Source organism: Paraburkholderia phymatum (genome assembly GCF_038900715.1).
Taxonomy (GTDB): Bacteria; Pseudomonadota; Gammaproteobacteria; order Burkholderiales; family Burkholderiaceae; genus Paraburkholderia; species Paraburkholderia phymatum_A.
This window is the reverse complement of record NZ_JAYMRZ010000008.1, coordinates 1-230,686: the sequence shown is the minus strand read 5'-3', so window position 1 is coordinate 230,686 and position 230,686 is coordinate 1. Positions and strand designations below refer to the sequence as shown.

General features: G+C 63.9%; 199 protein-coding genes, 6 tRNA genes and 2 pseudogenes (1 of these 207 cut by a window edge). 129 read left to right on the top strand and 78 right to left on the bottom strand.

What is annotated here, in order from left to right; genetic code table 11:
* Together VSR68_RS17285 and VSR68_RS17280 are read left to right on the top strand one after the other, a co-directional pair.
* On the top strand, positions 1–97 hold the 3' portion of the coding sequence (locus VSR68_RS17285) for a DUF465 domain-containing protein (protein WP_087735434.1). 122 nt of this gene lie to the left of the window's left edge; the window shows 97 of its 219 coding nt (coding positions 123–219); its start codon lies off the left edge, out of view; its stop codon occupies positions 95–97.
* A 69-nt stretch (positions 98–166) separates the two neighbouring features.
* A complete protein-coding gene (locus VSR68_RS17280; RefSeq protein WP_342941002.1) occupies positions 167–2,425 on the top strand; it encodes an ATP-dependent DNA helicase in 2,259 nt (752 codons plus the stop codon).
* A gap of 280 nt (positions 2,426–2,705) precedes the next feature.
* On the opposite strand, the gene VSR68_RS17275 is transcribed toward VSR68_RS17280, so the two are convergent.
* Together VSR68_RS17275 and VSR68_RS17270 are read right to left on the bottom strand one after the other, a co-directional pair.
* Positions 2,706–2,981 carry a hypothetical protein gene (locus tag VSR68_RS17275; protein ID WP_087735433.1) on the bottom strand — a complete coding sequence of 92 codons (276 nt, stop codon included), beginning with the start codon at positions 2,979–2,981 and terminating at the stop codon, positions 2,706–2,708.
* 231 nt (positions 2,982–3,212) lie between these two features.
* Complete coding sequence (locus tag VSR68_RS17270) at positions 3,213–4,460, bottom strand: cupin domain-containing protein (protein WP_342941001.1); 1,248 nt, start codon at positions 4,458–4,460, stop codon at positions 3,213–3,215.
* A gap of 32 nt (positions 4,461–4,492) precedes the next feature.
* Between VSR68_RS17270 and VSR68_RS17265 the strand changes: the two genes are divergently transcribed.
* Positions 4,493–5,044 (top strand): FKBP-type peptidyl-prolyl cis-trans isomerase, encoded by a 552-nt coding sequence (locus VSR68_RS17265; RefSeq protein ID WP_090864868.1) that lies wholly within the window; start codon positions 4,493–4,495, stop codon positions 5,042–5,044.
* On the opposite strand, the gene VSR68_RS17260 is transcribed toward VSR68_RS17265, so the two are convergent.
* The 4 genes from VSR68_RS17260 to VSR68_RS17245 all read right to left on the bottom strand — a co-directional run bounded on the left by VSR68_RS17260 (position 5,024) and on the right by VSR68_RS17245 (position 11,462).
* Positions 5,024–6,400 (bottom strand): hypothetical protein, encoded by a 1,377-nt coding sequence (locus tag VSR68_RS17260; RefSeq protein WP_428983527.1) that lies wholly within the window; start codon positions 6,398–6,400, stop codon positions 5,024–5,026. The two genes, VSR68_RS17265 and VSR68_RS17260, sit on opposite strands and share 21 nt — an antisense overlap.
* The gene (mutS, locus tag VSR68_RS17255; RefSeq protein ID WP_342940999.1) at positions 6,387–9,065 is read right to left on the bottom strand and encodes a DNA mismatch repair protein MutS; all 2,679 of its coding nucleotides are present in this window, start codon (positions 9,063–9,065) and stop codon (positions 6,387–6,389) included. The genes VSR68_RS17260 and mutS overlap by 14 nt, the downstream gene beginning before the upstream one ends.
* Positions 9,066–9,191: 126 nt before the next feature.
* Complete coding sequence (gene lplT, locus VSR68_RS17250; RefSeq protein WP_342940998.1) at positions 9,192–10,490, bottom strand: lysophospholipid transporter LplT; 1,299 nt, start codon at positions 10,488–10,490, stop codon at positions 9,192–9,194.
* 168 nt (positions 10,491–10,658) lie between these two features.
* A complete protein-coding gene (locus VSR68_RS17245; protein ID WP_090864846.1) occupies positions 10,659–11,462 on the bottom strand; it encodes an inositol monophosphatase family protein in 804 nt (267 codons plus the stop codon).
* 404 nt (positions 11,463–11,866) lie between these two features.
* Here VSR68_RS17245 and VSR68_RS17240 point away from each other — a divergent pair, with 404 nt between their 5' ends.
* Positions 11,867–12,688, top strand: a complete 822-nt coding sequence (locus VSR68_RS17240; protein ID WP_342940997.1) for an RNA methyltransferase — start codon at positions 11,867–11,869, stop codon at positions 12,686–12,688.
* Between the two features lie 364 nt (positions 12,689–13,052).
* A complete protein-coding gene (cysE, locus tag VSR68_RS17235; protein WP_342940996.1) occupies positions 13,053–13,874 on the top strand; it encodes a serine O-acetyltransferase in 822 nt (273 codons plus the stop codon).
* A gap of 157 nt (positions 13,875–14,031) precedes the next feature.
* Here cysE and VSR68_RS17230 read toward each other — a convergent pair whose 3' ends face one another.
* From VSR68_RS17230 to VSR68_RS17215, 4 genes are all read right to left on the bottom strand, one after another.
* A complete protein-coding gene (locus VSR68_RS17230; protein WP_342940995.1) occupies positions 14,032–14,832 on the bottom strand; it encodes a UDP-2,3-diacylglucosamine diphosphatase in 801 nt (266 codons plus the stop codon).
* 67 nt (positions 14,833–14,899) lie between these two features.
* Complete coding sequence (locus VSR68_RS17225; RefSeq protein ID WP_342940994.1) at positions 14,900–15,394, bottom strand: peptidylprolyl isomerase; 495 nt, start codon at positions 15,392–15,394, stop codon at positions 14,900–14,902.
* A gap of 281 nt (positions 15,395–15,675) precedes the next feature.
* Positions 15,676–16,257 (bottom strand): peptidylprolyl isomerase, encoded by a 582-nt coding sequence (locus VSR68_RS17220; protein ID WP_342940993.1) that lies wholly within the window; start codon positions 16,255–16,257, stop codon positions 15,676–15,678.
* Positions 16,258–16,332: 75 nt separating this feature from the next.
* Positions 16,333–17,136 carry a tetratricopeptide repeat protein gene (locus tag VSR68_RS17215; protein WP_342940992.1) on the bottom strand — a complete coding sequence of 268 codons (804 nt, stop codon included), beginning with the start codon at positions 17,134–17,136 and terminating at the stop codon, positions 16,333–16,335.
* Between the two features lie 274 nt (positions 17,137–17,410).
* Between VSR68_RS17215 and cysS the strand changes: the two genes are divergently transcribed.
* The 7 genes from cysS (at position 17,411) to VSR68_RS17180 (ending at position 25,415) form a co-directional block, all read left to right on the top strand.
* Positions 17,411–18,808, top strand: a complete 1,398-nt coding sequence (gene cysS, locus VSR68_RS17210) for a cysteine--tRNA ligase (RefSeq protein ID WP_342940991.1) — start codon at positions 17,411–17,413, stop codon at positions 18,806–18,808.
* 47 nt (positions 18,809–18,855) lie between these two features.
* A complete protein-coding gene (locus tag VSR68_RS17205) occupies positions 18,856–19,941 on the top strand; it encodes a DNA-3-methyladenine glycosylase (protein WP_342940990.1) in 1,086 nt (361 codons plus the stop codon).
* A 122-nt stretch (positions 19,942–20,063) separates the two neighbouring features.
* Complete coding sequence (locus VSR68_RS17200) at positions 20,064–21,035, top strand: acetyl-CoA carboxylase carboxyltransferase subunit alpha (RefSeq protein WP_342940989.1); 972 nt, start codon at positions 20,064–20,066, stop codon at positions 21,033–21,035.
* 44 nt (positions 21,036–21,079) lie between these two features.
* Positions 21,080–22,519 carry a tRNA lysidine(34) synthetase TilS gene (gene tilS / locus VSR68_RS17195; RefSeq protein WP_342940988.1) on the top strand — a complete coding sequence of 480 codons (1,440 nt, stop codon included), beginning with the start codon at positions 21,080–21,082 and terminating at the stop codon, positions 22,517–22,519.
* 470 nt (positions 22,520–22,989) lie between these two features.
* A complete protein-coding gene (locus tag VSR68_RS17190; RefSeq protein ID WP_342940987.1) occupies positions 22,990–24,240 on the top strand; it encodes an aspartate kinase in 1,251 nt (416 codons plus the stop codon).
* Positions 24,241–24,455: 215 nt separating this feature from the next.
* Positions 24,456–24,549 (top strand) — tRNA-Ser (locus tag VSR68_RS17185).
* Positions 24,550–25,067: 518 nt separating this feature from the next.
* Positions 25,068–25,415, top strand: coding sequence for a hypothetical protein (locus tag VSR68_RS17180; RefSeq protein ID WP_342940986.1), 348 nt, complete (start codon positions 25,068–25,070; stop codon positions 25,413–25,415).
* A 123-nt stretch (positions 25,416–25,538) separates the two neighbouring features.
* Here VSR68_RS17180 and fabI read toward each other — a convergent pair whose 3' ends face one another.
* A complete protein-coding gene (fabI, locus tag VSR68_RS17175; protein WP_342940985.1) occupies positions 25,539–26,330 on the bottom strand; it encodes an enoyl-ACP reductase FabI in 792 nt (263 codons plus the stop codon).
* A 109-nt stretch (positions 26,331–26,439) separates the two neighbouring features.
* On the opposite strand from fabI, the gene VSR68_RS17170 reads away from it, so the two are divergent.
* From VSR68_RS17170 to VSR68_RS17150, 5 genes are all read left to right on the top strand, one after another.
* Positions 26,440–28,362, top strand: a complete 1,923-nt coding sequence (locus VSR68_RS17170) for an extracellular solute-binding protein (RefSeq protein ID WP_342940984.1) — start codon at positions 26,440–26,442, stop codon at positions 28,360–28,362.
* A 77-nt stretch (positions 28,363–28,439) separates the two neighbouring features.
* Positions 28,440–29,480 (top strand): microcin C ABC transporter permease YejB, encoded by a 1,041-nt coding sequence (locus VSR68_RS17165; RefSeq protein WP_342940983.1) that lies wholly within the window; start codon positions 28,440–28,442, stop codon positions 29,478–29,480.
* 28 nt (positions 29,481–29,508) lie between these two features.
* Positions 29,509–30,588, top strand: coding sequence for an ABC transporter permease (locus tag VSR68_RS17160; RefSeq protein ID WP_342941081.1), 1,080 nt, complete (start codon positions 29,509–29,511; stop codon positions 30,586–30,588).
* A 17-nt stretch (positions 30,589–30,605) separates the two neighbouring features.
* Positions 30,606–32,216, top strand: a complete 1,611-nt coding sequence (locus VSR68_RS17155; RefSeq protein WP_342941080.1) for a dipeptide ABC transporter ATP-binding protein — start codon at positions 30,606–30,608, stop codon at positions 32,214–32,216.
* Between the two features lie 149 nt (positions 32,217–32,365).
* The gene (locus VSR68_RS17150) at positions 32,366–33,037 is read left to right on the top strand and encodes a C40 family peptidase (protein ID WP_342940982.1); all 672 of its coding nucleotides are present in this window, start codon (positions 32,366–32,368) and stop codon (positions 33,035–33,037) included.
* Positions 33,038–33,194: 157 nt separating this feature from the next.
* On the opposite strand, the gene VSR68_RS17145 is transcribed toward VSR68_RS17150, so the two are convergent.
* Complete coding sequence (locus VSR68_RS17145; protein WP_428983522.1) at positions 33,195–34,208, bottom strand: patatin-like phospholipase family protein; 1,014 nt, start codon at positions 34,206–34,208, stop codon at positions 33,195–33,197.
* A gap of 345 nt (positions 34,209–34,553) precedes the next feature.
* Here VSR68_RS17145 and gltX point away from each other — a divergent pair, with 345 nt between their 5' ends.
* The 7 genes from gltX (at position 34,554) to VSR68_RS17110 (ending at position 37,488) form a co-directional block, all read left to right on the top strand.
* Positions 34,554–35,963 carry a glutamate--tRNA ligase gene (gene gltX / locus VSR68_RS17140; protein WP_342940980.1) on the top strand — a complete coding sequence of 470 codons (1,410 nt, stop codon included), beginning with the start codon at positions 34,554–34,556 and terminating at the stop codon, positions 35,961–35,963.
* A gap of 142 nt (positions 35,964–36,105) precedes the next feature.
* A tRNA-Ala gene (locus tag VSR68_RS17135) sits at positions 36,106–36,181 on the top strand.
* A 147-nt stretch (positions 36,182–36,328) separates the two neighbouring features.
* Positions 36,329–36,404, top strand: a tRNA-Glu gene (locus tag VSR68_RS17130).
* A 79-nt stretch (positions 36,405–36,483) separates the two neighbouring features.
* Positions 36,484–36,560 (top strand) — tRNA-Asp (locus tag VSR68_RS17125).
* 66 nt (positions 36,561–36,626) lie between these two features.
* Positions 36,627–36,702: transfer RNA gene (locus VSR68_RS17120), tRNA-Glu, on the top strand.
* Positions 36,703–36,781: 79 nt separating this feature from the next.
* Positions 36,782–36,858, top strand: a tRNA-Asp gene (locus tag VSR68_RS17115).
* Positions 36,859–37,023: 165 nt separating this feature from the next.
* The gene (locus VSR68_RS17110) at positions 37,024–37,488 is read left to right on the top strand and encodes a GNAT family N-acetyltransferase (RefSeq protein WP_090864827.1); all 465 of its coding nucleotides are present in this window, start codon (positions 37,024–37,026) and stop codon (positions 37,486–37,488) included.
* Between the two features lie 113 nt (positions 37,489–37,601).
* Here VSR68_RS17110 and VSR68_RS17105 read toward each other — a convergent pair whose 3' ends face one another.
* Positions 37,602–38,489: a helix-turn-helix transcriptional regulator gene (locus tag VSR68_RS17105; protein WP_342940979.1), complete on the bottom strand. Its 888-nt coding sequence runs from the start codon at positions 38,487–38,489 to the stop codon at positions 37,602–37,604.
* 181 nt (positions 38,490–38,670) lie between these two features.
* On the opposite strand from VSR68_RS17105, the gene rraA reads away from it, so the two are divergent.
* Positions 38,671–39,165 (top strand): ribonuclease E activity regulator RraA, encoded by a 495-nt coding sequence (rraA, locus tag VSR68_RS17100; protein ID WP_342940978.1) that lies wholly within the window; start codon positions 38,671–38,673, stop codon positions 39,163–39,165.
* 47 nt (positions 39,166–39,212) lie between these two features.
* Positions 39,213–39,620 (top strand): gamma-glutamylcyclotransferase family protein, encoded by a 408-nt coding sequence (locus VSR68_RS17095; RefSeq protein ID WP_342940977.1) that lies wholly within the window; start codon positions 39,213–39,215, stop codon positions 39,618–39,620.
* 214 nt (positions 39,621–39,834) lie between these two features.
* On the opposite strand, the gene aceB is transcribed toward VSR68_RS17095, so the two are convergent.
* Together aceB and VSR68_RS17085 are read right to left on the bottom strand one after the other, a co-directional pair.
* Positions 39,835–41,427, bottom strand: coding sequence for a malate synthase A (aceB, locus tag VSR68_RS17090; protein ID WP_342940976.1), 1,593 nt, complete (start codon positions 41,425–41,427; stop codon positions 39,835–39,837).
* Between the two features lie 83 nt (positions 41,428–41,510).
* Complete coding sequence (locus VSR68_RS17085; RefSeq protein WP_342940975.1) at positions 41,511–42,311, bottom strand: haloacid dehalogenase type II; 801 nt, start codon at positions 42,309–42,311, stop codon at positions 41,511–41,513.
* A 154-nt stretch (positions 42,312–42,465) separates the two neighbouring features.
* On the opposite strand from VSR68_RS17085, the gene VSR68_RS17080 reads away from it, so the two are divergent.
* Both VSR68_RS17080 and VSR68_RS17075 read left to right on the top strand, forming a co-directional pair.
* On the top strand, positions 42,466–43,368 hold the full coding sequence (locus tag VSR68_RS17080) for a LysR family transcriptional regulator (RefSeq protein WP_087735403.1): 903 nt from the start codon (positions 42,466–42,468) through the stop codon (positions 43,366–43,368).
* A gap of 258 nt (positions 43,369–43,626) precedes the next feature.
* Positions 43,627–44,061 (top strand): universal stress protein, encoded by a 435-nt coding sequence (locus VSR68_RS17075; protein WP_012400765.1) that lies wholly within the window; start codon positions 43,627–43,629, stop codon positions 44,059–44,061.
* A gap of 333 nt (positions 44,062–44,394) precedes the next feature.
* Here VSR68_RS17075 and aceA read toward each other — a convergent pair whose 3' ends face one another.
* The 3 genes from aceA to VSR68_RS17060 all read right to left on the bottom strand — a co-directional run bounded on the left by aceA (position 44,395) and on the right by VSR68_RS17060 (position 48,421).
* On the bottom strand, positions 44,395–45,702 hold the full coding sequence (gene aceA / locus VSR68_RS17070) for an isocitrate lyase (RefSeq protein WP_342940974.1): 1,308 nt from the start codon (positions 45,700–45,702) through the stop codon (positions 44,395–44,397).
* 393 nt (positions 45,703–46,095) lie between these two features.
* The gene (locus VSR68_RS17065) at positions 46,096–47,754 is read right to left on the bottom strand and encodes a DEAD/DEAH box helicase (protein WP_342940973.1); all 1,659 of its coding nucleotides are present in this window, start codon (positions 47,752–47,754) and stop codon (positions 46,096–46,098) included.
* A gap of 397 nt (positions 47,755–48,151) precedes the next feature.
* Positions 48,152–48,421, bottom strand: coding sequence for an acyl-CoA-binding protein (locus tag VSR68_RS17060; protein WP_342940972.1), 270 nt, complete (start codon positions 48,419–48,421; stop codon positions 48,152–48,154).
* A gap of 158 nt (positions 48,422–48,579) precedes the next feature.
* Between VSR68_RS17060 and tsaB the strand changes: the two genes are divergently transcribed.
* From tsaB to VSR68_RS17040, 4 genes are read left to right on the top strand one after another with little or no spacing between them, the layout of a single operon-like run.
* Positions 48,580–49,425: a tRNA (adenosine(37)-N6)-threonylcarbamoyltransferase complex dimerization subunit type 1 TsaB gene (tsaB, locus tag VSR68_RS17055; RefSeq protein WP_342940971.1), complete on the top strand. Its 846-nt coding sequence runs from the start codon at positions 48,580–48,582 to the stop codon at positions 49,423–49,425.
* On the top strand, positions 49,422–49,916 hold the full coding sequence (gene rimI, locus VSR68_RS17050) for a ribosomal protein S18-alanine N-acetyltransferase (RefSeq protein WP_087735398.1): 495 nt from the start codon (positions 49,422–49,424) through the stop codon (positions 49,914–49,916). Before tsaB ends, rimI begins: the two co-directional genes overlap by 4 nt.
* Complete coding sequence (locus VSR68_RS17045) at positions 49,903–50,970, top strand: uracil-DNA glycosylase family protein (RefSeq protein ID WP_342940970.1); 1,068 nt, start codon at positions 49,903–49,905, stop codon at positions 50,968–50,970. The genes rimI and VSR68_RS17045 overlap by 14 nt, the downstream gene beginning before the upstream one ends.
* Positions 50,967–51,950, top strand: a complete 984-nt coding sequence (locus VSR68_RS17040) for a DUF1853 family protein (protein WP_342940969.1) — start codon at positions 50,967–50,969, stop codon at positions 51,948–51,950. Before VSR68_RS17045 ends, VSR68_RS17040 begins: the two co-directional genes overlap by 4 nt.
* Before the next feature lie 56 nt (positions 51,951–52,006).
* Here VSR68_RS17040 and thiD read toward each other — a convergent pair whose 3' ends face one another.
* Positions 52,007–52,813 carry a bifunctional hydroxymethylpyrimidine kinase/phosphomethylpyrimidine kinase gene (gene thiD / locus VSR68_RS17035; RefSeq protein WP_342940968.1) on the bottom strand — a complete coding sequence of 269 codons (807 nt, stop codon included), beginning with the start codon at positions 52,811–52,813 and terminating at the stop codon, positions 52,007–52,009.
* 151 nt (positions 52,814–52,964) lie between these two features.
* Entirely contained in the window at positions 52,965–54,272 is a 1,308-nt protein-coding gene (gene lplT / locus VSR68_RS17030; RefSeq protein ID WP_342940967.1) for a lysophospholipid transporter LplT, read from the bottom strand.
* A 219-nt stretch (positions 54,273–54,491) separates the two neighbouring features.
* Between lplT (VSR68_RS17030) and alr the strand changes: the two genes are divergently transcribed.
* The 3 genes from alr (at position 54,492) to VSR68_RS17015 (ending at position 57,406) form a co-directional block, all read left to right on the top strand.
* Positions 54,492–55,562, top strand: a complete 1,071-nt coding sequence (gene alr, locus VSR68_RS17025) for an alanine racemase (protein WP_342940966.1) — start codon at positions 54,492–54,494, stop codon at positions 55,560–55,562.
* 63 nt (positions 55,563–55,625) lie between these two features.
* Positions 55,626–57,002: a DNA repair protein RadA gene (gene radA / locus VSR68_RS17020; protein ID WP_342940965.1), complete on the top strand. Its 1,377-nt coding sequence runs from the start codon at positions 55,626–55,628 to the stop codon at positions 57,000–57,002.
* Positions 57,003–57,142: 140 nt separating this feature from the next.
* Positions 57,143–57,406, top strand: a complete 264-nt coding sequence (locus tag VSR68_RS17015; protein ID WP_342940964.1) for a DUF2866 domain-containing protein — start codon at positions 57,143–57,145, stop codon at positions 57,404–57,406.
* Between the two features lie 158 nt (positions 57,407–57,564).
* On the opposite strand, the gene VSR68_RS17010 is transcribed toward VSR68_RS17015, so the two are convergent.
* Both VSR68_RS17010 and VSR68_RS17005 read right to left on the bottom strand, forming a co-directional pair.
* Entirely contained in the window at positions 57,565–58,635 is a 1,071-nt protein-coding gene (locus VSR68_RS17010) for a CaiB/BaiF CoA-transferase family protein (protein ID WP_342941079.1), read from the bottom strand.
* Positions 58,636–58,724: 89 nt separating this feature from the next.
* The gene (locus VSR68_RS17005; protein ID WP_342940963.1) at positions 58,725–60,677 is read right to left on the bottom strand and encodes an ATP-binding cassette domain-containing protein; all 1,953 of its coding nucleotides are present in this window, start codon (positions 60,675–60,677) and stop codon (positions 58,725–58,727) included.
* A gap of 127 nt (positions 60,678–60,804) precedes the next feature.
* On the opposite strand from VSR68_RS17005, the gene VSR68_RS17000 reads away from it, so the two are divergent.
* Entirely contained in the window at positions 60,805–61,296 is a 492-nt protein-coding gene (locus VSR68_RS17000; RefSeq protein WP_342940962.1) for a glutathione peroxidase, read from the top strand.
* Positions 61,297–61,436: 140 nt separating this feature from the next.
* On the opposite strand, the gene VSR68_RS16995 is transcribed toward VSR68_RS17000, so the two are convergent.
* The 6 genes from VSR68_RS16995 to dapC all read right to left on the bottom strand — a co-directional run bounded on the left by VSR68_RS16995 (position 61,437) and on the right by dapC (position 68,100).
* Positions 61,437–62,990 (bottom strand): cardiolipin synthase, encoded by a 1,554-nt coding sequence (locus VSR68_RS16995; protein ID WP_342940961.1) that lies wholly within the window; start codon positions 62,988–62,990, stop codon positions 61,437–61,439.
* A 341-nt stretch (positions 62,991–63,331) separates the two neighbouring features.
* The gene (prmB, locus tag VSR68_RS16990) at positions 63,332–64,216 is read right to left on the bottom strand and encodes a 50S ribosomal protein L3 N(5)-glutamine methyltransferase (RefSeq protein WP_342940960.1); all 885 of its coding nucleotides are present in this window, start codon (positions 64,214–64,216) and stop codon (positions 63,332–63,334) included.
* Positions 64,217–64,231: 15 nt separating this feature from the next.
* Positions 64,232–65,371, bottom strand: a complete 1,140-nt coding sequence (gene dapE, locus VSR68_RS16985; RefSeq protein WP_342940959.1) for a succinyl-diaminopimelate desuccinylase — start codon at positions 65,369–65,371, stop codon at positions 64,232–64,234.
* 198 nt (positions 65,372–65,569) lie between these two features.
* Entirely contained in the window at positions 65,570–65,941 is a 372-nt protein-coding gene (locus VSR68_RS16980) for an ArsC family reductase (protein ID WP_342940958.1), read from the bottom strand.
* A complete protein-coding gene (gene dapD / locus VSR68_RS16975) occupies positions 65,941–66,768 on the bottom strand; it encodes a 2,3,4,5-tetrahydropyridine-2,6-dicarboxylate N-succinyltransferase (RefSeq protein WP_342936658.1) in 828 nt (275 codons plus the stop codon). The genes VSR68_RS16980 and dapD overlap by 1 nt, the downstream gene beginning before the upstream one ends.
* A 114-nt stretch (positions 66,769–66,882) precedes the next feature.
* Complete coding sequence (dapC, locus tag VSR68_RS16970; RefSeq protein WP_342940957.1) at positions 66,883–68,100, bottom strand: succinyldiaminopimelate transaminase; 1,218 nt, start codon at positions 68,098–68,100, stop codon at positions 66,883–66,885.
* A gap of 527 nt (positions 68,101–68,627) precedes the next feature.
* On the opposite strand from dapC, the gene VSR68_RS16965 reads away from it, so the two are divergent.
* From VSR68_RS16965 to VSR68_RS16955, 3 genes are all read left to right on the top strand, one after another.
* Positions 68,628–69,593 (top strand): DMT family transporter, encoded by a 966-nt coding sequence (locus VSR68_RS16965; protein WP_342940956.1) that lies wholly within the window; start codon positions 68,628–68,630, stop codon positions 69,591–69,593.
* A 171-nt stretch (positions 69,594–69,764) separates the two neighbouring features.
* A complete protein-coding gene (gene smc, locus VSR68_RS16960; RefSeq protein ID WP_342940955.1) occupies positions 69,765–73,283 on the top strand; it encodes a chromosome segregation protein SMC in 3,519 nt (1,172 codons plus the stop codon).
* Between the two features lie 161 nt (positions 73,284–73,444).
* Complete coding sequence (locus VSR68_RS16955) at positions 73,445–74,683, top strand: cell division protein ZipA C-terminal FtsZ-binding domain-containing protein (protein ID WP_342940954.1); 1,239 nt, start codon at positions 73,445–73,447, stop codon at positions 74,681–74,683.
* Between the two features lie 203 nt (positions 74,684–74,886).
* Here VSR68_RS16955 and VSR68_RS16950 read toward each other — a convergent pair whose 3' ends face one another.
* Complete coding sequence (locus VSR68_RS16950; RefSeq protein WP_342940953.1) at positions 74,887–75,729, bottom strand: hypothetical protein; 843 nt, start codon at positions 75,727–75,729, stop codon at positions 74,887–74,889.
* Positions 75,730–75,937: 208 nt separating this feature from the next.
* Between VSR68_RS16950 and ligA the strand changes: the two genes are divergently transcribed.
* Both ligA and def read left to right on the top strand, forming a co-directional pair.
* Positions 75,938–77,989 carry an NAD-dependent DNA ligase LigA gene (gene ligA / locus VSR68_RS16945; protein WP_342940952.1) on the top strand — a complete coding sequence of 684 codons (2,052 nt, stop codon included), beginning with the start codon at positions 75,938–75,940 and terminating at the stop codon, positions 77,987–77,989.
* Positions 77,986–78,519 carry a peptide deformylase gene (gene def / locus VSR68_RS16940; protein WP_342940951.1) on the top strand — a complete coding sequence of 178 codons (534 nt, stop codon included), beginning with the start codon at positions 77,986–77,988 and terminating at the stop codon, positions 78,517–78,519. The genes ligA and def overlap by 4 nt, the downstream gene beginning before the upstream one ends.
* A gap of 102 nt (positions 78,520–78,621) precedes the next feature.
* On the opposite strand, the gene VSR68_RS42835 is transcribed toward def, so the two are convergent.
* Positions 78,622–79,557, bottom strand: a complete 936-nt coding sequence (locus VSR68_RS42835) for a pseudouridine synthase (RefSeq protein WP_428983521.1) — start codon at positions 79,555–79,557, stop codon at positions 78,622–78,624.
* 437 nt (positions 79,558–79,994) lie between these two features.
* Here VSR68_RS42835 and VSR68_RS42830 point away from each other — a divergent pair, with 437 nt between their 5' ends.
* Positions 79,995–80,780, top strand: a complete 786-nt coding sequence (locus tag VSR68_RS42830) for a hypothetical protein (protein WP_428983520.1) — start codon at positions 79,995–79,997, stop codon at positions 80,778–80,780.
* 13 nt (positions 80,781–80,793) lie between these two features.
* Here the strand turns inward: VSR68_RS42830 and VSR68_RS16930 are convergent, their stop codons facing one another.
* Complete coding sequence (locus VSR68_RS16930; RefSeq protein WP_342940949.1) at positions 80,794–83,373, bottom strand: [protein-PII] uridylyltransferase; 2,580 nt, start codon at positions 83,371–83,373, stop codon at positions 80,794–80,796.
* 18 nt (positions 83,374–83,391) lie between these two features.
* Positions 83,392–84,204: a type I methionyl aminopeptidase gene (map, locus tag VSR68_RS16925; protein WP_342940948.1), complete on the bottom strand. Its 813-nt coding sequence runs from the start codon at positions 84,202–84,204 to the stop codon at positions 83,392–83,394.
* Positions 84,205–84,627: 423 nt separating this feature from the next.
* Between map and rpsB the strand changes: the two genes are divergently transcribed.
* The 16 genes from rpsB to VSR68_RS16845 all read left to right on the top strand — a co-directional run bounded on the left by rpsB (position 84,628) and on the right by VSR68_RS16845 (position 100,959).
* Entirely contained in the window at positions 84,628–85,380 is a 753-nt protein-coding gene (rpsB, locus tag VSR68_RS16920; protein WP_342940947.1) for a 30S ribosomal protein S2, read from the top strand.
* 191 nt (positions 85,381–85,571) lie between these two features.
* Positions 85,572–86,453, top strand: a complete 882-nt coding sequence (gene tsf, locus VSR68_RS16915) for a translation elongation factor Ts (RefSeq protein ID WP_342940946.1) — start codon at positions 85,572–85,574, stop codon at positions 86,451–86,453.
* Between the two features lie 244 nt (positions 86,454–86,697).
* Entirely contained in the window at positions 86,698–87,411 is a 714-nt protein-coding gene (pyrH, locus tag VSR68_RS16910) for a UMP kinase (protein WP_090864794.1), read from the top strand.
* A 96-nt stretch (positions 87,412–87,507) separates the two neighbouring features.
* On the top strand, positions 87,508–88,068 hold the full coding sequence (gene frr / locus VSR68_RS16905; protein ID WP_090864793.1) for a ribosome recycling factor: 561 nt from the start codon (positions 87,508–87,510) through the stop codon (positions 88,066–88,068).
* A gap of 73 nt (positions 88,069–88,141) precedes the next feature.
* Positions 88,142–88,924, top strand: coding sequence for a polyprenyl diphosphate synthase (gene uppS, locus VSR68_RS16900; protein ID WP_342940945.1), 783 nt, complete (start codon positions 88,142–88,144; stop codon positions 88,922–88,924).
* The gene (locus tag VSR68_RS16895; protein WP_342940944.1) at positions 88,918–89,739 is read left to right on the top strand and encodes a phosphatidate cytidylyltransferase; all 822 of its coding nucleotides are present in this window, start codon (positions 88,918–88,920) and stop codon (positions 89,737–89,739) included. Before uppS ends, VSR68_RS16895 begins: the two co-directional genes overlap by 7 nt.
* A 22-nt stretch (positions 89,740–89,761) precedes the next feature.
* Complete coding sequence (locus VSR68_RS16890) at positions 89,762–90,967, top strand: 1-deoxy-D-xylulose-5-phosphate reductoisomerase (RefSeq protein WP_342940943.1); 1,206 nt, start codon at positions 89,762–89,764, stop codon at positions 90,965–90,967.
* A 7-nt stretch (positions 90,968–90,974) separates the two neighbouring features.
* Positions 90,975–92,366: an RIP metalloprotease RseP gene (gene rseP / locus VSR68_RS16885; protein ID WP_342940942.1), complete on the top strand. Its 1,392-nt coding sequence runs from the start codon at positions 90,975–90,977 to the stop codon at positions 92,364–92,366.
* Between the two features lie 65 nt (positions 92,367–92,431).
* Positions 92,432–94,744: an outer membrane protein assembly factor BamA gene (bamA, locus tag VSR68_RS16880; protein ID WP_152757424.1), complete on the top strand. Its 2,313-nt coding sequence runs from the start codon at positions 92,432–92,434 to the stop codon at positions 94,742–94,744.
* 41 nt (positions 94,745–94,785) lie between these two features.
* Positions 94,786–95,340, top strand: coding sequence for an OmpH family outer membrane protein (locus tag VSR68_RS16875; protein WP_193727623.1), 555 nt, complete (start codon positions 94,786–94,788; stop codon positions 95,338–95,340).
* Positions 95,341–95,460: 120 nt separating this feature from the next.
* Complete coding sequence (gene lpxD, locus VSR68_RS16870; protein WP_342940941.1) at positions 95,461–96,537, top strand: UDP-3-O-(3-hydroxymyristoyl)glucosamine N-acyltransferase; 1,077 nt, start codon at positions 95,461–95,463, stop codon at positions 96,535–96,537.
* A 151-nt stretch (positions 96,538–96,688) separates the two neighbouring features.
* The gene (gene fabZ / locus VSR68_RS16865; RefSeq protein WP_342936677.1) at positions 96,689–97,150 is read left to right on the top strand and encodes a 3-hydroxyacyl-ACP dehydratase FabZ; all 462 of its coding nucleotides are present in this window, start codon (positions 96,689–96,691) and stop codon (positions 97,148–97,150) included.
* Between the two features lie 214 nt (positions 97,151–97,364).
* A complete protein-coding gene (lpxA, locus tag VSR68_RS16860) occupies positions 97,365–98,153 on the top strand; it encodes an acyl-ACP--UDP-N-acetylglucosamine O-acyltransferase (RefSeq protein WP_342940940.1) in 789 nt (262 codons plus the stop codon).
* Between the two features lie 3 nt (positions 98,154–98,156).
* Complete coding sequence (gene lpxB, locus VSR68_RS16855; RefSeq protein WP_342940939.1) at positions 98,157–99,326, top strand: lipid-A-disaccharide synthase; 1,170 nt, start codon at positions 98,157–98,159, stop codon at positions 99,324–99,326.
* Entirely contained in the window at positions 99,323–100,075 is a 753-nt protein-coding gene (gene rnhB / locus VSR68_RS16850) for a ribonuclease HII (protein WP_342940938.1), read from the top strand. Before lpxB ends, rnhB begins: the two co-directional genes overlap by 4 nt.
* Positions 100,076–100,158: 83 nt before the next feature.
* Positions 100,159–100,959, top strand: coding sequence for an RNA methyltransferase (locus VSR68_RS16845; protein ID WP_342940937.1), 801 nt, complete (start codon positions 100,159–100,161; stop codon positions 100,957–100,959).
* A gap of 17 nt (positions 100,960–100,976) precedes the next feature.
* On the opposite strand, the gene ppsR is transcribed toward VSR68_RS16845, so the two are convergent.
* Positions 100,977–101,792, bottom strand: coding sequence for a posphoenolpyruvate synthetase regulatory kinase/phosphorylase PpsR (gene ppsR, locus VSR68_RS16840; RefSeq protein WP_090864781.1), 816 nt, complete (start codon positions 101,790–101,792; stop codon positions 100,977–100,979).
* A 429-nt stretch (positions 101,793–102,221) separates the two neighbouring features.
* Here ppsR and ppsA point away from each other — a divergent pair, with 429 nt between their 5' ends.
* From ppsA to VSR68_RS16825, 3 genes are all read left to right on the top strand, one after another.
* A complete protein-coding gene (gene ppsA / locus VSR68_RS16835) occupies positions 102,222–104,627 on the top strand; it encodes a phosphoenolpyruvate synthase (protein WP_342940936.1) in 2,406 nt (801 codons plus the stop codon).
* 118 nt (positions 104,628–104,745) lie between these two features.
* Complete coding sequence (locus tag VSR68_RS16830; protein ID WP_342940935.1) at positions 104,746–105,195, top strand: NfeD family protein; 450 nt, start codon at positions 104,746–104,748, stop codon at positions 105,193–105,195.
* Between the two features lie 89 nt (positions 105,196–105,284).
* A complete protein-coding gene (locus VSR68_RS16825) occupies positions 105,285–106,211 on the top strand; it encodes a stomatin-like protein (protein ID WP_342940934.1) in 927 nt (308 codons plus the stop codon).
* A 114-nt stretch (positions 106,212–106,325) separates the two neighbouring features.
* Here VSR68_RS16825 and smpB read toward each other — a convergent pair whose 3' ends face one another.
* Positions 106,326–106,772, bottom strand: coding sequence for an SsrA-binding protein SmpB (gene smpB / locus VSR68_RS16820; RefSeq protein ID WP_342936685.1), 447 nt, complete (start codon positions 106,770–106,772; stop codon positions 106,326–106,328).
* Between the two features lie 131 nt (positions 106,773–106,903).
* Here smpB and VSR68_RS16815 point away from each other — a divergent pair, with 131 nt between their 5' ends.
* Both VSR68_RS16815 and VSR68_RS16810 read left to right on the top strand, forming a co-directional pair.
* Positions 106,904–107,341: a type II toxin-antitoxin system RatA family toxin gene (locus tag VSR68_RS16815; RefSeq protein ID WP_342936686.1), complete on the top strand. Its 438-nt coding sequence runs from the start codon at positions 106,904–106,906 to the stop codon at positions 107,339–107,341.
* The gene (locus VSR68_RS16810; RefSeq protein ID WP_342940933.1) at positions 107,338–107,670 is read left to right on the top strand and encodes an RnfH family protein; all 333 of its coding nucleotides are present in this window, start codon (positions 107,338–107,340) and stop codon (positions 107,668–107,670) included. Before VSR68_RS16815 ends, VSR68_RS16810 begins: the two co-directional genes overlap by 4 nt.
* Before the next feature lie 186 nt (positions 107,671–107,856).
* On the opposite strand, the gene VSR68_RS16805 is transcribed toward VSR68_RS16810, so the two are convergent.
* Positions 107,857–108,831 carry a DMT family transporter gene (locus tag VSR68_RS16805; RefSeq protein WP_342940932.1) on the bottom strand — a complete coding sequence of 325 codons (975 nt, stop codon included), beginning with the start codon at positions 108,829–108,831 and terminating at the stop codon, positions 107,857–107,859.
* 285 nt (positions 108,832–109,116) lie between these two features.
* On the opposite strand from VSR68_RS16805, the gene guaB reads away from it, so the two are divergent.
* The 4 genes from guaB (at position 109,117) to VSR68_RS16785 (ending at position 115,220) form a co-directional block, all read left to right on the top strand.
* The gene (guaB, locus tag VSR68_RS16800) at positions 109,117–110,577 is read left to right on the top strand and encodes an IMP dehydrogenase (protein WP_342940931.1); all 1,461 of its coding nucleotides are present in this window, start codon (positions 109,117–109,119) and stop codon (positions 110,575–110,577) included.
* Positions 110,578–110,583: 6 nt separating this feature from the next.
* A complete protein-coding gene (locus tag VSR68_RS16795; RefSeq protein ID WP_342940930.1) occupies positions 110,584–111,360 on the top strand; it encodes a hypothetical protein in 777 nt (258 codons plus the stop codon).
* Between the two features lie 247 nt (positions 111,361–111,607).
* Positions 111,608–113,191, top strand: a complete 1,584-nt coding sequence (gene guaA, locus VSR68_RS16790) for a glutamine-hydrolyzing GMP synthase (RefSeq protein ID WP_342940929.1) — start codon at positions 111,608–111,610, stop codon at positions 113,189–113,191.
* Between the two features lie 475 nt (positions 113,192–113,666).
* Entirely contained in the window at positions 113,667–115,220 is a 1,554-nt protein-coding gene (locus VSR68_RS16785) for a tetratricopeptide repeat-containing glycosyltransferase family protein (protein ID WP_342940928.1), read from the top strand.
* A 228-nt stretch (positions 115,221–115,448) separates the two neighbouring features.
* Here the strand turns inward: VSR68_RS16785 and VSR68_RS16780 are convergent, their stop codons facing one another.
* On the bottom strand, positions 115,449–116,174 hold the full coding sequence (locus VSR68_RS16780; RefSeq protein ID WP_342940927.1) for a glycine zipper 2TM domain-containing protein: 726 nt from the start codon (positions 116,172–116,174) through the stop codon (positions 115,449–115,451).
* Between the two features lie 283 nt (positions 116,175–116,457).
* On the opposite strand from VSR68_RS16780, the gene VSR68_RS16775 reads away from it, so the two are divergent.
* The 10 genes from VSR68_RS16775 to VSR68_RS16730 all read left to right on the top strand — a co-directional run bounded on the left by VSR68_RS16775 (position 116,458) and on the right by VSR68_RS16730 (position 125,687).
* Positions 116,458–116,859 (top strand): DnaJ family domain-containing protein, encoded by a 402-nt coding sequence (locus tag VSR68_RS16775; protein ID WP_342940926.1) that lies wholly within the window; start codon positions 116,458–116,460, stop codon positions 116,857–116,859.
* Positions 116,860–116,981: 122 nt separating this feature from the next.
* On the top strand, positions 116,982–117,566 hold the full coding sequence (gene tadA, locus VSR68_RS16770) for a tRNA adenosine(34) deaminase TadA (protein WP_428983526.1): 585 nt from the start codon (positions 116,982–116,984) through the stop codon (positions 117,564–117,566).
* Between the two features lie 34 nt (positions 117,567–117,600).
* The gene (gene ldcA, locus VSR68_RS16765; RefSeq protein ID WP_342940925.1) at positions 117,601–118,527 is read left to right on the top strand and encodes a muramoyltetrapeptide carboxypeptidase; all 927 of its coding nucleotides are present in this window, start codon (positions 117,601–117,603) and stop codon (positions 118,525–118,527) included.
* A 343-nt stretch (positions 118,528–118,870) separates the two neighbouring features.
* Positions 118,871–119,587: a GntR family transcriptional regulator gene (locus VSR68_RS16760; RefSeq protein WP_342940924.1), complete on the top strand. Its 717-nt coding sequence runs from the start codon at positions 118,871–118,873 to the stop codon at positions 119,585–119,587.
* Positions 119,588–119,966: 379 nt separating this feature from the next.
* Complete coding sequence (locus VSR68_RS16755) at positions 119,967–121,463, top strand: NCS1 family nucleobase:cation symporter-1 (RefSeq protein ID WP_342940923.1); 1,497 nt, start codon at positions 119,967–119,969, stop codon at positions 121,461–121,463.
* 54 nt (positions 121,464–121,517) lie between these two features.
* A complete protein-coding gene (locus tag VSR68_RS16750) occupies positions 121,518–122,402 on the top strand; it encodes an aspartate/glutamate racemase family protein (RefSeq protein ID WP_342940922.1) in 885 nt (294 codons plus the stop codon).
* Between the two features lie 155 nt (positions 122,403–122,557).
* On the top strand, positions 122,558–123,511 hold the full coding sequence (puuE, locus tag VSR68_RS16745; RefSeq protein ID WP_342940921.1) for an allantoinase PuuE: 954 nt from the start codon (positions 122,558–122,560) through the stop codon (positions 123,509–123,511).
* A complete protein-coding gene (gene uraD / locus VSR68_RS16740; protein WP_342940920.1) occupies positions 123,508–124,029 on the top strand; it encodes a 2-oxo-4-hydroxy-4-carboxy-5-ureidoimidazoline decarboxylase in 522 nt (173 codons plus the stop codon). The genes puuE and uraD overlap by 4 nt, the downstream gene beginning before the upstream one ends.
* Positions 124,030–124,164: 135 nt before the next feature.
* Positions 124,165–125,175: an allantoicase gene (gene alc / locus VSR68_RS16735; protein ID WP_342940919.1), complete on the top strand. Its 1,011-nt coding sequence runs from the start codon at positions 124,165–124,167 to the stop codon at positions 125,173–125,175.
* Entirely contained in the window at positions 125,172–125,687 is a 516-nt protein-coding gene (locus VSR68_RS16730) for an ureidoglycolate lyase (protein WP_342940918.1), read from the top strand. Before alc ends, VSR68_RS16730 begins: the two co-directional genes overlap by 4 nt.
* A 531-nt stretch (positions 125,688–126,218) precedes the next feature.
* Here VSR68_RS16730 and VSR68_RS16725 read toward each other — a convergent pair.
* Positions 126,219–127,412 (bottom strand): urate hydroxylase PuuD, encoded by a 1,194-nt coding sequence (locus tag VSR68_RS16725; protein ID WP_342940917.1) that lies wholly within the window; start codon positions 127,410–127,412, stop codon positions 126,219–126,221.
* Positions 127,413–127,638: 226 nt separating this feature from the next.
* Entirely contained in the window at positions 127,639–127,992 is a 354-nt protein-coding gene (gene uraH / locus VSR68_RS16720; protein WP_342940916.1) for a hydroxyisourate hydrolase, read from the bottom strand.
* 621 nt (positions 127,993–128,613) lie between these two features.
* On the opposite strand from uraH, the gene VSR68_RS16715 reads away from it, so the two are divergent.
* A complete protein-coding gene (locus tag VSR68_RS16715; protein WP_342940915.1) occupies positions 128,614–130,023 on the top strand; it encodes an 8-oxoguanine deaminase in 1,410 nt (469 codons plus the stop codon).
* Positions 130,024–130,102: 79 nt separating this feature from the next.
* Here the strand turns inward: VSR68_RS16715 and VSR68_RS16710 are convergent, their stop codons facing one another.
* The gene (locus tag VSR68_RS16710; RefSeq protein ID WP_087735332.1) at positions 130,103–131,032 is read right to left on the bottom strand and encodes a LysR substrate-binding domain-containing protein; all 930 of its coding nucleotides are present in this window, start codon (positions 131,030–131,032) and stop codon (positions 130,103–130,105) included.
* Between the two features lie 268 nt (positions 131,033–131,300).
* Between VSR68_RS16710 and VSR68_RS16705 the strand changes: the two genes are divergently transcribed.
* From VSR68_RS16705 to VSR68_RS16690, 4 genes are all read left to right on the top strand, one after another.
* On the top strand, positions 131,301–132,923 hold the full coding sequence (locus VSR68_RS16705) for an ABC transporter ATP-binding protein (RefSeq protein ID WP_342940914.1): 1,623 nt from the start codon (positions 131,301–131,303) through the stop codon (positions 132,921–132,923).
* A 127-nt stretch (positions 132,924–133,050) separates the two neighbouring features.
* Complete coding sequence (locus VSR68_RS16700; RefSeq protein ID WP_342940913.1) at positions 133,051–134,151, top strand: ABC transporter permease; 1,101 nt, start codon at positions 133,051–133,053, stop codon at positions 134,149–134,151.
* A 22-nt stretch (positions 134,152–134,173) separates the two neighbouring features.
* On the top strand, positions 134,174–135,103 hold the full coding sequence (locus VSR68_RS16695) for an ABC transporter permease (protein ID WP_342940912.1): 930 nt from the start codon (positions 134,174–134,176) through the stop codon (positions 135,101–135,103).
* A gap of 73 nt (positions 135,104–135,176) precedes the next feature.
* Positions 135,177–136,271, top strand: a complete 1,095-nt coding sequence (locus VSR68_RS16690; protein ID WP_342940911.1) for a BMP family ABC transporter substrate-binding protein — start codon at positions 135,177–135,179, stop codon at positions 136,269–136,271.
* 218 nt (positions 136,272–136,489) lie between these two features.
* Here the strand turns inward: VSR68_RS16690 and VSR68_RS16685 are convergent, their stop codons facing one another.
* Complete coding sequence (locus VSR68_RS16685; protein ID WP_342940910.1) at positions 136,490–136,699, bottom strand: dodecin; 210 nt, start codon at positions 136,697–136,699, stop codon at positions 136,490–136,492.
* Between the two features lie 220 nt (positions 136,700–136,919).
* On the opposite strand from VSR68_RS16685, the pseudogene VSR68_RS16680 reads away from it, so the two are divergent.
* From VSR68_RS16680 to VSR68_RS16660, 5 genes and pseudogenes are all read left to right on the top strand, one after another.
* Positions 136,920–137,754: pseudogene (locus VSR68_RS16680) on the top strand (NAD(P)-dependent oxidoreductase).
* A gap of 95 nt (positions 137,755–137,849) precedes the next feature.
* On the top strand, positions 137,850–139,442 hold the full coding sequence (locus tag VSR68_RS16675) for an ABC-F family ATPase (RefSeq protein ID WP_342940909.1): 1,593 nt from the start codon (positions 137,850–137,852) through the stop codon (positions 139,440–139,442).
* 171 nt (positions 139,443–139,613) lie between these two features.
* On the top strand, positions 139,614–141,050 hold the full coding sequence (locus VSR68_RS16670) for an aldehyde dehydrogenase family protein (RefSeq protein WP_342940908.1): 1,437 nt from the start codon (positions 139,614–139,616) through the stop codon (positions 141,048–141,050).
* A gap of 195 nt (positions 141,051–141,245) precedes the next feature.
* Positions 141,246–142,436, top strand: coding sequence for a nitronate monooxygenase family protein (locus tag VSR68_RS16665; protein ID WP_342940907.1), 1,191 nt, complete (start codon positions 141,246–141,248; stop codon positions 142,434–142,436).
* A gap of 91 nt (positions 142,437–142,527) precedes the next feature.
* The gene (locus VSR68_RS16660; RefSeq protein WP_342940906.1) at positions 142,528–143,172 is read left to right on the top strand and encodes an OmpW/AlkL family protein; all 645 of its coding nucleotides are present in this window, start codon (positions 142,528–142,530) and stop codon (positions 143,170–143,172) included.
* 120 nt (positions 143,173–143,292) lie between these two features.
* Here the strand turns inward: VSR68_RS16660 and VSR68_RS16655 are convergent, their stop codons facing one another.
* Positions 143,293–143,496 carry a DUF1289 domain-containing protein gene (locus VSR68_RS16655; protein ID WP_342940905.1) on the bottom strand — a complete coding sequence of 68 codons (204 nt, stop codon included), beginning with the start codon at positions 143,494–143,496 and terminating at the stop codon, positions 143,293–143,295.
* 177 nt (positions 143,497–143,673) lie between these two features.
* On the bottom strand, positions 143,674–144,975 hold the full coding sequence (locus tag VSR68_RS16650; RefSeq protein ID WP_342940904.1) for an Nramp family divalent metal transporter: 1,302 nt from the start codon (positions 144,973–144,975) through the stop codon (positions 143,674–143,676).
* A 585-nt stretch (positions 144,976–145,560) separates the two neighbouring features.
* Here VSR68_RS16650 and VSR68_RS16645 point away from each other — a divergent pair.
* From VSR68_RS16645 to VSR68_RS16630, 4 genes are all read left to right on the top strand, one after another.
* On the top strand, positions 145,561–146,661 hold the full coding sequence (locus VSR68_RS16645) for a polyamine ABC transporter substrate-binding protein (protein WP_342940903.1): 1,101 nt from the start codon (positions 145,561–145,563) through the stop codon (positions 146,659–146,661).
* Positions 146,662–146,764: 103 nt separating this feature from the next.
* Complete coding sequence (locus VSR68_RS16640) at positions 146,765–147,928, top strand: ABC transporter ATP-binding protein (RefSeq protein ID WP_342940902.1); 1,164 nt, start codon at positions 146,765–146,767, stop codon at positions 147,926–147,928.
* Positions 147,925–148,854 (top strand): ABC transporter permease subunit, encoded by a 930-nt coding sequence (locus VSR68_RS16635; RefSeq protein WP_342940901.1) that lies wholly within the window; start codon positions 147,925–147,927, stop codon positions 148,852–148,854. Before VSR68_RS16640 ends, VSR68_RS16635 begins: the two co-directional genes overlap by 4 nt.
* Positions 148,851–149,669 (top strand): ABC transporter permease subunit, encoded by an 819-nt coding sequence (locus VSR68_RS16630; protein WP_087735317.1) that lies wholly within the window; start codon positions 148,851–148,853, stop codon positions 149,667–149,669. The genes VSR68_RS16635 and VSR68_RS16630 overlap by 4 nt, the downstream gene beginning before the upstream one ends.
* 169 nt (positions 149,670–149,838) lie before the next feature.
* On the opposite strand, the gene VSR68_RS16625 is transcribed toward VSR68_RS16630, so the two are convergent.
* Positions 149,839–151,251 carry a methyl-accepting chemotaxis protein gene (locus VSR68_RS16625; protein ID WP_342940900.1) on the bottom strand — a complete coding sequence of 471 codons (1,413 nt, stop codon included), beginning with the start codon at positions 151,249–151,251 and terminating at the stop codon, positions 149,839–149,841.
* A 533-nt stretch (positions 151,252–151,784) separates the two neighbouring features.
* Between VSR68_RS16625 and VSR68_RS16620 the strand changes: the two genes are divergently transcribed.
* Positions 151,785–152,558 (top strand): class I SAM-dependent methyltransferase, encoded by a 774-nt coding sequence (locus tag VSR68_RS16620; RefSeq protein ID WP_342940899.1) that lies wholly within the window; start codon positions 151,785–151,787, stop codon positions 152,556–152,558.
* Between the two features lie 353 nt (positions 152,559–152,911).
* Here VSR68_RS16620 and VSR68_RS16615 read toward each other — a convergent pair whose 3' ends face one another.
* A complete protein-coding gene (locus tag VSR68_RS16615; RefSeq protein WP_342940898.1) occupies positions 152,912–154,393 on the bottom strand; it encodes an NAD(P)/FAD-dependent oxidoreductase in 1,482 nt (493 codons plus the stop codon).
* 198 nt (positions 154,394–154,591) lie between these two features.
* Here VSR68_RS16615 and VSR68_RS16610 point away from each other — a divergent pair, with 198 nt between their 5' ends.
* Positions 154,592–155,227: a TetR family transcriptional regulator gene (locus VSR68_RS16610; protein WP_342940897.1), complete on the top strand. Its 636-nt coding sequence runs from the start codon at positions 154,592–154,594 to the stop codon at positions 155,225–155,227.
* An 89-nt stretch (positions 155,228–155,316) separates the two neighbouring features.
* Here the strand turns inward: VSR68_RS16610 and VSR68_RS16605 are convergent, their stop codons facing one another.
* From VSR68_RS16605 to VSR68_RS16595, 3 genes are all read right to left on the bottom strand, one after another.
* Entirely contained in the window at positions 155,317–156,543 is a 1,227-nt protein-coding gene (locus tag VSR68_RS16605) for a tetratricopeptide repeat protein (protein WP_342940896.1), read from the bottom strand.
* Between the two features lie 106 nt (positions 156,544–156,649).
* The gene (locus VSR68_RS16600) at positions 156,650–157,330 is read right to left on the bottom strand and encodes a PspA/IM30 family protein (protein ID WP_087735516.1); all 681 of its coding nucleotides are present in this window, start codon (positions 157,328–157,330) and stop codon (positions 156,650–156,652) included.
* 494 nt (positions 157,331–157,824) lie between these two features.
* Positions 157,825–158,820, bottom strand: a complete 996-nt coding sequence (locus tag VSR68_RS16595) for a plasmid mobilization protein (protein WP_342940895.1) — start codon at positions 158,818–158,820, stop codon at positions 157,825–157,827.
* Between the two features lie 375 nt (positions 158,821–159,195).
* Between VSR68_RS16595 and VSR68_RS16590 the strand changes: the two genes are divergently transcribed.
* Positions 159,196–161,721, top strand: coding sequence for a penicillin-binding protein 1A (locus tag VSR68_RS16590; protein WP_342940894.1), 2,526 nt, complete (start codon positions 159,196–159,198; stop codon positions 161,719–161,721).
* A 329-nt stretch (positions 161,722–162,050) separates the two neighbouring features.
* Here the strand turns inward: VSR68_RS16590 and VSR68_RS16585 are convergent, their stop codons facing one another.
* Genes VSR68_RS16585 through VSR68_RS16575 form a run of 3 tightly spaced genes read right to left on the bottom strand, consistent with a single transcriptional unit; the run spans position 162,051 to position 167,775 of the window.
* Complete coding sequence (locus tag VSR68_RS16585) at positions 162,051–163,544, bottom strand: efflux transporter outer membrane subunit (RefSeq protein WP_342940893.1); 1,494 nt, start codon at positions 163,542–163,544, stop codon at positions 162,051–162,053.
* Positions 163,545–163,546: 2 nt separating this feature from the next.
* Positions 163,547–166,669, bottom strand: coding sequence for an efflux RND transporter permease subunit (locus VSR68_RS16580; protein WP_342940892.1), 3,123 nt, complete (start codon positions 166,667–166,669; stop codon positions 163,547–163,549).
* Positions 166,666–167,775, bottom strand: a complete 1,110-nt coding sequence (locus VSR68_RS16575) for an efflux RND transporter periplasmic adaptor subunit (RefSeq protein WP_342941077.1) — start codon at positions 167,773–167,775, stop codon at positions 166,666–166,668. Before VSR68_RS16575 ends, VSR68_RS16580 begins: the two co-directional genes overlap by 4 nt.
* A 327-nt stretch (positions 167,776–168,102) precedes the next feature.
* Between VSR68_RS16575 and VSR68_RS16570 the strand changes: the two genes are divergently transcribed.
* Positions 168,103–168,723, top strand: coding sequence for a TetR/AcrR family transcriptional regulator (locus tag VSR68_RS16570; protein WP_342940891.1), 621 nt, complete (start codon positions 168,103–168,105; stop codon positions 168,721–168,723).
* Between the two features lie 80 nt (positions 168,724–168,803).
* On the opposite strand, the gene VSR68_RS16565 is transcribed toward VSR68_RS16570, so the two are convergent.
* The 8 genes from VSR68_RS16565 to VSR68_RS16530 form a co-directional block, all read right to left on the bottom strand.
* Positions 168,804–169,193 carry a cupin domain-containing protein gene (locus VSR68_RS16565; protein WP_342940890.1) on the bottom strand — a complete coding sequence of 130 codons (390 nt, stop codon included), beginning with the start codon at positions 169,191–169,193 and terminating at the stop codon, positions 168,804–168,806.
* A 118-nt stretch (positions 169,194–169,311) separates the two neighbouring features.
* Entirely contained in the window at positions 169,312–170,202 is an 891-nt protein-coding gene (locus tag VSR68_RS16560; protein ID WP_342940889.1) for an AraC family transcriptional regulator, read from the bottom strand.
* Positions 170,203–170,212: 10 nt separating this feature from the next.
* Positions 170,213–170,443, bottom strand: a complete 231-nt coding sequence (locus VSR68_RS16555; RefSeq protein ID WP_342940888.1) for a DUF2795 domain-containing protein — start codon at positions 170,441–170,443, stop codon at positions 170,213–170,215.
* A gap of 67 nt (positions 170,444–170,510) precedes the next feature.
* A complete protein-coding gene (locus tag VSR68_RS16550; RefSeq protein ID WP_342940887.1) occupies positions 170,511–170,762 on the bottom strand; it encodes a hypothetical protein in 252 nt (83 codons plus the stop codon).
* A 348-nt stretch (positions 170,763–171,110) separates the two neighbouring features.
* Positions 171,111–172,448 carry a C45 family peptidase gene (locus tag VSR68_RS16545; RefSeq protein WP_342940886.1) on the bottom strand — a complete coding sequence of 446 codons (1,338 nt, stop codon included), beginning with the start codon at positions 172,446–172,448 and terminating at the stop codon, positions 171,111–171,113.
* Positions 172,449–172,760: 312 nt separating this feature from the next.
* Positions 172,761–174,494, bottom strand: a complete 1,734-nt coding sequence (locus tag VSR68_RS16540; protein ID WP_342940885.1) for a ClcB-like voltage-gated chloride channel protein — start codon at positions 174,492–174,494, stop codon at positions 172,761–172,763.
* Between the two features lie 136 nt (positions 174,495–174,630).
* Positions 174,631–175,368, bottom strand: coding sequence for a glutathione S-transferase (locus VSR68_RS16535; RefSeq protein ID WP_342940884.1), 738 nt, complete (start codon positions 175,366–175,368; stop codon positions 174,631–174,633).
* 208 nt (positions 175,369–175,576) lie between these two features.
* Positions 175,577–176,662: a YeiH family protein gene (locus VSR68_RS16530; protein WP_342940883.1), complete on the bottom strand. Its 1,086-nt coding sequence runs from the start codon at positions 176,660–176,662 to the stop codon at positions 175,577–175,579.
* A 119-nt stretch (positions 176,663–176,781) separates the two neighbouring features.
* Here VSR68_RS16530 and VSR68_RS16525 point away from each other — a divergent pair, with 119 nt between their 5' ends.
* The 8 genes from VSR68_RS16525 (at position 176,782) to VSR68_RS16490 (ending at position 184,443) form a co-directional block, all read left to right on the top strand.
* Positions 176,782–177,690, top strand: a complete 909-nt coding sequence (locus tag VSR68_RS16525) for a LysR family transcriptional regulator (protein ID WP_342940882.1) — start codon at positions 176,782–176,784, stop codon at positions 177,688–177,690.
* Positions 177,691–177,825: 135 nt separating this feature from the next.
* Complete coding sequence (locus tag VSR68_RS16520; RefSeq protein ID WP_342940881.1) at positions 177,826–178,602, top strand: sugar phosphate isomerase/epimerase family protein; 777 nt, start codon at positions 177,826–177,828, stop codon at positions 178,600–178,602.
* A 36-nt stretch (positions 178,603–178,638) separates the two neighbouring features.
* Positions 178,639–179,613 carry a sugar kinase gene (locus VSR68_RS16515; RefSeq protein ID WP_342940880.1) on the top strand — a complete coding sequence of 325 codons (975 nt, stop codon included), beginning with the start codon at positions 178,639–178,641 and terminating at the stop codon, positions 179,611–179,613.
* Positions 179,614–179,815: 202 nt separating this feature from the next.
* Positions 179,816–181,096 carry an MFS transporter gene (locus VSR68_RS16510; RefSeq protein ID WP_342940879.1) on the top strand — a complete coding sequence of 427 codons (1,281 nt, stop codon included), beginning with the start codon at positions 179,816–179,818 and terminating at the stop codon, positions 181,094–181,096.
* A 4-nt stretch (positions 181,097–181,100) separates the two neighbouring features.
* The gene (locus VSR68_RS16505) at positions 181,101–182,069 is read left to right on the top strand and encodes a D-glycerate dehydrogenase (protein ID WP_342940878.1); all 969 of its coding nucleotides are present in this window, start codon (positions 181,101–181,103) and stop codon (positions 182,067–182,069) included.
* Positions 182,066–183,145, top strand: a complete 1,080-nt coding sequence (locus tag VSR68_RS16500; RefSeq protein ID WP_342940877.1) for a LacI family DNA-binding transcriptional regulator — start codon at positions 182,066–182,068, stop codon at positions 183,143–183,145. The genes VSR68_RS16505 and VSR68_RS16500 overlap by 4 nt, the downstream gene beginning before the upstream one ends.
* Before the next feature lie 85 nt (positions 183,146–183,230).
* Entirely contained in the window at positions 183,231–184,025 is a 795-nt protein-coding gene (locus tag VSR68_RS16495; RefSeq protein WP_342940876.1) for a YhfC family intramembrane metalloprotease, read from the top strand.
* A gap of 52 nt (positions 184,026–184,077) precedes the next feature.
* Entirely contained in the window at positions 184,078–184,443 is a 366-nt protein-coding gene (locus tag VSR68_RS16490; protein WP_342940875.1) for a DUF3022 domain-containing protein, read from the top strand.
* 74 nt (positions 184,444–184,517) lie between these two features.
* Here the strand turns inward: VSR68_RS16490 and VSR68_RS16485 are convergent, their stop codons facing one another.
* On the bottom strand, positions 184,518–184,955 hold the full coding sequence (locus tag VSR68_RS16485) for a PGDYG domain-containing protein (protein WP_342940874.1): 438 nt from the start codon (positions 184,953–184,955) through the stop codon (positions 184,518–184,520).
* A gap of 208 nt (positions 184,956–185,163) precedes the next feature.
* A complete protein-coding gene (locus tag VSR68_RS16480) occupies positions 185,164–185,679 on the bottom strand; it encodes a Spy/CpxP family protein refolding chaperone (protein ID WP_342940873.1) in 516 nt (171 codons plus the stop codon).
* Between the two features lie 159 nt (positions 185,680–185,838).
* On the opposite strand from VSR68_RS16480, the gene VSR68_RS16475 reads away from it, so the two are divergent.
* From VSR68_RS16475 to VSR68_RS16465, 3 genes are all read left to right on the top strand, one after another.
* Entirely contained in the window at positions 185,839–186,723 is an 885-nt protein-coding gene (locus VSR68_RS16475; RefSeq protein ID WP_342940872.1) for a LysR family transcriptional regulator, read from the top strand.
* A 143-nt stretch (positions 186,724–186,866) separates the two neighbouring features.
* A complete protein-coding gene (locus VSR68_RS16470; protein ID WP_342940871.1) occupies positions 186,867–187,331 on the top strand; it encodes an Lrp/AsnC family transcriptional regulator in 465 nt (154 codons plus the stop codon).
* Positions 187,332–187,577: 246 nt separating this feature from the next.
* Positions 187,578–188,675: a saccharopine dehydrogenase family protein gene (locus tag VSR68_RS16465; RefSeq protein ID WP_342940870.1), complete on the top strand. Its 1,098-nt coding sequence runs from the start codon at positions 187,578–187,580 to the stop codon at positions 188,673–188,675.
* Positions 188,676–188,945: 270 nt separating this feature from the next.
* On the opposite strand, the gene VSR68_RS16460 is transcribed toward VSR68_RS16465, so the two are convergent.
* Together VSR68_RS16460 and cydX are read right to left on the bottom strand one after the other, a co-directional pair.
* A complete protein-coding gene (locus VSR68_RS16460; protein ID WP_342940869.1) occupies positions 188,946–189,566 on the bottom strand; it encodes an ATP-binding protein in 621 nt (206 codons plus the stop codon).
* Positions 189,563–189,709, bottom strand: a complete 147-nt coding sequence (gene cydX / locus VSR68_RS16455; protein WP_087735285.1) for a cytochrome bd-I oxidase subunit CydX — start codon at positions 189,707–189,709, stop codon at positions 189,563–189,565. Before cydX ends, VSR68_RS16460 begins: the two co-directional genes overlap by 4 nt.
* A gap of 181 nt (positions 189,710–189,890) precedes the next feature.
* Here cydX and VSR68_RS16450 point away from each other — a divergent pair, with 181 nt between their 5' ends.
* The 4 genes from VSR68_RS16450 to corA all read left to right on the top strand — a co-directional run bounded on the left by VSR68_RS16450 (position 189,891) and on the right by corA (position 192,232).
* Positions 189,891–190,136, top strand: a complete 246-nt coding sequence (locus tag VSR68_RS16450) for a FitA-like ribbon-helix-helix domain-containing protein (RefSeq protein WP_090864710.1) — start codon at positions 189,891–189,893, stop codon at positions 190,134–190,136.
* On the top strand, positions 190,123–190,551 hold the full coding sequence (locus tag VSR68_RS16445; RefSeq protein WP_342940868.1) for a type II toxin-antitoxin system VapC family toxin: 429 nt from the start codon (positions 190,123–190,125) through the stop codon (positions 190,549–190,551). Before VSR68_RS16450 ends, VSR68_RS16445 begins: the two co-directional genes overlap by 14 nt.
* A 27-nt stretch (positions 190,552–190,578) precedes the next feature.
* On the top strand, positions 190,579–191,058 hold the full coding sequence (locus VSR68_RS16440) for a hypothetical protein (RefSeq protein WP_342940867.1): 480 nt from the start codon (positions 190,579–190,581) through the stop codon (positions 191,056–191,058).
* A 196-nt stretch (positions 191,059–191,254) separates the two neighbouring features.
* Positions 191,255–192,232, top strand: coding sequence for a magnesium/cobalt transporter CorA (corA, locus tag VSR68_RS16435; RefSeq protein WP_342940866.1), 978 nt, complete (start codon positions 191,255–191,257; stop codon positions 192,230–192,232).
* 52 nt (positions 192,233–192,284) lie between these two features.
* Here the strand turns inward: corA and VSR68_RS16430 are convergent, their stop codons facing one another.
* A complete protein-coding gene (locus VSR68_RS16430) occupies positions 192,285–192,923 on the bottom strand; it encodes a LysE family translocator (RefSeq protein ID WP_342941076.1) in 639 nt (212 codons plus the stop codon).
* Between the two features lie 584 nt (positions 192,924–193,507).
* Here VSR68_RS16430 and VSR68_RS16425 point away from each other — a divergent pair.
* The 10 genes from VSR68_RS16425 to VSR68_RS16380 all read left to right on the top strand — a co-directional run bounded on the left by VSR68_RS16425 (position 193,508) and on the right by VSR68_RS16380 (position 208,625).
* Entirely contained in the window at positions 193,508–194,461 is a 954-nt protein-coding gene (locus VSR68_RS16425) for a sugar ABC transporter substrate-binding protein (protein WP_342940865.1), read from the top strand.
* 309 nt (positions 194,462–194,770) lie between these two features.
* Positions 194,771–196,366: a sugar ABC transporter ATP-binding protein gene (locus VSR68_RS16420; protein ID WP_342941075.1), complete on the top strand. Its 1,596-nt coding sequence runs from the start codon at positions 194,771–194,773 to the stop codon at positions 196,364–196,366.
* Positions 196,363–197,448, top strand: coding sequence for an ABC transporter permease (locus VSR68_RS16415; RefSeq protein ID WP_342940864.1), 1,086 nt, complete (start codon positions 196,363–196,365; stop codon positions 197,446–197,448). The genes VSR68_RS16420 and VSR68_RS16415 overlap by 4 nt, the downstream gene beginning before the upstream one ends.
* 120 nt (positions 197,449–197,568) lie before the next feature.
* Complete coding sequence (locus tag VSR68_RS16410) at positions 197,569–198,600, top strand: LacI family DNA-binding transcriptional regulator (protein WP_342940863.1); 1,032 nt, start codon at positions 197,569–197,571, stop codon at positions 198,598–198,600.
* Between the two features lie 68 nt (positions 198,601–198,668).
* Positions 198,669–199,598, top strand: coding sequence for a ribokinase (rbsK, locus tag VSR68_RS16405; RefSeq protein ID WP_342940862.1), 930 nt, complete (start codon positions 198,669–198,671; stop codon positions 199,596–199,598).
* A gap of 608 nt (positions 199,599–200,206) precedes the next feature.
* Positions 200,207–200,968: a hydratase gene (locus VSR68_RS16400; protein ID WP_342940861.1), complete on the top strand. Its 762-nt coding sequence runs from the start codon at positions 200,207–200,209 to the stop codon at positions 200,966–200,968.
* A 939-nt stretch (positions 200,969–201,907) separates the two neighbouring features.
* Entirely contained in the window at positions 201,908–203,830 is a 1,923-nt protein-coding gene (locus tag VSR68_RS16395) for a PrkA family serine protein kinase (protein ID WP_087735276.1), read from the top strand.
* 141 nt (positions 203,831–203,971) lie between these two features.
* A complete protein-coding gene (locus tag VSR68_RS16390) occupies positions 203,972–205,243 on the top strand; it encodes a YeaH/YhbH family protein (protein ID WP_321574732.1) in 1,272 nt (423 codons plus the stop codon).
* Complete coding sequence (locus tag VSR68_RS16385) at positions 205,240–206,976, top strand: SpoVR family protein (RefSeq protein WP_342940860.1); 1,737 nt, start codon at positions 205,240–205,242, stop codon at positions 206,974–206,976. Before VSR68_RS16390 ends, VSR68_RS16385 begins: the two co-directional genes overlap by 4 nt.
* Before the next feature lie 353 nt (positions 206,977–207,329).
* Positions 207,330–208,625, top strand: coding sequence for an MFS family transporter (locus VSR68_RS16380; protein WP_342940859.1), 1,296 nt, complete (start codon positions 207,330–207,332; stop codon positions 208,623–208,625).
* A 267-nt stretch (positions 208,626–208,892) separates the two neighbouring features.
* On the opposite strand, the pseudogene VSR68_RS16375 reads toward VSR68_RS16380, so the two are convergent.
* Positions 208,893–209,178: pseudogene (locus tag VSR68_RS16375) on the bottom strand (glycosyltransferase family 2 protein); the annotation flags it as partial.
* Between the two features lie 233 nt (positions 209,179–209,411).
* Entirely contained in the window at positions 209,412–209,597 is a 186-nt protein-coding gene (locus tag VSR68_RS16370; protein ID WP_342940858.1) for a hypothetical protein, read from the bottom strand.
* A gap of 120 nt (positions 209,598–209,717) precedes the next feature.
* Here VSR68_RS16370 and VSR68_RS16365 point away from each other — a divergent pair, with 120 nt between their 5' ends.
* Positions 209,718–209,948, top strand: coding sequence for a hypothetical protein (locus tag VSR68_RS16365; RefSeq protein ID WP_087735271.1), 231 nt, complete (start codon positions 209,718–209,720; stop codon positions 209,946–209,948).
* 65 nt (positions 209,949–210,013) lie between these two features.
* Here VSR68_RS16365 and VSR68_RS16360 read toward each other — a convergent pair whose 3' ends face one another.
* Positions 210,014–210,451 carry a hypothetical protein gene (locus VSR68_RS16360; RefSeq protein WP_428983525.1) on the bottom strand — a complete coding sequence of 146 codons (438 nt, stop codon included), beginning with the start codon at positions 210,449–210,451 and terminating at the stop codon, positions 210,014–210,016.
* A 156-nt stretch (positions 210,452–210,607) separates the two neighbouring features.
* Complete coding sequence (locus VSR68_RS16355) at positions 210,608–211,912, bottom strand: MFS transporter (RefSeq protein WP_342940856.1); 1,305 nt, start codon at positions 211,910–211,912, stop codon at positions 210,608–210,610.
* A gap of 260 nt (positions 211,913–212,172) precedes the next feature.
* On the opposite strand from VSR68_RS16355, the gene VSR68_RS16350 reads away from it, so the two are divergent.
* Positions 212,173–213,021 carry a mechanosensitive ion channel family protein gene (locus VSR68_RS16350; protein ID WP_342940855.1) on the top strand — a complete coding sequence of 283 codons (849 nt, stop codon included), beginning with the start codon at positions 212,173–212,175 and terminating at the stop codon, positions 213,019–213,021.
* A 443-nt stretch (positions 213,022–213,464) separates the two neighbouring features.
* On the top strand, positions 213,465–213,677 hold the full coding sequence (locus VSR68_RS16345) for a hypothetical protein (RefSeq protein ID WP_342940854.1): 213 nt from the start codon (positions 213,465–213,467) through the stop codon (positions 213,675–213,677).
* Positions 213,678–213,836: 159 nt separating this feature from the next.
* Here the strand turns inward: VSR68_RS16345 and VSR68_RS16340 are convergent, their stop codons facing one another.
* Positions 213,837–213,983: a hypothetical protein gene (locus VSR68_RS16340; protein WP_342940853.1), complete on the bottom strand. Its 147-nt coding sequence runs from the start codon at positions 213,981–213,983 to the stop codon at positions 213,837–213,839.
* Between VSR68_RS16340 and VSR68_RS16335 the strand changes: the two genes are divergently transcribed.
* Positions 213,982–214,245, top strand: a complete 264-nt coding sequence (locus VSR68_RS16335) for a hypothetical protein (RefSeq protein ID WP_342940852.1) — start codon at positions 213,982–213,984, stop codon at positions 214,243–214,245. The two genes, VSR68_RS16340 and VSR68_RS16335, sit on opposite strands and share 2 nt — an antisense overlap.
* Positions 214,246–214,357: 112 nt before the next feature.
* Complete coding sequence (gene cls, locus VSR68_RS16330) at positions 214,358–215,620, top strand: cardiolipin synthase (RefSeq protein ID WP_342940851.1); 1,263 nt, start codon at positions 214,358–214,360, stop codon at positions 215,618–215,620.
* Positions 215,621–216,010: 390 nt separating this feature from the next.
* On the opposite strand, the gene VSR68_RS16325 is transcribed toward cls, so the two are convergent.
* The 4 genes from VSR68_RS16325 to VSR68_RS16310 form a co-directional block, all read right to left on the bottom strand.
* The gene (locus VSR68_RS16325; RefSeq protein WP_342940850.1) at positions 216,011–217,096 is read right to left on the bottom strand and encodes a porin; all 1,086 of its coding nucleotides are present in this window, start codon (positions 217,094–217,096) and stop codon (positions 216,011–216,013) included.
* Between the two features lie 194 nt (positions 217,097–217,290).
* Entirely contained in the window at positions 217,291–217,608 is a 318-nt protein-coding gene (locus VSR68_RS16320; protein WP_342940849.1) for a high-potential iron-sulfur protein, read from the bottom strand.
* Positions 217,589–218,374, bottom strand: coding sequence for a Pr6Pr family membrane protein (locus VSR68_RS16315; protein WP_342940848.1), 786 nt, complete (start codon positions 218,372–218,374; stop codon positions 217,589–217,591). The genes VSR68_RS16320 and VSR68_RS16315 overlap by 20 nt, the downstream gene beginning before the upstream one ends.
* Positions 218,375–218,517: 143 nt before the next feature.
* Positions 218,518–220,020 carry an esterase-like activity of phytase family protein gene (locus VSR68_RS16310; RefSeq protein WP_342940847.1) on the bottom strand — a complete coding sequence of 501 codons (1,503 nt, stop codon included), beginning with the start codon at positions 220,018–220,020 and terminating at the stop codon, positions 218,518–218,520.
* A 340-nt stretch (positions 220,021–220,360) separates the two neighbouring features.
* Between VSR68_RS16310 and VSR68_RS16305 the strand changes: the two genes are divergently transcribed.
* Both VSR68_RS16305 and VSR68_RS16300 read left to right on the top strand, forming a co-directional pair.
* A complete protein-coding gene (locus VSR68_RS16305) occupies positions 220,361–221,011 on the top strand; it encodes a J domain-containing protein (RefSeq protein ID WP_342940846.1) in 651 nt (216 codons plus the stop codon).
* 81 nt (positions 221,012–221,092) lie between these two features.
* The gene (locus VSR68_RS16300; RefSeq protein ID WP_342940845.1) at positions 221,093–221,635 is read left to right on the top strand and encodes a hypothetical protein; all 543 of its coding nucleotides are present in this window, start codon (positions 221,093–221,095) and stop codon (positions 221,633–221,635) included.
* A gap of 128 nt (positions 221,636–221,763) precedes the next feature.
* On the opposite strand, the gene VSR68_RS16295 is transcribed toward VSR68_RS16300, so the two are convergent.
* The 4 genes from VSR68_RS16295 to VSR68_RS16280 all read right to left on the bottom strand — a co-directional run bounded on the left by VSR68_RS16295 (position 221,764) and on the right by VSR68_RS16280 (position 225,809).
* On the bottom strand, positions 221,764–222,057 hold the full coding sequence (locus VSR68_RS16295; protein ID WP_342940844.1) for a hypothetical protein: 294 nt from the start codon (positions 222,055–222,057) through the stop codon (positions 221,764–221,766).
* A 172-nt stretch (positions 222,058–222,229) separates the two neighbouring features.
* Complete coding sequence (locus tag VSR68_RS16290; RefSeq protein WP_342941074.1) at positions 222,230–223,213, bottom strand: MDR family oxidoreductase; 984 nt, start codon at positions 223,211–223,213, stop codon at positions 222,230–222,232.
* Positions 223,214–223,458: 245 nt separating this feature from the next.
* Positions 223,459–224,058: a hypothetical protein gene (locus VSR68_RS16285; RefSeq protein ID WP_342940843.1), complete on the bottom strand. Its 600-nt coding sequence runs from the start codon at positions 224,056–224,058 to the stop codon at positions 223,459–223,461.
* 221 nt (positions 224,059–224,279) lie between these two features.
* Positions 224,280–225,809 carry a pyrrolo-quinoline quinone gene (locus tag VSR68_RS16280; protein WP_342940842.1) on the bottom strand — a complete coding sequence of 510 codons (1,530 nt, stop codon included), beginning with the start codon at positions 225,807–225,809 and terminating at the stop codon, positions 224,280–224,282.
* On the opposite strand from VSR68_RS16280, the gene VSR68_RS16275 reads away from it, so the two are divergent.
* On the top strand, positions 225,793–226,092 hold the full coding sequence (locus VSR68_RS16275) for a hypothetical protein (RefSeq protein WP_342940841.1): 300 nt from the start codon (positions 225,793–225,795) through the stop codon (positions 226,090–226,092). The two genes, VSR68_RS16280 and VSR68_RS16275, sit on opposite strands and share 17 nt — an antisense overlap.
* 217 nt (positions 226,093–226,309) lie before the next feature.
* Here VSR68_RS16275 and VSR68_RS16270 read toward each other — a convergent pair whose 3' ends face one another.
* Both VSR68_RS16270 and VSR68_RS16265 read right to left on the bottom strand, forming a co-directional pair.
* On the bottom strand, positions 226,310–227,347 hold the full coding sequence (locus VSR68_RS16270; RefSeq protein WP_342940840.1) for a hypothetical protein: 1,038 nt from the start codon (positions 227,345–227,347) through the stop codon (positions 226,310–226,312).
* Positions 227,348–228,146: 799 nt separating this feature from the next.
* Positions 228,147–228,581 carry a hypothetical protein gene (locus VSR68_RS16265; RefSeq protein WP_342940839.1) on the bottom strand — a complete coding sequence of 145 codons (435 nt, stop codon included), beginning with the start codon at positions 228,579–228,581 and terminating at the stop codon, positions 228,147–228,149.
* Here VSR68_RS16265 and VSR68_RS16260 point away from each other — a divergent pair.
* Entirely contained in the window at positions 228,580–230,247 is a 1,668-nt protein-coding gene (locus tag VSR68_RS16260; RefSeq protein ID WP_342940838.1) for a hypothetical protein, read from the top strand. The genes VSR68_RS16265 and VSR68_RS16260 overlap by 2 nt on opposite strands.
* The last annotated feature ends 439 nt before the right edge of the window (positions 230,248–230,686 follow it).

Here is a 230,686-nt window from a genome sequence, read left to right as displayed (position 1 = left end):
CGACCTCGAGATACAGCGCCTGAAAAAGCGCAAACTCAAGGTCAAGGACACCATCATCTTGCTGCAATTGCAGCTTGAACCGGAAGCGCGCAGCTGATACAGCGGCCAGGCAGGCGCCGGCCGCGTTCAGTTCGTAGCGCGTCCGATTTTGCAGGAAACGCTTGCCTTGAATTCACCGCTTCAATCTTCTTCGCGCGCGGCGCCCGCCGACGACGCGCCCGCACGCGACGAGCGCGCCGCGAAACCCGCAGCGGGCGGCGGCGCGCTGGTCGCATCGCTGAGTCACAAGCGCTCGTCCGAACTCGCCGATATCTTCGCCGCCGACGGGCTGCTCGCCCGCCAGATCGACGGCTACCGGCCGCGCGCGTCGCAGATCGAGATGTCACGCGCCGTTGCGGCGGCGATGGAAGCGTCGGGCCGCGCGATGCCCGAGCCGGCGATGTTCGAGGCGCAGAAGCGTCCGGCGCGGCGGCTGCAGCAGTCGGCGTCCGCATCGGCGGCAGCGCCGGACGACGCGGCGCCGGCGGACGCCAACGCGGACGGCGGCGAGAACACGCTGATCGTCGAGGCCGGAACGGGCACGGGCAAGACCTACGCGTACCTCGTGCCCGCGATGCTGTGGGGCGGCAAGGTCATCGTCTCGACGGGCACGAAGCACCTGCAGGACCAGCTCTATCAGCGCGATATTCCGACCGTGCGCGATGCGCTCGCGGTGCCCGTCACCGTCGCGATGCTGAAGGGCCGCGCGAACTATCTGTGCCACTACTATCTGCAACGGACGGCGGACAATGGACGTCTGCCGTCGCGGCAGGAAACGTCGTATCTGCAGGACATCATCCGCTTCGCGAAGATCACGCGCACGGGCGACAAGGCCGAACTAGCGAGCGTGCCGGAGACGGCGGCCGTGTGGTCGATGGTGACGTCGACGCGCGACAACTGCCTCGGCCAGGAATGTCCGCATTACAAGGACTGCTTTGTGATGCAGGCGCGCCGCGAGGCGCAGCAGGCCGATATCGTCGTCGTCAATCACCATCTGTTTTTCGCCGACATCATGTTGCGCGATACGGGCATGGCCGAGCTGCTGCCGACGGCGAACACGGTCATCTTCGACGAAGCGCATCAGCTGCCCGAAACCGCGACGCTCTTTTTCGGTGAAACGCTCTCGACGACGCAGTTCCTCGAACTCGCGCGCGACTCGGTCGCCGAAGGTCTCGGCCATGCGCGCGACGCCGTCGACTGGGTGAAGCTCGGCGCGGCGCTCGAACGCTCGGCGCGAGATGTGCGGCTCGCGTTCAAGGAAGATTCGGTGCGTCTGTCGATCGGACAACTGCCCGACGATCATCCGCTGTTCCCCGCGCTCGAAGCCGTCGAAACCGAACTCGATGCGCTCGCCAGTGCGCTGGCGGGGCAATCGGAGCGTGCGGAGTCGCTGGGGGCGCTGCTGCGTCGCGCGCGTGAGTTGCAGGACGTGCTGGCGGGCTGGACGACGCCGCCGACCGCGACCGAGCGCGATGCGGCGTCTGGTTCATCGTCGCAGGCGAGCGATGCGAATGATCCGAATGAGAAGGTTCGCTGGATCGAAGTCTTCTCGCATACCGTGCAACTGCATGAGACGCCGCTGTCGGTCGCGCCGATCTTCGCAAAACAGCGTGCGGGCGTGCCGCGCGCGTGGGTCTTCACGTCGGCGACGCTTTCCGTGCGCGGCGACTTCACGCACTATGCGGCGCAGATGGGCTTGAACGCGCGTCGCTCGATGACGCTGCCCAGTCCGTTCGACTATGGCACGCAGGGCCTGCTGTACGTGCCGCGCAACCTGCCGCAACCGTCGTCGCCGATGTTCACCGACGCCGTGTTCGACGCCGCGTTGCCGGCGATCGAAGCGTCGGGTGGCGGCGTGTTCATGTTGTGCACGACGCTGCGTGCAGTCGATCGCATTGCGTCGAAGCTGCGCGACGTCATCGAATCGCGTGGCTGGAACATGCCGCTGCTCGTGCAGGGCGATGCGAGCCGCACGGAACTGCTCGAGCGTTTCCGCTCGTACGGCAATGCGATTCTCGTGGGCAGCCAGAGCTTTTGGGAAGGCGTCGACGTGCGCGGCGATGCGCTGTCGCTTGTGATCATCGACAAGCTGCCGTTCGCGCCGCCCGACGACCCCGTGTTGTCCGCGCGGCTCGATGCATTGACGAAGAAAGGCTTGAGCCCGTTTGCCGTTCATCAGCTGCCGCAGGCGGTCATTACGCTCAAGCAGGGCGCCGGGCGTCTGATTCGCTCGGAGACCGATCGTGGCGTGCTGATGATCTGCGATACGCGTCTCGTCGACAAACCGTATGGGCGCCGTATATGGCAAAGCCTGCCGCCCTTCAAGCGGACGCGGGAGCTCGACGTGGTGCGGGAATTCTTCGACGAGAACGCGCAGGCTCAGTGAAGCGCGAGACGCGCGTTGCATCGATACACGTTGTTGCCGATGCAACGGGTGCGTAATTGCGATGAAGGCAATTCGACGCGTCGCCGTTTGAATTCACTTCAATTCAAATACAAGTCGAAAAGCATCGAATACATGCGAGCGGGATAATCTCGATATAAAAGAGCGCGCATAAAACAAAACGCCACGGACTGAAATCCGTGGCGTTTTGTTTTTTCGCCCGGGAAGCCGTGTGGACTTCCCGTTGCAGTTTTCGCCCAGAGGACGAACCCTGTGCTACAGCTTACTGGCTTGCGCCCGAAGCCGGAGCAGCTGCCGATGCAGCACCTTCCGAAGCGGCAGCGCCTGCGTCCGAAGCAGCGGCAGCCGGTGCCGAAGCGGGGGCTTCGCTCGCAGCAGCAGCGCCCGAAGCGGCAGCGCCCGTATCCGAAGCAGCAGCAGCCGGTGCCGATGCGGCAGCAGCGTCGCTAGCCGGGGCAGCTGCCTGGTCGCTGCTCTTGTTGCATGCAGCCAGTGCCACAGCTGCCAACAGGGATGCTACGAGGAGGGATTTCTTCATGATCACGTCCTTTTATGGTTAAAGGTAAGCAACAGCGCAAAATAATACCGGTAATGTGCTCCAACACCGACCTGGGCCGCTGGTGGAGACCGCACTTCATGAGCGTGAATCTTCCCTACGGCTTGGGCGGAAATTATATGCACTTTCGTATCGACCGTCGACAAATCCAGGGCCAATACGTTGTCTTTCTCAGACAATTTTTCGCTATACGGTATAACAGCGGAGCGAATCTTATCGCAGTTCACCCATCTGTATCCAGCCCGCACGATACCACTCGTGAAGTAGTGCTGTCACCGACGATTGCGGGGAGAGTGTTACAAAGCGTTTCGCACTCAGAGAGCGGTTGTCGGCGAGTTCAATCACCCATTTTTTAACGCCTGCAAGCCTGCTTTCTTCTCCATTTAGATAATAAGAGCGGTTGTCGTAAAGCAGCACAGTTTTGCGGTCGAGCCGCACGCCTTCCTTCATTGCGCGGCTGACGAAACGCGCTTCATCGAGCGGACGTTCGGGCGGATCGAACACGACGCTCGGCTTCGGCTCGCTGAGATAAGTGCCGAGGAACGACGACACATCCTTATCGCTCCAGTCGACGTTAGCAAGGATCGCGCCCACGCGGTTGACCAGCGCGGGAGGCAGTTCCGCCGGGCGTTCGACAGCGGGTTGCTGCGGATCGCGATAGAGCGCGGAACCATTCGGCGATGCATGTGCCTCACCGCGTTCGGCGAGGTAGTAGAGGAACTGGGCAGCCAGTTCGCTCGTGGAGGGCGCGCGAAAACCGATCGAGCAGGTCATGCATTCGCCTTGCGCGACACCGTCATGCGCAATATGCGGAGGCAGGTAAAGCATGTCGCCTGGCTCCAGCACCCATTCCTCTTCGGGCTCGAAGTGTTGCAGGACTTTCAGCGGCAGGCCTGGCTGCAACGACAGATCGCGCTGCGCGCCGATGCGCCAGCGTCGCTTGCCATGAACCTGCAACAGAAAGACGTCGTAGGAATCGAAGTGAGGACCGACGCCGCCACCGTCCGTCGCGTACGAAATCATCAGATCGTCGAGGCGCGCATCGGGCACGAAGCGAAAGCGGTCAAGTAAGGCGCGTGCGCGGTCGTTATGCAGATCGACGCCTTGCACGAGAAGTGTCCACGCACGTTGTTTGACGGCGGGCAACTCGTCTGCAGCAAACGGGCCATGCTCGAGCTGCCATCGGTTGCGAAAATGCGTGATGAGGCGCGATTCGACGTCGTCCTGATCGGCGAGTTCGAACAGTTCGTCACGTGCCAGCGGCGCGACGATGTCGGGGATCGCCTGGCGGATCAGAAGGGGCTTTTTCTGCCAGTAACGTCGCATGAATTGCGACGGCGTCAGGTTGCCTAACAGAGGTGTGGGCTGGTCCGGCGCGGGTGCCGACGAAGCGGAAACGGAAGTAGGGGAAGTACGCGCTGAAGCTTTGGCAGCGGGGTAGTCAGGGGGCCGCACGGGCATCGTATAATGTGAGTCGTAATCTGGAGAATCGAATGAAAATCGTAAAGAACACCGTCGTATCGGTCGCGTACAAGCTGTCGGATGCGCAAGGCAATCTGATCGAGGAAAGCGACGAGCCGATGGTTTATCTGCACGGCGGCTATGATGGCACGTTCCCCAAGATCGAGGAAGAGCTCGACGGCCATGAGCCTGGCTTCGAAACCCAGATCCAGTTGGAGCCGGTGGACGCGTTCGGCGAGTACGATCCGGAGCTCGTGAAGATCGAGCCGCGCAGCCGTTTTCCCGAGCCGCTCGAAGTCGGCATGCAGTTCGAAGGCACGCCTGAAGAAGGCGATGAGGATCTCGACTCGCTGATCTACACGGTGACGGACGTCGCCGAGGACAAGGTCGTGCTCGATGGCAATCACCCCCTCGCGGGCATGGCGCTGCGTTTCAAGCTGACGGTGAAGGACGTGCGCGAAGCGACGGAAGACGAAATCCAGCATGAGCATGCGCACGGCGCGAGCGGCCTCGAAATCGTCGATGAAGACGATGACGAAGACGATGCCGACGACGCTGAACCGTCACGGCCGACGCTGCACTGAACTCGCAGGGTTGGCGCCCGGATAGACGCCGGAAGGTTGGGCAGTTCCCGAAGCGGGCGCGTAAGCGCCCGTTGTCGCATCTGGCGGGCCGTATCGATACGTGGTGCCGTTGCTCGTGTTGCCGTCGTCGTTGCCGTTGCCCATATCGGACGACGGCGCGCGCGGCGGCTCCGGCAGAATCGGCGGCAATTCGGACGCGGGCGCGGAACCCGGCACGGCGGGCATCGAAGGCGTCATCGGCGGTGCCGTGTATTCGTTATGCGACGGCAATGCCGGCGCCGCAGGCAGCGGCAGACTTCTCGGCACATTCTGTACGCTTACGCGAAACGGCGGCCGCTTCGCAAGATCGGCATCGATCTGTATCCACTGGTTCTGAGGATTGCGCGGAGCGAATGCGATGCGCGTCAGATTCGTGACCAGGTCGCCCTTATCGTTGCGCAGCGGTTGATCGATCATGAAGCCCGCGCGCATTCGATCGTCATCCTGATGAATTACGACGACGGGACCATGAAAGGTCTCGGCCAGCTTCACGAGGCTGCGCTTGAATTCGAGAAAGCCGTCGCGCTTCGCCTTGCGGCCGAAGCGCAGCCACGCGAAGCGCTCGGGGCGCTCGTAGCGTTCGGGATCGAAGTCGCCCTGGAGCAGCACGACGATCGCCCGGGCGTTGTGCCGCTTCGCATATTCGGCGGCGTGGTCGAGCCAGAACGCGTTCGCGATCACGCGGTCTTCGAACTCGCCGTTGCGCCCGCCCGCATACAGGAAATGATTGTTCGGGCCCGGCACGTTCACGCCGACGAATACGGTCTCGCCGAGCTGCCAGCGCACGTTCTCTCGATACGTGCGAAAGCGCAACACCTCGCTTTCGCGCACGAGCGGAATCGGGTTCTGCCCCATCGACGACGTATCCGCGAAGAGCGTCTGCCGCAGCAGATCGAGCCGTTCGACGGGATCGTAGCCGCCCGCTTCCTCCGTGCCGCAATCGGCCCAGTCGTGCTGTCCGGGAATGAAAACGAGCGCGGGTTTCGACATTTCGAGCAGCGTCTGGCGCGTTGCGAACAGCGAGTCGCGGCACGCTTCCTTGCTGCTTTTCAGATTGCCGTCGTAGACGATGAACGAAATGCCCGGCTCGCGTCCGATCGCATCGAGGAGCCGTTGCGTTTGCGCTTCGTCGGCGGGACTTTGCAGCGTGCTGCCGACGACGGCAAACGAGTAGCGCGGCTCCGATTCCTTCGCGAACGACGCGCGGCCGGGCAAGGCCAGCGACAAGCCAATCGCGAGCGCGACCACCAGCGCGGCGCCTCGCGAGCGGCGATGGTCCGCCGACGCGTGGCCTGCGTACGCGTCAGTGCTGCGCATCCGGCGACTTGGCCAGTTCATGCAGCTCGTACAGCAGGTCGAGCGCTTCGCGCGGACGCAGATCGTTCGGATCGATCTCGCGCAGCCGCTCGACGAGCGCCTGCATCGCGGGGTCAGGCGCGGGCGCGGCGGGTTTGTCGTCGGCGTCTTCGAGCATCGTCACGGGCGCCGCGAACAGATCGAGTTGCGGCGCGGGCTGCGCGGCCGACTGCTGTTCGAGATACGCGAGATGCTTGCGCGCCGCGCGAATCACGGCGTTCGGCACGCCCGCCAGTTGCGCGACCTGCAGACCATAGCTCTGGTTCGCGGGGCCTTCGTTGACCGCGTGCAGAAACACGATGCCATGCCCATGCTCGACGGCAGACAGATGCACATTTGCCGCATGCGGAAACTCGGCGGGCAGTTGCGTCAGCTCGAAGTAGTGCGTCGCGAAGAGCGTGTGACAGCCGTTGTGCGCGAGCAGATGGCGCGCGATTGCCCACGCAAGCGCAAGGCCGTCGAACGTCGACGTGCCGCGGCCGATTTCGTCCATCAGCACGAGGCTTTGCGGCGTCGCGTCGTTCAGGATCGCGGCGGCTTCCGTCATTTCGACCATGAACGTCGAGCGGCCGCCCGCCAGATCGTCGGCGGCGCCAATGCGCGTAAAAATGCGATCGATAGGACCAAACGACGCGCGGCGCGCGGGCACGTAGCTCCCGACGTACGCCATCAGCGCGATCAACGCGGTCTGACGCATGAAGGTCGATTTACCGCCCATGTTCGGGCCGGTGATCAGCAGCAACTTGCGTTCGGGGCTGAGTGTGCAGTCGTTTGCGATGAACTGCTCGACTTGCGCCTCGACGACGGGATGCCGTCCCTGTTCGATTTCGATGCCGGCCGTCGGCGTGAAGCCTGGCGCGACCCAGTCGAGCGCGCGGGCCCGTTCCGCGAACGCGGCGAGCACGTCGAGTTCGGCGAGCGCCGAAGCAACGCGCTGGCAATCCGCGATGAACGGCAGCAGCGCCTGCAACAGCGCGTCGTACAGCGCCTTCTCGCGCGACAGCGCGTGTTCCTGCGCCGACAGCGCCTTGTCCTCGAAGGTTTTCAGCTCGGGCGTGATGTAGCGCTCCGCGTTCTTCAGCGTCTGACGTCGGCGATAGTCGTCGGGGACCTTGTCGGTCTGGCCGCGTGTCACTTCGATGTAGAAGCCGTGCACCTTGTTGTACTCGACGCGCAGATTGCCGATGCCTGTCCGCGCGCGCTCGCGCGTTTCGAGGTCGATCAGGAATTGTCCGCAGTTCTCCGAAATATCTCGCAGTTCATCGAGTTCGGCGTCGTAGCCTCGCGCGATCACACCGCCGTCGCGCACCATCGCGGCGGGCTCCTGCGCGACCGCTTGTTTGAGCAGATCGACGCACTCGGCCGGCGGCTCCAGCGACGCGTCGATACGCGCGAGCGAATCGGCGGTCTGCGTGACGGCGGCCAGTTGCGCGCGCAGTTCGGGCAACGCGATGAACGTGTCGCGCAGGCTCGACAGATCGCGCGGACGCGCCGACAGCAGCGCGAGCCGGCCCGTGATCCGTTCGATATCCGAGATCTGCCGCAATGCGCTGCGCAGTGAGTCGAGACTGGCTTGGGGCGGCGCGTCGAGCAACGCGCCGATGGCCTGCTGGCGCGCCTGCGCAAACGCGGCATCGCGCGGCGGATGGTGCAGCCAGTGACGCAGCAGACGGCTGCCCATCGTCGTGCAGCACGTGTCGAGCAGCGAGCAGAGCGTGGGCGAATCCGTGCCGCGCAGCGTTTCCGTCAATTCCAGATTGCGGCGCGTGGACGGATCGAGCCCGATGTACTCCGATTCGTATTCGACCTTGAGACTGCGCACATGGCGCAGTTGCTGGCCTTGCGTCGCCGCCGCGTACAGCAGCACCGCGCCCGCCGCGCCGCACGCGCACGACAGCGAATGCGCGCCGAAACCGTCGAGGCTCGCGACTTCCATTTGATCGCACAACCGCTGCGTGCCCGACGCGACATCGAAATGCCATGCCGGGACGCGCGTCATCGCGCCAAAGCCGGAAGGCAGTGTCCACGCATTCGACTCGGCGGGCGAGGGCGTGTCGGCGACGAGAATTTCAGCGGGACGGATGCGCTCCAGCGCGGCGGCGACCTGATCGGGCGCGACTTCGGCAAGACGCAGTGCGCCACTCGCCAGATTCAGCCAGGCGAGGCCGACGGCCGACACCACGCCACGCCGGTTGTGCGCTGCGCACACGGCGAGCAGATACGTGTCGCTCTTGTCGGAGAGCAGCGCGGCGTCTGTCAGCGTGCCGGGCGTGACCACACGCACGACCTTGCGCTCGACCGGTCCCTTCGACGTCGCCGGATCGCCGATCTGTTCGCAGATCGCGACCGATTCGCCGAGCTTCACCAGTTTTGCCAGATACTGTTCGACGGCATGATGCGGCACGCCCGCCATCTTGATCGGATTGCCGCCCGACGCGCCGCGCTGCGTGAGCGTCAGATCGAGCAGGCGCGCAGCCTTTTCGGCGTCGTCGAAGAACAGCTCATAGAAATCGCCCATCCGATAGAACACGAGCGTGCCCGGATGCTCCCCTTTAATGCGCAGGTACTGCTGCATCATGGGGGTGTGTTGCGCGAAGTCGTTTGCGGCTGCGGTTTGAGTGCCCATCCTCGTGTCTTTCTTGCGTGACTGTTCAGGGCGTGAGTTTAACCCGTCGAAGCGTTGCGCGAACCTGGCCGGATGGCCAGGTTGCCGTCGCGATCGTCACGCGGCTATGCTGCGCTCAGTGTTCGTTCATTCTTCGATCAGCGCGTGCATGTCCACCTTGTGCGCATTCGCGGCGCTGCGGCGTTTGGCGAGCCACATCATGCCCGTGATGAAGATTCCGAACACGGCGATGATCCACTGCACGGGCATCGTCGCCGTCAGCAGGATCGCGTAGGCGCCGAGCATCAGCAGCACGGCGAGGTTCTGGTTGAAGTTCTGCACGGCGATCGAGTGGCCCGCCGTCAGCAGCGTCGCGCCGCGATGCTGAAGAATCGCGTTCATCGGCACGATGAAGAAGCCGGAGAGCGCGCCGAGCAGGATCATCAACGGGTACGCGAGGATGATGTAGGCGGGCGCGAAGAGGGTGCCGATGCGCAGTCCCGCACCGGGCGGAAAGAGGTTTTTGCTGTAGAACGCCATCGCGACGGCGACGGCGCCCATCAGCAGCCCGACGGGCAGCACCTTCAGCGAACTGCGCAACGGAATCCATGCGGCGGCGGCCGCTGCGCCGATCGCGATGCCGAAGCCGGCCACGCCCTGCATCACGGCCGCCTTCGACAGCGACAGCCCGAGATTTGCGTCCGCCCACTTGAGCACGAGCAGCTGCAGCGTGACGGCGCCGCCCCACATCAGCGTCGTGACCCACAGCGCGATCTGCGCGAGCCGGTCGGACCAGAGCACGTTGAAGCAGCGGATGAATTCGCCGAGGAGCTGGCCGGGCTCGACGAGCCGGTTCGGGTAGCGCGCGCCCGTGTCCGGAATACCGACGTTCAGCGCCGCCGCAATCGCATACGTGATCATCACGGCGAGCATCGCGAGGTCGGCGGCCGTGTGAATCAGCGGCAGTTGCGCGTGCTGGACGAAGTGCGACGCGTACGTGCTGATCAGCGCGCCGCCCAACATCGTGCCGGCGATCGTCGACAGCACGGTCGCCGATTCGAGCCAGGCGTTCGCGGCGACGAGCCGTTCGGCGGGCAGCAACTCGGTCAGAATGCCGTACTTCGCGGGCGAATACGCGGCCGCACCGAAGCCGACCACGCCGTACGCGATCATCGGATGCACGCCCGCGATCATCATCAGACAGCCGGCCGCCTTTAGCGCGTTCGAAATGAACATCACGTGGCGCTTTTGCAGCGCATCGGCGAATGCGCCGACAAACGGCGCGAGCAGCACGTAGGAAATCGTGAAGAAAATCTGAAGCAGCGGCGTGACCCATGCGGGCGAGCGGATCACCGCAAGCAGCGCGATGGCCGCGATCAGGAGCGCGTTATCGGCGAGCGACGACACGAATTGCGCCGCGATGATCATGTAGAAGCCTTTCTTCATGGTCCCGATTGGAACACAGCGACCGCGTTCGTGCGCGGCGAGCCTATCCGGCAGCCTAGCTGGCAGCGCATCTGGCAGCGCATCTGGCAGTCCGTGGCGCCGCTCAGCAAAAGCGGCGCTCCATACGAAAAAAGCGGCCGAAGCCGCTTGTCGGATGCGTGCAGCGTCTTAGGCTGCCTGTTCCTTCGTGCGGGTGTAGCGCGAAAGGATCGGAATCATCTGCGCGTATATCTTCGGGTTGCCCGCGACGATCTCATGCTTGTGCAGGAAATCCGAATCGCCCGTGTAGTTGCCGACGAGGCCGCCCGCTTCTGTGATCAGCAGGCTGCCCGCCGCCATGTCCCACGCGCTGATGCCTTGCTCGAAGAAGCCGTCGAGGCGGCCCGCCGCGACGTTCGCCAGATCGAGCGCGGCCGCGCCCGGACGGCGCAGGCCCGCGCAGGCGTTGGTCATTTCGGCGAAGAGGCGCGTGTACGGTTCCAGCGTGTCCTTTTCGCGGAACGGGAAGCCCGTGCCGATCAGTCCGTCGGCGAGGCGGTCGCGGCGGCCGACGCGGATGCGCCGGTCGTTCAGATACGCGCCGCGGCCGCGCGACGCCGTGAAGAGATCGTTGCGCGTCGGGTCGTAGACGACGGCTTGCGTAACGATGCCCTTGTGCGCGAGCGCGATCGACACGCAGTAGTACTGGAAGCCGTGGATGAAGTTCGTGGTGCCGTCGAGGGGATCGATGATCCACTGGAATTCGGACTCGTTGCCCGATTCGCCGGATTCTTCGGCGAGGATCGAATGATCGGGGTAGGCAGTGGTCAGCGTTTCGATGATGGCCGCTTCTGACGCCTTGTCGACCTCCGTGACGAAATCGTTGTGCTGCTTCTTGCTGACCTGCACCAGGTCGAGATCGAGCGACGCGCGGTTGATGATCTGCCCGGCGCGGCGAGCGGCCTTGACAGCGATATTGAGCATGGGATGCATGAGTCTGATCCTTGTGCCGGACGCGCGTGGCGGCTGTCCGGTGTTGAGCTGAAAATAAGCTGTAAATCACGCGAAACGCGCGCCTGGCAAGACTGGGTCGAGACCTGGACACACATTCCGTCGACGGAGACGAATTGAAGAAGAGCGATGCGCGGTGACGTGAGCGCCTTGCGAAGGGCGAGACGGCACGGCGCGAATGTCGGGATTTTACCTGAGTTTTATCTGGCTTTTATCTCGACCCTGTTGATCTCGGGCGCAATGGCGCCGGCCTTGACCCGCGGTGGAAGGCGAAGGACGGGGCGTCGTCAAAAGTGCGACAAGCGCAGCATTAGCCAAACGGCAGATGGAAACGCGGCACGGCTTGGCGCTACCATTACTGCTTCCTTGCCATCCAATTTCTTATCGTGGTTCAAACGCCTTCGTCATCTCAGTCCAGCGCCGCTTCCGACAATGCGAACAGCATCGGCGGCGGCTTTACGTCGACACGCTTCGTGCTCGTCGAGCCAAGTCATCCCGGCAACGTCGGCGCAGCGGCGCGCGCGCTGAAGACGATGGGATTTTCGCGCCTCGTGCTCGTGTCGCCGCGCTCGCCCGACGTGAAAAACAATCCGGACGCGATCGCGATGGCGAGTGGCGCGGACGACGTGCTTGCGTCCGCACATGTCGTGCCGACGCTGGCCGATGCGCTCTCGGGCGCGCAATGGTCGCTCGCGCTGACCGCGCGCGCCCGCGAGTACGGGCCGCCGCAGCTCGCGCCCCGCGCCGCCGCGACGCAGGCCCGAGAGCATGCCGTGCATGGCGACATCGCGCTCGTGTTCGGCAACGAGCGCACGGGGCTGTCGAACGAAGACGTCGAGCGATGCAGCGCGCTCGCGCATATCCCCGCCAACCCCGCATATAGCTCGCTGAATCTCGCGCAGGCCGTCCAGGTGCTGTCGTATGAGCTGCGCATCGCATATCTGGTCGAAGGCGAGGGCACGGAGCCGGCGTCCGGCAGCGCGGGTACGTTTGCTCCCAGCGACGAGATCGAGCGCATGTACGTGCACCTGGAAAACGCGTTGATTGCCCTCGACTTTCTCGATCCCGGCAATCCGAAGAAGCTGATGTCGCGCTTGCGGCGGCTCTTCGCGCGCTCGGGTCTCGAACGCGAAGAGGTCAATATCGTGCGGGGTATCGCGAAGCACATTCTGCTGAAGGCGAAGGGGCGTGACGGCGAGCAAGGGTGACTGCTGGTCCGCATGCGTTGCGTCTCGATACTAATCTTTGGCGTCAGCGTTTTGCGCCAGCTTTCGCGTCCGTTGGCGTGATGTGCGGAAGCTGTTGTGCGGGCGGCGGGCGGTCGCAGCAGCAAGGCGGGCGGTGAAAGCCCGACGGAAGGGCTTGAGCGGCCGATGTACCGACACTTTCGCTTCCCGTCCGGCGCGCAAAAACTCCAAGCCTTATCGATCGCGTGGACTTCCGGCAGCTTTCGCGCATTCGCCCTACAATCACCCGAAAACGTCATAAGCAAAGCGCTCCGTCTGTAATAGATCCGAATCGATGCAAATGGATGTAGACGGCGGCGCTCAATCCCTACGACAGTCCACTGCCATGTTCACGAGACTCCGAGAAGACATTGCCACGATCCGCGAGCGCGATCCCGCCGCGCGCAGCGCCTGGGAAGTTCTCACATGCTATCCGGGCTTGCACGCGCTGATGTTCCATCGCTTCGCGCATGCGTGCTGGCGCGCGAAACGCCGCTGGCTCGCGCGCTTCGTATCGCAGTTCGGCCGCTTCATGACGGGCATCGAGATCCACCCGGGCGCGACGGTCGGGCGGCGCGTGTTCATCGATCACGGCATGGGCGTCGTAATCGGCGAGACGGCTGAAATTGGCGATGACTGCACGATCTACCAGGGCGTCACGCTCGGGGGTACGTCGCTCACGCGCGGCGCGAAGCGTCATCCGACGCTCGAGCGCGGCGTGATCGTCGGCGCGGGCGCGAAGGTGCTGGGCGGCTTCACGATCGGCGCGGACGCGAAGATCGGCTCGAACGCCGTCGTCGTGAAGCCCGTGCCGGCGGGCGGCACGGCAGTGGGCAATCCGGCGCGCGTGATCGTGCCGGCCACGGCGGCGACGGCTGTCCGTTCACCGGCCGCCGACGCGAAGGGCGCGGATGCCAGGACGGCTCCCGCGCGCGCGGCTTTCTGTGCATACGGCATCACGCCGAACGCAGACGATCCCGTGTCGCTCGCGATTCATGGGCTGATCGACCATGCGGCGACGCAAACGCAGCGCATCGATGAAATCGTCGCCGCGCTTGAACGCCTTGGCGCGAGTCTCGAAGCGCTCCAGGGCGCCGATGCGGCGCTGGTGGATTTGCGCCGCCTGTCGGCGGTGATCCAGGGGAAGGTCGAGGAAGCGGCTCGCTGATCCAGCGCGCGTTGCAAGCGGGACTCACGCAAAGGCACGCCGACGCATGCGCCCCCGTCGGTTCCGCACGGAACGCGGCGTTGGCCTGAATGACGGACATGCTCGATCGGCCGCGAACCGCTTCGACGCATGTCGCGCCGAACTGCATGAGCGGCCGCTACTTGTCGAGCCGCAGCGCCTTGATCCCTTCGGAATCGATACGCACGTAACCTCCACGACGCTCGCCGTGATCGAGGTCCCAATCGGGCAGCACCCAGCGCATGCCGCCTTTTTCGTGATGCAGCGCGGGCCGGTGCGTGTGGCCATGAATGATCGTCGCCGTCTTCGTCTTCTTGAAGAGCGCAGCGATGCCCTCCGACGTCACGTCGTAGCGCGGCGATACGGGGCGCACGCGTCCCGACTCGCTCGTGCGGCGCATCTTTTCGGCCAGCGCCTTGCGCCAGCGGTATGGCCACACCAGAAACAGCCACTGCGCGAAATGATTGCGCGCGAAGCCGCGAAAGTGCTGATAGCGGCGGTCCGCGGTGCATTGCGCATCGCCGTGCGTCAGCGCTATCTTCGTGCCGAATGCCGTGATGACGAACGGATCGGGCAGCCAGATCGCGCCCGCCGCTTTCATGAAGCGCTTGCCCAGCAGGAAGTCGCGGTTGCCGTGCATGATGTAGAGCGCGATGCCGCGTTCCGACAGCGTATGCATCAGCTTCGCCATGCGGGCGGGGAAGGGCTCGGCGAGCATGTCGTCGCCGATCCAGTATTCGAACAGATCGCCGAGGATGAAAACGGAATCCGCGTGCTCGGCCGTCACGTTGATGAAATGCTCGAACGCGGCAACCGTGTGCGGGATCGCCTCGCTCAGGTGCAAGTCCGAGATGAAAAAAAACGGGCGCGCCGCGTGCGGGCGTTTGCCCTCGCCAGGCACGCCCGCAGCGACACTCCGCAGCGGCGTTTCTTGCAGCATGTGAAGTGTGCTTCTCTCAGTTGCTCAGCCCTTCGATGAGAAGTTGCTGACCGTTTGAGTAATCGTCTTACTCGACCACGACGGCCTTTTCGATGATCACGTCGTCGACGGGCACGTCCTGGTGAAAGCCCTTCGAACCCGTTTTCACCTTGCGGATCGCATCGACGACGTCGAGACCTTCGACGACCTTGCCGAACACCGCATAGCCCCATCCTTGCGGCGTCGGCGACGAGTGGTTCAGGAAGTCGTTGTCGTTGACGTTGATGAAGAACTGGGCCGTCGCTGAGTGCGGGTCGTTCGTGCGAGCCATCGCGATCGAACCCTTCACGTTCTTCAGGCCATTGTTCGCTTCATTCGCGATCGGCGCGTTGGTCGGCTTTTGCTGCATGCCGGGTTCGAAGCCGCCGCCCTGGATCATGAAGCCGTCGATCACGCGGTGGAACACCGTGTTGTCGTAGTGACCGGCCTTCACGTAGGCGAGGAAGTTCTCCACCGATTTCGGCGCCTTCCCGGCGTCCAGTTCCAGCTTGATGACGCCGTGGTTCGTGTGCAGTTCAACCATGATGTTTTCCTTTAGGTCTAAGTGAGTGGGGAGCGCGGCGCATGGCCATTTGAGCGGCCAGCAGCCCGCGCCCGTGGCATGGTTAATTCCGGTGTTACGCGAGCATGCGATGCGTGATCCGACCCATGCATGCGGCTTGCGCGTCACCCTGTTTGCAAATGCGTCGTCCGCTAGCGGGCGCCTTTTCGTGACGACGGGCGGCTCCCGTTTCCGCCCGGCCGTCATACTGCCTGTCAACGAGACGTGCCGGCAGCGACCTGCCGGCAGTCACGTACCAACCGTCATTTACCGACAATTGTCGCCGACTGGATCACGATCTGCTTTTGCGGCACATCGCCCATCGGGCCGCGCGAGGTCGTTGGCATCGCTTCGATCTTCTTCACGACATCCATCCCCGATGTCACCTTGCCGAACACCGCGTAGCCGTTGCCGTCCGGATTCGGATAGTCGAGGCCCGCGTTGTCGACCGTGTTGATGAAGAACTGCGCCGTCGCCGAATTCGGGTCGCTCGTGCGCGCCATCGCGATCGCGCCCGTCATGTTCTTCAGCCCATTGCGGCTTTCGAGCGGGATCGGCGCGCGCGTCGGCTTTTCCGCGAAGCTCGTCGTATAGCCGCCGCCCTGGATCATGAAGCCGGGAATCACACGATGAAAGATCGTCCCGTTATATTGACCGGATTTCACATAGTCGAGGAAATTGGCGACTGTCTTCGGCGCTTTCTCAGGATACAACTCCACGCGGATATCGCCTTCCGACGTCTTCAAGAGAACGGACGGATGCGCGGCCTGTGTGCCGTTCTGCGCAAAAGCCGGTGCGTTTGCGATCAGGGCGGCGCTGCCGAGCGCCAACATCAACCATTTCATGTAATTCCTCGGGGTGAACTCAAATGAGAAAAACGGCGGCGAGCGCGCAGCCCGAAGGCATGCGCGCAAGCGCGCTCACTGCGATGGTGCAATGTACGGTGGAGTCGCCAGTGAACCGTTCGGGCCGCCGAACTGGAAGCCCGGCGTGTTGGTGATGTTCGACGTGGCGCGATTCGTGTAGTCGATGGTTTCGCCAGAGGGCTGCACGGCCTTTTTTGCAGCCGTCTTGCGCGGCGTCACGATCTTCTCGATATCGGCGATGCGCTGGTTCGTCGTGCCGTTCCCGCTGCCCAGACTCTGGGCGCGTCGATAGGCCTGATCGGCCATGCGCAGATACAGGTCGCCGAGATTTTCATACGCGAGGCCGTAGCCGGGACTCGCCTTGACGGCCGTTTCGAGCGCGGCGCGCGCTTCCGTATAGCGGCCCTGCTTCGCGTAGAGCGCAGCGAGGTTGTTGTACGGTTCGGGCAGTTCGGGGTAGGTCTGCGTGAGTTCGGTGAAGGCGGCGATCGCTTCGTCGTCGCGGTTCAGGCGGGCAAGCACGGTCGCGCGCTTGAACTTCGCCTGGGCGTCGCGCGGATTCGCGGCGATGCGCGCGTCGAGCTGCGCAAGGGCGGCCGTCCAGCTCTTCTGCTCGATGGACGCATCGGCGTCCGGCGTCACGTCGCGCACGGCGGCGCCGTGTGGAATGGTCGAAGCCTTTTGCGCCAGAGCCGATGAAACGGGCAGGACCGTGAGGGCGAGACCGCAGCAGACCGTGCCCGCTGCCGCGCTCAAAGCAGCCGCAAAAGTCGGGCGGAACGTGGCGCGAAACGTTGAACGGAGCGCCGTCGCGAAGAGGGGCTTGGCGCCTCGCGCGCGGCCGCTGGAGTGTTTCATAGGCTCAGGTCAGGATGTTATACTCCGACCCATTCTAACAAAAGGTCTGCGCGTTCCGTCGAGCCTCAGACTGTCTTTCGCCACTCGTGGTCGTCCCCGCCTTGACGTCAGCCTGATTCCGCACCTGGTGCGCGACATGCTGTCAGTCATGCCGCGCCGCCTGTGTCCGTGCATGTGGTTGCATGTCTGAATTGCACGACCGGGTTGCTTGCTTTTATCGGGCGCGGTATGAACGAACACCAAGCGGATTTCTTTCGGCCCACGCATCGTCTCTATGGAATCTCTGCGCATCTACAACACGCTCGCGCGTGACAAGCAAAATTTCGTGCCGCTTCATGAAGGCGAAGTGCGTATGTATGTCTGCGGGATGACGGTGTACGACTACTGTCACGTGGGCCATGCGCGGGTCATGGTGGTCTTCGACGTCGTGCAGCGCTGGCTGCGCACGCTCGGCTACAAGGTCACCTACGTGCAGAACATCACTGACATCGACGACAAGATCATTCGCCGCGCCGTCGAAAACGGCGAGACCATCAAGTCGCTGACCAATCGCTTCATCGCGGCGCTGCACGAAGACGCGGCCGCGCTCGGCATCGAGCGTCCCGATCTCGAACCGCGCGCGACGGATTTCATTCCGCAGATGCTCGGCATGATCGAGAAGCTGGAAGCGAACGGCTACGCGTACCAGGCGACCGACGGCGACGTGAACTACGCGGTGCGCAAGTTCGCGCACTATGGCGCGCTGTCGGGCAAGTCGCTCGAAGACCTGCGCGCGGGCGAGCGCGTGGCCGCCAACGACGCAAAGCAGGACCCGCTCGACTTCGTGCTGTGGAAGCAGTCGAAGCCCGACGAGCCCGCCGACACCGGCTGGGAGTCGAAGTACGGGCGCGGGCGTCCCGGCTGGCACATCGAGTGCTCGGCGATGGGCTGCACGTTGCTCGGCGACCGTTTCGACATTCATGGCGGCGGACAGGATCTGCAGTTTCCGCACCACGAGAACGAGATCGCACAAAGCGAAGGCGCCACGGGGCAACCCTTCGTCAATTACTGGATGCACAACGGCTACGTGCAGATCGACAATGAGAAGATGTCGAAGTCGCTCGGCAACTTCTTCACGATCCGCGAAGTGCTCGCGAAATACGACGCCGAAGTCGTGCGCTTCTTCATCGTGCGCGCGCATTACCGGTCGCCGCTGAACTACAGCGACACGCATCTCGACGATGCGCGCAGCGCACTTACGCGTCTTTACACGGCGTTGAAGGACACGGCGCCGGAAGCGGGCGATGTCGACTGGAACGAAGCGTACGCGCAGCGTTTTCGCGCGGCGATGAACGACGACTTCAATACGCCTGTCGCCGTTTCCGTGCTGTTCGAACTGGCAAGCGAAGTCAACCGCACACGCGATGTGGCGCTTGCACGGCAATTGCGGGGTCTTGCGCGCGTGCTCGGGTTGCTCGACCGTGAGCCGCGCGCGTATCTGCAGCAAGCGGCGGGGAGTGAAGGCGAGGACGCACTGGATGTGGCTGCGATCGAAGCGAAGATCGCCGCGCGCGTCGCCGCGAAGCAGGCAAAGGACTACGCCGAGGCAGACCGGATCCGCAAGGAATTGCTGGACGCCGGTATTGCGCTCGAAGACAAACCGGGCGGGTTGACCGAGTGGCGGCGCGTTTGAGCGCACCTCGTACTTCCCACTGATCGACTCGCCAGGCAGGAGGCAGGATGTCAACGGCCACGAAGACGGCGGCTAAACGGGCCACGTCTCAATCAAACGCGTCAGCAAAGGTAAAGGCAGTGCGTGCGCGAAGCGGCGTCGCCGCGAAGGGCGCAGCGAAGGTGGCAACGAAATCGGCATCGGCGAAAGGCCTGAAGGCTGGCCAACATGCCGCGCGTAAAAAGGGCGCTGCGACGGGCGCGGCGAATTCGCAGGGCGCGCTCGCGAAGCAGGCATCGGCGAGGCGCCTGCCGAACGGAGCGGACCTGCCCGAGGCAAACGCCGCCAGGCCGTCGCGCGCTCGTGCCGCGCAGGTCAAGGGCAACGGATCGCTGCCCCCCGAACTTGCCGGCGATCTGCAGGAACTCGTGCGCGAAAGCCAGGATGGCGAAACGTCGCGCAAGTCGCGCGCTGCGTCGTCGTCGGCGGATGGTGAGGCTGCCGCGACGCAAAGCGATGCAACGGCCCCGGCCGTCACGCGTCCCTCGTACTGGGACAAGGCGTGCGCGGATCTCGTGAAGCGCGACCGCATTCTCAAGAAGCTGATCCCGAAGTTCGGCCCGGTCCATCTGTCGAGCCGTGCCGATCCGTTCGTCACGCTCGCGCGCTCGGTGGTCGGCCAGCAGATTTCGGTCGCCTCGGCGCAGGCGATGTGGCAGCGCATCGTCGCAGCGTGTCCGAAGCTCGTGCCGCAGCAGATCATCAAGCTCGGCCAGGAGAATCTGACGGGTTGCGGCGTGTCGAAGCGCAAGGCCGAATACATTCTCGATCTCGCGCATCACTTCGTATCGGGCGCGTTGCACGTCGGCAAGTGGACGTCGATGGAAGACGAGGACGTGATCGCCGAGCTCACGCAGATCCGCGGCATCAGTCGCTGGACGGCCGAGATGTTCCTGATTTTCGACTTGTCGCGTCCGGACGTGCTGCCGCTCGACGATCCGAATCTCATCCAGGCGATCAGCCACAATTATTTCAGCGGGGAGCCGGTGACGCGCAGCGAAGCGCGCGAAGTCGCCGCGAACTGGGAGCCGTGGCGCACCGTCGCGACGTGGTACATGTGGCGCAGTCTCGACCCGGCGCCCGCCGGCAGTTGACGGGAAAAGCGATTGCCGACTTGAGCTATTGATTTGTTAAAATCAATAGTTTTGAGACGGTTTTGACGCGGCCGCGCGCGGTTAGAATACGCGCTGCCGGTAAGTCCAAGGATTAAAAACCAATGAAGACCACCTTTCTGGATTTCGAGCAGCCGATCGCCGAGCTCGAAGCGAAAATCGAAGAATTGCGCTTCGTGCAGGACGATTCGGCCGTCGATATTTCGGAAGAGATCGAGCGGCTGTCGAAGAAGAGCCAGCAACTCACGAAGGATCTGTATACGAACCTGACGCCGTGGCAGGTTTCGCAAATTGCACGTCATCCGCAGCGTCCGTACACGCTGGATTACGTCAACGAACTGTTCACCGATTTCCACGAACTGCACGGCGACCGCTCGTTTGCGGACGACCTGTCGATCGTCGGCGGCCTTGCGCGTTTCAACGGCCAGCCGTGCATGGTGATCGGCCATCAGAAGGGCCGCGACACGAAGGAACGCGCGCTGCGCAACTTCGGCATGCCGCGCCCCGAAGGCTATCGGAAGGCCGAGCGCCTGATGCGTCTCGCCGAGAAGTTCGGCCTGCCGCTTTTCACGTTCATCGACACGCCGGGCGCGTACCCGGGCATCGGCGCGGAAGAGCGCGGCCAGTCGGAAGCGATCGGCCGCAATCTGTATGTGATGGCCGAACTGAAGACGCCGATCATCTCGACGATCATCGGCGAAGGCGGTTCGGGCGGCGCGCTGGCTGTCGCCGTCGCCGACAGCGTGCTGATGCTGCAGTTCTCGACCTACTCGGTGATCTCGCCGGAAGGCTGCGCGTCGATTCTGTGGAAGAGCGCCGCGAAGGCGCCGGAAGCGGCTGAAGCGCTGGGCCTGACGGCGCATCGCCTGAAGGCGCTTGGCCTGATCGACAAGATCGTCAACGAGCCGCTAGGCGGCGCGCATCGGGATCCGAAGGGCATGGCTGCGCTGCTGCGCCGCGCGCTCGCCGACTCGCTGCGTCAGTTCCAGGGCATGAGCACGACCGATCTGCGTCAACGCCGTTTCGAACGCCTGATGGCCTACGGCAAGTTCAAGGAAACGACGCCGGGCGCGTAAGCGCGCCGCGTTCCATTCGAAGGCGCTTTTCGCGCCGTCACACCGTGACTCCCTCAGCTGACACATCCGCCGACCGCCTCGTTATCGACGCGGTCGGCGTCGCTTGTGCGGCCTTGCCCGATAACGCGCGCGTCGCGATCGCGTATAGCGGCGGCGTCGATTCGACGGTGCTGTTCGATGCGGCCGTGCGGGTCTGCGGCGCGGCGCGCTGCATCGCTTTTCATATCCATCACGGTCTGAGTCCGAACGCCGACGATTGGCTCGCGCACTGCGAGTCGTTTGCGCGCGAGCAGAGCGTCGAGTTCGCGTCGCTGCATGTCGACGTGCAGCGCGCGGCGGGCGTGAGCATCGAAGCGGCGGCGCGCGATGCGCGTTATCGTGCGCTCGATGCGTTGTGCGTGCAGCATCGCGTGCACGTGCTTTGGCTCGCGCAGCACGCGGACGATCAGGCGGAGACCGTGCTGCTCCAGCTGTTGCGCGGAGCCGGACTGGCGGGGCTCGCGGCGATGGCGCCGGAGCATCTGCCTTCGGGGGCGCCCGTGACGCGCGCGCGTCCGCTGCTGCATCTGTTGCGCGCGCAGCTCGAGCGTTACGCGCACGCGCGCAATCTGCGCTGGATCGACGACGAGTCGAACGCCGACACGCGCTATGCGCGCAACGCGTTGCGTCACGATGTGCTGCCCGCGCTTGCCGTTCACTTTCCGGGCTTTCGCGATGCGCTCGCGCGCACGGCTGCACACGCGGCGTCGGCGCAGCGTCTGCTCGACGAACTCGCGCGCATCGATTTGCAAGCGGTACGCAGCGACGAAGAGGGCGCGCTCTCGCGCGATGTGCTCCTCGCGCTCGATGACGATCGCGCCGCAAACGTGCTGCGTTACTGGATGCGCGCGCTCGGTTTTCGGGCTGCATCGACGGCGCGTCTGACGGATGCGCTGCGCCAGTTGCGCGAGATCGGCGACGCGCACAGCTTGCGCGTCGATCACGCGGGCCATGCGTTGCGAAGCTATCGCGGGCGAATTTACTGGGAAGCGGGCGATAGCGCCGATCCCGCCGACGAAACAGCGCTCGTCGAGCGCGCCGAGAGCGTGCTGAACTGGCAAGGCGAAAGCGTTTGGCGCCTGCCGCAATGGCGCGGCACGTTCGTGTTCAGCGACGTAGCCGCCGACGCGGCCGCCGATGATCCCGACGCGATTCCCGCCGCTATGCTCACGCGCGCGCCGCTCGTCGCGCGTTCGCGCAAGGGCGGCGAACGGATGCGCTGCGCGGCGAGCGGCCCGAGCCGCACGTTGAAGAATCTCTTTCAGGAGCGCGGCGTGCCGTCGTGGAAACGCGACGTGCCGTTGCTTTTCGCCGGCGATGTGCTGCTGTTCGTGCCGCTGATCGGCGTGAATCGCGCTGCGCTCGACGAAGCCGGGCAGCAGGCGAACGTGACGAACGTGCGCTTCGTCCGGATCGAATGGCGCGAGGATCTGACGCTCGCGTAGCGAGCGCTGGCGCGGGTACGCGTCGCAAGTCATACGCACGAGGCGCACGGCGCTCACGCGCGACCGACGACGGGGCGGTCATGGTCATGCACACGCGACATCGGCCGCAAATCCTTGTCCGACAAGCATTTGCAAAGGCTTTTGCCGGGATTTCGGCTTGTCTTTTCAGCCCCGATCGGGTAGTGTAACTTGTTTGCCCGACTCGCTTTTTGTCGTGTTTCCCGGCTGTTCTTATGCGAATGCCCGGGCGCGCTCCAAGCCGTTAGCCACCCCGTTAGCGTCCGTCAGTCCTGTCGATCGACAGGGTTACAGGGCAAATCCCGCGCGTACTGCACGCGCGCTGCATCTGTGCCGCCACACTCCGCCGTCGTTCCCGAACGTTGTGCCCTGTGCTTATTGTGCGGCCGTCTCCAGCGCGCGGTGCGCGCCGGTTCGCGTAGCTCCAGTTTCTCCTTCAGTTCAGAACGACAATGGCACTCATCGTACACAAATACGGCGGCACCTCGATGGGCTCGGTCGAGCGCATCAAGAACGTCGCGAAGCGCGTCGCGAAATGGCACAAGGCAGGCCACAAGATGGTCGTCGTGCCCTCGGCGATGTCCGGCGAAACGAACCGCCTGCTGGGCCTCGCGAAAGAGATTTCGCCGCAGCCGAGCCCGCGCGAACTCGACATGATCGCGTCGACGGGCGAACAGGTCAGCGTCGGCCTGCTGTCCATCGCGCTGCATGACGCAGGCGTCGACGCCGTCAGCTACACCGGCTGGCAAGTGCCCGTCAAAACGGATAGCGCGTTCACGAAAGCGCGCATCAACGACATCGACGGCGAGCGCGTGCTGCGCGATCTCGACGAAGGCAAGATCGTAGTCATCACCGGCTTCCAGGGCATCGACCCGGAAGGCCACATCACGACGCTCGGCCGCGGTGGCTCGGACACGTCGGCGGTCGCGGTGGCCGCGGCGCTGAAAGCGGATGAATGCCTGATCTACACGGACGTCGACGGCGTCTACACGACGGACCCGCGCGTGGTCGAAGAAGCGCGGCGCCTCGATCGCGTGACGTTCGAAGAGATGCTGGAAATGGCCAGCCTCGGTTCGAAGGTGCTGCAGATTCGCTCGGTCGAATTCGCCGGCAAATATCAGGTCAAGACGCGCGTGCTGTCGAGCCTGACCGATCCGCTGATGTCGCTCGACGAAGAAATGAAGTCGGGCACTCTGATTACTTTTGAAGAAGACGAAACCATGGAAAAAGCAGTCATCTCGGGAATCGCGTTTCAGCGTGACGAAGCCCGTATCGCCGTGATGGGTGTGCCCGACAAGCCGGGCATCGCATATCAGATTCTCGGCCCCGTCGCCGACGCGAATATCGATGTCGACATGATCATTCAGAACCAGAGCGTCGAGGGCAAGACGGCGTTCACGTTCACGGTCGGTCGCGGCGACTATCAGCGCGCAATGGACATTCTCACGAACCAGGTGAAGGGTCACGTGAGCGCGGAACAGGTACTCGGCGATCCGAAGGTGTCGAAGGTGTCGGTGGTTGGCGTCGGCATGCGTTCGCACGTCGGCATCGCGAGCAAGATGTTCCGCACGCTGTCGGAAGAGGGCATCAACATCCAGATGATCTCGACGTCGGAGATCAAGATCTCGGTGCTGATCGACGAGAAGTACATGGAGCTCGCCGTGCGCGCGCTGCATAAGGCGTTCGAACTCGATCAGGCGTGATGCGCGCCGATGTCCGTGTGGTTCGAGTGTTTCGGCAACGGGCATTTGCGTGAGGGTTGTTGGAGATAAAGCGGGGCAGTGTGCGAAGGTCGAAGAAGTGGCATCGAATTGACGCTTCTGGCACAAAAAGTGTGAAGTAAAAATTGACCTCGGCCTGCGAACCCGCTATTATCTTGGCTTCGTCGCGCTGCCTCCCTGGCGCGAGCGAAGATTTGGGAGACGTGGCCGAGAGGTCGAAGGCACTCCCCTGCTAAGGGAGCATCTGGGCCAAAACCTGGATCGAGGGTTCGAATCCCTCCGTCTCCGCCAGAAATGGCGGTGGAACCCCGTAGAGCCGCGGCTCTGCGGGGTTTTTTGTTTTTGCGCTCGCTTTTCGTGGATATTCGGTGCTGCGGTTTGCGCGTGTCGTCGACGCCTTCGCATCGTCGCGCCTATTCAAGCGGCTGCATATCAGCGCAACTCAACTTTGCATCGGCATGTCCGTAAACATCGATACGGATGCAATGTCTTTTCATCGAGCGCTAGCGGTGCCGGCAATACGCATGCGCCGAATCGATCGAATCGCTCTTTACCTGGGATAACCAAACGAACCGTCTATGCGCATTGCAAATCGAACGCTGAAGCGGCGAGATTTGCGCACACGCGACAGCGAAAGCAGCCGCGCATATGACCAAAACCTGTCGCATGTAACAGCAGATTACGACGCGCTTTGCAATGCGATGTTATGCATCAGTTATTACAAAGTTGAAATACGCGTTTAGCGTCGCTTTGTTATATTCGAATCAGGCAGTCGATAAACACAAACAACTCCGCAAAAAGGTGAAACCATGAAGTCCATGCGTGTTATCCCGTTGATCGCTGGCGTGCTGGCGATTGGCGCGTCGAGTGCGGCGATGGCTGGGGGACTGAACGTCGGTGTCAACATCGGTATTCCCGCTCCCGTCTACGTCGCGCCGGCGCCCGTTTATGCGCCGCCGCCGCCCCCGCCGCCGCCCATCGTCTATCAGCCGGCACCCGTTGTGGCTGCGCCTGCCGTCGTAATCGGCTGGCACGGCGACCGTTACTGGGATGGCCGCCGTTACTGGGGTCGTGACGATTGGTATCGGCATCATGGCGGTGGCTATGGCCATGATCATGGCCACTGGGACAACGGCCGTCACAACGGCTGGCATTGATTCTGGCGCTGAGTTGTTCGCGCCAACAAAAACCGCCCCAATGGGGCGGTTTTTTTATCCCGTTGCGCGGGCAACGAGGAGACATCCGCACGTGCCGCAAGCAGGCACGCCTCAGAACATCAATCACTCGCCGATAGCAGCCATTCCGCCGACCACCGCGCTAAAGCCACTGTCGACGTGCATGATCTCAGCCGTCATGCCGGCAGCGAGATCGGACATCAGGAATGCCGCCGCATTGCCGACCTGTTCGATCGTGACGTTGCGCTTGAGCGGCGCGTTGCCTTCGACGAAATCGAGAATCTTGCCGAAGCCCTTGATGCCGCTTGCCGCGAGCGTCTTGATCGGGCCAGCCGAAATGCCGTTGACGCGTATGCCTTTCGCGCCCAGCGACACGGCCAGATAGCGCACGCTCGCTTCGAGCGATGCCTTCGCGAGACCCATCGTGTTGTAGTTCGGGATCGCCTTTTCCGCGCCGAGGTACGACAGCGTGAGCAGCGCCGCGTCGTTCGACAGCATCGGCAGCGCGGCCTTCGCGAGAGCCGGGAAGCTGTACGCGGAGATGTCGTGCGCGACGCGGAAGTTTTCGCGCGTCATGCCATCGAGGAAGTCGCCCGCGATCGCTTCGCGCGGCGCGAAGCCGATCGAATGAACGAGGCCGTCGAGGCTGTCCCAGTGCTCTTTCAGCGACGCGAACAGCGCATCGATTTGCGCATCGTCGGCGACGTCGCACGGGAACACGAGGTTGCTGTCGAATTCGTTCGCGAACTCGGTGATACGGTCCTTGAAGCGGTCGCCGACATACGTGAACGCCAGTTCAGCGCCTTCGCGCTTGCACGCCTGCGCGATACCGTATGCAATCGAACGGTTCGACAGGAGGCCCGTCAGCAAGATTCGTTTACCAGCGAGGAAGCCCATGAATTCTCCTAATGAGGTCAGCGCGCCGCGATGACAGAGTGCGGGAACGCGCAGGATTTTGGGTAGAATTCTCTCACATTGCAACCGCCCACCGACCAATAAGGCACCCATGACGACAGGCACGCGACGGGTTGAAGCGCCGCGCTCGATATGGCGCACAATGATTCGTCTCGTGTCGCGTGCCCGTTGCAGGACGATGTCGCGCACCGCGCTCGCTCTATGCGCGGGTTCGCTGGTCGCCGTGTCGCCTTTGGGCATATCGCATGCTCAAGCCGCATACGCGATCGCGCAATACGGCAACCCGAAGTATCCGCCCGACTTCAAGCACTTCGATTACGTGAATCCCGACGCGCCGCGCGGCGGCACGCTCGTGCTCGCGAATCCCGACCGCTCGACGAGCTTCGACAAGTTCAATCCGTTCACGTTGCGCGGCAACGCGGCGCCCGGCATCGGGTTGCTGTTCGAAAGCCTGACCACAGGCAGCGCCGACGAAGTCGCCTCCGCCTACGGCCTGCTTGCCGACGATATCAACGTCGCGCCCGACGGCCTGTCGACGACTTTCCACCTCAACCCGCATGCGCGCTTTTCGAACGGCGATCCCGTCACCGCCGAGGACGTGAAGTTCTCGTTCGATACGTTGAAGAGCCCGCAGGCCGCGCCGCAATTCGCCGCGTATTTCGCGGATATCACGCGCGTCGTGATCGTCGATCCCGCGACGGTGCGCTTCGAGTTCAAGCAGCACGACCGCGAGTTGCCGCTGCTCGCGGGCGGCATGCCCGTGTTCTCGCGCAAGTGGGGCATGAAGCCGGACGGCGGCCGCACGCCGTTCGATCAGCTCGCATTCGAGAAGCCGATCGGCAGCGGTCCGTATCTGATCGAGAGCTACGACAACGGCCGCACGATCACGTACAAGCGCGACCCGAACTACTGGGGCGAAAAGCTGCCCGTGCGCGTCGGCACGTATAACTTCGAGCGCATCAACTACAAGCTGTACTCGGATGCGACCGCGCGCCTCGAAGCGTTCAAGGCGGGCGAGTACGACGCGCTCGTCGAGAACATCGCGCGCAACTGGGTGCGGCGCGACGTGGGCAAGAAGTTCGACAGCGGCGAGCTGATCAAGCGCGAATTCCCGCATCACAACGGCACGGGGATGCAGGGCTTCATCCTCAACCAGCGCCGGCCGATTTTCTCCGACGTGCGCGTGCGCAAGGCGCTCGATCTCGCGCTCGATTTTCAATGGCTCGACCGGCAGCTGTTCTACAACCAGTACAAGCGGATCGACAGTTTCTTTGTCAATACCGATCTGCAGGCAAAGGGATTGCCGTCGCCGGGCGAACTGAAACTGCTCGATCCGTGGCGAGCGCAGTTGTATCCGTCCGTCTTCGGCATGCCGCCGAAGCAGCCGGATAGCGACCCGCCGGGCTCGTTGCGCGCGAATCTGCTCGAAGCCCGCGCGCTGCTCGCGCAAGCGGGCTGGACCTATCGCGACGGCGCGCTGCGCAACGCGAAGGGCGAGCCGTTCGTGTTCGAGATACTCGACGATTCGGGTTCGTCGGCGGCGTTCGAGCCCGTGATCGCGCCGTATGTGCGCAACCTGCAGAAGCTCGGCATCGAGGCGCGCTTTCGCGTGACGGACTTCGCGGTGTATCAGAAGCGTATCGACGCGTTCGACTTCGATGTGACGACGATCCGCTTTCCGGATGTGCAGGTGCCGGGCGCGGACATGATCGACCGCTTCGGCAGCAAGGCCGCCGGCGAGCCCGGCTCCGGCAATCTGATCGGTTTGAAGTCGCCTGCCGTCGATGCCATTCTGCGCGCGCTCGTCGCCGCGCAGACGCGCGAGCAACTGGTCGACGCCGTGCACGCGCTCGACCGCGTGCTGATCAACGGCTATTACATCGTCCCGCACTGGTACAGCGCGACGCATCGCGTGGCGTTCAAGCGCGGGCTCGCGTGGCCGAAGACCTTGCCGCTGTACTATACGGCGGACGCCTGGATCACTTCGATGTGGTGGTTCGCGCAGCCGCAGTGATCGCGCGTCGCACGTTCACATCACGCCTTCTTGATCAATGCGCCGGTCTTCCGATCGGCGCCTAACGGACCGCCGCCATGTGGAGCTATATCCTCAAACGTCTGCTGTTGATGATCCCGACATTGATCGGCGTGCTGACGCTGACCTTCGCCGTGATCCAGTTCGTGCCGGGCGGCCCGGTCGAACAGGCGGTGCACGAACTGCGCCGCAATACGGCCGAAGGCGGCGCGCCGTTCGGCCTGCGCGCGCACAGCGGCGTCGACGCGCAACAGGTCGCGCAACTCAAGGCGCTCTACGGTTTCGACAAGCCGCCGCTCGAGCGCTACTGGCTGATGCTCAAGCGTTTCTCGCACTTCGATCTGGGGCAGAGCTATTTCCGCCATCAGAGCGTGTGGTCGCTGATCGTGTCGAAGCTGCCCGTGTCGATCAGCATCGGGCTGTGGACGTTCTTCCTCACGTATCTGATCTCGGTGCCGCTCGGCATCGCGAAAGCGGTGCGCAACGGCTCGCGTTTCGATATGGCGACGAGTCTCGTCGTGCTGATCGGCTACGCGATTCCCGGCTTCGTGCTCGGCGTGCTGCTGCTCGTGCTGTTCGGCGGCGGCACGTTTTTGCAGCTCTTTCCGCTGCGCAATCTGACCTCCGACAACTGGGACCAGCTGAGTTTCTTCGGCAAGATATTCGACTATCTGTGGCACATCACGTTGCCGATCGTCGCGTCGGTGGTCGGCAGTTTTGCCGTCGTCACGATGCTCACGAAGAACGCTTTCCTCGACGAGATCCGCAAGCAATACGTGCTGACGGCGCGCGCAAAAGGCCTGACCGAGCGGCGCGTGTTGTGGAAGCACGTGTTTCGCAACGCGCTGTTGCCGCTGATCGTCGGTTTTCCGGCGGCGTTTATCGGCGCGTTCTTCACGGGCAGCCTGCTGATCGAAACGCTGTTCTCGCTCGACGGCCTCGGCTTGCTGTCGTATGAATCGGTGGTGCGGCGCGATTATCCCGTCGTGCTCGGCACGCTGTATCTCTTCACGCTGATCGGGCTCGCGACGAAGCTCATCTCCGATCTCTGTTACGTGTGGGTCGATCCACGCATTCAATTCGAACAACTGGAGCGCTGATTTGAGCCGCGTTCGTACCGATGCCGAAATGTCGTCGCGCGCGCAGCCGGTGCGCGCGTTCGTGTCGCCGACGCCTGCGCGCCGCGTGTGGCTGCGCTTCAGGCAGCAGCGGCTGGGCTACTGGAGCCTGATCGTCTTCGTCGTCGCGTTCGCGGCGAGTCTTGCCGCGCCGCTCTGGTCGAACGACAAGCCGCTCGTCGTGCGCTACGGCGGCCACTACTATTTCCCGCTCGTGAAGGACTACGCGGAGACGACATTCGGCGGCGACTTCCCGACGCCCGCCGATTATCTCGATCCGTACATCAGGCATCGCTTCGACTTGCCCGGCAACTTCGCGGTCTATCCGCCGAACCCGTACTACTACGACACGCTCAACTACTTCTCGAAGGTGCCGAACCCTGCGCCGCCTTCACGCGACAACTGGCTAGGCACCGACGACCGCGGCCGCGATCTGTTCGCGCGGCTCGTGTACGGCTTTCGCGTGTCGGTCGAATTCGCGCTCGTGCTGACGTTCATCGGCACGGTGCTCGGCGTGCTGGCGGGCGCGGTGCAAGGCTTTTTCGGCGGCAAGACGGACATCATCGGGCAGCGTCTGATCGAAATCTGGAGCGCGCTGCCGGAGCTGTATCTGCTGATCATCTTCGCGTCGATCTTCGAGCCGGGATTCATCCTGCTGATCGTGCTGTTGTCGCTGTTCGGCTGGATCGGCCTGTCCGACTACGTGCGCGCCGAATTCCTGCGCAACCGGCAACAGGACTACGTGCGCGCCGCGCGCGCGATGGGGCTGTCGAACTGGCAGATCATCTGGCGGCACGTGCTGCCGAACAGCCTGACGCCCGTCATCACATTTCTGCCGTTCCGGATGAGCGGCGCGATTCTCGCGCTGACGAGCCTCGATTTTCTCGGCCTCGGCGTGCCGCCGCCGACGCCGAGCCTCGGTGAGCTGCTCGCGCAGGGCAAGGCGAATCTCGACGCGTGGTGGATTTCCGTGTCGACGTTCGGCGTGCTCGTCGTGACGCTGCTGCTCTTGACGTTCATGGGCGACGCGCTGCGCAACGCGCTCGACACGCGCATCTCCGACGCGATGAAGGCAGGGGGCAATCAGTGAGCGAATCAGTCAGCGCCATGCCGATCAGGAACGAAGGGCCGCTGCTCGAACTCGAGCACCTGCGCGTGACGTTCGGCGATACGGTCGCGGTGAACGATGTGTCGCTCGCGATCGCGCGCGGCGAGCGGGTCGCGCTGGTCGGCGAATCCGGCTCGGGCAAGAGCGTGACGGCACTGTCGATCCTGCGCCTGCTGAACGACGCGCAGACGAGCGGGACGATCCGCTTCAACGGCGAAGACCTGCTCGCGAAGAGCGAGCGCGAGATGCGCGGGCTGCGCGGCTCGGACATCGCAATGATCTTCCAGGAGCCGATGACAGCGCTCAATCCGCTGTACACGATCGGCGAGCAGATCGCGGAAACCATCGTGCTGCACGACGGCGTGCCCGCGAACGAGGCGCGCAAGCGCGCCGTCGTGCTGCTCGAACGCACGGGCATCACCGAGCCGGGCAAGCGCGTGAACAGCTATCCGCATCAGCTGTCGGGCGGACAGCGGCAGCGCGCGATGATCGCGATGGCGCTCGCGTGCCGTCCGCGCCTGCTGCTTGCCGACGAACCGACGACGGCGCTCGACGTGACGATCCGCGCGCAGATCGTCGAGCTGCTGCTGGAACTGCAGCGCGACGAAGCGGAAAAGCGCGGGATGGCCGTGCTGCTGATCACGCACGACCTGAACCTCGTGCGGCACTTCGCGCAGCGCGTCGCGGTGATGGAGAAGGGCGTGCTCGTCGAAAGCGGGCCCGTCGAGACGCTTTTCACGTCGCCGCAGCATCCGTACACGCAACGCCTGCTGCAAAGCCGTCCGGAACGCACGGCCGTGCCCGTGCTGCCGATTTCGCTCGTGCTGCTCGATGCGCGCGATGTCTGCGTCGACTTCAAGACGAAGCTGCCCGGCTTCGCAGGCTGGTTCCGCTCGGGCCGCTTTCGTGCTGTCGCCGACGCGACGGTGTCGGTGCGGCAGGGGGAGACGCTCGGCATCGTCGGCGAATCCGGCTCGGGAAAATCTACACTCGCGATGGCGCTGCTCGGCCTGCAACGCACTGCGCACGGCGCGATCGAGTTTCAGGGCCGGGCGCTTGGCAGCTATCGGGGCCGTGATCGGACAGCGCTGCGCTCGAACATGCAGGTCGTCTTTCAAGACCCTTTTAGTTCGCTTTCGCCGCGGCAGACGATCGAGCGGATCGTCGGCGAAGGGCTTGCGCTGCATCGGCCGCAGCTTGGCGCCGACGCGCGGCGCGACAAGGTGGTTGCCGTGCTGCGCGAAGTCGGCATCGACCGCACGGCGCTGCACCGCTATCCGCATGAATTCTCGGGCGGACAGCGCCAGCGCATTGCGATTGCGCGCGCGCTCGTGCTCGAGCCACGCATCCTGATTCTCGACGAGCCGACCAGCGCGCTCGACGTCTCGATCCAGCAACAGGTGTTGAAACTGCTCGCCGGTTTGCAACGCAAATACAACCTGGGTTTCGTGTTCATCAGCCACGATCTGGCCGTCATCGGGGCGATGGCGCATCGGGTCGCGGTGATGCAAAACGGGGAGGTCGTCGAGTCGGGCGATGTGGAGCGGATCTTTGCCGAACCCACGCACCCTTACACGCGAAAACTCTTGAAAGCGGCGTTTACGAGCTGACATTCGCCAATTGGGTGCGACGAGTCATTGTATTTTTCTATTTGTTTTGACATGTGAATACTTAATGGCTAGTATCGACCAAACTTTTTCCTAGCCTGTTGATTTTCAGGCAAAAACTACTGCAACAACCGATACCAACCACCAGACCAATGCAGCACCGACACCTAACCCAGGCATGCACGCGCGTTGTCGCCGGGATGTTCATTGGCGTACTGATGGCCGCGGCTCCCGGCGCTTTTGCCGATGAAGTAAGCAGCTTTAACCAGAATGCCTCATATTCGACCGGTTCCGCGTCGAATTCCGTGTCCTTCACCACACAAGCCGCGCAAAACTCCAGTTCGAATTCCGAGAGCGGCGCCCGTTCGTTTCTGTCAGGCGTTGCCGGCAAGGCGGGCGACGTCGTCGTCGGCGCGCTGAACATGATCGGCGTGCGCTACCGTTGGGGCGGCGATACGCCCGATTCGGGCCTCGATTGCAGCGGGTTCGTCCGCTACGTGTTCCAGGATACGCTGGGCATGGCGCTGCCGCGCCGCGCCGAAGAGATGAGCCGCGTCGGCGAGAAGGTGCGCGTCGCCGATCTGAAGCCGGGCGATCTCGTCTTCTTCAACACGATGCGCCGCACGTTCTCGCACGTTGGCATCTACATCGGCGACAACAAGTTCGTGCATTCGCCTTCGACGGGCAGCACGATCCGCGTCGACGATCTGGATAGCGGTTACTGGGAAAAGCGCTTCACGGGCGCGCGCCGCATCGAAACGTCAGTGCCGCAGCAGCAGGAACTGCGTCAGCGCGTGAGCGCGACGCTCGGCAACGGTAACTAAGGCGATCGTCCGTCAGTCCATCAGCCAGTTTCATGCAAAAGGCCCGCTTCGAAAGAAGCGGGCCTTTTTGTTTTCCGGCTTAGCGATTCCTTGCTAGATCTGGGCGGGGCAGTGACTGGCGCCCGCATCCGGCAGCAGGCGCCTTTTTCAGCCGCGGTCAGGCGGTCGCGCGTGCCGCCGCCAGCTTGCTGATCAACTCGGGCGCGATGCGCGCAGCGGCTTCCTCGCCAGCAAGGATCGCAGCGTTCCGCTGTCCGAAGTCGGTGCCGCTCATCGCATTCAGGTTCGGACGAATCACGACGTCGGCGTATTTGTCGAGTTCGTATGCCTTGATCGTCTGACCCATGATCGTGAACGTCTGCATCAGGATATCGAACGAACTTTCCGTGACGGCCGTCTCGGGCCGCGCCGAGATATCGACGGCAATCACGAAGTCCGCGCCCATCTTGCGCGCGAACGACGCGGGCACCGGGCTGACGAGGCCGCCGTCGACGTATTCGTGGCCGCCGATCTTCACCGGCTCGAACACCGACGGCACGCTCGACGACGCGCGTACCGCAATGCCCGTATTGCCGCGCTGAAAGAGAATCGGCTGGCCCGTTTTCAGATCCGTTGCGACGACGCCGAGTGGCTTCGCCATCTTCTCGATAGGGCGGTTGTCGAGCGTGCGGTTCAGATAGTTTTGCAGCGCGACGCCTTGCAGAAAGCCACGGGTGCGGAACGGCATCGCCCAGTCGCTGATCGACGCTTCGTCCATCGTCAGCGCCAGCTTGTTGAGCGCGAAGCCGTTCAGGCCCGATGCGTACAGCGCGCCGACTACCGACCCGGCGCTCGTCCCGCACACCAGATCGATTTTGATGTTGCGCGCCTCCAGCGCCTTGATCACGCCGATATGCGCGAAGCCGCGCGCGGCGCCGCCGCCGAGCGCGAGCCCGACGCGCAACGGGCGCTGCGGCTTGATGATTGGCGGCGGAGGATTGTTCGATGCCGTGCTCGGTGTCGGCGTGACGTTTTCGGGCTTGCTGCCCGTCGACGCGCAAGCGGAGAGGACAGCGGAGGCCGCGGCAATCGAGAAAGTGCGGCGGGACAGACGTGGCGATGACGGTTTCAACGAGTTCTCCAGCGACGGCGCCGGCGTCCCTATGAATGCGTCGCGCCGCGTGTCTTGCAAAGATGATCGCCGATGGCGATCGTCGCGCGCTGCGTCGATGCGGATAGCGGCGCGCGCACATCATAATGCAAAGCGATCATGCCGCGACAATCCGTTGAAGCCGGTCGAGGGAATCGTCTACAGATGCGGCGTCACGTGTTCTGCGCCCGCCTTTGTCCGAGCGCGCGGCCAGGTGGATATGCCGTCGGCGGGTATAATTTCGGCTCTCTCTTTTTCAATCGTGTCCGCACCGAGCCAGCCGTTGAAATCAGCTGCTGTTGCCCGTGTCAGGCGCGAACCGTTTTCGTTGCCGCGCCCCGGTTTCGATGTCCGCCGGCGCCGGCGTCCGTCTTCGAGTTACCACACATGACCACTCCCGTTCGTACCCGCTTCGCACCGAGCCCAACCGGCTTTATTCACCTGGGAAACATCCGCTCTGCGCTGTATCCGTGGGCGTTCGCGCGCAAGATGAAGGGCGTGTTCGTGCTGCGTATCGAGGATACCGACGTCGAGCGCTCGACCGAGCAGTCCGTCGACGCGATTCTCGAAGGCATGCAATGGCTCGGCCTCGACTACGACGAAGGTCCGTTCTACCAGATGCAGCGCATGGATCGTTACCGCGAGGTGCTCGCGCAGATGCGGGCGCAGGGGCTCGTGTATCCGTGCTACATGTCGACGGAAGAACTCGACGCGCTGCGCGAGCGTCAGCGCGCAGCGGGCGAAAAGCCGCGCTACGACGGCACATGGCGTCCCGAGCCGGGCAAGGTGCTGCCGACGCCGCCCGCCGGCGTCGAGCCCGTGCTGCGCTTTCGCAACCCGCTGACGGGCGTCGTCGCGTGGGACGACGCGGTGAAGGGGCGCGTCGAAATCTCGAACGAGGAACTCGACGATCTCGTGATCGCGCGTCCGGACGGCACGCCGACCTATAACTTCTGCGTGGTTGTCGACGACCTGGACATGAAGATCACGCACGTGATTCGCGGCGACGATCACGTCAACAACACGCCGCGCCAGATCAATATCCTGCGCGCGCTCGGCGCCGAGCCGCCCGTCTATGCGCACCTGCCGACGGTGCTGAACGAGCAGGGCGAAAAGATGAGCAAGCGTCATGGCGCGATGAGCGTGATGGGCTATCGCGACGCGGGCTATTTGCCAGAGGCCGTGCTGAACTATCTCGCGCGGCTCGGCTGGTCGCATGGCGATGCCGAGATCTTCTCGCGCGAGCAGTTCGTCGAATGGTTCGATCTCGAGCATCTGGGCAAGTCGCCCGCGCAGTACGACCACAACAAGCTCAACTGGCTGAACAACCACTACATCAAGGAAGCGGACAACGCTCGCCTTGCTGAACTGAGCAAGTCGTTCTTCGCGACGCTCGGGATCGACGATGCGACGCTCGCAAAGGGCGCGGATCTCGCGGCCGTGATCGCGCTGATGAAGGATCGTGCGTCGACGGTGAAGGAGATCGTGGACAACGCCGCGATGTTCTATCGCGAGCCCCAACCGGACGCGGAAGCGCTCGCGCAGCATGTGACGGACGCGGTGCGCCCCGCGCTTGCCGATCTGGGCGCTGCGTTGAAGACCTGCGACTGGACGAAGGAGGGGATCGCCGCCGCGTTGAAGGCGACGCTCGGCGCGCACAAGCTGAAGATGCCGCAGATCGCGATGCCTGTGCGCCTGCTGGTCGCGGGCACGACGCATACGCCTTCGATCGACAGCGTGCTGATGCTGTTCGGACGCGACGTCGTCGTGAGTCGTATCGAAAAGGCGCTTGCGTGAACGTCGCTCAGGCATAAGCTGGATGGGTCGAAGAAGCCGCGCCGTATGCACGACGCGGCGTCGCAGAAAAATTGCGCGAATCGACTCAAGAGGTATTTACAAAGCGAAAAATGCTCTCTACAATCTCGCTTCTGTTCTGCAAGGGGGTATAGCTCAGCTGGGAGAGCGCTTGCATGGCATGCAAGAGGTCAGCGGTTCGATCCCGCTTACCTCCACCATCAGAACAGAGTGAAGTCGTTTCGGTTAGCAGCCGGAAGCTGTAGCAAAAAAGACTTCACAAGCAGTAGTAGAGCAGTTAGAATAGCGGTCTTCGCTGCTGATGAATGAAGTTAGCAGCAAGAACGAGACAGATCTGAAAAGATTATGTCCCCTTCGTCTAGAGGCCTAGGACATCACCCTTTCACGGTGAGTACAGGGGTTCGAATCCCCTAGGGGACGCCAAATACTGGCGTTGCTTGATGAGATTCAAGTGATGCGCTTGCGAGAAGTAACCGACGCTCGCAAGTCAGGTAGCAAGACTGGAGTGGTAGTTCAGTCGGTTAGAATACCGGCCTGTCACGCCGGGGGTCGCGGGTTCGAGTCCCGTCCACTCCGCCAGATTAAGCCCGTTCGGTGAGCGGGCTTTTTCGTTAAAGGTGTAAGCAGTAGTGTGTGAAGTACGTTGTCCCCTTCGTCTAGAGGCCTAGGACATCACCCTTTCACGGTGAGTACAGGGGTTCGAATCCCCTAGGGGACGCCAGATACTGGCGTTGCTTGATGAGATTCAAGCGATGCGCTTGCGAGAGCTAACCGACGCTCGCAAGTCAGGTAGCAAGACTGGAGCGGTAGTTCAGTCGGTTAGAATACCGGCCTGTCACGCCGGGGGTCGCGGGTTCGAGTCCCGTCCGCTCCGCCAGAAACATGAAGCCCGCTGAATAGTCAGCGGGCTTTTTTGTTTTTGCACGCAATGATTGTGTGCTGCATCCGTCACGCCGCTCGCATCGCTGTCGGGCAAACAGCCATTGCCAGCGCGTCCCGCCTGTCTTAACGTTGTGCGGACCGACCCTTTCGTCTCCGCGCGATGCTCGACCCGACCGACGATCCGTCTCCCTTCTACTTGCGCAAGGCCAGCATGGACGACTTCCAGTTCGCCGAGGCGCTGACGCGCAACAACATGGGTGGGTATTACCGTCGCCATCACCTCGTGTGGCGCAGCGACCTGTTTCTGGCGAGCTGGCGCGAGTCGGAAAACTTCATTCTCGAAGTGGACGGCGAACGTATCGGCGTGCTGCGCATCACCGAGGAGGGCGACTCGCTGCACATCCGCGATGTGCAGATTGCCGAAGGCCACCGGCGACGCGGCGCGGGCACGTACCTGCTGAATACGTCGCATCGCTGGGCGCGGGCTCGGGGGCTGTCCGAACTTCAACTGCGCGTGTTCGTCGATAACCCCGCCGCGCGTCTCTATCAACGGATGGGCTATCGGCTCGCGGGCCCGCGTCTCGCGCAACTGGGTTCGATCCGGCATATGGCGCGGCGCGTCTGAGGGCGTCAGCGGCGCTCTATCCTGTCGACCGATCACGAATCGCGATCGACGCTCGCGTTCAGCCAGCCGTCGAGTTCTGCACTCGCATCGACGTGCGGCCCTCGTCCGCGCGCTCACATCGAAGCATCGTCATCTTCATCGCGCTCCGGCTCGTCGCGCCGGTGCTCCGCGCCGCGCAACATGAACGCTCGCGGACTCTCTCCGAACGCACGCCTGAACATCGCGGAAAACGCGCTCTGGCTTTGGTACCCCAACTCGCGTGCGACATGCGATAGCGGACGCCCCTGGCTGAGCAACGGAATCGCGCGGGCGAGCACGGCCTGCTGACGCCATTGCGAAAAGCTCACGCCCAGTTCCTGCCGAAAGAGCCGCGCGATCGTGCGCGTGCTCGCGCCGACCGTCGACGCCCAACGCTCCAGCGAGTCGGCATTCGCGGGATCGGCGAGCACCGCTTCGCACAATGCGCGCAGACGCTTTTCCGTCGGCATCGGCACGGACAAAGGCAGCGGCTGCGAGCGCGTGATCTCGTCGAGCGCGAGCGAGCCGAGCAGCCGCTCGCGGTCGGGCTGCAGGCCGGGCGTATCGAGTGCGGCAATCACTTCGCGCAGCAGCCCCGATACCTCGACGACGCGGCACGTATCCAGCCCCGCCGGCACGGCCGCCTCGTTCACGTAGAGCGTGCGCAGAAACGCTTCTTCGACGATCACCACTTCGTGCAGCACATAAGGCGGCACCCAGATCGCACGCGACGGCGGCACCATCCACGTGGTGCCGAACGTGCCGACGCGAAGTACGCCGCGCGATGCATACGCGACCTGCGCCCACGCGTGCGTGTGCCGCGCGATGCGCACGCCCGCAGGCATCGGCCGCGAGCGCACGCGGATGGGATGCGTCGGCGTTGGCGCGAATTCGGGCGGAATGTCGGCGAAATCGACGCGTGTCGATAGCTCAGTCGGGGCTTTCGCGGCAGCGGGCGGCGTTGAACGGGCGGCTTCGGTCATGACGTAATGGACTGGACTGCGAGGCTGGACGGCAGGGCCGGACGACGGCGCGGGTCGGGCCACGCGATGCATGTCATTGTAGGGTCCTGCGCGTCGTCGCGGCATTAGCCGAACGGCCGATGGGACATCGTAAAAATGGCGCGGCATAATGCACCGGATTCGTTTTCGTCAGGGGACGCTTATGAACTTCGCAACTGCAGATCTGTGTGATGCGCATGAAGACCAGCTGGCCGCGGGCACGTTGCGCGTGCTCGATCCCGTGTTCAGCCGATTCGGCCGCGCGGCGCGCTTCGGCGGCGAGGCCGTCACGCTGAAGGTATTCGAAGACAACACGCTGGTGCGCGCGACGCTCGAAGAAAAGGGAGCGGGGCGCGTGCTGGTGATCGACGGAGGCGGCAGCCTGCGCTGCGCGCTCGTCGGCGGCAACCTGGGCAAGATCGGCGAGAAGAACGGGTGGGCAGGCATCGTCGTGTTCGGCTGCGTGCGCGATGCGCTCGAACTCAACGAGTGCAATATCGGCATCGTTGCGCTCGCGACGAATCCGCAGCGCAGCCAGAAGCGCGGTGGCGGCGAGCGCGATGTGCCCGTGCGGCTGCCGGGATCGGTAGTGCGCCCGGGTGAATGGGTCTATGCGGATATCGACGGCGTGCTGATCGCGAGCGCATCGCTCGCGTGACCGTGACGGCGGCACGCAAGTCTGATTTGATCGAGGATAGTGAACGGATGCAAAACGTCTTTGTGTATGGCACCTTGCGTGCCGGCGAAATCAACGACATCGGCGCCGCGGCGGCGCGCAACGACATCGCGGCGCCCACGCTGGTCGGTTCGGCCACCGTGCGCGGGCGTCTCTTCGACTTCGGCGCGTATCCGGGTTTCGTTCCCGATGACGCAGGCATTCATGTGCAAGGGGATGTCTACGAAATCGACGACGGACTCGTTGCGGTGCTCGATGAGATCGAGCAGGTGTATCCGGGTGTCGAGGGGCTGTTCGTGCCGCGTGAAGTGACCGTCGACGTCGAAGGCGCGCCCATCACGTGCCGCTACTATCCGGTGCAGCGCGAGGCCGTCAAAGGATTGCCCGAGATCCGTTCGGGCGACTGGGTTGCGCACCGGCGTTCGAACGGGCGTTAATCGGAAGAGGCGGGCGGCGGCGTTCGTTGCGCGCGCATCGCGTCTGTAAAGCTCGAAGCGGCAAGCGCGTCGGCGAAAAAGAACGGCCCAGCAGGCATGACGCCCGCCAGGCCATTCCCGGTCGGTCAACCGTCGAGCTATCGCGTCGAGCGCCTGGCGGAAAGGCCGCAAGCAGCGGCTAACCGGCGGCACGCATCGCAATGCTCAGAGTTCTTCAGAGTTCTTCGTAAAGCGGCAGAGTCAGGAATTCGGTGAAGTTTTCCGACGTCGACATCTCGCTGAAGATTTGCGCCGCGCGATCATAAGGCTTCGTATCGCCGGAAATCGCGGCCTTCACCTTGTCGAGTTCCTGCGCCGTCAGTTCGCGCACGAGATCGGCCGTCACCTTGCGTCCGTCTTCGAGCTTGCCCTTCGGCGAACGAATCCACTGCCAGACCTGCGATCGCGAAATTTCCGCCGTCGCCGCGTCTTCCATCAGGTTGTGAATCGGCACGCAACCATTGCCCGCGAGCCATGAACCCAGGTAGTGAATGCCGACGTTGATGTTGTAGCGCAGGCCCGCTTCCGTGATGGGCGCTTCGGGGCGGAAGTCGAGCAGGTCCTTGCCCGTCACCTGTACGTCGGCGCGCTGCTTGCCAATCTGGTTCGGCTTGTCGCCGAGCACCTTGACGAACTCTTCCATCGCGATGGGCACGAGACCCGGGTGCGCGACCCAGCCGCCGTCGTAACCGTCCGTCGCGTCGCGCGCCTTGTCGGAGCGAACGCCGGCCATCGCTTTCTCGTTTGCGGCCGCGTCGTTCTTGATCGGAATCAACGCGCTCATGCCGCCGATCGCCGGCGCGTTGCGGCGGTGGCACGTCTTCAGCAGTTGCAGCGCATAGGCGCGCATGAACGGCACCGTCATCGTGATTTGCGAGCGATCCGCGAGGCAGAAGTCCTTGTCGTTCTTGAACTTCTTGATCGCCGAAAAGATGTAGTCCCAACGTCCGGCGTTCAGACCTGAGCTGTGTTCGCGCAACTCGTACAGGATCTCATCCATTTCGAACGCGGCCAGGATCGTTTCGATCAGCACGGTTGCGCGAATCGTGCCGCGCGGCACGCCGACGGCTTCCTGCGCCGCGATGAAAATGTCGTTCCACAGACGCGCTTCGAGATGGCTTTCCATCTTCGGCAGATAGAAGTAAGGGGCCGTGCCTCGCGACAGTTGCTCTTTCGCGTTGTGATGCAGGAACAGCGCGAAATCGAAGATGCCGCCCGACACGCGCTGGCCATCGACGCTCACGTGCTTCTCGTCGAGATGCCAGCCGCGCGGACGCACGATCAGCGTCGCGATCTTGTCGTTCAGCTTGTACGACTTGCCGTTTTGCTCGAGCGAGATCGTGCGGCGCACGGCTTCGTTCAGGTTGATGTGACCGGTGATCTGGTTATCCCAGCTCGGCGCGTTCGAATCCTCGAAATCGGTCATGTACGAGTCCGCGCCCGAGTTCAGCGCGTTGATGATCATCTTGCGGTCGACGGGACCCGTGATCTCGACGCGGCGGCATTGCAGATCCTGCGGCAGAGGCGCGATCGTCCAGTCGCCTTCGCGGATGCTCTGCGTTTGCGCGAGAAAGTCGGGGCGCTCGCCGGCGTCCAGACGTTTTGCGCGCTCGGCACGCGCTTTCATCAACTGCTGGCGGCGCGGCTCGAACGTGCGGTGCAGGCTGGCGACGAGTTCGAGCGCTTGCGGCGTGAGAATGGTCTCGAATCCGGGCTTGATCTCGCCCGTGATGTTCATGCCCTGCGGCAGCGACAGCGTGTTCGCCATGATTTCTCCTTGGTCGGTCAGTTTTAAAGATGCTTGTTGATGCAATTGCAATGCGTCGTCTCAATAGAGTGCGGGGCGTGTCGTCATGCGCCAGGGCTGTGGCGCACGCGCTTGCTGCCTGTCTCCCGTATGCCCGCTTTCTCTGCTTTCTCAGATGGCGCGAGGTTGTCGATAAACGCAATCAGTTCGCTCATGCTCCTGCCCGTGCCATGCGGCGCGACGCCCAGTTCCTCGGCGGGCGCACCCTGGCGGTTGAGCCAGAAGACCGTGTAGCCGAACCAGTTCGCGCCGTTCGCGTCCCAGCCGTTCGACGACACGAACACGATCTCGCGCGCGCTCGCGCCGAACGCCTGTGTGCCGAGCGCGTAGCTCGCGGGCGCCGGCTTGAACGCGCGCACGGCATCCACCGAAAGCACGTGATCGAACACGTCTGCCATGCCCGCGCTTTTGACAGCGATGTCGAGCATCTGCGGATTGCCGTTCGAGAGAATCGCGAGACCGATCTGCGCGGCGCTTTCCATGGCACGCATGCCGCGAAGCTGCCGCAGCGCGGGCAGCACGTCGGGAAACGCGGAAAGACATGCGTACTCGTCCATCAGGCGCTTTTCGCCGGACGCGTTCAACGCGAGGCTCAGCTTGCGCGCGGAGAAGCGCAGTGCGTCGAGCGTGATGTTCCAGAACGGCTGGTAGCGGGCACCAGCCGGGTCGGACAGCGTGCGCAACTGCGCGTATTCGATCTGCTTTTGCCGCCACAACTGCGAAAGCGCATCGCCGCGGCCGGGGAACATCTGCTCCGCCGCAGCAACGACGGAATGCACGTCGAACAACGTGCCGTACGCATCGAAAATCACTGCCTTGGGGAAGAGTGTGGTTGTGGCCGACATTGCCATGCGCTCCATTCAGAGGTCGGTTCGATTCTATTCGTGACGGCTTGTGCTTAAAAAGACTCTAAAGATCACTTGATCTTTTACTTTCATCAACCTAATCTGACGCGCATCACCTAATTCGTGCGCGATCGATGCGCCCAGTCATTCGCAGATGGACCGCTTCAAGCAGATCGAGACTTTCGTGACCGTCGCGGCGCGCGGCAGCCTGTCTGGGGCCGCGCAGGCCGAAGGCGTCGCGCCCGCGATCATCGGCCGCCGCATCGACGCGCTCGAAGAGCGCCTCGGTGTGAAGCTGCTCGTGCGCACGACTCGCCGCATCACGTTGACCTACGAAGGCTCGGCGTTTCTCGAAGACTGTCAGCGCATCATTCACGACATGCAGAACGCCGAGGCCAGCGTATCGGCAGGCGGTGTCAAGGCCAGCGGCCATTTGCGCGTGACGGCGCCGGCCGGTTTCGGCCGCCGGCATGTCGCGCCGCTCGTGCCGACGTTCACCGTCGCGCATCCGGACGTGACGATTTCTCTCGATCTGTCCGATCGCATGGTCGATCTGGTTAACGAAGGATTCGACTGTGCGATACGGCTGGGTGAATTGCCCGATTCGTCGCTGGTGTCGTTGAGGCTGGGTGAGAACAAGCGAGTGTGCGTCGCGTCGCCCGCCTATCTGGCGCGTCGTCCCGCGCCGCAGACGCTCGCCGATCTCGCGCATCACAACTGTCTCGCGCTCGGCGCGAGCGCGAACCAGCAGCGCGGCTGGATGTTCCAGCAGGGCGACAAGGTCGTGACGATCAAGGTGTCGGGCACGATGGAATGCTCGGACGGCGCGGTGCTGCACGAGTGGTGTCTCGAAGGCTATGGACTCGCGTGGCGTTCGTGGTGGGAAGTCGGCATGGATATCGCGGCGGGGCGCCTCGTCAGCGTGCTCGACGAATTCGCCGCGCCGCCCATCGGCATCCACGCAGTGTTTCCGCAACGGCGTCACCTTCCGTTGCGCGTACGACTTTTCCTCGACTTTCTCAAGCATACGTACGGCGATCCGGCGTATTGGGGTTGATTTCGGCGTGTACAAAGCCGCAAGCAGAACGTCAGAGCCCGCGCGGGTTTCCGATATGCGGACATGCCCGCACGCGCCCGTTGCACGACATTTCGGCGCACTACAATCGTTTTGACGGCCTGCCGTGCCGCTTCGCTGCCGGCGCGGCGCAGGCGATTCGAAACGCATGAGCGCACGCATCGGCGCGCTCGTGACGATGCACAGCGGCGAGCGGCAACCGGGCGTTTTCCACACCTGCAGTCGACGACGGAGGGCACCATGTTCAAGCACATCCTCGTACCGACCGATGGTTCGGATCTGTCGAAAAAAGCGATCGACGGTGCGATCGATCTCGCTCAGGCAGTCGGCGCGCGCGTCACCGCGTACGCGTGCCTGCCGCAATATCCGTACTCGCCGTTTTCCGAAGTCGTGATCGAACCGCCCGTCGACTTTCAGGACCGCAGCGAGCGCGAAGCGCGTCAGCATCTGCAGGAGGTCGAGGAGGCCGCGCGCGGCGCGGGTGTCGAATGCACGAGCCAGACGAGCGTGCATCCATCGCCGTATCTGGGCATCATCGAAGCGGCCGAGCAGGGTGGCTGCGATGTGATCTTCATGGCGTCGCATGGGCGGCGCGGACTCGGCAGTCTGCTGATCGGCAGCGAGACGCAGCGCGTGCTCACGCATACGAAAATTCCGGTGATTGTCTATCGATAGCGCGCGTTGTCTGCCCATGTTCCTGGCGCTTAACGGGCCTTCTGCCGGGCAGTTCGCGAAGTTCGCGTTCTTGACTCAGGATGTCTGAAAGGACACGCGCCAGCGGATAGCCGGCGCGCGTATTTCCAATTTGCATCGGCGCGTGGTGCGTGCCGACTTTGCTACCGTGTTGTATCTCTCAGGTTCGTCGCATCCGCATTCGGACGGCCTTCAGCGGCCGTCCGAACCGGGTAGGGAAGCGACCCTCTGCGGGGCCGTTTTTCACGATGCTGCGTGCGAAAGGCGCATATCTTCGGCCGTTGAAGCCGCTGACGTCAGACGACGTCAGCCTGTTCAGGCGACCTTCTTGTTGTCGAAGAACTGCTCGTCTTCCGTCGAGCCGTGCAGGGCCGTCGTCGATGCTTCGCGCTCGACCGTCTGCGTGACGGCATCGAAGTAACCCGTGCCTACTTCGCGCTGGTGCTTCACAGCCGTGAAGCCCTTCTCGGCGGCGGCGAACTCGGCCTGCTGGAGTTCGACGAACGCGCTCATCTGCTGACGCGCATAGCCGTGCGCGAGGTTGAACATCGAGTAGTTCAGCGCGTGGAAGCCGGCGAGCGTGATGAACTGGAACTTGTAGCCCATCGCGCCGAGTTCCTTCTGGAACTTCGCGATAGTCGCGTCGTCGAGGTTCTTCTTCCAGTTGAACGACGGCGAGCAGTTGTACGACAGCATCTTGCCCGGGAATTCCTTGTGGATCGCCTCGGCGAATTTCTTCGCGTATTCGAGATCCGGCTTGCCCGTCTCGCACCAGATCAGATCGGCATACGGCGCGTACGCGAGACCGCGCGACACGGCCTGCTCGAGGCCCGGCTTCGTGCGGAAGAAGCCTTCGATCGTGCGCTCGCCCGTGAGGAACGGCTTGTCGTTGTCGTCGACGTCGGACGTGATCAGGTCGGCGGCTTCCGCGTCGGTGCGCGCGATCAGCACGGTCGGCACGCCGCACACGTCGGCGGCGAGACGCGCGGCCGTCAGCTTCGCAACGTTCTCGCGCGTCGGCACGAGCACCTTGCCGCCCATGTGGCCGCACTTCTTCACGGAAGCGAGCTGGTCTTCGAAGTGCACGCCTGCCGCGCCCGCTTCGATCATCGCCTTCATCAGCTCGAACGCGTTCAGCACGCCGCCGAAACCGGCTTCGGCGTCGGCGACGATCGGCGCGAAGTAGTCGATATAGCCTTCGTCGCCCGGATTCTTGCCTTCCGACCACTGGATCTGGTCAGCGCGCGTGAGCGTGTTGTTGATGCGCTTCACGACGAGCGGCACCGAGTTCGCCGGATACAGCGACTGGTCCGGGTACATTTCGCCCGCCACGTTGGCGTCGCCGGCGACCTGCCAGCCCGACAGATAGATGGCCTTCAGGCCGGCCTTGACCTGCTGCATCGCCTGGTTGCCCGTCAGCGCGCCGAGCGCGTTGACGAACGGCTCTTCCTTCATGCCGTTCCACAGCCGTTCGGCGCCGCGACGCGCGAGCGTGTGCTCGGGTTGCAGCGAGCCGCGCAGGCGCACGACGTCTTCCGCCGTGAAGCCGCGCTTGATGCCTTTCCAGCGGCTGTCGGTTTCCCACTGTTGTTGAAGTTGCTTTGCCTGTTCGTTACGCGACATGGTGTACTCCTTTTTGCCTGAAGAGGGGTGCGGTGGACTCGTGACTTCCACGAAGCGAGGGCTGCCGGAGGCATCTCGTTGGGTGAAGTCTTATATAAGAGTCTAGGCAAAAGGCGTCGGCCGGAACAGACATCACCAAGGCTTTTTCGGCGATTTTTATTCTTTATTTTTCAACGGGTTGTCTGTTACGTTTCGCATTGAGAAACGAAATTTTCCATCTTGCAACAGCCGTTCTTGTGCTACGCAGCACGATTTTTTACGACGCAAAAAAATTTTTCGCATCGTGAAACGTCAGCTGGGGCGTAAAAAAACCGACGCCGGGGCGTCGGTTCTTCATGTCTGGCTGTTCTCGTCCGCCTGTGTCAGACGTTCGAGAGCCCAAACGCAAGCGGTTTAGTCGCCGCGGCGCGTGTTGCGCGGGCCGTCGTTGCGGCGTGCGCCGTAGCCGCTGTCACGCGAATAGCCGCCTTCGCGGTTGCCACGGTAGCCTTCGCTGCGATAACCGTCGCGCGAGCCGCCGTCACGCGAGCCGCCCGCGGGCCGGTTGTTGCCCCAGCTACGGCCGCCGTTGCCGCCTTCGCGCGCACCGTAGCCGCCGTTGCCTTCACGTGCGCCATAGCCGCCGCCATTGCCGTTGCCGTCGCGCGAGCCGTAGCCCGGCTTGCCGCCGAAGCGTCGGCCGCCGTTGCCGTTGCCGCCCGGACGGCCACGGCCGCCGAAGCCGCCGCGGCCGTTGGCCGGCGGCGCCTTGCGCGGCTCGAAGCCTGCGATCACGTTGACGGGCAAGGGTGAGCGCACGAAGCGCTCGATGCGCTTCAACGCGCCCTGTTCGGCGTGATGCACGAGGCTCACCGCGATGCCCGAGCGGCCCGCGCGGCCCGTGCGGCCGATACGGTGCACGTAGTCCTCGGCGAACTTCGGCAGGTCGTAGTTGAACACGTGCGTGATGCCGGGGATGTCGATACCGCGAGCCGCGACGTCGGTCGCAACCAGCACGCGCACGCGGCGCTCGCGCAGCGCGCGGATCGTCCGGTTACGCGCGCCTTGCGGCAGATCGCCGTGCAGCGCAGCCGATTCGAAGCCTGCGTCGGCGAGACGGCCGGCCAGCATGTCGGCGTCGCTCTTGGTCGCCGTGAAGACGATCGCCTGGTCGAGGCCGGCGTCACGCAGCAGATGGTCGAGCAGGCGATCCTTGTGATCGCGGTCGTCGACGTAGTGCACGGTCTGCGCGATGTTCGTGCGCTGTTCGATGCGCTGGACGATCTCGATGCGCTCCGGGTCCTTCAGCAGACGGCCCGTCAGCGAGCCGATCTTGCCGTCGAGCGTCGCCGAGAACAGCATCGTCTGGCGCGTGGCGGGCGTCGCGGCGACGATCGTCTCGATGTCGTCGATGAAGCCCATGTCGAGCATGCGGTCGGCTTCGTCGAGCACGAGCATCTGCAACTGCGACAAATCGATGCGGCCGCGTTCCAGATGGTCGAGCAGACGGCCCGGCGTGGCGACGAGAATTTCGGGGTTCTTGGCGAGCAGCATCAGTTGCTGGCCATACGCGACACCGCCGAGGATGCTGACGGTGCGCAGGCGGCGCAGGTGCTTGCCGTAGGTCGAAGCGGCCGTCGTGACCTGCATCGCGAGTTCGCGGGTCGGTGTGAGGACCAGCAGGCCCGGACGCGCGACGGGCATCGGACGGCGGCCGCGACCACCGCCATTGTTCTCGCGCGGCTCACGCGGCTGATTGGCTTGCGTCTTTTGCAGCTGGGCGAAACGCTCGATGGCGGGCAGCATGAACGCAGCCGTCTTGCCCGAACCCGTCGGGCTCGACACCAGAAGGTCGCGGCCAGCGATGCCAGCGGGAATCGCGCGCTGCTGAACGGGGGTCGGCGTCTTGTAGCCGGCTGCCGTCAGCGCGGAGACGATCTCCGCCGACAGACCCAGCTCAGCGAACGTCGGGCCTTCAGCTTCGGGGGCTTGCACGGCCGTGTCGGGCGTGTCGAGACCGAGGGCTTGATCGGCGATGGCGTTCAGCGGGCTGGTGGTATTGCTCGAAGTCATGAGAATCCTTGAAACATGGGAAATAACACGTCGGCGCCAATCGGCATACCCAAGTCGTCGGATTCAGCGAGCAAAGAAGCAGCGAGCAAATCGAAAAACGGGGGCAACTCGCGACAATGAAGGCGAGTTTCTCGTTAGAAGCTGTATCGAATGCGACACGCCGGAATTGGCTTGCCGCCAGCCTGGACTTGACGGCCCGTGGGGCCTTGCAGGAGGGGACAGGTTCTAAACTGGATTGGAGCAAAACGCTACGAGGCGCTTTTTCCGCCAAAGCGGTGAAGCGCAGACCGCATTATATCGATATTTGCTGCACTGCGCCACCACTAAGACTCGTCTCAACGAAAGCCGCCGATTCGTAAGAAGGATCGGCGGCTTGCTCTGCCGGTCTCGGTATCGATCAGGCCTCGGTACCGTTCCTGAGCGACTCGACGAGTTCGACATATTGCTGTTTCGCCGAGTCGGGCGCAGTGCCTTGCAGCGCGGCCCAGGCGTCGTACTTGTACTTGCCGACGATATCGGTGAAGCCGGGCTTGTCGCCGTGCACGTCGCCGTCGGTGGCCTGCTTGAAGAGCGCGTACAGGCGCAGCAGCGTGAGGTTGCCCGGACGCTCCGGCAGTTGCTTCACATCTTCCTGTGCCTTCAAGAAGAGACCGTCCACGTCGCTCATCAGATCCTCCATGCTTTTCGAGATAGGGCGTCGATCATAGCAAGCGACACCCGGCGCGCGGCCCTGCGAAGCTGGAGCGATCCTTCCAAACGCGGCGCCTGGCAGGCCGGGTCGCGTTCGCATCCGGCGACGCTGGGCGCCGCATTACAATAGCGGTCATGACGAAAACCGTGCTGCTTGCCCTCGATACTTCGACCGAATTTTGCTCGGTCGCCCTGTTGTCCACTGAATCGGCCGATGACACTTCATCGGCCGAAGAGGCGGACGCGTCTGCTCCCGAACCGCGCGTCTGGGTGCGCCATGAATCGACGGGCGCTGTCTCCAGCACGCGGCTGCTTCCCGCCATCCGCGAACTGTTCGACGAAGCGGGCCTCGCGCTCGCCGACTGCAACGCGATCGCGTTCGGCGCCGGGCCTGGCTCGTTCACGGGCTTGCGCACCGCGACGGGCGTCGCGCAAGGACTCGCGTTCGGGTTGAATTGCCCTGTGGTGCCCGTCGGCACGCTGCTCGCGTGCGCCGAGAGCGCGCGCCGGCGCGACCCGTCGGCCACGCGCGTGCTTGCCGCGCTCGATGCGCGCATGGACGAGGTCTATTGGGCCGACTACGCGTGGGATGACGACACGCGCGAGTGGCGCACGGTCCATTCCGCCGCGCTCGGCTCGCCCGACGCGCTCGACTTGCCGGACCAGCCGTTCGCGCTGGCCGGCAATGCCGCGGCGGCGTTCGGCGATCGTCTGAAGGCGGCGAGCGTCGCGCGAACCGTCGATCACGAAGCCGTGCCCCACGCGCTGCCGATTGCATTTGCGGCGCTGCGCGCGTTCCGCGCGGGCCGCGCGCTGCCCGCCGACCAGGCGGCGCCCGAGTACATCCGCGACAAGGTCGCGCAGACCACGGAAGAGCGCATGGCCGCGAGGGCCGCGCAGCACGCGCAAACGGCAGCGTCGGCGTCATCGTCGTCATCGACACAGACCGCGCACAGTGCCGAGGGCGAGGGCACGCGATGAGCGGCGTGCTGCTGGCGGACCGCTATATGTCGCCGATGACGGAGGGCGACCTCGACGAGGTCGCGGCTGTCGAAAAGCTCGCCTATGAATTTCCGTGGAGTCGCGGTAATTTCGAAGACTCGCTGCGTAACGGCTACTTCGGCATATGTCTGCGTCACGTGACGGGCACGCTGATCGGCTATTGCGTGCTGATGCCCGTCGTCGACGAGATGCATCTGCTGAACCTGTGCGTCGCGCCCGCCGCGCAGCACGCGGGCGCGGGCCTTGCGCTGTTGCGCGAAGCCGTCCGGGTGACGCGCAGTGAAAGGCTCGCCGGAATGCTGCTCGAAGTGCGGCCGTCGAACCATCGCGCGATCAAGCTGTACGAGCGCTTTGGCTTTGCGTCGATTGGGCGCCGCAAGAATTATTATCCGGCGCGGCATCGCAGCCGGGAGGACGCCATCGTGATGCGTTTCAGTTTCGAGAAGGAGGGCGCAGATGGCGCTGCATGAATCCGCGCTGGAAGAACTCGGCCTCGCGCCGATGTGGATGCGCCGTGGGGGCGCACAGCACGCGGCGACGGTTGATGACACGCAATCGCAGGCGGAAAACGCCGATGCTGTGACTCGTGCGGCGACGAGCGCCGATGTGGAGGCCCGCGGCGAAGATGTGGCCGTTCGAACCGCTGCCGCGAGTGGCGGCAACGGCGACGACGACGGCAACGAAGTGGCCAGCGCCGCTGTCTCGCACGACGCAAACGAACCGCAAGCGGAGCGGCAACATACGCCCTCGTCACGCCGCGAAACAACGCCGGACGAAGCAAAAAGGGCGATGCCGCAGCCAGCCCGCCGTGCGTCCGCGCCCGACACGGAAGCAGCGCCGCCCGACGACGACTTCGCATGGTTCGACGACCTTCCCACCGAACCGCCGTCGCACGCCGAAGCGCAAGTCGCCCGCCAGGCGCTAACTGCCGTCGACACGCTCGACTGGAACGCGCTCGAAGAACGCGTGTCGGCGTGCGAGCGCTGCCGCCTCTGCGAGAAACGCACGAACACGGTATTCGGCGTCGGCGACCGCGAGGCCGACTGGATGCTGATCGGCGAAGCGCCCGGCGAAAACGAGGACAAGCAGGGCGAGCCGTTCGTCGGCCAGGCGGGCAAGCTGCTCGACAACATGCTGCGCTCGCTCGGTCTTGCGCGCGGCATGAACGTGTATATCGCCAACGTGATCAAATGCCGCCCGCCCGGCAATCGCAATCCGGAGCCGGACGAAGTCGCGCGCTGCGAGCCGTATCTGCAACGGCAGGTGGCGCTCGTGAAGCCGAAGCTGATCGTCGCGCTCGGCCGCTTTGCCGCGCAGAGTCTGCTGAAGACGGAAGCGAGCATTTCGTCGCTGCGCGGACGCGTCCACGAGTACGAGGGCGTGCCCGTGGTCGTCACGTACCATCCGGCGTATCTGCTGCGCAGCCTCGGCGACAAGGCGAAGTCGTGGCAGGACCTGTGTCTCGCCCGCGATGCCTGGCACAGTGCGTCGCCGCACGACACGCCGGCGGACGCGTCGAAATGATGGACGCCGCGGGGCCGACCGCTTCGTTCGAGGCGCCATCGACGGCCCGGCTCGATGCGCTGTCCGACGCCGCCGTGCGCGACATCGCGTGGCTCCTGTTCAGCCCTGATCTGTTGCGCTCGCAACCGCCGTCCGGCGTGCTCGCCACGCCGTTCGAATCGCCCGATGCAGCAGCCGCGACCATCGACTGGCTCGACGCGCAAGACGCCGATCCCGCCGCGTTGCACCGGCATATCGCGGCCGCGCGCGTGACGCGCCTCGGCCGCTACGCGGAGTGTCTGCTCGCGTGGTTCCTGACGCACGGCCCGGCCGCGCGGCTGGTCGCGGCGAACGTGCCGCTGCGGCGCAAAGGCATCACGCTAGGCGAATGCGATTTTCTCGTCGAAACGCCGATGGGCCGGCGGCTGCATTGGGAACTGGCCGTCAAATGCTATCTGCACGCGGGCGACGGCCGCGCGGAACTTGCCGATTACGTGGGCCCGAATCTGCAGGACCGCTTCGATCTGAAGCTCGCGCATCTGCTCGATCATCAGTTGCGGCTGAGCGCGCGCGAGGAGTTTGCGTCGCTGGGCCATCGCGGGCCTTGGGACGCGCAGATGTTCGTCAAGGGCTGGCTCTTCTATCGCAACGGCGCGAACGAGCGCGATCCCGCCGAAATCGATCCCGCGCATGCGCGCGGCTGGTGGTCGACGCAGGCCGACTGGCCGTCGTTTTCCAGCGGCCATGCGGATGCGTGGATCGTGCTGCCGAGGCTCGAATGGCTTTCGCCGCGCATCCACGACAGCCGGCACGCGGCGAGCTTCGTTTCAGCCAATACGCTCGCGCAGCAGCTGATGCAGCAGACGGCGCCGACGATGGTCGCCGCATTCGTCGGGAATGCAGAGGGACATTGGGTCGAGCGTTCGCGCGGCTTCATCGTGCCCGACGACTGGCCCGAGCGGGCACAAGCGTTTGCGCGGCAGCCGACGCGTCAGGCGTGACGCAAATCGACGCGTGAAGCTTCGACGCCTGAAGCCGCGCGGCTACCGTCCCGCTGCTACCACCAACGATAGAAGTGATGCACTGGTCCGACGCCATGGCCGACGTCGAGCCGGCTGCTCTGTTCGAGCGCGCCCGTCAGATAAGCCTTTGCATCGGCGACGGCGCTTGCGAGATCGTCGCGCTGCGGAATCAATGCCGCGATCGCCGACGACAGCGTGCAGCCCGTTCCGTGCGTGTTCTTCACCGGCACGCGCGGGCCGGCGAGACGCATCGTGCCGCTGTCCTGGATGAGCCAGTCGGGGCTGTCGGCGGCGGCGAGATGGCCGCCCTTCATCAGCACCGCGCGCGCGCCGAGCTTGCGCAGCGCTTCGCCCTGATCGACCATCGCGGCCTCGTCGGTGGCGCTTGGCGTGCGAAGCAGCGCGGCGGCTTCCGGCAGATTGGGCGTCAGCAGATCGGCGAGCGGCAGCAGTTCGTCGCGCACGGCATCGACGGCTTCGGGCGCGAGCAACGCATGATTGCTCTTCGAGATCATCACGGTGTCGAGCACGACATGCTTCGGCTGGTGGCGGCGCAGCGCGTCGGCGACGGCGCGCACGATCGACGCGTTGGCCAGCATGCCGATCTTCACGGCATCGATGCGGATGTCGTCGAACACGGCGTCCAGCTGCGCGACGACGAACGCGGGATCGGGCGTGTGAATCGCCGTCACGCCGCGCGTGTTCTGCGCCGTCAACGCAGTGATCACGCTCGCGCCATACACGCCGAGCGCCGAGAAAGCCTTGAGATCGGCCTGAATGCCGGCGCCGCCGCCGGAATCGGAGCCGGCGATCGTCAGGACGTTGGGAATCGGTCGGGTCATGGAAAAACCTGGAAAGCCTGAAAAGCGAAGGGCGCGTGCGCGCCCTCGGACGATGCTCGGTCAACGCGCAGTCGACGCCCGGTCAAAAGCGCAATCAAAGCGCGATCAAAGCGCAATCAAAGAATAATACGCAGCGGATCTGAAACGGGTCTCAGTGCCGCGCTTCGCCAATCAGCGATACCGAATCAAACGCGCGCTGGTTCGCCAGATGGCGGCGCATCACGAGCCACATCATCACGCAGACGAAGGTGCCGAACAGCACGATCACGACGGTGACGGGCACGTCGAGCCACACGAGCACGGCGTAGAGACACAGCATCACGAGCACGGACAGGTTTTCGTTGAAGTTCTGCACGGCGATCGAATGGCCCGCCGACAGCAGCACGTGCCCGCGATGCTGGAGCAGCGCATTCATCGGCACGACGAAGAAGCCCGACAGCGCTCCGACGACCATCAGAAAGGCATAGGCGAAAATCAGATAGCCGGGGATGTGCACCCTGCCGTAGTACACGCCCCAGTGAGCCGGAAACAGATGCTTCGTATAGAAGGCCATCAGCATCACGGCGATTCCCATGATGATGCCGACAGGCAGCACCGTCAGCGACTTCTTCAGCGGCACGCGCGCGGCGGCGATCATCGCGCCCGCCGCGACGCCGACGGCGACCACGGCCTGTAGGATCGCGCCTTCCGACAGCGACATGCCGAGCGACACTTCGGCCCATTTCAGCACGATGAACTGCAGCGTCGCGCCCGCGCCCCAGAACAGCGTCGTGACGGCGAGCGATATCTGTCCGAGCTTGTCGCGCCAGAGTACGAGAAAGCAGTCGGCGAAATCGGTGATGAGCTTGATCGGCCCATGCTGCTGGCGCGGATAGCGGGCGCCCGTGTCGGGGATGCGCAGATTGAAGAGCGCCGCGATCACGTAGATCAGGATGATGATGAGCATCGCCGCTTCGGCGGGCGTATGGATTGAGTGGGGTGTGTGCTTGATGATGTGCGACGCGATGTGCGGGCTGATCAGCGCGCCGCCGAGCACCGTGCCGAGAATGATCGAGCCGACCGTCGTGCCTTCTATCCAGCCGTTTGCGGCGACGAGGCGGTCAGGCGGCAGCAGCTCGGTGAGAATGCCGTACTTCGCGGGCGAGTACGCGGCGGCGCCGAAGCCGACGATGCCATACGCGAAGAGGGGATGCGCGCCGACCAGCATCGCCACGCAGCCGACCACCTTGATCGTATTGGTCACGAACATCACGCGGCCCTTCGGGCGCGAGTCCGCGAAGGCGCCGACAAAAGCCGCGAGCACGACGTACGACAGCACAAAAAACAGCTTGAGCAGCGGCGTCATCCAGTTCGGGGCGTGAAGGTCTTTCAGCAGTGCAATAGCAGCGATCAGAAGCGCATTGTCGGCCAGCGAGGAAAAAAACTGCGCGGCCATGATGGTGTAAAAACCTTTTTTCATCTGATGCGATGCTGTCCTCGCTGCGGTCCGTCCGCCCCGGCCGTCAGTGGCGCGTCCGGGCTTATTCCGTTCGAAATGGGTTGTGCGCACGGCTTTATATCACGAAAATAGACAAATCCCGACTAGCAGTATCCTTGATCGCATTGTCACGTCAGCCTCCGAAGTGTTGAAAACGCACTGTAAGCTCCTGATTCGACAGTGTCTTTACGAAAAAATCCCATGCCGCGCCCAGTCTCAGCCACTATTCACACCGCCGCTCTCGCCAATAACCTCGCAGTTGCACGCCGTTATGCGCCAAAGTCCAAGATCTGGGCCGTCGTCAAGGCGAATGCCTACGGTCACGGTCTCGCCCGCGCCTTTCCGGGACTGCGCGCAACCGATGGCTTTGGTTTGCTCGACCTCGAAGAGGCGGTGAAGTTGCGCGAATTGGGCTGGGCCGGCCCGATTTTGTTGCTCGAGGGCTTTTTCCGGCCGACGGATATCGACGTCATCGACCGCTATAGCCTCACGACGGCGCTGCATTCGGACGAGCAGTTGCGCATGCTGGAAATGGCGCGGCTGTCGAAGCCCGTCAATATCCAGCTGAAAATGAACACCGGCATGAACCGGCTAGGCTACACGCCCGACAGGTTCCGCGCAGCGTGGGAGCGCGCGCGGGCGTGCCAGGGCGTCGGCCAGATCACGCTGATGACCCACTTCTCGGACGCGGACAGCGAGCGCGGCATCGCTCACCAGATGGAAGCGTTCGAGCGCGGCGCGCAGGGCATCGCGGGCGCGCGCAGCCTCGCCAATTCGGCGGCGACGCTGTGGTATCCGGAAGCGCATTTCGACTGGGTGCGGCCGGGCGTGATGCTGTACGGCGCGTCGCCGTCGGGCGTCAGCTCCGCGATCAAGGACACGGGCCTGCAGCCCGCGATGACGCTCGCCTCCGAACTGATCGCCGTGCAGACGCTGTCGGAAGGCAGCACGATCGGCTACGGCTCGATCTACACGGCGCGCGCAGGCATGCGCATCGGCGTCGTCGCGTGCGGCTATGCAGACGGCTATCCGCGCATAGCGCCCGAAGGCACGCCCATCATCGTCGACGGCATCCGCACGCGGATCGTCGGACGCGTGTCGATGGACATGATCACCATCGACCTCTCGCCGTGCCCGCAGGCGAACGTCGGCTCGCGCGTCGAGATGTGGGGCGCGCAACTACCCGTCGACGACGTCGCGCAGGCATGCGGCACGATCGGCTACGAGCTGATGTGCGCCGTCGCGCAGCGCGTGCCCGTGCGCGCCGAATGATCGTCACCGGCTCATGACGTAACGAACAGCGACATAACGAATAACCACGCGTGACAAAACAAGTTGGCTAAACAGAAAACGTTGTACACCTGCACGGAATGCGGCGGGCAGGCGCCGAAGTGGCAGGGCCAGTGCCCGGCGTGTCACGCGTGGAATACGCTCGTCGAGACGGTCGCGGAATCGCCTGCCGCGCATCGCTTTCAGTCGCTCGCGAAAAACCAGCCCGTGCAGCGGCTCGCGGATATCGAGGCGTCGGACGTGCCGCGCTTCTCGACGGGCGTCGGCGAGTTCGACCGCGTGCTGGGCGGCGGACTGGTGGCGGGCGGCGTCGTGCTGATCGGCGGCGATCCGGGCATCGGCAAGTCGACGCTGCTTTTGCAATCGCTTGCCCAGATCGCGAGCGAGCGGCGCGCGCTCTACGTGAGCGGCGAGGAATCGGCTGCGCAGATTGCGTTGCGCGCGCAACGGCTGTCGCTGCTCGAGCCGGGTTCGCACGCAAGCGAGCTGAAGCTGCTAGCCGAAATCCAGCTCGAAAAGATTCAGGCGACCATCGCCGAAGAAAAGCCGGACGTCGCCGTCATCGACTCGATCCAGACCATCTACTCGGAAGCGCTCACGTCCGCGCCGGGTTCCGTTGCGCAGGTGCGCGAGTGCGCGGCACAACTGACGCGCGTCGCCAAGCAGTCGGGCACGGCCATCATCATGGTCGGCCACGTGACGAAAGAGGGCAACCTCGCGGGCCCGCGCGTGCTCGAGCATATCGTCGATACCGTGCTGTACTTCGAAGGCGATACGCACTCGTCGTTCCGGCTCGTGCGCGCGTTCAAGAACCGCTTCGGCGCCGTCAACGAACTGGGCGTGTTCGCGATGACGGAGCGCGGTCTGCGAGGCGTCGCGAATCCGTCGGCGCTGTTTCTGTCGCAGCACGAGCAGATCGTGCCGGGCTCGTGCGTGCTCGTGACGCAGGAAGGCACACGGCCGCTGCTCGTCGAAGTGCAGGCGCTCGTCGACACGGCGAACGTGCCGAATCCGCGCCGGCTCGCCGTCGGCCTCGAACAGAACCGGCTCGCGATGCTGCTGGCCGTGCTCCATCGTCACGCGGGCATCGCCTGCTTCGATCAGGACGTGTTCCTGAACGCGGTGGGCGGCGTGAAAATCAGCGAGCCCGCCGCCGACCTCGCCGTGCTGCTCGCGATTCACTCGTCGATGCGCAACAAGCCGTTGCCGAAAGGACTGATCGTGTTCGGCGAAGTTGGCTTGGCGGGCGAGATCCGTCCGTCGCCGCGCGGCCAGGAACGTCTGAAGGAAGCCGCGAAGCTCGGCTTTTCGATTGCGTTGATTCCGAAGGCCAACGCGCCGAAGCAAGCCATCGACGGACTGCAGGTGATCGCTGTCGAGCGCATCGAGCAAGCCATTGACCGCATGCGCACACTCGAATAATTGGCGTCAGACACCGCCGGATCGCGTCCGCTTTCCGGCGTAACACGCTGTAAATTTCTCGACTGAGTCTGTAACCTAGGCGCCTTTCGTTTTCCCTATCCTCGTGAGATGCAACGTCACGACTGAAAAAGGAAGACGTCTTGAAACAGTCTCATCAAACTTCGGACGAGCTTCTGGCGAATCTGCGCGGCTGTCGCGTTTCCGCGCCGATTCACGGGCTTTGGGGCGGCGGCTGCCGGATCGTCGAATGGATCGACCCGGCGGGCCAGATTTCACGGCGTGTCGTCGCGGAAAACGTCACGGCCGACGAGGTCCGGGCGACGATCCGCCATCACGTCGAAGGACGCAAGCACCGGCTGGTCGACGACGAACGGGAACCGAGGCAGACCTTGCCGCGGCGCTGACGGCCCGTTCGATTCTGACTGGCGGCTCAGGCGGTAAGGGCGGTAAGGGCGGTAAGGGCGGTAAGGGCGGTAAGGGCGGTAAGGGCTGTGATCCGGACAATCCATATGCCGCCACGTTCCGCCGCACGCCTCACACGCGCAGCTTCTGTGTCACACGTTCACTCGCCACTCGCCGGACGGTCCGCATCTTTATCGCCCGCCTGTTGCGCGATCAGCGCCTCGCGCGCGGCCGCGTTGAACAACGGGTGCCCGGCCGCTTCCGCCGCCGTCAGCACGGGCGACACGCAGCAATCCAGCGGCACCAGCAGTTCGATCCATTCCGAGAGCGGCCGCGTCGCGATCAGCTCGGCCATGTCCTTGATCAGTTGCGTGGCATCCGGTCCGGCGATTGCCTGGCCGAGGCTCCAGTGGCGCGTCGCCCAGTCGGGGCGATCGAGCGCCATGCACAGCGTTTCCCAGAACTTGAGTTCCAGCGCGCCGACTGCGAGCCATCGTTCGTCGAGCGTGCGATACAGGTTGTAGCAGGGCACGCCGCCGTTCAGCAGGCTGCTGCCCGCGACGGGCGCCGCGCCGTCGTTGGCGAGCGCGACTTGCGCGACGACGTTGTGCGCGTAGGTGCAATGCGCCATCGATACGTCGACGAATTGCCCGTCGCCGCCGCGCGCCACGGCCCACAATGCCGCGAGTATCTGGTTGACGGCCGACGACGCGCCGCCCAGCAGATCGGCGATCTGGAAGTTGGGCAGGATCGGCGTACCGTCGCGCGCGGCGAGCTGGTCGAGCACGCCCGCATAGCCGATGTAGTTCAGATCGTGTCCGGCCAGTTGCGAATACGGCCCTTGCGCGCCATAGCCCGAAATCGCGCAATAGACGAGCTTCGGATTGATCACGCGCAGCACGTCGTAGCCGAGGCCGAGCCGATCCATCACGCCGGGCCGGAAGCTCTCGATCAGCACGTCCGCTTCGCGCGCGAGCGCCATCAGCACAGTGCGCCCGCCTTCGGACTTCAGGTCGAGCCGCGTTTCGCGCTTGCCGCGATTCAACTGACGGTAGAACGTGCCGGGACGCCCGGCGACGCGGTCGGCGCTGCTTTGCATCATCACGCGCGACGCGTCGCCGGCGCCGGGCGCTTCGATCTTCAACACGTCGGCGCCCATTTCCGCGAGCCGGAGCGTCGCGGCGGGACCGGGCAACAGGCGTGTCAGATCGAGCACGCGCAAGCCCTTCAGTGCGGCAGTAGACGACAATGCCCAGCCCTCCGTGGATGCTGGCGCGGCCTCGCTTTCCTCATGTCTTCCTTCGCGACGCGAAGGGGCCGCTAGCCGATTTGTTCGAGTTCCTCGTGCGCTTCGAGCCATTCGGCTTCGAGCGTTTCGAGGCGTGTGTTGACCTCTGCCTGACGTCGTATCGTTTCCGTCAGCCTGGTTTTCTGCTCGGCGCCATAGCTGGCGGGATCGGCGACGAATGCATCGAGCGTCGCCTTTTCCGCGTTGAGCGCGTCCATTTCCTTTTCGATCTTCGCGATGCGCGTCTGCAATGGCTTCTTCAGATGCGCGAGCTTCTGCCGTGTTTCCGCTTCCTGGCGACGCTGCTCCTTGCGATTCACCGACGCGTCCGCGCCATTCGCATTACCGCCGTTCGCGGTCGTCGCGTCCGAAGCAGCTTTTAGCGCGGCGCGCTGCTCGGCGGCGTGCTGCAACAGCCAGTCGCGATAGTCGTCGAGATCGCCGTCGAACGGTTGCAGCTGGTGCTTCGCGACGAGCATGAACTGGTCCGTGGTCGCGCGCAGCAGGTGGCGGTCGTGCGAGACGAGAATCAGCGTGCCTTCGAACTGCGCGAGCGCCATCGTCAGCGCGTGGCGCGTTTCGAGGTCGAGGTGGTTGGTCGGCTCGTCGAGCAGCAGCAGGTTCGGCTTCTGCCAGATGATCAGCGCCAGCGCGAGCCGCGCCTTCTCGCCGCCCGAGAAGGGCGCGATGGCCGCCGTCGCCATATCGCCCGAGAAGTTGAAGCTGCCGAGAAAGTCGCGCAACTCCTGCTCGCGCGTATCGGGCGCGAGCCGCGACAGGTGCTGCAACGGCGTATCGTCGGGACGCAGCGTTTCGAGCTGATGCTGCGCGAAGTAGCCGATCTTCAACCCCTTGCCTTCGCGCACATGGCCGCCGAGCGGCTCGAGCGTGCCCGCGAGCGTCTTGATGAGCGTCGACTTGCCCTGGCCGTTCGCGCCGAGCAGGCCGATGCGCTGCCCGTTCTGGATCGACAGCGCGACTCGCTCGACGATCGGTATCTCGCCGCCGTCCGCCGCGCGATAGCCGCAGCGCACGTTTTCCATCACCATCATCGGGTTCGGCGCGGAGTCGGGCGCGCGGAATTCGAACGTGAACGGCGACGCGATGTGTGCGGGCGCAATCAGTTCCATCTTTTCGAGCGCCTTCATCCGGCTTTGCGCCTGGCGCGCCTTGGTCGCCTTCGCCTTAAAGCGGTCGACGAAGCTTTGCAGGTGCTCGATGGTCTTGCGCTGCTTCTCGTAGGCGCTCTGCTGCAGCGCCAGTTGCTGTGCGCGCTGCACTTCGAACTGAGAGTAGTTGCCGCCGTATCGCTTGATCTGCTGGTTTTCGAGATGCAGCGTAACATTGCAGACCGAATCGAGAAATTCGCGGTCGTGCGAGATCACGATCAGCGTGCCCGGATAGCGATGCAGCCAGTCTTCGAGCCAGACGATCGCATCGAGGTCCAGGTGGTTGGTCGGTTCGTCGAGCAGCAGCAGATCCGAGCGGCACATCAGCGCCTGTGCGAGATTCAGGCGCATGCGCCAGCCGCCCGAGAAACTGCTCACGCTCGCGCGTGTCTGGTCGAGCGTGAAGCCGAGGCCGAGCAGCAGTGTTTCGGCGCGCGCGGGCGCGGTGTAGCCGTCGGCATCGGCGAACGCGGCGTGCGCTTCGGCTTCGGCAGCGCCGTCATGCGCGGCGGACGCCGCCGCGATGCACGCTTCGATCGCGCGCAACGCTGCGTCGCCGTCGAGCGTATAGTCGAGCGCGGTTTTATCGACGGCAGGCGTCTCTTGCGCGACGTGCGCGATCTGCCACGACGGCGGCATCGCGAAATCGCCTCCGTCCGCGTGAAGCTCGCCGAGCAGCACGGAGAACAGGGTCGATTTGCCCGCGCCGTTTGCGCCCACGAGGCCCGCCTTCTCGCCGGGATTGAGCGTGAAGGTGGTCTGTTCGAAAAGCGGCTTCGTGCCGCGCGCGAGACTGAACTGGTTGAAGCGGATCACAACGAGGCCGGCTTGAAGAAAAACGCTATTTTAGACTGCGCGGCGCAAGCTCAGGCATTGGCCGATCGGCCAGGTGGCGCGCGGCGCGAGAGTCCGTAGACTGGCGATATTCTTGGAGAGCAAAAACATGGCAACGGACAAGTCTTCTATCTATACCTTTTCGGCGCGCTCGCTGGATGGCGAGCCGATCAGTCTCGGCGTCTACGACGGCAAGGTCATGCTGATCGTCAATACGGCGAGCGAATGCGGGTTCACGCCGCAATACGCGGGCTTGCAGAAGCTGCACGAGCAGTACGGCGTGCGCGGCCTGCAGGTGCTGGGCTTTCCGTGCAACCAGTTCGGCAAGCAGGAGCCGGGCGACGCCGCGCAGATCGGCGCGTTCTGCGAGAAGAACTATGGCGTCACGTTCCAGATGTTCGAGAAGATCGAAGTCAACGGCGCGGATGCGCATCCGCTTTACAAGCATCTGAAGGACGAAGCGCCCGGCGTGCTAGGGCTCGAAGCGATCAAGTGGAACTTCACGAAGTTTCTGATCGACCGCAACGGGAAGGTCGTGAAGCGCTACGCGCCGACCACGAAGCCCGAAACGATCGCGGACGATATCGAGGCGCTGCTGTAGCGCGGCGACACGGGTGCCGGCGTGGCCTGGGCGGCTGGTGGGCGGCCACACTGCACAGCCACACTGCACAGCCACGTCAAGCGGCCATGCGAGACGCGCCAGGCGTCAAGCGTCAAAGAATCCGCGCGAAAAGCCGCGCGTTAAAGAATTGGCGCAAAGAGCCGCGCGACGTGCATCGCGACGCGTCTCAGCGCAGGCGCATTGCGATATTCGCCGCGGTCGATCTCGAACGATTCGTCGAAGTCGCGCAGCAGCATCGCTTCGACCTCAGCGGCGAATTTGCCATCGACGGTCAGCACCATGATCTCGAAGTTCAGTCGGAACGAGCGGTTGTCGAGATTCGCGCTACCGACGGCGGCGGCGATATCGTCGATCAGCACCACCTTCTGATGCAGAAAGCCCGGCCGGTAGCGGAAGATGCGCACGCCCGCGCGGATCGAGTCGTACGCGTACAGCTTCGACGCCTCGAACACGACCCGGTGATCGCGCCGGCTCGGGATCATGATGCGCACGTCGACGCCCCGCAGCGCCGCCAGCCGCAACGCAGCGAACACGGCCTCGTCGGGAACGAGGTACGGCGTCGTGATCCAGATGCGCTCGCGTGCCGCGTTGATCGCTTCGACGAAGAAGAGCGAACAGGTTTCCTGCTTGTCGGCGGGGCCGGTCGGGATGACGAGACAGTGCATGCCGTCGCCCGATGCGACAGATGGCGTAGCGGGCAGTGAAGAGGGCGGTAAAGCAGGCGGTGAAGTGGGCGGTAAAGCAGGCGATAAAGCAGACGGCGAGACAGCCGGCAAACCGGAAGGCGCGGACGACGAAACGGGCATCAGGTCGAATTCCGGCAATCGCTGCGTGGCCCAGTACCAGTCTTCCGTGAATACGAACTGGATGCTCGCGACGGCAGGGCCGCGCACTTCGATATGCGTGTCGCGCCACGGCGAGAGCGGCGGCTTGCCGCCCAGATACTCGACGCCTACGTTGTGTCCGCCGACGAACGCGCGCTCGCCGTCCACCACCACGATCTTGCGGTGATTGCGAAAGTTGAGCTGAAAGCGGTTGACGAACCTGCGGTTCGTCGCGAACGGATGCATCTGCACGCCGCCCGCCAGCATCGACGCGACGTAGCGATGCGGCAGATCGAAGCTGCCGATGCTGTCGTACAGCACGTACACACGCACGCCTTGCGCGGCCTTCGCGATCAGCAGGTCCTTGAGCATCTCGCCGAGCGCATCGGCGCGCACGATAAAGAACTGCACGATCACATAACGCTGCGCGTTTTCGATCGCTTCGAGAATCGCGGCGAAGGTCGCCTCGCCGTTCACGAGCGTGCGCACGCTGTTGCCGGGTAGAAAGGGCATGCCGCCCAGACGCGTGAGCGAGCGCACGAACTGTTGTCCGAGCGCCTCCGTCGGCCGGCCCGGCGACGACGCCGTGCTATCCCATTCCGGCGGATGCGCGCGCGTGCGCAGCATTTCGTTTTCGATGCGGCGCGCATCCGCATAGCCGGCGAACTTGCTACGCCCGAGAAAGAGATACGGGACCAGCGTCAGATACGGCATCGCGACGAGCGACACCGCCCACGCAATCGCGCCCTGCGACGTGCGGGTGTGCAGAATGGCATGGCACGCGGCGATCACGCCCAGCATATGAGCGAGAAACACGAGCGTGCCGACGTGAAGCAGATCGAATTGCATAAGCGTGCGAACGATAATCGTCGTGCTGCGCGTGGATGACTTTCGTCGTGAGTGCTACCTCATGTTGCCCGAGGTTGCCTGGTGTTGCTCGGGTTGCCCGAGGTCGCATAGGGTTGCGTCAGCGCGGTCGCGCTCATATTACCGAAAGCGGTCGCATCGCGGTCCGCTCGTCGGCGATCGGCGGCGGGCTTTTTTGCATGATCCGATGAAGACACAACGAGCCGAAGCGCACAGCATGGAGCACCCGAAAAGCACACAACGCACGGCGTCGGGCTTGACGGCGTGCGTTGTGCGATGCGACGAGAAGGCGCCTGCGGCAAGGCCCAGGCGCTTGCGAAGGATCAGGCGGGGAGATCGTTCGCCTGGATCAGAAAGACGTTGTCGTCGCCGGCGCTCGTGGACATCCACACCAGGTCGAGGCCTCCGAACGCTGCTTCGACGTGCGCGCGCTCGTTGCCGATCTCGACGACGAGCACGCCTTCGTCGGTCAGCCAGTTGCGCGCATCGGCGATGATGCGGCGCACGATGTCCATGCCGTCGACGCCGCCCGCCAACGCCATTTCCGGCTCGTGCCGGTATTCCGCAGGCAGCGTCTTCATCGCTTCTGCGTTCACGTAGGGCGGATTCGTGATGATCACGTCGTAGCGGCGCTCGGGCAGCGGCGCGTACAGATCGCCTTCGAAGAGCGCGATGCGATCGTCGAGGTGATAGTCGTGGACATTGCGCGCCGCCACTTCGAGCGCGGTGGGCGACAGATCGACGGCATCGACGTCGGCATTCGGGAACGCATGCGCCGCGAGAATCGCGAGGCATCCGGAGCCCGTGCACAGTTCGAGCACGGCGGCGACCTGTTCGGGGTCCTCGACATACGGCTGCAGACCGTCCTGCAGCAGTTCGCCGATGAACGAGCGCGGCACGATCACGCGCTCGTCGACATGAAACCGGTAGCCGTGCATCCACGCTTCCTGCGTGATATAGGCGGCGGGCACGCGATCGGTCGCGCGCCGCTCGATCACCTTCAGCACCGCATCGATTTCCTCGGACGTGAGGCGCGCGTCGAGAAACGGATCGAGCAGATCGATGGGCAGATGCAGCGTGTGCAACACCAGATAGGCGGCTTCGTCGTAAGCGTTCGACGAGCCGTGGCCGAACGACAGCCCGGCCTGGATGAAGCGCGACACCGCGTAGCGCAGCACATCGCGAACCGTGGAAAACGGATGAGTCATGATGGAGGCCCTCCGTCAGGCGATCAGTTGTTCGAGCACGCGGCGATAGATATTCTTGAGCGGCTCGATGTGTGCGACTTCGATATGTTCGTCGATCTTGTGGATGCTCGCATTCAACGGTCCGAATTCGACGACCTGCTTGCAGATGCGCGCGATGAAGCGGCCATCGGACGTGCCGCCCGTGGTCGACAGTTCTGTCGCGATGCCCGTCTCGTCGCGGATCGCCTTTTCGAGCGAATTCGACAGCTCGCCGCGCGGCGTGAGGAAGGGCAGGCCGCTCACGGTCCACGTCAGATCGTAGTCGAGGCCGTGCCTGTCGAGAATGTCGCGCACGCGTTTTTGCAGCCCTTCGACCGTGCTCGCCGTCGAGAAGCGGAAGTTGAACATCACGTCCGCGTGGCCGGGAATCACGTTGGTCGCGCCCGTGCCGCTGTGCAGGTTCGAGACCTGCCAGGTGGTGGGCGGGAAGTACTCGTTGCCGTCGTCCCAGCGTTCGGCGACGAGATCCGCGAGCGCGGGCGCGAGCAGATGGACGGGGTTCTTCGCCAGATGCGGATACGCGATATGCCCCTGAACGCCCTTGACGATCAGCTTGCCCGTCATCGAGCCGCGCCGGCCGTTCTTCACCGTGTCGCCGAACTGGGTGCCCGACGTCGGCTCCCCGACGACGCAATAGTCGAGCCGCTCGCCGCGCGCCTGCAACGCTTCGACCACTTTCACGGTGCCGTCCGTCGCGGGACCTTCTTCGTCGCTCGTGATGAGGAACGCCAGCGAGCCGCGATGCTGCGGATGCGCGGCGACGAACTCTTCGCTCGCCACCACGAAGCCGGCGATCGACGCCTTCATGTCGGCGGCGCCACGGCCATACAGCTTGCCGTCACGATGGCTCGGCTCGAACGGCGCCGACGACCACTGATCGAGCGGGCCCGTCGGCACGACGTCGGTATGGCCGGCGAACGCGAGCAGCTTGCCGTCCGTGCCCATCGTGCCGCGCTTCACGGCCCACAGATTGGTGACGCCGTTCGATTCGATCGTTTCGCATGCGAAGCCGATCGCGGACAGGCGCTCGACCAGGAGACGCTGGCAGTTCTGGTCGTCGGGCGTGACGGACGCGCGCGCGATCAGGGCTTCGGTAAGGGCAAGAGTGCCGGACATCGATTCAGTTCCTTCCAACCAGCTGGCAGATGAGATGCGCGGACCGTATCCACGCTTGAAACTCGGGTGAAAAAATGCCGGCCTGTGGGCCGGCAACAGCATGCAAATCGTTGCGCTCGGTGCGTTTCCGCGTTCAGCACGCTCTTGCGCCGCGACGCAATGCAATGCGTGGCAGCGCGGCGCGAAAAACGCGGACGCTCAGTCGAACAGCGACGCGTACTGATCGGCCGAAAAGCCGAGCGTCTTCACGCGTCCGTCGACCACCACGACAGGCCGCTTGATGACGGAGGGCTTCTCGATCATCAGCGCGATCGCGCCGGCTTCGCTGTCGGCGGAGGCCTTCACGTCGTCGTCGAGGCCGCGCCACGTCGTGCCGCGCCGGTTCAGGAGCGCATCGAGCGACACGTCTTTCAGCCAGCCCTTCACGAGCGGCGCATTCACGCCTGCCTTCTTGAAGTCGTGAAACTCGAACTCGACGCCATGCTCTTCGAGCCACACGCGGGCCTTCTTCACGGTGTCGCAGTTCGGAATGCCATAGACGACGGTCGTCTTCGCCGCGGCGCGCGCCATCAGTCGCCTCGCAGCAGTTCGTTCAGGCCGACCTTCGCGCGCGTCTTCGCGTCCACCTTCTTGACGATCACCGCGCAGTAGAGGCTGTGCGTGCCATCCTTCGACGGCAGGTTGCCCGCGACCACGACCGAGCCCGCCGGAATGCGGCCGTACGACACTTCGCCCGTTTCGCGGTCGTAGATCTTCGTGCTCTGGCCGAGGTACACGCCCATCGAGATCACCGAGTTCTCCTCGACGATCACGCCTTCGACGACTTCCGAGCGCGCGCCGATGAAGCAGTTGTCTTCGATGATGACGGGGTTCGCCTGCAGCGGTTCCAGCACGCCGCCGATGCCCACGCCGCCCGACAGGTGCACGTTCTTGCCGATCTGCGCGCACGAGCCGACGGTGGCCCACGTGTCGACCATCGTGCCTTCGTCGACGTAGGCGCCGATGTTCGTGTACGACGGCATCAGCACGACGTTCTTCGCGATGAACGAGCCGCGGCGCGCGATGGCGGGCGGCACGACGCGAAAGCCACCCGCGGCGAAGTCTTCGGCCGTGTAGTTCGCGAACTTCGACGGCACCTTGTCGTAGAACTGCGAGTAACCGCCCGCCGGCATCGGTGCGTTGTCCTCGAGGCGGAACGACAGCAGCACGGCCTTCTTCAGCCACTGATTGACGACCCAGTCGCCGTCCTTCTTTTCGGCGACGCGCAGCGCGCCCTTGTCCAGTTGCTCGATCGCGTGCGCGACGGCTTCGCGCACTTCGGCGGGCGCGGCCTTCGGCGACAGGTCAGCGCGGTTGTCCCAGGCGGTATCGATGATCTGCTGAAGTTGTTGCGACATGTTCGTGGTGTCAGAAGAGAGAGGTTTGAAATCGGAAAGCGGGTGAAGGCGCTGCGGCGGCGCATCCATGCGGCGCGTGGACTGCCGCAATCGCCGCCGAAACCAGCCCGGAAGCTAGCCTTTGAGGGAACGGCAGAAATCGACGATGCGCTGTGCGCCCTCCGTGCATTCATCGACGCCGGCGACGAGCGCAAGGCGGACGAAATCGCGGCCGGGGTTCGTGTCGTGCGCGGTGCGCGCGAGATACGAGCCGGGCAGAACCGTCACATTATAGTCGGCGTACAGGCGGCGGGCGAACTCGGCATCCGACAGGCCCGTGCGCGAGACGTTCGCCCACAGGTAGAACGCGGCGTCGGGCAGCTTGACGTCGAGCACGTCGGCGAGCATCGGCGTGACGGTCGAAAATTTCTGCACGTACTTCGCGCGGTTCTCGCGCACATGCGTCTCGTCGCTCCACGCGGCGATGCTCGCGGCCTGATAGACCGTCGACAGCGCCGCGCCGTGATACGTGCGGTACAGCAGGAATTGCTTGAGGATCGACGCGTCGCCCGCGACGAAGCCCGAGCGCATGCCCGGCACGCTCGATCGCTTCGACAGGCTCGACAGCATCACGACACGCTCGAAGCCGCGGCCCAACCGGTGCGCCGCTTCCAGTGCGCCGAGGGGCGGGCGCGCTTCGTCGAAGTAGATCTCCGAATAGCATTCATCGGATGCGATCACGAAGCCGTGGCGATCCGACAGATCGAACAGCTCGCGCCAGTCGTCGAGCGTGAGCACGGCGCCCGTCGGGTTGCCCGGCGAGCAGACGTAGAGCAGCTGCGTGCGCGCCCAGACATCTTCGGGAACGGCCGTGTAATCGCACGCGAAATTGCGCTTCGGGTCGCTGTTGGCGAAATACGGCTGCGCGCCAGCGAGCAGCGCCGCGCCTTCATAGATTTGGTAGAACGGGTTCGGACAGAGTACGATCGCAGGCTCGCCCTGCGCGTTCTTCTTCGGGTCTATTACCGTCTGCGCAAGCGCGAACAACGCCTCGCGCGAGCCGGACACGGGCAGCACCTGAGTGGCGGCATCGACGGGCGGCAGGTTGTAGCGCTTCGTGACCCACTTCGCGATCGCTTCGCGCAGCGCCGGCGTGCCGACGGTGGCGGGATATGACGCGAGACCGCCGAGCGAATCGATCACGGCGTCGCGGATCAGGTCCGGCGTCGGGTGTTTCGGCTCGCCGATCCCGAAGCTGATGTGCGCGAGGCCGGCGGGCGGCGTGACATCCTTGAAGAGCGCGCGCAGCTTTTCGAAGGGATAGGGCTGGAGGGAGTCGAGTAGCGGATTCACTTGGCGGTTCGGGCGTGTGTTCGGCGTGTTGCGGGACGGACTGACACAGGTGAAGGCGGCGCGCGGCGGCTGCGATGCTTGCCAGGCACATGATCCGGCAGGCCCGGAAGCGGCTGCGAAGCGCGCCCGATCGGACATGGCAGCGGCAGCAGGGCATCGGGCGGACAGGCATCGGCGCAGCACCGGCGACGAGCGATCGATTATAGCGTGTCGGCGGGCAGCGGAACGGCGCATTATCCGATCGGACAAGGCCTCGCGGCGCGCTACGCACGGCGCGACAAGCGCGATGCAGGCGACGTGCGCGAGGCAGCGAACGCAGCGAAAAACGCAGCGAAAAAAACGCGGAGACGCCACGCGGGCAGTATCCCGACGCGGCGGCAAAGGATTCAAGCGGATTCAACGGGATTCAACGGCAACGGACGGCGGCGATCACGCGCCGCCGTCGCCCGAGACGAACAAAGCAGACAAGGCAGACAGGGCATGCAGCACAAGCCGGACATGATGGACCTCGCGGGGAGCGGCCCGCGATGAACCTCTCGCTTCGCAACACGTGGCCGACGCTCGCGATCATGATGGGCGCGTCGGTGTGGGGCATGGTGTGGTATCCGCTGCGGATGCTCAACGCGCTCGGCGTGACGGGTACGGCGGCGAGCGCGCTGACAAGCGGCGCCGGCTGCCTGTTCGTGCTGCTGGTCCGGCGCAACGCGATCAAGACCGTCCGCTGGCACTGGCTGTTGCCCGCGCTCGCGCTGTTCGCGGGCATCACCAATCTTGGTTTCGTGTGGGGTGCGATCCACGGCCAGGTGATGCGCGTGCTGCTGCTGTTCTATCTGACGCCCGCATGGACCGCGCTCTTTGCGCATTTCATCCTGCACGAGCGGCTGACGTGGGCGGGCGCGGGGCTCGCCGCGCTGTCGCTGGCGGGCGCGATGATGATGCTGTGGTCGCCGCAGCTCGGGCTTCCCGTGCCGGGCAGTCTCGCCGAATGGGCGGGGCTCGCGGCCGGGATGAGCTTCGCGATGAGCAACGTGCTGATCCTGAAGACGAGCCGCGAGCTGCCTGACATGAAGGCCGAAATGCGCACGGCGATCATCTTCGGCGGCGCGGCGATCTTCGGCGGATGCGCGTCGCTCTTCGAAGCGATGCCGACGCCGCCGGCAGGCGCTCATCTGGGCACGGCGGCGCTGCTCGTGCTGGCGATCGGCTTCGTGCTCGCGACCAACAACATGCTCGTGCAATACGGGCTCGCGCGCGTGCCCGCGAACCGCGCGTCGATCATCATGCTGTTCGAGATCGTCGTGACGGCGCTGACGGCCTGGCTCTTCGCCGGCGAAGTGCCCGGTCCGCGCGAGTGGGCGGGCGGCGCGTGCATCGTGCTGGCCTCGGCGCTGTCGAGCTGGGTGCATCGGGCGAAGCCCAATGAAGACGCGAGCGCCGGCAACGACGGAAACGCGGATGACAACGGTAAGAATCGCCCGCGCGCGATGGTATGATTGCCCCTCATTGGCCGGCGGTGCAGCGTAGGGCGCGCCGCGGCGCCGGAATCGCAGCGGGCTCGCGCTCCGTTGTGCCGCTCGCGGGCTTGCACCTGGAGCGGTCCACATACGAACACGCACGAACCGCGGGTTCCGTTTCCATCATTACTTTCAAACAGCGATATCGCCGTGCGTCTGACCTCGATTAAACTCGCTGGCTTCAAGTCATTCGTCGATCCCACGCATTTCCAGGTTCCGGGCCAGCTTGTCGGCGTGGTCGGTCCCAACGGTTGCGGCAAGTCCAACATCATCGACGCCGTGCGCTGGGTGCTCGGCGAATCGCGCGCCTCCGAGCTGCGCGGCGAGTCGATGCAGGACGTGATCTTCAACGGCTCGACGGCGCGCAAGCCGGGCAGCCGCGCCAGCGTCGAACTCGTGTTCGACAACGCCGACGGCCGTGCCGCCGGCCAGTGGGGCCAGTATGCCGAGATCGCCGTCAAGCGCGTGCTGACGCGCGACGGCACATCGAGCTACTACATCAACAATCTCCCGGCGCGCCGCCGCGACATCCAGGACATCTTCCTCGGCACGGGTCTCGGGCCGCGCGCATACGCGATCATCGGACAGGGCATGATCGCGCGGATCATCGAGGCCAAGCCCGAAGAATTGCGCGTGTTCCTCGAAGAAGCCGCGGGCGTCTCGAAGTACAAGGAACGCCGCCGCGAAACCGAGAACCGTCTGCACGACACGCGCGAAAATCTGACGCGCGTCGAAGATATCGTCCGCGAATTGACGGCGAATCTGGAAAAGCTCGAAGGGCAAGCGGTCGTTGCGACGAAGTTCAAGGATCTGCAAGCCGAAGGCGAAGAGAAACAGCGCCTGTTGTGGCTGTTGCGCAAGAACGAGGCGGGCACCGAGCAGGACAAGCAGAAGCGCGCGATCGAACAGGCGCAGATCGACCTCGAAGCGCACACGGCGAAGCTGCGCGAGGTCGAGGCGCAACTCGAAACACTGCGCGTCGCGCACTATTCGGCCAGCGACGCGATGCAGGGCGCGCAAGGCGCGCTGTACGAAGCGAATGCCGAAGTGAGCCGCCTCGAAGCCGAGATCAAGTTCATCGTCGAATCGCGCAACCGCGTGCAGGCGCAGATCGCCGCGCTGACGGCGCAGCGCGAGCAGTGGCTCGCGCAGGCGCAAAAGGCCCAGGACGATCTCGAAGACGCCGAAGAGCAGCTCGCGGTGGGCGATGAAAAGGCCGTGATCGCCGAAGAGGCGGCCGCCGCGAAGCACGACGCGCTGCCCGCGCTCGAGGCGCGCTGGCGCGACGCGCAGGCGCAACTGAGCGACGAACGCGCCGGGATCGCGCAGACCGAGCAGGCGCTCAAGCTCGAAGCCGCGCATCAGCGCAACGCCGACCAGCAGTTGCAGCAGCTTCAGCAGCGCCAGGAACGTCTGAAGACGGAAGCGGGCGGCCTCGATGCGCCGGACGAAGCGCAGCTCGAAGAACTGCGCATGCAGCTGGCCGAGCACGAAGAAATTCTGCGCGACGCGCAAGAGCGTCTCGCCGACGCGCAGGACACGCTGCCGCGCCTCGACGCCGAGCGCCGCGCCGCGCAGGAGCGTGTGCAGGCGGAAAGCGCGCAGATCCATCAGCTGGAAGCGCGGCTGGCCGCGTTGCGTCAGCTGCAAGAGAACGTGCAGACGGAAGGCAAGATCCAGCCGTGGCTCGACAAGCACGAACTGGGCGCGCTGCCGCGCTTGTGGAAGAAGCTGCATGTCGAAGCCGGTTGGGAGACCGCGCTCGAATCGTTGCTGCGCGAGCGTCTTGCCGCGCTGGAAGTGTCGAATCTCGACTGGGTGAAGCACTTCGTCAGCGACGCGCCGCCCGCGAAGCTCGCGTTCTACGCGCCGCCCGCCGCCGGTCAACCGGTGGCCGCGCCGCCGTCGCTGCGTCCGCTGCTGTCGCTCGTGCGCATCGACGACGCGGGTATTCGCGCGGTGCTCAACGACTGGCTCGGCAACGCGTTCGTCGCCGACGATCTGCCCCAGGCGCTCTCGATGCGCTCGCAATTGCCCGAAGGCGGCGCATTCGTCGTGAAGGCGGGTCACGTGGTGACGCGCGTCGGCGTGCAACTGTACGCGGCCGATTCGGAACAGGCGGGCATGCTCGCGCGCCAGCAGGAAATCGACAATCTGACGCGCCAGGTGCGCGCGCAGGCGCTGCTCGCCGAGGAAGCCAAGGCCGCGGCGATTCGCGCCGAGGCCGCGCACACGCAGGCATCGAATGCATTGACGGAAGTGCGCCAGCAAGCCGAGCGCGCGACCCAGCGCGTGCATGCGCTGCAGATGGACGTGCTCAAGCTCGCGCAGGCACACGAGCGCTACACGCAGCGCAGCACGCAGATCAGCGAGGAACTCGAGGAAATCACCGCTCAGATCGAAGAGCAGCGCGGGCTGCGCGCCGAATCGGAAGCGAACTTCGAGCGGCACGACGGCGAACTTGCCGAACTGCAGGCGCGCTTCGAAGACAACCAGCTCGCGTTCGAAGCACTCGACGAAGAGCTGGGCAACGCGCGCAACGAATCGCGCGATCTCGACCGCGCCGCCACCGACGCGCGCTTTGCCGCACGCAACATGGCGAACCGCATCGACGAGCTGAAGCGCACCATTCAGGTCGCGCACGAGCAGAGCGAACGCGTCGCTGGCTCGCTCGAAGATGCGCGCGCCGAACTCGAAACGATCAACGAGCAGACGGCGCATACGGGCTTGCAGGATGCGCTCGAAATTCGCCGTGTGAAGGAAGAGGCGCTGCATGCCGCGCGTCTCGAACTCGACGATCTGACGGCCAAGCTGCGCCAGTCCGACGAACTGCGTCTCACCAGCGAACGCGCGTTGCAGCCGCTGCGCGACCGCATCACCGAATTGCAGCTGAAAGAGCAGGCGGCGCGCCTTAACGCCGAGCAGTTCATCGAGCAGCTGACGGCGGCAGGCGTCGACGAAGCCGAATTGCAGGCCAAGCTCACGCCGGACATGAAGCCGTCGTATCTGCAAGGCGAAGTGACGCGCATCAACAACGCGATCGCGGCGCTCGGCCCCGTCAACATGGCCGCGCTCGATGAGTTGAAGGCCGCGACGGAACGCAAGACTTTCCTCGACGCGCAGTCGGCCGACCTGACGCACGCGATCGAAACACTCGAAGACGCGATCCGCAAGATCGACCAGGAAACGCGCACGCTGCTGCAAGGCACGTTCGACGAAGTGAACCGTCATTTCGGCGAGCTGTTCCCGCGCCTGTTCGGCGGCGGCCAGGCGAAGCTGATCATGACGGGCGACGAGATTCTCGACGCAGGCGTGCAGGTGATGGCGCAGCCGCCCGGCAAGAAGAACTCGACGATCCACCTGCTGTCGGGCGGCGAAAAGGCGCTGACGGCGACGGCCCTCGTGTTCGCGATGTTCCAGCTGAATCCCGCACCGTTCTGTCTGCTGGACGAAGTGGACGCGCCGCTCGACGACGCGAACACCGAGCGTTTCGCGAACCTTGTGCGCGCGATGTCGGACAAAACACAGTTCCTGTTCATTTCCCACAACAAGATCGCGATGGAAATGGCGCAGCAACTGATCGGGGTGACGATGCAGGAGCAGGGCGTGTCGCGAATCGTTGCCGTCGACATGGAAACGGCTGCGGGATTTGTCCAGAATATCGTTTAAACGTCCACTCGCGCGCGGTCTTCGGGCCGCACGCGGGTGTTGCTGAACACAGAATCGAATTCGCTGCGCGCCGGCGCCCGCAGCGGCGGCACGCAGTGCGTGCAGGCCGCGCGAGCTAGGCGCGGCGCGCAGCGGCGAAAAGAATTGCAGATGGAGCGTGCATGGACGAGTTGACACTCGGTTTGATCGGCGCGGGCGCCGTGGTGGTCGGGGGCGTGGTGGTCTACAACGCGTGGCAGGGCGCGAAGGTGCGTCGCAGGATGCCGCGGCCGATGCCCACCGACACGGCGGAGCCCACGGCTCGGGACGAACACGTCGAGCAGAGCCCATTCATCGAACCGGCGCGCCCGACGACGCGCCGCGAGCCCACATCGGGCGAGCATGCCGAGGCCGCGCGCGTCGAGCCGACTTTCGGCGCCGCCGCGCCGCTCGACACGCCCGCCGACATCCAGGCCGAGAACACGTCGCCGAACGGTTTCCCTGAAGACGACGAACGCGAGCGGCAGGCCGTCGAGCGCGAGGCCGACGACGAACGCAACGAGCCGATCATGCCCGCTGCGACGACGATTTCGTCGGCGCCCCCGGCGATCGTCGATCGGCGCATCGACTGCATCGTCCCCATCCGGCCGTCCGCTCCCGTCGCGGGCGACAAGGTGCTGCCGCTCGCGCAGCGTCTGCGCCGCGCGGGCAGCAAGCCGGTGCATATCGAAGGCAAGCCGGAAGGCGGCCGCGCCTGGGAACTGCTGCAAAGCGGCGTGCGCTACGAGGAACTGCGCGCAGCCGCGCAACTCGCGAACCGCAGCGGCCCGCTCAACGAACTGGAGTTCTCCGAATTCGTGACAGGCGTCCAGCAGTTCGCCGACGCGCTCGATGCTTCACCCGAGTTTCCGGACATGTTGGAAACGGTATCGATGGCGCGCGAACTCGACGGCTTTGCCGCGCAGTGCGACGCACAGCTGTCGATCAACGTGCTGTCCGACGGTGCGCCGTGGTCTGCGAACTACGTGCAAGCCGTCGCGTCGCAAGACGGGCTGCTGCTGTCGCGCGACGGCACGCGCTTCGTCAAGCTGGACGCGAAGCAGAGCCCCGTGTTCATGCTGCAGTTCGGCGACACCAACTTCTTGCGCGACGACCTCACGTACAAGGGCGGGCAGATGATCACGCTGGTGCTCGACGTACCCGTCGCCGACGAAGACATCCTGCCGTTCCGTCTGATGTGCGATTACGCGAAGTCGCTCGCCGAGCGAATCGGCGGACGCGTGGTCGACGACGGCCGCCGGCCGCTGCCGGAAAGCGCGCTGCTCGCCATCGAGAAGCAGTTGATGACGCTGTATGCGAAGCTCGAACAGGCCGGCATTCCAGCCGGCTCGCCCGCGACGCGGCGGCTGTTCAGCCAGTAGGCACGCGACGCGGCTTTGCGCATGACGCGGCGGCTTATGCTGCCGTCGATGAGACCGCCTGACGCATGGGAATGCTTCGGGCGGTTTTCATTTGGGCCGCGCGTTCCATTTGGACCGCGCGTTTCCATTCGGCGCCGTGCCGACAGCGCGATGGCATTCGCCAAACGCCAGGCACCGATCGACGACGCGTATGCCGAGCCCGTTCATCCCACGTCGTCGGGCCACGGTCGTCCGCTGATCCACGCCTTGACCGCGGCGGTGACGGCCTCTTCCGTTCCATAGAACCCGTGATGCGACATCGCTTCGCAGGGCTTGCTGCGCGTGTCGCCGCCGTGCACGGTGATCAGCGCATATTGGCCGCTGTCGGCGATGCGCTTTAGCGCTTCATAGGAACAGAGATAGCAGCCGTCGTCCGCGTGCTGGACGAACAGCTGACGCGGACGAATCGCACCGTAGTCGAAGCCGATCAGCGGCGTGGCCTGGCCGCGCGCGGGGCTGCTGAGCGTCGACATATGCACGATGGCGCTCCATACATCAGGCAGTGCGCGTCCCACGTAAGCGGACGAGATCGTGCCGCGGCTCGTGCCCACCAGCACGAGCTTCGCCTGTGGGAAGCGCGCACGCAGGTTCGCCGCGATCTGCGCGAGATCCTGCGCGGAACGCGGCGACGCACGAAACGCATCCGAGTAGCCGCCCGGTTGATCCGACGGCGCATCGACGATGGCCGTCGCGAACAGCGAATCCACGAACAGGTTGCGCGCCCGGATCAGGAAGTTGTTCTTCTCGCGCATATGGATCGTGCCGCCCGGCTGCTGCGAGAGTTCGAGATCGCCTTCGCTGCCCGGAAACATCACGAGCACCCACTGCGGCTGGCTGCCGTCCTGTTGGGTCAACAGATAGGAGATCGACGCGCCTTGACCGAGCGGCACGTCGACTACCTGTTCGCTCGCCATCGCGCTTCGCGCGTGGCACACGACGAGCGTGGCCAGCAGGATGGCAAGCGCGATGAAGGGGCAGCGTATGAGGCGGACGAAAGGTGCAGGCATAGGGACGGTTACGCAATGAATGGCACGCGACAAGTTCGCATTGCGGCAGGGACGCTGTCAACGGCTTGCGCATCGGTTGGCCGATCGGCCAGGATCGGCAGGCCATGTTGGGTTTGCGCGCGCACCAAACTGGCCATTCGGCCGATGTCACGGGAAGCGCTTCCTGAGATAATCTGACATCCATTACATACGCCGAAACGCCGACAGCATGGCCCGAACCAAAGTCCCTGATCCTGCAACCAGCGCACCTGCCGAGCAGGCGTTGTGGCTGCGTGCCGAACTCGAACGCGCGAACCACGCGTACTACGTGCTCGACCAGCCGGATCTGCCCGACGCGGAGTACGACAAGCTGTTCAAGGAACTGCAGCAGATCGAAAGCGAGCATCCGGATCTGATCACGCCGGATTCGCCGACGCAGCGGGTCGGTGGCGAAGCCGCGAGTGGCTTCAGGCCCGTCGTGCACGACATGCCGATGCTGTCGTTGAACAACGGCTTTTCGGATGAAGACATCGCTGCCTTCGACAAACGTGTATCGGACACGCTGCATCATTCGCCCGTCGATTACGCGTGTGAGTTGAAGTTCGACGGCCTTGCGATTTCGTTGCGCTACGAGGACGGCAAGTTCACGCAGGCGGCCACGCGCGGCGACGGCGCAACGGGCGAGGACGTCACCGAAAACGTTCGCACCATCCGCTCGATTCCGCTCAAGCTAAAAGGCAAGCGTGTGCCGAGGCTCATCGACGTGCGCGGCGAAGTGCTGATGTTCAAGCGCGATTTCGATCGGCTGAACCAGCGTCAGCGCGACGCAGACCAGCGCGAGTTCGCGAATCCACGTAATGCGGCGGCGGGCAGCTTGCGGCAACTCGATTCGAAGATCACGGCGCAGCGTCCGCTGTCGTTCTTCGCGTATGGCATTGGCGTGCTGGACGGAGTCGAGATGCCGGCGACGCACAGCGAACTGCTCGACTGGTATCACGAGATGGGCTTGCCCGTGAACAGCGAACGGGCCGTCGTTCAGGGCGCCGAAGGGCTGCTCGGCTTCTTCCATAAGGTCGGCGAGAAGCGGGAGACGCTGCCGTACGACATCGACGGTGTCGTCTACAAGGTCGACCGGCGCGATCAGCAGGATGTGCTCGGCTTCGTTTCGCGTGCGCCGCGCTTTGCGCTCGCGCACAAGTTTCCGGCACAGGAAGCGCTCACGAAGCTCGTCGCCATCGACGTGCAGGTCGGCCGCACGGGCGCGATCACGCCTGTCGCGCGGCTCGAGCCGGTGTTCGTCGGCGGCGCGACGGTGACGAATGCGACGCTGCACAACGAGGACGAGATTCGCCGCAAGGACATCCGGATCGGCGATACGGTGGTCGTGCGGCGAGCGGGTGATGTCATTCCCGAAGTGGTGAGCGCGATGCTCGATCGCAGACCAGCCGACGCGCGCGAGTTCGTGATGCCGACCGAATGCCCCGTATGCGGCTCGGCCATCGAACGTCTGCCGGACGAGGCGATCGCGCGCTGCACAGGCGGCCTCTTCTGTCCGGCGCAGCGCAAGCAGGCGTTGTGGCATTTCGCGCAGCGCCGCGCGCTGGACATCGATGGCCTCGGCGAAAAGATCATCGATCAGCTGGTCGAACTGAATCTCGTGCGTACGCCCGCGGATCTCTTCAATCTGGGTTTCGCGACGCTCGCCGAACTCGACCGCTTCGCGGAAAAGTCCGCGCAGAACCTGCTCGACTCGCTGGAGAAAGCCAAGCACACCACGCTCGCGCGCTTCATTTATGCGCTTGGTATCCGGCACGTCGGCGAATCGACGGCGAAGGACCTGGCCAAACATTTCGGCTCGCTCGATCCCATCATGAACGCGACGGTCGAAGAGCTGCTGGAGGTCAACGACGTCGGGCCCATCGTCGCCGAAGCAATTCATCAGTTCTTCGCCGAGGACCACAACCGCACGGTCATCGATCAGTTGCGCGCGCCCGGCAAGGTGACATGGACGGAAGGCCCGCCCGCGCCGAAAGCGCCGCAGGGCGTGCTGGCTGGCAAGACGGTCGTGCTGACGGGCACGCTGCCGAACATGGGCCGTGACGAAGCGAAGGAGTTGCTGGAGGCGGCCGGCGCGAAGGTGGCCGGTTCGGTGTCGAAAAAGACCGATTACGTGGTGGCCGGTGCGGAAGCGGGCAGCAAGCTTGCGAAAGCCGAGGAACTTGGCATCCCCGTGCTCGACGAAGATGGTATGCGTAAGCTCCTGGAGGGGCACACAACATGATTCACGAAATCCTCAAGATGGGCGATCCGCGTCTGTTGCGCATCGCCAAGCCCGTCGATCACTTCGACACGCCCGAGTTGCACGACCTCGTCCGGGACATGTTCGAGACGATGCACGATGCGAACGGCGCGGGGCTTGCTGCGCCGCAGATCGGCGTCGATCTGCAGGTGGTGATTTTCGGGTTCGGCCATAACGAGCGCTATCCGGACGCGCCGTCCGTGCCGGAGACGGTGCTGATCAACCCGACGATCACGCCCGTGTCGCTGGATACGGAGGAGGGTTGGGAAGGGTGTCTCTCCGTGCCGGGGCTGCGCGGCGCCGTGACCCGGTTGTCGATGATCCGCTATTACGGCTTCGATCAGTTCGGCAAACCGATCGATCGCGTCGCGGAAGGCTTTCACGCGCGCGTCGTCCAGCACGAGTGCGATCACCTGATCGGCAAGCTGTATCCGATGCGGATCACCGATTTCGCCAAGTTCGGTTTTACCGAGGTGCTGTTTCCCGACCTCGATCCGGAATCCGACGAATGAGGGGATGACAGGGCCTCAGCAGTCGCTTTGGCGCCTTGCCGGAAAAGAAAAAGCCCGCATGCGCGGGCTTTTCACACGAACGATATGCGACGCCTGCGGGCCTCAGAACGACTCGTCGGGACCCAGATAGCGCCATTGTCCGGGCGGCAGCGCGCCGAGCATCACGTGACCCATCCGCACGCGCTTGAGGCCCACGACATGCAGGCCGACCAGTTCGCACATGCGGCGAATCTGGCGCTTCTTGCCTTCACGCAGCACGAAGCGCAGTTGCTCTCCGTTCTGCCAGCTGACCATCGCGGGTTTGAGCGGCACGCCGTCCAGTTCGAGCCCGTGGCGCAGTTGCGCGAGACTCTCGGGCGGGAAATGGTGCTCGACATCCGTTTCGACGTCGCCGTACGTGACGCGCACGAGATATTCCTTGTCGATCTGCGAATTCCCGCCGATCAGCTGTTTGGCGACGCGCCCGTCCTGGGTCAGCACCAGCAGCCCCGTCGAATCGATATCGAGGCGGCCCGCCGGCGCCAGCTGACGCAGATGCGCGGCCGAAAAGCGGATGTCGGTGTGGTCGCCGTCCCAGCGATTTTCGGGCTTGACGAGCGTCACGGCGGGTTCATAGCCTTCCTCTGCCTGGCCGGAGACATAGCCCACGGGTTTGTGCACGAGGATCGTCACCTGCTTGAGCTGCGCGGCCTGGGCGGCGGGGTCGATCTGGATGTCGGCGTCGGGGGGGACCTTCGTGCCGAGCGTATCGATGACGACGCCATCGACCGTCACCCAGCCTTTTTCGATCCACTCGTCGGCTTCGCGGCGCGAACACAGGCCGAGTTCGGACATCAGCTTCGACAGGCGCAGATTGCCGGGGACGTCGTTGTATTCGCCTTCGTCGCGGCGGCGCGGCTCCACGGCAGGGCGCGACTTGCGCGCCGGCTTCCCGGCGGGGCGGTCGAAGATCGCGGGACGGTCGAAGCTGTCTTCGATCGCGCGGGCGTCGCCCTTTGCCTTGTTCGTGCGTGGCGCGGGGGTCGATTTGGGCGGCACGGCATCGTCGCGGTCGGCGTAGGCGCCCTTGACGGGTTTTGCGTAGGTGCGTTCGCTGCGCGCCGAAGTTTCGTCGCCGGTCGCACGGCGTGCTGCGCCTTCGCTCCGAGGGCGACGATCTTGCGACGCGTCGCGGCCTTCATACGCGGCTTTGGCGGGGCGTGCATACGTGCGTTCGCGCGAAGGTGCGCCATCTGCTGCGCGGGCCGTACGCGGCGCGTTGCGGCGCTCGTCGTTGTCGCGGGGGGCGCGACGGGCGCGGGGCGCATCATCGTCGCGCGAGAAGCGCGCAGCGCGTTCGCCCGTCGAGGCGCCTCGCGAAGGGCGATCGGACGAAACGCGCCGATCGGAAGGCGCTTCTGCATTGCGGCGGACACCACCGCTTGCGGATGTGGTTCGCTTGCGCGCCGGACGGTCGTCCACAGAGTGCCGTTCGAATGACCCGGATTCGCCGCTTCGTGTGCGTGCTGGCCGGTCGCCCGCAGAGCGACGGTCAAATGACCCGGATTCGCTCCGCGCGCGCGCCGGACGATCGCCCGCAGAACGGCGGTCAAATGAACCGGATTCGCCGCTTCGTGCATGGGCCGGGCGGTCGCCGACAGAGCGCCGTTCGAATGAGCCGGATTCGCCGCCGCGCACGCGCGCGGGCCGGTCGCCCGCAGAACGGCGGTCAAATGAACCGGATTCGCCGCTTCGTGCACGCGCGGGCCGATCGCCCGCAGAACGCCGTTCGAATGACCCGGATTCGCCGCCGCGTGCACGCGCCGGACGATCGCCCGCAGAACGGCGGTCAAATGACCCGGATTCGCCGCTTCGTGCGCGTCCTGGCCGATCGTCCGCAGAACGGCGTTCGTACGAGCCGGATTCGCCGCTTCGCGCACGCGCCGGCCGGTCGCCCGCAGCGCGACGCTCAGATGACCCGGATTCGCCGCTCCGTGCGCGCGCCGGTCGGTCGCCCGCAGAGCGGCGTTCGAATGATCCGGATTCACTCCGTCCGCCTGCCGTCTTGCCGAACGAGCGCTTCTCGGGCGTCGCCGAGCCCGTCTCGCTGCGGCGCGCGGCCGCCGATGCGGAAGAACCCGCGCCGCCGCGCGGCCCCTTTGACGGAGCGGCCTTGGCCGCCGGCGCTGCCGGCCGTGCCGGCTTGCGCGCAGTCGTGCTACCTGGACGGACGGGGGCGCGTTCGGACGAAGCCGGCCGCGGATGCTTGGCTGTCAGTTTGACTCGCATGAAATCTCACACTGCGATCGCGCGCAGCAGCTCGGTTTCGACCTGGATTTGTCGTCGGTTGTCCGAGAGGCCATGTCCATCGAGTAGGAACACGTCCTCGACGCGTTCGCCGAGCGTATTGATCCGCGCCGCATGGACGCCGACCCGGTGCTCGGCCAGCACGCGCGCGATCGAATAAAGAAGGCCCGGCCGGTCGTTTGCCGACACGGACAGGATGTAGTACTGGCCGCGCTCGTCGGCCCGCAGGTCGACGCGCGGCGTGACGGGAAACGTGCGCGACAGGCGCGACAGACGGCCCTTCGACGGCTCCGGCAGCAGCGTGCCTTCCGCCGCGAGGCGCTCCGCCAGTTCCTGCTCGACGAGGTTGGCGATGTCGCGATAGTGGACGTCACGCTCCGTATGCGCGACGAGGAAGTTGTCGAGCGCATAGCCGTGCTTCGTGGTGCTGACGCGCGCATCCAGCACGGACAGCGCGTTGCGGTCGAAATACGCGCAGATGCCCGCGAACAGGTCGGGGCGGTCCTTCACGTAGACCAGCACCTGCAGCGCTTCGCCGATGGGCGACGGACGCGCGCGCACGATCGGCGTCGCGGTCTCGACGTGCCGGTACAGCACGCGTGTCTGCCAGGCGATATCGGCGGCGTCGTGCCGCAGGAAGTAGCCGACGTCGAGCTTGTCCCACAGCGCGCGGTGCGCGTTCTCAGGCACAGTCTCGAGGCGCAGCAGCGCGAGCGCTTCCTCCTGACGCAGTTTCAGTTCCGAATGCGCATCGGGACGGGCGCCGCCGAGCACGGCGAGCGTCGCGCGGTACAGGTCTTCGAGCAGCTTGCCTTTCCACGTGTTCCAGACTTTCGGGCTGGTGCCGCGAATATCGGCGACCGTCAGCAGATACAGCGCCGTCAGGTGCCGCTCGGTGCCGACCATATCGGCGAAACGCTTGATCACCTCCGGGTCGCTCGTGTCCTGCTTCTGCGCGACCTGGCTCATCGTCAGATGATGCTGGACCAGCCATACGACGAGCGCCGCGTCGTCGGCGAGAATGCCGTGCTCGCGGCAGAAGCGCCGCGCGTCGGCCATGCCGAGCGTCGAGTGATCGCCGCCGCGGCCCTTGGCGATGTCGTGAAAAAGCGCTGCCACGTACAGCAGATACGGACGCTCGAAATTCGCGATCAGCTGGCTGCAGAACGGATATTCATGCGCATGCTCGGCGACAGCGAAACGCCGCATGTTTCTCAGCACCATCAGGATGTGCTGATCGACGGTATAGACGTGATACAGATCGTGCTGCATCTGTCCGACGATACGGCGGAAGTTCAACAGATAACGCCCTAGCACGCTCGTCTGGTTCATCAGACGCAGCGCGTGCGTGATGCCTTGCGGCTGCTTCAGAATTTCCAGGAAAAGCCGGCGATTTTCCGGATCGCGGCGCCAGCGATGGTCCATCGTCTCGCGCGCGTTGTACAACGCGCGCAGCGTGCGCGCCGACAGGCCTTTGACGCCCGGCGTTTTTTCGTACAACAGGAACGCTTCGAGGATCGCATTCGGCTCACGTTCGAATACGTCGTCGCTGGCGATCTCCAGCATGCCCTGCTTTTCGACGAAACGATCGGACAAAACGCGCGTGATGCCGCTCGTGTTCGGAAAGAGCTGAGCTTCGATGTTCTGAATCAGAATGGTCGAGAGCTGCGTAACGGCTTTGGCGGCCCAGTAGTAACGGCGCATCAGCTGTTCGCTGGCGCGGCGCGTGGACGTGGCCTTGAAGCCGAAGCTCTCGGCGACTGCGGTCTGCAGGTCGAAGACGAGGATGTCCTGGCGGCGTCCCGCGAGCACGTGCAGGCGCGCGCGCAACGTCTTCAAAAAACCTTCGTTGCGGCGCAGCTCGCGCGCTTCGCGATCGGTGATGAGGCCGCGCTGGTCCAGTTCGCGCCAGCTGCTGCCGAATCCGGCCGCTTGAGTGACCCACAGAATCAGCTGAAGATCTCGCAAGCCGCCCGGGCTTTCCTTGATGTTGGGTTCGAGCGCATAGGGTGTGTCCTGGAATTTCGCATGCCGCTGGCGCATTTCCAGCACTTTCGCCTGGAAGAACGCGCGCGGATCGAGCGCGTCGCGATAGCGCAGCGAAAAACCCTCGAACAGCGTCGTGCTACCGACGATGCGCCGCGCCTCGAGCAGCGACGTCCGCACGGTCACGTCGCTCGCGGCTTCTTCGAGGCACTGCGACACCGTGCGCACGCTGCTGCCGAGTTCCAGCCCGAGATCCCACGCAAGACCGATAAAGCGCTCGATGCTGGCTTCCAGGTGCGGGACGGGCTCGTCGGGCAACAGGACGAGAATGTCGATGTCGGAATGCGGGGCCAGTTCGCCGCGCCCGTAGCCGCCGACGGCCAGCAGCGCCAGCGATGCGGGCAGATCGCATGCGGCCCACGCGCCGCGCAGCGCATCGTCGGTGATGCGCGCGAGCGAGCGCATCAGCGTGTCGACATTGGATGCCGTCCTGAAGCGATCGATCAGCGGGGTCTTGGCCACCTTGTAGTCCGCCTTGAGCGACGTGGCATCGGAAAGGGCGACGGCGGAAACGCTGCTCATAGGCGAAGGAAGGCGAAATCAGGCGGTGGCGGCGGCCACGATTTGCGGGCGCGCGGGCGTGCCGGCCGAGACGGTCAGCACTTCGTAGCCCGTCGGCGTGACGAGAATCGTGTGCTCCCACTGCGCGGACAGGCTGCGGTCCTTCGTCTTGACGGTCCACTGGTCGGGCATCGTGCGGATTTCGCGGCGGCCGGCGTTGATCATCGGCTCGATCGTGAAGATCATGCCGGGCTGCAATTCGATGCCCGTGCCGGGACGGCCGTAGTGCAGGACTTGCGGTTCGTCGTGGAAAACCTGGCCGATGCCGTGGCCGCAATATTCGCGCACCACGCTGTAGCCCTGGCCCTCCGCGTGCTTCTGGATCGCGTAGCCGATGTCGCCGAGATGGGCGCCCGGGCGCACCTGCTCGATGCCGAGCCACATGCATTCGTAGGTGGTCTGGATGAGGCGCTTCGCCATGATCGAGCCTTCGCCGACGATGAACATGCGGCTCGTGTCGCCGTAGTAGCCGTTCTTGATCACGGTGACATCGATATTGAGCGCGTCGCCGTTCTTCAACGTCTTGTCGCCGGGAATGCCGTGGCAGATCACGTCGTTCACGGACGTGCAGACGGCCTTCGGAAACGGCGGATAGCCGGGCGGCTGATAGTTCAGCGGCGCCGGAATCGTGCCCTGCACGTTCGTCATGTATTCGTGGCAGAGCCGGTCGAGCTCGCCCGTCGTGACGCCGGGCTTCACGAACGGCGTGATGTAGTCGAGGACTTCGCTCCCGAGGCGTCCAGCGACGCGCATCTGGGCAATATCGTCTTCGTTCTTGAGCGTAATAGCCATGAGTCGGGCCTGAAAAGCGATGTATCGCGTAATTATCGCACCTTATTTCCGCGATCGCTGGCTTTTGCTGGGCGGATACCCACGTGCGGCGCGGGCCGCAACGCCTGTCCGTGGCATGCTGCGAGCGGCGGGTGCAACCCGCGGCGGCCCCGCGTGCTACCGCGTAGGTTGAGTCCTGCAATGCTCGCGTGCTATACTCTTCGGCTAAGTCAATCGCCAGTTCGAATATTCAGAATATTCATCACGGCGGCGGACTTTCCTCGCGAGCTGGCCATGAAGTGCAACACCGATATGGCGCAATTCGCGAGATTCGCAAGCCGGCGCACCCAGGGTGTTCGCGGCGTCAGGTCTTCCCGAACAGCGCGGAAGGCGGCGCGGCGGATACGGCAGCCGGCTTAAGACCCAACCCTAGCGGAGATATTCATGGCAGTTACCATGCGTCAAATGCTGGAAGCCGGTGTCCACTTCGGTCACCAGACGCGCTTCTGGAACCCGAAGATGGCCCCCTTCATTTTTGGCCATCGCAACAAGATTCACATCATCAACCTCGAAAAGACGCTGCCGATGTACAACGACGCGCTGAAGTACGTGCGTCAACTGGCAGCGAATCGCGGCACGATCCTGTTCGTCGGCACGAAGCGTCAGTCGCGCGACACGATCGCCGAAGCGGCTCAGCGCGCTGGCATGCCCTTTGTCAACGCACGCTGGCTCGGCGGCATGCTGACCAACTTCAAGACGCTGAAGGTTTCGATCAAGCGCCTGAAGGACATGGAAGCGGCAGTCGAGGCAGGCGAGCTCGAGAAGATGAGCAAGAAGGAAGCGCTGCTGTTCGAACGCGAAATCGCCAAGCTGCAAAAGTCGATCGGCGGCGTGAAGGACATGGGTGGCATTCCGGATGCGATCTTCGTGGTCGACGTCGGCTATCACAAGATTGCCGTGACGGAAGCGAACAAGCTGGGCGTGCCCGTCATCGCCGTGGTCGATACGAACCACTCGCCGGAAGGCGTGGATTACGTGATCCCGGGCAACGACGACGCGAGCAAGGCGGTCACGCTGTACGCGCAAGGCGTGGCTGACGCGATCCTCGAAGGCCGTGCAAACGCGGTCAACGAAGTCGTGCAGGCTGCTCGTGGCGGCGACGGCGACGAGTTCGTCGAGGTCAACGGGGAAGCGTAAAGCACCCTGTGTCCGGCAAAAAAGGGGGCTCTCGATAGGCCCCCTTTTTTTAAGCCGCGACGATCTGGAGTGAGCGTGCGGCAACTCGCACGCGGCAGCGCCGGAAATAAATGTGCGCTGCGCGGAAACGAAATTCTGCCGCCGGCATCGAATGCGGGCGGCGTGTGACAGACAGACTCAAGGAGCGAATGATGGCGGCAATTACCGCAAGCATGGTGGCAGAACTGCGCGCGAAGACCGACGCGCCGATGATGGAATGCAAGAAGGCGCTGACGGAAGCTGACGGCGATATGGCGCGCGCGGAAGAGCTGCTGCGCGTTAAGCTCGGCAACAAGGCGTCGAAGGCGGCGTCGCGCGTCACGGCTGAGGGCGTGATCGCTTCGTTCATCGAAGGCGGCGTCGGCGCGATCGTCGAACTGAACTGCGAAACCGACTTCGTTTCGAAGAACGACGACTTCATCGGTTTCTCGAAGAAGGTTGCCGAGCTCGTCGTCAAGCAGAACCCGTCTGACGTCGCCGCGCTGTCGGCGCTGCCGCTGGAAGGCTCGACGGTCGACGCAGTGCGTTCGGCGCTGGTCGGCAAGATCGGCGAAAACCTGTCGATCCGCCGTTTCGCGCGCTTCGAAACGTCGAACAAGCTGGCCGCATACCTGCACGGCACCCGCATCGGCGTGCTGGTCGAGTACACGGGCGCTGACGAGCAGGTCGGCAAGGATGTCGCGATGCACATCGCGGCGATGAAGCCCGTCTCGCTGTCGGCAGACGACGTTCCCGCCGACCTGATCGCCAAGGAGCGCAGCATCGCCGAGCAGAAGGCAGCCGAATCGGGCAAGCCGGCTGAGATCGTCGCGAAGATGGTCGACGGCTCGGTGCAGAAGTACCTGAAGGAAGTGTCGCTGCTGAACCAGCCGTTCGTGAAGAACGACAAGCAGACGATCGAACAGATGCTGAAGGCGGCAAGCTCGAGCGTTCAGAAGTTCGCGCTGTTCGTCGTGGGCGAGGGCATCGAAAAGCGTCAGGACGACTTCGCGGCTGAAGTCGCTGCGCAAGTTGCTGCTGCGAAGCAGCAATAAGCTTCGTTTAAGTTTTACGCGGTACCGTTTGACCCGCGGCGGGGCTGGACCTCGCCGCGGCCGGCAGCGCCGCCGGGGTTGCACGTGCGAAAGGCGCACGGTGGCCGGATATCGACTCGCCTCGGTCGGTTGTTGAGGCGCATCAATTTGGTGGCGCTTGCCCGAATTCGTATTTCACCCCTACAGTTAGTTCCTTGTTGTTTGGCGGCTTTTTGGCCCTGCTCAGCGGAATCTGGATATCTCTATGCCCACTGCCTATAAACGCGTCCTCCTCAAACTCTCTGGCGAAGCCCTGATGGGCGATGATGCATTCGGCATCAATCGCGCGACGATCGAAAGAATGGTGGCGGACGTGGCCGAGGTGGTGCGGCTCGGTACGCAACTGGCGGTGGTGATCGGTGGCGGCAACATCTTTCGCGGTGTGGCGGGCGGTGCAGCGGGTATGGACCGTGCGACGGCCGACTACATGGGCATGCTGGCCACGATGATGAACGCGCTGGCGTTGCAGGACGCGATGCGCCACGCCGGAATCGAAGCGCGCGTGCAGTCGGCGCTGCGCATGGATCAGGTCGTCGAGCCGTACATCCGTCCCCGCGCCATCCGTCAGCTGGAAGAGGGCAAGGTCGTGATCTTCGCGGCCGGCACGGGCAACCCGTTCTTCACGACCGACACGGCGGCTGCGCTGCGCGGCTCGGAGGTCGGTGCTGAAGTGGTGCTGAAGGCGACCAAGGTCGACGGCGTCTATTCGGCCGACCCGAAGAAGGACCCGTCCGCGACGCGTTATTCGACGATCAGTTTCGACGAGGCAATTGGCCGCAACCTGCAGGTGATGGACGCCACCGCGTTCGCGCTGTGCCGTGACCAGAAGCTGCCGATCCGCGTGTTTTCGATCGTGAAGCCGGGCGCGCTCAAGCGCATCGTGCAGGGCGAGGACGAAGGCACCCTCGTCCACGTGTAAACTCTCTTTCACGTCTGTGGGCTTGAACGCGGGCTTGGGCGCCGCCTCGCGCGCGCTGGCGGGCCCGCATCGTTTTGAAGGTTCGGAGGTTTAATCATGTCTGTGGCTGACATCAAGAAAGGCGCTGAGCAGAAAATGCAGCGCTCGCTCGACGCGTTCAAGAACGATCTGTCGAAAATCCGCACGGGCCGTGCGCACACGGGCCTGCTCGATCACATCCAGGTCGACTACTACGGCTCGCCCGTGCCGATCTCGCAGGTCGCGAACCTGACGCTCGTCGATGCCCGCACGATCGGCGTGCAGCCGTGGGAAAAGAAGATGGTCTCCGTGATCGAGAAGGCGATCCGCGAATCGGATCTGGGCCTGAACCCGGCCACGCACGGCGATCTGATCCGCGTGCCGATGCCCCCGCTGACGGAAGAGCGCCGCAAGGAACTCACGAAGGTCGTCAAGAGCGAAGGCGAGACGGCGAAGGTGGCCGTGCGCAACCTGCGCCGCGACGCGAACGAGCAACTGAAGAAGCTCGTGAAGGACAAGGAAATCTCCGAAGACGACGAGCGCCGCGCCGGCGACGATGTTCAGAAGCTGACGGACAAGTTCGTCGCGGAAATCGACAAGCTCGTGCAAACCAAGGAAGGCGAGATCATGACGGTTTGATGGTCTGGCGCACACCAGACACGAGAACTTTCACTGATCATCTCTTCTTTATTTGCTGCTTTACCCGACGGCCATGACCTATACAAGCTCAACCGTTCGCGTCCCTGACGTCTCAGCCGTACCGCGTCACATCGCGATCATCATGGACGGCAATGGCCGTTGGGCGACTCAACGCCGCCTGCCGCGCGTGGCGGGCCATACGCGCGGCCTCGACGCCGTGCGCTCGGCCGTCGACGCCTGTGCCCGGCGTGGCGTCCAGTATCTGACGCTGTTCGCATTCAGTTCCGAAAACTGGCGCCGTCCGATCGACGAGGTGTCGTTCCTGATGCGCCTGTTCGTCACCGCGCTCGAGCGCGAGATCGGCAAGCTGCACGCGAACGGCATCCGCCTGCGCGTGGTCGGCGATCTGTCGATGTTCGACAAGAAGATACAGGACCTGATCACCCGCGCCGAAACCAAGACGGCGAAGAACACGCGCCTGACGCTGACCATCGCCGCGAACTATGGCGGCCGCTGGGACATCATGCAGGCCACGCGCAAGCTGGTCGAGGAGTCGGTGGCGGCGGGCCGCCCCGTCGAGGTCAACGAAGACGCGTTCGCCCAACACCTTGCAATGGCTTACGCGCCCGAGCCGGATCTTTTCATCCGCACGGGCGGCGAGCAGCGCATCAGCAACTTCCTGCTGTGGCAGCTCGCGTACACCGAGTTCTATTTCACCGATACCTACTGGCCGGATTTCGACGCCGACGCGCTCGGCCGCGCGATCGCGTCGTACACCGAGCGCGAGCGCCGCTTCGGCCGCACGAGCGCCCAGCTCGAGCCGCAATCGCAAAACGCCGATTCGCTTCCATGCTAAAAACCCGTGTCATCACGGCGATCGTCCTGCTGGCCATTCTTATTCCCGTCACGCTATGGGCGCCGATCGGCGGCTTCGGCGCGCTGATCGCGTTCGTCGTCGTGTTCGCCGCTTGGGAGTGGGCGCGGCTGCTGAAGCTTCCGGGCGCCGGTCCCGTGGTCTACGCGATCGTTGCTGCGCTGGCGCTGGTGGCCAGCACGAAGCTCGGCACGGGCTTCGCGGCGCCGCGGCCGCTCTTCGAAGCTTCGTCGATCTTCTGGGTGTTCGCGGGCCCGTTCGTGCTCTTGCGCAAGCCGGCTCTCGCTCAGGGCGCCTGGCGGCCGTTTCTGCTGCTGGCGGGCGTCGTCGTGTTCGCGGCGTGCTGGCATGCGCTCGTCGCGGCGCGAATCGAGGGCGTGTCGTTCGTGCTTTCCCTGCTCCTCGTGGTCTGGTTGGCCGATATCGGCGCATACTTTACGGGTAAGGCCATCGGAAAGCACAAACTTGCGCCGTCGATCAGCCCCGGCAAGACCTGGGAGGGGGCCGTCGGCGGGTGGCTCGCGGTGATGATCGTCGCGATCGTTGCCGTCGTCACCCACGCGTTCGCGCCAACCCTGTTTTCGGCGCTGCTCCAGCATCTCGGCGCCGCGCGCGCGTTTGCCACGCTCACGCTGCTCGTCGTGTTCAGCGTCGTAGGCGACCTGTTCGAGTCGATGCTCAAGCGCCAGGCCGGCGTGAAGGATTCGAGCAACCTGCTGCCGGGACATGGCGGCGTGCTCGACCGCATCGACGCCTTGTTGCCGGTGTTGCCGCTCGCGATGCTCGTATTGTCGTAGCCCATCGGCTAGAGAAAGAGATATGCAAAAACGACTCACTTTGCTCGGTTCCACGGGCTCGATCGGAGACAGCACGCTCGACGTCGTCGCGCGTCATCCCGAGCGTTTCTCGGTGTATGCGCTGACCGCGCATCGCAACGGCGACAAGCTCGTCGAACAATGCCTGCGCTTCAAACCCGAAGTGGCCGTCGTCGGCGATGCCGATACGGCCGCGAGCGTCGCCGCGAAGCTGCGCGCCGCGGGTTGCGGCACGGAAGTCACATACGGTCCGCAGGCGCTCGTCGACGTATCGAAGAGCGACGGCTGCGACACCGTCGTCGCGGCGATCGTCGGCGCGGCGGGTCTTGAGCCGAGCCTCGCGGCCGCGCGCGCCGGCAAGCGCATTCTGCTCGCGAACAAGGAGGCGCTCGTGATGTCGGGCGCGATCTTCATGGACGCGGTGCGCGACAACGGCGCGATCCTGCTGCCCGTCGACAGCGAGCACAACGCGATCTTCCAGTGCCTGCCGCGCGAATCGGCGCTGCATGGCGGCGTATCGAAAATCATCCTGACGGCGTCGGGCGGCCCGTTCCGCACGCGCGAACCGTCGACGCTCGTCGGCGTCACGCCGGAAGAAGCGTGCAAGCACCCGAACTGGGTGATGGGCCGCAAGATTTCCGTGGACTCCGCAACGATGATGAACAAGGGCCTCGAAGTAATCGAGGCGCACTGGCTGTTCGGCCTGCCCGGCGAGCGCATCGACGTGCTGATTCACCCACAGAGCGTGATTCACTCGCTCGTGTCGTACGCGGACGGATCGGTGCTCGCGCAACTAGGCAACCCGGACATGCGCACGCCGATCGCGCACGCGCTGGCTTTCCCGGATCGCGTCGATTCGGGCGTCGCGCAGCTCGATCTCGCGCAGATCGCATCGCTGTCGTTCGAGAAGCCCGATTACGCGCGCTTCCCGTGCCTCGCGCTCGCGATGCAGGCGCTGGCCGAAGGCGGCGTCGCCAGTGCCGCCCTGAATGCGGCGAACGAGATTGCCGTCGAGGCGTTCCTGTCGCGCCGCATCGGCTTCATGGCGATTGCCCAGGTCGTCGAAGCCGTGCTGAACACATTGCACAATCGCGAGGCGTCGAGCCTCGCGGACGTGGTCGACGCGGACGCCGCTGCGCGCCGGGCCGCCCACGCTTTGATCGACGGTCTGCCGGCGGGCGCTCGCCTCACGGAACGCGCCGTCCAGTGAGGCGTTTATGAACGTGCTGATCGAGCTGGTCGCCTTCGCAGTCGCGATCGGCGTACTGGTGGTCGTCCATGAGTTTGGCCACTACAGCATCGCGCGCCTGTGCGGCGTCAAGGTGCTGCGTTTTTCGATCGGCTTCGGCAAGCCGCTTGCGCGCTGGGTCAGCGCGAAGACGGGCACCGAGTGGACCATCGCGTCGCTGCCGCTCGGCGGCTACGTGAAGATGCTCGACGAGCGCGAAGAAGGCGCGCCGATTCCTCCTGCCGATCTGCCACGCGCGTTCAATCGCCAGTCGGTCGGCAAGCGTATCGCGATCGTCGCGGCGGGCCCCATCGCGAACTTCATCCTGGCCATCGTGCTGTTCGCGGCGGTGTTCGCGACGGGTGTCACCGAGCCTGCCGCAATCGTCGCAGCGCCCGCTGCCGATACCGTCGCGGCGCGCGCGGGCTTCGAGGGCGGCGAAACCGTGGTCGGCGTGCGCGACGCGGACGGCGGCGACTCCGAGCGCGTTCGCTCGTGGTCGGACTTGCGCTGGAAGCTCCTGGGCGCCGCGTTCGATCACAAGCGCGTCATATTGAGCGCGAAGGACGGTGGGCACGGCACGTTCGACTTCCCGCTGGACTTGCAAGGCCTCACCGACAAGGAAGTCGACGACGACTTCATGTCGCGGCTCGGCTTCGAGCCGGGCGGCGGCACGCTGTCGGTGGCGGGCGTGCAGGCGGGCAGCGCCGCGTTGCGCGCGGGCCTGCTCGCAGGCGATCGGATCCGCGCCGTCGACGGGCGTCCCGCCGATAACGCGACGACCTTCATCAACTACATCAAGTCACACGCGGGCAAGCCCGTCGTGCTGCAAGTCGAGCGTGGCGCGAAGAACCAGCAGCCGGGGGTGTTGCAGAATCTGACCATCGTGCCGGGCGTTCAGCGCGACGAGATGACGGGCCAGCAGGTGGGCCGCATCGGCGCCGAGCTCGCGACGCAAGTGCCTTCGATCGACGTGCGCTACGGTCCCGTCGAGAGCGTGCGCCTTGGCGCGCGCCGCACATGGGACCTTGCTGTGTACTCGGTGCGGATGTTCGGCCGGATGATCGTCGGCGAGGCTTCGCTCAAAAATCTGTCCGGTCCCGTGACCATCGCGGACTACGCGGGCAAGAGCGCGCGACTCGGTCCGTCAGCATTCCTGTCGTTCCTCGCGCTTGTCAGCATAAGCCTCGGCGTCCTCAACCTTTTACCAATACCGGTATTGGACGGGGGGCATCTGTTATATTATCTGGTTGAAGCTGTTACCGGCAAAGCCGTATCGGATCGCTGGCAGCTCGTTCTTCAAAGAGCGGGACTGGCTTGTATCGTCGCCTTGTCGGCGATTGCGCTGTTCAACGATCTTGCTCGTTTAATCCATTTTTAAAGTGTCTGGCGGCGTACGATGGCGCCCGCCTGACCTGATGCAGCTATACACACTGGGGAAGCACGTTGTTTAAACCTCATCGCTTTGTTCCAAAGACGGTTGTAGCCGCGGCATTCGCCGCGCATGGGCTGGTAGCTCACGCGACGACACCCTTCGTGGTGAAAGACATTCGGATCGAAGGGCTGCAACGGGTAGAACCCGGCACGGTGTTCTCCTATCTTCCCATCAAGCAAGGCGATACGTTTAACGACGAAAAGGCTTCCGAAGCCATCCGCGCGCTGTACGCAACGGGCTTCTTCAACGACGTGAAGATCGCCACCGAAGGCGACGTCGTGGTGGTGCAGGTGCTGGAGCGCCCCGCGATCGGCACGATTGATTTCTCCGGCCTGCATGAATTCGAGAAGGACAACCTGATCAAGGCGCTGCGCGCGGTCGGTCTGTCGCAAGGCCGTTACTACGACAAGGCGCTCGTCGACAAGGCCGAGCAGGAACTGAAGCGCCAGTATCTGACGCGCGGCTTCTACGCCGCGGAAGTCACGACTACGATCACGCCGATCGATCGCAACCGTGTTGCGGTCCTGTTCGCGGTGATCGAAGGTCCTAGCGCGAAGATCCGCCAGATCAACTTCATCGGCAACAAGGCATTCAGCACGGGCACGCTGCGCGACGAAATGCAGCTGTCCACGCCGAACTGGTTCTCGTGGTACACGAAGAACGACCTGTATTCGAAGGAAAAGCTCACCGGCGACCTCGAGAACGTCCGCTCGTATTACCTGAACCGCGGCTACCTCGAGTTCAACATCGAGTCGACCCAGGTGTCGATCACGCCTGACAAGAAGGACATGTATCTGACGGTGACGCTGCATGAAGGCGAGCCGTACACGATCAACAGCATCAAGCTCGCGGGCAATCTGCTCGACCGCGAAGCCGAACTCAACAAGCTGATCAAGATCAAGCCGGGCGACCGTTTCTCGGCGGAGAAGCTGCAGGCCACGACGAAGGCGATCGTCGACAAGCTCGGCGAATACGGCTATGCGTTCGCGACCGTGAACGCGCTGCCGCAAATCGATCAGGAGCATCACAAGGTCGACCTGACGTTGCAGGTCGATCCGAGCCGCCGTGTGTACGTGCGCCGCATCAACGTGAACGGCAACACGCGCACGCGCGACGAAGTGGTGCGCCGCGAAATGCGCCAGCTCGAAAGCTCGTGGTTCGATTCGAACCGCCTCGCGCTGTCGAAGGACCGCATCAACCGTCTCGGCTACTTCACGGATGTCGACGTGACGACCGTGCCCGTCGAAGGCACGCCGGACCAGGTGGACGTCGACGTGAAGGTCGCCGAAAAGCCGACGGGCGCGATCACGCTGGGCGCGGGCTTCTCGTCGACGGACAAGGTGGTGCTGTCGGCGGGCGTGTCGCAGGACAACGTGTTCGGTTCGGGCACGAGCCTGTCCGTGAACGTGAACACTGCGAAGACGTACCGCACGCTGACGGTCACGCAGGTCGACCCGTACTTCACGGTCGACGGCATCAAGCGCATTACCGACGTCTACTACCGCACGTACGAGCCGCTGTACTACTCGACGGATTCGAGCTTCCGCATCGTCACGATGGGCGGCGACCTGAAGTTCGGCATTCCGTTCTCGGAAGTGGACACGGTGTACTTCGGCGCGGGCTTCGAGCAGAACACGCTGGACGTCGACGCCAATACGCCGCAGGCCTACAAGAACTACGTGCAGGACTTCGGCCGCGTGTCGAACAACGTGCCGCTGACGGTCGGCTGGTCGCGCGACGCGCGTGACAGCGCGCTGGTGCCGAGCCGCGGCTACTTCACGCAGGCGAATGCCGAATACGGCACGCCGATCGGCGGCACCGAGTATTACAAGGCCGACTTGCAGGCGCAGTACTATTATTCGTTTGCTCGCGGCTTCGTGCTGGGCTTCAACATCCAGGGCGGATACGGCAACGGCATCGGCAACGCGTATCCGATCTTCAAGAACTACTACGCGGGCGGTATTGGCTCGGTCCGCGGCTATGAGCCGAGCTCGCTGGGTCCGCGCGACAAGGTCACGAACGACCCGATCGGCGGCAACAAGATGTTCGTCACCAACGTCGAACTCACGTTCCCGCTGCCGGGCACCGGTTATGACCGTACGCTGCGGGTGTTCACGTTCCTCGACGCCGGTAACGTGTGGGGCGATTCGCGTCAGGGCGGCGATACGACGGTCGGCTCGAACGGCTTGCGCTACGGTTACGGTGTCGGTCTCGCGTGGATTTCGCCGATCGGGCCGCTCAAGCTGTCGTTGGGCTTCCCGTTGCAGAAGCACGCGGGCGACCAGTATCAGAAGTTCCAGTTCCAGATCGGGACGGCGTTCTGATCGCGCGCTCGAGAACCGGAACCCCTTACAGCATCGAGAGGATGACTTTGCTAACTGGTATGTTTTCGAAACGTGTGGCGTGCGCAATGGCCCTGGTCATGACGCTCGGCGTGGGCGCGGCGAATGCCGCGCAGGCGCAGGAAGCGCGGATCGCCGCGGTGAATTCGGATCGCATCCTGCGTGAATCGGCGGCGGCGAAAGCGGCGCAGACCAAGCTGGAAGCGGAGTTCGCGAAGCGCGACAAGGACCTGCAGGACATGGCGCAGCGTCTCAAGTCGATGTCGGACTCGCTCGACAGGAACGGCGCGTCGATGGCGCCCGCCGATCGCGCGCAGAAGCAGCGCGACCTGTCGCAGCTCGACACGGACTTCCAGCGCAAGCAGCGCGAGTTCCGCGAAGACCTGAACCAGCGCCGCAACGAAGAGCTGGCGGCTGTGCTCGACCGCGCGAACAAGGTGATCAAGCAGATCGCCGAGCAGCAGCACTACGACCTGATCGTGCAGGAAGCGGTCTACGTGAGCCCGCGCATCGACATCACCGACCAGGTGCTGAAAGCGCTCGCATCGTCGGGTAACGGCAGCAGCAGCGGCAACTGACAGGCACAGGGGCAAGAGCGCAATCCTCGCGCAAACACGGCGCAAGACCGTCCCGCGAAACACACCCGGCGCGCGGTCCGCGCGCAAGGCAGGCAACTGAACAGCAGGAGCAGTACACGCATGGCATTCACGCTCGAGGAGATCGTGCAGCGGTTCGGCGGCGAGGTCGTCGGCGATCGCGCGCACCGCGTCGGCAATCTGGCGCCGCTCGATCAGGCTGGCCCGGATCAACTGGCGTTCCTCGCCAACCCGAAATATCTGGCGCAGGTCGAAACGACGCGCGCGGGCGCGGTGCTGATCAACGCGGCGGATCTCGCGAAGCTCGCTTCGCGCGACGGTCGTAACTTCATCGTCACGCCGAATCCCTACGCTTATTTCGCGCGTCTCGCGCAGGCCTTCATCGACATGGCCGCGCCGAAGGCGCAGCCGGGCGTGCACGCGAGCGCGACCGTCGATCCTTCCGCGCAGATCGCCGCGAGTGCCGTGATCGGCCCGAACGTGACGGTCGAAGCGGGTGCCGCGATCGGCGATAACGTGCGGCTCGACGCGAACGTGTTCATCGGGCGCGGCACGAAGATCGGCGCGGGTTCGCGTCTGTATCCGAACGTCGCCGTCTATCACGGCTGCACGATCGGCGAGCGTGTGATCGTTCATGCGGGCGCCGTGATCGGCTCGGACGGCTTCGGCTTTGCGCCGGATTTCGTCGGCGACGGCGACGCGCGCACGGGCAGCTGGGTAAAGATTCCGCAGGTCGGCGGCGTGTCGATCGGGCCCGATGTCGAAATCGGTGCGAACACGACGATCGATCGTGGTGCGATGGCCGATACCGTGATCGAAGAATGCGTGAAAATCGACAACCTCGTGCAGATCGGCCATAACTGCAAGATCGGCGCCTATACGGTGATCGCGGGTTGCGCGGGCATCGCCGGCAGCACGACGATCGGCCGTCACTGCATGATCGGCGGCGCGGTCGGCATTGCCGGCCATGTCACGCTGGCCGACTACGTGATCGTCACGGCCAAGTCGGGCGTGTCGAAGTCGCTGTTGAAACCCGGCATGTACACGAGCGCGTTCCCGGCCGTGGATCACGCCGACTGGAACAAAAGCGCCGCGTTGATGCGCAATCTCGACAAGCTGCGAGACCGTATCAAGGCACTCGAAGCCGCCGTCGCCAGCGCCTCCGGAGACAAGGCGTAAGCGTCGACCGGCGGGAAGCGCCGGCGCACGCGGCCGTCAGGCGGCGCGCGGCCGGCACAGGAACGGGCGGCAGGGCGCGTTTCGTCATCCATGCGCCAGCACCCAGCATTCGCAGTCATCATCGCGCAACCAATGCGTGAGCAGAAACACCATGAGCACCGAAAAAATCAATCTCGACATCCACAAGATCCTCACGCTGCTGCCGCATCGCTATCCGATCCTCCTCGTCGATCGGGTGCTCGAACTCGAGCCGCACAAGAGCATCAAGGCGCTGAAGAATGTGACGATCAACGAACCGTTCTTCATGGGCCACTTCCCGAAGCGTCCCGTGATGCCGGGCGTGCTGATCCTGGAAGCGCTGGCGCAGACGGCGGCGCTCCTGACCTTTTCCGAAGAGCCACATGATCCCGACAACACGCTGTACCTGTTCGTCGGCATCGACAATGCGCGCTTCAAGCGCGTCGTCGAACCGGGTGACCAGCTGATCCTGAACGCCACGTTCGAGCGCCATATGCGCGGCATCTGGAAGTTCAAGGCGCGCGCCGAAGTGGACGGCCAGGTGGCGGCGGAAGCCGATCTGATGTGCGCGGTGCGTCAGGCCGACAGCGAGTGACGCAAGGCAACAGGCAGTAACGGCCGTGGCGGGCGGACGGCGGACGGAAGAGGCAGATGATGCTCCGTCATGCCGCAACGCCGGCGGCAGAACAATCGAAACTTCGGGCTGTCACAAGATGGATTGCAACGTGACGGCTCGAACGCGCTGGACGGCGCCGCAGCGTCATCCGCGCCATGTAACGGAAATACAGCGGGAAATACAGCGAGGGCGCATGAGCAGGATTCATCCTACTGCGATCATCGAGTCGGGCGCGCAGCTCGACGAATCGGTCGAGATCGGACCGTACGCAATCGTCGGCGCGCACGTCACGATCGGTGCGCGCACCACGGTCGGTTCGCACAGCGTGATCGAAGGTCATACGACGGTCGGCGAAGACAACCGCATCGGCCATTACGCGTCGGTCGGCGGCCGGCCGCAGGACATGAAGTACCGCGACGAGCCCACGAAGCTCGTGATCGGCAACCGCAACACGATCCGCGAATTCACGACGATCCACACGGGCACCGTGCAGGACCAGGGCATCACGACGCTCGGCGACGACAACTGGATCATGGCCTACGTGCACATCGGCCACGACTGCCAGATCGGCAGCAACGTGATCCTGTCGAGCAATGCGCAGATGGCAGGCCATGTGATCATCGGCGATCACGCGATTGTCGGCGGCATGTCGGGCGTGCATCAGTTCGTGCGCATCGGCGCGCACTCGATGCTGGGCGGCGCGTCGGCGCTTGTGCAGGACATTCCGCCGTTCGTGATCGCCGCGGGCAACAAGGCCGAGCCGCACGGCATCAACGTCGAAGGGCTGCGCCGCCGCGGCTTCTCGCCGGACGCCATTTCGGCGCTGCGCTCCGCATATCGCCTGCTGTACAAGAACAGCCTGTCGCTCGAAGAAGCGAAGGTGCAATTGCGCGAACTCGCGACGGCGGGAGGCGATGGCGACGAGCCCGTGCGCGCGCTCGTCGAATTCGTCGAGCAGTCGCAGCGCGGCATCATTCGCTGACCGATGCCGTTGCCTACCAGTCCGCTGCGGCTCGCAATGGTGGCCGGCGAGCCGTCGGGCGACCTGCTCGCGGCGTCGCTGCTGGACGGGCTCGCGGCCCGTCTGCCGCAAGGGACGCAGTACTTCGGCATCGGCGGTCCGCGCATGATCGCGAAGGGCTTCGACGCGCATTTTCCGATGGAAAAGCTGTCGGTGCGCGGCTACGTCGAAGCGCTGAAGCATATTCCCGAGATTCTCGGCATCCGCAACGAGCTGAGGCGGCAGTTGTTGGCGGAGCCGCCGTCGGTGTTCATCGGCGTCGACGCGCCTGACTTCAACTTCGGCCTCGAGCACGCGTTGCGCGATGCGGGCATTCCGACCATCCACTTCGTCTGTCCGTCGATCTGGGCATGGCGCGGCGGCCGGATCAAGAAGATCGTCAAGGCCGTCGATCACATGCTGTGCGTGTTTCCATTCGAAAAGGCGCTACTCGAGAAATCGGGCGTCGCGGCGACCTATGTCGGCCATCCGCTCGCGGACGAAATCCCGCTCGAACCGGACGTGCCGGGCGCGCGCCGCGTGCTCGGCCTGCCCGAAGGCGGCCCGGTGATCGCCGTGCTGCCGGGCAGCCGCCGCTCGGAAATCTCACTGATCGGACCGACGTTCTTCGACGCGATGGAACTGATGTTGCAGCGCGAGCCGGGCGTGCGCTTCGTGATGCCGGCTGCGACGCCTGCGCTGCGCGAACTGCTGAAGCCGCTCGTCGACTCGCACCCGAAACTGCCGCTCACGCTGACGGACGGCAACGCGCAGCTCGCGATGACGGCCGCGGACGCGATTCTCGTGAAAAGCGGCACGGTCACGCTGGAAGCGGCGCTGCTGAAGAAGCCGATGGTAATTTCGTACAAGGTGCCCTGGCTGACGGGACAGATCATGCGCCGTCAGGGCTATCTGCCGTACGTGGGCCTGCCGAATATCCTCGCCGGGCGTTTCGTCGTGCCCGAAATCCTGCAGCACTTCGCGACACCCGAAGCGTTGGCCGATGCCACGCTGACTCAGTTGCGCGACGACGCAAACCGGCGCACGCTGACGGAAATCTTCACCGAGATGCATCACGTGCTGAAGCAGAACACAGCGCAGCGAGCCGCGGAAGCGGTCGTCGGCGTCGTCGAAGCGCGTCGGGGGCGTCCATGACGGGCGCGACGGGCAAGGCCGCGCCGCGCCGCAAGGCGTCCGCGACGATCGCGAAACAGACCGGCCTCGATTTTTCATCGCCGGAAGACGTCGTTTGCGGCGTCGACGAAGCAGGGCGCGGTCCGCTCGCGGGCCCCGTGGTTGCAGCCGCTGTCATTCTCGATCCGACGAAACCTCGCATCCGTGGACTCGGCGATTCGAAGGCGCTGACTGCGAAAAAGCGCGAAGAGCTGTACGAGAAGATCATCGAGCGGTCGATTGCGTATTGCGTCGCGTCGGCGTCCGTCGAAGAGATCGACACGCTGAACATCCTGCACGCGACGATGCTCGCGATGAAGCGCGCCGTCGAAGGCCTGAAGGTCGCGCCGACGCTTGCGAAGATCGATGGCAACCGTTGCCCGATGCTCAGCATTCGCAGCGAGGCGATCGTCAGCGGCGATGCGCTCGTGCCGTGCATCTCGGCGGCGTCGATTCTCGCGAAGGTCACGCGCGACCGGATGCTGCTTGAACTGCATCAGACGTTCCCGATGTACGGCTTCGATGCGCACGCGGGCTACGGCACGCCGCAGCATCTGCTGGCGCTGCGCGACCATGGTCCGTGCGAGCATCACCGGCGCTCGTTTGCGCCTGTGCGCGACGCGTATCTGCGGCTCGGCATGGCCGTCGATCTGCCTGAGGACGTCGTGATCGTGCCGCCCGTCACCAGTGACGACGACGTGCTCATCGCAGACGACAGCGCGCCGTTCTGAGCCTCGCGGAAGCGACTCAAGCGCCTTCGGGCGCTTTTCTTTTCACCCGTTTTTTCACGCTACCGACACCGTCTTCGCTGCCAGTGAAAGCCATTACCTCGCGGGACAATCCGCTCTACAAACGTCTGAAGGCATTGGCCGGTTCGACGCATCAACAGCGCCGGAGCGGCCATGCGCTGCTCGAAGGGTTTCATCTCGCGAGCGCCTATCTCGATGTCGCGGGACAGCCCGAGACGTGCGTCGTCACGGAAGGCGCGCTGCGCCACGACGAAGCGCAGGCCATCGTCGCGCGCATCGACGAGCGGCGCATCGTCACGTTGCCCGATGCGCTCTTCGGGCAACTGTCGAGTGTCGTGAACGGCGTCGGCATGCTGCTGCTCGTCGAGAAGCTCGACGAGGCGCTGCCCGATCGCGTCATGCAAGGCTGCATCGTGCTCGACGGTGTGCAGGACGCGGGCAATGTCGGCTCGATTCTGCGCAGCGCGGCGGCGGCGGGCATCGGCCACGTGTTTTGCGCGCCGGGCACCGCGTACGCGTGGTCGTCGAAAGTGCTGCGCTCCGGCATGGGCGCGCATTTCCTGCTGCAGATTCATGAGGATGTCGAACCGCAGACGCTGATCGGGCGGCTCGACGTGCCCGTCGCGATCACGGACTCGCACGGCGCGCAGGCGATTTACGACACCGATCTGTCGGGCCCGGTCGCCTGGGTGTTCGGCAACGAAGGGGCGGGCGTGTCGCAGACGTGGCGCGACGCGGTGACGTATCGCGTGACGATTCCTCAGCCCGGCGGAATGGAGTCGCTGAACGTCGCGGCAGCGGCCGCCGTGTGTCTTTTCGAGCAGTGCCGGCAGCAGCGCGAGCACGAGCCGCGCGCTTCCAGCTAGCCTTCACTGCGGCTGCATCAATACGACGACCGGTCGAGCCTGATTTCCTGCAGGATGGTCGTCGCGATTTCCTCGATCGACTTGTGCGTCGACGACAGCCACTTGATGCCTTCTCGCCGCATCATCGTCTCCGCTTCGTTGATTTCGTAGCGGCAGTTTTCCAGCGCGGCGTACTTGCTGCCGGGGCGCCGCTCGTTGCGAATTTCCGAAAGCCGCTGCGGATCGATCGACAGCCCGAACATCTTCGTGCGATGCGCGAGCAGCGGCGTCGGCAGCTTGCCGCGCTCGAAGTCTTCGGGGATCAGCGGATAGTTCGCGGCCTTCACGCCGTACTGCATCGCCAGATATAGGCTCGTCGGCGTCTTGCCGCTGCGCGACACGCCGACGAGGATCACATCCGCTTCTTCCAGATTGCGATTCGACTGGCCGTCGTCGTGGGCGAGCGAGAAGTTGATCGCCTCGATCCGGTTCTTGTACTCCTCGGTGTCGGCGTTCTGGTGGCCGCGGCCCATCGCGTGGCTCGACTTCAGCTCCAGTTCCAGTTCGAGCGGCTCGACGAAGGTCTGGAACATGTCCAGCACGAGCGCGTTCGAGTCCTTCACGATCTGGTTCGACGCGCTGTTCACGAGCGTCGTGAAGACGATCGGGCGGCGGCCTTCGTGATGGGCGGATTCGTTGATCTTTTCGAGCGTGGCATACGCTTTTTCCGTCGAATCGACGAATGGCACGCGGACCAGGCGAAATTTCTGGTCGAACTGGGAGAGGATCGAATGCGCGAAGGTTTCGGCAGTAATCCCGGTACCGTCGGAGACGATGAATACGGTGGGCGGCATCAGTGGGGGCAGGGAACGCGAGCGTCAAAATCCGCTCAAATGAGACATCGCCGCATGGCGCGCGCTGCCCGGTGGCTGGCCGGAAACCCTGCAGCGGCGCCGCTCGCGGCGCAATTCTTGTCCGACTGTCACATTTCGAGAGTCGGCACGGTAGAATAGCGGCAACCTGTTGGATAAGCAATTGCAGCCAAATCGCGGGTAACTATCCGTTATCGCACTTGGATTGCGTCGCGATTTGTTCGTATCTTGCATCGCAAAGCCGCAAGTTCGTTCAATCTCCTGCTTCGTCGGGCTTCGTGTCGATCGCCGAGGCCTTCCGCGATTGCTTTTCCAACAGGTTGCGTAAGGCACGAGCCACGCTTCCTATGAGCGCCTCGTGTTCAAGCCCACTTGCGCAATCGAGCATTTTTTTCACACTTAGGGGCTTGTATGACTAACGCAGTTAACGTTGCTAAGGATCAGGCGTATGTAGTTCCATTCGAGCAGTTGCGAATGACCGACGTGGATATCGTCGGCGGCAAGAATGCTTCGCTCGGCGAGATGATCAGTCAGCTCGCGGAAGCGGGCGTGCGGGTGCCGACCGGCTTTGCGACGACGGCGCTCGCATTCCGCGAGTTCCTGCATCACAACAGCCTGACCGAACGCATCGCGCAACGTCTGGAGACGTTCGACGTCGACGACGTAAAGGCGCTTGCCGCTGCGGGCAAGGAGATCCGTCAATGGATCGTCGACGCCCCGATGCAGCCGCGTCTCGAGCAGGAAATCCGCGTGGCGTTCGAAACGCTCTCGAAAAGCTCGCCTGAGGAACTGTCGTTCGCGGTCCGTTCGTCGGCAACGGCGGAAGACCTGCCGGACGCATCGTTCGCGGGCCAGCAGGAAAGCTACCTGAACGTGGTCGGCATCGAAGACGTGCTCGATCGCATGAAGCACGTGTTCGCGTCGCTGTACAACGACCGCGCCATCTCCTATCGCGTCCACAAGGGCTTCACGCACGCTGAAGTCGCGTTGTCGGCGGGCGTGCAGCGCATGGTGCGCTCGGACGTCGGCGCAGCGGGCGTGATGTTCACGCTCGACACCGAGTCGGGCTTCAAGGACGCCGTATTCATCACGTCGAGCTATGGCCTCGGTGAAACCGTCGTGCAAGGCGCGGTGAATCCGGACGAGTTCTACGTCTTCAAGACCACGCTCGCGCAGAACAAATACCCGATCATCCGTCGCTCGATCGGCTCGAAGCTCATCAAGATGGAGTTCACTAAAGCGGGCGAAGAAGGCCGCGTGAAGACCGTCGACGTGTCGCACGAGCAGCGCAACCGTTTCTCGATCACCGACGACGACGTGATCGAACTCGCGAAGTACGCGGTCATCATCGAGAAGCACTACGAGCGTCCGATGGACATCGAGTGGGGCAAGGACGGCCGCGACGGCAAGATCTTCATTCTGCAGGCGCGTCCTGAAACGGTGAAGAGCCAGGGTCACAACAAGGCCGAGCAGCGCTTCAAGCTGAAGGGCCAGTCGCAGGTGCTGGCGACGGGCCGCGCAATCGGCCAGAAGATCGGCGCAGGCCCCGTGCGCGTGATTCACGATCCGTCCGAGATGGAGCGCGTGCAGCCGGGCGACGTGCTGGTCGCGGACATGACCGACCCGAACTGGGAGCCGGTGATGAAGCGCGCGTCGGCCATCGTCACGAACCGTGGCGGCCGCACCTGCCACGCGGCGATCATTGCGCGCGAACTGGGCGTGCCCGCCGTGGTGGGCTGCGGCGACGCGACCGACGTGCTGAAGGACGGCGCGCTCGTCACGGTGTCGTGCTCGGAAGGCGACGAAGGCAAGATCTACGACGGCCTGCTCGAAACGGAAGTGACGGAAATCCAGCGTGGCGAACTGCCGGACATCCCCGTGAAGATCATGATGAACGTGGGCAATCCGCAGCTCGCGTTCGACTTCGCGCAACTACCGAACAAGGGCGTGGGTCTCGCGCGTCTGGAATTCATCATCAACAACAACATCGGCGTTCACCCGAAGGCGATTCTCGAGTATCCGAACGTCGATCAGGACCTGAAGAAGGCCGTCGAAAGCGTCGCGCGTGGTCATGCATCGCCGCGTGCGTTCTACGTCGACAAGTTGACGGAAGGCATCGCGACGATCGGCGCGGCGTTCTATCCGAAGCCCGTGATCGTGCGTCTGTCGGACTTCAAGTCGAACGAGTACAAGAAGCTGATCGGCGGCTCGCGCTATGAGCCGGACGAGGAAAACCCGATGCTCGGCTTCCGCGGCGCATCGCGGTACATCGCCGAAGACTTCGCGCAGGCGTTCGAAATGGAGTGCATGGCGCTCAAGCGTGTGCGCGAAGAGATGGGCCTCGACAACGTCGAGATCATGGTGCCGTTCGTGCGCACGCTGAAGCAGGCGGAGCGCGTGGTGAACCTGCTCGCGAAGTACGGCCTGAAGCGCGGCGAAAACGGCCTGCGCCTGATCATGATGTGCGAAGTGCCGTCGAACGCGATCCTCGCCGAAGAGTTCCTGCAGTACTTCGACGGCTTCTCGATCGGCTCGAACGACCTGACGCAGCTCACGCTCGGCCTCGACCGCGACTCGGGCATGGAACTGCTGGCCGTCGACTTCGACGAGCGCGATCCCGCCGTCAAGTTCATGCTCAAGCGCGCGATCGACACGTGCCTGCGCCTGAACAAGTACGTCGGCATCTGCGGCCAGGGCCCGTCGGATCATCCGGATTTCGCGCAATGGCTGACGGACGAAGGCATCGCGTCGATCTCGCTGAACCCGGACACGATCATCGAAACGTGGCAGGCGCTGGCGAAAACGACGGCGAAGTAAGCATTGCGCATCGTTCGTAGAGGTGTGTAAAACGTACTTCGGCGAACGATAAAACGTTGACGCTTCATGCTATAAACACCCCGGTAGATCCGGGGTGTTTTGCTTTGTGGAGGCCAACGTGATGCATAGCGGGCTGTTCTGGTGGATTGGCGCAGGCGTGCTGATCGTGCTCGAACTGATGCAGGGTACGTTCTATCTGCTGATGGTGGCGCTGGGCTTTATCGCGGCGGCGCTTGCGCGCCTGGCGGGCGCCGGCTTGCCGTTGCAGTTCGGCGTCGCAGCCGTCGTCGCGCTCGGCGCGGTGCTCGTGCTGCGCAAGTCGCGCTACGGGCGCAAGACGAAAACGCGCGCCGAAGCCGCGCGCAATCCCGACGTCAATCTCGACATCGGCTCGACGCTCACGGTGCCCGCGTGGCACGACGGGCGCGCGCGGACCAGCTATCGCGGTGCTTCATGGGAAGTCGAGCTCGCACCCGGCGAACCGGAAGACGCGAATCTCTACGAGATCACTGCGTTGCGTGGCAACTGCCTCGTCGTTGTCGCGAGAAAGCACGCGGCTCGGGTTTGAACAACGGACTCTGATTCGGCGTCATTCGGACGCAACTCGCGCGCATTCAGATGCGCACAACAATTCAAAAACAGTTTGGGGGTGCAGGAATGGAACCGTCGAGTGTCGTTGGACTCGTGTTGCTGATTGTCGTGATCGTGACTGCCGCGAAGACGATCAAGATCGTGCCGCAACAGCACGCATGGGTGCTGGAGCGCCTCGGCCGCTATCACGCGACGTTGACGCCGGGCCTGACGTTCGTGCTGCCGTTCATCGACCGGATCGCGTACAAGCACGTGCTCAAGGAGATTCCGCTCGACGTGCCGAGCCAGGTCTGCATCACGCGCGACAACACGCAGTTGCAGGTCGACGGCGTGCTGTATTTTCAGGTCACCGATCCGATGAAGGCGTCCTATGGATCGAGCAACTTCGTGTTCGCGATCACGCAGTTGTCGCAGACCACGCTGCGTTCGGTGATCGGCAAGCTCGAACTCGACAAGACGTTCGAGGAACGCGACTTCATCAATCATTCGATCGTGTCGGCGCTCGACGAAGCGGCCTCGAACTGGGGCGTCAAGGTGCTGCGCTACGAGATCAAGGACCTGACGCCGCCGAAGGAAATCCTCCACGCGATGCAGGCGCAGATCACGGCCGAACGGGAGAAGCGCGCGCTGATCGCGGCGTCGGAAGGGCGCAAGCAGGAGCAGATCAATATCGCGTCGGGCGGACGCGAAGCGGCCATCCAGAAGTCCGAAGGCGAGCGTCAGGCGGCGATCAACCAGGCGCAAGGCCAGGCGGCGGCGATTCTGGCTGTTGCCGAAGCGAACTCTCAGGCAATCCAGAAGATCGCTGCCGCGATTCAGTCGACGGGCGGCATGGAAGCCGTGAATCTGAAGGTCGCTGAGCAGTACGTGAACGCGTTTGGGAATCTGGCGAAGGCGGGTAACACGCTGATCGTGCCGGGCAACATGTCGGACATGAGCTCGATGATCGCCTCGGCGCTGACCATCGTGAAGCAGGGCAACACGACCGCCTGAACGTTTGGCGCGCGCGACATCAGCGCGCGTTCCACATCTGCATGACAACAGGAAAATGGCCCGCATGTTAGTGCGGGCCATTGTCTATCTGACGACTGAAACGGGCACGGCGGCTCAGGTCGGCGTGCGCATCAGTCGCGCTTTTTCGCGTTCCCAATCGCGCTTCTTCTCGGTTTCGCGCTTGTCGTGCAGCTTCTTGCCCTTCGCGAGGCCTATTTCACATTTGACGCGGCCGTTCTTGTAATGAAAGTTCAGCGGCACGAGCGTGTAGCCGCGCTGCTCGACCTTGCCGATCAGCTTGCTGATTTCTTCCGCGCGCAGCAGCAGCTTGCGCGTGCGCACGGGGTCCAGATTGGCGAATTTCGACGCCTCGGGCAGCGGGCTGATGTGCGTGCCGATCAGAAACAGCTCGGCGTTTTTGATCACGACGTAGCCTTCCTTGATCTGGCCTCGCCCGGCGCGCAGCGCCTTGACTTCCCAGCCCTCCAGCACGAGCCCCGCCTCGTAACGCTCCTCGATCGAATAGTCGAAGAACGCTTTTCTGTTGTCGATGATGCTCATGAATGGAAACGGCTCAACTCGTTTAAAATCACGATTTTAGCAAAGCGGGCCGCCGAAAACCCGCCGCGGTGTCACTCAGTTGTCACGCGTTCGCTATTTCCCAATCACCGTTGCCACGCGCTGTTCAATTTATGGCAGATGTCCAGAAAACCGTGTTGATACGCCATTCGGCGGAACAGATGTTCGACCTCGTCACCGATGTCGCCGACTACCCCAATTTTCTTCCGTGGTGCGGCGGCGTCGAGATCCGCCGCCAGGAAGATAATCTGATGGAGGCGAAGATCGACATCAACTTCAAGGGCATCAAGCAGCACTTCGCGACCCACAACACGCAGGAGCGTCCCACGCGTATCGACATGGAGTTCGCCGACGGTCCGTTTCGCAAGTTCACCGGATACTGGCGCTTCACGCCGCTGCGCGCGGACGCATGCAAGATCGAATTCGCGCTGCACTACGAGTTCACGAGCATCCTGCTGGAAAAGATCATCGGGCCGGTGTTCAACCATATCGCGAACACTTTCGTCGAATCGTTCGTGAAGCGCGCCGACCAGCGCTACGGCAAGGCATGAGCGTGAATCTGACCATCGAAGTGTGCTACGCGCTGCCTGACGAGCAGACGCTGATCCGGCTCGAACTGCCGCAAGGCGCGACGCTCCGGCAGGCCATCGACGCGAGCGGCATACTCACGCGGCATCCCGACATCGATCTGACGAAGCAGAAGACGGGCGTGTTCGGCAAGCTCAAGCCGCTCGATGCCGTGCTCGCGGATCACGATCGCGTTGAGATCTACCGTCCGCTGATCGTCGATCCGAAGGTGTCGCGGCAGCGGCGTGTCGAGAAGTCGCGCAGGGAAGGGTCGGTCGAGGGCCGCAAGTGGCTGCCCAAGGATTCGCGCTGACGCAAGGCCACGCTGACGCAAGACCATAGAAGTAGCGAAAGAACGTCAGACGGCGCACCGCATGACACGGTGCGCCGTTTTTTATGTCCGCTGGACGGCCGGGCGTCGGTTTTCTTGCCTGGTCGACGGCCGAGTGCTCCGCGTCGGTTTTTTTTGCCTGGTCGACAGCGGGGTGCCGCGCGACGCTCAATGCACGGCCGCCTGGGCCTTTTCTTCGAGCGTCGATCGGTCCGAATCGTCGCCGGCATGCTGGCGCACCGACCAGCTGACGCCCGCAACGAGCAGCACGATCGCCGCCAGTTCGAGCGGACGCGGCATGCGATGGTCGTAGATGAACGCGTAGAGCAGCGCGAACAGCGTCTCGAACACGATCAGCTGGCCCGACAGCGTGAGCGGCAGACGCTTGGACGCCGCGTTCCACAGGCCGTTGCCGAGCCACGACGCGCCGAACGCGAGCCCCAGATTCAACAGCCAGAAGAGATGCCAGCGCGTATCGATGTGCGACGTATCGACGGCCGCGGACGGCAGCAGCGCCACGACAAGCCACAGCAGCGCGCCGAGCAGGCCGGTGACGACGCCCCACAGCACCGACCATTCGTTGCCGCTGAAATGTGTCTGACGCTGCAGATAGCGCGCGTTTTCGACGGCAAACCACGTCCAGCAGGCGAGCGCGCCGACTGCGCAGGCAATGCCCACCAGCTTCGTCGCGATCGACACCGACCCGGCCCCCGACGCGCGGAACACGTCGACATTGATGCACGCGATGCCCGCGACGACGAGCGCAAGCGGCCACACGAGCCGCGTGAGCGGCACTGCGCCGTGATCGCGCCGGCCGAGCAGCGTCACCGTGACGGGCAGCACGCCGACGATCAACGACGACGGCGCAATGCCGACGAGGTGAACCGCGCCTGTCAGCAGCAGGTAGTAGAGCAGGTTGCCCGCGAGCGCGAGCTTGACGAGCGCGTTCAGGTCTTCGCGGGTGAGCCGGCGCAGCAGCGAGCGCGCCGACGGCAGCGCGGCGACGAGCGACACCACGCCGTACATCACGTATCGGCCCGCGCTCAGCAGCACGGGCGAAAAATCGGGCAGCAGGCGCGGCACCAGAAAGACCATGCCCCATAACGCTCCCGCCAACATCCCGTACACCACGCCGCGCTGCATCGCCTGCCTCGAATCGAAAACTGAAAGTGTGCGAAGCATAACGGGCCGCAAGCGCCTGCGTCTTGTTCGATTCTGCACTTTGCAGGCACAGCAACCATGCTGACGAAAGCTCGCGCGCTCGAATGAGCAAACGAAACCGGATCGAACGCGAGCCGAACGCGGAAGCGAAATTCGGCTGCCGGTCGATGCGAAAAAACGTTGAACAATTTCGCTAACTGACTGTTCGCGCAGTGAAAACCGGGGATGTATCGCGTATAATTCGCTTTTGCGCCTATAGGATTTGCCATGCGTCTGATCCAAAAAGCACTCACGTTCGATGACGTGCTCCTCGTCCCGGCCTTCTCCGACGTTCTGCCGCGCGACACCAGCCTGAAAACCCGGCTGACCCGCAAGATCTCCCTCAATATGCCGCTCGTGTCCGCCGCGATGGACACCGTCACGGAAGCCCGCCTCGCCATCGCAATGGCGCAGATGGGCGGCGTCGGCATCATCCACAAGAATCTCACGGCAGCCGAGCAGGCTCGCGAAGTCGCGAAGGTCAAGCGTTTCGAATCGGGCGTCGTGCGCGATCCGATCACCGTCCCGCCGCAGATGAAGGTGTGCGACGTGATCGCCCTGTCGCGCCAGCATGGCATTTCGGGCTTCCCGGTCGTCGAAGGCGCGCAGCTGATCGGCATCGTGACGAACCGCGACCTGCGCTTCGAAACGCGCCTCGAAGAGCCCGTGCGCACGATCATGACGCCGCGCGAGCGCCTCGTGACGGTCAAGGAAGGCACGCCGCTCGCCGAGGCAAAGGCGCTGATGCACAGCCACCGCCTCGAGCGTGTGCTGGTCGTCAACGACGCATTCGAACTGCGCGGCCTGATGACCGTGAAGGACATCACGAAGCAGACCGAGCACCCGGATGCCTGCAAGGACGAGCACGGCAAGCTGCGCGCGGGCGCCGCTGTCGGCGTCGGCGCGGACAATGAAGAGCGCGTGTCGCTGCTGGTGCAGGCGGGCGTCGACGTGATCGTCGTCGATACGGCGCACGGCCACAGCAAGGGCGTGCTGGAGCGCGTCCAGTGGGTCAAGAAGAACTTCCCGCACGTCGAGGTGATCGGCGGCAACATCGCGACGGCCGATGCAGCGAAAGCGCTCGTCGAGTACGGCGCGGACGGCGTGAAGGTCGGCATCGGCCCGGGCTCGATCTGCACGACGCGTATCGTCGCGGGTGTCGGCGTGCCGCAAATTTCGGCGATCGCGAACGTGTCGGCGGCGCTCAAGGGCTCCGGCGTTCCCGTGATCGCGGACGGCGGCGTGCGTTTCTCGGGCGACGTCAGCAAGGCACTGGCCGCGGGCGCGAACGCCGTGATGATGGGCAGCATGTTCGCCGGCACGGAAGAGTCGCCGGGCGACGTGTTCCTGTATCAGGGCCGCCAGTACAAATCGTATCGCGGCATGGGCTCCGTCGGCGCGATGAAGGACGGCGCGGCTGACCGCTACTTCCAGGACAACTCCGCGAACATCGACAAGCTGGTGCCCGAAGGCATCGAAGGCCGTGTCGCGTACAAGGGCTCGGTCGGCGCGATCCTGTTCCAGTTGATCGGCGGCGTGCGCGCGAGCATGGGCTACTGCGGCTGCAACACGATCGACGAACTGCACGAGAAGGCCGCGTTCGTCGAAATCACGGCTGCGGGCATGCGCGAATCGCACGTGCACGACGTGCAGATCACGAAGGAAGCGCCCAACTACCACGTGGACTGATCGCCGATGAAGCCGCTGCTGCGTGCCGTACTGATCATCGATGCTCTGATACTGCTGGCGTTCGGGCTGCTTTTCCTGCTCACGCCGTGGAAATCGCTGTACGACGCGCTGCAGCTGGCGCAGACGGACCCGGTGGTGGTCGGTCAAGGCTTCGGTATCGCGCTGGTCGGGCTCGCGTGGCTTGCGCTGCATGCGTCGATCGACGGCGCGATGACGGCGACGGTGGCCAAGGTCGTCGGCCATGTGAACTGGCTGACGGGCGTGCTGATGCTGATCTGGCTGGTCGGGCTGCATACGCCGTCGCTGGCGGGTCTCGGTCAACTGGTGGCAGTCGCGACGGGCGCGGTGCTGCTCGTCATCGGCCTGGGTGGCGTGAGACTGGCGAGCGCCGTGCGCCGGCGCGATCGGCTGGCGGGCACGGCGTCCGCCGAGCGTGCCGACCGCGTGGCCGCTCGCGACACGGCGAACGAAGCGCGCAAGGCCGAGCGCGAGCGCAACGCGGCGCGTCCGGGTGGCGTCTATCCGGCGGGCGGGTCGCTTGCAGTCGAGCCGATGCTCGGCACGACGCGTCCCGGGAACGCAGCGTCGCCCGTCAGTCCCGCGACGGGTCATCCCGTCGAGCCGGATTTGACTGCGGCTGCGCCGGGCGCAGCGGCGTCCCGGTCGCGTGAAGATGCGCTCGCACGCGAGCGTGCAGCCGCAGCGGACGAAGAAGCCGCCGCGCGGGAGCGCGGCGCGGCCGAAACGAAGTCCGGCACGCCCCGGCCTCCGTTTCATGGCTGATCCGCGATACGACACGCTCTCTGCCGAAACAACCGGAATCCGTCCGCGCGCAGGCCTTTTGTCGATGCAGCTTCGCTGCTGCGAGTGCATCGCCGGGACTGCGTCGATGGCGCCTGATCACGATGCGCCGGTTATGCGCAATCGATTAGGTCCGTCGAGCCGATCCGTTTTGAATACCACGCCGCCTGGTCGCGATGCGACTTGCGCGGCTTTCCCTATCCGTTCTTTTTAGATTCCGTCCGCTGCCATGCATGACAAGATCCTGATCCTCGACTTCGGTTCGCAAGTCACCCAACTGATCGCACGCCGCATTCGCGAAGCGCACGTGCTGTCGGAAATCCATCCGCACGATGTCAGCGACGAGTTCATCCGCGAATTCAAGCCGAAGGGCATCATCCTGTCGGGCGGCCCGAACTCGGTGACCGAGACCGACACGCCGCGCGCGCCGCAAGCGGTGTTCGAAGCGGGCGTGCCCGTGCTGGGCATTTGCTACGGCATGCAGACGATGGCCGAGCAGCTCGGCGGCAAGGTCGACAGCGGCCATCTGCGCGAGTTCGGCTATGCGGAAGTGCGCGCGCGCAACCATACGAGCTTCCTCGACGGCATTCAGGACTTCGCGACGCCCGAAGGCCACGGCATGCTGAAGGTATGGATGAGCCACGGCGACAAGGTGCTGGAAATGCCGGCGGGCTTTCAGCTGATGGCATCGACGGAATCGTGCCCGATCGCCGCGATGGCGGACGAAGCGCGCCACTTCTACGGCTTGCAATGGCATCCGGAAGTCACGCACACGGTGCAGGGCAGCGCGATGCTCGAGCGTTTCGTGCTGAAGATCTGCGGCGCGAAGCCTGACTGGGAGATGGGCAACTACATCGACGAAGCCGTCGAAAACATCCGCAAGCAGGTCGGCGACGAGCACGTGATTCTCGGTCTGTCGGGCGGCGTGGATTCGTCGGTGGCGGCGGCGCTGCTGCATCGCGCGATCGGCGATCAGCTCACATGTGTGTTCGTCGATCACGGCCTGCTGCGCCTGAACGAAGCCGAGCAGGTGATGTCGATGTTCGCGGATAACCTCGGCGTCAAAGTGATCCATGTCGACGCGAGTGAAGCGTTCATGTCGAAGCTCAAGGGCGTGACCGATCCCGAGGCGAAGCGCAAGATCATCGGCGCGGAATTCGTCGAAGTGTTCCAGACCGAAGCCGGCAAGCTGACGGACGCGAAGTGGCTCGCGCAAGGCACGATCTATCCGGACGTGATTGAATCGGCGGGCAAGGGCAAGAAGGCGGCGCACACGATCAAGAGCCACCACAACGTCGGCGGCCTGCCGGAAACGCTGAACCTGAAGCTGCTCGAACCGCTGCGCGAACTCTTCAAGGATGAAGTTCGCGAACTGGGCGTGAAGCTGGGTCTGCCGCCGTCGATGGTGTATCGCCATCCGTTCCCGGGCCCCGGCCTCGGCGTGCGGATTCTCGGCGAAGTGAAGCGCGACTATGCGGATCTGCTGCGCCGCGCGGACGCGATCTTCATCGAGACGCTGCGCACGTTCATCGACAAGGAAACGGGCAAGTCATGGTACGACCTGACGAGCCAGGCGTTTGCGGTGTTCCTGCCTGTGAAGAGCGTCGGCGTGATGGGCGATGGCCGCACGTACGAGTATGTCGTCGCGCTGCGCGCCGTGCAGACGCTGGACTTCATGACGGCGCACTGGGCACACCTGCCGCACGATCTGCTTGGTCATGTGTCGAACCGGATCATCAATGAAGTGCGTGGCATCAATCGCGTCGTGTACGACATTTCGGGCAAGCCGCCGGCGACGATTGAGTGGGAGTGAACGACGGCGTCTTCGCTATCTGACACGGCACCACATGATGCAAACGCCCGGCAGGAGAGCACCTGCCGGGCGTTGTTTTTTGCGCGACGAGCGGGCCATCACCCGAGTGACGATAGTGGATGCTTCCCTACCGGCGTAGCTGCATGCTGCCGTGCCCCAACTTACGCTACCAGGATTCGGCCGCCAATCGGTCTGAGTGCCTAACTCGTTACACGCAGTCCGGTTCAAGACGAACGCGCAAGGTCTGCAGAATAGTTCGGATGACGTAGCTTCAGTGCACATCGCTGCATTCGGATGCAACTGAACGCGGGTTCCGGCTTGGCACTATTCTTCCGTTCATGTCCAGCGAAGCGGTGCTTTGACACAAGTTCACAGCGGCTTACCCGCTCGGTGCGATCATCGCGGCGCAGGAGCCCATCGAACCATCGGCGAAGGTTCTCAAGAACGGCTTCTTCTTCGCGAAGGACATGATTGAATGACGCCACACGCACATTTAGACACCGGCCAGCTCTACGCCGCGGCCGAGCGGGCCTTCGTCTCCGGCCAGTACGACACGGCGCGCGTGCATGCCGGGAGCATTCTCCAGATGCAGCCCGAACATGCTGCCGCGCTGCATCTGCGAGGGCTGATTGCGCTTGAAGCGAAAGAGCCCGAGGGCGCAGCACACTGGATCGAGCACGCGCTGCGCGTGCGTCCCGATCCCGTTTTCTACAACAGTCTGAGCGTCGTGCAGATCCGCTCGGGCGCGCTTGCCTCGGGCGCGGCGAGCGCGCAGCGCGGCCTCGATCTGGCGCGCAGTCAGCCATCCGTTGCGTTCGATACGTCGATCCTCGCCTTCAATCTCGGCGTGGCGCTGCAACTGAACGACGACATGGAAGGGGCGGAGCATGCCTATCGCAGTGTGATCGCCACGAATCCGGCGCACTCCGGCGCGCACAACAATCTCGGCCTCGTGATGAACGCGCTGGGCGATGTCGAAGCGGCCATCGAGCATCATCGGCGCGCCTACGCACTCGACCCGTCGAATCTCGAAGCGCGCAGCAATATCGGCCACATGATGCTCGCTGCCGGCCGGTACGAAGAGGCGTGGCCGCATTTCGAGTGCCGCTGGGCCGCGCTCGGCAACAATCGCGGCGAGCGCGGCGCGCGGCCCGTTGCGTTGCCCGTGCCGCAATGGCAGGGCGAGCCCTTGCCGAAAGACGGCGCGCGGCTTTTCATCGTGTACGAGCAGGGGCTCGGGGATGCATTGCAGTTCTGCCGTTTCTTCCCGCTCGCGCTCGCGCGTTTCGCGTCGATCGGATTCAACTGTCCGAAGCCATTGCGGAGGCTTTTCGACGACTCGTTCGGCGCACGCTATCCGCAACTGAAGCTGCTCGACGACATGCCATCGGACTGGAGCGAATGGGATTGCCATTCGCCGATGCTCTCGTTGCCGATGGCCCTCGGCATCGGCCTGCAAAACCTCGCTTCGGCGCCGAGCCGTTATCTGCGTGCTGATGCACGGCGCGCCGAATATTGGCGTGGACGGCTCGCGGCAGTGGCGCCGCAAGGCGTGCCGCGCATCGGAATCGTGTGGGCGGGCGGAAAGATCAACGCACGCATGGACCAGATGCGCAGCATCGCGCCCGCGCAGATCGAGCGACTGCTGACGTGGCCTCGTGCGCAGTGGATCTGCTTGCAGAAAGCAGATGACGCATCGAAAGAACTGACGCCAACGAAGCGCCCGAACGTGACCGACTGGATGAGCGAAATCGCCGACTTCGCCGATACGGCGGCGCTCGTCGAGCATCTCGATCTGGTGATTGCCGTCGATACGTCGGTCGCACATCTCGCGGCGGCGATGGGCAGGCGCGTATGGTTGCTGAACCGTTACGCGGGATGCTGGCGCTGGCTGCGCGGTCGCACCGACAGTCCGTGGTATCCGGGCATGCGCATCTTCAACCAGTCGGAGCGTGGTGATTGGGGGGACGTGCTGTCGAAGGTGATCGAAGCGCTGGAGCTGGAATTTTCCGCGCGCGACGATCGCTGATCTCGCCTGCTCGAGCTGCGAGAACAACGCGACGTTCGATGTCGGCTCGCAATCCGGACCGTTTGCGATGTTCTACGAGCCACGGACAGTGCATGATCCCGGATTGCAGCGTCGCAAGCAGGGTTTGGATGGCGCGGCCAGCATGATAGTGCATGCCTTGCACGCGCATTGCGCGCGTCCGACGTCAGCCGTACGCGCGCCACTAGTCAATCGGCGAATCAGCAGCGGTCAGTAGCGGTCGAGCCGGTTGCCCGCGATGCGCACGCGGTCGCCCGGATGCAGGTCGCCGGGTGTGCTGACATCGAAAGCGCGCATCGAGCCGTCGTTCAGTTGCACGGAAACCCGGAAGCCGCCCGGCGACGACGCGCCCGCCTGCTGTCCAAGCTGATTGCCCGCGACAGCGCCGCCCAGCACGCCGATCGCCGTCGCGGCATCGCGGCCATGACCGTGCCCGAACTGGTTGCCGATCACGCCGCCCACGACGGCGCCGATCACCGTGCCCGCGACGCCGCCCGCCGTCACGGCCCCCGGATTGGCCAGCGGCTGGATCGACGAAACGACGCCGTATTGCTCGCCGTATCCGTAGCCCTGCTGCGGCTGCTGATAGCCCTGGTTCTGGCCGTCCTGCCAGTCGGACTGATCGTACGCGGGCTGTTGCTGATATTGCGGCTGTTGCGCGTAGGGCTGCTGATACTGCGGCGGCTGCGCGTATCCGGGCTGCGCATAGGCAGGCTGTCCGTAACCGGGCTGCACGTAGCCGGGCTGCGCAGGCTGCGAGTAAGCCGGCTGGGCGTAGGCCGGTTGTCCATACGCCGGTTGGGTGGCGTACGACGAACCGTAAGCGGAACCATAGGGTGCATTGCCGGGAACGACACAGCCGGCAAGCGGCAGCGTGACGCAAAGCGCGATCAGCGACGTTCGGACGAGAGGGCGGGCAAAACGGGAGTGGGTCATGTTGCGTGAGTGTCGTGGCGCCACCAGCTGTGGACGGCGACGAGTATAGGGAAGCGCGCGTCATTATTGACGCGCGCTCTGCGTAACAGTGTGTAAATTGCGCGTCGGAGAAAAACGACCGCGCGATCGGAGCACGCGAGCAGGAAAATCGACAACCATATTTCGATGCTGAACGCCATCCCATACGAAAATTCCTAAGACCTGATTGCACACTCTAGGCGTATGGCAAATGCATTTCGCGGCTCCTGATAAAATGCCCGGGCCGCAACGTAGTGGATTGCAAATGAAATTGCTTGATGCACTTGTCGAACAACGGATTGCCGCCGCGGCCGCGCGCGGCGAGTTCGACGATTTGCCGGGAGCCGGCGCGCCCCAGATGCTCGACGACGATGCACTGGTGCCCGAAGAAGTTCGAATCGCGAACCGCATTCTGAAGAATGCGGGCTTTGTGCCGCCGGCCGTCGAACAGCTGCGGGCGCTGCGCGACCTGCAGAACGAGCTGGATGCCGTCAGCGACCGGTCGACCCGCTGCCAGCTGCAGGCGAAGATGCTGGCGCTCGACATGGCGCTGGAATCGCTGCGCGGCGGCCCGCTGGTCATGCCGCGCGAGTACTGCCGCCGGATCGCCGAGCGTCTCTCGGAGCGCGCCGCCGATGATCCGGCCGCTGAAGCGGGGCCGGCGTGACCATCGACGGCGATCCTTCCGCGTCGCAAACCGATTTGCCCGCCGGTTCGCCGGCCCAGCCGGCCGCCGATCAAACGGGCGCGCGGCCGCTTGCCGTGCCCGTTACGGCCGCTTCCAACGTTTTGAGCGCTTCGAATGCCTCGAACGCTTCGAATGCCGACGCGGCTGCTCCGACAGAACGCACCGATATCTCCGAACGCGATCTCCACTTCATGGGCCTCGCGCAGGCCGCTGCCGACGAAGCGCGCGCCGCGGGCGAAGTCCCCGTCGGTGCCGTGCTCGTGCGCGGTGACGAAGTGATCGCGAAGGGCTTCAATCACCCGATCAGCGGACACGATCCTTCCGCGCACGCCGAAATGGCCGCGCTGCGCGCCGCCGCGCAAAAGCTCGGAAACTACCGGCTGCCGGGCTGCGAACTCTACGTGACACTCGAACCCTGCCTGATGTGCGCTGGCGCGATCATGCATGCGCGGATTGCGCGCGTCGTGTTCGGCGCGCGCGATCCGAAGACGGGCGCGTGCGGCAGCGTCGTCGATGCGTTTGCGAATCCTCAGCTAAACCATCACACGACCGTGATCGGCGGCGTACTCGAAGACGAATGCGGTGATGCGCTGCGCTCGTTCTTCGCGGATCGGCGGCGCGCCGCGCGGGAAAGGCGCGTAGCCGCCGGACGCGACGGCGAACCTGGCGCGTCCGAAGCGCTCTAAGACACCAATCCCGTCAACAGAACAACAGGCTGATATGGCCACGCATCGCACCATCGAACTGATCGCGCCTTCGGGCTACCCGCACGACCCGAACGCAATTCATCTCGCGCTGAAACGGTTGCGCGCGCAAGGGCATCGCGTCGAAAACATCGACGCGACGCAGCGGCGTTACCAGCGCTTTGCCGGCACCGACGGCGAACGCGCGGCGGAACTGAACCGGCTGGCGGACTCGTCGCGCGAGCTGCCCGACATCGTGCTCGCCGTGCGCGGCGGCTACGGCGCCGTGCGCATTCTGCACGGGCTCGACTACGCTGGCCTGCAACGCCGCTTGCGCGACCAGCCGATCGCGTTCGTGGGCCACAGCGATTTCACCGCGCTCCAGCTCGCGCTGCTGGCGCAGGCGGGCGTGACGACTTTCGGCGGCCCGATGCTCGCGGTCGATTTCGGCGCGGAAACCGTCAGCGACTTCACGATGAAGCACTTCTGGCACGCGCTGACTTCGGATACCTACACGATTTCGAGCACGCTCCCGCAAGCGCGGGCCGTCGACGTCAAAGGCACGCTATGGGGCGGCAATCTGGCCGTGCTGGCGTCGCTGGTCGGCTCGCCATATATGCCGCCCGTCGAGGGCGGCATCCTGTTCATCGAGGACGTCAACGAGCAGCCGTTCCGGATCGAGCGCCTGATCTATCAACTGCATCTCGCGGGGATCCTCGAGCGGCAGCAGGCGCTCGTGTTCGGCGACTTTTCGGGCGGCAAGCCGTTCGACTACGACAATGGCTACGATCTTCACGCGATGATCGAGCAGGTGAGGTCGGTGGTCGGCATTCCCGTCGTGACGGGCCTGCCGTTCGGCCACATTCCCGACATGGTGACGCTGCCCGTCGGCGCGCAGGCGCATCTCGTCGCGGGCGCGCATGGATTCAAGCTGACGGTGTCGGGACATCCCGTGCTCGAGTAAGGGACGCAAAGTGCGGGGCAACGCCTCGCATTCCGGCGGAGAAAGGCGAGGCGACTCGCCTTTGTCTTGACCAGCACACGCAACTAACGGTCTCGCCAATTCCGCGTCTGCCAATTTGTACTCGACTATGGTAGTCGCAAGTTTTGTTGACAAAATGTTCGTCAGAGGAGAATGGCTTCAATCGACTCGATTGGTCGCTCAGCCACAAGGGAAAGCCGCCAGAGACCGTTTCGGATAGTTTTGGGCACGTCAGTCCTAACTGAAATTGTCGAAAATCGGAGGCTTAAATTGTTGACAATTTTTATGTCCGTCCTAAGATGGACCCCATAACACCACGCTCATCATGTCAGAGATACCTAACGCCGCCGCGAGCAGCACGAAACCCGAAGCGATCGCCGAGCGCATTCGCGCCGCCATCCTCGAGCATCGGCTTGCGCCCGGCGCGAAATTGACGGAAGCGCAGTTGTGCGACGTGTTCGGCGTCAAGCGCGGACCGATCCGGCAGGCGCTGGCCCTGCTGGCCACCGACCGCCTCGTCGATCTGGAGCCGAACCGCGGCGCGTTTGTCGCCAGTCCGTCGCTGCAGGAAGTGCATGAAGTGTTCGAGATGCGCCGGATTATCGAGCTGGCCGTCGTCGACAAGATTTGCGCGGGCCAGGGCTCGCGGCGGTTGAAGGGCATCGGCGGGATGATCGCCCGCGAGCGCAGGGCGTTCGAGTCGCGTGACTTCCCGGCGTGGATCAGGCTCTCGGGCGAGTTTCATACGGAGCTTGCTTCGCTGACGGGCAACACCGTGCTGTGCGATTGCCTGAACGGCCTGGTCGCGCGTTCGACGCTGATTTCGGCGCTGTATGAATCGCTCGGCCGCAGCCCCTGTTCGTTCGAAGATCACGAAGCGATTCTCGCGGCGATCGACGCGGGCGACGCGAAGACAGCGGGCGCGCTGATGTCGCGCCATCTGCAGAGCGTCGAGCTGAAGATGCTTGACCGGCCGGCAAGCGGTGGAACCGATCTACATGAAGTATTCGGCATGCGTGTGCCCAAGCTCGCCGCCGGCTGAATCAAAGTGCATGCGTGATGCACGCCCGCGCTCGCAGGCGGTGCGCGCTGCACTGAAGTGAACTGCGTTTGATCACAAAACCGGCCGACAGGCCAACCGGGACATGAACCGATACGAGCCGCACCCGGCGCGTATCGAGACCGAAAGACCGTAAGGCGTGGTTGCTCATCAAGCGGCCATGCCGACGCGGCAAAGCCTTGCAGGCATTCGCGGAAAGCCTGCCGGACCATCAAAACAAGTACGTAAGTACGGAGACACCCGCGGCAACGTGCAGGCGCCGTGCATCGGCAAGACCCACATGGTGGGCCGGTCGCGCGTCTGGCATACACGATGCAATGCTCGTCGATTCCCGTCGACGTTCCCACCTTAGGAGGAATCCATGGCTCAGTTCAGTGCAGCACCGGATAGTTCGACAATTCCCGATTATGAGAGCGGCGCGCAAAGCGGTCACGCGCTTCCGGCGGGCTACAGCGAGCGTCTGTACAACGAAGACCTCGCGCCGTTGAAGCATCAGACGTGGGGCGCCTATAACATCTTCGCGTTCTGGATGTCGGACGTGCATAGCGTCGGCGGCTATGTGTTCGCGGGCAGCCTGTTTGCGCTGGGCCTCACGAGCTGGCAGGTGCTGATCGCACTGCTCGTCGGCATCACGATCGTGAACCTGCTGTGCAACATGATCGCGAAGCCGAGCCAGCTCAACGGCGTGCCGTATCCCGTTGCGTGCCGCGCAACGTTCGGCGTGCTGGGCGCGAACGTTCCTGCCGTGATCCGCGGCCTCATCGCCGTCGCGTGGTATGGCATCCAGACGTATCTTGCATCGAGCGCGCTCGTCATCGTCGTGCTCAAGTTCTTCCCGCAGTTGCTGCCCTACGCGGATGTGCATCATCACGGCTTCATGGGCCTGTCGACGATCGGCTGGGCTGGCTTCATGTTGCTGTGGGTGCTGCAGGCATTCGTGTTCTGGAACGGCATGGAGACGATCAAGAAGTTCATCGACTTCGCCGGCCCGGCCGTGTATGTCGTGATGTTCATCCTGGCCGGCTACATGGTGTGGCGCGCCGGCTGGCAGAACATCGGCATCAACCTCGGCGGCGTGAAGTATCACGGCATGGAAGTGATCCCCGTGATGATTACGGCGATCTCGCTGGTGGTGTCGTACTTCTCGGGCCCGATGCTGAACTTCGGCGACTTCTCGCGCTACGGCAAGAGCTTTCGCAGCGTCAAGCGCGGCAATTTCTGGGGCTTGCCCGTCAACTTCCTCGCGTTCTCGCTGGTGACGGTCATCACGACGGCCGCGACGCTGCCCGTGTTCGGCGAGCTCATCACTGATCCCGTCGAAACGGTGGGCCGCATCGACTATCCGACGGCCGTGATTCTTGGTGCACTGACGTTCACGATTGCGACCATCGGCATCAACATCGTCGCCAACTTTGTGTCGCCTGCATTCGATTTCTCGAACGTCGCGCCGAAGCTCATCAGCTGGCGCGCAGGCGGCATGCTCGCTGCCGTCGCGTCGATCTTCATCACGCCGTGGAACCTGTTCAACAACCCGGCAGTGATCCACTACACGCTCGACGTGCTCGGCAGCTTCATCGGACCGTTGTACGGCATCCTGATCGTCGACTTCTTCCTCGTGAAGCGCCAGAAGATCGTGCTCGACGATCTGTACACGGTGTCGGAGAAGGGCGCGTACTGGTATCACAATGGCGTGAACTATCGTGCAGTGGCTGCGCTGCTGCCGGCTGCACTGATCGCGGTGATCTGCGTGATGGTGCCGTCGCTGGACGGATTGGCGAACTTCTCGTGGTTCATCGGCGCGGGACTCGGTGCAGTGTTCTACAGTGTGCTGGCCCGTAAGCTGCAACGTGGTGCATGAACGCGCATGACGGTTCATCAAAGGATGCCGAAGGGTGCAATAGGAGTTCTTGACATGCGTATCAAACTGATCAACCCGAACACGACGCAACGGATGACGGAGGCCATGGGCCGTTGTGCGCGCAGCGTCGTCGCGCCGGGGACGGAGTTGGTGGCGGTGAGCCCGACGATGGGCCCGCCGTCGATCGAAGGCTACTACGACGAAGCGCTCGCCACGCCGGGGCTGCTGGCCGAAGTCGAGGCGGGCGAGCGTGAGGGATTCGACGGCTACGTGATTGCGTGTTTCGGCGATCCTGGCCTCTATGCGGCGCGCGAACTGGCGCGCGGCCCGGTGATCGGCATCGCGGAAGCGGCGATGCATGCGGCGAGCGTGCTCGCGCCGGGCTTCTCGGTAGTGACGACGCTGTCGCGCACCTGCGGGATGGCCTGGCATCTGGCCGAGCGCTACGGCATGAAGCGTTTTTGCCGCAACGTCCGCGCCACCGATGTCGCCGTGCTCGAACTCGATCAGCCTGGCTCGGCGGCACGGCGCATCATTCTCGACGAATGCCGCCGCGCGCTCGACGAGGATGGATCGGACGCGATCGTGCTCGGCTGTGCGGGGATGGCGGAATTGTGCGCTGAGATTGAAGACGCGCTGGGCGCGCCCGTGATCGAAGGCGTGACGGCCGCCGTCAAGTGGGTCGAGGCGCTCGTCGCTTTGCGCCTCGCAACGGCCAAGCGCGGCGACTATGCGCGACCGCTCGCGAAGCGCTATGACGGCGAATTCGCGCGCTTCAGTCCGACGGGTGATGCGCCCGCCGACGCGGCATGCGGGCAACAAGCCGCGCCCGGCGCGGATGTCGTGACGGGCACTAACGGTGCGCTGCTGCGGGTCAACGCGAACGCGCTGCGCGCAGACCCCGCCGCCGATATTGCGCCGCACATACATTCTGTCTGACACGCACTATCTGCCCGGGTGTATGGGCGCACCCGGGTGTTTTCGCTACACTGGTTCAACCCTGCCGGCCCTGCCGTAGCGCGTTTCGCCGCTTTCACGACGTCCGCCGGCGCAGACTTGCAACCGCTCACGTCAACCGCTGCGTCATTCACATCATGTCACTCGATTCGAACTATCCACGCGATCTGATCGGCTACGGCCGTCATCCCGTGCAGGCTGACTGGCCAGGACGCGCGCGCGTCGCGGTCCAGTTCGTTCTCAACTATGAAGAGGGCGGCGAGAACTGCGTGCTGCACGGCGATCCGGGCTCGGAACAGTTCCTGTCGGAGATCGTCGGCGCGACGGCGTATCCATCGCGTCACATGAGCATGGAGTCGATCTACGAATACGGCTCGCGTGCCGGCGTGTGGCGCATCTTGCGTGAGTTCGAAAAGCGCGGCCTGCCGTTGACGATATTCGGCGTCGGCATGGCGATCGAACGGCATCCGGAAGTCGCGCGCGCGTTCGTCGAGCTGGGCCATGAGATCGCGTGTCACGGCTATCGCTGGATTCACTATCAGGACATGTCGCCCGAACGCGAAGCCGAGCACATGCGCCTCGGCATGGAAGCGATCGAGCGCGTGACGGGCGAGCGGCCGCTCGGCTGGTACACGGGCCGCGACAGTCCCAATACGCACCGGCTCGTGGCCGAATACGGCGGTTTCCTGTACGACTCCGACTACTACGGCGACGACCTGCCGTTCTGGATGGACGTCGAGGTGACGGGCGGCGCTAAGGTGCCCCAACTGATCGTGCCGTACACGCTCGACACCAACGACATGCGCTTCGCGACGCCGCAAGGCTTCAACACGGCGGACCATTTCTTCACGTATCTGCGCGACGCATTCGACGTGCTGTACGAAGAGGGCGACGAAGCGCCGAAGATGATGTCGATCGGCATGCATTGCCGTCTGCTCGGCCGCCCCGGACGCTTTCGCGCGCTGCAGCGCTTTCTCGACCACATCGAAAAGCATGAGCGCGTCTGGGTTTCGCGGCGCGTCGATATCGCGCGTCACTGGCGCGAGCATCACCCCTATCAACCACAGGACAACCGCGGGGCGGCGGCATGAAGGCGATGCAATACACACTCGACCAATTGAACAGGATCTCGACCGACGCGTTCGTCGCGGCGCTGTCGGGCATCTTCGAGCACTCGCCGTGGGTCGCCGAAGTGGCGGCCGCGCAGCGTCCTTACGCGAGTATCGACGCGTTGCACGCGACGATGTCGAACGCCGTCGAAACAGCGAGCGAAGCGAAGCAGCTCGCGCTGATCAACGCTCACCCGGAACTCGCGGGCAAGGCGGCCGTGCGCGGCGAGTTGACGGCCGAATCGACGCGCGAGCAGAGCGGCGCCGGTCTCGATCAATGCACGCAGGAAGAGTTCGACAAGCTGCTGCGCCTGAACACGGCGTATCGCGAGAAGTTCGGCTTTCCGTTCATTCTCGCGGTGCGCGGCTATGACCGGCACGGGATCATCGCGAACTTCGAATCGCGTGTGAGCAACAGCCGCGCCGACGAGCTGCGCGCGAGCCTCGACCAGATCTATCGCATCGCGCGTTTCCGTCTCGACGATCTGATCAGCGCGTGAGCGTCGCGCTCGACGCGCGCTCGGCATTGCGTCGCGACACATCGCGCGCCCACGGCATTCGCACAACGTACCCGCACGAAGCACCCGCACGGCGCACCCGCACAAAGCAACAACCCGACAGCAAGGACGACAAAGATGGCACTCCCGATTCTCGATCCCAACGCACCCGAGTTCACCCGCCGTTTCGTGAATCTCGCGGACCCGCGTCTTGGCGCACAGGCGCTCGAATCCAGCGACGATTTCTTCGCGCCCAAGGAGCGCATGCTGAATCCCGAGCCCGCCGTCTTCATCCCCGGCAAGTACGACGAGCACGGCAAGTGGATGGACGGCTGGGAGACGCGCCGCAAGCGCACGACGGGCTACGACTGGTGCATCGTGAAGCTCGCGCGTCCGGGCGTCATCAAGGGACTCGATATCGACACGAGCCACTTCACGGGCAACTTCCCGCCGGCGGCATCGGTGGAAGCGGCGCGCGTGACGGACGGCGCGCCGAACGAGTCGACGCAATGGACCGAGATCGTTCCGTCGACGACGCTGCAAGGCAATAGCCATCACTACGTCGAAGTGGGCGACACGAACGCGTACACGCATTTGCGCGTGAACATCTATCCGGACGGCGGCATCGCGCGCCTGCGCGTGTACGGCCAGCCGCAAGTCGACTGGGCGGGCGCGAGCCGCACCGATCTGTTCGATCTCGCCGCGATGGAAAACGGCGCGTATCTGGTCGCCGCGAACAATCAGCACTTCGGCGCGGCGTCGACGCTCTTGATGCCAGGCCGCGGCGTGAACATGGGCGACGGCTGGGAAACGCGCCGACGCCGCGAGCCGGGCAACGACTGGGCGATCGTCGCGCTCGCGCAGCCGGGCGTCATCACCAAGATCGAAGTCGATACGGCGCACTTCAAGGGCAACTTTCCCGATCGCTGCTCGCTGCAGGCCGCATACGTGACGGGCGGCACCGACAGTTCGCTGATCACGCAGGCGATGTTCTGGCCGGTGCTGCTCGGCGAACAGAAGCTGCAGATGGACAAGCAGCATTTCTTCGAAAGCGAGATCGCGGCGCTCGGCCCTGTCACGCATATCCGCTTCAACATCATTCCGGACGGCGGCGTGTCGCGTCTGCGTCTGTGGGGCACGCTCGCATGACGAAGACACTCGCCATCGAACCGCTGACGCGCGAAGCATTCGCGCCATTCGGCGACGTGATCGAACTGGAAGGTGCGAAGCAGATCCCGATCAATCTCGGCACGACGATCCGTTATCACGATCTCGCGAAAGTCGATGTCGCCGATCAGGACGGCCGCACGCTCGTCAATCTGTTTCGCGGGCAGCCGCGCGTGCTGCCGTTCGAAGTGAAGATGCTCGAACGTCATCCGCTCGGCAGCCAGGCGTTCATTCCGTTGAACGACAAGCCGTATCTGGTCGTGGTCGCGCCGGCCGGCGCACTCGACGAGTCGAAGATTCGCGCGTTCGTCACGAGCGGCTGGCAGGGTGTGAACTACGCGAAAGGCGTGTGGCACCATCCGCTGATCGCGTTGGGTGAAGTGAGCGATTTCATCGTCGTCGATCGCGGCGGCGAAGGGCTCAATCTCAACGAGCGGGATCTCACGGCGTCGCTGTGGCTCACTGAAGAGGCGTTGAGTGCTTTAGCGGTTTGAGTGTGATGGCACGCATCGCGTCGTGCGCGGTGCTTCGGTGACAAAGTGAAAGCCCGTTGCGGACGAATGTCTGCGATGGGCTTTTTTGTTGGCGGGCGTGGGATCGGGCTCGGAGAGACCTGGCGCTTCGATTGCATTCGACTTCGACTAGCCGCTGAACCATATGCGCTTCTTTGGAGTGCGCGGCAGCTACTGATGTATTGCGGCGTTCATCCAGCGCGATGAAAATTCTTCACGGAACAGGTTGAGCGGGTAGTCTTCGACCAGGCTTTGCCCCGAAGGCTTTTGCCGATAATTGAAGCTACCGAGCAGCACTCGGCGCAGTATCCGGCCTGTAGATCCAGGGCCGCATAACACCTGCCAAATGCGCATGCTATGGCGTTGGGCTGCAAACACACAGGCATCGATTCATCCGCATGCAAACGTGCAGCCCCGCGCATTCAACACGCAAAAAAAGCGGGCAGCCGCTTGCGCGAACAGCCCGCTAACCTCGAAGAAACGGGCTTGCGCCCGTCATCGACACCTCGTGTTTTATTTCACTGCGCCGCCCTGGAACCACGCGGCGATTTGTTGCCGTTCGCCGTCGGTCATATGCGTGACGTTGCCAAGCGGCATCGCCTTGAGCGTCACGGCCTGCTGATAGATACGTTGCGCGTTCATCGAAATTTCGTCGGGCGTATCGAGCAGCACGCCGGCGGGGGCGCTGCCCATCAGCGTCGGATGCGCGGAGTGGCACGCGACGCAGCGTTGCTGCAACACGGGCACGATATCGGCGACCTTGATGACGGGCGCGTTCGCGGCTTCAGCGACGGGCACGACCGGCTTCGGCATCGTCCAGAACAACGCGCCGAACATCAGCGCGACGCCGGCGAGCGGCAGATACCACAGCACCTGGCCGCGGTGACGCATCACGAAGAACTGGCGGATCAGCGCGCCCGCCAGCATGATCACGACGAGCACCGCCCAGTTGTACGGATGCGTGTACGTCATCGCGTAGTGGTTCGACAGCATCGCGAACACGACGGGCAGCGTGAAGTACGTGTTGTGCACGGAGCGCTGCTTGCCACGCTTGCCGTAGATCGGGTTCGGCGTGTCGCCCTTGAGCATCGCGTCGACCATCTTGCGCTGCCCCGGAATGATCACGAAGAACACGTTCGCCGACATGATCGTCGCAAGCATCGCGCCCATGATCAGATACGCTGCGCGGCCCGCGAAGATGTGACAGGCGAGGAAGGCCGCGATCAGCACATAAACGCCGACGCAGATGCCGAGCAGCTTGTCCCGGTTGCCGAGGATGCGGCACAGCGAGTCATAGACGATCCAGCCTGCCGCGAGGAAGCCGAGTGCCGAGAAGATCGCGACGACGGGGCCCATGTCGAGCACATTCTTGTCGATCAGATACGTGTTCGGCGCGAACAGATACAGCACCGTGAAGAGACCGAAGCCGGAAAGCCACGTCGTGTACGACGGCCACTTCGACCAGTGCAGGTCGTCGGGCATCTCGGGTGGCGCAACGGTGTACTTCTGCATGTTGTAGAAGCCGCCGCCGTGCACATGCCACAGTTCGCCGAACACGCCGCGCCGGCGCTGGTTCGGGTCCACAGGCGGCTTCAGGCTGTTATCGAGGGCGACGAAATAGAACGACTCGCCGATCCAGGCGATTGCGGCGATCACGTGAAACCAGCGAATCGCGAGATTCAGCCAGTCGGTAATAAAGCCTTCCATGAAACTCCTCCACTCCTGATTCGTTGTTCGCGCCGCATCTCGTATGCTGCGCGCAATGCGATGCTGTTGCGGCGCTGCATATCCGCCAAAGGTTCAGTGCATGCAACGACAATAAGATGTACTTGGGTGCCGATGAATCGCGCCAGTCCAGACTGCACTTCGCGAATGTCTCCATGTCATCGGCGAAACGCATGCGCCCGTGTACGCGGCACCGCTTCGCTCCGCGTCAGCTGCCGCGATAGGTGCTGTACGACCACGGCGACACCAGTAGCGGCACGTGATAATGCGCGCCTGCGTCGGCGATGCCGAAACGCAGGACGACGCGATCGACGAAGCGCGGCTCCGGCACTTGGGTGCCGATCGACGCGAAGTAATCGCCCGCATGGAATACGAGTTCATATTCGCCGACGGTCAGTGCATCGCCTTCGAGCAGTGGCTCGTTGCAACGGCCATCGTGATTGGTGGTGGTGGTTTTGAGCGCACGGCGCGTGTCGCCGGAAAGCGCAAACAGTTCGACCTTGATATCGGCGCCGGGACGGCCGTTTGCCGTGTCGAGCACGTGGGTAGTGAGCTTGCCCATTCGCGATTGTCCTTGTGTAGATGCGAGGTTTCAGCGGCGGCCCGATCCATCACAGTTTGCGGCGGATCGAGGCTCCACGTCAGTGGCTACATACCCGTCGGCGGATTGAAGCGAGCGCCGTGACATTCATTGTAGAAACATTGTTCATCTACGCGAGCGAGCGATAGGAAAGATAATCGCTGCCGCATGACGACCCGCTGAAAGCCTCTGCAAGGGTAGTCGAGTGCAGTCCGAATCGGCATGGCCGCGCTTGTCCGATCGTACAGGCACCAAAAATACCGACTATATGCACTGCGTGAATCCGGGTATCGTGACCTCCCGAGTTGCCAGCGCAATTTTGTTGCCCGAAGGTTACGCCCATGCACGGCGCGGCCGTGCATCCCGAAGACGGCGGAGCACGCCGGGTAACCGGGCCAACGGCGTTCGAACGGGACGCGGCGGCACGGTGGCGTGCCGGCGACATCGCGTTCGAACGACTTTTGCACACGCCCGGACTGCCGCGGACAGTGATCGCGTGCAGATCGATGCAGCAGAAGGCGACCGCATGCAATCCTATGCAGCGGGCAGCGACGGCGACAGCGGCATCGCGTGGCGGCGAACAGGGCGGCACTGGAGAAACGAATGACGATGCAAACCCAGGCAACGGGCGCGACGCGAACAACCGGCCAGCGCGGCAAGACGATGCTGGTGCGGCACGCAGACGTGCTCGTGACGATGGACGGCGAGCGGCGCGAACTGCGCGACGGCGGCCTCTTTATCGAAGACAACCGGATCGTCGCCGTCGGCCGGACCGCGGAACTGCCGGACACGGCCGACGAGATTCTCGACATGACGGGGTATCTCGTCATTCCCGGACTGGTCAACACGCACCATCACATGTATCAGAGCCTGACGCGCGCGATTCCCGCCGCGCAGAACGCCGAGCTGTTCGGCTGGCTGACGAATCTGTACAGGGTGTGGGCGAATCTCACGCCTGAGATGATCGAAATTTCGACGCTGACGGCGATGGCGGAACTGCTGCTCTCAGGCTGCACGACGTCGAGCGATCACCTGTACATCTATCCGAACGGCAGCCGTCTCGACGACAGCATCGCCGCCGCGCGCCGCATCGGCATGCGTTTTCATGCAAGCCGCGGCAGCATGAGCGTCGGACAGAAGGACGGCGGCCTGCCGCCCGATTCCGTCGTCGAAAGCGAAGCGGACATCCTGAAGGACACGCAACGCCTGATCGAAACGTATCACGACGAAGGGCGCTACGCGATGCTGCGCGTCGTCGTCGCGCCGTGCTCGCCGTTTTCGGTGAGCCGCGACCTGATGCGCGAATCGGCTGCACTGGCTAGGCAATACGGCGTGTCGCTGCATACGCACCTCGCCGAGAACGTGAACGATATTGCATACAGCCGCGAGAAGTTCGGCATGACGCCGGCCGAGTATGCCGAGGACCTGGGCTGGATCGGTCGCGACGTATGGCATGCGCACTGTGTGCAACTCGACGATGCCGGCATCAACCTGTTCGCACGCACGGGAACGGGCGTCACGCACTGTCCGTGCTCGAACATGCGGCTCGCGTCGGGTATCGCACCCATAAGGAAGATGCGGCTGGCGGGCGTGCCCGTCGGGCTGGGTGTCGACGGATCGGCGTCGAACGATGGCGCGCAGATGGTCGCCGAAGTGCGTCAGGCGTTGCTGCTGCAGCGGGTCGGTTTCGGGCCTGACGCGATGACCGCGCGCGAAGCGCTCGAAATCGCGACGCTCGGCGGTGCAAAGGTGCTGAACCGAGACGATATCGGCGCGCTGGCTCCCGGCATGGCAGCGGATTTCGTGTCGTTCGATCTGCGTCAGCCGTTTTTTGCGGGCGCACTGCATGATCCCGTCGCGGCGCTTGTGTTCTGCGCGCCGTCGCAGGTGTCGACGAGCGTGATCGGCGGAAAGATCGTCGTGAAGGACGGCGTGCTGACGACGGTGGATCTCGGCTCCGTGATCGAACGGCACAACAGCCTTGCGAAGTCGCTGTACGAAAGTGCCGCTTAAAAGCGAAACGGCAGCTTTAAAAAGCAAAGCGGCGGTTCGACAACCGCCGCCTGCAACATAGTGCTTTTTTCGTCGTGCTTTACTTGTCGACCAGCGTTTTGGTCGCCTCCGCGACGAGGCTGCGCAACCAGCGCACTTCATCGGAGTAGTGCACGCGCTCGTGCCACAACTGGTAATACTGCATCGGCGGGAAGTCGAGCGGCGCGGGCACGACGGTCAGCGGCAGGAACTTCGCGTAGTAGTCGGCGAAGAGGCGCGTCGTCGTGAAGATCAGGTCTGACTTGATCAGCACGTAAGGCGCGAGGTTGAAGTACGGCAGCGTGACGACGACGTGGCGCTTCAGCCGCTCGCGGGCCAGATGCACGTCGATCGCGCCGCGCTGGCCGACGGAATAGGGCGTCGGCGCGAGATGCGGCGCGTTCAGATACTGGTCGAGCGTCAGGCCGCCGCGCCGGGCGAACGGATGCGTGTTGCTCATCAGGCACACGATCTGGTCGACGAACAGGTTCGACAGGTGCAGTTGCTCAGGCGGTTCCGGCCAGTTGCCGACGACGATATCGAGCTTGCCGTCCTCGAGCGCCAGTTCATAGTCGAACGCTGGTCCGAGCGAGTGGAACTCGAGTGTCGCGTTCGGCGCGGCCTGGCGGAAGCGCTCGACGACGGTCGGTACGAACAGCACGTTCAGGTAGTCCGGGCAGCCGATCCGGTAGCAGCGGATCGACGTCGCGGGGTCGAAGTTGTGCTGCTGAAATTTAATGCGTTCGATCTCGCGCAGTGCATTCTGGACGGGTTCGAGCAGGCGCAGCCCGTACTCGGTCGGCACCATGCCGGACTTGCCGCGCACGAGCAGCGGGTCGCCCGTGATGTCGCGCAGCCGGCGCAGGGCTGCACTGATGGCGGGTTGGGACTGGTTCAGCTTGACGGCGGCGCGCGTGACGCTGCGCTCCATCAGAAGCGTGTGCAAGACGCGCAGCAGGTAAGTGTCGATCGCCTCGCGTTGTTGGCTCATGACTTCTCCGAAATATATGTTCAGGCTGATCGAACCGGGGTGGGGCTATATGCGTTTTAATATAGAGATAGGGGGGCGTCAAGGGAGGGATACCCGCAAACCGTGCAGTGGCGCGGCTCTGCGGGAATTTTGGCGGCTCGACTGATGGAGTCGATTTCGGTATCGTCGATCGGCTGCGGCACCACGACACGCGCGTCCAGGCGGGCAATTCAATCGGGGAAACGCGTGAGGCCGCGTGCTGGCGGCATCACGCGTAATACGGAACAACATGAGCGACACATCTTCAGTCAGCCCGACGGGCGGCAGCGCACACGCAAACGGCGCAAACCGTAGCGACGGCGCCACACCGCGCCTCGCGCTCGCGGGCATCAGCAAGCAGTATCCCGCCGTGCGCGCCAACGACGACGTCACCCTGATCGTCGCGCCCGGCGAAATCCACGCGGTGCTCGGCGAAAACGGTGCGGGCAAGAGCACGCTGATGAAGATCATCTACGGCGCGGTGCGACCGGATGCAGGCGAAATCCGCTGGGAAGGACAGCCCGTCGAGATCGCGAGTCCCGCCGCCGCGCGCAAGCTCGGCATCGGCATGGTGTTTCAGCACTTCTCGCTGTTCGAGACGCTGACGGTCGGCGAGAACATTGCGCTCGCGCTCGACGAGCCGTTCGATCTGAAAGCGCTCGGCAAACGCATCCGCGAAGTGTCGGCGGACTACGGGCTCGACATCGATCCGCAGCGTCACGTGCACAGCCTCACGGTCGGCGAGCGGCAACGGGTCGAGATCGTGCGCTGCCTGCTGCAGAACCCGCGTCTGCTGATCATGGACGAGCCTACTTCCGTGCTCACGCCGCAAGCCGTGCGCAAGCTCTTCGAGACGCTGCGCCGTCTCGCGTCGGAGGGCTGCAGCATTCTCTACATCAGCCACAAGCTCGACGAAATCCAGGAACTCTGCGACACGGCGACCGTGATGCGCGGCGGCAAGGTGACGGGCCACGTGAAGCCGCGCGAAGAAACGCACGCGTCGCTGGCGCAGCTGATGGTCGGCCATTCGCTGCCCGATTACGAGCGCCGCGCGCACGTGCCGGGCGACGTGCTGCTCGACGTGAAGCATCTGTCGTCGTCGAGCGACGATCCGTTCGGCACGTCGCTCGACGATGTGTCCTTCAGCGTGCATGCGGGCGAGATTTTCGGCATCGCGGGCGTGTCGGGCAACGGGCAGGCCGAGTTGCTCGCAGCGCTGTCGGGCGAGCACAACGGCAACAAGGGCCATCGCGCGGATGCCGTGACGATTTGCGGCAAGCCGGCGGGCAAGCTGGGCGCCGCGGCGCGCCGCAAGCTGGGCTTCGCGTTCGTGCCCGAAGAGCGTCTGGGACGCGGCGCGGTCCCCGCGATGTCGCTTGCGGAGAACGCGCTGTTGACCGCGCATCGGCAGCAGATGGTCCGCTCGGGCTGGATCGACGCGGGCGCGATGCGGGCGTTCGCGAAGCGCTGCATCGAAGCCTTCGACGTGCGCTGCGGCGGCGACGGCGCGCTCGCGCAGAGCCTGTCTGGCGGCAATCTGCAGAAGTTCATCGTCGGGCGCGAGATTCTGCAGGCGCCGAAGGTGCTCGTCGTCGCGCAGCCGACATGGGGCGTCGACGTCGGCGCGGCCGCGTTCATCCGGCAGCAGCTGCTGGATCTGTCGGCGCGCGGCGTTGCGATTCTGGTGATCTCCGAGGAACTCGAAGAACTGTTCGACATTTGCGATCGCCTGGCCGTGCTGGCACGCGGGCGGCTGTCGCCGTCGCGAAAGACAGGCGACACGAACGCGGAGGAAATCGGCCGCTGGATGGCGGGTCTCTTCGGCGATCGCGAAGGTGCGCCGCCTTCGGCCGGCCAGCCGGCGCATGCATGACAGTGCATGCAATCGACCGACGCATGACGGCGCACACGATCGGCACATGCTATCGACACACGCACGGCTCGAAGCACCTCACGCAAGCCGGCATTAAACCGCAGACACCCCATCGACCAGACACACAATGATGCTTCCGTACCGACTCGAAGCCCGCACGACGCCCTCGCGAACGATGCAGATCGCCGTGCCGCTGATCGCCGCGCTCCTGACGCTCGTGATCGGCTTTCTGATTTTCAGCCTTGTCGGCCGCGATCCCGTGCAGGCGATGGTCGCGTTTTTCATCGAGCCGCTTTCGAGCGTCAACGGCTGGTCGGAACTGCTGCTGAAGGCGTCGCCGCTGTGCCTGATCGGCCTGGGTCTCGCGATCGGCTATCGCGCGAACGTGTGGAACATCGGCGCGGAAGGGCAGATGGTGCTGGGCGGCATCGCGGCGAGCGGTGTCGCGATCTACTTCGATCAGGCGACGGGCTGGTGGATCCTGCCGACGATGATGATCGCGGGCATGCTCGGCGGCATGGCGTGGGCGGCGATTCCCGCGCTGCTCAAGAGCCGCTTCAACACGAACGAAATCCTCACGAGCCTGATGCTGACCTATGTCGCGACGCAACTGCTGATCTATCTGGTGAGCGGCCCGTGGCGCGACCCGCAGGGCATGAACTTCCCGCTCTCCGAAATGTTCACGGGCGATGCGCTGTACCCGACGCTCTACGGCGACTGGCACTGGAAATTCATGCGCGGCACGCGGCTGAATGCATCGATCTTCGTGACGATCGTCGCGATCCCGCTCGTGTGGCTCTTCATGCGCAAGAGTTTTGCCGGCTTCCGGATGAACGTCGGCGGTCTTGCGCCGCTCGCCGCGCGCTACGCGGGCTTCTCGGACAAGAAGACGATCTGGACGTCGCTGCTCATCAGCGGCGCGCTGGCGGGTCTCGCGGGCATGGGCGAGATCGCGGGCCCCATCGGCCAGTTGCAGGCGACATGGTCGCCAGGCTATGGCTTCACCGCGATCATCGTCGTGTTCGTCGGACGGCTGCATCCCGTCGGCATCGTGCTCGCGAGTCTGCTGATGGCGCTGCTGTACCTCGGCGGCGAGGCCGTGCAGACGTCGATGCAACTGCCGCAGGCGTTGTCCGGCGTGTTCCAGGGGTTGCTGCTGTTCTGCCTGCTGGGCGCCGATCTGTTCGTCAACTATCGCGTGCGCCGTCGCGGCATCGCGGCATCGTAACAACGCTGGAAACCGGATCAACATGGACATTCAACAAGCTAGCTCGCTGACGTCGAGCGCGGTCGTCGCGGCGATTCCGCTGATGTTCGCGGGCATCGGCGAACTCGTGACCGAGAAGTCGGGCGTGCTCAACCTCGGCGTCGAAGGGATGATGCTGATGGGCGCCGTGACGGGCTACGCGGTGACGTCGATCACGGGTAACCCATGGCTCGGCGTGCTCGCGGCGATCGGCGCGGGCATCGCGATGTCGCTGCTGTTCGCGTTCCTCGTGCTGTCGATGCTCGCGAACCAGGTCGCGACGGGCCTCTCGCTGACGATCTTCGGCATTGGCCTTTCGGCGTATGTCGGCAAGCCGTATACGTCGGCGGCCGTGCGCGAGTCGATCGGCACCTGGGTCATTCCCGGCTTCTCGAAGATTCCCGTGCTCGGCCCGGCACTGTTCAGCCTCACGCCGCTCGACTATCTCGCGTTCGCGATGTTCGCCGTCGTCGGCTGGTTCCTGTACCGCACGCGCGCCGGGCTCGTGCTGCGCTCGGTCGGCGAGTCGCCGCAGGTTGCGCACTCGGTCGGTTTTCCCGTGATCGGCGTGCGATACGGCGCGACGCTTTTTGGCGGCGCAATGGCGGGGCTCGCTGGCGGCTACTACTCGATCGTCAATCTGCACTTGTGGCAGGAGCAGTTGACTTCAGGTCGTGGCTGGATCGCGCTTGCACTCGTCGTATTCGCGACGTGGCGTCCGGGACGGTTGTTGATCGGTGCACTATTGTTCGGTGCAGTGACGGGCCTGCAGTTTTATGCACAGGCGATCGGCGTTCCAGTGCCGACGCAGTTTCTTGCGATGCTGCCTTACCTTGCGACCGTCGTCGTACTCGTGCTGATTTCGCGCAATCCGAACACGATCCGCCTGAATGCGCCCGCGTCTCTCGGCAAACCGTTCTTCGCGGCAGGCTAGCATCTGAACGAATCCATACGCGGGGCTCATGCGTCCCGGTTCATCAATCAAAACCCAACGACAGGAGAACAACATGAAAAAAAGAACCATGCTGAGCGCACTTGCGCTGGCGGCTGCGTCGCTGGCTGCCGGCGACGCGCTGACGCAGACGGCGCAAGCCGCCGACGTACCGGGCGTCGCATTCGTGTACCTCGGCAATCCGGGCGACGCGGGCTGGACGTTTGCGCACGACCAGGGCTCGAAGGAAGCGGAAGCGAAGTTCGGCAACAAGATCAAGATCACGCGCATCGAAAACGTGCCGGAATCCGCTGACTCGGAACGCGTATTCCGCGATCTGGCGAACAAGGGCAACAAGATCATCTTCGGTTCGAGCTTCGGCTACCAGGATTTCGAGTTGAAGGTGGCGAAGGACTTCCCGGACACCGTTTTCCTGCATGCAACTGGCTACAAGAAGGCAGCGAACTTCGGCACGTATGACGTGCGCATGTATCAGGGTGCATATCTCGCAGGCGTCGCTGCGGGCTATGTGACGAAGACGAATACACTCGGCTTCGTCGCGTCGGTGCCGATTCCGGAAGTGGTGCGCAACATCAATGCATACACGCTCGGCGCACGCTCGGTGAATCCGAAGGTGCACACGAAGGTCATCTGGATCAACAGCTGGTTCGATCCGGGCAAGGAAAAGCAGGCGGCTGAAACGCTGATCGGCCAGGGCGCCGACGTGCTGCTGCAGAACACCGACTCCAGCGCGACGCTCGCGACGGCTTCCGAAAAGCATGTGCATGCATTCGGCTGGGATTCGGACATGAAGAAGTTCGGTCCCGATGCGCATCTCGGCTCGGTGGTCGCGCACTGGGGCGTGTACTACTCGGCCGCCATCCAGCAGGTGCTGGACGGCAAGTGGAAGAACGACCCGGTGTGGTGGGGCATTCCGCAGAAGGCCGTCAATCTCGAAGACCTGAATACGTCGGCGATCCCGGCTAATGCGCAGAAGGAGGTCGAAGCGAAGCGCACGCAATTGGCAGGCGGCAAGTGGGACGTCTTCACGGGTCCCATCAAGGATCAGACGGGCGTGGTGAAGGTGCCGGCCGGCAAGACGCTGACCGATCCGGAACTGCAGCGCCTGAACTGGTACGTCGAGGGCGTGGACGGCTCGTTGCCGAAGTGATGTGCCCAGCTGACGTGCCGATATGACACGACGATGTGAAGCGCGCGCTGCATGCGGGATTTGCCGCGGCGCGTGAATCGACATGCACTCGGTTTACCCGGCGCGTGCGAACTCGAAAAACTGCATAGGGCTGCCGGCCCTATGCAGTTTTTTTCATGAGGTACGAGAATCGGGCGACCGCGCTTTCACGGCCGCATGCATGCCGGCCGATGCCGGCATCAATCCTCGATGCGCAAACCGACCTTGAGCGTTACCTGCCAGTGCGAGACCTTGTCGTCTTCGATCTGGCCGCGCGTTTCGACGACTTCGAACCAGTGCAGATTGCGCAGTGTCTTGCTGGCTTTTTCGATCGCGCAACGGATGGCGTCGTCACTGGACTTCGTCGACGAACCGGTTAGCTCGATCTGCTTGTACACGTGGTCGCTCATGATTCACCTCCTGATGGTCGAAAAAGTATAGGCAATGCCTGTCGTGTGAACGAACCAGAATTCATGCCGCACGTCGCGTGCCCGGCATGATGCATTGCGATGCCACCGGTATCATTAATGGCTTATGTGCCGCACAACGGTGGCTGTAATCCGGTGCGTTTGTTTGATGCATCGAACACGGGAGAAAGAAGTGGAGATCGGTTTTTGCGGACCGGGGCTGATGGGTGCGCCGATGATCCGGCATCTGCTGAGTGCAGGACATGCAGTGCAGGTATGGAACCGTACGCGCGCCAAGGCGGACGCGCTGGTGACAGACGGCGCGACTGTCGCGTCGACGCCGGCGGAACTGGCCAGCCGGGCTGAAGCCATTTTCCTGTGCGTGCTGGATGCGGCGGCCGTCGAGGAAGTCGTGTTCGGCACGAACGGGGTTGTGCAGGGTGTCAGCGAGTCGAACGGCGCAAGTCCTGTCCGCTGGATCGTCGATCACGGCAGCATTCCGCCTTCGGCGACACGCGTGTTCGCGAGGCGGGCCGCCGAAGCGGGTATCGGCTGGATCGACGCGCCCGTGTCAGGCGGGGTTGCAGGCGCAATCGCGGGCACGCTCGCCGTGATGGCGGGCGGAGACGCCGCCGATGTCGAGGCGGTGACGCCCGTCATCGGGGCCTACGCGGCGCGCGTCACGCATATGGGCGCGGCGGGCGCGGGACAGACGACCAAGCTGTGCAATCAGGCGATCGTCACGTCGACGGTGGCCGCGATCGCCGATCGACGCAGCGCGCCTGACGCAAGCGCTCGCAGGCGGCTGGGCCGACTCGGTGCTGCTGCAGACTTTCGTGCCGCGCATGACGCAAGCGGGCGGGCCGCCCATCGGCGCATTGAGTACGTTCCAGAAGGACGTCGACACGATTGCAGCCGCTGCATACGAAACCGGCACTCCAATGCCGCTTTCAGGCACAGTGCAGCAGCTATTGCGGCTGGGTGCAGCCATGGGGCTGGCGGATGCCGATCTATCCGGTTTCATCGACGTGTTGCACACGCCGCGTAAAAAAGCGTAGTGGGGTATCGCGGCGGCCCGGGGCGCGGCGCGCGAGATGCGATAACCTGCTAAAATATTTGGTTTTTCGCCGATCTACATTCAAAGGGACGCGCCGTGCTGTCTACTGCCAACATCACCATGCAATTCGGGCCGAAACCCCTGTTCGAGAACATCTCGGTCAAATTCGGCGAAGGCAACCGCTACGGCCTGATCGGTGCGAACGGTTGCGGCAAGTCGACGTTCATGAAAATTCTGGGCGGCGACCTGGAGTCGAGTTCCGGAAACGTGATGCTCGAGCCGAACGTTCGCCTCGGCAAGCTGCGTCAGGACCAGTTCGCGTACGAAGACGTGCGCGTGCTCGACGTCGTGATGATGGGGCACGCGGAAATGTGGGCGGCGATGACAGAGCGCGATGCGATCTACGCGAATCCCGAAGCCACCGACGACGACTACATGCACGCGGCGGAACTGGAAGCAAAGTTTGCCGAGTACGACGGCTACACGGCGGAAGCGCGCGCAGGTGAACTGCTGCTCGGCATTGGCATCGCAATCGACCTGCACAATGGTCCGATGAGCAATGTCGCGCCGGGCTGGAAACTGCGCGTGCTGCTCGCGCAGGCGCTTTTCTCGAAGCCCGACGTGCTGCTGCTCGACGAGCCGACCAACAACCTGGACATCAACTCGATCCGCTGGCTCGAGGACGTGCTGAACGAGTACGACTCGACGATGATCATCATCTCGCACGACCGTCACTTCCTTAACCAGGTCTGCACGCACATGGCGGACATGGACTACGGCACGCTGAAGGTCTATCCGGGCAACTACGACGACTACATGCTCGCGAGCACGCAGGCGCGCGAGCGCCAGCAGGCCGCGAATGCAAAGGCGAAGGAGCGCGTCGCCGACCTGCAGGACTTCGTGCGCCGCTTCTCGGCCAACAAGTCGAAGGCGCGTCAGGCAACCAGCCGTCTGAAGATGATCGACAAGATCAAGATCGAGGAATTCAAGCCGTCGTCGCGTCAGAACCCGTTCATCCGCTTCGAGTACGAGAAGAAACTGCACAATATTGCAGTGGTCGCGGAAGACGTCACGAAGAAGTACGACCGCACGATTTTCCAGAACTTCAACTTCAGCGTGCAGCCGGGTGAGCGCATTGCGATCATCGGTGAAAACGGCGCGGGCAAGACGACGCTGCTGCGTTCGCTGTATGGCAATCTCACGGTCGACCACGGCACGATCAAATGGGCCGAAAACGCGAACGTCGGGTACATGCCGCAAGACACGTACGAAGAATTTCCGGACGACGTCACGCTGATGGACTGGATCGACCATTACCGCAAGGAAGGTGACGACGAGCAGATGGTGCGCGGCACGCTCGGCCGTCTGCTCTTTAATGCAGACGACATCAAGAAGTCGGTGAAGGTGCTGTCGGGTGGCGAGAAGGGCCGCATGATCTGGGGCAAGCTGATGCTGGGCCGCCACAACGTGCTGCTGATGGACGAGCCGACCAACCACATGGACATGGAATCGATCGAATCGCTGCAAATCGCGCTGGAAAAATACGACGGCACGCTGATTTTCGTTTCGCACGACCGTGAATTCGTGAGCGGGCTGGCCGACCGCATCATCGAAGTGAAGACGGATGGCACGCTGAACGATTTCGGCGGCAACTACGAAGACTTCCTGGCGACCCAAGGCGTGCAGTAAGCAAGCGTTAGTGCATAGCCCCCGCGAAACCCGCTTCAGACGAAGCGGGTTTTTTTATTTCGCGCGGAAACGCTATGGTGTTGCCGGGGCCGATTGGTCTTGCGTGTGTCTGAATGTGTCCTATGTCGGCGAGTAAAATAAACGCACTATCCGTGCGACAGGACAGAAGACATGAAGACCTTCGAGCACTTCTACATCGGCGGCAAATGGATCAAGCCGTGTGGCACCGGTACGATCGACGTGATCGACTCGGGCACCGAGGAGATCATGGGCCGCATCCCCGAAGGCATCGAGGCGGATGCCGAAGAGGCGATCAACGCGGCGCGTGCCGCATTCGACAGTTGGGCGGCGACGCCACCGAAGGAGCGCGCGACGTACCTGCAAAAGATTGCCGACAACCTGAAAGCGCGCACCGATGAGCTCGCCGGCTATATTTGCGGCGAGGTGGGCATGCCGATCAAGCTTGCGCGTGCGATTCAGGTGGGTGGTCCTGTATATAACTGGAATGCCTACGCGAAACTCGCAGGTGAATTTCAGTTCGAAGAGCAGGTCGGCAACTCGCTCGTCGTGCGAGAACCGGTCGGTGTGGTGGCCGCGATTACGCCGTGGAACTATCCGCTGAACCAGATCACGCTGAAGGTTGCAGCGGCGCTTGCCGCGGGCTGCACTATCGTGCTCAAGCCGTCGGAAGTCGCGCCGCTCAATGCGTTCGTGCTGGCCGAAGCGATTCATGATGCGGGACTCCCGGCGGGTATATTCAACCTCGTCTGTGGGTATGGACCGGTGGTCGGCGAAGTGCTCGCCAGTCATCCGTCCGTCGACATGGTGTCGTTCACGGGTTCCACGCGCGCGGGCAAGCGCGTATCGGAACTGGCGGCGGCATCGGTGAAGCGGGTTGCGCTGGAACTGGGCGGCAAGTCGGCGTCGGTGATTCTCGACGATGCCGATTTTGCAGCGGCGATCAAGGGTACGGTGAACGCGTGCTTCCTGAACTCGGGGCAAACCTGTTCCGCGCATACACGCATGATTGTGCCGGAATCGCGCTATGACGAAGTGCGGGAACTTGTGAAGAAGGCGGCCGAAGGCTTCGTCGCGGGCGACCCGCGCGCCGAGACGACGCGTCTTGGTCCGCTCGCTTCGGCTGCGCAGCAGGCGCGCGTGCAGCAGTATATTGCGCGCGGCATCGATGAAGGCGCGGATCTCGTGACGGGTGGCGTAGGCATGCCCGACGGTGTCGGCAAAGGCTTCTTCGTCAAGCCGACGGTGTTCGGCCGTGTGCATCCGAAAGCGACGATCGCGCAGGAGGAAATCTTCGGGCCCGTCCTGACGATCCTCACGTACAAGGACGAAGACGAAGCCGTGCGCATCGCCAATGATTCGCTATACGGTCTCGGTGGTGCCGTGTGGGCAGGCAGCGACGAGCGCGCGATGGGCGTGGCGCGCCGCATCCGCACGGGGCAGGTGGACATCAACGGCGGCGCATGGAACATGGCCGCTCCATTCGGCGGCTTCAAGCAGTCCGGGCACGGCCGCGAGAACGGCACGTACGGACTCGAAGAGTATCTCGAGTACAAGTCGATGCAGTTAAAGGTCACCAAGCCTGCGTAGACCTGCACCCATCTGCATGAGCGCGATGCACCGCGATGTGTCTCGTTACCGCGTGCACTGCAGATGACGAAGCGCAACTAAAGTGCGTGTCCCCGACGGGCACGCACTTTTGTTTGACTTCACTCAACATACCTCATTCGCCAGTTGCGACCATCGAGGCTTTGCGTCGAATCCCATCGACGACGGAGGCCTCTCATGTTTCCCTCTCATCCGTTTGCACCGCTTGTGATTCGCGGGCGGTCGCTGTTGCCCGTCGTGCAGGGCGGCATGGGCGTCGGCGTATCTGCGCACCGCCTTGCGGGCAGCGTTGCGCGCGAAGGCGCGCTCGGCACGATAGCGAGTATCGACCTGCGCCACCATCATCCCGATCTGCTAGAACGCTGTCGCGCGACGCCTGATCGCGCGACGCTGGAAGAGGCGAATCGCACCGCGCTTGCGCGCGAAATCGAAGCCGCGCGCACGCTGAGCGAAGGGCGCGGAATGATCGCCGTCAACGTGATGAAGGCGGTCAACGCGCACGCGGACTACGTACGGATAGCCTGCGAACAGGGCGCCGATGCAATCGTCATGGGCGCCGGCCTGCCGCTCGATCTGCCGGATATGACGCAGGGGCACGATATTGCATTGATCCCGATCCTGTCCGATAGCCGCGGCGTCGGTGTCGTGTTGAAGAAGTGGATCAAGAAAGGCCGTTTGCCCGATGCGATCGTGATCGAGCATCCCGCTCACGCGGGCGGGCATCTCGGCGTGACGAATCTCGACGACATGCACGATGCGCGCTTCGAGTTCACGCGGGTGCTGCAGGAGATCGACGAACTGTTCACTTCGTTGCAGATCAGCCGAACTCAAGTGCCTGTGATCGTTGCAGGCGGCATCAACAGTCACGCGGCTGTGCGCACCTGTCTGGAAGCCGGCGCAAACGGCGTGCAGATCGGCACGCCATTCGCCGTCACCGAGGAGGGCGATGCCCATCCGAATTTCAAGCGCGTGCTCGCCGATGCGAAGCCCGATGACATCGTGGAATTCGTCAGCGTAACGGGCCTTCCGGCGCGCGCCGTGAAGACGCCGTGGCTCGATCGCTATCTGCGCAACGAGACGCGCATTCGCACGAAGATCGGTGCACTCAAGCGTGCGTGCCCGACTGCACTCGAGTGTCTGAGTGCATGTGGTTTGCGCGACGGCATCGAAAAGTTCGGCCACTTCTGCATCGATACGCGGCTGGCTGCTGCACTGCGCGGCGATGTTGCGAACGGCCTGTTCTTCCGTGGACGTGAAGCACTGCCGTTCGGCAATGCAATTCGCAGCGTGCGCGATCTTCTCGAACTACTGCTAACGGGGGTGACGCGACCAGCTGTCGCAGGGCGGTTAGCATTTTCCCTGGGTTGACGGCGGTCAATGAGCGCACCCTGGCGAGCTTCGACAATCGATCGCGCGTCACCACATCGGTCACGCAAACACAAAAAAATCAGGGTAGCTTATGACCGGAAACACTCGATTGATCGCGGCCGCTCTCTGCGCAGCAGGGATCGCGCTGACGACTCCACACGCCTTCGCAACGAACAGCGATTCGACTTCAGGCATTCATGCGGGCGACACACTCGTGCGTCTGCGCGCCATCTCGATCGTGCCGCAGGTCCGCACCAGCGATATGCTGTCGACGCTCAACGTCGACGTCAACAACGCGACCGTGCCTGAACTCGATTTCACGTACATGATCCGCGACAACATCGGCGTGGAACTGATTCTCGCCACGTCGCGGCATCAACTGACGTCGAGCCTCGGCGGACTGGGCGGCGTCAACGTGCTGCCGCCGACGTTGCTGCTGCAATATCACTTCAACCATCAGGGGCAGGTTCGGCCGTACGTCGGCGTGGGCGTGAACTATACGTACTTCTACAATAACGGACTGCATGCGGCCGGTCAGGACATCTCGATCAAGCGCAGCAGTTTCGGCCCGGCGCTGCAGATGGGCGTCGACGTGCAAGTGACGAAATCGATATTCGCCAACTTCGATGTCAAGAAGGTCTGGATGAAAACGGATGCATCGCTCAACGGCACGTCGCTCGGCACGCTGCATATCGACCCATTGATCGTCGGCTTGGGTGTCGGCATGAAGTTCTAAGCGCAACTCGCGCAGACGTCGATGCAACAAAAAACGCCGGCTCTCATACGTGAGCCGGCGTTTTGTTTTGTCGCCTTCGCCGGGTCCTCGTGCAAGAAACTGCATCGAGGCCCATGCGAATCACAGCTTGTCGTACTTGAATCGCATTGCTGTGCCTTCGCGTTCGATGCGTTCCCACACGACGCGCTTTTCCTCATCGGTGAGAAACACCCAGTTCGACACTTCCGTCGCCGTACGGCCACAGCCCTTGCAGACCTCGTCGAAAAGCGTCGAGCAGACGCCGATGCAGGGACTATCGGGGAGGTCGTGCAGATTCGAAGACATCGAGTACCTTGGATCGGAAATGCGGGCGGTCCGCTATGGTAAACCAAAAGCGCAATCGGCTTCCGGAGCCGCTTCGGTGCTGGATGCGGCTGCACTCGAGTGCTTTCGCGCACGGTGCTCACCGAGTGCATCGCCGAACATCGCGCCACTAGCCGGCGCACCCGCAAGCACTCCCGTTCATCCCGTCGCCGTCTCCCAGATCAGCGCGCCGTTCAGCGCGATGATCCCTGCCGCGCAAGCCCACGCGAGCGCGAGCGGCACGCCGCGCACGCGCCAGCCGTGCATCAGCCGCGCGTCCGACGCAAAGCGGATCAACGGCACCACCGCGAGCGGCAATTGCAGGCTCAGCACGACCTGGCTCGCCACCAGCAGTTGCGCCGAGCCGTGCGGCCCGAACAGGGCAACGGCCACGAGCGCCGGTCCGATCGCCAGTGAGCGCGTCAGCAGCGCGCGCTGCCAGCGCGGCAGGCGAATCCGCAGGAAGCCTTCCATCACCGCCTGGCCTGCAAGCGTGCCCGTCACGGTCGCGCTGAGTCCGCATGCGAGCAACGCGGCCGCGAACAGGACGGCCGCCCAGCGCGAGCCGACGATCGGCGCAATGAGCCGGTTCGCGTCGGCGAGATCGGTGACGTAGTAGTGGCCGCTCGCATGGAACACGGCCGCCGAGACGATCAGCAGCGCCGCATTGATCACGAAAGCCAGTGAAAGCGAGCTGAAGGTGCCGAAGTTGACGCCGCGCAGCGCGCGGGCGATGTGGGTGTTGCTGCCGGAGCGCGCATGCGCCTTGACGAGCGCCGAGTGCAGATAGAGGTTGTGCGGCATCACGGTCGCGCCGAGGATGCCCGCCGCGAGCCACACCATCCCCGCGTCGCGCAACAGCGTGGGGCTGGGCGCCGCGCCTGACAGCGCCGCGCGCCAGTCGGGGCGGGCGAGCGCCAGTTCGACCACGAAGCACATCCCGACGAACACGATCAGCGCGACCACGGCCGTTTCCAGCGTGCGCCGGCCGTGCCGCTGCAGCGCGAGCATCGCGAAGGTGCCGACGGCCGACATCAGCACGCCTACTGTCAGCGACACGCCCAACAGCAGCTCCAACGCGACCGCGCTGCCGACCACTTCGGCGACGTCGCACGCAATGATTGCGATCTCGCTCGTGATCCACAGAAAGAGTGTCGTGCGGCGGCCGGTGCGTTCGCGGCAGAGCTGCGCAAGGTCGCGCCCCGTCACGACGCCGAGCCGCGAAGAGACCCACTGCAGCAGCATGGCCATCAGACTCGACATGACCACGACGCTGAGCAGCCGGTAGCCGTAGGCTGCACCACCCGCGAGCGCCGTCGCCCAGTTGCCGGGGTCCATGTAGCCGACCGCGACGAGCGCGCCCGCGCCGACGAAGCCCAGCCAGTTTTCCGGGCGCGGCTGTCCCGGGTCGCCGCGGCGTCGGCGGCGGGAGGGATCGAGTGCGAACGGGTTCGTGTTCATCGCAGTGTGACGGGCTGACGGGCGTAAACCTTTCAATGCAGCAAGCTGCCTGCCACGCATTCGCGGTACGCCGCGTACCTGCCACTATCTGGGCTGATTTGACAGTCTATAGTGATGTTGAAAGACGCGTATCGGGGATCTGAGATCGTTGACGGCAGGGCGCGAGCGCCGTCGGCGGCGACGCGATGCGCGATGTTTCTGCCGCATCGGGAAGGAGGTTTTTTTCGGGTGGACAGGACGCGATAACCCGATAAAATTGCGGCCAATTTTGCCGCCGCTTGGCGGCCGTCCCGGTGCGCTTCACGCAAGGGAGGCGGGGCGCAGCGGCGATCGACGGTGACTGGCAGGTCATCGCCAGGTCATCGGCCGTAATCGGGTGATGCCCGGATCGATGCGCATGAGCGCACAGGAAACCTGAACGAAGGCCGCGCGCTGTACCCTTTGCGCGACATCCGGCGGTTTTTTTTGAATCGGGCATCGTTTGATGGTAGCTTTCGGGTTTTTCAAGGGTAGCCGCCCGTGGCATGGAGCGGCTTGAGGCGGGGTAAGCGACCGGTTTTCGCGCCGGTCAGAACGGAGAACGGAATGAAAAAACTGGTGGTGAGCCAACTGGCTGCGCTGGTGTTGTGCGCTACGCCTTTCATGTCGGCGACGGCAAAAGATACGCAACTGAATGTGTACAACTGGTCGGACTACATCGCCAAAGACACGATTCCGAACTTCACGAAACAGACGGGCGTCCAGGTCAAGTACGACAACTACGACAGCGACGACACGCTGCAGGCCAAGCTGCTGACGGGCAACTCCGGCTATGACATCGTCGTGCCGACCAGCAACTATGCGGGCAAGCAGATCGCAGCGGGCATCTTTGCGCCGCTCGACAAGTCGAAGATCCCGAACCTCAAGTACCTCGACCCGTCGCTGATGTCGCTTGTCGCAGGCGCCGATCCGGGCAACAAGTACGCGGTGCCCTGGGCGTACGGCACGACGGGCCTCGGCTACAACGTGACGAAGGCGCAGCAGATTCTCGGCAAGGGCGTCGCGCTCGACAGCTGGGACATCCTCTTCAAGCCGGAAAACATTTCGAAGCTCAAGGCATGCGGCGTGTCGGTGCTCGACGCGCCCGACCAGATGTTCGCGGCCGCGCTGCACTACATCGGCAAGGACCCGATGAGCACGAACCCGGAAGACTATCGCGCCGCGCTCGCGATGCTGAAGAAGATCCGTCCGTACATCACGCAGTTCAACTCGTCGGGCTACATCAACGACATGGTCGGCGGCGACGTCTGCTTCGCGTACGGCTGGTCGGGCGACGTCGTGATCGCGAAGCACCGCGCGCTCGAAGCGAAGAAGCCGTACAAGATCGACTACTACATTCCGAAGGGCGGGGCGCCCGTGTGGTTCGACGTGATGGCGATTCCGAAGGACGCGAAGAACAAGGAAGCCGCGCTCGAGTGGATCAACTACATCGAGACGCCGCAGGTCCACGCGGCCATCACGAACGCCGTCTACTATCCGAGCGCGAATCTCGAAGCGCGCAAGTACGTGGACAAGGATGTCGCGAACGATCCCGCCGTGTATCCGCCGGCGGACGTCGTCAAGACGCTGTTCCTGCTGAAGCCGCTGCCGCCTGAAATCCAGCGTCTGCAGACGCGGCTGTGGACCGAGTTCAAGTCCGGCCGCTAAGTCAGTCCGCACCGGACGGCTGTGCAGGAATGCATCATCATGAAGCCCTCGGCATCCAGCCGGGGGCTTTGTTCGTCAAATGCAGGGAGAGAAGCAGCAGATCATGAGTGACCAGTCGAATGCACTGGCAGGGGCCGGCGTGTCGTCCTCGGGCAATTCCGCCGCTGCACAGGAGGCAGCGGATAACTTCGTGCAGATCGTCGACGTCGTGAAGAAATTCGGCGAGACGGTTGCCGTCAAGGGTGTGAACCTGTCGGTGAAGAAGGGCGAGCTGTTCGCGCTGCTCGGCAGTTCCGGTTGCGGCAAGTCGACGCTCTTGCGCATGCTCGCGGGCCTCGAGACGGTCACGTCGGGCCGGATTCTGATCGACGGCGAAGACCTCGCGCAGATGCCGCCGTACCGGCGGCCCGTCAACATGATGTTCCAGTCGTATGCGCTCTTTCCGCACATGACGGTCGAAGCGAATGTCGCGTTCGGTCTCAAGCAGGAGGGCGTGCCGAAAGCCGAATTGAAGGAGCGCGTGCAGACTGCGCTCGATCTCGTGCAGATGGGCCGTTTTGCGAAGCGCAAGCCGCATCAGCTGTCGGGCGGCCAGCAGCAGCGCGTCGCGCTCGCGCGCTCGCTGGTCAAGCGTCCGAAGCTGCTGCTGCTCGACGAGCCGATGTCCGCGCTCGACAAGCAGATCCGCCAGCGCACGCAGATCGAGCTCGTCAACATTCTCGACAAGGTCGGCGTCACCTGCATGATGGTCACGCACGATCAGGAAGAAGCGATGACGATGGCGAGCCGCCTCGCGGTGATGAGCGAAGGCGAGATCGTCCAGCTCGGCACGCCGGGCGAAGTCTACGAGTATCCGAACAGCCGCTTCTCGGCGGAGTTCATCGGCTCGACGAATCTGTTCGACGGCAACGTCATCGAGGACGAGCCGGATCACGTGTATATCGAAACGCCCGATCTGCCCGTGCGCTTGTACGTGAGCCACGGCATCACGGGGCCGCTCGGGATGCCCGTGACGATCTCGGTGCGGCCCGAGCGCATCGCGCTCACGCGCAAGCCGCCCGAAGGCGCGTTCAACTGGGGCAAGGGCGTCGTGACGAACATCGCGTACATGGGCGGCTACTCGCTGTACCACGTGAAGCTCGACGCGGGCAAGACGGTGATCGCGAACGTGTCGAGCCTCGCGCTGTCGGAAATCGAAACGCCGACGTGGGGCGACGAAGTCTATGTGCGCTGGAGCGCGTCGGCGGGCGTGGTGCTGACGTCATGAAGAGCGCGCTGCAATCCCTCATGATATGGCCGGTGCGGCGCTTCAATCTGACGGGGCGCACGGCCGTCGTCGCGGGCCCGTTCGCGTGGCTGCTGCTGTTCTTTCTCGTGCCGTTCCTGCTGGTCGTGAAGATCAGCTTCGCGGACCTGCAACTGGGCATTCCGCCATACACGGAACTGACGACCTTCAAGGACGGCATCGTTCACGTCGCCCTCGACCTGTCGCACTACGCGTTTCTGCTGACCGACAGCCTGTACTTCGCGACCTATGTGAACTCGGTGGTCGTCGCAGCGATCTCGACGCTGCTGTGCCTGCTGCTCGGCTATCCGATGGCGTACTACATCGCGCGCTCGAACCCCGCCTCGCGCAACGTCCTGATGATGGCGGTGATGCTGCCCTTCTGGACGTCGTTTCTGATCCGCGTGTACGCGTGGATCGGCATCCTGAAGAACAATGGTCTGCTGAACAACTTCCTGATGTCGATCGGGCTGATCCACACGCCCATCGAGCTATATCACACGAACACGGCCGTCTATATCGGCATGGTGTATTCGTATCTGCCCTTTCTCGTGATGCCGCTGTACGCGCACCTCGTGAAGATGGACCTGACACTGCTCGAAGCCGCCTACGATCTCGGCGCGAAGCCGTGGAAGGCGTTCTGGCAGATCACGCTGCCGCTGTCGAAGAACGGCATCATCGCGGGCTGCCTGCTGGTGTTCATCCCGGCCGTGGGCGAGTACGTGATTCCTGAACTGCTCGGCGGCGCGAACACGCTGATGATCGGCCGCGTGATGTGGAATGAGTTCTTCGACAACGCGGACTGGCCGATGGCATCCGCGGTCACATGCGCAATGGTGCTGCTGCTGCTCGTGCCGATGGCACTCTTCCAGTACTCGCAGGCGAAGGAACTGGAGGAGAAGCGATGAAGCCAAACCGCATTCTGCAATTTATTGCACTCGCCATCGGCTTCGCGTTTCTGTATGTGCCGATCATCAGCCTCGTCGTGTATTCGTTCAACGAGTCGCAGCTCGTCACCGTATGGACGCGCTTCTCGACGCGCTGGTATGCCGCGCTGCTGCAGGACGACGAACTGATCAACGCCGCGTGGCTGTCGCTGCGCGTCGCGCTGCTGACGGCGTTCGCGTCGGTGTTCATCGGCACGTGGGCGGGCTTCGTGCTCGCGCGGATGGGGCGTTTTCGCGGGTTCACGCTGTACACGGGGATGATCAACGCGCCGCTCGTGATCCCCGAGGTGATCCAGGGCATTTCGCTGCTGCTGCTCTTCATCGAAATGGGGAAGTGGCTGGGCTGGCCGGCGGGACGCGGCATCTTCACGATCTGGATCGGCCACGTGATGCTGTGTATTTCCTACGTCGCGATTATCGTGCAGTCGCGCGTGCGCGATCTGCATCCGTCGCTCGAGGAAGCTGCACTGGACCTGGGTGCAACGCCGCTGCGTGTATTTTTCTTCATCACGTTGCCGCTGATTTCGCAGGCGTTGGTGGCGGGGTGGCTACTGTCGTTCACGCTCTCGATCGACGATCTGGTGCTGTCCGCGTTCCTCTCGGGCCCAGGATCGACGACGCTGCCGCTGGTGGTGTTCTCGCGCGTGCGACTCGGCCTGAATCCGGAGATGAATGCACTGGCGACGCTGTTCATTGCAGTCGTCACCGTCGGCGTAGTGGTGGCGAACCACTTCATGCAGCGCGCCGAGAAGCGGCGGCTGGCGATGGCGGTCTAGTAACGCAAGCGCCAGGCGAGCAGGTGTTCGATCCGGCGCGTGAGGCGTAACACGCAAGAATGAACGGCTGGTGCTTCCGATGTGCACCGGCCGTTCTTTTTTGCCTCCGCTTGCTTTTGCGGATCGGCCACCATCGACGGTCGCCGACCGTTATGCGGACAACCCTTTTTCAGACCCGATATCCGATTCTGAGTCCGCCCCAATGCCTGCCGTTCACGACGATGGGTGCTGACGCGTCCTTCATCAGCGCGTATTCGCCGCCACCCATGTCCCGCCGGTAAGTCTGCAGCAGGAAGCGTTTCGTGTTCGCTCCAGCAGCGAGGCCGGTGCGGTCGTTGAACAGCCGGCGATTCCGGCAGTTTGCTGCATTCCAGACGGGGTCGTCGCGCTGCGGCTGCGAGAACTTGAGATTGTGGGTCGGCAAGTAGCCACGCACGTCGACGGCCGCGCAGAAGGCGACACGTGCATCGAGGGCGAGCATCGGCTCCTGGATCAAAGGCAGCACGCGATCGGTGAACCCGGTGAAGCGCGTGATGAATTGCTGCGGGTTCGTGTTCGGTACGGGCACGTAGCGGTCGTCGAACAGATCGTTGATCGAGAGTTCGCCGCGCGCCACGGCAGCCTCGAACAGCTTGCCGACTTTCACGGCAGCCTGCTCGACGGCGTCGATGAACAGCGTATCGGCCGTCTCGACGCCCGTGGCCGCCGTCAATTCGATCAGGCTTTCGGATACGCCCAACAGATGGCCGAGCCTGTCCTTCGCCTGCACGAAGTTTTCGCCCGAATGCTCGACGTCAGATGCAATTTCCGTCACCTGCGATTCGAATGCATTGCATTGATCTTCGATTTCACCGGACAGCAATGCAATCTGGTTCGCCTCTGCATTCAATTGCATGACTGCGTGACCCGTCGAGTGCACGACGTCGCCGATCATCCGCGTGCCTTCGCGTACGCGCTGCGCTCGTGCGGTGTTTTCGGCGCCCTCGGCAATCAGCCTCTCGGTCTGCCCAGTGAGTTCCGCAAGCGTCGTCTCGATCTGGCCCGTGGCCTGTGCCGTCTTCGCCGACAGCATCTTCACCTCGGCCGCGACGACCGCGAAGCTCTTGCCGAATTCGCCTGCGCGCGCTGCTTCGATGGCGGCATTCAGCGCTAGCAGATGGGTCTGCCGGGCGATCAGCGAGATTTCCTCCGACACGCGGCTCACGTGCGAAAGGGCCGCGCGCAGCGCGCTGATCTGGCTTTCGATCACGGTCACGCCCTCGACGAGCCCATGAATATCGGACAGCGACGCTTCGAGGGTTTGCTGCGACCGCCCGACTTCGTCGGCGGCCTGGGCGGTGACGGTGTGCATTTCGCGCGCCGCGGCGGCGATCCGGTGATTGCCGGCGAGCGTCGCGGCAGCGGACTGGCGAAGCGTCTGACATACGTCGGCCTGTCGCTTCACGCGCGCCGCGACCTCTTCGATATGGCCGGACACATCGCAGATTTCGATGCCGAGCTTGCCCGCCTGCGCGGCGATGTTGCCGACGACCGATGAAGCGCTGCCTTTGCGGCGCGTGCGCCGAGCGAAGAAACCCGTCATCGCGAAAGCTCCCGGACGGCGCGGCGATTGCGTTCGCATCGTCGTCCCAATGTCCATTGAATGTGTACGTCAGTGCATGTGTCGTGTACGTGTACTACATGCGGTACATGTGTCGGTGATCGGACGATCAACGACTCTACGAATGAACCGCGGCACATGAATTGCACGTCCGACACGCTTTCATTTTTTCTACGGCGCATTACGGGGATGCTTGATAGGGACTATCCCGCAGTCGATTCGGGTAGGATCGAGTGCTGCGCGAGTCGTAGTTCGCGTCTGTCGAATCAACCAACCAATGACCGATGATTGAATCCCTCGCGCGCGTGTCGGGCTGGGACCAGCTGGTGTATCTGTGGGAGTTGATCGTGCTGCTCTGCAAGTTCCTGTGGAATCTGTTGCGTCTGCTGGGTGGCGGCTGAAGTGGAATTCAGTGCATTGTCATCGAATAGAAGATGAACCACGGTAACGTATGAACCCGATTGCATTGTCAGCCGCGACTTCATCTAACGAACTTCACCAGCGTCTCCAGGCACATGACACACGATTCCACTCAACGCTTCACTGACCGCGTGACCGACTACGTGAAGTACCGGCCCAGCTATCCGAGCGACGTCGTGACGTTCCTGCACGACACATGCGGGCTTGCAGCAGGCGCACGCGCCGCCGATATCGGCGCTGGCACGGGCATCTCGTCCCAGCTCTTTCTCGAGGAAGGGCATCCCGTCGTCGCAGTGGAACCGAATCAGGCGATGCGCACGGCCGCCGATGCATGGCTCTCGCACTACGCCGGCTACGCGAGCGTCGCGGGCACGGCCGAAGCGACGACATTGGCAACGGCGAGCGTCGATCTCGTGATCGCTGCGCAGGCGTTCCACTGGTTCGATCCCATTGCGGCGCGCGAGGAGTTCGCGCGCATCCTGACGCCACGCGGTCTGGTTGCCTTGCTGTGGAACAGCCGGCTGCTCGAAGGTACTGCGTTTCTGGCAGGTTATGAAGCGCTGCTGCGCCGTTTCAGCGACGACTATCAGTCCGTTTCCGAGCGCTATGCCGACGACGAATCGATGGCCGAATGGTTCGGCGACGCCTTGAGCCACAACGCTCGTTTTCCGAATGCACAGCGGCTCGACTTCGAAGGACTGAAAGGGCGTTTGATGTCGTCATCCTATGCACCGAAGGCTGGGCATCCCAATCACGAGCCGATGCTCGCAGCATTGCGCGAACTGTTCGACCGTACCGAGCAGGACAGCACGGTCGAATTCGTCTACGAGACGCGCGTCTATGCCGGATCTGCACAGAGACGACGGTAGACCTGCAACGAACTGCTGCTGGTCATGAACTCCTGGAAGAATATCCGCAAGAGGTGCAAAGCGCGTTGCGGTGCCATTCCACGTTTGCAGCGAAGAGGCGAAGCCGTGGTTCATCACGATGAGACTAGTGCCTTCGTCGATATAGTGCACATCGGCGGCCATGATCCGCACGAAGCGCGAGCCGCTTTGCGTGTAACGATGTTTGAGTTCATCGCGTGACACGCATCGTGACGACGAGCCGCGTGGCGAACGAGCGGGGCGCCAGAGGCGCATGCGCAGGCTGCGTCGTGTCGAACGTTGGGTTTCCCTGAATGTTGTACTGCGTCGGCTCAACCGCTTTCGATGCACACTCGCTAACGCGAAAAGATGTATTCCGCTGCACGCACACGTCGGGTGAGCCGGCGGAAGCTGAATGTGAAGCCAGGCCAGATCGCCGTGACCTTGCCGCTCTTCGTCTGGTAGTAGCTGTGGCAGCCGCTCGTCCATACCGATCGCTGCATGTTGCGTTGCAGACGTGCATTGAACGTGCGTTGCACGTCCGGGCGCAGATTCATCGTGCGTGCGCCGCGTCGCTGCAGTTCGCGCAAGCAGCCGGCAATGTATTGCATCTGTGACTCGATCATGTAGATCATCGAGTTGTGGCCGAGGGCCGTATTCGGTCCCGCCATCATGAAGAAATTCGGGAAGTCGGCGATGCTCGTGCCGAGGTACGCTTCGGGACCATCGCTCAGCCACAGTGCGCCGAGATCGGCACCGTGAATGCCAGTCACGACGAATGGCGCGCCCGCGTCGTTCACCTGGAATCCCGTGCCGCAAATGATCGCGTCGACGGCATGATGCGTACCGTCCGACATCACGATGCCGTCGTGCACGATCGCGCGGATCGGCGCGGTCACTACTTCGACGTTCGGCTTGCCGAGCGCCGGATAGTACTCGCTCGACAGCAGCACGCGCTTGCATCCCAGCCGATAGTTCGGCGTGAGCTTGACGCGCAGTGCAGGATCTTTCACGCGCCGCTCAAGGTAAGCACGCGCGAATTTCATTGCCGGTTCCGTGAGTTTCGGATTGACAAAGAACGCGATGCCGCGCGACTCCATCTGCCAGTAGATCGCGTTGCGCACGCAGCGCTGCGTAAAAGGAAGATGCCTGAAGAACCAGCGCGCGCGTTCGCTGACGGGCTTGTCGGGCTTCGGCAGAACCCACGGCGCGGTGCGCTGGAACAGCAGCAGTTTTTCGACGCGTGGCTGTATTTGCGGAACGAACTGGATCGCACTGGCGCCCGTGCCGACTACCGCGACGCGTTTGCCTTCAAGTGCATAGTCATGATCCCAGCGTGCCGAATGAAATATCTTGCCGCTGAATGTATCGAGCCCGTCGATACCCGGCATCGCGGGACGCGACAACGGGCCGCTCGCCGCGATCACGACATCCGCTTCGACTGCCTCATGCACGCCGTTGCGTTCGATATCGAGGCGCCACACGAGTTGCGTTTCGTCGAAGCGCGCTGCCGTCACGCGTGCGTTGAAGTGCATTGCACTATTGATCCCGTACTTGACCGCACAATGCTTCAGGTACGCGAGTATCTCGTGCTGCTGACTGAATGCGCGCGACCACGACGGGTTTGCTTCGAACGAGAATGAATACAGATGAGATGGCACATCGCACGCGGCGCCCGGATACGTGTTGTCGCGCCAGGTGCCGCCCAGATCGCCCGCCGCTTCGTAGATCGTGAACGACGTATAGCCCACGCGCTTCAGACGGATTGCCATGCCGATGCCCGCAAAGCCGCTTCCGACAATCGCGATACGTAAATCGGCACGACGGGGTGAGGGCATATGCGCAGTGCTCGAATGGGCCCGCGAAGTCAATAAAGCTCGCGACGGCGATTGAGAGGAAAGACGAATTGTCTACGTCCGTCTGTGACGGACAAAGCGCAGGGTAGACAACTGTACACGGCCCGTCAAGATCGTTGTAAAGTGCTGGGTCCGAGATCACGACGCCCGTCGGCCTCAACGCATTCGAACAAGAAGCTCATGCAATCGACAACGGAACCGGAACTTGCACCGGGCAAGCGCAAGCTGATCGAGGCCGCGTTGCGCCTGACGGCGGGCGGCCGCAGTTTCGCGACGCTCGGCTTGCGCGAACTCGCGCGTGAGGCGGACCTCAATCCCAACACGTTCTATCGGCACTTCGATACGCTTGACGATCTCGCGCGCGAAGCCGTCGAATGGGTCAGCCGTCGTCTGCGTCCGATGCTGCGGCGCGAACGATGGCTGGCGGCGCACGATGAACCGCACAGCGTGCCGCGCCGCGCATGTTCGGCGTTCTTTGCGTTCGCGCTCGAAAACCGCGAAGCGTTTCTGAGCGCGCTGGCCGAGTATCACGGCACGTCGGCTCTGCTGCGCGACGCGGTAAGGATGAACCTGCACGAGGTATCGGCGGAGATGGCCGAGGACGTCGTGCAATTGAACCTGATGCCCGCGCTGCCGCGCGAAACCGTCGACGAAATCTGCACGCAGATCGTGCTCCAACTTTTCCATCTGTCGCATGAATACATCGGCAACGCCGCGCAGCGCGACGCGCTGATCGACTATGCGGAGCGTTTCGTCGTCAGGCTGTTTGTCGGCGCGATCGCGCTCGCGCAGCACGACGCGCAGGGTTCGATGTGATTGCAATGAAAAAGGGCTCCAGGAGGAGCCCTTCGTGCTAGCCGCACATTCGCCGAACAGTTTGCACCGACAGTAGCCAAAAAGCCGTATCAGGTGTCGTTCCAGCCGCCCGAATCGTCGCTGCCCATGTCGACGCCGCCGTCGCCACCGCCATCGCTCCAGTCGTTGGAGCCCTGGCCGAAGTCGACGGAGCCGGCGTCGTTGCCGGCGCGCTTGCGTGCTTCATCGTCGACGATCACATCGCGCTCGATCACGCGGTCACGCCCGGAACTCAGCGCTTCGCCGAGCAGCACGCCCGTCAACAAACCACCCATGCCGCCGCCGAAACCGCCACCTTGCTGCACGACGACGGGCGGCTGCTGTTGCTGCGGATACGGGTAGGGCGCTTGCGGCGGATATCCCGGCGGATAGCCCTGTTGCTGTCCGCGCCCGAACGCCTCGTTCGCCTCGCGCGCATATGGGGACTCGCCCGCGCCCGTCGATGCCGCGGGCGCCGCATTCGGGTCGGGCCGGCCTTCGGCGCGCGCCTTCAGGCTCGCGACCTGCCGTTCCAGATCCTCCACCTGATACGGCGGCACGGGATTCTTGCTGTTCGACAGCGCTTCGACCAGTTGACGCAGTTGCGTCTCCATGCCTTCGACTTCGCGTTCGAGTGCTTCGTGTCCGGGCGCCGTCGACAGCTTCACGTCCAGCTTCAGCGAACGCACGTCGTTGAGCAGATCGGTGGCGCGCTTGAGTTGCACGCGGCGATCGTCGTTGGCGCGCGTATCTTCCTGCGAGCGCGCGCGGCGCAGCGTCCAGCGCAGAATCAGCGCGATCGCGCCGAGCAGCACGGCGATGCCGATCCACATGCCCATCGACGGGCCGTGGCGTTGCGGCGCCTGCTCGAGCGCGGACGGCGAGACGGGCGCGGCTTGCTGCTGCGCGAACGGATTGGCCGTGCGATGCGCGCCGTTGGCCGCGAGGCTGCCCGCCGTGCCGCCGCTGACTCGCGCGGCGTCGGCACGCAAGCGTGCTTCCGTCTGCGCGAAGCGGGCCGGATCGGTGAAGCGAACCTGCGGGTCGAGCGTCTTCGCCTGTTGAAGCTGCGCGAGCGCGTCGGCCGAGCGGCCTTCGCGATCCAGCACCTGCGCGTACAGATAGTGCGCGCGGGCGTTGTTCGGATGCGCCTTCAGCACTTCGTTCAACTGCGAATCGGCTTGCTGCCAGTTGCCTTGTTGAATCGACGTTTCGATCTGCGTTGCCGTCGGCAGCGCGAAAGCGGCGCCCGATACGAGCATCAGCGAAACACAGGCTGCTGCGAGGAATTTTTTCATGATGCGGGCCGGGCGGATTGACGCCCGTCTCCATGGCTATCGAGTTGCCGTGCCGCGCGCCCGCCGATGCGCTCGGACGGCGCGCGGCACATCGCCTGCAATGCCGTTACTGCGCAGGCGTGTCCAGCTGCTTCTTCAGCGCGGCAAGACGGTCTTCGACAGACGGACCGCGATTCAGATCCGCGAGCTTGTCGTCGAGCGCCTTGCCGCTTTTCTCGTCGGCGGAATTCAGGCGCGCGTCCGAGCGTGCATTCGACAACGACACCTTGTCTTCCAGCTTCTGGAAATCTTCAGCAAGATTCTTGCCGCCGATTCCGCCCAGCGCCGTCGCCGCCGTGTCCTTGGCCTGCGCGATCTGCTGCTTCGCCTGCAGGATGTTCGAGCGCGCGTTCAGGTCGTTGCGCCGCTCGCGCATGTCGTCGATCTGCTTCTTCAACTGCTCGACCGAGGGTTCGAGCGTCGCGAGTTCCTTCGCGAGCGCATCGCGCTCCGCTTCGGCCGTTGCCTGGGCGCCGAGCGCCTCGCGCGCGAGCGCTTCGTCGCCGGCTTGCAGCGCGCGCCTTGCGCCGTCTTCGTACTTCTTCGCCTTGTCGGCGGCCACGTCGCGCTTGCTCTGCTGCGTGGCGACCTGCGCCTGGATCTCGATCAGCGAGTTCTCCGCTTTCGCGATGCTATCGTCGAGTTCGCGCACGATCTGGCGCGCATCACGCGACGGGTCCTGCACGGAATCGGCGGCGTCGTTCAAGAGACCTTTGACCGTTCGCGTGATGCTGTCAAAAAGCGACATGAATACCTCCATTGGATGAAATCGACGCTGAATACCCGACGCGCTGCATGGGTGCGTAACGACGTCGACTGCACGTAGTTTACGCTGCCCTGCGCGAGGCTGCGGATCATGCTGCATGCCATCGCGGATCGCGTTCATGTGCATGCCCGCGATGACATCGGGGCGCGCGCACGGATTGCAATAGCGCCATGAAAATTTAACCTTGCTGAGGCGTGATGTCCGACGCTTCGAACACGCCCGCAGATCGACGCGAACGGGTATTCAACAGCTCGCGGATATTACACCACGCGTACCCTTAAAACGATCTTAAAGCGCGATTTCGTGCGCGTTTCGGCGGGTCCGTTCGCAATGTCGTGCGGCTCGTGTGTCGAGCGCAATCGACGAACGAACGAATGCGCAGATTTGTCGAAATACAGATGAGGGAATTCTTTCGGATAGCCGACGATGCGTTGCCTTGCTCGCCTACACCATAGGCAAGCATCGACACGCGGCGTTCACGCAAAACGGCCGTTGCCTTCGGTGGGATCGATGCTCGGTTCGTCCTCTTCATGCTCGCGTTGGCGCTTGCTGGCGGCGCTGCGTTTGGACGACAGCAGCGTGGCAGTCCGGGATGGCGTGCGCGTGTCGCCGGCCGTTGCCGGGGCCTCGTCGGAATCGTGGGCGATGGCGGCGGCTTTCGCGGCTGCCACGCGCGCGGCAACTTGCGCGGCGTTATCGTCATCCGCGCTTTCGAGCGTACCGACGGCTGCGAGCACGGCAGCGGAATCGGCGGGGCGCGCGAGATCGATCGGCGCGAGCGTTTCGCGCGACTTGCCGGATGCGGCGAGCGCGGCATCGTTTTCCGCCGGTGTGGCCGGCTCGCGCGCGGCGGAAGAATCGTTGGAAGAGCCGGTGGAAGGGCCGGTGGAGGACTCGGCACGTGACACGCCAGATGACGCAGCAGGCGATCCGGCGCGAGACCTGAGCGCCGCCGGCGCCGTCTGCCGCATGCGATTGCTCGAGCGCGCGACGCGTTGCAGCGCTTCGTTCAGCGCGTCCGGTTCGCGCGGCGCGCGCAGCCGGTCGACGATGCTCGCCGCCTTCACCTGCTCGCTGGTCGCGCCGAAGCTCAGGACCGCGCGACGCATCAGCTCGCTGACGCTGATGCCGAGGTTGTCCGCCGTCGCGGAGATGGCGCGTTTCTGGGCGGGCGTCACGAAGACGACAATGCGTTCGCTGGGCTTGTTCATAGATCGGCTCGCGTTCTTTGTTGGTGTCGAACTGCGGAGGAATCCGGGCAGGGTGCGAGGCCTGCTTGGCGCGCGTCGAACCATCATAAGACTAAATCGTGGCGCGCGGTGGCGCGCCGCTTCAAATCGGGCGGACTGCAAAATGGCTGTCGCATCAACGGGTTGCCCGAGTTGCAGGGATATTGTCCACAGGGCTTTGCACAATTTCTGTTGATAACCGCACAAGCGCGCCACGGTGGGGCTCGCGCGCTGTTTTTGCACATCAGGGCACGATCATGAGGGAATTCTTACAAAAAAATCACGATCGACGCGGCTTGATTTCTTTAAAATGCGCTGTTACGTTGCGCCAGAACCTGTCTGAGCGTGCCGTGCGGCCGGTCTGAACGGGGTAGGCACACGGCGCCGCGCGGCGGCAGTCGCCGGGCAGAAACAGGCGTCGCGCGCAGTATCATTGCAGGGCCGCCGGTGGCGCCGCGAATCCGCGCGAATGCTGCCGCGTCGGCGGATGGGCGTCGCACCGGCGCGCAACAGTGTGCCGCCGCCGTCCGTTCGGGCGCGCGACGCACGCCACGACCACGATTCGAGCGCACCGCGCGTGCATAGCCGGCGTGTAGGAAAGCGCCAATCATTCCAGTCATGCCAATCATCAAACGACCGCATTCTTCCCACCCTGGCCGCGAGCCATCTTTCGGCAACAACGACAACCCGAGCCGCGACTATCGCCACGCGCAGCGCGAAGAAGACGACGGCGACGACCGCGGCCGGCGCGGCGGCCGCTCGATCTTCGGCACGATCGCGCTGTGGTTCGTCGGACTGTTCGCGACGCTGGCGGTGGTCGGCGCGCTGATCGTCGGCTACGCACTCGTCGTGATGGGGCCGCAGCTTCCGTCGCTCGACGCGCTGACCGACTACCGTCCCAAGGTGCCGCTGCGCATCTATACGGCGGATCACGTGCTGATCGGCGAGTTCGGCGAGGAGCGGCGCAGCCTCGTGCGCTTCCAGGACATCCCCGACGTGCAGAAGAAAGCCGTGCTCGCGATTGAGGACTATCGCTTCTACGAGCATGGCGGCGTCGACTTCATCGGCATCCTGCGCGCGGGCTTCGCGGACATCATGCACGGCGGCTCGTCGCAAGGCGCGAGCACGATCACGATGCAGGTCGCGCGCAACTTCTTCCTGTCGAGCGAGAAGACGTACACGCGCAAGATCTATGAAATGCTGCTCGCGTACAAGATCGAGCGCGCGCTCACGAAGGACCAGATTCTCGAGCTGTACATGAACCAGATCTATCTGGGCGAGCGTGCTTACGGCTTTGCGGCTGCCGCGCGTGTGTACTTCGGCAAGGACCTGAAAGACATCTCGCTCGCCGAGGCAGCGATGCTCGCGGGCCTGCCGAAGGCGCCGTCCGCGTACAACCCGGTCGTCAATCCGAAGCGCGCGAAGATCCGCCAGGAATACATCCTGAAGCGGATGCTCGATCTGCGCTACATCACGCCGGAACAGTACAACCAGGCCGTCAAGCAGGAGATCCACACGAAGACGGCGGGCAACGAGTACAGCGTGCATGCCGAGTACATCGCGGAAATGGTGCGTCAGATGATGTACGCGCAGTACAAGGACGAGACCTATACGCGCGGCCTCAGCGTCACGACGACGATCGATTCCGCCGACCAGGAAGCCGCCTACCACGCGGTGCGCAAGGGCGTGATGGATTACGAGCGCCGTCACGGCTATCGCGGTCCCGAAGGTTTCGTCGAATTGCCCGCTGCCGGCGACGAGCGCGACGAGGCGATCGAAGATGCGCTCAACGATCATCCCGACAACGGCGAGATCGTGGCCGCCATCGTGACCTCGGCGACGCCGAAGGAAGTGAAGGCGCAACTGCTCGACGGCACCCAGGCGAGCATCAAGGGCGATGGGCTGCGCTTTGCGGCGGCTTCGCTGTCGCCGCGCGCGGCGCAGGCGCAGCGCATGCGTCCGGGCTCGATCATCCGCCTGATCGCGGATGCGAACGGCAACTGGCAGATCACGCAGTTGCCGCAGGTGGAGGGCGCGCTCGTGTCGATGACGCCGCAGGACGGCGCGATCCGCGCGCTCGTCGGCGGCTTCGACTTCAACAAGAACAAGTTCAATCACATCACGCAGGCATGGCGCCAGCCGGGTTCGAGCTTCAAGCCGTTCATCTATTCGGCGGCGCTCGACAAGGGCCTCGGACCGGCGACGATCATCAACGACGCGCCGCTGTACTTCCCGCCGAGCGCGCCGGGCGGCGACGCCTGGGAGCCGAAGGACGACGACCAGCCCGACGGTCCGATGCCGATGCGCCTCGCGCTGCAGAAGTCGAAGAACCTCGTGTCGATCCGCATCCTGTCGTATATCGGCACGAAGTACGCGCAGGACTATGTGACGCAGCGCTTCGGCTTCGACGCCGACAAGACGCCGCCGTATCTGCCGATGGCGCTCGGCGCGGGGCTCGTCACGCCGCTGCAATCGGCGGGCGCGTATAGCGTGTTCGCGAACGGCGGCTACCGGATCAATCCGTATCTGATCGGCGAAGTCGACGATGCGCACGGCCAGCCGATCTCGCGCGCGCAGCCGCTGACGGCGGGCCGCGACGCGCCGCGCACGCTCGACCCGCGCAACGCGTACATCATGAACAGCCTGCTGCACTCGGTCGCGACCGGGGGCACGGGCGCGGGGACGAACGTGCTGCACCGTAGCGACCTGCAGGGCAAGACGGGTACGACGAACGATGCGAAGGACGGCTGGTTCGCCGGTTATCAGCAATCGCTCGTGGCCGTCGCGTGGATGGGCTATGACCAGCCGAAGTCGCTCGGCAGCCGCGAATTCGGCGCACAGCTCGCGCTGCCGATCTGGGTCGACTACATGCAGCGCGCGCTGCGCGGCGTGCCGCAGGCCGAGCCCGAAATGCCCGCGGGCGTGACGAGCGTCGACGGCGAGCTGTTTTATGCGGACATGACGCCGGGCAATGGCTTCATCGCGAGCATCGGCATGGATTCGGCGAATCCGCTCGCGAGCGGCGGCGATGCCGTCGGCACCGTGGGTCCGGCGGGCATGACGCCGCCTGCGCCGCCGCCGCCGAACGTCACGTCATCGGAGAAGAAGCAGATCATGGATCTGTTCGAGTCGAACAAGCCTTGATCGCTTGAGCCTCAATGGAAGACGCGCCCGTGGTGAAAATCACGGGCGCGTTTTTTTGTGCGGGTGTCAGTGGCGGATCAGTCGGAGATTAAGGTGCGCGCTCAACGGGTTAGCGCGATTGTCCAGGTGTTATCAACAAGGCTGTGCACGGAATCTGTTGATAACAAACGATGACGAGCGCGAGCGCACCCGTCGAGTGCTTTTCGGGCAAGGCTGCGCAATCTGCATCGCGGGACAAAACCGCTGACGCCTCAATGCCTTATCCCGCTTGTCCCGGCGTTCTCAACAAGATCGTCCCCAGAAACTGGGGATAACCTCATGCGGCTCGATCACTGCGCAGCCGTCGCCGCGCCCGTCGATGCCGACGCCGCGCGCGCATCGTCGACGGGCGGATTGCCCATCGCCTGAAAGAGCGCGGCCGTGTCGTTCAATCGCGCGCCCGTGTAGCGGATCTCGTCGAGCCGTGCATTGCGATACTGCTGCTCGCTCGATCTCGCTGCCGTCACGGGCACGGCGCCCAGACGATAGCGCGCCGATGTCTCGTCGAACGAACGCTGCGCCGTTTGCGCCGCGATATTGGCCGCATCGAGCGACTGTGTGTCGTGCTCGAGCGCGGCGAGCGTATCGGCGACGTTCTGGAACGCGGCGAGCACGGTCTGCTTGTATTGCGACACCGAGGCTTCATACGATGCGACGGCCGCGCGCCGTTGCGCGAACAATGCGCCGCCGTGGAAGATCGGCTGCGTCAGCGATGCGCCGAGGCTCCAGATCGCTCCCGCGCCCGATACCGCGACGGGCCAGCTGAACCCGCCTTGTCCCATCGACGCGTTCAGCGTCAGGCTCGGAAACATCTGCGCCGTCGCGACGCCGACTTCGGCGGCGGCCGCCTTGAGCGTCGCGTCGGCGGCTTCGATGTCGGGGCGCGCCCGGAGCAGATCGGACGGCACGGACACGGGCACCTGTTGCGGCACGTGCAGCGACGCGAGATCGAGTGGCGGCGGCGCCTGGTCCGGCGTGCGGCCGAGCAGCACAGCGAGCGCATGACGCGTCGTCAGCAGCTGCTGGCGCGCGGCGGGCAGGCTCGCGGCAAGCGACGCCGCGCTTTGCTGCGCATTGAGCAGATCGCTGTGCGGCACCGCGCCGAGTTCATAGCGGCGCTGCGTGTCGCGCGCCTGATCGTTGGCGAGCGCAACGAGGCGCTCGGTCGTCTGGACCTGCGCATCGAGCATCGACGCCGAAATCGCCGCCGTCACGATGTTCGCGGCCAGCGCGCGCCGCGCCGCATCGAACTGATACGTCTGCACGTTCACGCGCGATGCGAGCGCCGCATTCGCAAGCCGCGATGCGCCGAAGATGTCGAACGTGTACTGCGCCTGCAACTGGCCGACGAACACGTTGTACAGAAACGTGTTCGGCCCGGCTTGGGGAATCCCGAGCGCGCGTTGCCGCGCGGCCTGGCCGCCCGCATCGATGGACGGCAGCATGTTGCTGCCGATCTGCGCGCGCAACTGCTCGCGCGCGGCCGTCAGGTTCTTGTCGGCGGCGGCGAGCGTCGGACTGTTGCGCAAGCCTTCGTCGACGAGCGCATTCAGCTCGTCCGACTGGAACGTGCGCCACCATTGCGGCACCGCTTTCGCACCGGCGACGAACTGCTGTGTGACGCCTTGTGCAGGCACCGTTTGCGTCGGCAGTGGATCGGCGCCGTAGTGCGCGGGCTCGGGCATCGCCGGCGGCGTGCCGTTCGGGCCGAACGAGCACGCCGTGGCGAGCAGCGAAGCGGCGGCCAAAGCGATAACGCTACGGGTGATCGAAGGGAGGCTCATGATCAATTCCCCGAATGTTCGGACGGCTCGGGCCGCGGATCGCGTTCGTCGCCGCGCACGCGGAACCACGCGGCGTACAGCGCGGGCAGATAGAACAGCGTGAGCACCGTCGCGCTCGTGATACCGCCCATCAGCGCCGTCGCCATCGGGCCGAAGAAGTTCGAGCGCAGCAGCGGGATCAGCGCGAGCACGGCGGCCGCCGCCGTCAGCGTGATCGGGCGGAAGCGCCGCACCGTCGCGCCGACGATCGCATCGAAGCGCTTGTGTCCTTGCGCGATGTCCTGCTCGATCTGATCGACGAGAATCACCGAGTTGCGCATGATGATGCCGAACATCGCGATCACGCCGAGCATCGCGACAAAGCCGAACGGCTTGCCGAACAGCAGCAGCGTCGCGACGACGCCGATCAGCCCGAGCGGCGCGGTCAGCACGACCATCAGCACGCGCGCGAAGCTCTGCAACTGGATCATCAGCAGCGTCAGCACCGCGATGATCATGATGGGCATCTGCGCGTTGATCGACGTTTGCCCCTTCGCGCTTTCCTCGACCGATCCGCCGATCTCGATCCGGTAGCCGACGGGCAGCGCCGCGCGAATCTGCGCGAGCTGTTTGTCGACGGCACGCGTGACGTCGATGCCCTGCGCGTTGCCGCGCACATCGGACTGCACGGTGATCGTCGGTTGGCGGTCGCGTTCCCAGATCACGCCGTATTCGAGATCGCTGCGCAGCCGGCCGAGCGTGCCGAGCGGCACCGAGCCGTTGGGCGTCGGCATCGCGAGCGTCAGCAGTTGCGACGGGTCGACGCGTTCGTTCTGCGGCGCGCGCAGATCGACGCTGATCAGCTTGTCGCGCTCGCGGTACTGCGTGACCGTGTACCCCGATAGCGTCATCGCGAGAAAGCTCGATACGTCCGCCGACGTGATGCCCAGTTCGCGCACCTTCTTCTGGTCGACTTCGAAGCGCACCGAGCGCTCGGCCGGTTCGTCCCAGTCGAACTGCACGTTTGCCGTGCCGGGATTCGCGCGCATCGTCGCCGCTACTTTCTCGGCGATCGAGCGCACCGTCGCGATGTCGTCACCGCTTACGCGGAACTGCACGGGATAGCCGACGGGCGGACCGTTCTCGAGGCGCGACAGGCGCGTGCGGATCGCGGGGAAGTCGTTGCGCAGTTTCGGCTCGAGCCAGCGCGCGAGCTTCTCGCGATCCTCGACGGTCTTCGCGGTGATCACGAACTGCGCGAAGTTCGGCGTCTGCAATTGCTGGTCGAGCGGCAGATAGAAGCGCGGCGCGCCCGAGCCGACGAAGTCCACCGAGTGATCGATTTCGGGCCTGCCTTCAAGGGCTTTTTCGATGCGCTGCGCCTGACGCAGCGTCGCGTCGAACGAGGCGCCTTCGGGCAGGCGCACATCGACGAGCAGCTCGGGCCGGTCCGAGCTCGGAAAGAACTGCTGCGGCACGAGCGTGAAGCCCGCCAGCGACACGACGAACAGAATGACGGTGATCGCGAGCACGACGAAGCGCCGCTCGATGCACCAGCTGATCCAGCCCGTCAGCCGCCGATAGAAGCGCGTTCCATAGATGTCGTGCTCGTGGTCGTCGGGCTCGTGCGCCTGACGCTTGCGCTCGGGCAGCATGTGATAGCCGAGCATCGGAATCAGCACGACGGCGGCGAGCCACGATGCAATCAGCGCAATCGCCGACACTTCGAAAATCGAGCGCGTGTATTCGCCCGTGCTCGACTTCGCGAGCGCGATGGGCAGAAAGCCCGACACGGTGACGAGCGTGCCCGTCAGCATCGGGAACGCCGTGCTCGTGTACGCGAACGCCGCGGAGCGCGTGCGGTTCCAGCCCTGTTCGAGCTTCACGGCCATCATTTCGACGGCGATGATCGCATCGTCGACGAGCAGGCCGAGCGCGAGCACGAGCGTGCCCAGCGAGACCTTGTGCAAGCCGATATCGAACAGATACATGCACAGCGCGGTGACGGCGAGCACGACGGGAATCGAGATCACGACGACCATCCCGGTGCGCACGCCCAACGACACGAGACTCACGATCAGCACGATCAGCACCGCTTCGGCGACGGCTTCGAGGAAATCGTCGACGGAGCGCGAGACCGCGTGCGGCATGCTCGACACTTCGACGAGCTTCAGTCCCGCGGGCAGATGCGCCTGCAGCTCCGTCATCTTCGCGTCGAGCGCCTTGCCGAGCTGGATCACGTCGCCGCCCGGCTGCATCGTCACGCCGATGCCGAGCACCGGCTTGCCCTGAAAGCGCATTTGCGTGACGGGCGGATCGTCGTAGCCGCGCCTGATCGTCGCGATATCGCCGAGCCGGAACGAGCGGCCGTTGATGCGGATCAGCGTGTCGGCGAGCGCGTTCAGATCGTTGAATTGCCCCGTCGGACGCACGAACACACGGTCGTCGTGCGTCGTCAGCGTGCCGGACGGCGACACGCTGTTCTGCGAATTGATCGCCTGCGCGAGCTGTTGCGGCGTGATGCCGAGGCGCGTCAACTGCGTGTTCGCGATTTCGACGTAGACGTGCTGATCGGGATCGCCGAAATAGTCGACCTTCGCGACGCCCGGGACGCGCAACAGCACCGTGCGCAGTTCGTCCGCGTAGTCGTGCAGTTGCGCCGCCGAGAAGCCATCGCCTTCGAGCGTGTAGATGTTCGTGTAGACGTCGCCGAATTCGTCGTTGAAGAACGGGCCCTGGATGCCGGGCGGCAAGGTCTGCGCGATGTCGCCGACTTTCTTGCGCACCTGATACCAGGTTTCCGGCACATCCTTGACGGGCGCGGAGTCCTTCATCGTGAAGAAGATCAGCGATTCGCCGGGGCGCGAATAGCTGCGCAGAAAATCGATCGCGGGTGTTTCCTGCAACTTGCGGCCGATGCGGTCAGTGACCTGTTCCTGCACCTGGCGCGCGGTCGCGCCTGGCCAGAAAGTGCGGATCACCATCACGCGGAACGTGAACGGCGGGTCTTCCGATTGCGCGAGCTTCGTATAGGCGAGGATGCCGAACGCCGTCGCGAGCGTGATCAGAAAGACGACGAGCGCCTGGTGGCGCAGCGCCCATGCGGACAGGTTGAAGCGTCCTTCCTCGTTCTGCGCCGTGCTCATGACGCGAAATCCTCGGGGTGCAGCGGCGGCACGACGCGGACTTTTTCTCCCGCCGTCACCGTATGCACGCCTTGCCACACGACACGTTCGCCCTCGTTCAGGCCTTGCGTGACCGCGATGGTCCGCTCGGTGTAATGCGCGACCTGCACGCGACGCAGTTCGAGCTGATCGCTGCCGGCGCGCACGACCCACACGGCGGGCGTCGGGCCGTCATGAAAGAGCGCGGTGGAGGGCAGCGTGAACGACGCGGGCTGGCTGCTGGCGTGGTCGCGGGCGAAGTCGATGTCGGCCGTCATGCCGAGACGCACGTCTGGGCCCGGATGATCGAGCGTGAGCTTCGCGCGATACGTGCGGCTCTGCGGATCGGCGGCGGGCGACAGTTCGCGCACGCGCGCATCGAACGTGCGGCCGGGCAGCGCGCCGAGCTTGACGTTCGCTGCCTGTCCGACACGCAGCGACGCGAGCGCGCCTTCGGGCACGTCGCAGACGACGTCGACGTCGCCGGACCATGCGAGGCTGTACACGGCCTGTCCCGCCGATACGTTCTGCCCCGTGTCCGCCTGTTCGGCCGTGATGACGCCCGCGTGATCGGCGGCGAGCGTCGCGTATTGCAACTGGTCCTTCGCGAGCGCGGCCTGCTGGGCGGCCTGGTCGCGCTGCGCGGCCGCCGACGCATACGCGTCTTCCGTCTGTTCCAGTTGCGTCTGCGCGATCAGGTTCTCGTGCGCCTGCGCGCGGTCGCGGTCGAGTTGCTGCTTTGCATAGACGAGCCGGTGCTGCGCCGCTTCGAGTTGCGCGGCGGCGCTCGCGGCGTTCTTCTGCGCGCCGGCGGGATCGAGCCGCGCGACGACCTGGCCGTTCTGCACTACGTCGCCAAGACGCACGCGGCGCTCGATGATCTTGCCGGCGATACGGAACGACAGCGGCGTCGAATAACGCGCCTGCACTTCGCCGGGCAGCGACGCCGCGAGCGGCAGTCCGTCCGCATGCACCGCGACTGCCACCACGGGGCGCGGCGCGGGCGCGGCGGCTTCCTTGTTGTGGCACGCGGCGAGCGTCAGCGCGCCTGCGACGACGAGCGCGCCGATCGTCGCATGACGCAGCAAGGGCAAAGACAGGGAAGATGAAGCGAGGCGGAACGGCTTGCGCGCGCGAGACGACGCGCCACGACGGGAACGATTCACGATGCCTCCGGGCTGGAGAAGCAAACGAATACGGCAAGCCAGAGGCTACCGACGACGTGCTGCTGAATGATTTGCTGAATGTTTTTCGAAGCGTGCTGCAACCGGCCTGCGCGCTCTGCGATTCAACTTGCATCGCATCGAGGCCCGTAATTTCACTCATTGATCGAGATGGTGCCCTGCATTCTAATACACAGGTGTATCTGAATGCAAAACTGAATCTCGGGACGGATCGATGCTAGACTGTTAAATATGAAACGCAAACGACTCACGCGAGAACAGAGCAAGGACCAGACGCGTCTGCGTCTGCTGGATGCTGCGCAGGCCATTTTCATGAAGAAGGGGTTCGCTGCGGCGAGCGTCGAAGACATCGCCGGGGCGGCGGGCTACACGCGCGGCGCGTTCTACTCGAACTTCCGCAGCAAGCCCGAGCTCTTTCTGGAACTGCTGCGGCGCGACCATGAGTCGATGCAGGCGGAACTGCACAGCATCTTCGAAGAAAACGCGACGCGCGAAGAAATGGAAGCGAACGTGCTGCGTTACTACAGCCGTCTGCCGCGCGACAACAAGTACTTCCTGCTATGGGTCGAAGCGAAGCTGCTCGCCGCGCGCGACGCGCGATTTCGCGTGCGCTTCAACGCGTTCCTGCACGAAAAGGTCGAACAGCTGACCGAGTACATCACCGAGTTTTCGGTGCGCGTCGGCACGCCGCTGCCATTGCCTGCGGAAACGCTGGCGCTCGGGCTGATGGGCCTGTGCGACGGCATGCAGTTTTTCTTTACCGTCGATCCGCAGAACATCTCGGGTGAGCGCGCGGAAGAGGTGCTGGGCAACTTCTTCGCGCGTGTTGTGTTCGGCAGGACGATGGGGTAGAGGGCGGCCATTGCAGCGCGGATGAAGTGCGACTGCTCGTGCCGCGCTTCATCGGTCGCAGCGCAACGCGCTCATCGATATCAGATCCACACGTCGTTGGCGGCCGTCCGGTCGCTGCTCTCGTCGCCTGTGTTCTTCACGCCGCGCGGTTCGATCAACAGCAGCTTCACTTCTTTTTCGGCGTAGGGCTTGTGCTCCTTGCCCTTTGGCACGACGAACATTTCTCCCGCCGACAGATGCACGGCGCCGTCACGAAAGTCGATGCGCAGATCGCCTTCCAGCACGATGAAGGTTTCATCCGTTTCCGCGTGTTCGTGCCAGATGAAATCGCCTTCGATCTTGACGATCTTGAACTGGTAGTCGTTCATTTCGGCGACGACGCGCGGCTGCCACTGCTCGTGAATGCGGGCGAGTTTATTGGCGAAATTGACGGGCTCGAATCGGGTGGGCTGATCGGTTGCGGCGGGCATGGCGTCTCCTCCATTGAAGTCCATGCGACGGAGTGTAGGCGTGCGCGCTCGCGGGCGTCTTGAACGTTTGTGCGCGCGAGGCGTGATGAACCTGCGCTGAACCGCACCGAATCCGTTTTCAGCGGGACTGGCTTCTGAGCATCTTCAGCCAGCGCGACGGCGTCACGCCATACGCCGCCATGAAGTGCCGCGTCATATGGCTCTGGTCCGCGAAACCCGCGGCGGCCGCCGCGTCCGCGAGCGTCTGGCCGCGCAGCAGCGCTTCTCGCACGGCGTCGAGGCGGCGCATCGTCAGATAACGATGCGGGCTTGTGCCGAAGAATGCGCGGAAATCGCGCGACAGGCTCCAGCGGTCCCGGCCGCTTGCCGCAGCCAGTTCGTCGAGTGTGACGGGACGCTCGAGCGCCGCGTGCAGATAATCGCGCGCGAGCAGCGCAGCGCGGAAATCGGCGGACGCGCGCAACGGCCGTGCGCCCGACACCGCATCGAGCGCGTGCGCGAGATCGTAGATCGCGTCGTCCTGTTCGAGCGGGTCCAGCGCGGCGTCGATGCCTTGCAGCAGCGTCTGCGTCGCGGCGGCAAGGCGCGGATCGTCCGACAGCCCGCCTTCGATGAACGGCAGCGGCTTGCCGCCGAGCGCCGCCTGAAAGAGCGCCGGCTCGACGTACACCATCCGGTAGCGAAAGCCCTCGTCGGTGCCGGCCTGGCCGTCGTGAGTCTCGTCCGGGTGCAGCACGATCGTGCCGCCCGGCAGGCTGTTGCACACGCCGCGTCGATAGTGGAAGCTCTGCACGCCCGCGAGCGTGCGACCGATCGCATAGGTATCGTGCCGATGCAGCGCGTAGCCGTTGTGCTGGAAGAAGGCTTCGATGCGCTCGACGCCGCCCTGTGTGGGCGCGCGGCGAATCCAGTCGCGCTTGCCGTGAACATCCGGCTCGGGCCGCTGCTCTGCCCGCCGCGACCGTTCCCGAATCGCGGACGCCTCGCGCGCGCCTCGCTCGTGCCGCATCTTCAGCCCGTCAGATGCCAAGACCGGGGCCGAAATTGCTGCCGATCAGCTTCGTCACGGAGTCGATATCCGCGTAGTCCTGCTCGGGCAGGCCGTCGAGCATCGCGAGCACTTCGTTGCTTGCGCCTGCTTCGCGCGCCGCGTCGACGAGCGCGTCCTTGTTCAGCGGATAGCTGACGCCGTGCAGAACGTCGGCGATCTGCAAGTCGATCGATTCGCGGGGGATGGCTGATGCCGTCATGCTCGCGCTCCATTGTTCTGAAAGTTATCGACACGAACGGGACGATCCGTCGATCCCGTGCGCACGGTCACGTCTGCAGATGCTCGTCCTGCGCCTTGAAGCCGCGCTCCAGATGCCGCGATTTCGGCAGCGCGATATGTTCCCATCGCTCCGGCCGGATATCGGTCTGGGCCGCGACGTCCGGCGCGGCGGGCGCGACGGGGGCGGCATTGGCGCGGGCGGCGGCTATGTCGAACGTGCTGTCCGTCGCCGTATGCACCGGCGCGGCGAAACACGAGGCCGACAACGTCACCATGGTCAACAGCGTCGAGGTTTTCATCGCTCGACCTCCTATTCCAGGCAGCGCAGGAACATCACGCAAGCGTTATGCCATTCCGATGGCGACGGATTGGCGCCCGCCTGGCGCGGCTGCCGTCTGCAAGCGCCGCGCATCTTTCGCATATTACGCCAGTTATTTTTACAAGCGCTGATGGCGCGTCACGGGAGCGCGCGCGTCGCGGGCCTGGCATTGATTTTTCGGAAGATTTCGCCGCGAGCGGTCGTGCCGCCAATCCAGCGGGCGCAAGGCCGCGCGTGGCGTCGCGCATTAGGTATGTAGAAAGCGGTTGGCGTTAACCCCGTAGCGTCGCGTTGCGCGCGCGTCTCGAGGACGTGGGCGTGGAGGCCTTCAGCGCAGCGCGTCGAAGCGCGTCCACGGCCACGACGGCCTGTCGTGCATATAGCCGTTCAGCCAGTTCCATTGCGGATGGCGTTTCATGAACGCCTGCGCGTCGAATGGGCGCCCGCACGGATGACCCCAGCGCGCGTCGAACGCCATCTCGCGCGCCATCTCGCTGTCGACGACCTTGCCGTCGTTCGCGCCCCAGGGATTGAACGGACCGTGATCCGAGCCGCCGAAGCGCTGGTCGTCGAGTTCGAGATGGCCGCAGATCGTCCGCGAGCACGGATTGTCGGGGCGGTCGAGATAGACGTCGTGATGATCCGCGATCATGGCCTTCGCCAGTTCGACGTCGATCCGCCCGCGATGCGTTTCTTCCAGCTGCATGAAGCGCAGCCGCCGCGCGCCGTTCTTGCGCACGTCGGTATAGTCCTCGCCTTCGCCCGTGCATTCCTGGTTGCGGATCTTAAGGTCGGTCGCCGTGTTGTAGCCGCTGTAAAAGCCGTCTTTCGTGCTTTCGAAACCCGAATAGTGCAGGCCGAGTTCATAGCGGGCGATCTCGCCCGTCTTGATGTCGCCGAGCAGCCAGCTGTTCGCATAGCCGCCGTTGTTCGAGAGCGCGAACATCTCGCACCATTCGCCGATGCTGTTCGCATATTGCGTCGCGCGCCGCGAGCGATAGAACTCCGGCGCGCCCGCCGCGTTGTAGCCCGCGAAGTTCGAGATCGTCGTCTCCGTCACCATCAGGCCCGCCGACGTGACCCAGAAATCCGTCAGGCTCGAAATGCAGCCGGGCAGCCCTTGCATCAGGATGCGGTTGCCCGCTTCGGGGACGATGTCGAACACGACGTTGAACGCGTCGCCTGCCGCGTAGCGGTCCCACGAGTTGTGCGCCATCACGATGCGGCCGTCGCGCGTCGCGCTGCCTGTCGCGATGAACGCGCTGCAATGATGCCCGCGCCGGCCGCGCCACGGCTTGAGGCCGAGCTGCGGCTTCTGCTGCGCGGCGTGCTGCGGCCACCAGCTTTGCAGCAGATCCATATAGCCGTTCCACGCGAGCACTTCGGCGAACGGCAGCTTCGCGCCGTCGGCGATGCCCTGGATTTCGTCGGTGAATTCATGATCGAGGTGCGGCGCGAACTGCTCGACGGCGGCGTTGACGAACGTGTCGAAATCTTCGCCTGTGTCCCATTTCGCGAGATAGCGCGCAGTGTGGATCGCGTTCTGGATTTCAGCGGCGAGCAGCTGGCCGTGCTGTTCGCCGCGGTCGTACGGCTCGCCTTCTATGTGCACGAAGATCCAGCCTGCATGATCGCGGCGCACGGCATCGATGGACGGTTCGCTCATCTTCGCTCCCGTTCGTAGAGCGCGGCATCGCCGCCGGCGTTGCTCAGCGCCGTGTATCGCGGGATGCGGCCTGCGGCTCGTCTATGGTCAATTCATTGTAGAGAAATTGCCGGGCTTTGCCATGCGCCGAACGGGCGATGCGCTGGCGGGCAAACGCAGGCAAACATAGGCGAGCACAGCCAGGCGCAGGCGGGCAAACACAGGCGAGCGCGGCCAGGCGCTGGCGGGCAAACACAAGCAAACGCAGGCAAGCACAGCCGGGCGCAGGCAGGCGCAGGCACGCAAACGCAGCCAGGCGCTGGCAGAAAGACGCTAGCGCGCGGGGTTCATGCGGAAGTACGCATCGAGCAGCGACGTCTTGTAGACGACGCCCGCGAGCGTCGGGCGCGCGGTGCTTTCGACGACGGGCAGCCGTTCGCCCTGGAACGCCATGAAGTGCTGAAGCGCGACGCCGAGCGGCATGTCGGGCGTGAGCACGTCGAAGTGCGGCTGCAGATAGTCGGCGGCCGTCCTGGCGGACGTGTCGGTCCGGTCGAGCAGATCGGAGGTGATGTCCTTCAGCGCGACGACGCCCAGAAAGCAGCCGCTTTCGTCCGTCACGTACAGATACTTGACGGGGTACTCGAGGAACACGCGCGTCATGTCGTGCACCGTCGCGTTGGGCAGCACGACGGTTTGCGGCGGACGGATCAGCTCGCGCATCTGCGTCGCGCGCAGGCGCATGCGTTCCTGCTCCTCGCGGTTCCGGTGCAGCGTGATCTCGTACATCGACGTCTTGCCGATCGCGCGCGCCACGAAGTACGCGACTACGCACGACACCATCAGCGGCAACACGACCTGATAGCTCAACGTCATTTCGAAGATCATCAGGATCGCCATCAGCGGCGCCTGTGTCGCGCCCGCGAGGAATGCGCCCATGCCGACCATCGCGTACGCGAACGGCGCGGACGTCGCGTGCGGCCAGAGTGCGTTCATGCCCAGCCCGAAGAGCGAGCCGAGCGTCGCGCCGACGAAGAGCGTCGGCGTGAACACGCCGCCGACGGCGCCCGAGCCGACGGTCGCCGCCGTCGCGATGACCTTGAACGCGAGCACGACGACGAGCGCCGTCCACGTCCACGGCGAATGAAGGATGGAGTTCACGACGCTATAGCCGTTGCCCCACACTTCAGGCGTCCACGTAGACAGAATGCCGACGATCAGACCGCCGAGCGCGAGCCGGATGGGCAACGGCACGGGCAGGCGCCGGAAGGCGGACTTGCTGGTGTCGATGAGCCGCAGAAACTGCGGCGCGGCCGCGCCGCACAGCAGGCCGAGCGCGACGAAGAGCAGCACTTCGAGGCCCGCGACGGGCGGAAACACGGGCATCTCGTAAGGCGGCTTGTAGCCGGCGAACTCGCGCATCACGATGTTCGCGACCACCGACGACACGACGACGGGCCCGAAGCTTTCCATTGCGATCGAACCGAGCACGATCTCGGTGACGAAGAACGCGCCCGCGATGGGCGCGCTATACGCCGACGTGATACCCGCCGCCGCGCCGCACGCGACGAGCAGGCGCAGGCGTGGCGGATCGAAATGCACGAGGCGGCCGATCAGCGATGCGCCGAGCGCCGCGAGCTGCACCATCGGGCCTTCGCGGCCGATCGAGCCGCCGCTCGAAATCGTGAACAGCGACGATACGCTGCGCCACAGGCTCACGCGCACGGGCACGACGCCATCGCCGATCACGACGGCTTCCATGTAATCGGTATGCAGTTTCTTGTCGACGCCGCGTTGCGCGAGCAACAGCAGCCCGCCCGCGATGAGGCCGCCGAACGCGGGCAGCACGATGCGCATCGCGATGGGCAGACGTCGTGCCATTTCGACGAGACTGCCGTCCTGTCCGGTGAATATGCGTTGCAACAGCGCGATGCCTTCGCGAAACGCGATCGTCGCGAATGCGCCCGCGATGCCGACGATCACCGACCACACCAGCATCGTGTGCGCATCGGACAGACGGAACAGGTTGGCCGCGCGCGTGCGCAGTCGGAGCAGAAATGAAAGCACGGAAGAAACGGGCGTCTGAATTGTTGGTTTGGCGCGCTGAATGATATCGGACAGTGCGCGACGAAAGTTTCAGGGGCGGCGCGCCTCGCTCGCATGCGCGCCGCTTCGTTGGGACAGGAGGGCGGTTCAGCTCATGTCAGCGGACATCCTTGTCGAGTTCGGGGTAGTGCCGGAACACACAGGTTTCGTTGTACGACAGGCGGCGTTCCGACGCGAGATACGCGGCGATATTCGGGCGCTTGAGCACCGCGTCGTGCAGCGCGGCGAGGCGCGGGTAGTGCTCGCCGAAATGCTTCATCGCGCGCGGAAATGCATAGTGCAGACCGTCGATCAGCTGGAACATCGACAGGTCGACATAGGTGAGCGTATCGCCGACCATGTGCCTGTCGCCGGCCGGGTTCTGCTTCAGCACGCGCTCGAAGTAGCGCATGAACTTCGGGATGCGATGGTCGATGAAATCCGTCGCGCGGATTTTCGCGGCCTCTTTCTGCTCCTCGTAGTACATGCCCGACGCGAGCGGGTGATGCGTGTCGTGGGCTTCCGTGACCACGTCGGCGATCGTCAGTTGCAGGCCGTTCGCGACGTAGCGCAGGCTCTCGACCTGCGGCGCGAGATTCAGCTTCGGCCCGAGGTAGAACAGGATGTTCGCGGTCTGCGAAACGATCAGGTCGCCGTCGCGCAGAAACGGCGGCGCGAACGGCGGGTAGGCTTCCGCCCGGCTGTCCATCACGTCGATCATCGCGCCTGTGCCGAGCCCGTCCTGTTCGTCGCCGCGCGCCACCTCGACGTAGTCCGCGCGCGCTTCTTCCAGTGCGAGCCGCACGAATTCGCCGCGGCCTTGCAGTCCGTCCCAGTAATAGAGTTGATAAGTCATCGATCGGTCCTCACTCGGTTGTCGGCGGCGTCGTCGAACGCCATCCATGCACACGGTCGGGAGCTAGAAGTATGCCGCGCGATGCTTGCAGTTTGCGTGTCGGGCGCAGTATGGGAATGAGCCGGTGCGTGCGCGAGCGACGCTTGCATACACGCTGAAAGCACAAAAGCCCCGCACGCGGCGAGGCTGATGTGATCGGATTGCCCGCTTAGCCGAGCAGATGCTGGACCAGCCATGTGATACCCAGACCGCCGGCGAACAGCCACACGTACAGGATCAGGCCCGTCGTCAGTGCGCGGGGACCGGCTTCGCGAATCTGCGAGAGGCGCGTTTCGATGCCGAGCGCTGTCATTGCCATCGTGAGCGCGAAGGTGTCGAGCATGTTGAGCGTGCTGGTCGCGGCCTCCGGCAGGATGTGCAGCGAGTTCACCGCGACGCAGCCGAGAAAGCCGAGCGCGAACCAGGGCACGGCGAGCTTGCGCGGCGCGTGACCGGCTTCGCCGTGCTGACCCTTTGCAGCGCGCGCCGAGCGGCTCACCCACATGCCGACGACGAGCAGCACGGGCACCAGCAGCATCACGCGGGTCATCTTGACGATGGTCGCGATATGCGTCGCCTCGGGGCTCACGTTGCTCGCGGCGCCCACCACTTGCGCGACTTCGTGGATCGTGCCGCCGAAGAACAGGCCGACGCCCGTCGTATCCAGATGCAGAATGCCGGCGCGCAGCAGAGCGGGGTAGAGGAACATCGACAGCGTGCCGAACAGCACGACGCTGCCGACGGCCATTGCGCTCTTGTGCGGCTTCGATTGCAGCGTCGACTCGAAGGCGAGCACGGCGGCCGCGCCGCAGATCGCGCTGCCCGCTGCCGTCAGCAGCGCGCTGTCGCGGTCGAGCTTCATCAGCTTCATCCCCGCCCATGTGCCGATCGCGAGCGTGCTGACGACGATCAGCAAGGACTCGGCGAGGCCCGGCAGGCCGACCTGCGCGATCTCCTGAATGCTCACGCGCAGCCCGAAGAACGCGACTGCGATGCGCAACAGCTTGCGCGCCGAAAAATTGACGCCGGCTGCCCAGCTGTCGGGCATGCCGTCTTTCAGGGCATTGCCGTAGATCATCCCGCCGACGATGCCGACGATCAGCGGGCTGATGCCCAGCCCGGCGATCGACGGAATCGCGGCGATGCGGGTGACGGCCGCGGCGAACAAAGCGACGAACAGGATGCCGTTGATCTGACCGCGCGTCGACGATGACGCGGGAAGCGAGCGGGTGGACTGGGTGGAAATGGTGGACATTGGACTTCGACCTTTCAGAAGCTGCTTGACTCGATGGCTTAATCCTAAAATACATATATCGATATGAGAAATCGTGATTTAGAATGTGTGGTATCGGCTAGCCTGATACTTTTCTCACCATGACCCCTGACCAGCTTATAACGTTCGCCGCCGTCGCCGAGCATCGCAACATCAGCCGCGCTGCACTCGCGCTGCATCTGTCGCAACCCGCCGTGTCGGGCCAGTTGCGCCAGTTGCAGGACGAATTCGGCGAGCCGTTGTACCTGCGCGACGGCCGCGGCGTGCGGCTGACGCCCGCCGGCGAGCAGCTGGCGAGCTACGCGGCGCGCCTGCGCGACACGTATCGCCAGGCCTACGCGTATCGCGACGCGCTGCGCGGGATGGAGCAGGGCACGCTGCGCATCGGCGCGAGCACGACGCCCGCGAGCTATCTGCTGCCGTATCTGATCGCCGCGTTTCAGCGCCGCCACCCCGACGTCACCGTACATACGGACGACGGCAATACGGCCGATATCGTCGGCGCGCTCGGTTCGTTCGATATCGCGCTGGTCGAAGGGCATGTGGGCGCCGAGCTGCCGCCCGATACGGCCGTGCATCCGTGGCACGAGGACGAGATCGTCGCAATCATGCCGCGCTCGCATCCGCTCGCAGCCGCCGACTTGCAGGCCGTGACGCTCGCCGACCTGAGCCCGCATCCCGTTGTGTTGCGCGAGGAAGGCTCCGGCGTGCGGCAGCTGATCGAGCGCGCTTTCGCGCGGGCCGGCGTGCCGATGCGCGTCGCGCTGGCGATCGCGGGCGTCGAGGGCGTGAAAGAGGCCGTGCGCGCGGGAATGGGCGTCGGCTTCGTGTCGGCGATGTCGATGCGTCACGAGGACGAAGTGCTGTTCCGCCTGCCGCTCGGTCCCGAGCCGCTGACGCGCCGTTTCTCGATTCTCGTGCCACATGCGAGCGCGCCGTCGCGCATCGTCGGCCGCTTTCTCGAACTGTGCCTGAACGGCGACGCTCGCCCTCCAGCAGCCGGTTCCTAGATTGAGGGATTACCACTATGGCGCGTGCGCGCCGGGCAGCGCAGTATTTGCAACCAGCGCTACCGCGCTTTTTTAATTCCTCCTTTTGGAACCGATTCCAAAGGCGTTTTTGAGCAATTAGAGCAGGTGTTTCACATGTCGGAAGTCGTCATCGTCGCGAGTGCATTTGGGGTCGACGCGATCCGCAGGGACGGTCATCACGCGTGGCTGAAGACGGCCGCGAAAGCGGGCGCGGCCGGCTTCGAGGTGCGGCGCGAGCTGTTCGCGCTCGAAGCGGAAGCGTCGCCCGAGGCGCTTTCCGCGCTGGGCAAGACGATCGCCGCGCAAAACCTGTGGTCCGTGTACTCGACGCCCGTCGAGCTGTATGCGCCGGACGGCGCGCTCGAAGAAGCCGCGCTGCGCCAGGCGCTGATCGAAGCGACGGCGCTCGGCGCGCGCTTCGTCAAGCTGCAGTTGGGCGGCTTTGCGGGGCGCGCATATGACGAGGCGATCGCGAAGTGCACGAAGGGCGTCGCGGCGCGGCTCGTCGTCGAAAACGGGCAGATGGAGCGAGGCGGCTCGCTCGCGCAGTTCGAAGCGCTTTTCGATGTGCTCGCCAACGACGGCGGCTATCAAGGCGGAAAGCCGGTGCTCGGCATGACGTTCGACATCGGCAACTGGCAGTGGCCGGGCGTCGATCCCGTCGAAGCGGCCCGCAAGCTCGCGGATCACGTCGAATACATCCACTGCAAGGCCGTCACGGGCGAAGGCGCGCGCCGTTTCGCCGTCGCGCCCGCCGCCGACGATCCCGTTTTCGCGGCCGCACTTGCGCTTTTGCCGCGCGATGTGCCGCGCGGCATCGAATTCCCGTTCGACGCGGCCCGGATCGCGGAGGACGCGTCGCATCACGTCGCGCGGCTCGCGTCCGCCTGAAAGCGGCGAGCGCGGACGGCATCAACAGGAGAAGCCATGCATCCGACACTCGATGTCATCACCTACGGCGAAGCGATGGCGATGTTCGTCGCGGCCGAAACGGGCTCGCTCGCGGGCGTCGGCCAGTTCACGAAACGCATTGCGGGCGCCGATCTGAACGTCGCGATCGGCCTGTCGCGCCTCGGCTTCAAGGTGGGCTGGATGAGCCGCGTCGGCAGCGATTCGTTCGGCCGGTACGTGCGCGACACGCTGGCGAACGAAGGCATCGACCAGGGTTGCGTGACGACGGACGCGTGCTATCCGACGGGCTTTCAGCTCAAGTCGAAGAACGACGACGGCAGCGATCCCGCCGTCGAGTATTTCCGCAAGGGCTCGGCGGCGAGCCATCTGTCGCTCGACGACTATGTGGCGGACTACGTGCTGGGCGCGCGCCATCTGCATCTGACGGGCGTCGCGCCCGCGATTTCGGCGACTTCGCGCGAACTGGCATTCCATCTGGCGCGCGAAATGCGCAACGCAGGCAAGACGATTTCGTTCGACCCGAACCTGCGCCCGACGCTGTGGCCGTCGCGTGAAGCGATGGCGGCCGCGCTGAACGAACTCGCGACGTTCGCCGACTGGGTGCTGCCCGGCATCGGCGAAGGCGAGATTCTGACGGGCTACACGAAAGCCGACGACATCGCGCAGTTTTACCTGGACCGCGGCGCGAAGGGCGTGATCGTCAAGCTCGGCGCGCAAGGCGCGTATTACCGCACGGCGGCCGGTTCGGGCATCGTCGCGGCGCAGCGCGTCGAGAACGTCGTCGATACCGTCGGCGCGGGCGATGGCTTCGCCGTCGGCGTGGTGAGCGCGCTGCTCGAAGGACGCGCGCTGCCGGAGGCGGTGGCGCGTGGCAACCGCATCGGCGCGCTGGCGATCCAGGTGATCGGCGATTCGGAAGGCCTGCCGACGCGCGCCGAACTCGATGCGCTCGAGCGCGGCAATCCGGCGCAGCCCGCGCTGGCCGCGTGACGTTTCTCGGCGTTCAGCAAACCGGTTCAGCAACCAATACGACAACAACAAGAAGGTGCACGCCGCGCGCCCGATCCGATTCAGGGCACACGGCAGCACACCGACAGACCGGGCCGGGAAACCGGCTCACGCCAGCAGATATTTTGCATGGGACGGGAGTAAGGGACTCAAGCCCCAACTCTCTTCGACAAAGGAGACATCGATGCCCTCATCACTCGCGATCCGCCGCTGGTGGACGATCATGCCGATCGTGTTCATCACGTACAGCCTCGCCTATCTCGACCGCGCGAACTACGGCTTTGCGGCCGCCGCCGGCATCAACCAGGATCTCGGCATCAGCAAAGGGCTGTCGTCGCTGATCGGCGCGTTGTTCTTTCTCGGCTACTTCTTCTTTCAGATTCCGGGCGCGATCTACGCGGAGCGCCGCAGCGTCAAGAAGCTCGTGTTCTGGAGCCTCGTGCTGTGGGGCGGCTGCGCGGCGCTAACGGGCATCGTCAGCAACATTCCGTCGCTGATGGTGATCCGCTTCGCGCTCGGCGTCGTCGAAGCAGCCGTGATGCCCGCGATGCTGATCTTCATCAGCAACTGGTTCACGAAGCGCGAGCGCTCGCGTGCGAACACATTCCTGATTCTCGGCAATCCCGTGACGGTGCTGTGGATGTCGGTCGTATCCGGCTACCTCGTGCATTCGTTCGGCTGGCGCCAGATGTTCATCGCGGAAGGCGCGCCCGCGATCGTGTGGGCCGTCTGCTGGTGGTTCATCGTGAAGGACAAGCCCGAGCAGGTGACGTGGTTGTCGGACGCGGACAAGAAGCAACTCGCCGATACGCTGCGCGCCGAGCAGGCCGCGATCAAGCCCGTGCGCAATTACGGTGAGGCGTTCCGCGAGCCCGCCGTCATCAAGCTGTGTGCGCAGTACTTCTGCTGGAGCATCGGCGTGTACGGTTTCGTGCTGTGGCTGCCTTCCATTCTGAAGAACGGCTCGTCGCTCGGCATGGTCGAAACGGGCTGGCTGTCGGCGCTGCCGTATCTGGCCGCGACGATCGCGATGCTCGCGGCGTCATGGGCATCCGATAAACTCAACAACCGGCGCGCGTTCGTGTGGCCGTTCCTGCTGATCGGCGCGGCGGCGTTCGCGGCTTCGTATGCGCTCGGCTCGACGCACTTCTGGATGTCGTATGCGCTGCTCGTGATCGCGGGCGCCGCGATGTACGCGCCGTATGGCCCGTTCTTCGCGATCGTGCCGGAACTGCTGCCGAAGAACGTCGCGGGCGGCGCGATGGCTCTGATCAACAGCATGGGCGCGCTCGGCTCGTTCGTGGGCTCGTATGTGGTCGGCTATCTGAACGGCGCGACGGGCTCGCCTGCTGCGTCGTATGTGTTCATGAGCGTCGCGCTCGTCGCCGCCGTCGTGCTGACGCTTGCCGTCAAGCCGCCGCGCGTGCAGAGCGCGGCTCTCGCCACTCCGTTGCAAGGAAAGTGATTCGATGAAGCGAAAGATCGTCGCATACAAGCCGCTGCCGGACGATGTGCTGTCGTATCTCCAGCAGCATGCCGACGTGGTGCAGGTGGACGCCGCGCAGCACAGTGCGTTCGTCGCCATGCTGAAGGACGCCGACGGCGCGATCGGCGCGAGCGTGAAGATCACGTCCGCGATGCTCGACGGCGCGACGAAGCTCAAGGCGCTCTCGACGATCTCGGTCGGTTACGACAACTTCGACGTCGACGATCTGACGAAGCGCGGCATCGTGCTCGCGCATACGCCCGACGTGCTGACGGAATCGACGGCGGACACCGTGTTCTCGCTGATTCTGGCGAGCGCGCGGCGCGTCGTCGAACTGGCCGACTGGGTGAAGGCGGGCGAGTGGAAGGCGAGCATTGGGCCCGCGCTGTACGGCGTCGACGTGCAGGGCAAGACGCTCGGCATCGTCGGGCTGGGGCGCATCGGCGGGGCCGTTGCGCGGCGCGCGGCGCTCGGCTTCAACATGAAGGTGCTGTACACGAACCGCAGCGCGAACGCCGAGGCAGAACAGCGTTACGGCGCGCGTCGCGTCGAGTTCGACGAACTGCTTGCCGCATCAGATTTCGTTTGCCTGCAGGTGCCGTTGACGCCCGAAACGCGTCACATGATCGGCGCGAACGAACTGCGCAAGATGAAGAAGAGCGCGATTCTGATCAACGCGTCGCGCGGACAGACCGTCGACGAAAACGCGCTGATCGAAGCGCTGCAGGCGGGCACGATCCACGGCGCGGGGCTCGACGTGTTCGACAAGGAGCCGCTCGACGCGAACTCGCCGCTCCTGAAGATGAACAACGTGGTCGCGCTGCCGCATATCGGCTCGGCGACGCACGAGACACGTCACGCGATGGCGCGCTGCGCGGCGGAAAACCTGGTCGGCGCGCTCGACGGCACGCTGAAGATCAACATCGTCAACCGCGACGTTCTCTCGCAATGAACACGCCGACGTCAGGCGCACCGCGCCGCGCCACCATCAGCGACGTCGCCCGCGAAGCCGGCACGGGCAAGACGAGCATCTCGCGCTATCTGAACGGCGAGCTGAGCGTGCTGTCGCCGCAACTGCGCGCGCGCATCGAAGCTGCGATCGAGCGGCTCGACTATCAGCCGAACCAGATGGCGCGCGGCTTGAAGCGCGGACGCAATCGCCTGATCGGCATGCTGGTCGCCGATCTGACGAACCCGTATTCCGTCGAGGTGCTGCAAGGCGTCGAGGCGGCTTGCCATGCGCTCGGCTACATGCCGCTCATCTGCCACGCGGCGAACGAAGTCGACATGGAGCGGCGCTTCCTGCAACTGCTGACGACGTACCGCGTGGAAGGTGTGATCGTCAATGCGCTCGGTGTGAGCGAGGAGACGTTGCGGCCCGTGGGCGGCGGGATTCCGGCCGTGCTGGTCGACCGCTCGGTGGAAGGGCTCGTCGCCGATATGGTCGGGCTCGACAACGAGGCGGCCGTGACGGTTGCGACGCGGCATCTCGTCGAACGCGGCTTCGATCGCGTGTGGTTCGTCGTGCAGCCGTTCGAGCGCGTCAGTTCGCGGCGTCTGCGCGAAGCGGCGTTTCATCGGGCGCTGACGCAGTATCCGCAGGTGAGCGGCCGAACGGTCGTAGTGGAACTCGACGATGCGGATGAGCTCGCGCAGACGCTCGCCGCGCTCGATGCCGCGATGGCAGAGCGGGAAAGTACCAGCGAAAAAAGCAGCGAAAAACGCGAAGGCGAAGCCACCAGGCCACGTGTCGCGCTCTTTGCCGCGAACGGCCCCGTCGCGCTGGCGCTTGCGCGCCATCTGAACCAGCGGCATGGCGCGGACTGGCAAAAGCGCGTTGCGCTGCTGTCGATCGACGATCCCGAATGGGCCGAACTCGCCGGCATCACGACGATACGCCAGCCGACCTACGACATCGGCTATCGGGCCGTCGAATATCTGCACGAACGCATCGACGGCGCGCAGGCAAGCGCGCGCGACTGCCTGCTGCCGGGCGAACTGATCGAACGCGCGTCGACGACGCGCTGATTTTTCGGGCGTTCGGCATTTCCGACGGCGACGCGCTTACAATGCGCGCGGAGTCTCTCTTTCGTCACCGGATCCGCGCTGCTCGATGCCAGCTTTGCCCGTTTCACCCATTACGCTTGCGATTCTCGCTGTCGCCACTCTCTTCATTGCATGGCTTCCGATCGGCCTGTACCGCCGCTGGCGCGCGCCGTTCGCGCTGAACCGGCGCGACGCGATTGCGGGCGTCGCCGTGTTCGCGTTGTCGGCGATGCTGATCGAGCGCGCGCTCAACGACTATCTGCTGCGTCAGAACGCGGCGACGAGCGAATGGCTGTCGAACCCGCTCGCGTTCGTCGTCTACGGCGTGCTGGCGGCGGGCATCTGCGAGGAAGTGGGCCGCTTCGTCGCGATGCGCTGGCTGGCTCGGCGCACGGCGAACCAAGGCAGGAGTGACGGTACGGCGCTTGCGTACGGGCTCGGGCATGGCGGCGCGGAAGCGTGGCTCGTCGGCGTGATCGTGCAGGCGCAGTGGATCGCGTTCGGCGTGCTGGAAAATCGCGGCCAGCTCGATGCGTATCTCGGCCACATCCCGCCCGCATCGCTGATGCGGCTTCATCTGATCCTCGCGAGCCTGTCGCCTGCGATGGCCGGTCTCTTCGTGCTCGAACGCGTGGCCGCGCTGGTGTTTCAGATCGGGCTGTCCGTGCTGATGTGGCGCGGCGTGCGCGCGGGCTGGCGCGCCATTCTGCCCGTTGCAATCGCCGCGCATGCGCTCGTTGACGTGCCCGCCGCGATGTCGCAGGCGCGGCTGCTGCCGCTCGTGGCCGTCGACGCGATCTATGCCGTCGCGGCGCTCGCAGTCGCCGCGGTGCTGATCAGGATGCACGCGCGCGCGGCTTGAGCTTCAACAGAATCTATCGTCCATCCAGACCCACAGGCCCGAGGCCATCGACATGGAAGCCTATCAGTACGAGTGCGCGAACGCCGACATCGAAGAACTGGCGCGCGTGATCAGCGATCTCTTTCCCGAGCAGACACAGTTCATCGAACGCCCCGATGACAACGGCGTGCCGCAGATCGTCGTGCATTGGATCGCGATGCGCTTCGGCTCGACGGCGCGCCGCATGGTGTTGATCGTCGCGATCGCGCCGGCCGCGCTCGCGCGCTATCGCGCGACGCCGCCTCGTCTGCGCGGTCGCAGCTTCGCGGTGCTGCGAGCGTATGTCGAGGCGACGCTGGGATCGCTGGAGGAGGAGTACGCGGCGGGCAAGAGCGTGCCGCGTGAAGTGACCGTCGAGCTCGGCGACGAGTTCGCCTGAACGCGGCGAGCCCAACGAGGCGAGGGCCACGCAGGCGCTACGCAAGAGCAAAAGCGCGTCGCGCGAAGCGTCGCTCAGTCCGCGAGCCGATAGACCTTCGCGAAGCGCGCGGCCTGCACGACGCCATAGTCGCCGGGCGCGTATTGCATGATCCAGTCGCCTGCCGTGCCCTTGAGCACGTCGCCGCCTTGCGACGAACGCGCGAGCGAGAACGGCTCGCTCATCTGCTTCGCGAGCACGACGGCAGGGCGATTGCGATACGAGCCGGCGTCGCCGTGCGCGAGCCCGGCGTCGGCGGGCAGGTACTTCGCGTCGAAGCGTTCGCGCGACACGACCCAGCGATCGCCCGTCGAGCCCGTGATCAGCGCGTCACCGCGCGAATAGCGATTCGGCCCTTCGAGGCTCATCAGTTCGCCATCGCCTTGGGCGAATTGCACGGTGACGGTTTCGTCCTTGACGACGCGTTGCGCGGCAGGGTCGGCGAGCAGGTCGATGTTCTTCAGTTCGAGCATGGGCTTTGGAGCGTATTCAGATGACAGGGCCGCGTAAGCCGACGTCGGCGCAGCGAAGGTCGACGAACTGCAACGAAGGCGACGAAGCGCGACGAGGTGCAAACGCGGTGCAGGCGCGCATGATGCCAGATTCGCGTGGATGCAATGAAAAACGCCTGCCGTGAGGGCAGGCGTCTTGCGGAATACACGCGGCAACGTGCGCTGCGTTTTACGGCTTGACGGTCGCGTCCGAAGCGGGCGCGGCCGGCTTGCCCGAACGGCGGTGGTGCGCGCCGCCTTCACCCGGCTGACGGCGGAAGGTCTGGTCGGCGAGCTTCTTCTGCTCGGGCGAGAAGCTCGTGTAGAGCGGCTCGAAGGCGTCGACGAGTTTCTTCGAGCCGTCCGCGTGAGCCTGCGTGATTTCGGCGTAGCCCTTCATGTCGTCGAGCGCGGACATGTCCGGATTCGCCCTGCGCTGCTCGAACAGGTTGGCCATCGTTTCACTGTTGTTGCGCATGACGTCGGCGAATCCATTCCATTGCGACTCTTGCGCCGACGTGATCTTCAGTTGCGAATGCAGGTAGCTGATCCGTTCTTCGACGCGCTGCTCGTGGCGCGCCTTGCCCTGCGTCTGCGAAGCGGCCGTCGACATCGCGGGCGCCGATGCGCCTGCGGGCGCTGGCGTCTGCGCGAATGCGGCGCTCATCGACAATGCGGAAGCGAGAATGGCGAGCGTTTTTTTCATTGAGACTCCTGTTGTCCGTTCGTATGAGAATGAAGCTTGACGAAGCGTTATGCATAGGCGTGCGGCGCACATCAGGCTGCTATTAGTATCACGTTATCGCCTCATTGCGACTGCATTGCGACAACTGCTTACAACCGAAACGATCGGGAAAAATAGCCGGTGGATAAATTCGTCAGCATGGAAATCTTCGTCGCCGTGGTTGAAGCGGGCAGCCTGACAGCGGCCGCCGAGCGCTTCCAGCTGTCGTCGGCGATGGTCGGCAAGCACATCCGCTCGCTCGAAACGCAGCTTTCTGCGCGGCTTCTGACGCGCACGACGCGCCGTCAAAGCCTCACCGAGATCGGCCGCCAGTACTACGAGCAATGCCGGCGCATTCTCGCCGACGTGAAGGCCGCGGAGTCCCTCGCGGAATCGATGACGTCCGCGCCGCGCGGCACGCTGAAAGTGACGGTGCCGCTCACCTATGGCGTCGAAGTGTTCTCGCCTGCAATGACCGACTATCTGGGCGCATGGCCCGATGTCAGCCTCGAACTCGATCTGTCGAACCGTATCGTCGATCTCGTCGAAGAAGGCTTCGATGCGGCCGTGCGCATCGGCCGGCTGCCGGATTCGAGTCTCGTCGCAAGGCCGTTGAAGCCGTACCGGATGCGCGCGTGCGCATCGCCCGCGTATCTCGCGCGGATGGGCACGCCGACGACACCCGCCGATCTCGTGAATCACGAGTGCCTCGGCTTTCTGCATTGGGGCCGAGAGGGGCTGTGGCGTCTCGACGGCGATGCCGCGACCGACTGCCAGCTGCGTCCGGGGCGCTTTCGCGCGAACAACGGCCAGGCGCTCAAGGTGGCGGCGCTGCGCGGCTTTGGCCTGGTGCTTCAGCCCGAAGCGCTGCTCGCGCGCGAGATCGAACGCGGCGAGCTTGTCTGCGTGCTCGAAGACTGGCTGCCCGATGGCGCGCCCGTGCATCTGATCTATCCGCGCGACACGCGCCCCACGCCGAAGCTCACGACGTTCATCGACTTCGTGATCGAGCGCTTCGGCGCGTGACACGTCGCCCCATGTGAACGCGCGATATGTGCAGACCGCATGTATTCGCGCCGCTGGGCGCGGTGCATAATCCGCGTATCCCGTCGTCCACGTTTGCGGCTTGCCGTGCGGCGAGCTTCCACCTCAACGCTGACCTTCAATCGATGAGACCACCGCGCCTCGATCAACTCGACGAACTCGACCGCAACCTCGTTGCGCTGCTGCAGGCCAACGCGCGCGAAAGCGTCGCGAATCTCGCGCGACAGCTGGGCGTCGCGCGCACGACCGTGATCGCGCGCATCGCGCGGCTCGAAAAGACCAACGTGATCGCCGGCTATAGCGTGCGGCTCGGGCAGGACGTGCTCGACGCGAGCATCTATGCGTACGTCGGCATCATCATCGCGCCGAAGTACGGACCGGACGTGCAGAAGAAGCTGAACCGGATGCCCGAAGTGCAATTGCTGTGCGCGGTGAGCGGCGAGTTCGATTACGTCGCGTGGCTGCGCGCCGATTCGCCGGAGCGCCTGAACGAGCTGCTCGACCAGATCGGCGGACTCGCGGGCGTCGAGCGCACGACGACGTCGATCATCCTCGCGCGCAAGATCGATCGCGGAATGATCGGCGGATGAACGCACGCGGGCTCGCTCCGTGTGCTTCTTAAGCGCTGCATACGCCCCGCGTTTACGCGGTTTTGATACGTTTTCGACGAATCGTCGGAATGCTTCGTCGAATCGTCGAAGTTCATGGTCATTGCGCAGCACTTTGCGCCTATAAACCGACTGGCCTTCTCCCTAAACTTCTTTACAGAGGTTCGCTGCGGCGCGCCGTTCACGCTGGAGACAGCATCCATCGAACAGAGAACAAAGGAGAAGCGCATGAAAGTTGCCATCGTTGGCGCGGGTCTGATCGGTCACACCATTGCGCACATGTTGCGCGAGACAGGCGACTACGAAGTGGTCGCGATGGACCGCGATCAGCAGGCGCTCGACAAGCTGGCCGCGCAAGGCATCCCGACGCGCCGCGTCGATTCCGCCGATGCCGCCGCGCTGCGCGCCGCGATCCAGGGCTTCGACGCGCTCATCAACGCGCTGCCGTATTACCTCGCGGTGAGCGTCGCGACGGCGGCGAAGGGCGCGGGCGTGCACTATTTCGACCTGACGGAAGACGTGCGCGCGACGCATGCGATCCGTGCGATCGCCGACGACGCCGGGCACGCGTTCATGCCGCAGTGCGGTCTCGCGCCGGGCTTCATCGGCATCGCCGCGCACGAACTGGCGAACCGCTTCAGCGAAATCCGCGACGTGAAGATGCGCGTCGGCGCGCTGCCCGAGTTTCCGACGAATGCATTGAAGTACAACCTGACGTGGAGCGTCGACGGTCTCATCAACGAATACTGCCAGCCGTGCGAAGCGATCCGCGACAGCCGCACGCAATGGGTGCAGCCGCTCGAAGGCCTCGAGCATTTTTCGCTCGACGGCATCGAGTACGAGGCGTTCAACACGTCGGGCGGTCTGGGCACGTTGTGCGAGACGCTGGCGGGCCGCGTCGAGACGCTCGATTACAAGTCGGTGCGCTATCCGGGCCATCGCGACCTGATGCAGTTCCTGCTCGAAGACCTGCGTCTTGCAACCGACCGCGATACGCTGAAGACGATCATGCGCCGCTCGGTGCCGTCGACCGCCCAGGATGTCGTGCTCGTCTTCATCACGGTGACGGGCGTGCGCGACGGCCAGCTGGTGCAGGAAGTGTTCACGCGCAAGATCTTCGCGAAGACCGTCTGCGGCGTGCCGATGAGCGCGATCCAGATCACCACGGCGGGCGCGATGTGCGCGGTGCTCGACCTGTTCCGCGAAAAGAAGCTGCCGCAAAGCGGGTTCGTGCGGCAGGAGCAGGTGTCGCTGCGCGAGTTTCTCGCGAACCGTTTCGGGCAACTGTACGAAGGCCGCGCGCTGGAGGCGATGGCGACGGTCTGACCGTTTGACCGTTGACCGTTGACCGTCTGATCCGGCGAACGGCGAACGGCGAACGGCGAACGGCGGACGGCGGACGGCGGACGGCGGACGGCGGACGGCGGACGGCGGACGGCGGACGGCGGACGGCGGAACCAGGGGCCGGCGTGAACGGATGAAGGTCCGCAGAGGGCCGCCTGAGAGGCAATGGCCAAACGGGCGTTCGACCAAGGAGGTCGAACGCCCGTTTTTTGTTGTCTGGCGCGTGTCGAGGGTATGTGCTGAAGCCGCGCGTCAGACGGGCATCGGTGGCAGCATCGCGCCGGCATGTCGCGGCGCCTGCGCGATTTGCGCGAGCAACGCGTCGTAATCGGCGGGAACGGGCGCGGTGTTGTCGAACATCAGCAGGCCTTCGCACTGGTCGCCCGTGGGCATGAAGCGGCGCTGCCGGTACTCGTCCCAGTGCGCGAGCTTGTACGCGTCGTTCGGATTGCCGCGCGCGAGAATGCGCTCGCGCGCCGTCTCTTCCGACGTCGCGACCCACACGACGCTAATCCTCGCGTCCTTCGGCACGCCGAGCCACGCGTGATCGAAGAGCTTGCGCTCGCGCACTTCGCGCGACAGCGGTCCGACGGCAATCACGCCGATGCCGAGCCGCAGATTTTCAGCGGCCGTATCGAACAGCCCTCGATATTCGGGGTCGCGGAAATGCTGGAGAAAGAGCGGGCTGTCGCGATCGTTCGGATCGCCCGTTAGCGCGCCGATCGCGGCCGCGCTATAGGCGCCGTAGAGCGTGTCCTTGTCCAGCAGGCAGAAGGCATGGCCCGTCGCCTTCATCAATGGGCCGATCAGCCGTTTGGCGAGCGTCGTCTTGCCGGTGCCCGCGTGGCCACAGATAAAAACCAGATGCGTCACGTGGATGAGTCCTCGGTGCTGGAAGGTGTCGGGGCGGGCGCGTCGTCGCGGGTGAACGTGCCGTTCGCTTCGAGCCACATCGCGTTGATGATCCCAAAGCCCAGCGCCACGCCAATGCCCAGAATCCAGCTGAAGTACCACATCGAAGCCTCCCGTCAAGCGCCGCGCCGCTTGTCTGCGCATGGACGCCGCGGTTCGTGCGACGCCCCCTGAACCGATCTTGAACGCGAAGGCGGCGTGCCGCAACCCCTATGCCATCCGGCCAGTTTGACTGCGCGATTGTTGGTGATATCATTGCTATCACACGTGTACCGGGGAATTGAAATGGCAAATTTGTTGGTCCGAGGTCTGGACGATGCGTTGGTGCAGAGCCTGCGTGAGCAGGCCGCGTCTCACGGGCGCAGCGTCGAAGCAGAACATCGGGAAATCCTGGCGCAGGCGCTCTTTCAGCCAAAGAAGCTCAGCTTTGCCGAGTTGCTGATGAGCATGCCGGACGTCGGCGAAGACGCCGACTTCGAGCGCCTGCATGACGCAACTGACGAAAGCGAGGGACCGGGTGTATTTGATTGATACCAATGTAATCAGCGAAATGCGCAAGAGCAGCCGCGCCAATCCCGGCGTTCAGGCTTTTTTCGAAGCAGCGAGAGATGGGGGGCATCGCCTTTATCTGTCGGTCGTGACCGTCGGCGAGTTGCGGCGCGGCGTCGATCTGATCCGGCATCGTGGCGACAAGTTTCAGGCGCTGCGGCTGGAAGGATGGCTCGATACGATCATCGATTCGTTCAGCAGCCACATCTTGAATGTCGGCACCGACGTCGCGCAAACATGGGGCCATCTGCGCGTGCCTCACCCGGAGCACTCGCTCGACAAGATGATCGCGGCGACGGCACTGATCTACAACCTGACCGTCGTGACGCGCAACGTGGCAGACTTCGACGGAACGGGCGCGCGGGTGTTGAACCCGTTCCAGCCGGTGGAAGAGTAGCGGGGCGGTGCGACAGGGAGACGAACGATGAGACGCAAGCAAAGCCTCGCGACGCGCGTCGCCGCAGCGGCACGCACGGCCCAGTCGCTCACGCTGTTAGTTGCCGCGACGATCGCCGTGTCGCTCGTCGCGGGTTGCGCGTCCACGCCAGCCGACAAGGTGCCGTTCAAGGACGTGCCCACCGAGCGCATCGTCAAGCCGGAGGTCACGCAACCGGGCGCCGGCAAGGTGGCCGTCGACCTGCGGCGAGAGCGGACCGACAACGTCATCGTCCGCTTTCGCGATGCGCTCGTGTATGTCGACGGCGAGCGCGTCGCGGACATCATGAACGGCGAGCACATCGTCTTCTGGCTCGCGCCCGGCACGCATCGCATCGCGGTGTCGACGCAGTTCGACCCTGTCGTGGAAATCGGCTTCTTCGTGACGCCGGACACGCGCTATTCGAATCGCGCCAGCGTTTCGTTCAACGACGATCACCGCATCATGCTGCGGCGCGTCGCCAATTGACAGGCAGGCTCGATGCAGCATTCACAATTCAACACACCGCGCCGGCTCGAGCCGACGTAACATCGGGGACTCGTATCGCACGCCGCGCTCATGCCGGCTTTGCGTCGCGATCCGGCGGCACACGAACAGGACAACCGCCCATCGCGACTAACCGCTTTCAATCCGCGAAGCCGAATCGTTTTCAAGGTATTCAATCATGCTGATCAACTGCGCCGCGTATCAGGATGGCCGCAAGCTGGCCGACATCGAGATCGACGACATCAGCGTCTATGTCGCCAAACCCGAGTGCTTCGTCTGGGTCGCGTTGAAAGACCCGGGCCCTGGCGAGCTCGAAGTGATGAAGCACGAGTTCGGGCTGCACGAACTGGCCGTCGAAGACGTGCGTCACGGCCATCAGCGTCCGAAGATGGAGGAGTACGGCGATTCGCTGTTCGCCGTCATGCACACCATCGAAACCGACGACGACGGCGAGTTCGTGATCGGCGAGGTCGATGTGTTCGTCGGCACGAACTACGTGCTGTCGGTGCGGCGCGGCACGCGCCACGGCTTCCAGGAAGTCCGCGCGCGGTGCGAGCGCGAACCGCAGTTGCTGAAGGAGGGCGCGGCGTTCGTGCTGTACGCGCTCGCCGACAATGTCGTCGACCGCTACTTCCCGATTCTCGAAGCGATCGGCACCGAGATCGAGGAAATCGAGGACCGCATCTTCGACAAGCACGACCTCGCCGCATCGCGCGCGATCATCGAAGATCTGTATTCGTTGAAGCGCCGCCTCGTCATGCTCCAGCATCACATCTCGCCGCTGCTCGAAGGCATCAGCAAGCTCACGGGCGGACGCATTCCGTCGATCTGCGTCGGCATGCAGGCGTACTTCCGCGATGTCTACGATCACCTCGACCGCATCGTGCGGACCATCGAAGGGCGCCGCGAAATGATCGTCACGGCCATTCAGGTCAATCTCGGCATGATCTCGCTCGCCGAGAACGAAGTGACCAAGCGTCTCGGCTCGTTCGCCGCGCTGTTCGCCGTGCCGACCATGATCGCCGGCATCTACGGGATGAACTTCCAGGAGATCCCCGAGCTGCACTTCAAGTACGGCTACCCCATCTGCCTGCTGGTGATGCTGCTGATCGATTTCGGGCTGTACCGGGGCTTCAGGAAGGCGAACTGGCTGTAAGCGCGCGCAGGCCGGTTCGCGTCGGATGCATCAGCGCTTGATCAGCGCTTGATCAGCGCTTCGTCAGCGCGAGCCGCACGCCCAGGCCGATGAATCCCGCGCCCACCACACGGTCGATCCACCGCCGGACGGCCGGTTGCGAGCGCACGGCGCGCGCGGCCGTCGCGGCGAGCCACGCGACCACGCAGTCGTTGGCGAGCCCGAGCGTCACGAACACCGCGCCCAGCACGAGAAAGGCCAACGTCTTGTGCGGGCTGTCGGCGCTGACGAACTGCGGGAAGAACGCTATATAGAAGAGCAGCACTTTCGGGTTCGACGCGTTCGTCACGAAGCCGCGAAAGAGCAGTGTGCCGCGCGAAAGCCGCGGCACGTCGGGCGGCGCGTCGCCCTTCGCGACGGCCGTAGCCGTCGGCCACAGCATTCTCAAGCCGAGATACATCAGGTACGCCGCGCCGATCCATTTGATCGCGTTGAACGCGCCCGGCGACGCCGCGAGCAGCGCCGTGATGCCGAGCGCGCACGCGACCGTATGCATGCAGCCGCCAAACGCGACGCCGACGGCCGACAGCAGTCCCGCTCGCCGACCTTGGGCGATGCTTTGACCGGCGACATACGCGATGTCCGGTCCCGGCGTGAGATTGAGCACCGTGACGGCGGCGAGAAAGAGCGGGAACTGGCTGATACCGAGCATGACGACTCCACGTTGAATAGCCGTTGCACCCGCATGACCGTCGTGACGATCGCGGCGCGCGAGCCAGAAAGGCCGATACGAACCATCCCAGATGGACCATCGGCCCATGATACGCACATCGCACCTGTTGCGCCGACCACGATGGCCACGCCTTTTCCCTTGCCGCGCACGCAAGAAGGGGCCAGCATAGGCGTCCTGACCGCCGCAGTAGTTGCGGCTTGCAGGAGGCAGGAGAGCAGCAAGGCAGTACCGGCGCGTTGCATCGCCGGGCATCACGAGCGCCGCTGCGCGTGGGACGCGGTCTGGCAACAGGCGGCTCCCATCGCACAGGCCGATCAACGGGCAGAACCAAGCGAGCGATTCGTGCAACGTCATTCGAAGCACCGCCGAAGCTTCGCGGCAATACGTGCGTCCAAAGGCGCCAGGCCTTGCGCACGGCATGCGTCGCGCGCGACGGCGCGATGTGCAGCGCAGCACCGCCCATCGTTGACATCGTGAACAGGCACCGTCGAGAATATTGCTCGCAAACGTTTGCGCACAAACAAAAACGGACTCGCTCCGAGTCCAACAACTGGAGATACCACATGAACCACCGCATTCGTCGCCGCGTCCTGATGGCTGCTGTCGCATTCACGGCCGCTACCGTACCGTTCTCGTCGGCCTGGGCGCAGGCCGCCAAAAAACCGAAAGTCGCGCTCGTGATGAAGTCGCTCGCCAACGAGTTCTTCCTCACGATGGAAACGGGCGCGAAGGACTATCAGAAGCACAACGCCAGCACCTTCGACCTGATCACGAACGGCATCAAGGACGAGACGGATACGGCGAACCAGATCCGCATCGTCGAGCAGATGATCGTCTCGAAGGTCGATGCGATCGTGCTCGCGCCGGCGGATTCGAAGGCGCTCGTGCCCGTGGTCAAGAAGGCGATCGACGCCGGCATCATTGTCGTGAACATCGACAACCGGCTCGACACCGACGTGCTCAAGTCGAAGGACCTGAACGTGCCGTTCGTCGGTCCGGACAACGCGAAGGGCGCCGAGAAGGTCGGCGACTATCTGGCGAAGAAGCTGAAGTCGGGCGACGAGGTGGGCATCGTCGAAGGCGTATCGACGACGACCAACGCGCAGCAGCGCACGGCCGGCTTCAAGGCGGCGATGCAGAAGGTCGGCGCGAAGGTCGACACGGTGCAGTCGGGCGAATGGGAAATCGACAAGGGCAACGCGATCGCGTCGTCGATGCTCAACGCCTATCCGAACATCAAGGCGCTGCTGTGCGGCAATGACAACATGGCGATCGGCGCGGTATCGGCCGTGCGCGCGGCGGGCAAGCAGGGCAAGGTCTACGTGGTCGGCTACGACAACATCAACGCGATCAAGCCGATGCTCAAGGACGGCCGCGTGCTCGCCACGGCTGACCAGTACGCGGCGAAGCAGGCCGTGTTCGGCATCGACGTGGCGTTGAAGGCGATCGCCGGGCACAAGAAGCAGGCGGACCTGTCGGGCGTCGTCGAAACGCCTGTTGATCTGGTCACGAAGTAAGGAGCCCGCGCGGGCCGTGCGGCAACATTCGGCGCGCACGGCGCACACGGTCCGCGCGTCGAGGTAAACGAGTGCTCAAGAAATCCGCCGCGCCGCCGTTATGCCAGAGGTAAGCGTCATGACGGCCGGCCAGCCGCGCGAGCAGACGGACGGGGCGCAGCCCGAAAAGCCATGTCTTCGGGATGCGCACGGCCTCGGGCGCGCTGTCCGCATGACGGGCGCAGCCGCGCGGCGGCGCTGCACGACGGACGGGCGCACGAGGCGCGGTCCGCTGCGGCGCTGAGCGGCGGCTACGAGATCTGGATCACGATGGCATCAACCGACCAAGACGCATTGCCTGCCGTACTGTCCGTCACGGGGATAGGGAAGACCTATGCCGAGCCCGTGCTGGCGGACGTCTCGCTGGCGTTGCACGCCGGGGAGGCGCTCGCGCTGACGGGCGAGAACGGCGCGGGCAAGAGCACGCTGTCGAAGATCATCGGCGGGCTCGTCGATCCGACGACGGGTTCGATGCAGCTCGCGGGCGAGCCGTATGCCCCCGCGAGCCGGACGGAAGCGGAAGCGCTCGGCATCCGCATGGTGATGCAGGAGCTGAACCTCTTGCCGACGCTGTCGGTTGCCGAGAACCTGTTCCTGAACCGCCTGCCGCGCGCGGGCAAGCTGGGCTTCGGCTGGATCGACCGCCGCAAGCTGCGCGAGGACGCGCGCGAGGCGATGGCCCAGGTCGGACTCGAGGCGATCGACCCCGGTACGCTCGTCGGCGAACTCGGCATCGGGCATCAGCAGATGGTCGAGATCGCGCGCAATCTGATCGGCGACTGCCGCGTGCTGATCCTCGACGAGCCGACCGCGATGCTGACGGCGCGCGAAGTCGATCTGCTGTTCGAGCAGATCGACCGGCTGAAAGCGCGCGGCGTCGCGCTCGTCTACATCTCGCACCGGCTCGAAGAGCTGGCGCGTGTCGCCGAGCGCGTGGCCGTGCTGCGCGACGGCAGGCTGGTGCGCGTCGACGCGATGGCGAACCTGACGAGCGACCAGATCGTCACGCTGATGGTCGGCCGCGAGCTCGGCGAGCGCATCGATCTGGGCGCGCGCAACATCGGCGCGACGCTGCTGAAGGTCGACGGGATGACCCGCGCGCCCGTCGTGCGCGACGTGTCGTTCGAGGTGAAGGCGGGCGAGATTTTCGGCGTGAGCGGTCTGATCGGCGCGGGCCGCACGGAACTGATGCGGCTCATCTACGGCGCGGACCAGAAGGATGCCGGCACGGTGTCGCTGGCCGCGACGCCGGGTGCTGCGCCCACGCCCGTGCAGATCGGCACGCCTTCCGACGCCGTGAAGCACGGCGTCGCGCTGATTACGGAAGACCGCAAGGGCGAAGGCCTGCTGCTGCCGCAGCCGATTGCGGCGAACGTGTCGCTCGGCAATCTGCGCGGCGTCGCGCGGCATGGCATCGTCGACGCGAAGCGCGAGAACGCGCTCGCGAAGCGGCAGATCGACGCGATGCGCATCCGCACATCGGGGCCGGCGCAGCCGGTCGGCGAGCTGTCGGGCGGCAATCAGCAGAAGGTCGTGATCGGCCGGTGGCTCGCGCGCGATTGCAAGGTGCTGCTGTTCGACGAACCGACGCGCGGCATCGATGTCGGCGCGAAGTTCGATATTTATGGATTGATGGGCGCGCTCGCCCGCGAAGGCCGCGCGCTCGTGGTCGTGTCGAGCGACCTGCGCGAGCTGATGCTGATCTGCGACCGGATCGGCGTGATGTCGGCGGGGCGTATGACGGGTGTTTTCAGGCGGGACGAGTGGACGCAGGACGCGCTGCTCGCCGCGGCATTCGCCGGCTATCGCAATCGCGAAGCCCTGTTGCACCCGCATGAGATGCACGAAGGAGAGATTCAGTCATGACCGATCAACGGGTCTCGGGAGGCGCGGGCAAGGAGCCGGTGGGTGCGCCCGCCGGCGTCACCGCGACGGCGGCTCAAGCCGCCGCTCAAGCCGCCGCTCAAGCAGCCGATCCCTCGGCGCCGCTCGCGAGCGGCAAACCGGCCGGCACGCGCCTGGGTTTTTCGAATTACCTCGGCCTCGTCGGCGCGCTGGTCGCGATGATCGCGCTGTTCTCGGTGCTCAGCTCGCACTTCTTGACGTTCGAAACGTTCGTCACGATCGCGAACCAGATCCCCGATCTCGTCGTGATGTCGGTCGGGATGACGTTCGTGCTGATCATCGCGGGCATCGATCTGTCCGTCGGCTCGGTGCTGGCGCTGGGCGCGTCGGTCGTGAGCGTCGCGTCGCTCAAGTGGCAGCTCGGGCCGATCGTGGCGGCCGCGCTCGGCCTCGCCGCTGCGGCGCTGACGGGCACGATCACGGGCGCCGTGACGGTGGGCTGGCGGATTCCGTCGTTCATCGTGTCGCTCGGCGTGCTCGAAGCGGCGCGCGGCCTCGCGTATCAGATGACGAACTCGCGCACCGCGTATATCGGCGACGCGTTCGATTTCCTGTCGAACCCGATCGCCGTCGGCATTTCGCCGGCGTTCCTGATCGCGGTGGCCGTGATGGTCGTCGCGCAGCTGGTGCTGACGCGCACGGTGTTCGGCCGCTATCTGGTCGGCATCGGCACGAACGAGGAAGCCGTGCGGCTTGCGGGCGTGAATCCGAAGCCGTACAAGGTGATCGTGTTCGCGCTGATGGGCGCGCTGTCGGGGCTCGCGGCGCTGTTCCAGATCTCGCGTCTCGAAGCGGCCGACCCGAATGCGGGCGCGGGGCTGGAACTGCAGGTGATCGCGGCTGTCGTGATCGGCGGAACAAGTCTGATGGGCGGGCGCGGTTCCGTCATCAGCACGTTCTTTGGCGTGTTGATCATATCGGTGCTCGCGGCGGGCCTCGCGCAGATCGGCGCGAACGAACCGACCAAGCGCATCATCACGGGTGCTGTGATCGTGATCGCGGTCGTGCTGGATACGTACCGCAGCCGGCGCAAGCGCAATTGAAAGCAGGGCGGCCGCCGTGGCGCGGGACGGCGGCCGCCTGGGAATAACTCGACGAGAGCACCGCGGATGCAGCATGAGCTGCATTGGCCAGCAGTAAGAACAGGCAGGGGGTTTTAGTTTATGGCGACGATCAAGGATGTGGCGGCCATCGCCGGCGTGTCATTCACTACGGTGTCGCATGTCGTGAACAATACGCGGCCGGTGTCCGCGGACGTGCGCTCGAAGGTCGAACTGGCGATCCGCCAGCTCAACTACGTACCGTCCGCGGTCGCGCGGTCGCTGAAGGCGCGCTCGACGGCGACGATCGGGCTCGTGGTGCCCAACAGCACCAATCCGTACTTCGCGGAGCTGGCGCGCGGCATCGAGGACGGTTGCGCGCGCAATGGCTACTGCGTGTTCTTCTGCAACTCGGACGACGATCCGGCGAAGCAGCGCAACTATCTGCGCGTGCTGCAGGAAAAGCGCATCGACGGGCTGATCGTCGCGTCGGCGGGCGACGACGTGACGCTTGCGACGACGCTCGCCGATTCGCGCGAGCCGCTCGTGATCGTCGACCGGAACATCGAAGGGGTGTCCGCCGATCTGGTCCAGATCGACCACGAGAAGGGCGCCTATCTGGCGACGCGGCATCTGCTGCAACTGGGGCATTCGAAGATCGGCTGCATCACGGGCCCGATCGAGACGGCCGTCAGCGCGATGCGCGTTCACGGCTTCATTCGCGCGATGGCCGAGCGCGGCATCGAGATCGCGCCGAACGGCATCGTCGAAAGCGACTTCTCGGGCAGCGGCGGATACCGCGCGGCCGGCCAGCTGTTCGACACCGTGCAGCCGACGGCGATTTTCGCGTGCAACGACATGATGGGCATCGGCGCGCTGCGCGCGGCGGCCGAACGCGGACTGCGCGTGCCGCAGGACTGCTCGGTCATCGGTTTCGATGACATCGAGCTGGGGCGCTTCACCTATCCGGCGCTGTCGACGGTCGGCCAGTCGGTGCGCGCGCTCGGCGAAATGGCGGCGCAGACGCTGATCGAGCGGATCAACGGCACGGCAGCGGATTCGACGTTCCGCCGCCGCGTGATCGCGCCTCGGCTGATCCTGCGCGAGTCGACGGCCGCGTTTGCGGGAGCGCGGCGCAATATCAAGGCAGCGTGAGGCTGCTGGGCGAGAGAGAGCGGCCGCGCCGGTAGTGCGAGCCGACAGGCAAGATGATGGAGGCAGTCGTGGCAACGAATGACGCGCGCGGACACGTGACCGTGGTCGGCAGTCTGAACATGGATCTCGTCGCGCGCGCGCCGCGCATGCCGCAGCCGGGCGAGACACTCGCCGGCCAAGCGTTCGCGCAGGTCCCGGGCGGCAAGGGCGGCAACCAGGCGGTGGCTGCCGCGCGTCTCGGCGCGCAAGTGGCGATGCTCGGCTGCGTCGGCGCGGACGCGAACGGCGCACAACTGCGCGCGGGGCTCGAAGCGGAGGGCATCGACTGCGCGGCGCTCGAAACCAGCGCGACGGCGCCGACGGGTGTCGCGCTCATCATCGTCGACGATGGCAGCCAGAACGCGATCGTCATCATTGCGGGCAGCAACGGCGAAGTGACACCTGACACCGTCGCGCGCCACGAAGCGGCGCTGGCGCGCGCACAGGTCGTGATCTGCCAGCTGGAGACGCCGCCCGCGACCGTCCACGCCGCGCTCACGGCCGCGCGCCGGCTCGGCAAGACCGTCATCCTGAATCCGGCGCCCGCCGTGGGGCCGTTGCCAGCCGACTGGCTGCCGCTCGTCGACTACCTGATTCCGAACGAGCTCGAAGCGGCGACGCTGACGGGTCTGTCTGTTTCGTCGCCGGAAGAGGCGATGCTGGCCGCCGATGCATTGCGCAACGCGGGCGCGCGCAACGTGATCGTGACGATTGGCGCACAGGGCGTGGTGGTCGCGACGGGCGGCGAGCTGCCCCGGCATTTCGACGCGCCGCGCGTGCGAGCCGTCGATACGACCGCGGCGGGCGATACCTTCATCGGCGGCTTTGCCGCGCAACTTGCGCAAGGGGCGAGCGTGGCGGATGCGGTCCGCTTCGCGCAGCGCGCTGCGTCGATTTCCGTCACGCGCGCCGGCGCGCAGCCGTCGATTCCGACTCGCGCGGAAATCGAAGGGGCCTGAAGCGTTTCGTTCTTTGCCTTCCTGCACGCCTCTTATTTTGTGACGGGACACGTGGCGGACCGCCACTGCCGTTCTTCCCCGGCGCTTGTAACAATTACAGGCGGACGGCGGCCGCAGGTTCGTCAGACGACGACGCACTTTAATTCTTCCGCGCATGAAAAGCACATCGGCAACACACTTCATCCTGCTCCAAACACGTGCCGACGCACCAAAAGCGGGCTTGAAGATGCCGGTTTGAAGCACAGCGCCCACTGTGTTGTATGGGTGACAGTGACGAACGCGCGAATGAAGTCCACTGCATGTCCGCACGGAACTGCATCGCGCACAGCCGTCGCGCAAGCGTGCATGAAGTGCGACAGCCGTCTTCTCTTTTCAGACCACTCGATACGACTCAGCGCGCCAATGTTCCGGTACATTGACGAACGGACGGACGAACGCGGCGGCGAATATGCCGTTGTACTCATGCCGCATCACAGCACGCGCGAGCCGTATGAAGGGACGGCTTCACGCACGTTCGCCGCGCGACGCGATCGCTTGCCGCAATCGCGTTGCCATTGCATCAGCCAACGTCAGACCAGGACAGTCCAGGAAGCCAAAAGGGAAACGACATGACGGATCACGACCTCGCGCAACGCCTCGTCGATGCGCGCCGCCAGCACCGCGCAATCGACACGCTCCCGCTCGACACCCTCCCGCCCGACGCCGCGACGGCCTATGCGATCCAGCAGGCGGTCATCGCGGGGCTGGGCGGCTCGACGGGCGCCTGGAAAATCGGTGCCAAAGCTCCGGGCGGCCCGGCCTCGGGCGCGCCGATTCCGGCTGCGCTGACGGTGGCCTCGCCCGCGCGGCTCGAACATGGTTCGTTTTTCCGCGTGCTGCTCGAACTGGAAATCGCGTTCCGCTTCGCCGAGCCCATCGAGCCGCACGGCGAGACCTATGCGCGCGATGAGGTGCTGGCGCGCGTCGGCTCGGTGCTGCCCACGATCGAAATCGTCGACAGCCGCTTCGCCGAATGGCCGAACGTCGCGCTGCTCGCCCAGCTCGCCGATGCGCAGAACAATGGCGCACTGGTGACGGGGCATGCGCAGCCGTACGCGTCGCTCGCGCGCTCGTTCGACTTCGTGTCGCCCGAACTCGAACTGACGTTTGACGGCCAGTCGCTCGTGCCCGAATCGACGGGCAATCCCGCCGGCGACCCGCGCGAACTGCTCGTGTGGTTCGTCAACCACTGCGCCGCAATGGGTATCACCATCGAGCCCGAATGGACGATCACGACAGGCTCGTATATCGGCGCGCATCGGGTCGACGGGCCGGGGCGCGTGTATGGTCATATCGACGGACTCGGCGAAGTCGAAGTCGAACTGACGTAAACCACTAAGTCCAATACGGCCCGATACACGGCGCGATACAGCCAGATAAAGCGCGAGCGCGCCACCCGGCGCCGCGCCGCGGCGCCATCACACTGCATGCGGATGCGGGTGGCCTGCACTGCCGTCGCGTCCGCATGCATTCATTCGTCTCCGCCGCCTCTTCCTCTGCGATTCGCGACAGCGTACCCACCAAACGCGTCGATCATGGGTGAACGGGCAAACACCTGGCTACATCTATCTATTCAGATGCGCGTCGCGTGCGCCGTCCTATGGACATGGCGTCAAACGACAGACGACGCGTGTCATGCCGGTTCATGCGCGCTTGCAGATAAGCCCGATCGCGTTGAACGATTTGGCGCACGCGCTGACGAACGGCAGGAATGCGCGCTTGCGCACATGCAAAACATGTAACACAGCAACTGAAACTGTCGTCGCAAGCATCGATGCGTGCGTTATGGCAGAAAGAGCAGAAGCGCGGAAAGGGCGGCAACGTGCCGCTGCGCAGCGGTCATTGAAGGCGGTCGTGCAGGGCACATGCACTGGATCGCATGCACTGCAGACACGCGCGAGACGAATTAATGTGTCGCAGTAGTGTGGTCAGGCAGACAGCGTGCTACACGAGTGTTTGCAAAGGTGCGGAAAAGTGCAGGATGCCACGCAATGCCGCGTGTGAACGATGCATGTGAAGGACAGCGTGGGGAAGGAACGCAAGATGCAATGCAGCAGCGCTGGTGAAGATTCTCGCGAGGTGTGGGCAATGATTGTAGGTGAGCGAATTTGCGTCATCAAGCGAGTGGGGCTGAGCGCTAGCTGTGGCGCGATTTTCACAACGTAGTTCGTGAAAAAAAATTTAAAAGGGTTTAGGATGAATTCGAGCGATGTCGTTTCCTGATAGCGCGCCGCGCACGACATCGTCCCAGACTTCGGCGAGGAGGTAGCATGGATATCTACAGCAGTTTCGCGACCCGCTTCGAGAAAACGCGAGAGGAGGAATTCTCGCTCGAGGAGTATCTCGCGCTCTGCAAAGACAATCCCGCCGCGTACGCCACCGCTGGCGAACGCATGCTGTCGGCAATAGGAGAACCTGAGCAGATAGACACACGCAACGATCCGCGTCTTTCGCGTATCTTCGCGAACAAGGTCATCAAGGTATACCCCGCATTCCGTGAGTTCTACGGAATGGAAGATGTGATCGAGCAGGTGGTCGCCTACTTCAGGCATGCCGCCCAGGGGCTCGAAGAAAAGAAGCAGATTCTTTATCTGTTGGGCCCGGTCGGCGGCGGCAAGTCGTCGATTGCCGAGCGGCTCAAGCAGCTGATGGAACGCGTGCCGTTCTATGCGATCAAGGGCTCGCCCGTCAACGAATCGCCTTTGGGCCTGTTCGACTATGACGAGGACGGTCCCATCCTCGAAGAGCAATACGGCATACCGCGCCGCTACCTGAAGAGCATTCTGAGTCCGTGGGCGGTCAAGCGCCTGCACGAATACAACGGCGACATCCGCAAGTTCCGCGTGGTGCGGCGCTATCCGTCGGTGCTGCGGCAGATCGCGATCGCGAAGACCGAGCCGGGCGACGAAAACAATCAGGATATTTCGTCCCTCGTCGGCAAGGTCGATATCCGCAAGCTCGAGCAGTATGCGCAAGACGATGCGGACGCCTATAGTTATTCCGGCGGCCTGTGTCTCGCGAACCAGGGCCTGCTCGAGTTCGTCGAAATGTTCAAGGCGCCGATCAAGGTGCTGCATCCGCTGCTCACTGCAACGCAGGAGGGCAACTTCAAGGGCACGGAAGGTTTCGGCGCGATTCCGTTCGACGGCATCATCCTCGCGCACTCGAACGAGTCGGAGTGGAAAGCGTTCCGCAACAACCGCAACAACGAAGCACTGCTCGACCGTATCTTCGTCGTGAAGGTGCCGTACTGCCTGCGCTACTCGGAAGAGATGAAGATCTACGAGAAGCTGCTGCGCAACTCGTCGCTGGCCAATGCCGTGTGCGCGCCCGGCACGCTGAAGATGATGGCGCAGTTCTCGGTGCTCACGCGCTTGCAGGAGCCGGAGAATTCGAGCCTCTTTTCGAAGATGCAGGTGTATGACGGCGAGAACCTGAAAGACACGGATCCGAAGGCGAAGTCGTATCAGGAGTATCGCGATTTTGCCGGCGTCGACGAAGGGATGACGGGCGTGTCCACGCGCTTCGCGTTCAAGATCATGTCGCGTGTGTTCAACTTCGATACGACGGAAGTCGCGGCGAATCCGGTGCACCTGATGTACGTGCTCGAACAGCAGATCGAGCGCGAGCAGTTCCCGCCGGAAACCGAGCAGAAGTTCCTGTCGTTCATCAAGGACGTGCTCGCGTCGCGCTATGCGGAATTCATTGGCAAGGAGATTCAGACTGCGTATCTGGAGTCGTATTCCGAGTATGGGCAGAACATTTTCGATCGCTACGTGACGTACGCCGACTTCTGGATTCAGGACCAGGAGTTCCGCGACCACGACACGGGCGAGAGCTTCGACCGCGCGGCGCTGAATGCCGAGCTGGAGAAGATCGAAAAGCCTGCCGGCATCAGCAACCCGAAGGACTTCCGCAACGAGATCGTGAATTTCGTGTTGCGCGCGCGCGCCGCGAACGGGGGCAAGAACCCCGCGTGGATCAGCTATGAAAAGCTGCGCGTCGTGATCGAAAAGAAAATGTTCTCGAATACGGAAGAACTTCTCCCCGTCATCTCGTTCAATGCGAAAGGGTCGGCGGAGGAACAGCGCAAGCACGAGGACTTCGTCAACCGGATGGTCACCAAGGGCTATACGCCGAAGCAGGTGCGGCTCTTGTGCGACTGGTATCTGCGTGTGCGCAAGTCGTCATGAAACGCGTAGCGCAAAGCCCGCGCGAACGGGTTCGCTTCACCCGGTTGGCGCGGGCCTCCTGCGAGGCGCAAGCCGCATGGACATAACATTGCATGCGCAACTTGCGCCCCGCGTATTCCAAATCGGAGCGGGAGACCGGATGTGCTTCATCAAATCATCGACCGCAGGCTGGCAGGCAAGAACAAGAGCATTGCAAACCGCGAACGCTTTCTGCGTCGCGTGAAGGGATATATTCGTCGCGCGGTGTCCGAAGCGGTGCGCGACAGAAGTATCAAGGACATTCAGAACACCCAGAGCATCACGATTCCGCGCAAGGACATCGCCGAGCCGTCGTTCCGGCACGGTCCGGGCGGCAGGCGCGAAATGGTGCACCCGGGTAACGCCGACTACATACGCGGCGACAAGATACCCCGCCCGCAAGGGGGCGGCGGCGGTGGCGGAGGCGGCAGCGCCAGCAACGAAGGCGAAGGGCAGGACGATTTCGTCTTCGAACTGAGCCGCGAAGAATTCATGCAGTACTTCTTCGACGACCTCGAATTGCCGCGTCTCGTCAAAACGCATCTGCTCGCCGTGCCGACGTGGAAGAGCATCCGCGCGGGCTGGGCGGCGGAGGGCACGCCGAACAACATTGACGTCGTGCGTTCGTTGCGCAGCGCACTGGGCCGGCGCATCGCGCTCGGCGCGCCGCTCGTCAACGAATTGCACGAGCTCGAAAAGCAGCTTGAAGAGATGAAGGCGGACCCCGCCGACCGTCGCGAAGAGATCAAGCTGCTCGAAGAGGACATCCACCATTTGCGCGGCCGCATCTGGCGCATTCCGTTTATCGACCCGTTCGATCTGCGCTACGTGAACCGCGTGAAGCAGCCGCAACCATCGAGTCAGGCCGTGATGTTTTGTCTGATGGATGTGTCGGGTTCGATGGACGAGCAGCGCAAGGATCTCGCCAAGCGCTTCTTCATCCTGCTGTATCTGTTCCTCAAGCGGAACTACGAGAAGATCGAAGTGGTGTTCATCCGGCACCACACGCGTGCTGAAGAAGTCGACGAAGACACGTTCTTCCATTCGACGGAAAGCGGCGGCACGGTCGTATCGAGTGCGCTGGAACTGATGCAGAAGATCCTCGACGAACGCTACTCGCCGACTGAATGGAACATTTATGGCGCGCAGGCTTCGGATGGCGACAACTGGACCGACGACTCGCCGAAATGCCGCAAGATCCTCTCGGATGACATTCTCGATAAGGTGCGGTATTTTGCGTACATTCAGGTGACGCCTGAAGAGCAGAACCTGTGGCTCGAATATGCACAGCTTGCGCAAATGGTGCCGCATCTGGCCATGAAGAAGGTCGAGACGGCTGCGGATATCTATCCAGTGTTCCGAGAGCTGTTTGAAAAGCAGGTGGAAGCGGCATGACGACTCGCCACCTGCACAACGAGGCGCGCGGGTATCAGCCCGAGCGTCGTAAAGGCGTGCCGAAGCGAAGTGAGGCCGGGCATGCCGAGGCGAACACGGCGCACGTGAAGGATACGCGTGCGCCCGATGCCGGGGCAGGCGTAGCGCCTGACGCAGCTGCAGCACGAGGACCCACCGGGGCGCCCACCGAAGGGCAAAGGGAAGTCCGTATGAACGTTGCCGACAGAAGGCCATTGCCGTGTCCGTCCGACTGGACCTTCGAACTGATCGAAGAGTACGACACTCATATCGCGCATGTTGCGGAGCAATATGAACTCGATGTCTATCCGATCCAGCTCGAACTGATCAGCGCCGAACAGATGATGGACGCATATGCATCCGTCGGCATGCCGGTCAATTACCGGCACTGGTCATTCGGCAAGCATTTTCTCGCTACCGAAAAGAGCTATCGACGCGGGCAAATGGGCCTCGCGTATGAGATCGTCATCAACTCGAATCCGTGCATCGCGTATCTGATGGAAGAGAACACGATGACGATGCAGGCGCTCGTCATCGCGCACGCGGCCTATGGCCACAACTCTTTCTTCAAGGGCAACTATCTGTTCCGCTTGTGGACGGATGCGCACGCGATCATCGATTACCTCGTCTACGCGAAGAACTACATCGCGGAATGCGAGGAGCGTTATGGACTCGACCGCGTCGAGGAACTGCTCGACTCGTGCCATGCGCTGATGAATTACGGCGTGGACCGCTACAAGCGTCCGCAGAAGCTGTCGTTGCAGAAGGAACTCGCAGCGCGCCGCGAACGCGAAGCGTATCTGCAGTCGCAGGTCAACGAATTGTGGCGCACGCTGCCGTCGCGCCACACACCAATGCCGGAAGAAGTGGAAGAGCGTTATCCGCCGGAGCCGCAGGAAAACCTGCTGTATTTCGCGGAAAAGAACGCGCCGCTGCTGGAGCCGTGGGAGCGTGAGGTCATCCGCATCGTGCGCAAGATCGGGCAGTACTTCTATCCGCAGCGTCAGACGCAGGTGATGAACGAAGGCTGGGCCACGTTCTGGCACTACACGCTGCTCAATACGCTGTACAACGAAGGCAAGCTCGAAGACGGCTTCATGATGGAGTTCCTCCATTCGCACAGCAACGTCGTCTATCAGCCGCCCGTCACGAAGCCGTACTACAGCGGCATCAATCCGTATGCACTCGGCTTTTCGATGATGAGCGACATTCGCCGCATCTGCGAAAACCCGACGGAAGAGGACCGCAAGTGGTTTCCGGAACTCGCGGGCAGTCCGTGGCTGCAGGCGATGCACTACGCGATGCGCAACTTCAAGGACGAGAGCTTTATCGCGCAGTACCTGTCGCCGCATCTGATCCGCGAAATGCGGCTCTTCTCGGTGCTCGACGACGACATGCGCGATGCGCTCGAAGTCTCCGCGATCCACGACGACAGCGGCTACCAATATGTGCGTCAGGCGCTGTCGCGTCAGTACGACATGCATCATCGCGAGCCGAACATCCAGGTGTATTCGGTGAATACGCGCGGCGACCGCAGTCTGACGCTGCGCCACTTTATGAGTGACAACCGGCATCTGTCGAGCGACAGCGACGAAGTGCTCAAGCACATGGCGCGCTTGTGGCAGTTCGACGTGTACCTGGAAAGCGTTGACGAAAACGGGACGGTCAGAAAGCGCTACGAGTGTCGCTATACGGCGCCGGCGATTCGAGTGTGACAGCGGGCGTTTGACGAGCCCTTAAAGCGCGTTTGACGGCCCTGTGCCGGCAATCCTGATGAAAGCCAGCCTCCGGGCTGGCTTTTTTGTGCGCTCGACATTCGCTGCGCGCTCGCGCCCGCAGGCCGCGCGGCCACGCCTCGCACAAAACGCTTCAGATGCGCGTCCATGCGCCGTTATCCATGGATATCCGTTAAGATACCGACCGCGTTAAAGCTTACGTTTTTCTACAATCTCGCACGCGTGCTGAAACCCGATTGCAACGGGACCGAAACCCCGCTGCAAACCGGCTTCGGCGCAATACAAGGCGGCGTCACGACCGCTAAAACCTATTAGAAGGGACCGACACCAGCATGACCGACACGACAGTCTTCACTCCCAACGACACCCGGCGACGCATCTTCGCAATCGTCGGCGCCTCATCGGGCAACCTCGTTGAGTGGTTCGATTTCTACGTCTACTCGTTTTGCGCGCTGTACTTCGCACCCGCGTTCTTTCCGAAGGGCGACACGACGGCGCAACTGCTGAACACAGCGGGCGTTTTTGCAGCGGGCTTCCTGATGCGCCCGATCGGCGGCTGGTTCTTCGGGCGTCTCGCCGACAAGCGCGGCCGGCGCTTCGCAATGATGGTGTCGGTGTTCATGATGTGCGGCGGCTCGCTCGTGATCGCCGTCGTGCCCACGTATGCGCAGATCGGCGCGCTTGCGCCCCTGTTGCTGCTGCTTGCACGCTTGTTCCAGGGCCTGTCCGTGGGCGGAGAGTACGGCACGAGTGCAACTTACATGAGTGAAGTCGCGCTCCAGGGACGCCGCGGCTTTTTCGCATCGTTCCAGTACGTGACGCTGATCGGCGGCCAGTTGTTCGCGCTGCTCGTGCTCGTGATCCTGCAACAGGTGCTGACGACGGAAGAGCTGAAGGCATGGGGCTGGCGGATTCCGTTCGTGGTCGGCGCATTGTCGGCGCTGGTCGCGCTGTATCTGCGCCGCTCGCTCGACGAAACGACGACGGCCGAAATGCGTCAGCGCAAGGAAGCGGGCACGCTGCGCGGGATGTGGCAGCACAAGGGCGCGTTCTTCACCGTGCTTGGTTTCACGGCAGGCGGCTCGCTGATTTTCTACACGTTCACGACGTACATGCAGAAGTACCTGGTCAACACGGCGGGCATGCATGCGAAGACGGCAAGCAACGTGATGACGGCCGCGCTCTTCGTGTACATGGTGATGCAACCGCTGTTCGGCGCATTGTCGGATCGTATCGGCCGCCGCAATTCGATGCTGCTGTTCGGTTTCTTCGCGACGATCGGCACGGTGCCGCTGCTGCATGCGCTGAAGGATGTGACGAGCCCCGTCGCGGCATTCGCGCTGGTCGTGACCGCGCTTGCCATCGTCAGCTTCTATACGTCGATCAGCGGCCTGATCAAGGCCGAGATGTTCCCGCCGGAAGTGCGCGCGCTCGGCGTCGGCCTGTCGTATGCGGTCGCGAATGCGATCTTCGGCGGCTCGGCGGAATATGTCGCACTGTGGCTCAAGCAGGCGGGCAGTGAATCGTCGTTCTACTGGTACGTGACCGCTCTGTGCGCGATTGCGGGGCTCGTGTCGTTCCGCATGCGCGATCCGTCGAAGGTAGGGTATCTGCGCAACGAACCGTGATGCGCCCGGCCTGACCCGATGTGATGCAACAAGCGGCTCTGTTCGATGAACAGAGCCGTTTTACTTTGCACGCGTCATTTTTCGTGGCCGCGCTTTTACGGAAACGTCGGCGCGGAAGGCGGCAAACCGCGCCATCTCATCGAGACGAACGCGCGCGCGATCAGCGACAGATGGTAGTAGAGCCGCGCATCGCGACCGTACCGATACGCATACAGATGCGCGAGCGCGACGCGCAGCGCGGCCCGGGCGCATCGGCTTCGCGAAGCAATCGTCGTCGTGGATCAACGAGATCTTGTCGCCGCTCGCGCGCAAAGAGGCTCGCGACGTTGCGCGCCTGCCCGAGCGGCGGCTCGTTCTTCACGTAGCGGATGCGCGCATCGTGCGCATAACGCGCTTCGATCGGGTGTTGTGTGCGCGCGTCGCTCGAATCGTCGCCGATCAAAATCTCGACGTTCGCATGGGTTCGAGCCAGGCACGAGTCGAGACACTCGACGATCAACGCCGGCCTGTTGCACGTCGGCACGCAAATGCAAACCTTGCTGGATGTCGTCATTGTTTTCCGCCTCGCTCCAATGTGGTAACAGCGAGTGCTTCACATGACGAAGCAGTCGCTGCTGCCAACAAGGTAGATGAACGACACGAAAAAATAACCAGAAATAATTCCGCCAAAAATGCGCGTGTGTCGCGGGACAATGCGCGGATTGCACTGAAAAAAGTGGCTGCGCCGCATCGCGCGCAGGCCGCCGTGTTCGTTGCGGCGAACGGTTTTCGCCGCGCGCTTTTGCGTCAGCCGACGGAGGGCTCGCCTTCGCCCGCATTTTTGCCCGGGCGATCGGCTGGCGACCGCTTGCGGCCGTCGTCGACGCGCTCGGGCATCTTGCTCTTTTCGTTATCGCTGTGGACAGGGTGCTTCGGATGTTGGGCGTCACTGCCCGGACTCGTGGTGGCCGTGCGTTGCTTTTCGTTGCACATGAGACGCTCCCTTTGACAATAGCCGCTTTCCATCGAGCAATTGCCGCTCCCGTCCCGCCGTTGCTAGACTCTTTCGCGAGGGCGCCACATGAAGAACAGCCTGACCAGCGGAGACAACACATGAGCAAGATCGCATTCCAGGATTTCGAACGGCAAGTCATGCAACGCCACGTGATTCGAGGGCACGTGTACGAAAACGCAGCCGCGCTCGTCGATCGCGCGAATGCTTGGATTGCCGAGCACAACATCGATGTGATCAACGTCGAAAGCCTGTCGACGTTCGGCTCCGGCGACGATACGAGCGTGAGCCACTGGTACTCGGGGATTCGCGTCTGGTATCGCACGCAATAGTTCTGGATAGTGCGCGATAGCGCGACTGCGTGATCGTGCCGAGCAAACGCCGCGCAAATGCCGCGCTACTTGCCCGACACGATCAGTTTCAGTTTGCTCGCGCCGGCGGGCATCGCGGTGATCTGCGTGCGCGCGTCGCGTGGGCCGAAGTAGAAGTGCTGGCGCGCCGGCGAGTTCACGTCGTGCGTCGCGTCGGGCAGGCACGACGCGATGTCCGCGGCGACGGCCTGCAATGCCGTTGCGCTCGATCCCGCGCCTCCCGTCGGCGTCCACATGCATTCGTAGGCGCCCTTCGTAGCGGCGCATTGCGCGTCGTTGCCGTACGGCTGCGCGACGCCTTTGCCGTCGTCGGGCGTCAGTTGCGAGAATCCCGTCGGCGCGGCCGCGACGATGCGCTTGAGCGCGGCGCAAGGGTTGGGTGCATCGTCGGCGCGAATGGTTAGCGGACCCAGCGCCGTTGACGCGACGACTGCAATCGCGCCGATTCGACGAAGCGCGAGCATTCGATGGTGGCGTTGCGTATGGCGCATCTGCGTCTCCTTGGCGTTGACGTCGGAACGGATGGCCGCATCGGTGTTTCGCAGCCGATCTGTCCAGCGAGCATGCAATCAGCGCGCCTGATTCCCCGCCTTATCTAGACCGATAGATATGCATCCGCGTCATGCGCCCGCAGCGCTGCCGTGTTCTTCGCGTTCAAGCGTGCGCGTGCGGCGCAATTCGGGAAAGAGCCGCATCCACGTCAGCGCGATCGCAATGGTCGCGCAACCGCCGACGAGTACGGCAGTCTGCGCGCCCCACCATCCCGCCGTCACACCGGACTCGAACTCGCCGAGCTGATTCGACGTGCCGATGAACAGCGAATTGACGGCGCTCACGCGGCCCAGCATGTCGTCGGGCGTGCGCAACTGCACGAGCGACAGGCGCACGACCACGCTGATCACATCGGATGCGCCGAGCGCCATCAGCGCCAGCAGCGACACGATGAACGAATGCGACAGCCCGAACACGAGCGTCGCGATGCCGAACGCGATTACGCCGCCGAACATCGCCGCGCCCGGCCGGTTGCGCAGCGGAAAATGCGCGAGCCAGATCGTGCCGCCGAGCGCGCCCACGGCCGACGCCGAGCGCAGCAGGCCGAGTCCGAGCGGTCCGGCATGCAGCACGTCGCGCGCGAAGATCGGCAGCAGCGCAGTTGCGCCGCCGAACAGCACGGCGAACAGATCGAGCGACAGCGCGCCGAGTATGACCGGCTGGCTGCGGATGAAGCGCACGCCGGAGAACACCGATTCGAGTGTGACGGGCGCGCGCGGCACGGGCTTCGTGCGCAGCGGGATCGTGCTGACGGCGGCGGACGCGAGCGCGAACGACAACGTACACGCGAGATACGCCGCGCCGGGACCGACGCCGTAGAGCAGCCCGCCAAGCGCCGGGCCGCCGATCTGCGCGGCCTGGTTCGCGGACGTCGCCCAGGCCGTCGCCTGCGACAGCTGCGCGCGCGGGACGACGCCCGGCAACAGCGACGCGACGGCAGGGGACTCGAACGCGCGCGCCGCGCCGACGCATGCGGCGAGCACATAGATCACGGGCGCGCTGATCCAGCCGCCGAACGTGCTCCACGCGAACAGGGCGGCGGCTGCGCATTCGAGTCCCTGGCAGATGGCCGCGATGCGTCGCCGGTCGTAGCGATCCGCGACCTGACCGACGACGAGCGTCAGCACGAACATCGGCAGAAACTGCGCGAGCCCGACGAGGCCGAGCGCGAATGCGCTATGCGTGAGCGCGTAGATATGCCAGCCCATCGCGACGGCGAGCATCTGAAACGATAGCGACGAGAGCACGCGTGTGCACCAGAAACGCTGGAACGGCGTCTGACGCGGCAAGCTGATTTCAGGTTCGCGAGTGGTTTCGCCGACGAGCGTGTCGAAGGTCTCCTCGTCGTTGTTGCCGGCGGGTGGTGTTTTCATCAATAAATGAATGGGCGTCCCAGATAACGGGCCATCGAATGCGTGCGCGGGTATCAGGCACCGCATTTGCACGCGCAGTTGAAAGAAGCTCGACGCAACGACGTGTCGAGCTAGGGCATCGTCGGGCCGCCAGTGTAGAGCAAGTCGGTCTCCTTTGCCGTTTCGTGCCGGATGGCGCCGGTCCAGCCTTGCCTCCGACGCCGCCTTTTCTTGTGCCGCATTCGCGTCACGTCCAATTTCCATCGAACCGCAATACAACCATGGATGATCTGCTCACTCGCATATTTCACCTGCAACCCTCGCTGGTCGTCACGTTCACGCATGATCTGATGCATGCGGGCGTGGCGATCCTGATCCTGATCGTCGGCTGGTGGGTGTCCAACCGGACTGGCGCGCTGCTGTCGAAGGGGCTGGCCCGCACGCGTGCGGACCCCACGCTCGCGCCGATGATCAATGCGATCGGCGCGTGGGCCGTGCGCGTGCTCGTGTTGTTCGCGGCGCTGAGCGAAGTGGGCGTCGCGACAGCGAGCGTGCTGGCCGTGCTCGGCGCCGCCGGCCTCGCCATCGGCCTCGCGTTGCAGGGCACGCTGCAAAATATTGCAGCCGGCATTATGTTGCTGTTGCTGCGGCCGTTTCGTGCCGGCGATGTGATCGAAGGCACGGGCGCGACGGCGGGCATCGTGCGCGAAGTGGGTCTCTTCACGACGCGCATCGAACGCAGCGACGGCAACGCCGTCTTCGTGCCGAACAGCCAGATCTGGAGCAACCCCGTCATCAATTACTCCAGCGGCGGGACGCAGCGCATCGAAGCGGAAATCGGGATTGCGCAGCGCCAGGACGTGGCAGGCGCCATCGATGCGCTGAAGAAGCTGATCGCCGACGACCCCCGCATGCTGGGCGGCACGACGCTCGCGCCGATGGTCACGGCATCGGACTATCCGCAGGGCGGCGGCGCGGCGCTGCGCATTGCCGTGTGGGTGAGCGGAGCGGACGCGCAACTGGCTGCAGCAGATCTGCGGGAGCGCTCGCGGGCCGTGCTCGAAGAAGCGGGCTTCAAGGTGGCGCAGCAGCCAGCCGCGAAGAGCGGGCAGGCATGGGCGCATGTATGAATCGGCTGGGCGTGATGCGTGATGCACGTTGCTAGCTTTTAGTGCATCTCGGTGTCGGCTGCTGTCGTGGCCGTGTGACGTGCTGCATTGCGATGCACATGCAGCCGACTTCATCGTAATCGCTGCTTTCGGGGAGCGGCATTTCGTCCCCATGCGCCGGATAAAAAATCCGGCCGATCCATTCGTTCCAGCCATAGAAGACTGCCGCGCTTGCTGGCGCATGCACTCCAAGTCATGCGCTGCTTTGCCGATAGCCGGCTAGCCGGAATGCACCGAGACATCTAACGTCAGAATCATGCGCATCGCAGTCCTACTGGCTCCCGATTTGGGAGACGGCGGGCGCGTCCGCGCACGGACGAACAAGGGCGTGTTGCAAAGCCGCAATTGATCTAGGTGAAAACCCTGGCATTGAGGTAAAATGCGGCGTCAAAGGAAAAGATGCCATGCCGCCCCGTTTTCAGTTTTTTGAAAAAATTGCCTTCTCGCTGGTCGTGATGTCCGCCGTGCTGTGTTCCGGCTATATCGCGTGGGAATCGTCGCCCGGTTTCCAGGAAGCCGTGCACGCGAGTGCCACTGTTGTCCGCTGGAGCGGCGACTACTCGTTCATCTGCGCATCGACGACGACCAACGCCTGCGATCAGCTTCCCCTCGACTGACTCCTCGATGCTGATTCCCGCGACACGCTGGCGCGCCTCTCCGCCGAGGCCAGCGAGCAGCGGCGCGTAATTTTCACTCCCTCCGTTGGCGCTTTTTTCAAAGCGCCAACCGGCCATCCCGCGTCACCCGCACGCCGTCTCGAACGTGCTTCTGGAATGTCATTTGCGTGCAACTAGCGGCTGGGCTTCGTCCGTCGCACGCGGTATGTAGCCCAATTCTTCGAAAACCGTCTTCGCCAGCCCGTCGATCAGCAGGTCGGCACCCACGGTCCAGAACCATTCCGATGCACCCAGGAGACGCGCCATGACACCTGCTTCCCAGTATGAAATGCAGATTCTGCAGGCGGACATACGCATGCTGCTCAAGGTCGATGACGACGCGATCGAACTATTTCCGGGCGCAGCAACTGGCGGCGGCGTGGCCAGCAAGCCCTACGCGGTGCTGCATACCGATTCGCTCGCGACGCTATGCGGCTGGCGCGAAGCGATGCAGGAAGGCGGACGCCCGTACCGCCTGCTGAACAACCTGTATGGCTATCGACAGGAAGTGAATAACCCGGACTGGTAGTGCACGTTCAGTGCATCTCCAGCACACCCGCAATGCACCTTCTCTTGCGCGCCGTTGCAGCTCTGCTCTTCGGCGCGCGTTCCCCATGCCGGAACACCGCTGAACGCGGCGCATGCTGACGATACTGCTCACGGCCGTCGTCACGCTCGTCGTCGTGCTCGTGATCGCCAATCTGTTGACAGGCGAAAAGAAGATCGAGCATAAGATCGGACGTCTGTACGGCAGCCACGATCCTCAGTTCATCCGCTCGATGGGCCTGTTGCTCGGTCCGCCCGTCGTATCCGGCAACCGCTTCGATGTGCTGCTCAACGGCGACGAAATCTTTCCGTCGATGCTGGAAGGCATCGCGAGTGCGCGGAAGACCATCACGTTCGAAACCTTTATCTACTGGTCCGGCGCAATCGGCGAGCGGATCGCCGTCGCGCTGTCGGAGAAGGCGCGAGCAGGCATTTCAGTGCAGGTGCTGCTCGACTGGGTCGGTTCGCAGAAGATGGACAAGCGCTATCTGCGCATGCTCGAAGAGGCCGGCGCGGAAGTGGTCCAGTTCCACAAGCCACACTGGACCGGGCTTGGCCGCATGAACGACCGCACGCACCGCAAGCTGCTCGTCATCGACGGACGCATCGGTTTCACGGGCGGTGTTGGCATCGCGCAGGAGTGGACGGGACATGCACAGGACGAGATGCACTGGCGCGACACGCACTTCCGCGTCACGGGCCCGGTTGTCGGTCATATGCAGGCTGTCTTCATGGACAACTGGATCAAGGCGACCGGCAATGTATTGCATGGGCCCGACTATTTTCCCGAGCCCAACGACGAAGGCGCTGGGCTCGCGCACATGTTCAGCAGTTCACCGTCGGGCGGCAGCGACGACATGCAGTTGATGTACCTGATGGCCATCACGGCGGCTACGCGCTCGATTCACCTTGCGAGCGCCTATTTCGTGCCCGACAGGCTGACCATCAACGCGATCGTCGAAGCCGCAAAACGCGGCGTCGCCGTGCAGATCCTGACACCGGGCAAGCGCATCGACACGCATACCGTGCGCGAAGCCTCGCGCGCATGCTGGGGACCGTTGCTCGAAGCGGGCGTGCAGATGTTCGAGTATCAGCCGACGATGTTTCACGTCAAGCTGCTGGTCGTCGACGACTATCTGGTGTCGGTCGGCTCGACGAATTTCGATTCGCGCTCGTTCAAGCTCAACGACGAGGCGAATCTCAATCTCTACGATGAAGCGTTCGCGCGCCGTCAGACGCAGATTTTCGCCGACGATCTCGCGAAGTCGAAGCGCGTGACGCTCGACGACTGGAAGCGGCGGCCGTGGATGGAGAAAGTCGTCGACCGCGTCGTGTCGCTGCTCGATCCGCAGCTTTGACGCGCGGCGGCGCACGCCGCCCGGGTGGGTCGGGCCCGACCGCGCTTTGAGCGCACGGCGCGCATCGGTGGCTCGTGTTTTGGCGGATCACCCGCAGGCGGCTCCTCGGCGGGCGGCATGCGGTCAGGCTCGCGCTCGGGAACGGGCGGCGAGTCAGGGCCAGGATCGGGATCGTCGTTCGGCGCCGGGTCGGGATCGACGTCGGGTGGCGTCGGCGTATGCAGCCGCTGGCTGACCGGATAAGCGAAAAAAGGAAAAGCAGTCTGGTGCAGGTTCATCATGCAGTTCTCATGAGTGCAGTTCGATACACGACGAAATCCGCAATGCATGTGCCATCTACCGCGAGTGGCGGCGAAGGCACGATAGTTCAATGCAAGATACTGCACCGCGCTAGAACCGCTCGATCATCCCGACCTGCACCCCGCGCACAGGCGCCCCAGGATAGGCAGCGGGCAGGCCCACCACATTGACGCCGCGCAGCGTGAATGTGGCCTCGCCGCGATTCTCCAGGTCGGCGGCGCTCAGATACAGCGACAGCGCCTTCGACACCTGGTAGCCAAACATGAGGCTGAACTGGTCGGCATCGTTGTTGCCGCCGCTGCGATCGCGCGCATGCGCATAGCCGAGCGATGCACTGGCCTGCGGCGTGATCTGCCACAACGCGGACAGCGACAGGCCGTCGTCGTGATAACGGGGCGTGCCGCCATCGCCGTTGAAGTACGCGACGTAGCCCGTCAACGCACCCCACTGGTAAGAAGCGCCCGCGAAGTTCGCGCGCAGCGCGCCGCTGCCATGCGTCTGCTGATGCGCGTACAGAAGCTTCATCGGACCGAGCGCCCAGTCCGCCGTCACGTAATACCCGCCGATACCGTTGCCATCGCCAGGATCACGCAGCGCATACATGCCTGTCGCGCTGAATCCCCAGATGGTCGGCGACAGGTAGGCGAGCGCGTTATCCGTGTACGGCGTGATCTTCGACAGGTTGTTCAAGCCCGACGCGATCGTGCCCGCGCCGAATGCATCGAGTTGCCCTTTGAACGGGATATAGATCGGCGAATACTGGCGCCCGAGGCGCAACTCGCCCCATGCGCCGTGCGCGCCGATCCATGCTTGCCGGTTGAAGATGCTGCCTGGCACGGAGAACTCGCCGCTCGATGAATCGAAGCCGTTCTCGAGCGTGAAGATCAGGCTGTTGCCGTTGCCGAGCGGCTCGCTGCCGCGCAACCCGACACGCGTGCCGCGCCAGGCGCCGGAGTCCATGCGCGCGACGTAGCCGCTGCCGGGATTCGTCACTTCGATGCTGGTGTCGATCAGACCGTAGAGCGTGACGGAGGCTTGTGCATGCGCAGGCGTCGCGAGACCGGGCGCAACGAAGAGCGCGAGGCTGAACACGCTCGACCCGAACCAGAACAGACCATGCGATGCACGAACCCGAAAACGGTGTGACTGACGACATGACGCGGCGGACGTAGGCATCGACAGGTCTTGTTATGACGTTGCAACGTTATCGTGCTGCCGATATCGGGCGGAATGCCGTCGACGAACAGGCCGCTTATGCGTACAACTTTTGCGTACAACTACAGGTACGTGCGAATACTAACCGAACGGGATGCGCGCGACGCGTGCAGTCTCACGCGACAAAGCGGCGCAACATGTTGGCTATATCTTCGCTACATGTTGGTATAGGAACTGCACCAGCCGCCGCCTGCCACCTGTTTCGCGCCGAAGAGCGTGCAGCCGCCCCATGCATCCGTCGGGTTGCCTTGAAAGAGCGAGCAGTTACTGCAGGTCTGTCCTGCCTTGTAGTTCGGAAAGCGCGCCTTGTCGACTTTCGCTGCGACGATGACGTAGCCGACCGCCTTCGCAGCCGGATCGGATTCGCTCAGCTTGTTGTCCGCGCGGGCGTCGCGGCTTGCTGCGAGCGCCGCGCACAGGCTGGCCGCGAGGCCGCCGGCCGCTACGATGAACTCACGCCGGGTCGTTGTCATGATGGTTCTCTGCTGGGTGAGGAACGGGTACGGGTGAAATCGACGGCATCGGCCGCCGATGATTGATGGCGACGAACACGCCCATCAGCATCAGGAACGCGAGCACGAGCAGGCTCGCGTTGATCATCACGCGTTCGTAGCCGAGCTCGCTGACATCGATGAACGGATACGGATAGAAGTCGGAGAACGCGCCACGCAGCATCGTCAGCGCGAGATAGCCGAGCGGATAGACGAGCCACCACAGCAGATGGCGCAGCGTCAGATGAAAGCGCGGCACGAACAGCAGCCAGTACAGCGCGGCAAGCACGGGCACGATCGTATGGAGGCTTTCGTTGAGCAGCACGCGCCAGCCCGACGGCGTCCAGGTATGGCGCAGCAACACGTTATACGCGATGCCGACGAACACGATATACACGGTCACGGCCGTCACGACAGTCGGCTTGCGGAAGAAGCGGACCAAGGGAAGAAAGCTCACGCGGCTGCGCTGATTGAAAAACCCGACGCACGTGAAGCAGAGCGCGCACGCGAAGATCGTCAGATTGGTCAGATAGCTGGTGAGCCGCTCGATGCCGTCGATCACGCCGAAGCCATACGTGAGCATCCGGTGAACGGTGATGTCCGTTTGCGCCGCGAACGCGCACCATGCGATCAGCGCGATCGACGCGGCCAGCGCAACCGAGGCGACGCTCGGCGCAGAGAGCGGCAGTTCGGACTCGGCCGCTGCAACGACGACGGACGGCGAGCCAAGGGACGCAGGCTTCTTCATGCGTCGATTCTATACGCGTGAAGCGGCGCGTGCAGAGGCTCGATTCGTCGGCGGCAAAAAGAGAGCCGGCACGCGGATCGCCGCGGCCGGCCCATCTCAACGTCCGTCAGGGGACGCAGGAACCCGGATCGTGATGTCAGTGGTCAGTGACCGTGATCGTCGTGAGCGTGAACCTGGTCGTCATCGTCATCGCGGCCGCACACGTCACCGTGGCCGTGGTCGTCGTTCGATACGCCTGGCAGACGCTGCGCGACATAGTGGGGTAGATCGGCGCGGTCGATGGCGAACACGAAGAACTGGTTCGGATTCGCAATGCCCGACGGGTGGTTCGTATCGGTGACGGTCGCGAGGAAGTCGTTGTCGTTCGCGATGAATAGCGTGTGCTTCTTCACGCCGCCCACCGTCACGTCCGGGCCGAATGCGAGGCCTTCGAGCTTCGCGGGAATGTCGGTCGGCTTGTAGCCGTGCGCCGTGAGCGCGGCGACGACATCGAGGAACAGCGTCTTCTTGAGCGCATACGGCGCGAGGCCGCTCTGGCCGCTCGCCTGGCTCACGTCCTGCGCGCCCGTCAGATCGATGCGGAAGACCTGCTTGAACGCGGCCGTCGAATCGTCGCCGAGACCCTTGCCGTCGCGCTCATCCATCAGCAATTCATGATCGTTGATGGCGAGCACGTCGCTGATCGTCGGGTACTTGGGCTTGGCCGTCGTGCCGATGTTCGTGAGCGGGTACGCGTACTGCGTCGTGCGGCCCGTGCGGATGTCGATCTTCACGATGCGCGTGTACGCGCCGTTCGTGCCGCCGTCCTGGATCAGCGGGCTTTGCATCGCACCGAAGAGCGTCGTGCCGTCGGGCGAAATCGCGAGACCTTCCATGCCCTTGTTCGCCACGCGGCCCGACGTGTTCATGCTGATCTCGTCGTCGCCGACGGGCGAGAGCGTCGATACGGCGAACGTGTCGGGCAGCTTGTACGTCGCGATGCGGCGGCCGCTCTTGCGGTCGAAGCGGTACACGTAGGGGCCGTACTCGTCCGAGATGAACACGCTGTCGCCATCGTTCGCGACGCGGATGCTCTCGGGATCGAAGCGGGCGTCGAGCGGATACGTCGACAGATGGGCGGGATCGAAGTTGTCGGAGCGACCCGTGAAGTAGTTCGTATGGTTCTGGGTGTTGAGTTCCGGTGCACCGTTCGGCACGCTGTAAGCGGCGCCCGCGCCATACACGAGATGATCGGACGTGTGCAGCAGCGTCGTGTCGAGGAGCTTCGGCGTCAGCGTGAACGGCAGCGACGAACCCTTCGGCGCTTCCTTCAGATGCAGGCGCAGCGTCTGGAAGCGATTGATGTACGACGCGGTGTCGTCGATGGCCGCGTTATACGAAATCGCGTTCGGGCCGCGATCCGGCACGGCGAGGAACGTGTGACAGCCTGCATAGCCGATCCCCGATCCGATGCCGCCGAGCAGATTGCCGGGCGCGCCGTTTTCGAGCTTGCCTGCCGTGTCTTTCGACTTGTCGAGGAGATTGCCGTCCAGTTTGCCGATCGCGATCAGGTCGACGGTGGCGTGAGCGGCGGGTGCAGCGGCAAGCGCCGCGAGCGATGCGATGGCACCGAGCAGGGTGCGGGCGAAGAGTCGTGAGCGCAGCACGGAAATGTTCCTTGAAAGGAGCAACGTGAGGAGGGCAGCGCCGGGAGTGCGAACGGTGAAAGCGGGGGGCAACCCGGACGCAAGGTTTGTTACTTGTTCATTACCGATGGCCGATGGTGCGTGACGCGTGTGTCGAACATATGACGGCACACGCTCACGAGCCGCGCGCAATGTGCGATGGCGTACATTCTCACGAGCATCCGTCATCGATGCGCGCGCAATCAGTATGCCGGCGCATGAAAGCGCGACGCAGCCCGATGCCGCTCGCCGATCTCGGGCTCGATCGGCGCATGCTACGATGAACGCGACCGTCCACTGCAAACCGTGAATCCAACGCGATATGGCAACCCTTTACGCGAAGCTTGGCGTGTCTCAAGACGCCACCTTGGAAGAGATCAAACGGGCGTACCGGAAGGCCGCGATGAAGTGGCATCCCGACCGCAACGTCGGCCACGAAGACGCTGCGCGCGCAACGTTCCAGGAGATCAAGGACGCGTACGCGCTTCTCTCCGACGAAAACCAGCGCAAGATCTACGACTCGGTCTATGAGCAGGAAATGCGGCGCTGGGAGGCGCTTCACAAGCGTCAGCAGGAGAAGGAGGCGGATCGGGCGCGCAAGGCGCAGGCCGCCGCGCAGGCGGAGTACGCGCGAATGGTCGGCGTCGCGATGCGCTTTGCCGACGAAGGCCACAACCGCGACGTGCTGTTCGGCGTGCTGCTCGGCCGCGATTGCGATGCCGATACAGCGCAGCGTATCGCCGACAGTGTGTGGGCGCTGCAGGAGTCGCGGCGCGCGGAGCATGACGAGCAAACCGCGAATGCGGACCACACGGCCGACGCCGATGTACAGCCAGAGCCCGCCGAACAGGCCGCGCGCTCGCCATCTCAAGCTCAAGCGGCTGCGGCGAAGCACGACAAGCCTTCGCACGAAGGGCGCGCGGCGAATCTTTTCGATTCGCTGTGGCAGGGCTTTTTCGGCGTTCGCTCATGACGTGCTGCTTGCCCGCCATGCTGGTTTTGCGTCCCGCACCCTCTAAAATGGTGTGATGGACTTACGCACGGACATGTTTCGATGAAAGACGCTTTTGAACGACGCGCGTTGCTGCTGCATCTCGGCGACGCGCTGCATGCAATCGATGCGGCGCTGGCCGCGGATGCAACGCGCCACACGGTGCGCGATCTGTTGGACGCTCACGCGGATCTTGCAGCACATGCATGGCTCGCAGCGATATCGCCTGCGACGAAGGCAGCGGACTTCGCGAAGCAGGCAAGCGCATCGTTTGTCGCGTGGCCCGCACAACTGCTCGAAGAGCAGGTCGATTACGCGCAACTCGCGCTCGCCGTGCGCGACAACCTGTTTGCGGACGATGCGGCGGGCTGGCGTGCTTATGTCGATGCGATGAAGCGCGAAGTCGAATGGTTCGGCGATGCGTTGCCTGCGCATGTGGAGCCGACTGCGCAGACGATCGAGTCCGCAAACGCAGACGTGCCCTCAGCCGATGCCGCCGACGCAACCGACGTCGAGCGTGCCGAAGAGCCGGGCGAGCCGCGGCGCGAGAGCGTCGAGAGCAACGGGCGCTTATATCCGTCATGGCCGTGGAAGCCTGGCGTGTGACGCGGGTCGTGCTCACGCTTTAGCATCGGATCGAACACCAGGCGCTTCAAAAGACACCGCCTCGCAGCAGCCGACGCTATGTCGACCGCGAACGAGGCGGCAGCGTATGACGTGTTCAACGCGCGCGATCAGTAGCCTCCCCAGCGCTCGCGTCGATGCTCGCGCCATTCGTGCTCGCGCCACGCTTCATGGCGACGCCATTCGTGTTCGCGCCACTCATGCTCACGCCATGCACGACGCGCGCGCCAGTCGTCATCGACATAGCCGACTGCTACGGGGGCGGGCGCAGCGTACACGGGTTGAGCCGGCACGACCACGCCTGGCACACCGAGGCCGACGGCCACATCGACATGAGCGGAAGCGGCCGCCGAAACCGCCAGCATCGTCAGACCGATAGCTGCACCCAGCATCACCTTTTTCATTGTTTGCTCCCTGCGCATCGTTGCGCGTGACTGATTACGGCTTCAGTCTAGGGGCGCACGGACGACACAGGTGCTACAGCGCTGCGAGAAAAGTAACGCCGGGTTACGGCACGCCTTCATGCCTGCGATGATCCGCACATGGCTCGCAGAAGGTTCGCACACGATTCGCGCACTATCGGTTGACGTCGACCACGAGGCGCCCGCGCACCTTGCCGTCGAGCACATTGGACGCTGCGGCGAGTGCTTCGTCGAGCCCGATCTCCTTGACCATCGATGCAAGGCGCTCGGTGTTCAGGTCCTGTGCGATGCGTTGCCATGCGTCGACGCGGCGTGCGCGCGGCGCCATCACGCTGTCGATGCCCGCAAGCGTCACGCCGCGCAGAATGAAGGGCGCGACGGACGCGGGGAAGTCCATGCCTTGCGCGAGCCCGCATGCCGCGACGATGCCGCCATACGCGGTGCCGGCGCACGCATTCGCGAGCGTGTGACTACCGACGGCATCGATCGCGGCGACCCAGCGTTCCTTCGCGAGCGGCTTGCCGGGCGAGGACAGTTCCGCGCGATCGATGATCTCCTGCGCGCCCAGTTCATGCAGATAGGCCGCTTCGTTCGGCCGGCCCGTCGACGCGATCACCTGATAGCCGCGCTTCGCGAGCAGCATGATCGCGACGCTGCCGACACCGCCCGCCGCACCCGTGATGAGCACCTTGCCCTGATCGGGCGTCACGCCGTGACGTTCGAGCGAGAGTACGCACAGCATCGCGGTGTAACCTGCCGTGCCGACGGCCATCGCATCGCGCGAGGTCAGCGGAGCAGGCGTGCGCACGAGCCAGTCGCCGTTCACGCGGGCGCGTTGCGCGAGACCGCCCCAATGCTTTTCGCCGACACCATAGCCGTTCAGGATCACCTGATCGCCGGCTTTCCAGTACGCATGCTCGCTCGATTCGACGACGCCCGCGAAGTCGATCCCCGGCACCATCGGAAAGTTGCGCACGACGGGCGAGCGTCCCGTGATCGCAAGCGCATCCTTGTAGTTGAGCGTCGACCATTCGACGCGCACGGTCACATCGCCAGCAGGCAGATTCGCTTCGTCGATTGTCGTGACGGACGCGCGGTTGCCGCTGTCCTGCTTCTCGATCAGTATCCCTTTCATGATTCCGTCCGTTGAGTTCGCGTGTTATCGGGTGCGTATAAGTCTAGGCCAATGCCGGTTTTTTGACTGCGCGCCCCGATGCCGCGTGCGCATCGCGTCGTTCGACGATGCATGAAACCATTGCCGCATGGAGATGAAGTGCGTGGGCCCGTCGATGGAGAAATGCGAACGGCACGCATGCGTTCTGCGCGCATGCGTGCCGTCTGCGTTTCGTCGGATCGATGAGGCCGCGTCGCCTGTGTCGCGCACTAGCGCGTGTAGTAGCCGCGCTGCTGCATGCACTTCGAGTAAGCGGCCCAATAGCGGACCATCGGCGGTTCGGGCGGCGGCGGTGGCGGCATCTCGGCCAGCGACGGGGATGCGGGCATCGGCGTGCTCGCGCCCGATGCGGCTTCTGCGCCGGATGCCGCGGCGGCGCCCGATGCGCCCGACGCCGCCGCGACCGTCGTCGCGGGCGCGCCGCTGGCCGCGCTTGCTGCGTTTGCAACGTGGGCGCCGCTTGCAGTCGTCGCGCCGCTCGCAACGACGGGCGCGGACGCGGCCGAAGTGGCCACCGCCGCGGATGCGCCCGATGCCCCCATGGCGGCGGGCAGAGGCGGGTTGACGGGCGCAGGCGCAACGATGGGACGCGGCGCTGTCTGCGCGGCCTGGTCGGGAGGCGGCGGACGCTGCGACTCGCGCGCCATGTTCACGTGCGTCGTCTTGTTTGCATCTGCGTAACACAGAGCCGAATCGATGGTCTGTTGTCCGGGGCTCTGACTGCGTCCGGGAACGGTCATCGGTTGCTGCGCGACGGATGCGCCACTGATGAAGAGCAGCGCAATTGCTGCATGGGTGAAGCGTCTCATGGGCGAGCGGACTCCCTGGCGAAGTATTGATCTTGTCGGCGCGGATTCGCGGCGCGAAACGCGCGCGAAGCCACGTTGTGGGCCATGGCAAGCGGCCGTCAGGCCATCGCAAGCCGGAAGGTTGCTATTCCAGCATATCGCGTTGCAGCGGCGAGGCACGCCAGAAGCACGCCATTCGTCGCCAATTTCCGTGCTGCGGCGCGATATACGTCACAGTGTGATCATTGCCGCAGCCCGAACACGGCGACGCCGTTCGTCGCGCCGACATAGACCTTGCCGCGCGAGATCATCGGCGTGATGAACTTGTTGCCTGCGCCCCACTGGTCGCGCGTGCCGGCCTGATTACTGTTATAGAGCTCGCGGGCGAGATTGGTTGCATCGTATGCGTGCAGCGCGCCCGTGGTGCCGTTTTCGGCGGCCCACAGGATGGCGTTCGTCGTCCCGTTCGCCGAGATCGCCGGCACGGTGCCCGGATAGGCGAATGTCGTCGGGCTCTTCGACGCGGCAGTCGCCGCGAGCATCGCATTCGTGACGGGCAGCGCCTTGATGCTGTCGTTCAGGCCGCCGTAGTACACCGTGCCGTTGAAATAGGCCGGCGAGCCCCATATGCCGCCCGCCAGCGTGCCCGTGAGCACCTGCCAGATGTTGTTCGACGTGGGACTGAACTTGCCCATCGAGTCCCGATCGACGACATAGATCTTGTTGTCCTTGCCTGCCGCCACGGCGAGATGCTTGACCGTGCCGTCGGCTGTCTTCTGGTCGGGCAGCAGCATCGCACCGCCAGAGCCGAAGTCGTTGTCGTTGTTCGCGAGCTGCACGACGTCGAGCGGCGCGAAGTAGTCGGTGACTTTGAGCGGGCTCGTGGAGAGCTTCATCAACGAGTCGCCGAAGTTGCCGTCGACGGGGAATCCGTTTGCATCGAGCGTCGTGCCGAACGTGCCGTTGCCGTCGACCACATAGATCGATGCGCCATCCGATGCCATGCCGGAACCGGCCATCCAGACCGAGCCCTGATGCCCGTTCGGCGCGATGTTGACGACAGCTGTCTGCTTCAGGGTGTCGGCGCCGTAGCTCATGATCCAGCCCGTGTACGGGCCGGACATGCAATGCGCCGTCCACCCCATATAGATGTTCCCGTTGACGAGCGTGAGGGCCGCGCGCTCGGTATGCAGCGACGGATCGAACGTGAGCACGCCGTTGACACTGTTGCCGCCCGTGCCCGGATAGGTCGCGGCAATTTCACTCGGGCCGCCGAACAGTTCCGCGCCATTGGTCAGGTCGAGCGCATGCAGGCGATGATGAATGCCGCCGCTCGCGTCCTTCGTCATTGCGACGGCATACAGCGCGCCGTGCGGTCCGCGATTGCGATCGATGACGGGCGTCGACGTAATGCCGATTTCGGGCGTGATGTCGCCGCAGCCGCGATCGTCGCTGGGTGTTTCGTTCGCGCCCGTCAGCGACACTTGCCACAGCAGTGCGTGGTTGTCCGCGTCATACGCATAGACGCTGTTGTGTTCGCTGACGACATAGATCACGTTGTGAGTCGTTCCGTTGATCGACAGGCTCGTGACCGACAACGGTTGACCATCGACCTTGCCATCGGCCGCGAGAAACGCGATCTTGCCGAACAACGCCGAATTGACGTTGGACAGCGTGAGTGTCGTTTCGGCGAGCATTTGCCCGGTGCGCGCGAGATCGTTGTGATGCATCAGCACGTCGGTAGCGAGCGCGACGGTGGACGGTGATGACATCGTGCCGCCCGTCGTGCTGTTGCCCGAGCCGGAGGCAGATCCGGATGTGCCGTTGCCCGAACCCGACGCTGATCCGGAGCCGGAGCCGGAGCCGGAGCCAGATCCAGAACCCGAGCTTGAACCCGATCCCGAACTGCCGGTCGTGCTGGCGTTGTTCGTGCTGTCGCTGTTCGACGAGCCGTTGCCGCATGCGGTGAACAGGAGCGCGAGTGTCAGCGCGGCAGTGGTCTTGCCAAGGCAGGTGAAGGTGCAGGGCGGTTGCGATGAGCGACGGCGCGCATGATCGCGCGATACTGAATGCAATGGCTGCATGCCAGTCTCCTCGCGCCCGAATGAGCGCCCCCCGCACAGTGGCATGGCGCGCTCTTCTTCGCGGCGCGGCCAATCCTTCCATGTTAAGAAGGTCGGCCCGCGATGGGACGACATCGCTTCGGCTATTTCCGCCAGATGTGTGCAAGTGTCTGTCGACCGCGCCGATGAGTGGCAACGCCCGGCAAGATCTAGTGCTGGCGATAGAGCAGTCTGTTGTCGCTGACGGGAGGCGCGGCGGGGGCGCTATCGGGCTGCACAAAGGCCTGCACGGTGGGAGGGGGCGCCGTGTGCGGCACAGGTGCAGCGGGCGGCGCTTTTGCCGCGACGCTTCGCACGGCGGCAGTATGTGCCTTGGCGTCCTGCTGCGGCGTTGCGGGCGTCGTCTTGACGGGCTTGCGCGCGCTTTGTGCCGTGGTCTCGACACACGGCGAGCGTGCCCCGCATTCGGGAATCGAAGGCTTCGAGGGCTTCGCACTCATCTTGTGATCGCGTGGCGTTGTCGTTTCGACGACGCGCGCGCGCGTCGGCTCGGTGCCTGCAACCTGACGCGCGCGCGCCGCAGGTTGAGGCAACGGAGGTGCAAGCGGTTTCGCGGCGACCTGGTTCGCGGATGTTTTGTTCGAGGCAGGCGGTGCCGATCGGGACGGCAGGCTCGGCGCGCTGCTTGCGAGCGTGCTGCTATGCGCGTTGGCGGGCGGGATGGCTGCCGTGCCTGCAATCGCGGCAGCATCCGCGACATCGAGACTGCGCAACGCTTCGATCTGCTCGCGCAGGGTACGCGCGAGTTCCTGGGTACGTTCTCCGATCGTCGGGTGATCGTGATGTAGGGCTGCTCGCAGTTCGTTCTGGCTCACGATGCGGCGCAAGCGGCTTTGCATCGCGTCACGTTGCGTCAACGTAACGTATGTCCCGAACGCAATCGCAAAGCCGAGCAGCACAATGGCTGCGCCAGCGCTCAGACTCCAGTCCGGCGTTCCCACCGACGCAGGGGCAGCGAGGCGGCGCGGTCTTGGCGCGATGCGCCGGAAGAGCGGCGACGGCGTGGAGTTCAGGGCACGCGCTTCGTCGGTTGACGACGGTGCGGGATTGTCAGGCGCTGAGGCGTCGAGGGGAAATAGCAGGTCGAGTGGGTGCGCAGGAAGGTCGCGCTGCACCACAAGGTTCGTCTCCGGCGTCTTGTCGCATTGCTCGTGCGGCATCGCAGGACGCTTGCGCATCGTGTCCATGGTGGACTCCCATGCCGGCATTGCAGACGGCATCGCACATTCTTCTCGTTGGCAACCATTGTGTGCAGGACGTGGCCAGGTCACGGGCGATACATCTCTCGCGTGATCGCAATGGTCTGTCAGCAATATGTGTCAGCTTGGTCAATAGGTCAATGAAACTGCACTATTGGTTTCAAAAAATGTTGTTTGTGCGTGAAGGAATCAATTCATGCGGTCGTCGCAATGAATTGCGAGGCTTTCTGCTGCGCAATAGATATGAAGATTAAAACGACTAAACGGGTAATGGAAAAGTCAATAGAAATGAAGTGGTGAGGCAATGTCCTGGTTTTAAAAAATAAAAATTAAATGGAGATAAATCCGCCAGTGCTTTTACGCCAATGGCGGATCCGTTTGATAGACGCCCGAAGGTGTCTGGTAGGTTCGACCGCATCGTCGCCACAGCGAAAGCGCGCCTTAATATGTCCCTTATCACCATTTCGGTGCGTACATACCAATCAACTCATAAAATCTTCATACGTTACAAAGAGTTACCGGGTTTCGGCAGACGTAAACGCTTCCATTCGGTAGGATTCGGCCTGGCAAAATGGAATCCGATGTCACATTGATTTTGTGTGACGCCTGACGAGCAAGATCAGCGGACGTTCTGGCTTAAGTGCAATGCAGTATGTCCATTCGTCATACGTGATTGCCTGCAGTATCCGGATTTCATCTTGTAGTTACATCTGGTTGCAATCGGTTGAGCACGGCCTCACTCGCGCGGAAAGAAGCGGCGGGCATGCAGGAAATGCGTCGCTCGAAACTACCGGCACCGCGTCGCACCTGTAGTCGGTGAAGTAACAACGACTCGGCGTGCAAGAAAGCCAACCTTGAAATCGAGTGTCTGAATTCGGGCATTTTTGCCAGTCGTTTTCGGACGGATTTCGATTGCCCATTCGCATTTCATGAAAGTCAATTCCCTTCTTGTTTCCTCTTCAATAGCAATCCTTCTCGCGGGCTGTGGCGGCGGTGGTGGCAGCAACGACGCGGCTTCCACGAACGCGTCTTCTACAAGCACGAACTCGACGAGCGCATCGACGAACAGCGTTTCCCAGCAGCCGGGAACTTCGGCTGCCAACGCAACGGTCAACGGCAATACGGTGGGGAACATCAGTTGCGCGTCGCCCGTAAAGGCGGGCGCAGCCGCGGGCGGCACGCAGATTTCCGCAGACACGCCGAGCAGCGACGGCACGCGCATGTTCGCGTCGGGAGCCAGCTTTCCGCTCGCATTCACGACGAACGCGGGCAATGCGGATACTCTCAACTGGTCGATTACCGATACGACGGGCCGGGTTGCGGCAAGCGGGAGCTTTGATGTGCCGGGCGGCGCGTCGCAAACGACACTCACATGCAAGTCGACGCTCGCGGGTTATTTCGCGGTGTCTGCAAGCCTGAAGACGGCCGGTGGTGTTCTGCCGCAAGCGGGTACACGTCCCACGGGCATCGCAACGTTTGGCGTGATCCCCGACCTGTCGAGCGTCGTGCCTGCCGTCACCTATACGAAGCAGGAGCAGCACCGCTTCGGCATGCAGGGTGAGAACGACCACGCAGCGGTGCTTGCCGGCCTCGGCATCACGCAGATCATCGATGACCGCCAGATGTCCACGATGGAGCCGAACGGTGCGAATACCTTCAATCCGTCGGCCAGCAATCTGGATGCGTTCTATACGACGGGCAACGTGATGCGCCTCATTCGTCTCGATGGCCTGCCGGGCTGGGCATCGACGACGGGTACGTTCCAGGACTTCACGGCGTTGCCGAAGGACATGTCGTATCTGCAGAACTACATGAGCCGTGTCGGCACCGAATCGAACGCGATCCGGCAGAAGTACTTCCCGAAGCAGTCTGCGAACTTCTATCAGGTGACGTGGGAGCCAAATCAGTTCTGGACGGACACGGATGCCAATTTTGTGTCGCTGTACCAGTCGGTCTATCAGGGCATTCACTCGACGGACCCGAATGCATTCGTAATGGGGCCGACGGATGCGTTCCCGAGTCTCACGAACGAACGGCTGAAACGTATTGCGTCGCTTGGATTTGGCAAGTACATCGACGGTGTCGCGACGCACGGCTACTACGATGCAGGCACTTCTCCTTCGCATCCGCCTGAGCGTCTCGCAACCGATCCTGATCCGGCAACTGCCGCGAACGCGCTGAACAACTCGATACGCATGCTGCGCACGACGATGCTCAACCAGTACCGCTCGGGCATGAAGCTGTATCAGACGGAAGTCGGCATCAGCTACGACCTCGGCTCGGCATACGGCCCGAACTATCCGACGGGTAACGTCCTGTTCGCGCAGGGCGCAGTGGTGGCGCGTACGCACATCATCCTGCTCGGCGAAGGCGCGGACGTTTCGTACGTGTTCTACGGCGCGGACTATCCGGATGAAGTCGGATACGGTACGTTCTTCGATCTGTCGAATGCTCAAGGCTCGTTTGGTGCGACCAATATCAGTCCGAAGCCGGCTGCCATGGTGATGAGCGCGATGACGCGAGTCCTCGATGGCACTAACACACTCGGTCCCGTGAAGAACACGCCGTCGGGCGTCTATGCGTATTCGTTCCAGCAACTCAACAATGGTTCGGTAATCACTGCTTTGTGGGCGCACAACAATAATGTGTGGAATGCGAATGCGGGCTTCAGTTCGACGTATAGCGTTGCGTACGACCTCGTCGTGGATGCGCCGGGTACGAGCGGTACGGTCAAGGTAGTCGACATGATGGGCAACCCGATGACCATGAACTATACGGACGGTACGTTGAAGCTGAATCTCACGGAAGCGCCTGTCTATGTAGTGTCGAACAATGCGAGTGTCGCTAAGAGCAACGTGAATCCGCCGCCGGGTTACGTCGGCTCCTGATTGGTGCCGTATATGCAGGTGGCTTGCTTGCGGTATCGGCAGTACATGTGAAAAACGCGCGGTTGTCCCGCGCGTTTTTTTCGTCTGCGCTTCGCTATTGCGAGGAGAGTGCGGTGCGCCTAAGTAAGTAGCGCTGCAATTTTTTTAAAGCGTCACGAAATAAGTTCTTGACAGGCCCTATGGCCCCCCGCATAATTCGGCCTCTCCAAACGACGGGGACGCGAAAAAGCAGCGGCTTTTAGCGGTGTTCTTTAAAAACTAACAGCCGACAGGTGTGGGTGCTCGATGATGGCGCGCGGTGGTTCGTATGAGCTGCCGAAGGCAAAAGTAATCGAGTCTCACACAGAAAGAAATTGAGGAAGGTTTGATAGGGTTGAGAAACCCGGTCGAACCATCTGTCAGTGATTTTGAGTGAGCGACCGGTTCGTCAAGAACCGAA

Excerpts from the sequence above, each read along its gene's own strand:
- VSR68_RS17275 (WP_087735433.1), bottom strand. The coding sequence starts at position 2,981 with ATGAAGAAATCCCTCCTCGTAGCATCCCTGTTGGCAGCTGTGGCACTG.
- VSR68_RS17270 (WP_342941001.1), bottom strand. The coding sequence starts at position 4,460 with ATGCCCGTGCGGCCCCCTGACTACCCCGCTGCCAAAGCTTCAGCGCGT.
- VSR68_RS17265 (WP_090864868.1), top strand. The coding sequence starts at position 4,493 with ATGAAAATCGTAAAGAACACCGTCGTATCGGTCGCGTACAAGCTGTCG.
- VSR68_RS17260 (WP_428983527.1), bottom strand. The coding sequence starts at position 6,400 with ATGCGCAGCACTGACGCGTACGCAGGCCACGCGTCGGCGGACCATCGC.
- mutS (WP_342940999.1), bottom strand. The coding sequence starts at position 9,065 with ATGGGCACTCAAACCGCAGCCGCAAACGACTTCGCGCAACACACCCCC.
- lplT (WP_342940998.1), bottom strand. The coding sequence starts at position 10,490 with ATGAAGAAAGGCTTCTACATGATCATCGCGGCGCAATTCGTGTCGTCG.
- VSR68_RS17245 (WP_090864846.1), bottom strand. The coding sequence starts at position 11,462 with ATGCATCCCATGCTCAATATCGCTGTCAAGGCCGCTCGCCGCGCCGGG.
- cysE (WP_342940996.1), top strand. The coding sequence starts at position 13,053 with ATGTTCACGAGACTCCGAGAAGACATTGCCACGATCCGCGAGCGCGAT.
- VSR68_RS17230 (WP_342940995.1), bottom strand. The coding sequence starts at position 14,832 with ATGCTGCAAGAAACGCCGCTGCGGAGTGTCGCTGCGGGCGTGCCTGGC.
- VSR68_RS17225 (WP_342940994.1), bottom strand. The coding sequence starts at position 15,394 with ATGGTTGAACTGCACACGAACCACGGCGTCATCAAGCTGGAACTGGAC.
- VSR68_RS17220 (WP_342940993.1), bottom strand. The coding sequence starts at position 16,257 with ATGAAATGGTTGATGTTGGCGCTCGGCAGCGCCGCCCTGATCGCAAAC.
- VSR68_RS17215 (WP_342940992.1), bottom strand. The coding sequence starts at position 17,136 with ATGAAACACTCCAGCGGCCGCGCGCGAGGCGCCAAGCCCCTCTTCGCG.
- cysS (WP_342940991.1), top strand. The coding sequence starts at position 17,411 with ATGGAATCTCTGCGCATCTACAACACGCTCGCGCGTGACAAGCAAAAT.
- VSR68_RS17205 (WP_342940990.1), top strand. The coding sequence starts at position 18,856 with ATGTCAACGGCCACGAAGACGGCGGCTAAACGGGCCACGTCTCAATCA.
- VSR68_RS17200 (WP_342940989.1), top strand. The coding sequence starts at position 20,064 with ATGAAGACCACCTTTCTGGATTTCGAGCAGCCGATCGCCGAGCTCGAA.
- VSR68_RS17190 (WP_342940987.1), top strand. The coding sequence starts at position 22,990 with ATGGCACTCATCGTACACAAATACGGCGGCACCTCGATGGGCTCGGTC.
- VSR68_RS17180 (WP_342940986.1), top strand. The coding sequence starts at position 25,068 with ATGAAGTCCATGCGTGTTATCCCGTTGATCGCTGGCGTGCTGGCGATT.
- fabI (WP_342940985.1), bottom strand. The coding sequence starts at position 26,330 with ATGGGCTTCCTCGCTGGTAAACGAATCTTGCTGACGGGCCTCCTGTCG.
- VSR68_RS17170 (WP_342940984.1), top strand. The coding sequence starts at position 26,440 with ATGACGACAGGCACGCGACGGGTTGAAGCGCCGCGCTCGATATGGCGC.
- VSR68_RS17165 (WP_342940983.1), top strand. The coding sequence starts at position 28,440 with ATGTGGAGCTATATCCTCAAACGTCTGCTGTTGATGATCCCGACATTG.
- VSR68_RS17160 (WP_342941081.1), top strand. The coding sequence starts at position 29,509 with ATGTCGTCGCGCGCGCAGCCGGTGCGCGCGTTCGTGTCGCCGACGCCT.
- VSR68_RS17155 (WP_342941080.1), top strand. The coding sequence starts at position 30,606 with ATGCCGATCAGGAACGAAGGGCCGCTGCTCGAACTCGAGCACCTGCGC.
- VSR68_RS17150 (WP_342940982.1), top strand. The coding sequence starts at position 32,366 with ATGCAGCACCGACACCTAACCCAGGCATGCACGCGCGTTGTCGCCGGG.
- gltX (WP_342940980.1), top strand. The coding sequence starts at position 34,554 with ATGACCACTCCCGTTCGTACCCGCTTCGCACCGAGCCCAACCGGCTTT.
- VSR68_RS17110 (WP_090864827.1), top strand. The coding sequence starts at position 37,024 with ATGCTCGACCCGACCGACGATCCGTCTCCCTTCTACTTGCGCAAGGCC.
- VSR68_RS17105 (WP_342940979.1), bottom strand. The coding sequence starts at position 38,489 with ATGACCGAAGCCGCCCGTTCAACGCCGCCCGCTGCCGCGAAAGCCCCG.
- rraA (WP_342940978.1), top strand. The coding sequence starts at position 38,671 with ATGAACTTCGCAACTGCAGATCTGTGTGATGCGCATGAAGACCAGCTG.
- VSR68_RS17095 (WP_342940977.1), top strand. The coding sequence starts at position 39,213 with ATGCAAAACGTCTTTGTGTATGGCACCTTGCGTGCCGGCGAAATCAAC.
- aceB (WP_342940976.1), bottom strand. The coding sequence starts at position 41,427 with ATGGCGAACACGCTGTCGCTGCCGCAGGGCATGAACATCACGGGCGAG.
- VSR68_RS17085 (WP_342940975.1), bottom strand. The coding sequence starts at position 42,311 with ATGTCGGCCACAACCACACTCTTCCCCAAGGCAGTGATTTTCGATGCG.
- VSR68_RS17080 (WP_087735403.1), top strand. The coding sequence starts at position 42,466 with ATGGACCGCTTCAAGCAGATCGAGACTTTCGTGACCGTCGCGGCGCGC.
- VSR68_RS17075 (WP_012400765.1), top strand. The coding sequence starts at position 43,627 with ATGTTCAAGCACATCCTCGTACCGACCGATGGTTCGGATCTGTCGAAA.
- aceA (WP_342940974.1), bottom strand. The coding sequence starts at position 45,702 with ATGTCGCGTAACGAACAGGCAAAGCAACTTCAACAACAGTGGGAAACC.
- VSR68_RS17065 (WP_342940973.1), bottom strand. The coding sequence starts at position 47,754 with ATGACTTCGAGCAATACCACCAGCCCGCTGAACGCCATCGCCGATCAA.
- VSR68_RS17060 (WP_342940972.1), bottom strand. The coding sequence starts at position 48,421 with ATGAGCGACGTGGACGGTCTCTTCTTGAAGGCACAGGAAGATGTGAAG.
- tsaB (WP_342940971.1), top strand. The coding sequence starts at position 48,580 with ATGACGAAAACCGTGCTGCTTGCCCTCGATACTTCGACCGAATTTTGC.
- rimI (WP_087735398.1), top strand. The coding sequence starts at position 49,422 with ATGAGCGGCGTGCTGCTGGCGGACCGCTATATGTCGCCGATGACGGAG.
- VSR68_RS17045 (WP_342940970.1), top strand. The coding sequence starts at position 49,903 with ATGGCGCTGCATGAATCCGCGCTGGAAGAACTCGGCCTCGCGCCGATG.
- VSR68_RS17040 (WP_342940969.1), top strand. The coding sequence starts at position 50,967 with ATGATGGACGCCGCGGGGCCGACCGCTTCGTTCGAGGCGCCATCGACG.
- thiD (WP_342940968.1), bottom strand. The coding sequence starts at position 52,813 with ATGACCCGACCGATTCCCAACGTCCTGACGATCGCCGGCTCCGATTCC.
- lplT (WP_342940967.1), bottom strand. The coding sequence starts at position 54,272 with ATGAAAAAAGGTTTTTACACCATCATGGCCGCGCAGTTTTTTTCCTCG.
- alr (WP_342940966.1), top strand. The coding sequence starts at position 54,492 with ATGCCGCGCCCAGTCTCAGCCACTATTCACACCGCCGCTCTCGCCAAT.
- VSR68_RS17000 (WP_342940962.1), top strand. The coding sequence starts at position 60,805 with ATGGCAACGGACAAGTCTTCTATCTATACCTTTTCGGCGCGCTCGCTG.
- VSR68_RS16995 (WP_342940961.1), bottom strand. The coding sequence starts at position 62,990 with ATGCAATTCGATCTGCTTCACGTCGGCACGCTCGTGTTTCTCGCTCAT.
- prmB (WP_342940960.1), bottom strand. The coding sequence starts at position 64,216 with ATGACTCATCCGTTTTCCACGGTTCGCGATGTGCTGCGCTACGCGGTG.
- dapE (WP_342940959.1), bottom strand. The coding sequence starts at position 65,371 with ATGTCCGGCACTCTTGCCCTTACCGAAGCCCTGATCGCGCGCGCGTCC.
- VSR68_RS16980 (WP_342940958.1), bottom strand. The coding sequence starts at position 65,941 with ATGGCGCGCGCCGCGGCGAAGACGACCGTCGTCTATGGCATTCCGAAC.
- dapD (WP_342936658.1), bottom strand. The coding sequence starts at position 66,768 with ATGTCGCAACAACTTCAGCAGATCATCGATACCGCCTGGGACAACCGC.
- VSR68_RS16965 (WP_342940956.1), top strand. The coding sequence starts at position 68,628 with ATGAACCTCTCGCTTCGCAACACGTGGCCGACGCTCGCGATCATGATG.
- VSR68_RS16955 (WP_342940954.1), top strand. The coding sequence starts at position 73,445 with ATGGACGAGTTGACACTCGGTTTGATCGGCGCGGGCGCCGTGGTGGTC.
- VSR68_RS16950 (WP_342940953.1), bottom strand. The coding sequence starts at position 75,729 with ATGCCTGCACCTTTCGTCCGCCTCATACGCTGCCCCTTCATCGCGCTT.
- ligA (WP_342940952.1), top strand. The coding sequence starts at position 75,938 with ATGGCCCGAACCAAAGTCCCTGATCCTGCAACCAGCGCACCTGCCGAG.
- def (WP_342940951.1), top strand. The coding sequence starts at position 77,986 with ATGATTCACGAAATCCTCAAGATGGGCGATCCGCGTCTGTTGCGCATC.
- VSR68_RS42830 (WP_428983520.1), top strand. The coding sequence starts at position 79,995 with ATGACCCGGATTCGCCGCTTCGTGTGCGTGCTGGCCGGTCGCCCGCAG.
- VSR68_RS16930 (WP_342940949.1), bottom strand. The coding sequence starts at position 83,373 with ATGAGCAGCGTTTCCGCCGTCGCCCTTTCCGATGCCACGTCGCTCAAG.
- map (WP_342940948.1), bottom strand. The coding sequence starts at position 84,204 with ATGGCTATTACGCTCAAGAACGAAGACGATATTGCCCAGATGCGCGTC.
- rpsB (WP_342940947.1), top strand. The coding sequence starts at position 84,628 with ATGGCAGTTACCATGCGTCAAATGCTGGAAGCCGGTGTCCACTTCGGT.
- tsf (WP_342940946.1), top strand. The coding sequence starts at position 85,572 with ATGGCGGCAATTACCGCAAGCATGGTGGCAGAACTGCGCGCGAAGACC.
- pyrH (WP_090864794.1), top strand. The coding sequence starts at position 86,698 with ATGCCCACTGCCTATAAACGCGTCCTCCTCAAACTCTCTGGCGAAGCC.
- frr (WP_090864793.1), top strand. The coding sequence starts at position 87,508 with ATGTCTGTGGCTGACATCAAGAAAGGCGCTGAGCAGAAAATGCAGCGC.
- uppS (WP_342940945.1), top strand. The coding sequence starts at position 88,142 with ATGACCTATACAAGCTCAACCGTTCGCGTCCCTGACGTCTCAGCCGTA.
- VSR68_RS16895 (WP_342940944.1), top strand. The coding sequence starts at position 88,918 with ATGCTAAAAACCCGTGTCATCACGGCGATCGTCCTGCTGGCCATTCTT.
- VSR68_RS16890 (WP_342940943.1), top strand. The coding sequence starts at position 89,762 with ATGCAAAAACGACTCACTTTGCTCGGTTCCACGGGCTCGATCGGAGAC.
- rseP (WP_342940942.1), top strand. The coding sequence starts at position 90,975 with ATGAACGTGCTGATCGAGCTGGTCGCCTTCGCAGTCGCGATCGGCGTA.
- VSR68_RS16875 (WP_193727623.1), top strand. The coding sequence starts at position 94,786 with ATGACTTTGCTAACTGGTATGTTTTCGAAACGTGTGGCGTGCGCAATG.
- lpxD (WP_342940941.1), top strand. The coding sequence starts at position 95,461 with ATGGCATTCACGCTCGAGGAGATCGTGCAGCGGTTCGGCGGCGAGGTC.
- fabZ (WP_342936677.1), top strand. The coding sequence starts at position 96,689 with ATGAGCACCGAAAAAATCAATCTCGACATCCACAAGATCCTCACGCTG.
- lpxA (WP_342940940.1), top strand. The coding sequence starts at position 97,365 with ATGAGCAGGATTCATCCTACTGCGATCATCGAGTCGGGCGCGCAGCTC.
- lpxB (WP_342940939.1), top strand. The coding sequence starts at position 98,157 with ATGCCGTTGCCTACCAGTCCGCTGCGGCTCGCAATGGTGGCCGGCGAG.
- rnhB (WP_342940938.1), top strand. The coding sequence starts at position 99,323 with ATGACGGGCGCGACGGGCAAGGCCGCGCCGCGCCGCAAGGCGTCCGCG.
- ppsR (WP_090864781.1), bottom strand. The coding sequence starts at position 101,792 with ATGCCGCCCACCGTATTCATCGTCTCCGACGGTACCGGGATTACTGCC.
- ppsA (WP_342940936.1), top strand. The coding sequence starts at position 102,222 with ATGACTAACGCAGTTAACGTTGCTAAGGATCAGGCGTATGTAGTTCCA.
- VSR68_RS16825 (WP_342940934.1), top strand. The coding sequence starts at position 105,285 with ATGGAACCGTCGAGTGTCGTTGGACTCGTGTTGCTGATTGTCGTGATC.
- smpB (WP_342936685.1), bottom strand. The coding sequence starts at position 106,772 with ATGAGCATCATCGACAACAGAAAAGCGTTCTTCGACTATTCGATCGAG.
- VSR68_RS16815 (WP_342936686.1), top strand. The coding sequence starts at position 106,904 with ATGGCAGATGTCCAGAAAACCGTGTTGATACGCCATTCGGCGGAACAG.
- VSR68_RS16810 (WP_342940933.1), top strand. The coding sequence starts at position 107,338 with ATGAGCGTGAATCTGACCATCGAAGTGTGCTACGCGCTGCCTGACGAG.
- VSR68_RS16805 (WP_342940932.1), bottom strand. The coding sequence starts at position 108,831 with ATGCAGCGCGGCGTGGTGTACGGGATGTTGGCGGGAGCGTTATGGGGC.
- guaB (WP_342940931.1), top strand. The coding sequence starts at position 109,117 with ATGCGTCTGATCCAAAAAGCACTCACGTTCGATGACGTGCTCCTCGTC.
- VSR68_RS16795 (WP_342940930.1), top strand. The coding sequence starts at position 110,584 with ATGAAGCCGCTGCTGCGTGCCGTACTGATCATCGATGCTCTGATACTG.
- guaA (WP_342940929.1), top strand. The coding sequence starts at position 111,608 with ATGCATGACAAGATCCTGATCCTCGACTTCGGTTCGCAAGTCACCCAA.
- VSR68_RS16785 (WP_342940928.1), top strand. The coding sequence starts at position 113,667 with ATGACGCCACACGCACATTTAGACACCGGCCAGCTCTACGCCGCGGCC.
- VSR68_RS16780 (WP_342940927.1), bottom strand. The coding sequence starts at position 116,174 with ATGACCCACTCCCGTTTTGCCCGCCCTCTCGTCCGAACGTCGCTGATC.
- VSR68_RS16775 (WP_342940926.1), top strand. The coding sequence starts at position 116,458 with ATGAAATTGCTTGATGCACTTGTCGAACAACGGATTGCCGCCGCGGCC.
- ldcA (WP_342940925.1), top strand. The coding sequence starts at position 117,601 with ATGGCCACGCATCGCACCATCGAACTGATCGCGCCTTCGGGCTACCCG.
- VSR68_RS16760 (WP_342940924.1), top strand. The coding sequence starts at position 118,871 with ATGTCAGAGATACCTAACGCCGCCGCGAGCAGCACGAAACCCGAAGCG.
- VSR68_RS16755 (WP_342940923.1), top strand. The coding sequence starts at position 119,967 with ATGGCTCAGTTCAGTGCAGCACCGGATAGTTCGACAATTCCCGATTAT.
- VSR68_RS16750 (WP_342940922.1), top strand. The coding sequence starts at position 121,518 with ATGCGTATCAAACTGATCAACCCGAACACGACGCAACGGATGACGGAG.
- puuE (WP_342940921.1), top strand. The coding sequence starts at position 122,558 with ATGTCACTCGATTCGAACTATCCACGCGATCTGATCGGCTACGGCCGT.
- uraD (WP_342940920.1), top strand. The coding sequence starts at position 123,508 with ATGAAGGCGATGCAATACACACTCGACCAATTGAACAGGATCTCGACC.
- alc (WP_342940919.1), top strand. The coding sequence starts at position 124,165 with ATGGCACTCCCGATTCTCGATCCCAACGCACCCGAGTTCACCCGCCGT.
- VSR68_RS16730 (WP_342940918.1), top strand. The coding sequence starts at position 125,172 with ATGACGAAGACACTCGCCATCGAACCGCTGACGCGCGAAGCATTCGCG.
- VSR68_RS16725 (WP_342940917.1), bottom strand. The coding sequence starts at position 127,412 with ATGGAAGGCTTTATTACCGACTGGCTGAATCTCGCGATTCGCTGGTTT.
- uraH (WP_342940916.1), bottom strand. The coding sequence starts at position 127,992 with ATGGGCAAGCTCACTACCCACGTGCTCGACACGGCAAACGGCCGTCCC.
- VSR68_RS16715 (WP_342940915.1), top strand. The coding sequence starts at position 128,614 with ATGACGATGCAAACCCAGGCAACGGGCGCGACGCGAACAACCGGCCAG.
- VSR68_RS16710 (WP_087735332.1), bottom strand. The coding sequence starts at position 131,032 with ATGAGCCAACAACGCGAGGCGATCGACACTTACCTGCTGCGCGTCTTG.
- VSR68_RS16705 (WP_342940914.1), top strand. The coding sequence starts at position 131,301 with ATGAGCGACACATCTTCAGTCAGCCCGACGGGCGGCAGCGCACACGCA.
- VSR68_RS16700 (WP_342940913.1), top strand. The coding sequence starts at position 133,051 with ATGATGCTTCCGTACCGACTCGAAGCCCGCACGACGCCCTCGCGAACG.
- VSR68_RS16695 (WP_342940912.1), top strand. The coding sequence starts at position 134,174 with ATGGACATTCAACAAGCTAGCTCGCTGACGTCGAGCGCGGTCGTCGCG.
- VSR68_RS16690 (WP_342940911.1), top strand. The coding sequence starts at position 135,177 with ATGAAAAAAAGAACCATGCTGAGCGCACTTGCGCTGGCGGCTGCGTCG.
- VSR68_RS16685 (WP_342940910.1), bottom strand. The coding sequence starts at position 136,699 with ATGAGCGACCACGTGTACAAGCAGATCGAGCTAACCGGTTCGTCGACG.
- VSR68_RS16670 (WP_342940908.1), top strand. The coding sequence starts at position 139,614 with ATGAAGACCTTCGAGCACTTCTACATCGGCGGCAAATGGATCAAGCCG.
- VSR68_RS16665 (WP_342940907.1), top strand. The coding sequence starts at position 141,246 with ATGTTTCCCTCTCATCCGTTTGCACCGCTTGTGATTCGCGGGCGGTCG.
- VSR68_RS16660 (WP_342940906.1), top strand. The coding sequence starts at position 142,528 with ATGACCGGAAACACTCGATTGATCGCGGCCGCTCTCTGCGCAGCAGGG.
- VSR68_RS16655 (WP_342940905.1), bottom strand. The coding sequence starts at position 143,496 with ATGTCTTCGAATCTGCACGACCTCCCCGATAGTCCCTGCATCGGCGTC.
- VSR68_RS16650 (WP_342940904.1), bottom strand. The coding sequence starts at position 144,975 with ATGAACACGAACCCGTTCGCACTCGATCCCTCCCGCCGCCGACGCCGC.
- VSR68_RS16645 (WP_342940903.1), top strand. The coding sequence starts at position 145,561 with ATGAAAAAACTGGTGGTGAGCCAACTGGCTGCGCTGGTGTTGTGCGCT.
- VSR68_RS16640 (WP_342940902.1), top strand. The coding sequence starts at position 146,765 with ATGAGTGACCAGTCGAATGCACTGGCAGGGGCCGGCGTGTCGTCCTCG.
- VSR68_RS16635 (WP_342940901.1), top strand. The coding sequence starts at position 147,925 with ATGAAGAGCGCGCTGCAATCCCTCATGATATGGCCGGTGCGGCGCTTC.
- VSR68_RS16630 (WP_087735317.1), top strand. The coding sequence starts at position 148,851 with ATGAAGCCAAACCGCATTCTGCAATTTATTGCACTCGCCATCGGCTTC.
- VSR68_RS16625 (WP_342940900.1), bottom strand. The coding sequence starts at position 151,251 with ATGACGGGTTTCTTCGCTCGGCGCACGCGCCGCAAAGGCAGCGCTTCA.
- VSR68_RS16620 (WP_342940899.1), top strand. The coding sequence starts at position 151,785 with ATGACACACGATTCCACTCAACGCTTCACTGACCGCGTGACCGACTAC.
- VSR68_RS16615 (WP_342940898.1), bottom strand. The coding sequence starts at position 154,393 with ATGCCCTCACCCCGTCGTGCCGATTTACGTATCGCGATTGTCGGAAGC.
- VSR68_RS16610 (WP_342940897.1), top strand. The coding sequence starts at position 154,592 with ATGCAATCGACAACGGAACCGGAACTTGCACCGGGCAAGCGCAAGCTG.
- VSR68_RS16605 (WP_342940896.1), bottom strand. The coding sequence starts at position 156,543 with ATGAAAAAATTCCTCGCAGCAGCCTGTGTTTCGCTGATGCTCGTATCG.
- VSR68_RS16600 (WP_087735516.1), bottom strand. The coding sequence starts at position 157,330 with ATGTCGCTTTTTGACAGCATCACGCGAACGGTCAAAGGTCTCTTGAAC.
- VSR68_RS16590 (WP_342940894.1), top strand. The coding sequence starts at position 159,196 with ATGCCAATCATCAAACGACCGCATTCTTCCCACCCTGGCCGCGAGCCA.
- VSR68_RS16585 (WP_342940893.1), bottom strand. The coding sequence starts at position 163,544 with ATGAGCCTCCCTTCGATCACCCGTAGCGTTATCGCTTTGGCCGCCGCT.
- VSR68_RS16580 (WP_342940892.1), bottom strand. The coding sequence starts at position 166,669 with ATGAGCACGGCGCAGAACGAGGAAGGACGCTTCAACCTGTCCGCATGG.
- VSR68_RS16570 (WP_342940891.1), top strand. The coding sequence starts at position 168,103 with ATGAAACGCAAACGACTCACGCGAGAACAGAGCAAGGACCAGACGCGT.
- VSR68_RS16565 (WP_342940890.1), bottom strand. The coding sequence starts at position 169,193 with ATGCCCGCCGCAACCGATCAGCCCACCCGATTCGAGCCCGTCAATTTC.
- VSR68_RS16560 (WP_342940889.1), bottom strand. The coding sequence starts at position 170,202 with ATGCGGCACGAGCGAGGCGCGCGCGAGGCGTCCGCGATTCGGGAACGG.
- VSR68_RS16555 (WP_342940888.1), bottom strand. The coding sequence starts at position 170,443 with ATGACGGCATCAGCCATCCCCCGCGAATCGATCGACTTGCAGATCGCC.
- VSR68_RS16550 (WP_342940887.1), bottom strand. The coding sequence starts at position 170,762 with ATGAAAACCTCGACGCTGTTGACCATGGTGACGTTGTCGGCCTCGTGT.
- VSR68_RS16545 (WP_342940886.1), bottom strand. The coding sequence starts at position 172,448 with ATGAGCGAACCGTCCATCGATGCCGTGCGCCGCGATCATGCAGGCTGG.
- VSR68_RS16535 (WP_342940884.1), bottom strand. The coding sequence starts at position 175,368 with ATGACTTATCAACTCTATTACTGGGACGGACTGCAAGGCCGCGGCGAA.
- VSR68_RS16530 (WP_342940883.1), bottom strand. The coding sequence starts at position 176,662 with ATGTCCACCATTTCCACCCAGTCCACCCGCTCGCTTCCCGCGTCATCG.
- VSR68_RS16525 (WP_342940882.1), top strand. The coding sequence starts at position 176,782 with ATGACCCCTGACCAGCTTATAACGTTCGCCGCCGTCGCCGAGCATCGC.
- VSR68_RS16520 (WP_342940881.1), top strand. The coding sequence starts at position 177,826 with ATGTCGGAAGTCGTCATCGTCGCGAGTGCATTTGGGGTCGACGCGATC.
- VSR68_RS16515 (WP_342940880.1), top strand. The coding sequence starts at position 178,639 with ATGCATCCGACACTCGATGTCATCACCTACGGCGAAGCGATGGCGATG.
- VSR68_RS16510 (WP_342940879.1), top strand. The coding sequence starts at position 179,816 with ATGCCCTCATCACTCGCGATCCGCCGCTGGTGGACGATCATGCCGATC.
- VSR68_RS16505 (WP_342940878.1), top strand. The coding sequence starts at position 181,101 with ATGAAGCGAAAGATCGTCGCATACAAGCCGCTGCCGGACGATGTGCTG.
- VSR68_RS16500 (WP_342940877.1), top strand. The coding sequence starts at position 182,066 with ATGAACACGCCGACGTCAGGCGCACCGCGCCGCGCCACCATCAGCGAC.
- VSR68_RS16495 (WP_342940876.1), top strand. The coding sequence starts at position 183,231 with ATGCCAGCTTTGCCCGTTTCACCCATTACGCTTGCGATTCTCGCTGTC.
- VSR68_RS16490 (WP_342940875.1), top strand. The coding sequence starts at position 184,078 with ATGGAAGCCTATCAGTACGAGTGCGCGAACGCCGACATCGAAGAACTG.
- VSR68_RS16485 (WP_342940874.1), bottom strand. The coding sequence starts at position 184,955 with ATGCTCGAACTGAAGAACATCGACCTGCTCGCCGACCCTGCCGCGCAA.
- VSR68_RS16480 (WP_342940873.1), bottom strand. The coding sequence starts at position 185,679 with ATGAAAAAAACGCTCGCCATTCTCGCTTCCGCATTGTCGATGAGCGCC.
- VSR68_RS16470 (WP_342940871.1), top strand. The coding sequence starts at position 186,867 with ATGAGACCACCGCGCCTCGATCAACTCGACGAACTCGACCGCAACCTC.
- VSR68_RS16465 (WP_342940870.1), top strand. The coding sequence starts at position 187,578 with ATGAAAGTTGCCATCGTTGGCGCGGGTCTGATCGGTCACACCATTGCG.
- cydX (WP_087735285.1), bottom strand. The coding sequence starts at position 189,709 with ATGTGGTACTTCAGCTGGATTCTGGGCATTGGCGTGGCGCTGGGCTTT.
- VSR68_RS16450 (WP_090864710.1), top strand. The coding sequence starts at position 189,891 with ATGGCAAATTTGTTGGTCCGAGGTCTGGACGATGCGTTGGTGCAGAGC.
- VSR68_RS16440 (WP_342940867.1), top strand. The coding sequence starts at position 190,579 with ATGAGACGCAAGCAAAGCCTCGCGACGCGCGTCGCCGCAGCGGCACGC.
- corA (WP_342940866.1), top strand. The coding sequence starts at position 191,255 with ATGCTGATCAACTGCGCCGCGTATCAGGATGGCCGCAAGCTGGCCGAC.
- VSR68_RS16430 (WP_342941076.1), bottom strand. The coding sequence starts at position 192,923 with ATGCTCGGTATCAGCCAGTTCCCGCTCTTTCTCGCCGCCGTCACGGTG.
- VSR68_RS16425 (WP_342940865.1), top strand. The coding sequence starts at position 193,508 with ATGAACCACCGCATTCGTCGCCGCGTCCTGATGGCTGCTGTCGCATTC.
- VSR68_RS16420 (WP_342941075.1), top strand. The coding sequence starts at position 194,771 with ATGGCATCAACCGACCAAGACGCATTGCCTGCCGTACTGTCCGTCACG.
- VSR68_RS16415 (WP_342940864.1), top strand. The coding sequence starts at position 196,363 with ATGACCGATCAACGGGTCTCGGGAGGCGCGGGCAAGGAGCCGGTGGGT.
- VSR68_RS16410 (WP_342940863.1), top strand. The coding sequence starts at position 197,569 with ATGGCGACGATCAAGGATGTGGCGGCCATCGCCGGCGTGTCATTCACT.
- VSR68_RS16400 (WP_342940861.1), top strand. The coding sequence starts at position 200,207 with ATGACGGATCACGACCTCGCGCAACGCCTCGTCGATGCGCGCCGCCAG.
- VSR68_RS16395 (WP_087735276.1), top strand. The coding sequence starts at position 201,908 with ATGGATATCTACAGCAGTTTCGCGACCCGCTTCGAGAAAACGCGAGAG.
- VSR68_RS16385 (WP_342940860.1), top strand. The coding sequence starts at position 205,240 with ATGACGACTCGCCACCTGCACAACGAGGCGCGCGGGTATCAGCCCGAG.
- VSR68_RS16380 (WP_342940859.1), top strand. The coding sequence starts at position 207,330 with ATGACCGACACGACAGTCTTCACTCCCAACGACACCCGGCGACGCATC.
- VSR68_RS16370 (WP_342940858.1), bottom strand. The coding sequence starts at position 209,597 with ATGTGCAACGAAAAGCAACGCACGGCCACCACGAGTCCGGGCAGTGAC.
- VSR68_RS16365 (WP_087735271.1), top strand. The coding sequence starts at position 209,718 with ATGAGCAAGATCGCATTCCAGGATTTCGAACGGCAAGTCATGCAACGC.
- VSR68_RS16360 (WP_428983525.1), bottom strand. The coding sequence starts at position 210,451 with ATGCTCGCGCTTCGTCGAATCGGCGCGATTGCAGTCGTCGCGTCAACG.
- VSR68_RS16355 (WP_342940856.1), bottom strand. The coding sequence starts at position 211,912 with ATGAAAACACCACCCGCCGGCAACAACGACGAGGAGACCTTCGACACG.
- VSR68_RS16350 (WP_342940855.1), top strand. The coding sequence starts at position 212,173 with ATGGATGATCTGCTCACTCGCATATTTCACCTGCAACCCTCGCTGGTC.
- VSR68_RS16345 (WP_342940854.1), top strand. The coding sequence starts at position 213,465 with ATGCCGCCCCGTTTTCAGTTTTTTGAAAAAATTGCCTTCTCGCTGGTC.
- VSR68_RS16335 (WP_342940852.1), top strand. The coding sequence starts at position 213,982 with ATGACACCTGCTTCCCAGTATGAAATGCAGATTCTGCAGGCGGACATA.
- VSR68_RS16340 (WP_342940853.1), bottom strand. The coding sequence starts at position 213,983 with ATGGCGCGTCTCCTGGGTGCATCGGAATGGTTCTGGACCGTGGGTGCC.
- cls (WP_342940851.1), top strand. The coding sequence starts at position 214,358 with ATGCTGACGATACTGCTCACGGCCGTCGTCACGCTCGTCGTCGTGCTC.
- VSR68_RS16325 (WP_342940850.1), bottom strand. The coding sequence starts at position 217,096 with ATGCCTACGTCCGCCGCGTCATGTCGTCAGTCACACCGTTTTCGGGTT.
- VSR68_RS16320 (WP_342940849.1), bottom strand. The coding sequence starts at position 217,608 with ATGACAACGACCCGGCGTGAGTTCATCGTAGCGGCCGGCGGCCTCGCG.
- VSR68_RS16315 (WP_342940848.1), bottom strand. The coding sequence starts at position 218,374 with ATGAAGAAGCCTGCGTCCCTTGGCTCGCCGTCCGTCGTCGTTGCAGCG.
- VSR68_RS16305 (WP_342940846.1), top strand. The coding sequence starts at position 220,361 with ATGGCAACCCTTTACGCGAAGCTTGGCGTGTCTCAAGACGCCACCTTG.
- VSR68_RS16300 (WP_342940845.1), top strand. The coding sequence starts at position 221,093 with ATGAAAGACGCTTTTGAACGACGCGCGTTGCTGCTGCATCTCGGCGAC.
- VSR68_RS16295 (WP_342940844.1), bottom strand. The coding sequence starts at position 222,057 with ATGAAAAAGGTGATGCTGGGTGCAGCTATCGGTCTGACGATGCTGGCG.
- VSR68_RS16285 (WP_342940843.1), bottom strand. The coding sequence starts at position 224,058 with ATGAGACGCTTCACCCATGCAGCAATTGCGCTGCTCTTCATCAGTGGC.
- VSR68_RS16280 (WP_342940842.1), bottom strand. The coding sequence starts at position 225,809 with ATGTCATCACCGTCCACCGTCGCGCTCGCTACCGACGTGCTGATGCAT.
- VSR68_RS16270 (WP_342940840.1), bottom strand. The coding sequence starts at position 227,347 with ATGGACACGATGCGCAAGCGTCCTGCGATGCCGCACGAGCAATGCGAC.
- VSR68_RS16260 (WP_342940838.1), top strand. The coding sequence starts at position 228,580 with ATGTTCGCGTCGGGAGCCAGCTTTCCGCTCGCATTCACGACGAACGCG.
- VSR68_RS16265 (WP_342940839.1), bottom strand. The coding sequence starts at position 228,581 with ATGCGCGTGCCGTCGCTGCTCGGCGTGTCTGCGGAAATCTGCGTGCCG.